Here is a 227435-nt window from a genome sequence, read left to right as displayed (position 1 = left end):
CAACACCTCGGCCGGGCCGTGCACGATGAACGTCGGCACGAGCGCGCAGTCGTTCACGGTGACCAGCGGATCCGACGTGTGGTGGCGCTCGACCGACTGCCAGACTGAGCCGAGCGACATGGAGGTCACCCTCGCGGCCGGTCAGGTCGTCACCAGCTCGGCTCCCCTCACGTGGGACCGCACGCGGTCGTCGGTGGGGTCGTGCGAGAGCGAGCGCCCCTATGCGCCCGGCGGTGGGGCGACGTACCACCTCAGCGTCTCGATCGGCGGCATCCCCTCCGCCGGAACGGCGTCGTTCGTCCTGCAGTGAGGCCTCTGGGCCCCGAGCCCGGCTCACCGGACGAAGGCGCCCCGAAACCCTCGGCGGGCGAAGCGGAGGGGCGGATGCCGCGGCATCCGCCCCTCCGTTCCGTCGCTCAGGAGCGCCGGTCGCCGAACACCTCGCCCTCCATCGCGTCGTACCCCTCCTTCTGCGGGTCGCCGTGCAGGCCACCCGACAGGGCGTACTCCTCCTCGGGCGACAGCACGAGGCGATGCCGGCCGTAGACGGCGAACGCGATGAAGATCACCGCGTAGACGACGATGATCGCGACGATCGCGAGCAGGTAAGCCGGGTTCAGCAGCAGTCCGAAGAACACGACCGCGGCGATGATCGCGGCCGAGTACGCCCCGAACAGGCCCCAGGGGCTCTTGTACGGACGAACCGCATTCGGGAACTTCCGCCGCAGCACGATGAACGACACCATCTGCAGGAAGTAGGCCAGCACGGCGCCCCACACGGCGATGTTCAGCACGATCGCGCCGGCCGGGCTCGCGTCGCCGCCCGCCGCCTGCACGACCACGAGGGCGACGAAGCCGAGGACGGCGCCGAACACGAGCGCGACCCAGGGGGTCTTGCGGGCTCCGGTGAGCGACAGCCAGCGCGGGTAGTACCCGGCGCGCGAGAGCGAGTACATGTTGCGGCCGTAGGCGAACATGATGCCCATCAGCGACGCCAGCAGGCCGACGAGCGCGAGGAGCGACAGCAGGGCCGCGGCCTGGTCGCCGACCATCGCGCGGAAGCCGTCGAGCAGGGGTTCGAGCGAGCTGCCGGTCGCGTCGGCGCCGAGCACCCCGGTGTTCAGGAACAGCACGATCAGACCCGTGACGATGAGCGTGCCGCGGGCCCACAGGCCTGCGCGCGGGATGTCGCGCGCGGGGTCGTGCGACTCCTCGGCCGCGAGCGGGAGCTCCTCGATGCCGAGGAAGAACCACATCGCGAAGGGGAGCGCCAGCAGGATCGAGCCGACGCCGAAGGGGAGGAACTCGGTGTTGCCGTCGGTGGGCGCGATGTTCCACAGCGAGCCCCAGTCGAAGGCCCCCGTCATGAGCGACATCGCGCCGAACACGACGATGATGCCGATTGAGATGATGGAGACCACGATCGCGAAGCCGAACGAGATGTTCGCTCCCGCGGCGTTGAGGGCGATGAAGAGCGCGTAGAGGATGATCCACCAGACGAACGCCGGAAGGCTGACGCCGGTGAGCAGCTCGAGGGCGGAGTCGGCGTACTGCCCCGAGAAGTAGACGACGACCGCGGTGGTCGCGACGTACTCGATGGTCTCGGCGAGGCCCGTCGCGAGGCCGCCCCAGGGCCCCATCGCCGAGCGCGCGAACGAGTAGGCGCCGCCGGTGTGCGGCATCGCGGCGGCCATCTCGCCGATCGAGAAGGTCAGGCCGTAATACATGACGACGAGGATGACGAAGGCGATGAGCATTCCGCCGAAGCCCGCGAAGCCGATGCCGAAGTTCCAGCCCGAGAAGTCGCCCGAGATGACCGCGGCGACGGCGAGGCCCCACAGGCCCCACACCCCCGCCGAGCGTTTCAGGGTGCGTTTCTCGAAGTAGGCGGCATCCGTCGTCGTATAGGTGGCTCCGGCGACCTTTTTGCGGGAATTGCTCGAGGTGGACATGTGACCTCCAGAAGGATGATGGCTGGCTTCGGGCTCGCCTTGCGCAAGATCATGGCCCTCTATTGGTCGACGTGTCTACCTTTGGCGTGTAAGTTCCTCGTTACGTCCTCGGATCGGAGGGCGACGGAAGGCGAGAGGAAGACGACACCATGGCGGGCAATCTCACCAGCGCGGAACTGGATGCCGCGATCGACGCGGGCGAGATCGACACGGTCGTCGTCGCGTTCCCCGACGCGCAGGGCCGTCTCGTCGGCAAGCGCGTCGCGGCACGGTTCTGGCGCGACGAGGTGCGGGGGCACGGCGCCGAAGCCTGCAACTACCTGCTCTCGGTCGACGTCGACCTCAACACCGTCGACGGATACGCGATGTCGAGCTGGGAGAAGGGCTACGGCGACATGCTGCTCGTGCCCGATCTCGACACGCTCCGCCGCATCCCGTGGCAACCGGGAACGGCGCTCGTCTTCGCCGACCTCGCATGGGAGGACCGCGCTCCCGTGGTGCAGTCGCCGCGCGGCATCCTGAACGCCCAGCGCGAGCGGCTGGCCGAGCGGGGTCTCACGGCCTACGCGGGGACGGAGCTCGAGTTCATTGTCTTCGAGGACTCGTTCCGCGACGCCTGGGCCAAGGGGTACACCGGGCTGACCCCCTCGACCGATTACAACGTCGACTACAACCTGCTCGCCACCACGCGTCTGGAGCCCCTGCTGCGCGACATCCGCGTCGGCATGGACGGTGCGGGCATGTACTGCGAGGGCGTGAAGGGCGAGTGCAACTTCGGTCAGCAGGAGATCGCCTTCCGCTACGCCGAGGCCCTCGAGACCGCCGACAACCACACGCTCTACAAGAACGGGGCGAAGGAGATCGCCGACCGCCACGGCAAATCGCTCACCTTCATGGCGAAGTTCAACGAGCGCGAGGGCAACAGCTGCCACATCCACCTGTCGGTGCGCGGCGACGACGGCGCCGCGGTGATGGCAGGCGACGGCGACCACGGCTTCAGTCTCCTCATGCAGCACTGGATCGCCGGCATCCTGGCCACCCTCCGTGAGTTCACGCTGCTGTACGCGCCCACGATCAACTCCTATAAGCGCTACGCGAAGGGCTCGTTCGCCCCCACCGGCGTGGCCTGGGGAATGGACAACCGCACGTGCGCGCTGCGCGTCGTCGGTCACGGGTCGTCGCTGCGCGTCGAGAACCGCGTTCCCGGGGGAGACGTCAACCCCTACCTCGCGATCTCAGCGATCATCGCGGGCGGTCTGCACGGGATCGAGAACGAGCTCGAGCTTCCCGCGCCGCTCACCGGCAACGCGTACGCCGCGGGGGTCGACACCCTCCCGACGACGCTGCGCGAGGCGGCGCGCCTGTTCAGCGAGTCGACGATCGCCCGTTCCGCCTTCGGCGACGACGTCGTCGAGCACTACCTCAACCAGGCGCGCATCGAGGTCGAGGCCTACGACGCCGCCGTCACCGACTGGGAGCGGGTCCGTGGTTTCGAGCGTCTCTGATCCGCAGCGGACCCCCGTCGTGGGGCTCACGACCTACCTCGAGCGCGCGAAACAGGGGGTCTGGGACGTGCGGGCCTCGTTCCTGCCGCAGCAGTACTTCGACGCGGTGACCGCATCGGGCGCCTCGGCGGTGCTCCTTCCCCCGCAGCCCCTGCCCGAGCAGGCCGCCGCCGCCGTGCTCGACGGCATCGACGGGCTCATCCTCACCGGCGGGCTCGACGTGCAGCCCGAGCTCTACGGCGCCGAACGCCACCCCACGACCGACCCCGCGCGCGCCGACCGCGACGCGTGGGAGATCGCCCTGCTCGCGGGGGCGCGGGAGCGCGGCATCCCGGTCTTCGGCATCTGCCGCGGGCTGCAGCTCATCAACGTCGCGATGGGCGGGACGCTGCACCAGCACCTGCCCGAGGCGCTCGGCACCGAGCGCTACCGCATCGGCGGGGGCGTGTTCGCCGAGAACACCGTCGACGTGGATGCCGACACCCGGCTCTCCGGCCTCGTCGGCGCCGGGGAGCTCACCGTCCACAGCTACCACCACCAGGGCGTCGACCGCGTCGCCGAGGGACTGCGGGTCACCGCGCGCACGGACGACGGGCTCGTGCAGGCCGTCGAGCTGCCGGGCGACGACTACCTCGTGGCCGTGCAGTGGCATCCGGAGGAGAACGCCGAGGACCGGCGGCTCTTCCTCGGGCTCGTCGCCGCTGCCGCGCGGTACCGGGCCGAACGTTCCGCTCACCACCAGGAAGTGTCCGCATGAGCACCTTCACCGTCATCGACCCGTCCACGGGCTCGCCCATCACGACGCTCGAGCGCGCCGAGATCGATCAGGTGGATGCCGCCGTGGCCGACGCCGTGCGCGCGCAGCGCGCGTGGGCCGCTCTCGCCCCGGTCGCCCGCGCCGACGCCCTGCGTGCGTTCGCCCGCGTCGTCGAGGCGCACGTCGAGGAGCTCGCGGCGCTCGAGGTGCGGAACTCCGGGCACCCGATCGGGTCGGCCCGGTGGGAGGCGCAGCACGTCGCGCAGGTGCTCAACTACTACTCCGGCGCCCCGGAACGCCTGATCGGGTCGCAGATCCCGGTCGCCGGCGGCCTCGACGTGACCTATCACGAGCCGTACGGCGTGGTCGGAATCATCGTGCCGTGGAACTTCCCCATGACGATCGCCGCGTGGGGCTTCGCGCCCGCGCTCGCCGCGGGCAACGCGGTGGTGCTCAAGCCCGCGGAGCTCACGCCCCTGACCGCCGTGCGCCTCGGCGAACTCGCGCTCGAGGCCGGGCTCCCCGAGGGGCTGTTCCAGGTCGTCGTCGGATCCGGCTCGGTCGTGGGGCAGCGCTTCGTGTCGCACCCCGACGTGCACAAGGTCGTCTTCACCGGCTCGACCGAGGTGGGCACCGAGGTCGCCGCCGGATGCGCGCGGATGCTCAAACCCGTGACCCTCGAGCTCGGCGGCAAGAGCGCGAACATCGTCTTCGCCGACGCCGACCTCGATAAAGCCGCGGCCGGGGTTCCCGGTTCGGTCTTCGACAACGCCGGTCAGGACTGCTGCGCGCGCAGCCGCCTGCTGGTGCAGCGGAGCGTGTACGACCGTTTCCTCGAGATGCTCGAACCCGCCGTCGCGGCGTGGAAGGTCGGCGACCCGCACGACGAATCGACCCAGATGGGACCGCTCATCTCGGCATCCCATCGCTCCACCGTCCAGGGCTTCCTCGACGGGGTCGACGTCGCCTTCCGCGGCTCGGCGCCCGAGGGTGACGGCTTCTGGTTCGCCCCGGCGGTCGTGCTCGCCCAGCCGGGCGATCGCATCGCGCGCGACGAGGTGTTCGGGCCTGTGCTCGCCGTCATGCCGTTCGACGACGAAACGGATGCCATCCGCCTCGCCAACGACACCGCGTACGGTCTCGCCGGCTCGATCTGGACCGAGAACCTGGGCCGCGGCATCCGGGTGTCCCGCGGGGTGCGCAGCGGCGTGCTGTCGGTGAACTCGCACTCCTCGGTGCGGTACGCGACCCCGTTCGGCGGCATGAAGGCCTCGGGCCTCGGCCGCGAGCTGGGCCCGGATGCCGCCGAGCACTTCACCGAGGTGAAGAACGTCTTCTACGCCACCGAGTGACCCCCGCCCCCGCCCTCCCTCCCTCTGCCGCCCTCCCTCCCTCTGCCGCCGGCCGGCGCTTCGGCCGGTTCGCCCCCCTCGTCCCACTTATGACGGTCCTCTTCCCACTTATGGCCGGTCTGGAGGCCCCACACCAGCCATAAGTGGGACGAGGTCCAGCGCGAAAGGAACACCGCACCATGACCATCGACCTCACCCAGCGCCTGCGCGACCGCGTCGCGATCGTCACCGGCGGCGCGAGCGGCATCGGCCTCGCCACCGCCCGCCGCTTCGCCGCCGAGGGCGCGCGCGTCGTGATCGCCGACCTCGACGAGACCACCGGCGCCGCCGCCGCCGAGGCGGTGGGCGGGGTGTTCCGGCAGGTGAACGTCGCCGACGAGGCCTCGGTCGACGCGCTCTTCGACGGCGTCGCCGCCGACCTCGGCAGCGTCGACATCGCCTTCAACAACGCCGGCATCTCGCCCGCCGACGACGACTCGATCGAAACCACTGAGCTGCCCGCCTGGGACCGCGTGCAGGACGTCAACCTCAAGAGCGTGTACCTGTGCTCGCGCGCGGCGCTGCGGCACATGGTGCCGGCGGGCAAGGGGTCGATCATCAACACGGCCTCCTTCGTCGCCCTCCTGGGGTCGGCCACCTCGCAGATCTCCTACACCGCATCGAAGGGTGGCGTGCTCGCCATGACCCGCGAGCTCGGCGTGCAGTTCGCCCGACAGGGCATCCGCGTCAACGCGCTGTGCCCCGGACCCGTGAACACCCCGCTCCTGCAAGAGCTCTTCGCGAAGGACCCCGAGCGCGCGCAGCGCCGCCTCGTGCACGTGCCGATGGGCCGGTTCGCGGAACCCGAGGAGATGGCCGCGGCTGTCGCCTTCTTGGCATCCGACGACGCGTCGTTCATCACCGCGACGGCCTTCGTGGTCGACGGCGGTATCACCAACGCCTACGTCACCCCGCTCTGAGCCCGGCATGACAGGCTGAGAGGGTGAGCGAGGCGCCCCTGGACGACCTGCGGCGGGCCGTCTACCGGCCCGTCCGCAGCGGCAACGCGCTCGAGGACACCACGGCCCGCATCGTGCAGACCGTGCGCCTCGGTCTCGTCGCCCCCGGGGAGTCACTGCCCGCCGAGCGCGAGCTCGCGTCGCTGTACGGCGTCAGCCGCGACACCGTGCGCGAGGCGATCCGCGAGCTCGCCGACGCCGGATGGCTCGAGACCCGGCGCGGCCGCTACGGCGGGACCTTCGTCGTCGATCCCGTCCCGCGTCCGTCGGAGCCCGCCGTGGTCTCGGCCGCGGAGCTCGGCGACGTCATCGCGCTGCGCGGGGTGCTCGAGCCCGGGGCCGCGTGGGCGGCGGCGGGACGATCGCTGTCCGCCGACGAGCGCGACGTGCTGTGGGCGCGGCACGAGAGCGCGGCGCACGCCGACGGAGAGGACTACCGCCGACTCGACACCCTGCTGCACCTCACGATCGCGGAACTCGCCGGCATCCCCTCTCTCGTTCCCCTGGTGGCCGACAATCGCGCGAAGGTGAACGCGTGGCTCGACACCTTCCCCCTGCTGCCCCGGAACATCGACCACTCCACCTCGCAGCACGCCGCGATCGTGTCGGCGATCCTCTCGGGCCGACCGGATGCCGCCCACGCGGCCATGCGGGATCATCTCGCGGGTTCCGAGGCCTTGCTGCGCGGGTTCCTGGCCTGACCGCGCCGCCGGATTAGGCTCGGAGGATGGCCGGGAGCAAGAAGCGCAGAGGGAAGAAGCACGACATGGACTTCAAGAACACCGCGCTGACCGACGCCCTGCAGACCCAGGACATGGCCGCGATCGCCTTCGCCCTCCGGCACGGACCGACCGTCGTCCCCCTCATGACGCCCGGCGACGCCGACAACCCGCTGAGTGTCGGGGAGGTCTGGACGTACCGCGATCCGAACACCGGGCAGGTCGCGCTGCTGCTGTTCAGCGACGCGGCGCACAAGCCCGAGACTCTGCCGCCGCACGTCGCGCTGCAGTCTCCGCAGTGGCTGCGCTCGTTCCTGGGCGCCCATCAGGATGCCATCACCACGGTGTTCATCGACATCGCGGGGCCGCACCCGATCCAGGCGTCACCGGCCGACCTGATCGCCGCTCTCGACGCCTGACCTGCGTCGGCGGGCTGTCTGCGCCGCGCGGGGCCGCTGCGGAGCCGGGGCTGATGCGTCGCGCGGGGGCGTGCGTCGCGCGGGCGCGGCGCCGACCCGCGCGTGGCGCGGGCTTCGGGCGGTCGAGTGTCCGAAACACCCGGACCATTCGTCGGGGCGTCCGGGTGTTGTGGACACTCGACCGGAGGAAACGTGACGCGGCGGGGCGGTGCGGCGGCACGGCGCCGGGGACGATGCGGCGCGGGTGAAGGACCCGAGTCGCGCGGGTGAAGGACCCGTGCAAGACTCGACGGCATGGAGTACCTGATCGCCGGTGCCGTGTGCGCCGCCGGACTTGTCATCCCCGCCGTGCTGGGCATGACCTCCCCGCACCGTCGTCGCCGGTCCGCTCCTCCCGGGCGCTGAACCGTCGGCTCCTGTCGGCCGGCCGGTCAGAACCCCGGTTCGCTGTCGTCGCGCGGCACGCCGCGCACCTGCAGCTCGTTGAGCGCCTGCGCGAGCTTGCGCGATGAGGCGTCGAGCACCGTGTGATACCCCAGCCGCTTCGCCTCGGAGGCGCGCTGCGCGGCCTGCGTGACGTTGCGGATCTCGCCGGTGAGCGTGAGCTCGCCGATTGCCGCGAGCCGCTTCGACACCTTGCGGTTCTTCACGGCGTTGGCCACGGCGATCGCGATCGCGAGGTCGGCGGCGGGCTCGACCAGCCGCACACCGCCCACGGTGGACACGTAGACGTCGCGGTCGGAGAGCGTCAGCCCCATGCGGCTCTCGAGAACGGCGAGCACCATCGCGACGCGCGAGGAATCGACGCCGTTCACGATGCGGCGCGGGTTGGGTGCCGTCTGTCGGACGGCGAGGGCCTGGATCTCGACGGGCAGGGCGCGCCGCCCCTCCATCGCGATCGTGACGCACGTGCCCGGCTCGGGTTCGCCGTGACCGAGGAAGAGGGCGCTCGGGTCGGCGACCTCGGCGATGCCGGTGCCGGTCATGTCGAAGCAGCCGACCTCGTCGGTGGGGCCGAAGCGGTTCTTGAGCGCGCGCACGAAGCGCAGGGAGGTCTGGCGGTCGCCCTCGAAGTGGCAGACGACGTCGACGAGGTGCTCGAGGATGCGGGGGCCGGCGATCGATCCGTCTTTGGTGACGTGGCCGACGATGATGACGGGGAGCCCCCGCTCCTTGGCGACGCGGATGAGGGCGGATGCCACCTCGCGCACCTGGGCGGGCTGACCGGCGGCTCCGTCGCTGTGGGCCGACGACACCGTCTGCACCGAATCGACGATGAGGAGGCCCGGCTCGACCTGGTCGATGTGGCCGAGGATGGTGGCGAGATCGGTCTCGGCGGCGAGGAACAGCTCGTCGTGCAGGGCGCCCGTGCGTTCGGCGCGCAGTCGTACCTGCGCGGCGGACTCCTCGCCGCTCGCGTAGAGCACGCGACGCCCGGCGCGGGCGCTCTGGGCTGCGACCTCGAGCAGGAGCGTCGACTTGCCGACGCCGGGTTCGCCGCTCAGCAGGATCGCCGCACCGGGCACGATGCCGCCGCCGAGAACCCGGTCGAACTCGCCGACCCCGCTCGTGCGACGCGGGGCGTCTTGCGTGTCGATCTCGGTGATGCGCCGTGCGGCGCGGGCGGCGCCGGGGGCCACGGGGACGATCGAGCGGACGATCCCGGTCTGCTCGGCGGCCTCGACCACGGTGCCCCACGACTGGCACTCGCCGCACCGCCCGACCCACTTGAGCGTCGTCCATCCGCACTCGGTGCACCGGTAGGGAGCGGGGGCTGTTGCAGGACGACGGGATGCCATGCAGTCAGGCTACGCGGGGCCTCCGACATCGCTGTCGGCGAGGCCGTGGCATCCGGAATCAGGGGAGGGTGACGCCGTGCGTCTGCGCCGTCTTCCCGAAGCGCGCGGCGAGGCGCGGCCAGCGGTCCTCGGCGCCGAAGAGGCGGCGCGCGGCGTCGAACTGGGCCCGAGCCTCCTCAGACCGGCCGGTGGCGCAGAACCACGCGAACAGCCCGTCATCGAGCACGTACCCGCCGTCGAGGAGAGTGCGCGCCAGCGACGCCGCGTCGGTGATCCCGTCGAGGTGGGTCACGACCTGCTCGATGGCCGCGGGGAGCGCGGTGGTCAGGGCCTCGGCATCCCGTTCCACGTCGACGCGGTCGGTCGGCCAGTCGCTGATCTCCTCGAAACGCGTCTCGAACTGCGCGTTCGCGCCGGTCAGGTCGCCGGGAACCGTGCGCCCGATCGCGCGATCGAACTCCGCGACGTACGCCCGGGCGTTGACGTAGAACCGGACGCCGTCGGCACTGTTGCCGTGGCTCCGCTGAACGTCGATCTCGTGCACGATGCCGTCGCCGACACGGGTCCAGACGTATCTCTTCTTGCGGAACCCGTGACCCTTGAGCACCCCGCCGATCGCGGCGACGGCCTCGGCGAAACGCTCCTCGATCTCGCTCATTCGGCGATGTTATCGACGGGGATCAGCCGCGCAGCGAATCGGCGACGGTCGTCAGCGCGTCGGCGGAGCGGCGGAGCAGCGTCAGCTCTCCGTCGGAGAACGGGGTGCCGGTCAGCGGAACGGCGCCCTTCGCGCTCACGATCGAGGGCACCGAGAGGGCCATGCCGCTGATCCCGTGGAAGTCTTCGAGCACGGTGCTGACGGGGAGGATCGCGTGCTCGTCGCGCAGGATCGCCTCGACGATCCGGGCGCTGGAGAGACCGATGGCGTAGTTCGTCGCGCCCTTGCCCTTGATCACCTTGTACGCCGCGTCGCGCACGTCGACGGCGATGGCGTCCAACTGCTCCTGGTCGAAGCGCGAGCCGTCGGGCAGCTCGAACTCCGTGATGGGGACCGATCCGATCGTCGCGGTCGACCACAGGGGGAACTCGGTGTCGCCGTGCTCGCCCACGATCCACGCGTGGACGCTCGAGGTGGCGACTCCCGCGCGCTGCGCGATCTTCCAGCGCAGGCGAGAGGTGTCGAGCACGGTGCCCGACGCGAAGATCCGCCGCGTGGGCAGGTCGGTCGCCTCCTGCGCGAGCACGGTGAGGACGTCGCACGGGTTGGTGACGATGACGTAGATCGCGTTGGGGGCGACCTCGAGCAGCTTCGGCATCATGTCGCGGATGATGCGCGCATTCGTCGCGGCGAGTTCGGTGCGCGTCTGGCCGGGGTTCTGCTTGGCCCCCGCGGTGATGACGACGACGTGCGAGCCCTCGGCCACCGAGACGTCACTGCCGCCCACGATGTCGCTCGAGCCGGTGAACTGCGTGCCGTGGGCGAGGTCGAGCACCTCGGCCTCGACCTTCTCGGTCGCAATGTCGTAGAGCGCCACGTGGCGTGCCGACCCGCGGATGAGAGCCGCGTACGCGACGCTCGCCCCCACGCTTCCCGCGCCCACGACCGTCAGTTTCGAGTTCTCGATCACGCTCATGGCTCGATCCTGGCAGCGCTCGCGAGGCGGCTCCAGAGGGGTGTTTCGACGGTGGAGGAACGGATGCCGCGGCCTCGGTCCGGGGCGCGCGCGACGTACGAAACTCCTGAGTTCCTCGCTGCGAACGCCTCGGCGCGGGAGGATGCGGGGTCGGGAGCGCCATTTCTCAGGAGTTCCGCACGCCGGGCAGGAGCGGCAATCTGCTGAGAGCCTGTTCTCCTGCGTCCCGCACGCCGGCGCGGGCGCGGCGACCCGCCGGAGGGCGCCGATTCGCGGCATCCGGTCTTGTGTCGTAAGCTTGTCGGCGGTGACGTGTCCGAGCGGCCGAAGGTGCAACTCTCGAAAAGTTGTGTAGGGTAACCCCCTACCGTGGGTTCAAATCCCACCGTCACCGCCATTTTCACCAGATCAGCCCCGCTTTCGAGCGGGGCTGATCTGCGTTCGGGCCTCCGCGCTTCGAGAAGTGAACCCGAGCTGCTCGGCCGGAACGCCCCCCCGCGGACGGACGCTCGTGCGGAGGATTCGCCGCACGTGGTCGCCGTCACGCTCGAGCTCACACCGGCTCCGAGGCGGATGACCTGCGGCGCGCGGCGGCCGGGGATTGCGGTGGAGGGTGCGCGCTTCCGCATTCGGCGGCGGGCGATGCCGTCGGGCCCCCGGGGCCGTGATCGCGAGACGGTGCCGGGTGCGCCGGAACCGGGGCGGGCGTAGTCTGTTTGCATGCAAACGGCGATCTCGGAGGCGGTCTACACGACACCGATTTACACCCTCACCGAGGCCGCGCAGATCATCCGCGCCCCCGCATCGTCCTTCGGTCGTTGGGCGCACGGCCATGCCTTCACGCAACGAAGCGGCACCGAGAAGGGGTGGAGTGCTCCTCTGCTCAGCGGGGTCAGAGGTGGGCGTGGGTACACCGTCCCGTTCAACGCGCTGGCCGAGGGATACATCGTCGAGGCGTTTCGTCGCGCGGGACTACCGATGGCTCGGATCCGTCCTGCTGTCGAGGTCCTTCGGCATGAGCTCGGCATCGAAAACGCGTTGCTCAGCGAGAAACTGAAGACCGACGGAGCCGAGATCCTCATCGCGAACGGGGACAAGGACCTCGTTGTCGTCCGCAATCATCAAGGCGTGTTCCGAGACGTGGTGGACCAGTATCTGCAGACGATCCGATACCGGGACGGATTCGTCGAGTTCCTCCGACTGCCCGGGTACGAGCGAGCCGAGGTGATCGTCGATCCTTCGCGCAACTCGGGCCAGCCGACGATCGCGCGCCTCGGAGTACGGGTGGAAGACGTGCTCAGCCGGGTACGGTCCGGCGAGGCGATGGTCGACGTCGCCGAGGACTTCGGGCTGGAGGACGAGGAATTGGCCTCACTGCTCGTGCAGGCCGCGTAATGGCGCCAGGACCGCGCTTCCTCCTCGACCGCCCCGTCGGCGGTCGCGTTCTGGTGGCGCGGCTTCGCGAAGCCGGGTGGGATGCGCGCACGCTCGCCGAGGAGTACGGCGACGCTCGCGCGCAGCAGATGAAGGACGAGGAGTGGATCGCGGCCGGAACCGAGGCTGGGTTCCTGCTGCTCGCGAAGGATCACCGGGTCGCCGTGCGCCCGTTGGAGGCCCGAGCGATCTACATGCACGACGCGCGCGTCATCGCATTCGTGCACGGCGACCTGACGTCTCGCGTCATGGGCGATCTCTGCCTCAAACACGAGAAGGCGATCCACCGGCTGGCGACTATTTGAGCGCCCTTCGTCTTCTCCCTCGGAGTCGGCGGCCTGCGACGGAGGAAGCTGTACGCGCCCTGACGCGCGCGAGGGGCAGTGGGACCCGGCCCCGCTCCCCGAAGCGTGCGCCCGCCCCGCCCCGTCAGCGCCCGTCCACGAACTCCCGCACCGCCGCGGCCGCTTCGGGCGCGGCCCGGTACACGTGCTCGGCGCCGGGGAAGACGCCGTCGCGCACCTCTTGCGCGTAGGCGCGGACGCCCTCGACCATCGCGTCGCCGACGGAGGCGTAGGTCTTGACGAAGACGGGGGAGCGGCCCTCGGTGATGCCGAGCAGGTCGTGCATCACGAGCACCTGACCCTCGGCCGCCCCCGCGCCGATCCCGATGACGGGGATGTCCAGGGCCCGGCGGATCTCGGCGACGACCTCGGCGGGCACGGCCTCGATGACGAGGGCGAAGGCTCCCGCCGCCTGCACGGCGAGGGCCTCGCGCGCGACGCGGACGGCCTCGTCGGTGGTGCGGCCCTGGGCGCGCAGGCCCCCCAGCGCCGTGGCGGTCTGGGGGGTGAGTCCGACGTGACCGACGACGGGGATACCGGCCTCGACGATCGCGCGCAGGCGCGACAGGCGCGCGGGGTTCGCTCCCTCGATCTTGACGGCATCCGCTCCGCCCTCGCGCACGAAGCGGACGGCCGTCGCCACCGCCTGCTCGTCGCTGACCTCGGTCGATCCGAACGGCAGGTCGCACAGCAGCAGCGGCGTCCGCACCGCGCGGCGCACCGCTTTGCTCAGAACGAGCATCTCGTCGACGGTCACCGAGGTGGTGTCGGGGTGGCCCAGCACGACCTGCGCTCCGGAGTCGCCGACGAGCACGATGTCGACCCCGGCGCGTTCGGCGACGCGACCCGAGACGAAGTCGTACGCCGTGACCATGACGATCGGCGTCCCCTCGTCGGCGAGGGTGCGCAGGCGTCGCAGGGTTACCGGGGGAGTGGTCACGATGCGGGTCCTTCGATGCTGATCCGGTCGTCGACGCCGGGGGTGAGGGTGACGTTGTCGATGAGGCGGACCGGGCCGACCCGCACGGCCACGAGGAGCAGCGCCGCGCGGGTCACCTGGTCGACCGGCTCGAGTGCATCGGCGTCGACGGTCTCGACGTACTCGGCCGCGAGACCGGCGGCGGTGAGCTCGGCGTCGACCTCGGCGCGCAGGCGCCGGGAATCGCGGATGCCGTCGGCGAAGGCATCCTGAGCCCGCCGGAGCGCGCGCGGCACGACCGACGCGAGCTCGCGCTCGGCCGGTGAGAGCCGGGTGTTGCGGCTCGAGCGGGCCAGGCCGTCGGCGTCGCGCGAGGTCGGCAGCGCATGGATCGCGACGGGCAGTCCGAGGTCGGCGACCATGCGGCGCACGACCACCACCTGCTGCGCGTCCTTCGCGCCGAAGTAGGCGCGATCGGGCTGGACCGCGACGAGGAGCTTGGCCACGACCGTGGCCACGCCGTCGAAGTGGGAGCGGCCGCGGACGGCTCCCTCGAGGGTGCCGGTGATCGCCCCGCCGACCGAGACGGTGGTGGAGAACCCGGCCGGGTACATCTCGGCGACCGAGGGGGCGAAGACCAGGTCGGCGCCGGCGCGCGAGGCGAGGGCGACGTCGTCGTCCTCGGTGCGCGGGTACGCGGCGAGGTCGGCGGCCTCGCCGAACTGCGTGGGGTTGACGAAGATCGACAGCACCACGACCGCGTTCTCGGCGCGCGCGGTGCGCACGAGCGACAGGTGGCCCTCGTGGAGGGCTCCCATGGTGGGGACGAACCCGACCGAGTCGGTGCGGTGGGGGGCGAGGGCTGCGCGCAGGTCGGCGACCGTGCGGACGATGCGGGCGGTCATGACGGTGCCTCCGTGACGGCGGGGGACGGGGCCGGATGCAGCGGGCTCGCGGCGGTGCGGGGCGCGGCCGCGAGGTCGCGGGTGGCCTCGACGAGCGCGTCGAAGAGCGGCAGTCGTTCGGGGAGACGCTCGCTGACGGCCCGGCGCTGACGCGCGACCGTGGCATCGTCGCCGCGCGCGACCGGTCCGGTGAGGGCGGCAGCGGCGCCGTGCGCGGCCCAGTTGTCGACCGCGGCCCGCACGAGGGGAACCAGGGCGGATCGCTCGACGCCCGCGGTCGCGGCGAGCTGCTCGGCGATTCCCTCGAGCGTGACGAGGAAGTTCGCCGCGACCGAGGCGGCGGCGTGGTACGCGGGCCGATCCTCGTCGCGTACGTGCACCGTCGTCATCCCGAGGATGCCGGCGATCCCGGTGGCGACATCGAGGGCGGCGGGCGTCGACCCGGCGACGGCGGCCGTGACGCCCGCGAAAGAGGTGGCGGCGCCGGTGACCGTCAGCAGGGGATGCAGGCCGAAGGCCTCGTGCGGGTGAAGCACCGACAGGTCGAGCGCTCCCGAGAGGTGCCCCACCGTGCGGCCGGGCGCGAGCGCGCTCGCCGCCGTGGCGATCTCGGCATCGGGCACGGCCAGCAGCACGACGGGGGCGTCGGCTCCGGTCGCTCCCCGGCCCGCGGGACCGAGCACGCGGACGTCGGCGGCGCGGAGGGCGGCGACGAGAGCGCGGCCCATGCGTCCGTCGCCGACGACGAGGACGGGTCCGAGCGGGGCCCGAGGGGGAGCGGAGGGGAGCGGGTTCATGAGCGTGAGGCGGCGCCCTCACGGGCGGCTTCGCCGGGTTCCACCGTACCCGCTCGCGCGTCCGCTCGCGGGCGGTACGGCGCGGCTCAGCCCACCGTCGGCTGCTGCTGCGTGATGCAGTGGATGCCGCCGCCGCGGTCGAACAGCGGACGGGCGTCGACCGTGACCACGCGCCGGCCGGGGTAGGCCTCGCCGATGATCTCGCGCGCCCGCGCGTCCGCCGCCTCCTCGCCGAAGCCGCACAGGACGACGCCGTCGTTGGTGACGAGGTGGTTGATGTAGCTCCAGTCGACCCAGCCCTCTTCGTCGCGCAGCGTCGCCGGCGCGGGCACGCCGGTGATCGTCACCGCGCGGCCGAGCGCCGCGAACGCGTCGGACAGCTCTCGGCGCACGAGCGTCGACACCTCGAAGTCGGGGTGGGCGGCATCCGTCTGCTCGTGCACGAGCACGTGGTCGGGCGCGGCGAAGGTCGCGACGATGTCGACGTGGCCGTTCGTGCCGAACTCGTCGTAGTCGCGGGTCAGCCCGCGCGAGAGCCACACGGCATCCGTCGCTCCGATCGTGCGGGCCATCTCGGCCTCGACGCGGGCGCGGTCGGCGTGCGGGTTGCGGCGCGGGTCGAGCTGCACCGTCTCGGTGAGCAGCACGGTGCCCTGGCCGTCGACGTGCAGGCCTCCGCCCTCGGCGACGAGCAGGGAGTCGATGCGCTCGGCTCCGACGTGCTCGGCGATCACGCGCGCGAGGAGCGCCGACTTCTGCCACTCGGCCCAGTCGGGGGCGCCCCAGCCGTTGAAGATCCAGTCGACGGCGCCGAGGACGCCCGGGCGCTCCGGGTCGACGACGAAGGTGGGGCCCACGTCGCGCATCCAGAACTCGTCGAGGGGTGCTTCGACGATCTCGACGTCGGCGGAGAGCATGCGCCGGGCGCGCGCGATCTCGGTCGGGTCGACGACCATCGTGACGGGCTCGAACTGCGCGACGGCGTGCGCGACCTCGGTCCACGCGCGGTAGCCCTCCTCGCGGGTCTCGGCGCCCTCGCCGAGGGTGACGCCCTCGCGGGGGAACGCCATCCACGTGCGCTCGTGCGGGGCGGATTCGATGGGCATGCGCCACATGGCGGGCTCCTTGTCGGGGTCAGTATCCGGTGGTGAGAACGCGGTCCAGCGCGTCGACGAAGACGTCGACACCGGCGCGCGTGACCACCAGCGGCGGCTTGATCTTCAGCACGTTCTGGAAGTCGCCGGTCGGCTGCATGATGACGCCGAGCTCGAGCAGGCGGTCGCAGATCGCGGCGGTCTCGGCCGTGGCGGGTTCGAGCGTCTCGCGGTCGCGCACGAATTCGACGCCGAGGTAGAGCCCCGATCCGTGCACGGTGCCGATGAGCGGATGCCGCCCGCCGAGCTCTTCGAGACGGCTCTTCAGGTGCGCGCCGACGACCCGCGCGTTCTCCTGCAGGCCCTCCTGCTCGATCACGTCGAGCACGGCCATGCCGATGGCCGACGACACGGGGGAGCCGCCGGTGGACGAGAAGAAGTAGCCCTGGGTGCGGTAGCGGTCGGCGATCTCGCGGCGCGTGATCACGGCGCCGAGGGGGTGCCCGCCGCCGATCGACTTCGCGACCGCGACGATGTCGGGCACGGCGCCCTGCTGCTGGAAGCCCCAGAACCACTCGCCCAGGCGCCCGTATCCGACCTGCACCTCGTCGGCGATCGCGAGACCGCCGTGGCGGCGGATCGCGGCGTAGACCTGGGTGAGGTATCCGTCGGGCAGGGCGACGCCGCCGGCGTTGCCGAAGTACGTCTCGGCGATCATGCCCGCCGGCGGGCGACCGGATGCAGCGAGCTCGTCGATCACCGCGACGGCTTCGGGGGCGTACTTCGCGGCATCCGCCCCCCGGTGCTTCCCGCGGTAGGAGTTGGCGGCGTCGACCGTGTGCACCCACTCGGGGCGGGTCTCGAGCGCGAACGGGTTGTCGGCGATCGAGGTCGACACGGCATCGCTGGCGTAGGTCCAGCCGTGGTACGCCTCGCGCATCGCGACGATGTCGGGGCGACCGGTCGCGGCCATCGCCAGGCGGATCGCGAGGTCGGTGGCCTCGGAGCCGGAGTTGACGAAGAACACCGTGTCGAACCCCTCGGGGAGGGTCGCGGCGATCCGATCGGCGAAGTCGGCGATCGCGCGGTAGTGGAAGCGCGAGTTGGTGTTGAGCAGGTGCATCTGTCGCGCGCCGGCCTCGACGACGTGCGGGTGGGCGTGACCGACCGAGGCGACGTTGTTGACCATGTCGAGGTAGACGCGGCCGTCGACGTCGATCAGGTGCTCCCTCCACCCGCGTTCGATGCGCGGCGGGGTGCCGTAGTAGTGCTCCTGCACCTCGGCGAGCACTTCGTGTCGCCGGTGCAGCGAGTCGTCGGTCGCGGGAACGGGCGCGGGGACGCCGAGGACCGCACCGGGATCGCCGGCCACCTCCCGCCACGCGTCGGCGAGGGCGCGCGTGGTGCGCGGCGGCGGGACGAGTCCCTCGAACGCTCGGCGGGCCGAGAGGCGCACGCGCGCGGGGAGCACGCCCGCGGCGGGCTCCCCGTCGGCGGTGGTCCACACGAACTCGGCGGCCGCGTCGACGGCGGGGGCGAGCGGCTCGGCCGTCCACACGAGGATGTCGGTCGGCACCGTCTGCGCGGTCGAGGGGAGCGGGTCGACCGTGCCGGTCAGGCGCGCGCGCCAGGCGGGCACCGTCACGACGGCGGCGCCCGCGTCGAGAGCGGCGAGGGCGGCGGCGTCGAGCGTCGCGGCGTCGAGCCACGCGCCGGCGTCGTTGAGGGGCGACTCGGTCGAGGCGTCGAGCTCGACGTGCCGACCGAGGGCGGTGAGCGTCGATCCGGTCGCGACGGGCTCGACGCGGCGCGGCCGGCCGAGGGCCGCGCGGGTGGCGGCGGCGAGCACGGGGAGGGGGACGGATGCCGCCTGCTCGAGGATGCGGAACTCCCGATCGAGGGCGCCCGAGGCGTAGTCGTTCGCGTCGTCGAGGCGCACCTGCGCACGACCGCTCAGCACGAGCACCGCACCGCGGAGCACGACGAGCGGCCAGAGGGCGGTGATCTCGTCGTCGGTCAGGTCGCGGACGCGGTCGAAGGCGCGAATGGCGGGAAAAGCGCTCTCGGGTGTCGCGCCGTCGTGATGCAGCACCGACGACACGGTCACCGCGATCTCGCCCACGCGCCACGACGCGCACACGTCGCCGAAATCGATCACCGCGTCGGGAACCGTCGCACCGGGGGCGCGCAGCACGTTGTCGTCGGTGACGTCGAAGTGGCCGGCCTGCACCGGCAGGGCGTCGGCGACCGGGGCGAGCGCGGCGCGAGCGGCGTCGGCCGCGCGCTGCACGACCTCGCGCACCCCGACGTCCGGTTCGAGGGGCAGCAGCGTGTCGATCACGCGCGCGGCGTGGCGCAGGTCCCACTGCAGCACGCGGCCGCTCGCGGGATGCTCGAAGTCGGCGAGCGAGAGGCTCACCGCGCCGGCGAGGGCGCCGAGTCCCTCGACGACGGCGGGGGAGAGGTACCGCGAGCCCGTGAGGGTGCTCCCCGCGATGTTCTCGATCACGCGGGCGTGGATGCGGCCCTGCGAGCTCTCCCACCACGCCGACATCGCGCCGCGGGGTCCCTCGACGAGGCGCGGGATGCGCACGTACGGGCTGCGGTCGGCGACGAGGGCGGCCGCGGCATCCTGCATGTCGATCTCGGCCTCGCTGAACACCGGGTTGCTCAGTTTCAGCACGCCCAGCGGGAGCGATTCGCCGCGGCGGAAGACGCGGAAGTTCTGGTCCTGCTGACTGCCGAGCGCGTGCACGTCGATCTCGACGCCGAAGGCGTCGGCGAAGAGCGCGCGCACCTCGTCGTCGGAGAGCGTCGGGGTGGGCAGGTCGACCTGGCTGAAGTAGTCGAAGACCGGGATCGGTGCTGTTTCGCTCACGGGCTGTTCCTCGGGTGATTCGGGTGTCACAGGGGAGAGTCGGATGCCGTGCCCACGGCGCCGGCGACGGCTCCGCCGGCGTCGCGCACGGCGACGACGACGAGCGGGCCGGAGGGCGCGACCCACTCGCTCACGGGCTCACCGTACGCGTCGGCGGCGATGCGGGCCACACCGCTCAGGCGGTCGCCCTCGATCTCGACGTCGACCCGCACGCCGTCGACGTAGGCGGCGTGATCGACGGCGTGCGCGCCGGTGATCGACGCGGCGAAGCGCACGGTGCCACCCTCGTGGACGACCTCGTCTATGCGGACGTCGAGCTCTCCCTCGCCCGCCGGTCGCGGTTCGGCGAAGAGCGCCTCGTCGGGCAGGGCGGGCGTGCGGCCGGGGGCGGTGCGCCGCGCCCCGAGGCCGGCGATCGCGGCCCCCAGCTGCACGAGCCGGGTGTCGCTGTAGGCGGGGCCGGCGATAGTCAGACCCACCGGCATCCCGGTGTCGGCCATCGTGCCCATCGGAACGGTGACCGTGGGGATGCCGAGGTGGCGCGGCACGAGGTTGCCGTTCGAGACCCACACGCCGTTGCGCCACGCGATGTCGGCGGAGGCGGGGTTCACGTCCGCGTCGGCGGGACCGACGTCGGACTGCGTGGGGAAGACGACGGCGTCGATGCCTTCGGCATCCATCCACTCCTCGAAATCGACGCGCCGGGTGTGCTCGAGTCCGCGCAGGCCCTCCTCGAGGCTCTCGACCTCGCGCCAGTCGGGCCGCCACTGCTGAGCGCGGGCGACGTACTCGCCGATGTCGTACGAGATGTCGTAGTGCCAGATGCCGTACCGGTCGGGGAGTGCCCCGGGCGGGTGCGGGAAGATCAGCGCGGCGTCCGCGTCGGCGAGGCGGGGCAGCGCGGGGTCCGCATTCGTGCGCAGGAAGGTGTCCATGGCCCACACCGCGAGGTCGCCGACCTCGTCGTCGAGGAACTCCCGCGTCACGAATCCGCGGTCGAGGAAGTCCTCGTCGCCCTCGTGCAGCTTCTCGTACCGGTCGACGACCGGGAAGTCGGTCTCGACGACCTCGGCGCCCGCGGCCTCGAGGTCGGCGCGTAGGTCGTTCCACAGGCTCATGACGCTCTCGCGCGTGACGATCGGCGAGGCGTTGTGCGGATCGCCGTTGATGTAGATGCGCGGCACGGCGAAGCGCCGTCCGGCCAGGGGGAGCGGCTCCAGGTCGGCGAACGATGCGGGGCGCACCTCGGACGGCTGCGGCAGGGCGATGAACGGCTGCGTGCGCCAGAGGTCGCCCTCGGTCTGCGGGTCGTCGGCGACCACGGCATCCAGCACGTGCTGCATGTCGGCGATCGTGCGGGTGTGGGGGACGACGACGTCCATGGTGGGGACGAGCGGCCAGTTGCCGCGCACCGAGATGACTCCGCGCGAGGGGGTGTAGGCGACGAGGGCGTTGTGCGAGGCCGGCGCGCGCCCCGACGACCACGTCTCCTCGCCGAGACCGAAGGCGCAGAAGCTCGCCGCCGTGGCCGTGCCCGATCCGTTGGACGAGCCCGATCCGAACGCCGAGGTGAGGTAGTCGCCGTTGTACGGGGACTCGGCGCGTCCGTGCACGCCGCGCTGCATGCCGCCGGCGGCCATCGGGGGCATCGTGGTCAGGCCCAGGAAGACCGCTCCGGCCGCCCGCAGGCGCTCGATCGCGAAGGCGTCGTCTCCGGCGATGAGGTCGCGGAACGCGGGGGATCCGGATGCCACGGGCAGACCCTCGACGCGATAGCTGTCCTTGGCGGTGAACGGGATGCCGTCGAGCGGGCCGATCGCCTCGCCGCGGGCGCGGCGCCGGTCGCTCTCCCGCGCGTGCGCGAACGCGCGGGGATCGAGGACGGGGACGCTCTGCAGGCGGATTCCGGAGCGGTCGTACGCCGCGATGCGGTTGAAATAGCGGGCGACGAGCTCGACACTGGTGACGTCGCCGGCGTCGAGGGCGGAGCGCAGTCGGTCGATGTCGGCTTCGACGACGGTGAAGGCCTCGGTGGTCATGGCGAAAACCTACACCGTTTGTTTTACGGGGGCGAGAGGGAATTTCCGGCACCGGAGTGCTCGCGCCGCTCGCGGCAAGCGGTACCGCTCCCGCGTCCGCGCCTGACACGATGCGGGGATGGAAGCCCCCACCGACGAGCCCGCCCTGCTCCCCGATCGTCCGCGCGTCGACGCGCGTCGGCCCCTCGCCCTCATCGTGGGCGTCGTCGCCGCGGTGCTCTTCGTGGCGCTGCGTCTGGCCGTCGACCTCGACGGCGGCGCGCCCCTCGCCTTCGACGTGTGGTGGGACGACGCGATGGCCGCGCTGGCGAACCCCGTGCTCGTCATCATCGCCTGGATCCCCGCCACGGTCGGCGGGACGATCGGCATGATCGCGATCGGCGTCTCGACGACGATCGTCTTCCTGCTCGTCAAGCGGCCGTGGGACGCGCTGAACGTCGCCTCCGCGATCGCCCTCGTCGTCCTCATCGGCGCCCCGCTCGCCGCCGTCATCGCCCGCGCGCGCCCCTCCGACTCTCTCGCCGAGACCCAGGCGACCTCGTTCCCGTCCGGGCACACCGCCGTGGCGACGACCATCGCGGTGACCCTCGCGCTCATCCTGCGCCGCGGGTGGATCTGGGCCGCGGGTGTCGTCTGGGTGCTGCTGATGATGTGGAGCCGCACCTATCTGCACGCGCACTGGCTCTCGGATGTGACGGCCGGGCTGCTCGAGGGGGTCGCCGTCTCGACGCTGGTCTGGGCGCTGATCGAAGTGTGGCGCGTACGTCGCGCGCAACGGGTGGTCGGTGACGAGGGCTGAGCGCTAGCGTGCTCGGATGACTTCCGCCTCCGCCTCCGCGTCCGCCGCCGCCGACAAAGCGCAGGACTCCACCGCTTTCCGTGTCGCGGCCCGGATCGGCTACGTCGTCCTCGGCCTGCTGCACCTGCTCATCGGCGCGATCGCCGTCTCGATCGCGACCGGCGGCGGCGGCGAGAGCGCGGATCAGAGCGGAGCGGTCCAACAGGTGGCCTCCGCTCCCGCGGGCATGCTGCTGCTGTGGGTGATCGTCATCGGCCTCGCGGCTCTCGCGGTGTGGCAGATCGCCGACGCCGTGGCGGAGCGCGACCCCGACGCGAAGAAGCGCTGGGCGCACCGTGCGAAGTACGTCGGCACCGCCGTCGCCTACGGGGCCATCGGGGCCACCGCGTTGACCGCCCTGATGGGCGGGCGATCCGAGTCCGCCGACCAGTCCCGCACGATGAGCGCGCAGCTCATGGCGTCGCCGGGCGGCCTCGTCGTGCTGGTGATCATCGGCCTCGCGGTCGCGGCGATCGGTGTGGCCTTCGTCGTCCGCGGCATCACGAAGGCGTTCATGAAGAACATCTCCGCTCCCGGGGGCGCCGCGGGGCGCGGCATCCGGATCTTCGGCATGGTGGGCTACATCGCGAAGGGCATCGCGATCGGCGTGGCCGGCATCCTGTTCCTCGTCGCGGCCTTCGCGCACGACCCGAACGCGGCGGGTGGGCTCGATGCGGCCCTGCGCTCCCTCGCGGGACTGCCGTTCGGGCAGTTCGTGCTGTGGCTCGTGGGCGCGGGCCTCGTCGTGTACGGCCTGTTCTGCTTCGCTCGCGCGCGCTACGCGCGGATGTGAGCTCCGCTCAGTCCGTGCGCGGGCGCGGGCGCGCTCCGGCGATCAGCAGCGACAGACCCAGTTCGAACGCCCGCGTCGCGACCGGGTCGGCCGGGTCGTGCGCGTCGAGGGCCGCGTAGGCCGCGGCGAACCGCGGCACGTCCTGCTCCTGGCCGGTCGGGTCGAAGATGACGGTCGGGCCGCTTCCGTCGAGGACGCTGCCGAGGATGAACGACTCGAACGCCGTCAGCAGCGGGAGGATGTCGTCGCTCGTCCATCCCACGCGTTCGGCGGCGACGGCGAAGTCCTCGTACTGCGACATCAGCAGCGGTGCCGACGCGCGGTTGCCCATCAGCAGGGGGATCGCGCGCGGGTGCAGGCGGAACGCGTCGCGGTACGAGCGCGCCCACAGCAGCAGCCCCTCCTCCCACTCCCGATCGCGCAGGAACGAGGAGTCGATACGCGACGACACGATCGCCCGCACGTCCTCGATCAGGGCGGCGAGGTTGGGGACGTGGTTGTACAGCGACGTGGGGTGCACCTTCAGGCGGTCGGCGACGCGGCGGATGCTCGCTCCCTCGCTGCCGTCGCGGTCGACGAGGGCGAGGGCGGCGCGGGCGATCGCGTCGCGGGAGAGCTTGGGCTGGGTCGGCCGGGGCACGGCGGGGCCTTTCGGTGGGGTTCGACCACGCTACGCGATGCGGCGTGTTTCGGCCGTGTAAGGCATTCGTGACGAGTTGTCGACGCCGCCGACGATGCGCGCGAAGACGCCGTAGCGTTCTTGAAACCTACGCTGTATGTTTCTCGCAGCCCGGGATTCGAGGAGGTTTCCATGGCTGCCATCGTCTTCACGGGCGGCGCGATCCGGATCGACGGACGCTCACCCGACGTCGACCGGCTGGCGGTCGTCGACGGCGTCATCGCCGAACCGCGGCATCCGGTGCCCGCCGAGGCCGAGCACGTCGACCTCGAGGGCGGGCTCCTGCTCCCCGCGTTCCGCGACGGTCACGCCCACCCCCTCCTGGCCGGGCGCGAGCGCACGGGACCCGCGCTCCGCGACGCCGCCGACGTCGACGAGATCGTCGGCCGCGTCCGCGCGTGGGCGGCCGCGTCCGACGCCGCGTGGCTCGTCGGCGGCAGCTACGACGCCACCATCGTCGAGGGCGGCCTGTTCGACGCGCGCTGGCTGGATGCGGCGACCCCCGATCGCCCCGTCGTTCTGCACGCCTGGGATTACCACACCGCCTGGGTCAACACCGCGGCGCTGCGCGCGGCCGGAGTGGATGCCGACACCCCCGACCCCGCGCTCGGCCGCATCGTCCGGCGGGCCGACGGGTCGCCGTCGGGCACCCTCGTCGAACGACCCGCCATCGACCTCGTGCTCGACCACGCCCCGCGCCCCGCGGAGGAGGACGACGTCGAGGCGCTCGCCGCGGCCACCGCTCACCTCGCGGCGCAGGGCATCGCGTGGGTGCAGGAGGCGTGGACCGAGCCGCACGACGTCCCCGCCTGGATCGCGGCCGCCCGCGCCGGGCGACTCGCCGTCGACGTCGACCTCGCGCTGCGCGCCGACCCCACCCGCTGGCCCGCCCAGGTGGACGAGATGCGTCGCCTCGCCGCGCGGATCTCGGCCGAACCCGGTCTGACCTGCCGGACGGTGAAGTTCTTCGTCGACGGCATCCTCGAGAACCACACCGCCCACCTGCTCGAGTGCTACCACGACGCCCGCACCCGCGGCCTGCCGAACTGGCGACCCGCGGAGCTGGCCGCGGCCGTGGCGCAGTGCGACGCGGCGGGCTTCGACGTGCACCTGCACGCCATCGGCGACGCCGCCGTGCGCGCCGCGATCGACGCGGCCGAGGGCATCCGCGACAGCCTCCGCCGCGGCCGGCGGTTGACCATCGCCCACGCGCAGGTCGTCGACCCCGCCGACCTGCCGCGCCTGCGCGACCTCGACGTCGGCTTCTGCTTCCAGCCCCAGTGGGCGATGGCCGACGCCGTGATGACCGAGCTGACCCTGCCGCGGCTGGGACCGCACCGCGAACGCCAGTACCGCATGCGGGCGGCCCACGACGCCGGGGCCCGCCTGAGCTTCGGCAGCGACTGGCCCGTCACCTCTCCCGACGTCCTCGCGGGCCTGCGCACCGCCGTCACCCGCCAGGACCCCGACGGGCTCCCCGCCGGCGGCTGGCAGCCCGAGGAACGACTCACCCTCTCCGACGCCATCGACGCCGCCACGAGCGGCGTGGCCCTCCAGGCCGGCGATCACGATAGCCGCGGCACCCTGCGTCCCGGCATGATCGCCGACCTCGTCTGGCTCGACCGCGACATCCGCAGCGGCCCCGCCGACCGCATCGCCGACGCCCGCATCCGGGGCACGTGGCGACGCGGCATCCGCACCTTCCGCGACGTCGCCGCGACGGCCGCCCACTGATCCCGAACAGGAACCCGATGTCCGCAACCGACACCTCGCTGCGGCGAGTGATGGGAGTGCCCTCCCTCGTCATCTTCGGCCTGGCCTACATGGTGCCCCTCACCGTGTTCACCACGTACGGTCTCGTCGCCGTCACCACCGGCGGTCACGTGCCGACGGCCTACCTCGTCACGCTCGTGGCGATGCTCTTCACCGCCTTCAGCTACGCCGCGCTCGTGAAGGCCTTCCCCCGCGCGGGCAGCGCCTACACGTACGCCCGCCGCGCGTTCGGGGGACACGTCGGCTTCCTGACCGGGTGGTCGCTCATGATCGACTACCTGCTGCTCCCGCTCATCAACTACGTGCTGATGGGCATCTACCTCAACGCCCAGCTCCCCGGCATCCCGCCCTGGGTGTTCGCCCTCGCGGGCGTGCTCCTGATCACGGGACTGAACATCGTCGGCATCACCGTCGTGCGCAACGCCAACCTCGTGCTCGTCGGCCTGCAGCTCGTCTTCGCCGCCGTCTTCGTCGTGTGCGCGGTGCTGCACGTGCTGCAGAACCCCGGCGTCTCGCTCCTGCAGCCGCTGTACGACGCCGGTCTGACCTTCCCCGGTCTTCTCGCCGGTGCCGCGATGCTCGCCCTGTCGTTCCTCGGCTTCGACGCCATCTCGACGCTCTCCGAGGAGGCCCGCGACGCGCAGCGCACCGTGCCCCGCGCGATCATCCTCACGACGGTCATCGGCGGGCTCATCTTCACGGTCATCGCGTACGTGTCGACCCTGGTCATCCCGAACGTCGCGGATCTGGAGAACCCGGATGCCGCGGCCAACCAGATCATGGAGGTCTCGGCCGGTCGCTGGCTCGAGGTCTTCTTCCTCGTCGCCTACATCGCGGGCTGCATCGCGGCGGCGCTGGCCTCGCAGGCGAGCGTCTCGCGAATCCTCTTCGCGATGGGCCGCGACGGGGTGCTGCCGCGCTTCTTCGCCCGGCTGAGCCGCCGTTACCAGACCCCGATCGGTGCGGCGCTGTTCGTCGGCGTCGTGTCGCTGGCCGCCCTCTTCGCCGACCTCAACACGGTCGCCTCGCTCATCAGCTTCGGGGCTCTCGCGGCCTTCTCGCTCGTCAACCTGTCGGTCGTGAAGCACTTCCTCTTCGACGAGCGACGCCGCGGGGCGGCGGCCATCGTGCGGTTCGGGGTGCTCCCGGGCCTCGGCTTCGCCCTCACCGCCTGGCTGTGGTTCAGCCTGTCGCCGCTGGCCCTCACGGTCGGGCTGGTGTGGATCGGCGTCGGCATCGTCTGGCTCGCCGTGCTCACCCGCGGCTTCCGCCGTCGCCCGCCCGAGGTGGAGTTCGACGACGAGGCCCCGGCTCCGGAGCGGGTGATCGCCTGAGCGGTCGCCGGTGGGCGCGCGCAAGCGACGCCCACCGGCGCCTCACCAGGCCCCGGCCTGGTAGTGCGACTGCACTTCGGCGGGCGTGAGGGCTCGCGTGTAGACGGCGCCGTACTGCAGGTTGCCGACGAAGTTGGTCGGCGGGGGAAGAACGGAGAGACCCGCATCCGGCCAGTACGTGAGTCGCCCGCACCCGAACCGCCAGTACCCGACATAGTTCTGAGCGCTGGTCGAGGGATCGCTGCCCACCAGCACGCCGTCCACGTAGAGAGCGGTGCCCTGGGCCGAGAGCGTCGCGACGACGGCATGCCAGGCCCCGTCGGCGTAGGAGCGACCGGGAGGGGTGACGATGGACATGAAGTAGTTCGGGAAGGTGCCGAACACGACTCGGCCGGCCGTGTCCAGGTAGATGTGGCGGTCCCAGTAGTCGGGGTCGAGGGCGATCCCGTTTCCGTTGCCGAACCCGGCGATCTTGCCGCTGGGACGGGTGGTCGTGGAGAACCAGACCTCGAGCGAGAACGATTCGGGGTCATTCACGGGATTGGGGACGAGGAGGCACTGCGAGCCGCTGAACCGGGTGGATCGGGCGGGGACGTCGTGCCGGCATCCGATCGAGGCCGTCGTCACGGGCGGCAGCGACCACGTCCCGGTGCGGCCGTTGCCCGAGATGTCGGTCTCGCCGGTGCCGGTCGTGCCGCCCATGGCGTACGCGGCGTAGACGTCGGCCGGTACCGGGGTCGCCACGCGCGAGACGGCGTCGCGGCAGGTGCGCGGCGCGACTCCCGCGGTGTCGGCCGTGTTCCTCACCGACGCCGAGAAGACGGCTCCGGAGGTCGACAGGGTGGTCAGCGCGATCACCGCGAGGATGGTGAGCAGCGTCAGGGGGAGCAGCACGGTCCGCGCGCGGCGGTCGGGGCGCTCTCGACGCCCGTCGGGCGGGGGATCGTCGTCGGGGCGGATCGCGAGGGAGGCGAGGAAGGGCGTCAGGCACAGCAGGCACAGCACGACGCGGGTCACCAGATCGGGGTCGGGGACCGCCGTCAGCGAGAACAGGCCCGAGGGCAGCTGGTCGGTGGTGAGGACCACGGCGTGCTGACCGCTCGTCAGTCGGGTGGATCCGGCCAGCACCGGCAGGATGCCGGTGTTGACGACGTTCATGAGTGCTCCGGCGCCCGCGTCGGCGGCCCGGAAGTCCAGCAGGCGCAGGTTGAACCAGGGGCGCAGCCAGAGCGTGACCGCGGTGAGCGTCACCGCCCATCCGGTGAGCCGCACCGCCCAGGACCACGACGCGCGCCCGCGGCGGAGGCGGGCGACGACCTCGACGACGGCCGCGCCGAGCAGCAGCCACGGCGCCGCCAGGGCGAGGAACCCGATGCCGGGGACGATGGCGATCGCCGAGCCGACGACCTGGTCGGCCGAGAGGGCCCAGGCGTCGTCGGCGCCGTTCAGATCGCCCCGCGTGCGCAGGACGCCGTCGTGCTCCGCGACGAGACGGTGGGTGACGGTGCGCCCGTCGACCTCGAAGGTGATCACGTCGCCGACGGCGTAGTCCGCGGACGGGCGCACCACCACGAGCGAGCCCACCGGAGCCGCCTCGGCCATGCTCGGCGTCTCGACGACGAAGGCCCGAAGGCCCCCGGCGACGCCGACGACCGCGGTCGCGATGGCCAGGACGGCGATCGCGACCGCGGCGATGAGGGCGGCTCGACGTCGCGCGCGAGGGCGGGGTGCGTCGGGAAGTCCGCTCACGCGCTCGCGCGGGGGATCACGACGTGAAGGTCCAGGTGAGCACCTGCGAGACCTGGAGGTTCGAGTAGGTGCCGCCGATGGAGGACGGGAGCGTCACGGCGAACGACACGGGGATCGTGGTCCCCGCGGTGACGCCGGTCGAGCCGATCTTGTTCAGCACGTCGATCGAGGCGGTGAGACCCGCGAGCGTGCCGGAGTAGAGCGTCGACGACCCCGAGGTGATCGCGACGGTCATCTGCGAGCAGAGGTCGCTCGCGGTGCCGTGACTGGTGGCGCTCGCCGCCTGGGTGCAGGTGCCGGGCGTCAGCGAGAAGGCCGTGGCCTTCACCGATCCCGTGTTGGTGATGTTGACGCTCGTGGTCACGGTCTGGCCGGGCGTCATCGTGACGTTGCCGCCGTACTTGTTGATCGTCGAGCAGGTGGCGGAGTTCGTCGACACCGATCCGCCGTCCGTGCTGTTGCAGACCGTCGTGCCCGCCGAATCGGTCTCGCGCATCGTGAGCGAGCCGGCCCCGGCGGTGTCGACGGTGTTCTGGATGGAGGCCGTGAACGCGGCCACCGTCGGGGAGAGGCCGAGCGCCAGGATCAGCGAGGCGAGGCTCCCGGCGAGGACGACGGGCAGGGCGAGCCGACGGCGTCGTCGCGCGGACGGGGCGGGGGTGGATGAGGTCACGGGAACTCCTAAGCGATGCCGCGGATGAGGGGTGTGCACGCTCATCACACGCTGCGCCGGGAGGGCTCGAGATCGCGCCGCGATCGAGGGAGGCGGGGTGTCGTCGCCCCCGCCGCGACCGGCCGCCGGAGGCCGGGACGCCGCACGCTGCGGCGCCGCTGGAGGATTCGCTCTTGAACTCACCCCGAAGGCGGGGAGGAGTCGCCTCGCTGCGGGCGTTGTTCTCTCCGCCCGCACGCCCTCGGTTCTCAGGGGGTGAGGACCGTGACCCCCGCCTCGGCGAGGGCGGCGGCCAGGTCGCGGGAGGGAGGAGCGTCCGTGATGAGGTAGTCGGCCTTCTCGAGCGGGGCGATCTGGGCGAACAGGCGACGGTCGAGCTTGGTCGAGTCGGCCAGGATCGCGATGCGATCGGCCTTCTGGATCATCTCGGTCATCATCGTCGCGTCGCCCAGGTTGCTCGTGGAGAACCCGGACGCGTCCACGGCGCCGACCGCGATGAGCGCGTAGTCGGCGCGGATGTCGACATCGGGGGCGTGGGAGTTGGTGGCCAGGGTCACCGGTCCCGTGGTCGCCTGCGTGATGGTGCGGACGGCGCCCCCGAAGATGAACAGGTCGCGGAACGCCGACGGCGAGATCTCGGCGGGGATGCGCAGATTGTTCGTCGCGATCGTCAGGTCGCGGTGGTTGCGCAGTGCGCGGGCGACGGCGAGCGTGGTCGTGCCCGCGTTGAGCATGAGCACCGACCCGTCCTCGACGAGGTCGACCGCGAGCGCGGCGATGCGCTCCTTCTCGGCGATCTGCATCTGCGATCGCACGTCCAGCCCGCGGTCCCGTCCGGGGACGGACATGGCGCTCACCGCGCCGCCGTGGGTGCGGACGACGATGCCCTCGCGGTCGAGCTGATCGAGGTCGCGGCGCACCGTGTCGATCGAGACGCCGAAGTGCGAGGCGAGGTCGACCACGGTGACCTGCCCGGAGTCGGCGACGTACGCGGCGAGCTCCGCCTTGCGGCCGGCCGGCAACCGCCTCTTCGTCGTGGCTGTGGATGCGTCCATGCGGTCATCTCTAGCACAGCACGGCAACGGAATCCGCAGAATTCATCCGAAAACAGCAAGGAACAGCAGGAAAGCCCGTAGTTCCGCCGGATTTCCTGCGCTTGGATGCCGCAATTGTCACGAATCTGCATCGGAACCTTGACCGACCCCGCAAGACAGCGCATACTCATGCTGAAAGACGCAAGAACGCGCAGAACAGCGCGAAATGCAGCAGATCTCAACGAGGAGAAACGATGGACAACAGCGGGCGCCGGCGTCGGAACGCCATCAAGCTCGTCGGTGTCGCAGCAGCGGCCACGACCCTCCTGGCCATGGCGGGGTGCTCGTCGAACACCTCGGCCACCTCGGCCGACGGGGACGTCACGATCGAGTTCGCGCAGTGGTGGGAGCCGGAGCTCGGCGACGGCCAGTTCCGCGGTCTCATGGACCAGTTCGAGCAGGAGAACCCCGGCATCAAGGTCGATCTGGTGAGCGGACCCTACGCGTCGACGAAGGAGCAGCTCTTCGCCGGAGCCGCCTCGGGGACGATGCCCGACGTCGTCGGCCTCGACGGCGCCTGGGTCAGCGACTTCGCCAAGCAGGGCGTCATCGCCGACCTGTCGAAGCTCATGAGCGACTCCGGATACGACGAGAGCCAGCTCGCCAGCCAGATCAAGGTCGACGGCAGCACCTACATGATCCCGGTCGTGAACTTCGTCTACCCGATGTTCACCAACGACGGCCTCCTCTCGCAGGCGGGCGTCTCGGCCCCGCCGTCGACGCGCACCGAGTTCGCCGACGCGGCGAAGAAGATCAAGGCGCTCGGCGGCGACGTCTCGGGCTGGGTTCTCCCGCTCTCGCTCGAGGCCCCGAACGGCGTCCAGAACGACGTCATGTCGTGGGTCTGGGCCTCGGGCGGATCGATGCTGAAGGACGGCCAACCCGACCTGACCAACTCCGACGTCTCGTCGGCGACCGACTACATCCAGCAGCTCTGGGACGACGGCGTCATCGCCCCCGGATCCTTCACCATGAAGGAGCAGGACAAGGTCGAGGAGTTCACCAACGGCCGCGTCGGGATGATGATCGACTCGCTCGCGCACATCAACCTGATCCGCGAGTCCAACCCCGACCTGAAGTTCTCGATCTCGGCCATCCCGGCCGAGGACGGCTTCTCCGGCGAACGCGGCATCCCCTACGCCTCGTGGGGCATCGGCGTGGCCGAGAACTCCGAGCACAAGGATGCCGCCTTCAAGCTCGTGCAGTTCCTCATGAGCAAGGACGTCAACAGCGAGCTGTCGACGATGGCGAAGGCCTTCCCGGGCAACACCGAGAGCGTGCCCACCTTCGTCGAGGACGACGAGCTGTTCAAGACGGCCTTCGACATCTACAAGAAGGGATACCCGGCGAACGAATTCACCGGTCTCCCCGTCGCCGAGGAGCTCATGCGCCAGTTCGGCGAGCAGTTCCAGTCCGCGCTCGACGGTCAGCAGTCCATGAGCGACGCGCTGAAGAAGTCGCAGGACGAATGGACGTCGGAGTTCTGATCCGACCCTGATCCGGGATGCCGCACCGCCCGCGCGGGTGGTGCGGCATCCCGCTCATCGAAAGCCGCACACCATGACCATGCGCACTCTCACTCCCCCCGACACCGAGGTGATCGTCACCGGACGACCCGCCTCGCGCCGCACCCGCCAGCTCCGCAAGGCCGGCGAGGCGTACGTCTTCCTGTCGCCCACCCTGATCCTGCTGTTCGTCCTGATGATCGTCCCGATCGTCATGGTCATCGGCTACTCGTTCCAGGACAACGTCATCCTGAACAAGAGCCCCGACCTGGTGGGCGTAGACAACTACGTCGCGATCCTCACCGACCCGGGCTTCTGGAAGGCCACGGGCAACACCCTCTTCTTCACGTTGACCAGCGTCGCCGCTCACCTCGTCCTGGGCCTCACCTTCGCGATGCTGCTGAACAGCCGGCTCATCGGCGCCGTGCCCCGCGCCGTGTTCCGCGGCCTCTACGTGCTCCCCTGGCTGTTCACGGTCGCCGTCATCGCGGTGCTGTGGCGCATGCTGCTCGCCCCGAACGGCATCGTCAACTTCCTCCTGAACACGAACATCGAGTGGCTCGCGTCGCCGCAGCTGGCCCTCGGCACGGTCACCTTCATCAACATCTGGGCCGGCTACCCGTTCTTCATGGTCAGCCTGCTCGCGGGCCTGCAGGGCATCCCGAGCGACCTGTACGAGGCCGCCACCGTCGACGGGGCGAGCCCCGCGCAGCGGTTCTGGAACGTCACCGTCCCGCAGCTGCGTCCGATCATCGTCAGCCTCGTGCTGCTCGACCTCATCTGGACCTCCCAGCAGTTCGCCCTCATCTGGCTGACCACGGGCGGCGGTCCCATCGACGTCACCGAGATGCTCAGCACCTTCACCTACAAGCTCGCGTTCGCGAAGTACGACTTCTCCATGGCATCCACCTCGGCGGTGCTGGTGCTGGCGATGTCGATGATCATCGCGGTGCTCTATGTCCGCCACCAGAAGGCGAGGGACTGACATGGCCCTGACCACCCCCGCGCGGCCGCGCACCGCGGCCGCACCCGCGCCCCGGCGCACGACGAACAGCCGCACGCGTCGCCGTCTCGCCCAGGTCGGCGTGCTCGTCGGCCTGCTGATCGGAGCGGTCTTCGCCGCCGGTCCCGTGCTGTGGATGCTGTCGAGTTCGTTCAAGTCGAACACGCAGATCTTCGAGCTGCCGCCGCGCCTGATCACCGACACCTTCTCGTTCGACGCGTACGCGTCGATCTTCACCAACCCCGAGACGGTGCGGTTCTTCATCAACAGCTACGTCGTGGCCGGGGCCGTGACGATCCTGACGCTGCTCGTCGCCATCCAGGCCGCGTACGCGTTCAGCCGCTTCGAGTTCCGCGGCAAGCGCATCGTCAACGTCATCATCGTCAGCGTCCAGGCGGTGCCGCCGATCACGCTGCTCATCCCGTACTTCGGCCTGATGGTCGGGCTGGGGCTGTACAACACCTACCCGGGCCTGATCTTCACCTACATGGTGTTCACGCTGCCCTACGCGATCATCATGATGACCGGCTACTTCAACACACTCCCCAAGGAGCTCGACGAGGCCGTCCGCGTCGACGGGGCCGGCTCCTTCACCGCCCTGTGGCGCGTCCTCGTGCCGATCTCGATCCCGGGCATCGTGTCGGTCGGCATCTACACCTTCATGATCGCGTGGAACGAGTTCCTGTTCGCGCTCACCCTCACGCGCACGATCGACATGCGCACGGTGCCCATCGGCATCCAGCTGCTCATGGGACAGCACTCCTACGAGTGGAACCAGATCATGGCGATGAGCATCCTCGGCTCGATCCCGGTGCTGGTGCTCTTCCTCTTCTTCCAACGCTTCTTCATCAGCGGCCTCACGGCCGGCTCCGTGAAGAGCTGATCCCGCCTACCCAACCCCGAACAAGGAGAAATCCGTGCTTTACACCGGCAAGTCCATCCTCGACGTGGCGAACGCCCACAGCTTCGCCATCCCGGCCTTCAACATCAGCGACTGGGCGATGTTCACCGGGATCATGGACATCAGCGAGGAGAAGAACGCTCCGGTCATCATCGCCATCCACCCCGACGAGGTCTCGCACATCACGACCGACCTCATCCCCGCGATGCACGCCCGCGCGCACCGCTCGAGCGTCCCCGTCGCGATCCACTGGGACCACGGCGGAACGTACGAGCAGATCGTCGCCGCGATCCAGGCGGGCTTCACCTCGGTCATGATCGACGCGTCGCTGGAGCCGTTCGAGCAGAACGTCGCCCTGACCCGCAAGGTCGTCGAGGCGGCGCACGCCGTGGGCGTGCAGGTCGAGGGCGAGCTCGGCACGATCGGCGCGAACGACAGCTACGGCGAGTCGGGTGCGGCCGAGATCATCTACACGAACGTCGACGACGCGGTGCGCTTCGTCGAGCAGACCGGCGTCGACAGCCTCGCGATCGCCATCGGCACCTCGCACGGGCTCTACCCCTCCGACAAGAACCCCGAGCTGCGCCACGATCTGCTCGAGCAGATCAAGGCGGCCGTCGGCATCCCGCTGGTGCTGCACGGCGGATCCAGCAACCCGGATGCCGAGCTCTCGCGCGCCGTGTCGCTCGGCATCAACAAGATCAACATCTCGAGCGACATCAAGGTGGCGTACCACGACCGCATGCGCGAGGTGCTCGGCACCGACCGGCGCCTGCGCGAGCCCAACGCGATCCAGCCCGAGTGCATCGCGGCGATGAAGGTGACCGCGGCCGAGAAGATCGACCTGTTCGGCGCCGCCGGCAAGGCCGACCTGTACTGACCGGAGGATGATCGGCGCCATGGCAGATGACCTCGTCCTCGGACTCGGCGGCACCGTCGACTACGAGATCCGATGGGATGCCGCCGTCCTGTCCGCGCTCGCGGAGGGGTACGGCATCCGTTCCGACGAGCTGACCACCACGACGCCGATCATCGACGAGCGGGCGCTCGTCGTGACGGTGCTCGCCTTCCTCGCCACGGGCGGGGGAGGCGAGCGCTTCGTCCTGTCCAGCGACATCGTCGAGCGCTTCGCCGCGCACTTCGAGGTCGAGACCACCCTCGGGGGGACGGGGGTGCGGGCCGGGATCGCCCTCGACCGCATCGGCGTCCCGACCGTGCAGCACCTCGTGAGCATCGACGAAACGGTGCGGCGGCTGCTCCCGCGGTCGATGCGCGTGGTGTCGTCGGCCACGCGCGACACGCTCGACCCGCACCTGATCGTGCAGTACCCCGCGGGCGCGATCGTGCGTCTTCTCGACGGGGAGGTGAGCGCGCCCTCGTCGAACCGGATCATCTTCGCCAACGACGCCCCGAACCGCGAGATGGCGATCGCCCCCGCCCTCGGCGACGCGCTCGCGGACGCCGCGGCCTTCCTGGTGTCGGGGTTCAACACGATGCAGGATGCCGACCTGCTCGCCCACCGGCTCGACGACCTCGTCGCGGCGATGGAGAGGCTCCCCGCGGAGGCTCTCGTCTACTACGAGGACGCCGGGTTCTACCGGCGCGAGCTGTCGGCCGTCGTGCGTGCGCGCCTGCTCTCGCGCATCGACGTGTACGGCATGAACGAAGACGAACTGCAGGAGTACCTCGGCCGCGCGGTCGACCTGCTCGACCCCGACGACGTCGTCGCGGCGCTCGCCGAGGCGCACGAGCTCATCCCGGCTCCGGCGCTCGTGGTGCACACGAAGTACTGGGCGATCGCGGTGGGGCCGCGGGCCGCGATCCATCGGGCCGCCCTCGACAGTGCGGTGCGCACCGCGGCCGCGCGCTACCGGTGGGGTGATGCGTGCACCGCGGCCCACCTCGACGACACGGCGCGCCTCGCGCGTCACGCCGGGGGAGCGGCGGTGGTCGCCGCCGCCGAGCGGCGGTTGCCGGCGATCGGCGTCGCCGCGCACGTGGTCGACACCCCGCATCCCACCACGATCGGCCTCGGCGACACCTTCGTCGGCGGGTTCCTGGCGGCGGTTCCCTCCGCGGCCCGCCGCGCGACCGCGGTCGCCCTCGAGCGGGCTCTCGACGCGGCGGCGACGATCGCGCGTTGAGCCGCGCGCCGAGATGCGCCGGCCGCCCCGGCGGCGGGTGCGCGGTTCAGCGCGTGGCGGTCGCGGCGTCGGGGTCGGAGAACGGGCCGCACGCCGCGATGACTCGGCGCAGCGCGACCGCGGCCTCCCACGCGTCGAGGGGTTCGTCGTCGGCGTCCACCCGTCGGAGGTGCCGCGTGTAGGCGGTGAGCGCGGCCTCGGACTCGCGCAGCTGAGCGGCGGTGCCCTCGGGCTCGGGAGGGGTGGTCACCAGTCGCGCCACCGCGCGGACGGCCTCGGCGAGGACGCGGCGCGCCTCGTCGGGGAGGCGCGCGTCGACGTCGGATCCGCCCGTGAGCCGTGTCAGGGCGGCGGCCAGTTCGCGCGTGGCGTCGGCGGTGCCGGTGAGCGCGTCGAGGCGTCGCCGCCCGAGGTCGCGCGGGGCCTGCAGTCGGCGCCCGCGGGGGTTGTAGCGGCGGCTCTCATCGGCCAGCTCCACCTCCTCGCGCACGTCGGTCAGCGTGCCCGTGAGGCCCGCGGTCGCCTCGTCCGCGGCGGAGGGGTCGAAGGCGTGGCCGGCGAGGGCGTCGGCGATGCGGTGCAGGGCGTCGCCCAGATCGTCGCGCAGTCGGGTGAGGCGATCGTCGGCCCGCTCGACGCGCAGCGGAGGGACGACGACGAGGTTCACCACGACGCCCACGAGCACTCCGAAGGCCATCGTCATGAGGTACGACGACGAGTAGCCGTCGGGGTCGGCCCCGCCCAGCAGGAGCACGAAGAGACCGGCGACGGCGACCCAGTCGCGGCCGACGCCGAGCGCGCGCACCCCCGCGAGGAGCACGCCGACGAGGATCACGGTGGCGACCGCGACGATGCGCGGCAGACCCGTGCCCACCACGGCGAGCGAGACGAGGCCCAGGCCGATGCCGAGTGCCAGACCCACGACGGCCTGAACGCCGCTGGAGGCCGAGCGGGCCACGGTCGGGTACATGCTCACGAGCACGCCGAGCGGCGCGTAGTACGAGTACTCGCTCTGCGCGAACGGGACGAGGGGCGCCAGGTACCAGGCGAGGGCCGCGGCAGCGGCGGTCTTTGCCGCCAGCAGCAGCCGATCGGCCGTGACGGCATCCGCCCACCATCGTCGAGGATCGAGCGCGGGCGGGACGGTCCGGCGCGCGGAGCGCGTGCGGGGGCGAGTCGGCACGTGTCCATGCTCGGTTGCGGACGAGCCGGTGTCCCGGGGGTTGCCCCGCTTGCGGCTGCGGGTTAGGTCAGCGGCCGGGGCGGTAGGCGTCCCACAGCACGTGCGCGTGCCGGGCCTTCGCCTGCTCCACGCCGTCGTCGTCGTTGCGCGCGGCGCTTACCCACTCCGCGAGTCGGCTGGCGACGGCGCCGAGCACCATGCGCACGTCGGCGTGACGAGCGGGCGGGACCGCGGCCTCGTCCGCCGGCATCCGCCCCTTCGCCGGAAGGTCGTCGGCGATGTGGCGCTTCACGAGACGCGCGACGCCCACGGCGTGGCTGTTGACCACGCAGTGCGCGGCCCCCTCGATCTCCCACCGTCGCGCCGACCGGGCGCGCGCGACGAGGCGCGAGTGCAGGCGTCGCGGCGACGGGCGGTCGAACTCGCCGCGCACGAGGAGCAGGGTGGCCCGGCCCGCGCCGATCCGGTCCGAGATGCGGTAGCGCAGCATGTGCGGGAGGGTCTCGAGGAAGTAGAGCAGACCGCACAGCAGGTAGGCCGAGAGGGCGAGCAGGGCGATGTGCAGCGATTCGCGCACGGTCGACTGCACGAAGCGCACGGCCTGGACGAGGGCGCCCGACTCGGCTTCGTCGACGACCGGGCTCACCAGCACGGCGTGCGAGAGCGCGGGTCGACGGGCGAGAACCTCGGTCACGACCTGAGTGCCCATCGAGTGCCCGATGAGCACGGGGTCGGCCAGGCCGTAGTGGTCGAGCACCCCCTCGACCTGGTCGGCGAAGAAGGCGGCGGTGGGCGGCTGCCCGGATGCCGGCACCCCGGCGAATCCGGGGAGGTCGAGGGCGTAGACGTCGCCGTCCTCGGCGAGCAGCGGCGCGAGGAACTCGAAGTAGGTCGAGGCGACCCCGATGCCCGCGATGAGGACGAACGGGCGCTGCGACCCGGCGCCGGACGACACGCGCGTCACCCGCGTGCGCACGCCCGCCGCACGGTACGTCTCGACCTGCACGTCGACGGGGCGGGGGTCGGAGGCCATCGGACCAGGATGCCGTATCCGGCTGGGCGACCTGTCAATCCCGGGGTCCGCGCCCACCGCGGCGCCTAGCCTGCCGGAATGAGCGATACCTCCCGCGAAGAAGAGACCCTGGGTGCCGTCCGCGAGGGCGACAACCCCGCCGAGAAGGACCCGTCCGACTGGGTCACCGGCGACGAGCCGATGACCGCGCCCCAGCGCAGCTACCTCGACACCCTGGCCCGCGAGGCGGGCGAGGAGGTCCCGGCCGACCTCACCAAGGCCGAGGCCTCGGAGCAGATCGACCGCCTGCAGAACGAGACCGGCCGCTCCACCGAGTGAGCCGCCGCGGCACCGGTCCGATACCGGTGCACGAGGGCCGGGGCGTCCCGCGCGAGCCGATCAGGCCGTGTGCGACGCCCCGGCGTCCGCGGTCATGTCGTCGATGTCCTCCCGCTCGCCTCGCGCGATGTCGTCGAGGAAGTCGGCGACGATCCGACGCTCGGCCGGACCGAGCTTCGCCGCGGCGGCGACCGCGGAGGCCCGCCGCACCGAGAGGATGCGCCGGGCGGGGGACGACGCGTCGATCGTCTCGCGGACGACGATCGATCGACGATCTCCGGGGTAGGGCTCGCGCTCGACCCACCCCGCTTCGGCGAGGCGGTCGATCAGCGCCGTGGTGGCCGCCGACGAGATCCCCAGCATGCTCGCGAGCATGCGCGGGGTGACCGGCTCGTCGTCGGGCAGGCGCTGGAGGAGGAAGCGCAGGACCTTGGCGTCGTTGGGGCCGATGCCCAGGGACTGCAGGGCGACGCGCTCGGATGCCACGCCCGAGTCGGTGAGGTCGTTGAGGGCTTTGACGACGTCGTCCGTCGATGCCGTGTCGCTCATGTCCCTCCCCGTTGTCTCTCGGTGCGCTAGTGTCTCGACAGGCGATCAAGGCGACTGTCGAGTAGGTAGCTGATCTACTTACCATCGTACCTGTCCGCCATGCGCACCGGCAGGGGGCTGGACGCGGGCCCCTGTCATAAGATGCCCTGGTGGAAAACGGGTCCGAGACGTCGCGCTACTGGTACGGCGCGAGCGAAGAAGACCGTCGTCGCCGGGCCGTCGACGTGCTGCAGGCGTTCCGCGTCTACCGCGCCGCCGAGGTCGCGATGCGCCGGCGCACGCGCGAGTCCATGTCGATGGGCGAGAACGAGCTGCTCGTCCTGCGCTACCTGTTGAAGGCCGCCGGCCAGAACCGCCAGGTGTCGCCGAGCGAGCTCACCCGCTATCTCGGCGTCTCCACGGCGTCGACGACCGCGATCGTCGACCGGCTCGAGAAGTCGGGTCACGTCACGCGCGTGCCTCACCCGAGCGACCGGCGCAGCATCTTCATCGTCGCGACCGCCGCGAGCGACGAAGAGGTGCGCGCCACCCTGGGGTCGATGCACGCGCGCATGATGGCGGCCGTCGTCGACATGACCCCCGAAGAGAGCTCCGCGGTCATCGCCTGCCTGGGCCGGCTCCAGGATGCCGTCGACCAGGTCGACCCGCACCCGGTGGAGGCCGAGGCCGCTCGCTGAAGCCGTCGCGACCGCGCGGGAAGCATCGGCCCCTAAGAAGGTAGGCGGCCTTCTTTCCCGCGCAGCATTAGGCCGCCCGGCGCGGTCGTGAAACCATGAGGTCATGGACGAGAGCGCGGTGGATCGGATGCCGTCCGCGCGCGCGTCCGAGGCCGCGCACGTGGTCGACGGGGTCGAGGTCGCCTCGTTCCGCGGGGTGATCGATCGTCTGCGCGCGGACTACCCCGACGAGGACCCCGCGCACATCGAGACCGTCGTGCTGCGCGAGTGGGAGGCCTTCTCGGCCGGTCGGCCGCTGGTCGTCCCCACCGCGGTCGAAGAGGGCGCTCGCGAGATCCTCGACCAGCCGCTCGTCTGACTCAGGCGCCGGGATGATCCGGCTCGGGGACGAGGAGCAGGCCACCCGACGAGTTCGCCGACGTCGCGAGGGCTTCGATCCACGCCCGGCTGAGCAGCGCGGGCTCGGGGTCGTCGAACACGAACCTCAGCGGGATCGACGGGTGCAGCCAGACCGTGCTGCGGCCCACCTCCTGGCCGGGACCGTGCGTCCACGACAGGGTGAAGCTCTCCCCCCGCCGGAGCTTGGTCGCGATGACCACCTTGACGTGCGCGAGAGCACGATCCTCGATCTCGATCGGCGTAGCGACGTCGCCGTAGTAGAGCGTTCCCACACGGGCACGTTAGTCGCCCCCACGCCCGACGGGGGCCGGGGTTGCCCCGCGCGCGGGGGCGTGGCATCCCGGGCGTGCCCGCCGTGGTCGGCGATCGGGGGCGACGCGCTTCACGGACGACGCTGCGTTCCTCGACTAGGCTTCTGCGCATGGGCCGATTCATCTACGACACCGTCGCGAACGCCGTCGACATCGATGACCGCACGCTCGCGCACCTGCGCATCGTGGTGATGAACAAGCTGCGCCGCTCGGAGTCGTTCATGTTCGACGTCGAGGTCGGCGACGGCAGCGGCCGTCGCAGCTTCTGGATGCACCCCTCGGTGCCGATCCAGTTCCACTTCTACGGCAGCCGGCAGCCCCGCATCAACCGCGTGTGGGTCGAAGACCTCATGCTCGCGGCATCCGGCCCCAACGGTCTGGCCATCACGCCCGAGCCGAGCGAAGACGCCCACGTCGAAGAGGGCTGACCCCTAGCGCTTCTCGGCGTCCTGGGCGGGCGTGACGTCCTCGGGGACGAGCATGATGCCACCGGAGGAGTTCGCGGAGTCGGCGAGACGCTCGATCCACTCCCGGCTCAGGGTGGTCGGCTCGGCGTCGTCGAACACGAAGCGCAGGGGGATGGCGGGGTGCAGCCACAGCGTGCTGCGTCCGCGCTCCTCGTCGTCGCGGTGACGCCACGACAGGGTGAAGCTCTCGCCGCGGCGGAGCTTGGTCGAGATCACGACTTTCAGGTGGGCCAGAGCGCGGTCCTCGATGTGCACCGTGGTGCCGCTTCCGCCGTAGTGAATGGTCCCCATGGGCTTCACGATACGCCAGGGCGCCTCGGGATACGCCGCCCCCGATCCGGTGTCAAGACCACCGCCCGCGCGGCCGCCCCCTGAGACAGTGGAGGGAATGCACGGAAGGAGGCGCCGTGACACATCCCCCCACCCCTCGGAATCCCGAACCGGCGGGCGAACCCGATGATCTCCCCGAGGTCTTCCAGGGTCTGATCGGTATCGACGTCGTGGACGGCGAGCTCGTCCCGCGGGCCTCCGAGCCGCCGCGCCCCGGACCGCCCGCGTGACGCTCCCAGCGACCTCGTAGTCGTCGGGGTTAGCGTCGGAGCATGTCGGACCCGCTGGACGATCAGCAGATCACCGTCTCCGGTGCCGCCCTGCGAGCGCTGCGCGACGAGTTCCAACGCTTCCTCATGGAGTACCGCTTCGGGCTCGCCGAGGTCGAGACGAAGATCTCGATCCTGCGCGAAGAGTTCCAGGAGATGCACGCCTACAACCCGATCGAGCACGTCTCGAGTCGCGTGAAGTCGCCGGACAGCCTCGTCGACAAGGTGCGGCGCAAGGGGATCGAGACCGACTTCGACTCCATCCGCGCGGCGATCACCGACATCGCCGGGATCCGCATCACGTGCAGCTTCGTCGACGACGCCTACCGTCTGTCCGAGCTGCTGACGCGGCAGGACGACATCACGGTGCGCGACGTCAAGGACTACATCGCCGAGCCGAAGGCCAACGGGTACAAGAGCCTGCACGTGATCGTCGAGGTGCCGGTGTACCTGTCGACGGGGCGGGTCGACGTGCCGGTCGAGGTGCAGTTCCGCACGATCGCCATGGATTTCTGGGCGAGTCTCGAGCACAAGATCTACTACAAGTACGACCGCCTCGTGCCCGACGATCTGCTCGCCGAGCTGAAGAACGCCGCCGACACCGCGGCCGAGCTCGATGCCCGGATGGAGCGGCTGCACCGCGAGATCCGCGGACCGCGGCCCGGGATCGTCTCGCTCTGAGGGGTCGTGCCGCCGCGCCGATGCGGCACGACGGGCACAATGGGGGGATGAGCGACGACGCCGCCCGCCTCGACGAGGCCGCCGCCGAACTGCTCGCTCTGCCTCCCTCCCGCTTCACCGCCGCGCGCGCGGCGCGGGCCGCGTCCGCCGGGGGCGACCTCGGTCGCCGCATCGCGAAGCTGCGCAAGCCCACGGTCGCCGCGTGGGCGGTCAATCTGCTCGTGCGCGACGGACAGCTCGGCGAAGCCGTCGAGCTCTCGCGGGCCCTGCACGAGGCGCAGGACGATCTGGATGCCGCGGAGCTGGCCCGACTGGGACGGCAGCGCCGGCAGCTGGTGACCGCGCTCGCGCGGCGCGCGGGCGACCTGGCCTCCGAGGCGGGGACGCCGCTGAGCGCGGCGGTGACGGACGCGGTCGAGAAGACCGTCAACGCGGCGGTGGTCGATCCGGCCGCCGCGGCGGCCGTGCTGACGGGGCGGCTGGTCACCGCGATCGACCTGGCCGCCCTCGACCCGGGGTCGCTCGTCGACGCGGTCGCCGGATCGGTGCCCGACGCCGTCCCGGCCCCGGAGCAGGCGCCGCGCGACGACCTCGCCGCACGCCGTGCGCGCAAGGCCGCGGAGCGGGCGGTGCGCGAGGCCGAGCGCGCCCGGGCGGAGGCCGAGCGCGCGCGGTCCACCGCGGACACGCGCCTCGCCGCCGCGCGCGAGCACGCCGACCGCGTCCACGCCCGCGTCGACGGTCTGCGCGCGGAGCTGCGCCGGGCCGAGGCCGAGGCCGCCGCGGCGGACGAGGAGCAGCGCGAGCGCGAGAGCGCGAGACACGACGCCGAGACCGCCGTGCGCGAGGCGCTGCGCGCCCTCGAGAGCGCGGAGGCGGCTCGAGACGCGGGGGACGACGCATGACCGGGACAGGCACCGACGCCGCCGCCCTGTTCGCCTCCGCGCGGGAGCGTCTCGTCGACGCGCCGCGCGAACGCCTCGGCGACCTCCAGGAGGGGCGCCGCTTCCTCGGCATCCCGCGCGCCGCCCGCATCGTGCCCCGCGGCACCGCGTGGCATCTCGGCGTGCTGCTGCTGACCGACGACGCGGTGCTCGCGACCGGCGACATCGTGCGCTCCCGCGCGGAGGTGCGGCGCGGATTCGCCGCCGAGTCCCAGCGTCGCCGGGCCGAACTCGCGGCGGCGGCCGCGCGCGGCGGCGTGCCCGAGGGCGAGACGGTGCACCTCGGATGGCATCCGATCGATCTCTCCGCCCTCGACGCGGCGTCGCGGCCGCTCGCCCTGCGCGAGGGCGACGCGCTCGTGCGGTGGAGCGCGGCCGGGGGCTGGATGCCGCTCGCGCGCTACCTCGACGAGCGCGTCGAGCTGCTGCGGCATCCGCCCGAGCGGGCGTGAGCATCCGCGCGCACAAAGACCCGCGCGCATAGTCGGGGGTGGGGCGGGTGTCAACAGGCCTGACCCCGTCGGTTCGGGGAAACGACGCTGGTCTATCGTGAGCGACGTGCAGCAGGTATGGCCAGGATCCAGTTATCCCCTCGGGGCCACTTACGACGGTAACGGGACGAATTTCGCCCTGTTCAGCGAGGGGGCCGAGAAAGTCGAGCTCTGCCTCTTCGACGAGGAGGGGACGGAGACGTGCGTCGAGCTGATCGACGTCGACGCGTACGTCTGGCACGCCTACCTCCCCAACATCCAGCCGGGGCAGCGCTACGGCTACCGCGTGCACGGGGAGTACGACCCCGCGAACGGCAAGCGCTTCAACCCCGCGAAGCTGCTGCTCGACCCGTACGCCAAGGCCGTCGAGGGCCAGATCGACTGGGGACAGCCCGTCTTCAGCTACGAGTTCGGCGACCCCGACTCGTTCAACGACGAGGACTCCGCCCCGCACATGATGAAGGGCGTGGTCATCAACCCGTTCTTCGACTGGTCGGGCGACCGTCAGCCCAAGATCCCCTACGCGGAGAGCTTCATCTACGAGGCCCACGTCAAGGGCCTCACCCAGCTGCACCCCGACGTGCCCGAGGAGCTGCGCGGCACCTACGCCGGCATCGCGCACCCGGCCGTCATCGACCACCTGCGCAAGCTCGGCGTCACCGCGATCGAGCTCATGCCCGTGCACCAGTTCGTCAACGACTCCACCCTCGAAGAGAAGGGGCTGTCGAACTACTGGGGCTACAACACCATCGCGTTCCTCGCCCCGCAGAACACCTACTCCTCGACCGGCGACCACGGTCAGCAGGTGCAGGAGTTCAAGGCGATGGTCAAGGCCCTCCACGCCGCCGGCATCGAGGTCATCCTCGACGTGGTCTACAACCACACCGCCGAGGGCAACCACATGGGCCCGACCCTCTCGATGCGCGGTATCGACAACGAGGCGTACTACCGCCTCGAAGACGACGACAAGCGCTACTACACCGACTACACCGGCACCGGCAACAGCATGAACGTGGGCAACCCCCACACGCTGCAGCTGATCATGGACTCCCTGCGCTACTGGGTGCTGGAGATGCACGTCGACGGATTCCGCTTCGACCTGGCATCCACCCTCGCCCGCGAGTTCTACGAGGTCGACCGCCTCGCGGCCTTCTTCGAGCTCGTGCAGCAGGACCCGATCGTCTCGCAGGTCAAGCTCATCGCCGAGCCGTGGGACGTCGGCCCCGGCGGCTACCAGGTCGGCAACTTCCCGCCCCAGTGGACGGAGTGGAACGGCAAGTACCGCGACACGGTCCGCGACTTCTGGCGCGGTGAGCCGCAGGCCCTCGGCGAGTTCGCCTCGCGCCTGACCGGCTCGGCCGACCTGTACGAGCACTCCGGCCGGTTCCCGGTGGCATCCATCAACTTCGTCACCGCGCACGACGGCTTCACGCTGCGCGACCTCGTGTCGTACAACGAGAAGCACAACGACGCCAACGGCGAAGACAACAACGACGGCGAATCGCACAACCGCTCCAGCAACATGGGCGTCGAAGGTCCCACCGACGACCCCGAGGTGCTGAAGCGCCGGGCCCAGCAGCAGCGCAACTTCATCGCGACGCTGCTGCTCAGCCAGGGCGTGCCGATGCTGCTGCACGGCGACGAGCTCGGTCGCACGCAGGGTGGCAACAACAACGGCTACGCCCAGGACAACGAGATCACCTGGGTGGACTGGTCCAACATCGACACCCCGCTCATCGAGTTCACCGCGGCCCTCGCGCGACTGCGCAAGCAGCACCCCACCTTCCGTCGCAGCCGCTTCTTCGACGGCCGCCCCGTGAAGATGGAGGAGGGCGCGCCGATCCCCGACGTGGTGTGGCTGCGTCCCGACGGCTCGCTCATGCAGCCCGAGGACTGGGACAACGGCTTCGGCCTCGCCGTGGGGGTCTTCCTCAACGGCCAGGGCATCCGCGAGCGCGACCGTCGCGGAGAGTCGATCAGCGACGACCACTTCCTCGTGCTGTTCAACGCCGGTGACGACAAGGTCGACTTCCAGCTGCCCGACTTCGAGTACGCCCCCAAGTGGGACGCGTACGTCGACACGGCGGGGGAGCGGGCCAACACCGAGCCGCTCAACCCCGGAGAGGTGCTGCCGCTCGAGCCCAAGTCGCTCATCGTGCTGCGCGAGCACCACCTGCCCGAGCCCGAGGTCGACCACTCCGTCGCCGCCTCGCTCACCGCGCAGATCCAGGTGATCGGCACCGACGACCTGCCCGGACAAGCCCCCAAGCCGGAGATGTGAGCGAGATGCGGCATCCGCTTTCGACCTACCGCCTGCAGATCCGCGAGAGCTTCACCCTCGACGACGCCGCCGAGGTCACGGGATACCTCCGTGACCTCGGGGTCTCGTGGGCGTACCTCTCGCCGCTGCTCGAAGCCACCCCGGGGTCGGACCACGGCTACGACGTCGTCGACGTCTCGCGCGTGGACCCCGCCCGCGGCGGCGCCGAGGGGCTCGACACGTTCGTCCGCGCCGCCCGGGCCGCGGAACTCGGCATCCTGATCGACATCGTGCCGAACCACATGGGCGTCTCGGAGCCGCGCGCCAACGCGTGGTGGTGGGACGTGCTGCGTCAGGGCCGTGCCTCGGCGCACGCCGAGTCGTTCGACATCGACTGGGAGTTCGGCGACGGCAAGGTGCGAGTGCCGATCCTGGGCGCCGACCTGGCCGACGAGATCGGCGAGATCTCGTACGACCCGACGCCCGCGGACGATGCGCCCGACGGCCTGATCCGCTACTACGAGCACGCCTTCCCGGTCGCGCCGGGAACGGGGACGGATGCCGCGGCCTCGGGCTCGCGCGAGGCGATCGAGGCTCTCCTCAACGCGCAGAACTTCGAGCTGCGGTTCTGGCAGGATGAGGCCGACGACCTCAACTACCGGCGCTTCTTCGCCGTGACCACCCTCGCGGGCGTGCGCGTCGAGCTGCTCGAGGTGTTCGACGCCACGCACGCCGAGATCCTGCGCTGGGTGCGCGAGGGACTGGCCGACGGCCTGCGCGTGGACCACCCCGACGGTCTCGTCGACCCCGGCGGGTACCTCGACCGGCTCGCCGTCGCGCTCGAGGAGGCCGGCGACGGCGAGGTCGGGTACGTGCTCGGCGAGAAGATCCTCGAGCACGGCGAGGCGCTGCCCTCGTGGTGGAAGACCGCCGGCACGACCGGGTACGACGCGCTCGCCGAGATCGACCGCGTCCTCACCGACCCCGCGGGCGAGGCGGCGCTCGACGCCCTCGACGCGCGGCTGCGCGTCGACAGCGACCTCCCGCCGCTGACGGGCTGGCACGACCTCATCCACGACACCAAGCGCAAGATCGCCGACTCGATCCAGGTGTCGGAGATCCGCCGCCTCGTCCGGGGCCTGCCCGTGGAGCTGCGCGAGGAGTTCGAGGCCGACGTCCTGCAGGACGCGCTCGCCGAGATCCTCGCGTGCTTCCCCGTCTACCGCTCCTACCTCCCCGCCGGTCGGGCGCACCTCGACGCCGCCGCGGGCGAAGCCGAGGTGCGCCGCCCCGAGCTCGGCGACGTGATCGAGAAGCTCGTGCCGGTGCTCGCCGACACGGGTCTCGAGGTCGCGTGGCGGTTCCAGCAGACGACCGGGCCCGTGATGGCCAAGGGCGTCGAGGACACGGCGTTCTACCGCTACACGCGGCTGGGCTCGCTCACCGAGGTCGGCGGTGACCCGGGCGAGTTCTCGCTCGACGTCGCCGGGTTCCACACCGCGCAGGCGCAGCGGCACGCGTCGTGGCCCACCGCCATGACCACGCTGTCGACGCACGACACCAAGCGCGGCGAGGACACGCGCGCCCGCATCGCGGTGCTCGCGGAGATCCCCGAGACCTGGGCCGCGCGGCTCGCGGAGTTCCAGGGCATCGCCTCGACCGGTCACGGCCCCTTCGACAACCTGCTGTGGCAGGCCATCGTGGGAGCCTGGCCCGCTTCGGCCTCGACGCCCGAGGGTCTGAAGGTCTACCGGGAGCGCCTGCACGCCTACGCCGAGAAGGCCGCACGCGAGGCGAGCGAAGTCACCGGCTGGTGGGAGCAGGACGAGGCCTTCGAGGAGCGCATGCACGCGGTCGTCGACGCGGCCACCGGTCCCGCCGCGGAGCGCGTGCGCGCGTTCGTCGACGAGATCTCACCCGCGGGCTGGTCGAACGGCCTGTCGGCCAAGCTGCTGCAGATCATGGGTCCGGGCGTCCCCGACGTCTACCAGGGCTCGGAGCTGTGGGAGCAGTCCCTCGTCGATCCCGACAACCGCCGCGCGGTGGACTTCGCCGAACGCCGACGCCTGCTCGCCGCGCTCGACGCGCCCGGCGCCCCGTTCCCGGCGGTGGACGCCACGGGTGCGGCCAAGCTCCTCGTCACTTCGCGCGCCCTGCGCCTGCGGCGAGAGCACCCGCTCGAGATCTACCGTCCGTTGGAGGCCGCGGGAGTGGCATCCGCTCATGTCGTGGCGTTCGATCGCGGGGGCGTGTTCACCGTCGCGACGCGCCTGCCGCACGGGCTGAAGGCCGCGGGCGGGTGGCGCGACACGGTCGTGCTGCTGCCCGACACGCCCGTGGTCGACGTGCTGACCGGCCGCTCGTTCGCCGGCGGCGCGACCCCTCTCTCCGATCTGCTGGCGTTCCTCCCGGTCGCCCTGCTGATCTTCTGACCGCGAGCGCGTGAGGTGCCAAAAAGTGTCGCCTCACGCCTCCCCGCAGCGACACTTTGTGGCACCTCACGCGAAAAGGAAAACCTCATGAGCATCGACGTCTGGGCACCGAAGGCGGAGCGGGTGCGGCTGCGCCGGCTGGATGACAGCGGGGATGCCGTTGTCGAGGACATCGAGATGGAGTCCGCCGCGGACGGGTGGTGGACCGCTCCGGTCGACCTCGCCGACGGCGAGCGGTACGGCTTCGTGCTCGGCGACGGCGACGACCTGCGTCCCGACCCGCGCTCGCGGCGCCAGCCGGGCGGCGTGCACGAGGCGTCGGCGTGGTTCGACCCCTCGGTCTACGCGTGGAACGACGACGCGTGGACGGGTCGGCAGCTCGCCGGCGGCCTGATCTACGAGCTGCACCTGGGCACCTTCACCCCCGAGGGGACCCTGGATGCCGCGATCGGCCGCCTCGACCACCTCGTCGACCTCGGCGTGACCCACGTCGAACTGCTCCCGGTGAACGGCTTCAACGGCACCTGGAACTGGGGCTACGACGGGGTGCTCTGGTACACCGTGCACGAGGGCTATGGCGGCCCCGAGGCCTACCAGCGCTTCGTCGACGCGGCCCACGCGGCGGGCCTCGCCGTCATCCAGGACGTCGTCTACAACCACCTCGGCCCCTCGGGCAACTACCTGCCCGAGTTCGGGGAGTACCTGCGCGAGGGCAGCCGCAACACCTGGGGCGACTCGGTCAACCTCGACGAGGACGCCGTGCGCTCCTACATCGTCGAGAACGCGCTGATGTGGATGAGCGACTACCACGTCGACGGTCTGCGCCTGGATGCCGTGCACGCCCTGCTCGACCACCGCGAGCCGCACGTGCTGCAGGAGATCGCGGAACGCACCGACGCCCTGTCGGCGCACCGCGGCATTCCGCTCACGACCATCGCCGAGAGCGACATGAACGACCCGAAGCTCATCCTGCCGCGCGAGGCCGGCGGCTACGGGCTGACGGCGCAGTGGTCGGACGACTGGCACCACACCGCGCACGTCGCCCTCACCGGCGAGACGATCGGCTACTACGAGGATTTCGCCGACCTGGACGCGTTCCGGAAGGTCAGCGAGGGCGGCTTCTTCCACGACGGCACCTACTCGTCGTTCCGCGAAGAGAAGCACGGCAAGCCCATCCCCGGCGACGTGCCGAACTGGCGCCTCGTCACCTTCGCGCAGGACCACGACCAGATCGGCAATCGCGCCGCCGGAGACCGCCTGTCGCAGTCGCTCGGCTACGACCGGCTCGCCGCCGCCGCCGTGTTGACCCTCACCGCCCCGGGAACGCCGATGCTGTTCATGGGCGAGGAGTGGGGCGCCACGACCCCGTGGCAGTTCTTCACCTCGCACCCCGAGCCCGAGCTCGGCAAGGCCACCGCCGAGGGGCGCATCGCCGAGTTCGCGAAGATGGGCTGGGACGAGGACTCCGTGCCCGACCCCCAGGACCCCTCGACGTTCGAGAACTCGAAGCTCGACTGGGACGAGGTCGGAGAGGGCGATCACGCCCAGCTGCTCGGCCTGTACCGCGAGCTGGCGAAGATCCGGCGCGAGCGGCCCGAGCTCACCGACCCCTCGCGCGAGGGCCTCTCGGCCGCCGCGCGCGAGGCCGAGGGCGGACGCGTGTACGAGCTGCGTCGCGGCGACCTCGTCGTGGTCGTGAACCTCTCGGATGCCGAGGCCGCGGCATCCGTCGCCTCCGGGTCGCGCGTGCTCCTGGCCACCGCCGAGGGAGTGGTGCTCGACGGCGTCGGTCTCTCGGTGCCTGCGGGAGCCTGCGCGATCGTCGCTCCGGCGCTCTGAGCGGTCCCGCCCCGACCGGGGCGGATCGTCAGCGGGGGAGCGGAAGGCGGCCCATCGCCGCCTGGATGGCCACCGCCGCGGCTCCCCGGGCCCACGCGGTGAAGCCGGCGTCGTCGGGGTGGAGCGAGACGGCGGATGCCGAGGGCGGGCGGATCCGCGAGATCGCCGCCTCCGTGCGTCCGCGCAGGAGATCGAAGGCGTCCATCCCCTCTCCGGCGAGCACGACGTTGGACTGCAACGACAGGGTCGCCGCGAGGGCGCACAGCGTGCCGAGGGCGTCGCCCGCGTCATCGAAGGCGTCGCGAGCGGCGGGCTCTCCCGCCCGCGCGAGCGCGAGCGCCCGGTCGAAGCCGACCTCGCGCCCGAGGCTCGTCGACACGCGCGCCGCGATCGCGGTGGTGGTCAGCAGGCCATCGGCGCAGCCGCGGTGACCCTGCGCGCAGACCGGTCCGTCGGCGCGCAGCGTCAGGTGGCCGACGGTGCCGATGCCGGCATCGGGCGTGCGCACGGTGCGGCCGTCGACGACGAGACCGAGACCGACGCCCGCCCCGATGGTGACCACGGCGAATCCGGGGATGCCGCGCCCCACCCCGAACCAGCGCTCGGCCTCGGAAAGGGCGACCACGTCGTTCTCGAGCGCGACCGGGGTGTCGAGCCGTTCGGCGAGCGTGCGGGCGAAGGGGACGCCGCGCCACCCGAGGAAGGGGGCGTCGACGGCGATCCCGTCGGCGACGTGACCGCCCAGGCTCACACCGACGCCCCGGACGTCGTCACGGTCGACGGCCGCGACGGCGGCGACGATCGCGGCGGCGACCCCCTCGGGGGAGAGGTCGTCGAGGGGGAGTTCGGCCCGGTCGAGCAGCTCCGCGCGGATGTCGGTCACGGCGAGGTACAGGCGCTCGCCGGTGAGTTTCACGCCGACGAAGGCGCCCGCCGCGGGCGAGATGTCGAGGGGGCGCGAGGGGCGGCCCACCGATCCGTCGACCTCGTCGTCGCGCTCGACGAGCAGCCCCGCGTCGAGCAGGGGGCGGGCGAGACGGGTCAGGCTCGCGGGGGACAGATGCAGGCGCGCGGCGAGGGCGCGGCGCGACAGCGGTCCGTGGATCAGCACCTCCCGCGCGACGGCGGCCTCGGTGTCGGTGAGCATCGAGCACCCCCTCGCTCCGCGCAATATGTTCCGTGATAAAAATAATGCCATGCCCCACCCCCTCCAGCACGCCGTCCACCTGCGAGGCGGCGGGACGAGCGTCGTCGTCGACCTCACCGCGCAGCCCGCCCCGGCGATCATCCACTGGGGCCCCGACCTCGGCGAGCTCTCCGCCGACGACCTGACGTCGATGATCGTCGCGGCGCAGCCGCAGCGCGTCTCGGGCGGGATCGACCAGACGCCCCGGCTCACGATCGTCCCGACCGCGGCGGCCGGCTGGCCGGGCGCACCGGGATACGAGGGAGGGCGCGGCGGCGTCGTGCAGGGAACGGTCGTCTCCCTGGCATCCGTCGACTCCTCCGACGGGGCGCTGACGCTGCACCTCGTCGACGAGCAGCGCGCGCTGCGTGTGCGCGCCGAGCTGCGAGTGGATGCCGCGGGGCTCTTCACCCAGCAGCTCACGGCCGTCAACGACGGCTCCGACGACCTGGTCGTTCAGACGCTGCAGCCCACCTTCCCCGTGCCGTGGGAGGCGACCGAGATCCTCGACACCACGGGACGGCACCTGCGCGAGCGTTCCGCGCAGCGCCACGCGTTCACCTACGGCACGCACCTGCGCGAGAGCCGCCGCGGACGGCCCGGCGCCGACGCCACGCTGCTGCTGGCCGCGGGGCGCCCCGGGTTCGGGTTCGAGAGCGGACTCGTGCACGGCATCCACGTCGGCTGGAGCGGAAACCAGCGCGTGTTCGCCGAGCGCCTCCCCCTCGGCGAGGCCCTTCTCGCGGGTGGCGAGATGTCGCCCTGGGGCGAGATCTCGCTCGCGCCGGGCGAGGAGGGGTCGTCCCCGATCGTCTACGGGTCGTGGGGCGACGGGCTCGACGAGCTGGCCGCGCGCTTCCACACCACCTGGCGCGCGCGTCCGCAGCACCCGCGGCGTCCCCGGCCGATCACCCTCAACACCTGGGAGGCGGTGTACTTCGACCACCGGCTGCCGAAGCTCCTCGCGCTCGCCGACGTCGCGGCGGACATCGGCGTGGAGAGGTACGTGCTCGACGACGGGTGGTTCCGCCACCGCCGCGACGACACCGCGGGCCTGGGCGACTGGTACGTCGACGAGGGCGTCTGGCCCGAGGGGCTCAGCCCGCTCGCCGACCACGTCGTCGCGCGCGGCATGGAGTTCGGTCTGTGGTTCGAGCCCGAGATGGTCAACCCCGACAGCGACGTCGCGCGCGCACACCCCGAGTGGATCCTCCGCGGTCGCGATGAACTGCCGCCCTCCGCCCGCCAGCAGCAGGTGCTGAACCTCGCCCACCCCGACGCGTACGCCTACCTGCGCGACCGCATGACCGAGGTGCTGCGCGCCTACCCGATCGCGTACGTCAAGTGGGACCACAACCGCGACCTCGTGGATGCCGCCACCGGGCCCGGCGGCGGCTCGGCCGTGCACGCGCACACGCTCGCCGTGTACCGGCTGATCGACGAGCTGAAGGCGACGTTCCCCGGCCTCGAGATCGAGAGCTGCGCCTCGGGGGGAGCGCGCGTGGATCTCGGCATCCTGGATCGCACCGACCGCATCTGGACGAGCGACTGCCTCGATCCGGTCGAGCGGCTCGAGACGCAGCGCCACACCGCGCTGGTCGTGCCGCCCGAGATGATGGGCATGCACCTGACCACCCCGCGCGTCCACTCCACGGGGCGGACCGTCTCGCTCGCGTTCAGCGGAGCGGTCGCACTGTTCGGGCACTTCGGCATCGAGTGGGACCTCACGACGCTCTCGGACGACGATCGAGCCCTCGTGGGCGAATGGGTGGCGCTCGCGCGCCGCGTGCGTCCGCTCGTGGCGACCGGACGCCTCGTGAACGTCGACACGACCGACCCCGGTCTCGACGTGCGGGGCGTGGTCTCGGCCGAGCGCGACCACGCGTTCTTCACGATCGCGCAGACGCAGACCCTCATCGCCTCTCCCGCGGGGCGCGTGCGCCTGCCCGGCCTCGACCCCGACCGCGCCTACCGCGTGCGGCTCGTCACACCGGGCGGACTCGTGCAGGATCCCGCGCAATCGCCGCTGCCCTGGGCGCACCACGACACCGTGCTCACCGGACGGCAGCTGGCCGTCGTCGGGGTGCGTCCCCCCGTCCAGAACCCCCAGCAGGCGGTGGTGGTCGAGCTCACCGCGTGATCGGGGTTGACGGCGCGCGCACCGGCTGGGAGCGTGAGGAGTCCCCTCACGAAGGAGGCCCCATGACTGCCGGACTCGTCGCCGCCGTCTCGACCGGAGGCCTTCTGGTGCTCGCGGTCGCCTTCCTTGTCGCCCTCGCGGTCAACCGCTCCGGCGGAGGATGGGGCGCGCCCCGCCACCGTCCCGACAGCGAGCTCGGTCGCGCGCGCGAGGAGATCCAGCGGCAGATCGACCTCGGTCGCGGCTGAGGGCGGTCGTCCTCACCCCGAGATCGCGAAGAGCCCGCCGACCCCCACGGCGTAGAGCACGAGGACCACGAGCGAGTCCACCCCCATGCCGGCGATGCGTCGCTGCGGGCGGAAGATCAGGCCGACCACGTAGACCAGGGTCAGCAGCGCGGCGAGAGCCGTGAGGTAGATGTCAGCCCCGTTCGCGCGGGGGAGCACCGCCGATCCGGAGATCACCGTCGCCAGGAGGAAGAGCACGGGAAGGAAGGCGTTCCCGCCGAAGATGTCGCTGATGGCCAGGCTGTCGTCCCCCTGGCGGATGGCCTGGAGACCGGTCGAGATCTCGGGCAGCGACGTCGCCAGTGCGAGGACCGTCGCACCGAAGAGCACGCCCGAGAGGCCGATCTGCGACGAGGCGGCGTCACCGGTCCGCTCGAGCACGACGCCGGCGACGAGGGTGGCCAGCGCCGAGATCGAGAACACCACCACGGCCTTCTTCGTGCTCATCTTCTTCTTCGCGGGAGCGGGCTTCGGGCTCGCATCGGGGGCGCGACCGTCCTCGTGCCAGGGCAGGTGCTTTCCGGCGCGTTGCACCAGCACCAGCCCGACGATCCACAGGGCGGCGATGAGGACCACGTCGGGCGTCAGCCGCAGCACCTCGAGACCGTCGGGCAACTGACTTCCGGCGATCACGACCGCGAGCACGGCCACCACGACCAGCCCCTCGAGCACGAGGGTGAGCGAGGCGGCGCGGTAGGTGAGCGGCTTCACGCCGCGCCCGCGTTTGCCGAACGCGTCGAGGACGACCAGCACGACCGTCTGGAGGGCGATGCCGCCGAGGATGTTGCCGACGGCGACTTCCAGGTTCCCCGCCACCGCCGCCGAGACGGTGATGGCGATCTCGGGCAGGTTCGTCGCCACCGCGAGGACGATGAGCCCGCCCAGAGCGCTGCCCAGGTGCAGCCGCGCGTCGAGGACGTCGGTCGCCTTCGACAGCTGGATGCCGGCGATCCAGACGACCGCGGCGGCAGCGACGAAGATGGCGACGAGCAGGGCGAAGGGCAACGAATCCACGTCCCGATCAGACCACCGACGGCTGCGGCATCCGATGCTCTTGTGCGTCGAGCGCCGGAGGGTTAGGCGGACGGCCCGTGCCCCTCGGACCCGCCCGCCAACGATCAGTCGACGCTCGGGCGCACCAGGCGCAGCACGCTGACGATCGCCGGGGGCAGGAGCACGACGACGGCGACGATGATCGCCGTCACCCCGATCGGGGCGCTCTGCGGCTCCCCGCCGAAGCGTTCGACCGCCAACCAGCTGAGGCCCCAGGCGAGGGCGAGGGCGGGGGCCACGCGCCACGCGCTGCGCCACGCGATCGCGAGCCCGATGAGCGCCACGACGATCAGCACGGCGATGCCGATCGCGTCCGCCGCGTTCTCCCACTCGGCGGGGACCACGGTGGTGAGCCACGCGGCGGTGTTGGCGACGGTGGCGAGGGTCACCCAGCCGAGGTGCAGGCCCGTGACGCCGTCGATGAGCACGGAGTCGACGACTCCGCCGCGCGGTTCGCGCGTGGCGACGGCGACGCGGAAGGTCCAGCCGAGGGCGGCGAGCAGCAGCACGATCACGACGACGGTGAGGAAGAGGGTGCCGAAGCGCGCCGCGACGAGCCAGAGACCGTTGAGGGTCATCGTGAGCGCGATGAGCCAGCCGAGCGCGCGCTGGCGCGGGTTCGTGCGCTGGCGGGGGAGGGCCTGCCAGATCGCGTAGACGATCAGGCCGAGGTAGATGATCGACCAGATCGAGAAGGCTGGACCGGCCGGGGCCAGGTACGACCCGTTGGTGTCGAGAGCACCGCCCTGCTGGTCCTGGACGGCGGAGTTTCCGAAGGCGCCCGCGCCGATCACGGCCGCGATGAGCATGAACGACACCGCGGAGAGGACGACGATCTGGCGCGCGAGGTCGGCGCCCCGCCACTGAGCTGTTGCGTTCATACCCAGAAGACTAGAAAAGCTAGGTAAATCGGCGCAGGAGGCTTGACATCCTCTCGACCTCTGCCCGCGCGGGGCGCCGGGTCAGGCGGTGACGGCGCGCGCGGCGAACGACCGCAGCAGCAGCGTGGGCTGCTCGACCGAGGCCGTGCGCACGTGCGCGGAGACCTCGTCGAAGGCGTCGGCGTCGAAGTATCCGGCATCCCGGTACACAGTCATGCGCTCGACGAAGGCCTCGGCGGTCGGCTCGGGGTGGAACTGCGTCGCCCACAGCGCCCGGCCGGCCCGATACGCCTGCACGGGGCAGTCGGCGTTCTCGGCCAGGAGCGTCGCGCCCGGCGGAACGCTCGCGGTGCCCTCCTTGTGGGCGGTGAGCGCCTCGAACCGCGGGTGGAGGATGCCGAAGAGCTCGTCCTCTCGACCGGCGTCGGTGAGCGAGATGTCGGCCGGGCCGGTGCCCTCGGCGTGGTCGAGGGTGACCTCGCCGCCGAGCAGGCGCGTGACGACGCCGATCCCGAAGCATGTGAACAGGGCGCTCGTGCGGCCCTCGATCGCGGCGGCGGCGAGGCGCTCGAGGTCACGCTCGAGGCGGCGCTGCTCGTCGGTCTTGTCGGGGTCGGTGACGTTGAACGGGCTGCCTCCCACGACCACCGCGGCGAACCGGTCGAGGTCGGCCGGGAGCGGCTCGCGCACGAGGTCGTGGTGCACGAGCTCGTCGTCGCGAACCCCCAACCCGTCGCGGAACGACGCCCACTCCGCCACCGCCGCGACCCGCTGAGGGCGCGCGCAGACGTACAGGAGGGGGGCGGTCACTCAGGGATTCTATGCGCGTCCCGCCGAGACCGCGCCGGAGGGGACACACGGCGACACGGCGCGCGGATCGCTCGGGGCGGGGCATCGACCGTCCCGCCCCGGTGGCGGGGAGGCGACAGGATGCCGCCCGCGCGACCCCTCAGCCGGCGACCGGGCGCGTGAGCACCGCGACGTCGTCCAGCCGTACCCGCACGCGTTCGCCCACGGTCAGCGCGAGGTCGGCCCCGTGCTGCACGTCCACGCGCGAGCCGTCCTCGGTCGTCAGCGACGAACGGCGGGTGCTGCCGAGGAACGTGCTCTGCTCCACGACGCCCGCGACGCCGTCCTCGCCCGCTCCGACGAGTCGGATGTTCTCCGGTCGCACGAACACCTCGCACGCCCCGTCCGGCGCCGGCGCGATGAGGGGAAGGCGTCGGCCCCACACCTCGACCGTCCCGCCGGCGACGACGCCCGGGACCAGGCTCGACGCGCCGACGAACGCCGCCACCTCGGCGTCGGCCGGGCGCAGGTAGAGGTCTTCGGGACTCCCGACCTGTAGGATGCGGCCGGCGCCCATCACCGCGACGCGGTCGGAGACCGCGAGGGCCTCCTCCTGATCGTGGGTGACGAAGACGGTGGTCGTCCCCAGGCGCAGCTGGATGCGGCGGATCTCGTCGCGCAGTTGCACGCGCACCTTGGCATCCAGGGCCGACAGGGGCTCGTCGAGCAGGAGCACGCGCGGCTCGGTCACCAACGCGCGAGCGAGGGCGACGCGCTGCTGCTGGCCCCCGGAGAGCTGGTGCGCGTAGCGATCGGCCAGATGCCCGAGCCCCACCAGATCGAGGGCGTCGCCCGCGCGTCGCCGCGCCTGCGCGGTGCCGACCCCTCGGCGCCGCAGGCCGAAGGCGGCGTTGTCGAGAACGCGCAGGTGGGGGAAGAGGGAGTACGACTGGAACACCATGCCGATGTCGCGCTTGTTCGTCGGCACGGTCGAGACGTCGCGTCCGCCGATGCGCACGTCGCCTCCGCTCGCGCTCTCGAGACCGGCGATGACGCGCAGTGCCGTCGTCTTGCCGCAGCCCGAGGGCCCGAGCAGCGAGACGAACTCCCCGGGGGCGACGTCGAGATCGACGCCGTGAAGCACGCGGGTCGTGCCGTAGTCCTTCACGACACCGCGCAGCTGCACGCCGGCGCTCTCGCGTCCGCCGCTCAGCAGGGCGTTCGCGGCGGTGTCGGGGAGCGCGCGGATCGGGGAGTCGGCGGTGGTCATGAGGTCTTCCTTCCGGCGCCGATGCGTCCGACGCGGCCGATGACGAGCAGCAGCACGAACGCGAACGCGAGTGCCAGCAGCGTGAAGATGGCGGCGACCCAGCCGTCCTGCTTGTTGACGACGAGCAGCGCGGTCTGCAGCGTCTGCCGGTTGAGCAGCGACGCGATGGTGAACTCGCCGAGCACGACCGCCACCGAGATGAGCGAGGCCGCGAGCAGGCCCGACCGCAGGTTGGGCAGGATCACGCGCAAGAGCACGGCGCCCCATCCCGCGCCGAGCGTGCGCGCCGCCTCGGCCAGGGTCGTGACGTCGATCGCGTCGATCGAGGCCTGGATCGAGCGGTAGGCGAACGGGAGGACGAGGATGCCGTAGGCGAAGGCGAGCGTCCACGCCCCGGTTCCGAGGGTGCGGCCGATCTGCAGGTAGATCGGCGTGAGACCCACCACGAGCACGATCGCGGGGAGCGAGATCGGCAGCAGGGCGACGAACTCGAACACCCGACGCAGTCGGGGGAACGCGAGGGCGACGAGCACCATCGTCGGGGTGAACAGGCACAGCACCAGGGCCACGGTCACGGCGGCGAGCACGAGCGAGTTGCCCAGGCCCGTCCAGATCGGACGGTACTTCGCCGCGTTCGCGGGGTCGAAGATCCCGGCCCAGTGCGTCAGCGACAGGCCCGAGCCGCCGGGCGCGGGCGCGAGCGTGAACAGCAGCGTCGCGACGAAGGGCACAGCGACGACGGCGGTCACGACGACGCCGATGATCCAGCGCGCCGCGCGCGGGGGAGCGAGGGGGTTCACGACCGCCACCTCGACGCGCGCCTCTGCACGAGGGAGTACAGCGTCATCGCGAGGGCGACGACGACGATCATGCCCAGGGCGAGGGCTCCGGCGAGGTTCTCCCGCCCCAGGACCGTCTCGCTCGTCAGCGCCGAGCGGATCTGCAGCGGCACGATCTGCGAACCCTGGCTGGCCAGGGCCGCGGCCGTCGCGTACGACGAGAAGGCGTTCGCGAACAGCAGCAGCAGGCTCGCGAGGAACGACGGCGCGAGCACCGGCATCCCGACCTGACGCCAGAACCCGGCGCGCGTGCCGCCGAGGGTCAGGTGCGCCTCCATCCACTGCGGCTTGAGCGCGGCGAGGGCCGGCATGAACGTGATGATCATGAGCGGCACCTGGAACAGCAGGTAGGCTACGGCGACCCCGGGCAGGTCGTAGAGCCACATCCCGTTCTCGTACAGAGAGATCCCGGTGAGCTCGGCCAGTGCCACGGTCACGACGCCCTTCGCGCCGATCGCGGCGATGAGCACGAAGGCGAGCATCACCCCGCCGAACTGGGCGAGGACTCCGGATGCCGCGTCGACAGCCGTGCGCACCGCGCCCGACTCGGGGAGGCCCAGCATCGCCCAGCACACCAGCGCGCCGACGACCGCTCCCACCGCCGACGTCACGAGTGACAGCACCGCGGAGTTCGCGAACGTCGAGAGCACCAGCGGGTCGCCGAGGGCGGCGACGTTGTCGAGCGTGAACACCCCCGCCTTGTCGACGAACCCGGAGGCGATCGCGAGGACCGTCGGCAGGGCGAGGAAGAGCGCGATGTAGAGGACGAACGGCAGCAGGCCGACCGCGCTCCACCCGCGACGCGCCGCGCCCCGCGGTGCCGGAGCGGACGGCTCCGGCACCGCGGGGGCGACGACCTGGTCGAGGACCGTCACTGGACCGCCGTCGCCCACTTCTGTCCGAGGGTCTCGCCGGCCGTGGTCGACTGCTGCTCCGTCGGGACGACGGTGTCGGCGGGGGCGGTCGGCAGCGCCTGGGCGAGGGCTTCGTCGATCGTCCCGGCGGAGGTCATCGCCTCCATGCGGGCCGGGCGCGCTCCGCCCTTGAGCCAGAGGTTCTGCACCTCGTCGCTGTAGAGGAACTCCTGCCACAGGCGCGCCGCCGCGGGGTGCGGGGCGTCCTTGTTAATCGCCTGGTTGTAGTACCCGGCGTAGCCCGTGCCCGGCAGCACCACGGTCTTCCACGTGGGGACGGCGGAGGCCTGCGCGGCGTTGAGGTAGTCCCAGTCGAAGACGACCGGGGTCTCGCCGCTCGCGATCGTGGCGTCGGTGGGGTCGACCTTGAGGAAGTTGCCGGCCGCGTTGAGCTCGCCGAAGAAGTCGATTCCGGGCGTGAAGTCGTCGAGCGTGCCGTCGTTCTGCACGGTCGCCAGGCCCACGGCGGCGAACGCCGAGCCCGCCTGCGTCGGGTCGCCGTTGATCGCGACGGCGCCCTTGTACGCGGGCTTGAGCAGGTCGCTCAGCTGGGTCGGGGCGGGGAAGCGCGCCGAGTCGTATCCGATCGACATGTACCCGCCGTAGTCGCCGACGAACAGCCCCGAGGGCTCCTTCAGCGCGTCGGGGATCTCGTCGAAGGTCTCGACCTTGTACGCGGCGAACCGGTCGGTGTTCTGCAGGGCGACCGCCAGTCCCAGGTCGAAGACGTCGGGCGCGGTGTCGAGGCCCTCGTTGGCCGTCGCCGCCTGGATCTCCTCGGCGCTGGAGACGTCGGGGGACTGCTCGTTGACGGTGATCTCGGGGTAGCGCTGCGCGAAGAGGTCTAGGATCTCCCCGTAGTTGGCCCACGTGCGCGGGAGCGCGATCACGTTCAGCTGGCCCTCGGCCTTCGCCGCGGTCTCGAGGTCGGCCAGGGCGCCGAAGTCGGCGAGGCTCGTCGCGGTCGCGGCATCCGTCCCGCCGTCGGCGGGGGAGGCCGTGCTGCCGCCCGCGCACCCGGCGAGGGCGAGGGCCGCGACCGTGACGAGGGCGATCCCGGCGATCGGGCGACCGGCGGAGAAGCTCGGGAATGACATGGGGGGTTCCTCTCGGATCTCTCGGGAGTGCCGGCGGGCTGTGCCGCGGCGTGAGACGGAGCGAACCTATGGGGCTCTCATGACCGCGCGGAGCGCGCCGCGTGAACTCCGGGCGACGGAGGGCGGAACGGATCGCGCACGAGCGACGACGCGGCGGGGAGCCCGCGCCGGGGTGGAGGAGGAGGCGGAAGAGGTCCCTCAGCGCGAGGAGCGGGCCGTCCGGCCGCGCACGATGCCGACGAACGTCTCGACGTCGTCGGTGGTGCGATCGCGCAACCACGCGAGGGCGACGGTGGAGCGGGGGCCGTCGGTGAGGACGCGATGCTCGACGTCGCGCCGCTGGTGCGCCCGGGCGAGGGACATCGGCACGATCACGACCCCGATGCCCGCGGCGACGGTCGCGATGGCCTCCGCGGTGTCGAGGGGGGACGAGAAGGCCGGGGGCGCGGCATCCGGCACCTGCACCTTCAGCACGTCGTCGACGGGGACGATCACGACCTCGCCCGCGAGGTCGGCCAGGGTCAGTTCGTCGGCCGCCGCGAGGTGCGACTCGGCGGCCATCACCACCACGGGGAGCTCGTCGTAGAGCTCGATCACGTGCGCGTCGTCGGGGGCCGCCAGGGGCAGGCGCACGAGAGCGGCGTCGACTTCGGTCAGCGCGTCGCGCTGCGACGACACCGCGATCTCGCGCAGCTCGAGCGTCACGTGCGGGACGCGCTCGCGCCACAGGCCGATCCACTTTCCCGGGGTCGCACCCGGGACGGCGCCGAGGCGGAACTCGCGCGGTTCGGGGGGAGGCGTCGGCTCGGCTCGGCGCGAGGGCTTCGGCGTGGGCCGTGGGCGTCCTTTCGCCGCCGCGTGCGCGGGTCCACCGCGTCGCGAGGGACTGCCGCCGCGCCCTCGGGAGCCCGAACCGTTCGCCATGGTCCCAGGCTAGTCGCGCGGCTACGCTGAACGGATGATCGGCATTCTCGCTCTCGTCTTCGCGGGGCTCGCGGCCCTGCTGCACGTCTACATCTTCGTGCTCGAGAGCGTGCGGTGGACGCAGCCGAAGACGTGGAAGGTGTTCGGCATCGCCGACCAGCGGGCGGCCGACATCACGAAGCCGATGGCCTACAACCAGGGCTTCTACAACCTGTTCCTCGCCATCGGCGCCGCGATCGGCATCGTGCTGTGGATCGCGAACGGCACCGGGGATGTCGCGGGCCGGACGCTGCTGATCTTCTCGCTCGGGTCGATGCTCGCGGCCGCCCTCGTGTTGGTGACCTCGGGGAGCAAGTACCTGCGTCCCGCGGCGATCCAGGGGACGCTGCCGCTGATCGGTCTCGTGCTCGCGATCTTCGCCTGAGGTCGCGCGCGGCGGAGTGCTCCGCCCGCCGAGGGGGCGGATGCCGCGGGCCGGCGCGCGACGGCGACCGGTGCGCGAACGCTCCCGAGACGACGAAGACCCGCACGCTCCGGGGAGTCGTGCGGGTCGATGGATGCCCGATCGGGCGGGGGTCAGGCCGCCAGGCGCAGGCCCCGGCGATCGGTGGCGACGGCCTCGCCGTCGTTGATGATCTCGTCGTCGCCGATGAGCGAGCCCACCGCGATGCGCGCGTTGTGGCCGACCTGGGTGCGGACGCCGATGTGCGCGCCCGCCCCGATGACCGCTCCCGCGCAGATGTGGGCGTGCGGTTCGATCCGGGCCTCCGGACCGATGACGGCGTCGGATTCGATCCAGGCGCCGCGTCCCACTCGAACACCGGCCGCGATCTGCACGCCGGGTTCGACGTAAGCGCCGTTCTCCACGAGCGCCGACGGGTGGACCTTCGCGCCGTGCGCGACGAGTCCGCGACCATTGACGTGCTTGCGGTATCGCAGCGTCTCGCCGTGGTCGTTCTCGATGTCGATGTAGTTCTTTCCCACGATCCCCTCCGATCGGCCTTCGGGTGTGCCGACATGTCTGACAACGGGTGGGGAATGCCCTTCATTCCCTCGAATGGTTCTTCGTCGCCCTCACCGCTATCGGTTTTCTCGATGTCGAGAGATTCCCCTCGGTGCGGGCGTTCCCGGCGTTGTGTTGTCCCCTTGTTCTCGCACGCGCGACCGGGAGTCACGGGCGGGTTGACAGCGGGGCGGCGGACGCTCGCTTTCGCGCGGGATGCCGGATGCCAGGGCAGGCGCGCGCGCGACCGTCGCGAGGGCCGGGGGAGACGCGGTCGGTGCGATGGGGGAGGTGCGGTTGGCGGGCGGGCGACGGAGGTGCGACCTCGGCGCGATGGGCAGGCGGCAGGCTCAGCCGGGTTGGCAGGTCGGGCACCAGAACACGTTGCGCTCACTTGTGTTCGACGCTCCCAGGGTGGTCGCGCGGATCGGGGTGCCGCACCGGCGGCACGGCGCCCCCTCGCGTCCGTAGACCCAGAATCGGCGTCCGGGCCGACTGTCGCCCGTGAAGGTGCGCTCGGGGCGGGGGAGGTTCGCGCGGATCATGCGCTCGCCGAGCGCGATCGTGGCCTGGGCGTCGATCTGCGTCGCGGGCGTGGTGGGGGCGATCCCGCGCACGAAGAGGAGCTCGTTCGCGTAGACGTTGCCGAAACCCGCCACGTTGCGCTGGTCGAGCAGGGCCACGTGGGCGGCGCGCTCGTCGCGCGAGACGCGGCGCACCGCCTCCGCCTCGTCCCAGTCGTCGGCCAGCAGATCGGGTCCGAGGTGCCCGATGATGTCGGGCTCGTCGGTGGTGCGGATCACCTCGACCATGGCGAGATCGAAACCCACCGCGTCCACCCCGGTGACGCCGACGATCGCGCGCGCTTTGAACGCCGCTCGGCGCCAGCGCTCGCCGGGGCGGTAGAGGTCCCAGCGGCCCTCCATCTTGAGGTGCGAGTGCAGGGTGTACCCGCCGATGCGGTGCAGGAGGTGCTTGCCGCGGGCGGCGACCTCGTGCACGGTCTCGCCCCGCAGGTCGGCGGTGGCGCTCCCCGGCACGCGGATGTCGAAGCGGGTGACGACCTTGCCGGCGAGGGCCGCATTCAGCTTCGCCGCGGCGCGGTAGACGGTGTCGCCCTCAGGCACGAGCGGCCTCGCGCAGGGAGTCTCCGGCCGTGAGCTTGCGCAGCGTGAGCCCCTTCGGCGACTCGACGAACCCCGCTTCGCGCAGTGCGCGGCCGACGGCGGTGCCGTAGACGAATTCGCCGTTGACCTGCTCGACCGTCAGCGTCTCGAGTCGTCTCCGGCGCGCGGTCTCGGCGAGGTGCCGGGTCGCGGCCTGCAGCCGGGCTTCGTCGTTGGTGAAGGCCAGCGCGCTGCGCCCTCCGCGCTCGAGGTAGAGCGTGAGCTCGCCGTCGACCAGCACCACGAGGCCGCCGGCCTTTCGCCCGGGTCGGTGCGTGACACCCTCGATCGCGGGCCAGCCGAGGGCGGCGCCGTAGGGGTTCGCCGGATCCGTGGCCGCGAGGGTGACGGTGCGCAGCGGCGGGGGGTCGGCGACGGCGGCGAACTCGCGCAGACGGTCGACGGTCGCCGAGGCGGCGAACTGCGCGGCGCCGAGCTTCTCGATGACGTACCCCCGTCGGCAGTGACCCGCCTCTTCGAAACCGGCGAGGATGCGATAGACCTGCGCGAAGCCGCCGGGCACCCCCTCCGACTGCACGGCACCGCGGGTCACGACGCCGTAGCGGTCGAGCAGCAGGCTCGCGGTGGCGGTGGCCCGGGCCGCCGGGTCGGGCTCGCGATCGGGCAGGAGCGACCACCGGCCGCCGAGCGACGGCGGTCGCGGGGCGGACGTCGCCCGGGGCATGGCGGCACCGCGATACATCCGCGCGCGCGGTGCGCGGCGCGCGACACGGTGCGACTGCCCGCCGCCGCTGAGCAGGGTGCGCACCGGGGCGAAGGTGTCGTTGGTCACGCGTCCGGCCCACGTGAGGGCCCAGAGCGCGTCGTTCACGGATTGCTCGTTCTCGGCGCCCGCGAGCTGCTTCAGCTGCGCCGCGAAGTAGGCACCTCCGCCGGCGAGGGCCGAGAGGATGCGGGCCTCGAGCGAGTCGGGGGCCGGGTCGTCGGCGTCCTCGGGGTCTTGCAGGGTGAACGGAGCGGCCTCGGCCGGGTGGAGGGCGATCCATCCGTCGCGGCCGGGCAGGGTGCCGTGACCCGACCAGACCACCTCTCCGGTCGCGGTCAGCTCGTCGAGCAGGGCGGGGGTGTAATCGGCGACGCGCGAGGGCAGCACGAGCGATTCCCACGCGCTCGCGGGGATGGGCACCCCGGCCAGCTGCTCGACGACGGCGAGCACGCCGTCGATCCCCTCGAGGGGGCGACCGAGGTGCTGCCAGACCGGCAGGAACCGCGCGTACGCGGCGGGGGGCACGGGTTCGACGCTCCCGCGGATGGCCGCCAGAGAGCGCATGCGCAGACGCCGCAGCACCTCGACGTCGCACCACTCGGTCTCGTCGCCGCGTTCTGAGGCACCGGTCCCTGAGCCTGTCGAAGGGGCGGGCAGGAAGAAACCGCTCGCGAGCCGCCCCTGCGATTCGAGCCGCTGCAGGGTGAGACGGGCGACGGCGACCCCGACTCCGAGCCGCTCGGCGACCGCGTCGGTGGTGAAGGGCGCGTGGGTGCGGGCGTAGCGCGCGACGAGATCGCCGAGCGGGTCGGCGAGGGGCTCGAGGAACGCGTTCGGGATGCCGACGGGCAGTGCCGCCCCGAGAGCGTCGCGCAGACGCCCGGCGTCTTCGATGCCGGCCACGCGCGGGACGCCCGCGATGGTGACGCGGATCGCCCGTCGCTCGTCGACCAACGTCGCGAGGTGTCGCTCGGCCTGGGCGACGGCGTCGGCGTCTCCGTCGATGCTCTCTTCGGTGCTCTCCCCCGTGTCGAGGCGTGCCGCCACCTCGGCCGCGTCGAGGGGGCCGAGGATGCGCAGCAGGTCGGCGACGCCCTCCACTCCTCGCGCGCGGCGGTCGGGCGCGAGGCGTTGCGCTTCGCGCTCGAACTGGGCGATCACGTCGGGGTCGAGCAGCTCGCGCATCTCGACCTTGCCGAGGAGCTCACTCAGCAGGGCGGGGTCGACCGAGAGGGCGGCGGCGCGGCGCTCGGCCAGCGGCGAGTCGCCCTCGTACATGAACGCGCCCACGTAACCGAACAGCAGGTCGCGCGCGTACGGCGAGGGTTGCGAGGTGGTGATCTCGACGAGGCGGATGCGACGTTCGCCGATCTGACGCGTGAGACGCAGCAGGGCCGGGAGGTCGTAGACGTCTTGCAGCACCTCGCGCAGGGTCTCGAGGATGATGGGGAAGCTCGGGTGCCGCCGCGCCACCTCGAGGAGCTGCGCGGACCGCTGCCGCTGCTGCCACAGCGGCGACCGGCGGTTCGGGTTCAGGCGCGGGAGCAGCAGCGCGCGCGCCGCGCACTCGCGGAAGCGCGAGGCGAACAGCGCCGAGCCGCCCACCTCGTCGGTGACGATCTGCTCCAGCTCGTCGGGCTCGAACACGAAGAGCTCGGCTCCGGGCGGCTCGGCCGCGGCATCCGGAACCCGCGCGATGATGCCGTCGTCGCTCGCGACGGCGGCGCCCTCGACCCCGAGGCGCTCGCGGATGCGGGCGTTGACGGCCAGCGCCCAGGGGGAGTGCACCTGCATGCCGTATGGGGAATGCAGGATGATGCGCCAGTCGCCGACCTCGTCGCGGCTGCGCTCGACGGTGAGCGTCTTGTCGGTGGGGAGGCTGCCGGTGGCCTCGCGCTGCTCGGCGAGGTAGGCGAGGAGGTTGGTGATCGCGTTGTCGTCGAGTCCGGACTCGCGCAGGCGTTCTTCGGCCTTCGCGCGGTCGGCCCCGGCGATGTCGCGCGAGAACTTGCCGAGGGCCTCGCCGAGTTCGGCGGGGCGTCCGATGCCGTCGCCGTGCCAGAACGGCAGCTTGCCGGGTTGCCCGAAAGCGGGCACGACGTTCACGCGGTCGTGGGTGATCTCGACGATCCGCCAGCTCGTGGTGCCGAGCGTGAACACGTCGTTGACGCGGGACTCGTAGACCATCTCTTCATCGAGTTCGCCGACGCGGGCGTTCTGCGACTCGCCCGCGACGAAGACGCCGAACAACCCGCGGTCGGGGATGGTTCCGCCGCTGGTCACCGCGACACGCTGCGCCCCCGGGCGGCCGGTGAGCGTGCCGGCGTCGCGGTCCCACACCAGGCGCGGTCGCAGCTCGGCGAACTCGTCGGAGGGATAGCGTCCGGCGAGCAGATCGAGCGTCGCCTCGTACGCCGAACGCGGCAGCGAGCGGAACGGCGCGCTGCGCTTGACCGTGTCGAACCACTCCTCGACGTCGATCGCCCCGAGCGCCGAGGCCGCCACCGTCTGCTGGGCGAGGATGTCGAGCGGGTTCTGCGGCACCGAGATGGCCTCGATGCGTCCGCCGAGCATGCGCTCGGTGACCACGGCGGTGTGCAGCACGTCGCTGCGGTGCTTGGGGAAGAGCGCTGCCCGGCTCACCTCGCCGACCTGGTGCCCCGCGCGTCCGACGCGCTGGAGCCCGGATGCCGCGCTGGGCGGCGACTCGACCTGGATGACGAGGTCGACCGAGCCCATGTCGATGCCGAGCTCGAGGCTGCTCGTCGCCACCACGCAGCGCAGCGCCCCCGACTTCAGCTCGTCTTCGACCTGCGCCCTCTGCTCCTTCGACACCGAGCCGTGGTGGGCCTTGGCGAGGATCGCGGCGACCCCGGCGGACGATCCCGCCTGCGCCATCGTCACAGCGGGGACCGTCGGCTCGGGGACGTCGATGCCCTGCCGTTCCGCGTAGATCTCGTTGAGCCGGCCGGTCAGTCGCTCGGCGAGGCGGCGGGAGTTGGCGAAGACGATCGTCGAGCGTCGCTGCAGGATGCGATCGACGATCGCCTCTTCGACGTGGGGCCACACCGAGCCGGCCATCTCGGTGCTCTCGGGGCGGTCGGAGAACCACTCGCCGTCGGTCGCCTCGTCGGGGGCCGGCGAGCCCGGAGGAGGAGGCGGGTTGAGCATGTCGTCGACGGGGACGACGACCGAGAGGTCGAAGGCCTTCGTCGCCTTCGGCGCCACGATGTCGACGGGCTGCGCTCCGCCGAGGAACCGCGCCACCTCGTCGATGGGGCGCACGGTGGCCGAGAGGCCGATGCGCTGCGCGGGGGCATCGAGCAGGGCGTCGAGGCGTTCGAGGCTCACCGCGAGGTGCGCTCCGCGCTTGGTCGCGGCGACCGCGTGCACCTCGTCGATGATGACCGTGTGCACCCCGCGAAGGGTCTCGGCCGCCTGACTCGTGAGCATCAGGTAGAGCGACTCGGGCGTCGTGATGAGGATGTCGGGCGGGTCGCTGACGAGCTTGCGTCGGTCGCTCGAGCTGGTGTCGCCCGAGCGGACCCCCACCGTCACGTTCGGCACGTCGATGCCCAACCGGCGCGCCGACTGGCCGATGCCGACGAGGGGCGAGTGCAGGTTGCGCTCGACGTCGACGCCCAGGGCCTTCAGCGGCGAGATGTACAGGACGCGGGTGTTCGTCGTCGGGACCTTCGCGGCGGACTTCTTACCGCGGCGCGGGGGCGCGGCATCCGGGGTCTCGGGCGCCTTCTCGCGGAAGATGCGGTCGATCGCGAAGAGGAAGGCCGACAGCGTCTTGCCCGAGCCGGTGGGCGCGACCACGAGGGCGTTGCGGCCCGACGAGACGGATTCCCACGCGCCCTTCTGCGCGTTGGTGGGCGCGGAGAACGCACCGCGGAACCAGTCCTGCGTCGCAGGACCGAATTTCTCGAGCACGTCGGCCATGCCGACATCCTCCCCCGGACCTCCGACATCGGGTCGGGGTTGACGTTCGCCCGCCGCGGAACGGACGCCCGTCGAGCCGCGAGATCGCAGGGGCGCAGCACGCGCGTCGGCGCGGAAGCGCCTCTCCCGCGCGAAATCGCACGCGATCGTGCGCGAAGACGCACGGCCTCGCTCCGCGCGTGCGGTCTCGCCGCCCGGTCGCCGGGCTCACGGTGCCTCGGTCAGCCGCCCGTCGTCCAGCCGCAGCCGCAGGTCGAGGTCGAGCCGGTCGAGGAAGACATCGTCATGACTCACCACGAGGACCGCACCTCGGTACGCCTGCAGCGCCACGACCAACTGGTCGACCGTGTCGAGGTCGAGGTTGTTCGTCGGCTCATCGAGCACCAGGAGCTGCGGCGGGGGATCCGCGAGGAGCAGCCGCGCGAGCGCGACGCGGAAGCGCTCGCCCCCGGACAGGCTCCCCACGGGGCGGCCGACGGCGTCTCCGCGCACGAGGAATCGCGCGAGCCGATCGCGCACGAGCGCCACGGGAACGCCCGGCGCCGCCGCGCACACGGTGTCGAGGACGGATGCCGTGTCGTCGAGGCCGTCGAGACGCTGCGGCAGGTAGCCGACGTGCTCGACGCTCGCTCGGGCATGGATCGGCTCCGCGGGGTCCACGGCGCGGACGAGGCTCTCGAGAAGCGTCGTCTTGCCGATGCCGTTGCGACCCACCAGTGCGACGCGCTCGCGACCCGTGACGATCCACTCGCGCTCCTCGTCGCCGAGCGTCAGGATCCGCCGTCCGGCCGCGTTCCCCGGGTCGGGCAGGTCGATGCGCACCACGTCGTCGTCGCGCACGCGGGCCGACGCCTCGTCGAGCGCCGCGCGCGCGGCATCCTCTTTCCCTTTCATCTCGATGCTCAGCCGCCCCGCGCTCACCTGCGCCGCGTTGGCGCGACCCCCCGCGATGATCTTCGGGACCCTCTTCTCGACCTTCGCCTTCTGCGCGACGCGGGATCGCGTGGCGAGCTTGTCGTACGACTCGATGCGCTGTCGCCGCTCGCGCCGCAGCGATTGGACCGCGTCGCGTTCGGCGCGCACGGCGGCCTCCTGCTCCGCGTCGCGGTGCGCGCGCCACACGCTGTACGGGCCGCCGACGACGCTGAGGCTCTGGCCGTAGAGCTCGGCGGTGGCATCCATCAGCTCGAGCAGGCCGACGTCGTGGCTCACGACGACCAGGGTGCCGGGCCAGCTCTGAACGAGCTCGCTCACGCGCGCCCGGGCGTCGCGGTCGAGGTCGTTGGTCGGTTCGTCGAGGAGCGTGATGTCGGCTGCGCGGGCGCGGAGCCCGACGAGCGCGGTCAGCATCGTCTCCCCTCCCGAGAGCTCCCCGACGGTGCGGTCCAGGGCATCGGATGCCAGGCCCGCCTCGGCGAGCAGGGCGTGGGCGCGCGCCTCGACGTCCCAGTCGTCGCCGACCGCGTCGAAATGGTGCGGCGCCACGTCGCCCGACTCGATGGCGCGCAGGGCGGTCAGTGCTGTCTCGACGCCGAGGAGTGCCGAGACGGGTCGGTGCGGATCCGCCGCGAGACGCTGCGGGAGCATGACGACGTCACCGGATGCCGAGACCGTGCCGGAGGTGGGGGCGAGGTGCCCCGAGGCTAAGCGCAGGAGCGTGGACTTGCCGGCGCCGTTTCGGCCGACGAGACCGGTGCGGCCCCGGCCGAGGGCGCCGGAGACCTCGTCGAGGGCGACGGTTCCGTCGGGCCAGACGAGGCGGACGCGGTCAAAGACGAGGGAGGGGGAAACAGCTGACATGACGGAACTCCGGGAACGCGGGATGCGCGGACACCGGACCCGTCCGCGTCAGCGGAGGGCGGCCGAGAAACGGCGGGTCGACGGGTCAGCGCGCGGACAGGGGCGCGGAAGCGTCGACGTTCTTCACCGGAGGAGACCTCGTTCTCGGGGACAGGGATCTCCACGGTAGTCGCACATCGGTCGTCGCGGTACCCCCCCCGGTGCCGTCGGGGAGGGCGTCGTCGCCGTCCTCGCGTGCAGGGCCTGCCGCTCAGCCGGCGTTCGGAGCGGTCGCCTCGGCGAGACGCGCGTCGAGGAAGGCGCGGACGTCGTCGAGCTCGTCCTGCGAGATCGAGTGCGTGAGGCCGGGGTACACCCGTCCGCTGAGCTCGCTGTGGACGGGGAGCCACTGGGCCGTCTGATCGACCAGGGCGGGCGGGATGACGTCGTCGGCGGCCCCGCGGCCCCAGAAGACCGGGGGTCTGCGCTCGGCCAGCACCTCGTCGCCGGGCAGCTCGCCCCCGGCGGCGTAGCCGGCGAGCACGACGACGAACGAGACGGCGTCGGGGTCGACGCGCAGGGCCTGCACGGCGACCGCCCCGCCCTGCGAGAAGCCGAGGAATCCCACGGGGTGCGCGCCGACCGCGTCGCGCACCCACGCGAGCACCGCGCGCGCGGCGTGCGTCACCGCCGCGGGATCGCGACCGTCGAGCCCCTCGATCGGGTACCACGAGGCGCCCGGCATGGGCCACGGCGGTGCCAGGGGCGCGCGCACGCTCGCCACGACGAACCGCTCGGGCAGGTGGGGCACCAGACCGAACAGGTCGTGCTCGTCGGAGCCGTACCCGTGCAGCAGCACGAGCACCGGTCGGTCGCCGCGTTCGGCCGCGGGGACCGACCACCGCACGACGGACGGGTCGAGGGAGGGATGCGCGCTCATGCCGACATTGTCGCAAAGGCCTCCGACATCGCCGGGGGCGAGGCGAGGCGAGCCCACGCGCGGCCCGGGACGCCCGGGGGCGGAGCGCCCGCGACGATCGCCCGCCGAGGGTCCGCGGGGCGTCGATGTCGCGGCATCCGGGGCAGACGTTGATATACAGGGAGCATGCCCGTGCGCACCCCCGACCCCGAACCCGGCGACAACGGCGACGAGCGCGAGCCGCTCTCGGCGCAGTTCTCAGGCACCCCGGGCGGCCCCAACCCCAATCCGGGCTGGTTGAGCGAGGTCGAGCTCGCCGAGGCGCGGCGACGGCTCCCGATGCTCTACGTCGAGGCCCTCCCCGTGCGCACCGACGGCATGGGAGCGGTGACGCAGGTCGGCATCCTGCTGCGCGCGACCCCGCTGGGCGAAATGACCCGCACGCTCGTGTCGGGACGTGTGCGCTACGGCGAGACGGTGCGCGACGCGCTCTTCCGCCACCTCGAGAACGACCTCGGCCCGATGGCCTTCCCCCTGCTCCCGCCGCAGCCGACGCCGTTCACGGTCGCCGAGTACTTCCCGCTCCCGGGCGTGAGCGCGTTCCACGACGACCGGCAGCACGCCGTGTCGCTGGCGTACGTCGTCCCCGTCACCGGCACGTGCGAGCCGCGCCAGGACGCCCTCGAGGTCACCTGGCTCTCGCCGCAGGAGGCGGCATCCGACGCCCTGTCGGATGAGATGGAGGGTGGCCGCGGCACGCTGATCCGCCTCGCCCTGGCCTCGGTGGGCGCCCTGCGCTGACGAGTCCTCCCCACGACGGCCCCGCCGCGGGTTCCGCACCGACCATTGCCCGCTGTCGCACCCCCTGCCTAGGGTCGGAGGATGCCGGATTCTCCCCTGGAACCCCTGACCCTGCCCCGCGACCTCGACGGGTGGCGCGCGTTCGCGGCCGAGCGCCCGCGCGAGCGGCTCGACCGCGTCGCCGAGATCGACGCGCGGCTCGTCGCCGAGACGTCGTCGGGAGCCCGTGAGCGTCTCGCCCTCTGGAACGAGGCCGAGCTCGCGCTCGTCGAGGCCGCCGCCCCTTCCCACCTGCTCAGCGAGTCGCACCCCGATGCCGAGGTCCGCGACGCCGCCGAGGCTCAGGCGCAGGCGGTCGAGGCGGTGCAGTCGCGTCGGCTGCTCGACCGCGAGCTGTGGGGCGTCTTCGCCGACCTCGACGCCGAGGGGCTCGACCCCGACGAACGGCGCCTCCTTGACCAGATCCGTCGGGACTTCCGTCGCGGTGGCGTCGATCTCGCGGATGCCGATCGCGAACGCGTGCGCGAGCTGACCGATCGCGACACCGAGCTGTCGCTGACGTTCTCCCGCAACATCCGCGAGGGGCGTCGAGAGATCCGCGTGCCCGCCTCGTCGCTCGAGGGGCTGCCCGCCGATTTCATCGAGGCGCACCCCGCCGACGCGGAGGGGCTGGTCACGCTCACGACCGAGTACACCGACCTCATGCCGGTGCGCGAGTACGCGCGCGACCGGTCGCTGCGCCACGCCCTGGTCGGCGCGTACAACGACCTCGCGTGGCCGGTCAACGAGCCGGTGCTCGCCGAACTGCTCGCCGTGCGGGCGGAGCGTGCGGCGCTGCTCGGTTACGGCGATTGGGCCGACTACGAGACCGAGACCCGCATGATCGGCTCGAGCGCGGCGGTAGCCGCGTTCCTCGAACGCGTCGCCGCGGCGGCGGCCCCGGCCGCATCCGCGGAGTACGAGCGCGTGCGGGAGCGCTTGCGTCGCGACGACCCCGACGCCGACGCCGTGACGATCGCCGACTTCTGGTACGTCCTCGGGGCGCTCAAGCGCGAGGAGTACGACGTCGACGCGCAGCTCGTGCGCTCGTATTTCCGGTTCGACCGGGTGCTCGACGGCGTGCTCGCCACCACCGGTCGCCTGCTCGACGTCGCCTACGAGCCCGTCGAGACGCCGTCGTGGCACGACGACGTGCGCACGTACGACGTCGTCCGGGCGGGGGAGCGCCTCGGCCGCATCCACCTCGACCTGCACCCGCGCGAGGGCAAGTACAACCACGCGGCGTGCTTCGGCCTTGCCCCCGGCATCGCGGGGCGCGCCCTGCCCGAGTCGGTGCTGCTGTGCAACTTCTCGCGCGGGCTGCTCGAGCACGACGAGGTCGTGACGTTCTTCCACGAGTTCGGGCACCTCGTGCACGACATCCTCGGCGGGCACCAGAAGTGGGCGCGCTGGACCGGCGTCGCCACCGAGTGGGACTTCGTCGAGGCGCCCAGCCAGCTTCTCGAGGAGTGGGCGTGGGATGCCGAGGCGCTCGCCGCCTTCGCGGTGAACGACGAGGGCGAGTCCATTCCCGCCGATCTCGTCGCGCGCATGCGCACCGCCGACGCGTTCGGTCGGGGGCTCGAGGTGACCCGGCAGCTCGGGCACGCGACGACGTCGTACCGTCTGCACGTGGACCGCCCCGCCGACCTCGCGTCGGCCGTCGACGGGTACTACCGCGCCGCGAGCCCGGTGGCCCCGCTCGACGGGTCGCACTCCTACGCCGGCTTCGGGCACCTCACCGGCTACGGGGCCTGCTACTACACCTATCAGTGGAGTCTCGTGATCGCGCGTGACCTGCTGTCGGCCTTCGGCGACGACCTCTTCGACGCCGACACCGCCGCGCGCTATCGGCGCGAGATCCTCGAGCCGGGCGGCACGCGCGACGCACGAGAGCTCGTCGAGGCGTTCCTCGGACGCGAGAACACCTTCGACGCCTACCGGGACTGGCTCGCGGGAGCGTGAGACGACGAGGGCCCCGGCATCCCCTCCGGATCGGGACGGGATGCCGGGGCCCGCGCTGCACCCTGGCCCTGCGGCGCCGGGGTCAGGCGGTCGTCTCGCGCGCGATGGCCGCGACGAACGCGTCGATGTCGTCTTCGGTGGTGTCGAACGAGCACATCCACCGCACCTCGCGACGCATCTCGTCCCAGTCGTAGAAGCGGAAGCTCGCGCGCAGGCGGTCGGCGACTCCGGCGGGAAGCGTCGCGAAGACGCCGTTGGCCTGGGTGGGCTGGGTGAACTCCACGCCCCGGATCGACCCGTCGGCGAGGCCCGCCTCGACGCCCGCGCGCAGGCGCTGCGCCATCGCGTTCGAGTGCCGGGCGTTGCGCAACCAAAGGTCGTCTTCGAGCAGGGCGACCAGCTGCGCCGACACGAAGCGCATCTTGCTCGAGAGCTGCATGTCGAGCTTGCGCAGGTAGGTCAGGCCCGTGGACGCCTCGGGGTCGAGCACGACGATGGCCTCGCCGATCATCGCGCCGTTCTTCGTCCCGCCGAAGCTCAGCACGTCGACGCCGGCGTCGCGCGTGAACGCGCGGAGGGGCACGTCGAGGGCGGCGGCGGCGTTCGAGATGCGAGCGCCGTCCATGTGCAGGCGCATGCCGTGCCCGTGCGCGTGCGCGGCCAGTTCGCGGATCTCGTCGACCGTGTAAAGCGTGCCCAGCTCGGTCGACTGCGTGATCGAGACGACGAGGGGCTGCGCGCGGTGCTCGTCGCCCCAGCCCCACGCCTCGCGGTCTACGAGCTCGGGCGTGAGCTTGCCGTCGTCGGTGGGCACGGTCAGCAGCTTGATGCCGCCCACGCGCTCGGGGGCTCCGCCCTCGTCGACGTTGATGTGGGCGGTGGATGCCGAGATCACGGCGCCCCAGCGGGGGAGCATCGACTGCAGGCCGACGACGTTCGCGCCGGTGCCGTTGAACACGGGATAGGCCTCGACACCCTCGCCCAGCAGCGAGACGAACAGCTCCTGCAGGCGCGCGGTGTAGACGTCTTCGCCGTAGGCGACCTGGTGGCCCTCGTTGGCCGCGGTGATCGCGGCGAGGACGTCGGGGTGGATGCCGGAATAGTTGTCGGACGCGAAGCCGCGCACCGACGTGTCGTGGAGGGAAGTCACCCCTCCAGCGTAACTTTTCCCGACTCCTCCCCAGGGGTGATCTCCTCCACGGATCGCCCGACGCGCGACGGGGTGTCGGTGCCCCCGACGAGAATGGGGGGATGAGGTTGGATCCCGAAGCGCTCAGCATCGCGGGCGAGATGTTCTCGTCGTCCGCGATGATCCGCGCCGACCGCCTCCTCGTCTACGGCTCCGTCGAGGTGGGCGACGCGCGGGCGGTCGGCGACGTGCTCGTGGTGTCGGCCCAGTCGTTCGGCGCCGCGGGCTACGAGCACCTCGAACTGCGCGTCGCCGCCGACTTCTCCCGCGTGTCCGGGTGGTGCTCCTGCGGTCGCGGCCCCGAGTGCGAGCACTCGTGCGCGACGGCGCTCGTCCTGCTCGACCGGCTGATCGCCGCGGGGCGTCCGCCGCGCCCGGAATGGCAGCGTTCGCTCGACGAGCTGTTCGCGACCGCACCGCCCGTCGACGACGAGGCCCCCTTCGAGCTCTGCCTCTTCCTGGCGATCCGCCGCGGCGGGGGGCGCGGCTACGGCACCGCCCTGACCCTCACCGCGCGTCCCGGGGTGCGCGGCACGCGCGGAACGTGGATCAAGGGGCGCGCCGGCTGGTCGGCCCTCGCGACCCTCCCCGCCGATCCGCGCGCCCGCGCCGCGCTCGACAGCCTCGGGCGACTGGGGCGCTACGGTGCCGGCGCTTACCTGTCCGACGAATGGATGCCGCTGTCCGCCGTTCCTCCGCACTCGCTGTGGCTGCAGCTCGATGCGGTCGTCGCGGCGGGCGTCCCCCTGGTGTCGGGAGCCGGTGCGCACCACCCGGTCCGCATCGTCGACGAGCCGGTCGCGGCGGCGGTGACGCTGGATCGGCGCGGCAGCACGCTCCACGTGCGCGGAGGCGTCCAGGGCCTCGACGACGACACCGCGGCCCTGCCGTCGTGGGTGGTCGGCGAACCGGCGGTCGCCGTGGCGTTCGTCGCCGACCGCGACGGCGACGACGAGCGCATCACCCTCGCCCGGCTGTCGGCCCCCGTGTCGGGACCCGTTCGCGGGCTGCTCGCGCGCTCGGGGGCCCTCACGATCGACGAGGGCGGCACTCCGACGTTCCTGCGGGAGTATCTGCCCCGCCTGCAGCTCGACGCGCCGGTGGCGTCTCCGAGGGGCACCGTCGAGGTGCCGCCGGCTCCCCTCCCGATCCTCGAGCTCACCCTCGAGCACCGTGACGTGGCGACGAGCGTCGCCTCGAGATGGGACCGGTCGCCGACGCGAGGGCGTCGCCACGACGAGCACGAGAGGGCGGTGTGGAGCGCGGTTTCGGCGCTCGCCGACGAGATGCGCGTCGAGCTCCCCGCCCCGTATGCGACGGGTGCGGCCCCGGCGCGAGCGCTGAGTGCGAGCGAGGCGGCGCTGCTCGTGGCGGAGGGCCTGCCGCGACTGCGCTCCCTCGCGCACGTCCGCGTCGAGACCCGGGGCGACGAGCCCGTGTACCGGGTGTCGGCCGAGGCCCCGGTCGTCCAGCTGAGCACGGGCGACGACGACGGCAGCGACTGGTTCGATCTGCACGCGCGCGTCAGCGTCGGCGACGTCGAGGTCGACTTCACCTCCCTCTACACGGCCCTGGCTCTCGGCGATCGCGTGCTGTTCGTGGGCGACGGCGAGTACGTCCGCCTCGACACCCCGGAGTTCGACCGCCTCCGCGCGGTGATCGACGAGGCGCGCACCCTCGCCGATCGCCCCGGGTCGGAGCTGGCCGTCAATCGCTACAACGTCGGTCTGTGGGACGACCTGTCCGAGCTCGGCATGATCGCCGCGCACGAGGCGGAGTGGTGGTTGCGCGTCCGCGGTCTCACCGACGACGCCGCCCTCGAACCGGTCGATCCGCCGGCGGGCCTTCGAGCGACGCTTCGCGATTACCAGCGGAGCGGTCTCGACTGGTTGCACTTCCTGCGCGTGCAGGGGCTCGGCGGCATCCTGGCCGACGACATGGGTCTCGGGAAGACCGTGCAGACCATCGCGATGATGGAGGCCGCTCGTGCCGACGATCCGGCGATGGCCCCCTTCCTGATCGTCGCGCCCACGAGCGTCGTCGGCAACTGGGCGCGCGAGTGCGCGGCCTTCGCCCCCGAGCTCGCGGTGCGCACCGTCTCGGCGACGAGCGCGAGACGGTCGACGAGCATCGCCGAGGCGGCCGCCGGTGCGCACGTCGTCGTGACCAGCTACGCCCTGTTCCGCCTCGAGCAGGAGCAGTACGCCGAGGTCGCGTGGTCGGGGCTCGTGCTCGATGAGGCGCAGCAGATCAAGAACCCCGCCTCGCGCGGGTATCGCGCGGCGCGGAGCCTCGCGGTGCCCTTCACGCTCGTCATCACGGGCACCCCGATGGAGAACAACCTTCTCGAACTGTGGGCGCTCATGTCCCTCGTCGCTCCGGGGCTGCTCGGCACGAGGGAGTCCTTCGCCGAGCTCTACCGCACCCCCATCGAGAAGCACTCCGATCGCGAGCGGCTCGACCTCCTCCGCCGTCGCATCCGGCCGTTCCTCCTGCGCCGCACGAAAGAGCTCGTGGCATCCGAGCTCCCGCCCAAGCAGGAGACCGTCATCGCGGTGGGGCTGCATCCCGCGCACCGCAAGCTCTACGACCGACGCTTCCACCGGGAGCGGCAGCGACTTCTGGGCCTGCTCGACGACGATGCCGACGGCAACAGGTTCGCGATCTTCCGGTCGTTGACGATGCTGCGGCAGCTGGCCCTGGATCCCTCCCTGGTCGACGAGGGCGAAGCGCCGTCGGCGAAGCTCGACGCCCTCGAGGAGCTCCTCGTCGAGGCGGCGGCCGAGGGGCACCGGGTGCTCGTACTGAGCCAGTTCACGCGGTTCCTGCGCGCCGCTCGTCAACGCGCGACCGACGCGGGCCTCGCCTCCCGCTACCTCGACGGCACGACGGTCGATCGTCAGGCGCAGATCGACGGCTTCCGCGAGGGAGACGACCCGGTCTTCTTCGTCTCGCTCAAGGCGGGCGGCGTCGGCCTCAACCTGGTGGAGGCCGACTACGTCGTGCTGCTCGATCCGTGGTGGAACCCGGCCGTCGAGGATCAGGCGATCGACCGCGCCCACCGCATCGGGCAGACGCGCCCGGTGATCGTGTACCGGCTGGTGTCGTCCGACACCGTCGAAGAGAAGGTCGTCGCCCTGCGGGAGGCCAAGTCCGAGCTCTTCTCCCGCGTGCTCGACGGCGGTGACGACGACGGGGGAGCGTTCGCCGCGGGCCCCCGGCTGACCGCCGACGACATCCGGAGCCTGCTCGACTGAGCCGTGCTTCGCGCGGGCGGCGGCGCGCGACGGCCCGTGCCGGCACCCCGTACGCGACGGCTCCGGGCGTGTGTCTCGTGCGACGGTCCCCGGGCGGGCGTCTCGCGCGCATCGGCCGTCCACGCACGACGGCCCCGAGCCGGCATTCCGCGTGCGACGGCCCCGGGCCGGCGTCGCACGCGCGACGGCCCGAGCCGGCGTCCGACGGAATCCTCCCGCCGCGGACCGTCCAAGCCCGATCCTGGCCGATGTCGGAGGTCGGGTCTACCGTGTGTCCATGTCCGCCTCGCCGTCCGCCGCAGCCGACGCGGTCACGCCCGCGCGGGGGCGGCGCACGTTCCTCGGCGTCGTGATCAACACGGCCGCGGCAAACGTCACGACCAGCTTCCTCTGGTTCGCGCTCACCTTCTGGGTCTATCTCGAGACGCGGTCGGTTCTCGCCACGGGAATCGTCGGCGGTGCATACATGCTGCTGCTGGCGGTCTTCGCCATGGTGTTCGGAACGCTGGTCGATCGCCATCGCAAGCACCGGGTCATGGTCGTCTCCGGCGTGGTGACCCTCGCGGCTTTCCTCCTCGCGGGGGCCCTGTGGCTGAGCTTCCCCGAGTCGGTGCTCCTCGACCTCGGCGGCCCGTGGTTCTGGCTGTTCTCGGGAATCATCCTCGGCGGCGCCGTGATCGAGAATCTCCGCAACATCGCCCTGTCTACGACGGTCATCCTCCTGGTTCCCGTGGAACGGCACGCGAACGCCAACGGGCTCGTCGGCACCGTGCAGGGCCTCGCGTTCGTCGTGACGAGCGTGTTCAGCGGGCTGTCGGTCGGGTTCCTGGGCATGGGGTGGACGCTCGCGATCGCGGTCGTGCTCACCGTCGTGGCCCTCCTCCACCTCCTGACCATCCGCATCCCCGAGCCCCCTCCTGTCGCGGGCGCGCAGCGCGGTCCGGTGGTGGACGTCGCCGGCGCCATCCGTGCGGTGCGCGCGGCGCCCGGGCTGTTCGCCCTGCTGCTGTTCTCCACGTTCAACAACCTGATCGGCGGCGTCTACATGGCACTCATGGATCCCTACGGTCTCGAGCTCTACCGTCTCGAGATCGACGGTCGGGTCTACGAGGCGGAGGTGTGGGGCGTCGTCCTGGCGGTCACGGCGACGGGCTTCATCGTCGGCGGCGGTCTCGTGGCGAAGTTCGGGCTCGGACGCAACCCGATCCGCACGATGCTGTGGATCGTCATCGCGATGGGGGCGCTGGGCGCGGTATTCACCCTGCGTGAGTGGTGGTGGCTCTACGGGATCGGCATCTGGGTCTACATGGCCCTCATCCCGCCCGTCGAAGCGGCCGAGCAGACCGTCATCCAACGGGTCGTGCCTTTCGACACGCAGGGGCGTGTCTTCGGCTTCGCGGCTGCCTTCGAATCAGCGGCGGCGCCCGTGACCTCGTTCCTGATCGCCCCGATCGCTCAGTTCCTCGTGATCCCCTACATGAACGGCGACAGCGGGCGAGCCGCCTGGGGCTGGCTCCTCGGAGAGGGCCAGTCGCGGGGTATCGCGCTCGTGTTCGTCTTCGCGGGGCTCGTCATGGTCGTCGTCGGCGTGCTTGCGTTCTTCTCGCGGTCGTACCGCACCCTGTCGCAGCTCTACCGGTCGGCCCCCGAGCCCGCGACGCACGCCGACCCGCGCACCGACGCCGGTACGGCCCCCGCCCCCGGTCTCGACCCCCGTCGCCCCACCGAGGTCTAGGCGCCCGCGCCCACCTCGATCACGACGTCGTTGAACGCGTCGGCGGTGTCGTCCCACAGCGCCACGAAGGCGGCGGCCAGGGCGTCCTCGAGCCCTTCGAGGCTCTTGACGCGGAAGATGACCGCCGCCGCGGAGATCGCCCGGTCCGCGTCGCGGGCGCTCTTGGCGAAACCCTGGGCGACGGCGCGCGTCCATGCCTCGCTCGCGGCCTTGACCGCCGCGTAGTTCGCCCCGCCCGCGAGGGGGCGTGTCACCGACGTCGACGAGACGATGGCGAGTCGTCCCGCGGGCGAGGAGCGCAGGTCGTCGTCGAAGGCGCGACTGACGAGCCGCAGCGCCTCGAACGAGCGCAGCAGGAACGCGAAGTCGTCATCGCTCTGCCCGGCCAGCCCGCCGCCGCCGCGCCACCCGCCGACCAGATGCAGCACACCGTCCACGCGCCCGTGCGCCGCGTGGACGCGCTCGCGCAGGGCGGCCACGGCGTCCGCGTCGGTGAGGTCGCACTGTTCCGTCGCGGCGCCCGGTGCCGCGAGTGCCGCGTCGGCGAGGCGCGCGGCATCCGACCCCACGATCACGACCCGGGCGCCCGCCTCCCGGAGGGCCCGCGCGGCGGAGCGTCCCGCCGCGCTCGTACCCCCCGCGAGCAGGACGAGTCGTCCCTCGACGAGCTCGAGTTCCTGCGTCTGCACCGTGTCGCTCATGGTCGTCTCCGTCGTCGTTTCGCTCGTCGTCATCCGCTCCGCTTGCCCCGAGTGTGCTCCCCGGGGGCTCCGGGCGCGACCGGTTCCGCGTGCGGCGGGCGTCCCCCTGCGTCGAGCGTCCAGAGCACGTCGGTCCGGCGTCGGCCTGCTCGACGTGTCCTGGACCCTCGACGGACGCGGGATGCCGCTCAGTCGGTGCCGCGGATCCCCTCGGTCGAGGCGATCACCGGGCGCATCTTCTTCTCGAGCGCTTCGAAGAACATCGACAGCGGGAACTCGTCGTTCAAGACGGCATCCGTGTAGCCCTTGGGGAGGCCGGCGAGCACCTCGTCGGACAGGCCGCGGGCCCACACCGACGCGGGGTGCGGCGTCACGACGCTGCGCACGAGGTCGTAGGCGGCGAGCCAGTGCGCCGTCTTGGGGCGGTCGATCGAGCGCCAGTAGAGCTCGTCGATGGCGTCGGCGAGGGCGACCACGGCGGCGGGGACCTCGTCCCAGTCGAACGCCAGCGAGGTGTCGGTCCAGTGCAGCACCCGGCGCTGGTGCAGCCACGCGAACAGCAGCTGACCGCCGAGTCCGTCGTAGTTGCGCACGCGCGAGCCGGTGATGGCGAAGCGGAAGATGCGGTCGAAGATGACGGCGTACTGCACGAGCTCCGCGTGCTCGAGCATCGTGCGCTCGGCGTCGTCGAGGTCGTCGCGGGCCGAGAGGCGCTTCTGCAGCGAGACGCACTCGCGGAACGCGGTGAGGTCGCACCGCAGCTCCTCGAGCGAGTACAGGAAGAACGGCATCCGCTGCTTGATCATGAACGGGTCGAACGGGAGGTCGCCGCGCATGTGGGTGCGGTCGTGGATGAGGTCCCACATCACGAACGTCCGCTCGGTGAGCGCCTGGTCGTCGAGCATGCGGGCGGCCGCCGCGGGCAGCTCGAGCTTGGTGATCTCCGCGGCGGCGCGCGTGACGCGGCGGTAGCGGGCGGCCTCGCGGTCCTGGAAGATCGCGCCCCACGTGAAGGGCGGGATCTCGCGCATCGCGACGGTCTCGGGGAACAGCACGGCGGAGTTGGTGTCGTATCCCGAGGTGAAGTCGATCAGCCGCAGCGAGACGAACAGCCGGTTGGTGTACTCGGTCTCGAGCCGCGCGATGAACTCGGGCCAGATGGCCTCGACGAGCACCGCCTCGACGTGACGGTCGCTCGAGCCGTTCTGCGTGTACATCGGGAAGACGACGAGGTGACGGATGCCGTCGACCCGGTGCTCCTGGGGCTGGAAGGCCACGAGCGAGTCGAGGAAGTCCGGCGTGCCCATGCCCTCCGCCTCCCACCGCCGGAAGTCGGCGACGGATGCCGCGAGGTAGTCGGCGTCGTGCGGGAAGAGGGGCGCGAGCGCGGCGATGGCCTCGACGACGTCGTCGATGAGCGGCGCGGCGGCGGCGGTGTCCTCGATGGAGCCGTCGGTGGACTGCAGGTCCTGCAGGGCGGTCGCCGCGCTCTTCAGCTGCGCCCAGGCGGGGGTGTGCTCGACCTCGTCGACGGTGCGACCGTCGAGCAGATCCCGGTCGGTGCGGGTGGGCGTCGCGATGGTCATGGCATCCTCCGATCAGGGGGTGTAAATATTCCTGTCAAAACGTCATGCTAACGGAAAACTTACGGACGCCGCCAGAGCCGTCCTCGCGCCCACTGCTACTGTCGAGCGCATGACCGAGGCCCCCGCTCGCGCCCCCCGCCTCGACGACGCCGTCGACGCCGCGATCGTCCGCGAGATCTCGATCGACGCGCGCGCGACGCTGTCGCACCTGTCGGAGCGCGTCGGCCTGTCGGTCTCGGCCGTCCAGTCGCGACTGCGCCGTCTCGAGGCGCGCGGCATCGTGCAGGGCTACCGGCCCATCCTCGATGCCGAGGCCCTCGGGCGACCGCTCGCGGCGTTCGTCGAGATCACCCCGCTCGACCCCGCGCAGCCCGACAACGCCCCCGAATTGCTCGCGCACCTCAGCGCGATCGAGGCCTGCCACTCCATCGCGGGGGAGGCGGCCTACATGCTGTTCGTGCGCGTGCCCACCCCGCGCGATCTCGAGGCGCTCATCCGCGACATCCGGGCCGCGGCGCAGGTCAACACCCGCACGACCGTGGTGCTGCAGACGTTCTTCGAAGCGCGCCCGATCGAGCCCGCCGATTTCCCCGGCTGACCCGCGTCGAGATCACACGATCTCACCGCCCGCCCCGCGCCCCGGCGTGTGATCTCGAGACGATCGGGTGATCTTGCCACGGCCCGGGATACATCCACAGGCGGATGCCGCGGCCCCGTGGTCCCGCGTAGCGTGAGGGCGATGCTCTCCCTCCGCCCGCTCCAGCGCTATCAGCTGGTCACCGACCTCGGCGTCGCGGCGCTGTTCGGTCTGCTGGCCCTGCTGGTCGAGGTCGCGGGGACCACCAGCGGCGCACTGGCGCCCCTCTCGCTGGTCGGTGAGAACGTCGGGGCGATCCTCGTCGCCCTCGCGCTGACCGCCGCCCTCGCGATGCGGCGCCTGCAGCCCGGTCTCGCGCTCATCCTGGCCTGGGTCGGCGCGTTCCTGCAGATGGGTTTCGGCAGGCAGCCGTCCCCGACCGACCTCGCCATCTTCGCCGTCCTCTACACGACGGCCGCCTACGGCAGTCGGCGCGTGTTCTGGTGGGGTTTCGCCTCGGGCATCGCGGGTGCCGCGATCATCCCGCTCTACCTCGTCGGCCGGGGGCTGTCCGAGCCCCCCTCCGTCAACGACTGGTTCGCCGTGGGCGCCCTGCTGCTGGCATCCGGATTCGCCCTGATGCTCGCGTGGGTGTCGGGGGCCCTCGTGCGCACGGCCCTGCGCGCCGCGGAGAACAGTCGTGCCCAGCGCGCCGCCGAGGCCGAGACGATCGCCGAGCAGCAGCGGGTGCGCATCGCGCGCGACATGCACGACGTGGTCGCCCACTCGCTCGCGGTGGTCATCGCCCAGGCCGACGGCGCCCGCTACGCCGCCGCCGGCGACCCCGCGGCGGCGTCCGACGCGCTCGCGACGATCTCGACGACCGCGCGAGCGGCGCTGACCGATGTGCGTCTTCTCCTCACGCAGCTGCGTCACAGCCAGGGCGAGGGCCCGCAGCCGACCCTCGCCGACCTCGCGCAGCTCTTCGACCGTGTGCGGGCGGCCGGGGTGCACCTCGACGTGCGCGTCGACCCGCCGCCGCCGGGGGAGCCGCCCGCGGCGATCCAGCTCGCGGTGTACCGGATCATGCAGGAGGCGCTCACCAACGCCCTCCGCCACGGCGTCGACCCGCGCGTGCGCGTGCACCTGGGCTGGTTCGCCGACCGCGTCGAGCTGTCGGTGCGCAACGCCCGATCCACGGCCGCCGCGGGTGCCGCCGTCGGCACCGGCGGACACGGGCTCATCGGCATGCGCGAGCGCGCGCAGCTCGTCGGCGGCCGGTTGACGGCCGAGCCCGAGTACGGCGAATTCGTCGTCCGCGCGACCCTTCCGATCGGGGGCTCGCGGTGACGACTCCGGATGCCGCGCCCCCGTCCGCTCTCGAGAGAGGCCTCTCCGCATGACCGCCCCCGTCCGCATCGTCCTCGTCGACGATCAGGCACTGTTCCGCGCCGGCATCCGGATGGTGATCGACTCGCAACCCGACCTCGAGGTCGTCGGCGAGGCCTCCGACGGCCGCGAGGGCATCGAGGTGGTGCGCTCGACGCGCCCCGACCTCGTGCTGATGGACGTGCGCATGCCGGTCATGGACGGGCTGACGGCGACCGCCGAGATCCTCCGCGAGCCCGATGCGCCCCGCGTGGTGGTGCTCACGACCTTCGACCTCGATGAGGCCGCCGCTCGGGCGATCCAGGGAGGGGCGAGCGGATTCCTGCTCAAAGACGCCGAGCCGGAGTTCCTGCTCTCGGCCGTGCGCACCGTGCACGCGGGTTCGGCCGTCATCGCGGCCGAGGCCACCCGCGAGCTGTTCGCGCACATCGCCGACGGCGCGGGCGCCGAGCCGGTCCCCGCGGCCTACGGCGCGCTCACCGACCGCGAGAGGGAGATCTTCGCGCTCGCGGCGACGGGCCTCAGCAACGCCGAGATCGCCGAGAGCGAGTTCTTGTCGGAGGCGACGGTGAAGACGCACATCAGCCGCATCCTCACCAAGCTGGCCCTGCGCGATCGCGTGCAACTCGTCGTGTTCGCCTATCGTCACGGGCTGGTCTGAGGAGCGGTCGGTCGTCGCGCCTCCCGTCACCGGGTCAGCCGCAGCTCCCGCAGGGGGCCGCCCCAGCGGTCGTCCTCCCGTGACGCGCCGTCGGGGGCGAAGCCGTGCTTCGCGTAGAAGGCGAGGGCCCGGTCGTTCCCGGAGAGCACCCAGAGGCTCGCGGGCCGGTCGCCCACCGCGGCCTCCAGCAGCGCCCGGCCGGCGCCGGTGCCGTAGTGCGCCGCGAGGACGTAGAGCGCGTAGAGCTCGGCATCCGTCTCCGGTCGATCCGCGTCGCGGCTCGGGCCCGCCGACGAGAAGCCGACGACCCGTCCGTCGACGATCGCGACCCACGCGTCGCCGAGGCGCTCGGCGCCGGGCGGGGTCTCTCCGCGCAGGCGCGCCGCCCAGCGCCAGGCCGAGAGCTCGACGTCGAGTTGCTCCGACAGCGCCTCGGGGACCTGATCGGTGTGGGCCTCGCGCCAGCTCTGCACGTGCACGTGGGCGATGCACCGACTGTCGTCGGGCGTCGCCGCGCGCACGAGGATCTCACTCATGGCGGGGTGGAGCGTCGTCGTTCTCGGGGTCGTGCGCCCACGTGGGTGCGAGGGCGCGGATGCGCGCGGCCCGCCACTGCCAGGTCGCCCACAGGCCCGGCCACAGCGCGGGGGCCGCGGCGCCGCCGATGGTGAGCCGCTCGCGCCACAGCGTCTTTCCGGGCTCGCCGGGGGCGGCCGACACCGCCATCTGGTGATCCCACACATCGAGCACCGCGAGCGGGCCGGTCAGGGGGAGTCCCCAGTCGCGGAACACGCGCACGCGCCCGTGCGCGTCGTGCGTCTCGCGGTCGGCGACGGAGATGAGCTGGCGTCCCACCGGCATCACCCCGGCGACGCTCATCTGCACGGGCACGTCGTCGCCGGACTCGAACGTGGTGGGCATCTCGCCCAGGCCCTCAACGGCCAGCAGGGGCCCGTACAGCTCCGCGACGGCGCGCGGGGAGTGCAGGGCGCGCCAGGCGGCGTCGGGGTCGCAGTCGATCACGAACTTCAGCAGGATCCGCATGATCAGATGGTGCACGATCCGCCGCGGGGTGCGGGGCGGGTTGACGATCGGGCTCGCGGGATCCGGGCGGCGGGGGCGACCCCCGGGTCGTTCTAGCATCGAAGGATGCCGATCGACCCCGCCCTCTCGCAGTCCGACTACCAGGTGCGCCTGGAGTGGGGCGCGGGCGGGCTGCGTCGCCTCGCTCCCGCGCACATCGTGGTGATCGTGCAGACGCTGGGGCTGACCGCCCACGCGCTGAGCGCCGTCGAGAACGCGGCCGGTCTCGACCTCGCCGACGACGACGACGCGGCGGCCGCCCTGGCACGCGCGGCGGCGGAGACGGGCGCGCACGTCGTGGCGGGAGGCCTGCGCAACGCCGCGGCGGTCGCCGCGCACGTGCTCGAGGTGCAGCGCTCCCGCGCCGAACGCACGAGCATCTCCGTGCTCGCGGCGGGCGAGATCGATGACGCGGGAACGCGATTCGCCGTGGAGGACCTGCTCGGGGCCGGCGCGGTCGTCGCCGCGCTCGGCGACCTCGGGATCGATCACGCCTCACCCGACGCCGCGGTCGCGGGAGAGGGCTTCCGCGCCCTCGGCGGAGCGGTGCGCCACCTCCTCACCGCGAGCGGAGGTGGGCGCGCGATCGCCGCGGACGGCGGGCGCGAGGAGGTTCTCGCCGCAGCCGCGCGCGATGCGGCATCCGTCGTCCCGGTGCTGCGCGACGGGATCTTCGTCTCCGCCTGATCGCCGAGGGCGGGCGCCGTCCGCGCCTCAGCGCGGGGTGGCGGCGGCGACGCGTTCGGCGCGGGTGATGTCGCGCCGCACCCACGACAGCGCGAAGCGCGGGTCGAAGGTCGGAGCGCACCGCGCGCACGACGTCGGCCGCGTCGCGCGCCGATGCCGATAGGCCACGTGTCCGGCGGGACAGGTTCCCACCCAGGGCGCCAGCTCGGTCGCCGTCTCTCCGGCGTGGGTCGTGCCGCCGACGTAGCCGAGTTCGGAGGCCGTGCGCTTCCACGCGGGGCCGTGGCCGGCGGTGGCGCCCGCGAGCGCGTGCGCCACCTCGTGCAGCAACGTCTGGTGATTGGTGTCGTCGTCGTACCGCGCCGCGAGGTAGCGCGAGACGCTGATGCGGCGGCGGCCGTAGTCGCACAGCCCCGCGCGTCGCTTGGCGTTGTCGAACGCGAACGTCCACGACGCGTCGAGGTGCAGGGCGATCAACGCCTCGGCCCACGTGCGGACGCGCTGCAGATCGGACATGACCGGAAGGCTAGGCGGGGCCTACGACATTCAGCTCGCGACGACCTCGCGCGTGCGTCGACGGTCGGCCGCGTCGATCGCCAGCAGCGTGGACTCGAGCTGAGCGTCGGTGGCTCCGGCGTTCTGCCGCAGGAACAGCGCCTGCTTGAAATCGCGGCGGGCGCTGTCGAAGTCGCCCTCGTCGTAGTGCACCTTGCCGCGGTGCTGCAGGGCGAAGGCCGCGATGCTCGCCCAGCCCTGCCCCTCGGCCTCTTCGGCGCACATCGTCAGCTCCTGCTCGGCGGCGGCGTAGGCGCCCCGGCACTGCATGATCGTCGCGTGCAGGATGCGCGCGCGCAGGAGGTCGCGGCGCGTCCCGGCCATGCGGGCCACGCGCACCGACTGCTCCGAGATCGCGAGCGCCTCGTCGAAGCGGTCGAGCACCTTCAGCAGCCACACCCGCTCGAGAAGGGCGTGCAGGCTGCGCTGCGACCCGATCTCGTCGAGACGCTCCTGGCACTCGCGGGAGTCGGTGATCTCGCGCAGCGTGTCGGGGTCGTACCCGTGGATGTAGCTCACCGTCACTCCTCTCGGTCGGGCAGGAGTTCCAGTCTGCGCCGACCTCGCGTCGACACCGCACGCGCCACGCGGTCGAGGGGCGAAAGCGCTGCCGTCAGCGTTCGAAGAGGGATGCCGAGGGCTTGGGTGACGGCGTCGCATCGGCATCCGTGGCGGGACGAGACCCGCGCATGAACTCGACGATCTCGGCGCCCTGCGCGACCTTCGCGGGGTGGGGCCCGGCCGCCATCAGGCGCGGCAGCCACTCGACGGGGAGCGGTGCCGCCGACGCCGCGACGACGAGGTTGCCGAACCGGCGTCCTTTGAGCACCTGCACCTCGGCGAGCACGATGACCTCGGGCAGAACCTCGCGGACGGTGGCGACCTGCCGGCGCGCGAACGCGAGCCCCGGTCCGTCGGAGACGTTGACCAGCAGCACGCCGTCGGGGGCGAGCAGGCGGGATGCCGCGCGGTAGAACTCCACGGTCGTCAGGTGCGCGGGGGTCTGCGCGCCGGAGTAGACGTCGCTGACGAGCAGGTCGACCGCGCCGTCGAGGCCCGCGGGCAGCCGCCCGAGGCCCTCGCGCGCGTCGCCGATGCGCACGCGCACCGAGGCGCCGCGGGGGAGGGGGAGGTTCTCGCGCACCAGGTCCCACAGCGCGGGTTCGAGTTCGATCACCTGCTGGCGGGATCCCGGCCGGGTCGCCTCGACGTAGCGGGGAAGGGTGAGGGCCCCCGCGCCCAGGTGCACGACGGTCAGCGGCTGTCCCGGCATCCGCAGGCGGTCGATCACGGCGCCCATGCGCGCGACGTACTCGAAGTGCAGGTGCGTCGGGTCGTCGAGGTCGACGTGCGACTGCGGCGTGCCGTCGACGACGAGCTCCCACCCCGACACGAACCCCGAGGGCGACACGCGCGCGATGGACCCGTCCGACAGGCGGGCCGTCGGGGCGTCGTCGGGTTCGATGCGCATGCGGGCCATGCGCTCACGCTACCGGCCCGCCCTCGCGGGCGGTTCGGGGCGCGAGGGGCATCGACGACGGGAGGTCCGCCGGGGCCGGATGCCGCTCCGGTCGTCCGTCCCGTCCCGTGGCATCCCGTGCCGTGGTGACACGCCGGGGCGATCCCGCGGCGCCCCGCCGCGCTGTCGGGGCCCGCCGCTACCGTGGCTCCATGCACGTGGACCTCAACGCCGACCTCGGCGAGACGGTGGACGGGATGCCCACCGCCGACGACGAGGCCCTCTTCGCCGTCGTGTCGAGCGCCAACGTCGCCTGCGGAGCGCACGCGGGCGACGACGCGTCGATGCGCGCCTCGGTCGAGCGCGCGCGCCGATTCGGGGTCGCGGTCGGCGCGCACCCCTCGTACGACGATCGCGCGAACTTCGGCCGCGTGCGCCGCGATCCCGCCCCCGCGGACCTGCGCCGGAGTATCGCGGTGCAGCTCGACGCGCTCACCGCCGCCGGCGCCGAGCTGCGCTACGTCAAACCCCACGGCGCGCTGTACCACGCCGTCATCGACGACGCGGGGCAGGCCGCCGCGGTCGTCGCGGCCGTCGCCGACCACTCCGCCCGCCTCGGTCGCCCCCTGCCCGTGCTCGGCCTGCGGGGCGCGATCGCCGAGGCCGCGGCATCCGCGGGACTGCCGTTCGTGCGCGAGGCGTTCCTCGATCGCGGCTACACCCGCGACGGCGCCCTCGTCCCGCGCGGAGCCCCCGGAGCGCTGCTCGACGACGCCGCCCGGGTGGCGGAGCGGGCGGTCCGGCTCGTGCGCGACGGGGTGGTCGACGCGGTCGACGGCACGACGATCCCGGTGGAGGCGGCCTCGCTCTGCCTGCACGGAGACAGCCCCGCCGCCGTCGAGACGGCCCGCGCGGTGCGCGCCGCGCTCGACGACGCCGGCATCGCGGTCCGCGCCCCGTGGTGACCTCGCCGCGAGACGACGAGCCGGCGGATGCCATCGTCCTCAGACCCCTGGGGGAGCGAGCCGTGCTGGCCGAGGTCGCCGACCTCGCCGGCGTCCTGGCGCTGCACGCGGCGCTCGCCGCCGCGCCGCCCGCGGGCGTGGACGAGCTGGTCCCGGCCGCCCGCACCGTGCTCGTCGCCTTCGACCCCGCCCGCATCGGACGCGCGGGCGTCGAGCAGTGGATCCGCCGCGCGACCGGCTCGCGGGCCGCGGCGGTGCGACCCGGCCCCCTCGTCGAGGTGCCCGTGCGGTACGACGGCGCCGACCTCGACGACACGGCCGCGCTGCTCGGCATCCCGGCGGTCGATCTCGTGGCCCGACACGCGGGGGCGCACTGGACGGTCGCCTTCACCGGCTTCGCCCCGGGCTTCGCCTACCTCGTCAGCGAGGACTGGCCCTTCGACGTGCCGCGCCTCGCCCGGCCGCGCACCCGTGTGCCCGCCGGGGCCGTCGGTCTCGCGGGCGGTTTCAGCGGCGCCTATCCGCGCGAGACCCCGGGCGGCTGGCGGCTGATCGGCGCGACCGACGCGGTGCTCTTCGATCCGGATGCCGCCACCCCGGTGCTGCTGCCCCCGGGAGCGCGCGTGCGCTTCGTGCCGGAGCGCGAGCGCGTCACCTCCGCGGCGCCGCTCGCGCCCGCCGAGGTCGCTGGGCCTGCCGAGGCCCCTGCGCGCTCAGCGGTCCCTGAGCCTGTCGAAGGGGCCGGGACCCTCTCCCCATCGCCGCGTCCGCAGGCTCCGACGGGCTCAGCCCCCTCCTCTCTCCCGCCCCGACCCGCCCTCCGCGTGCTCGACCCGGGCGCGTTCGCCATCGTGCAAGACCTCGGCCGCCCCGGTCGTGCCGCCCTGGGCGTCGCCCGCTCGGGAGCTCTCGACCGGCGCGCCCTGCGCATCGCCAACCGCCTCGTGGGCAACGACGAGGGCGCCCCCGGCCTCGAGATCGCCGTCGGCGGCTTCGTCGCCCGTGCCGAGAGCGACACGTGGGTGTGCGTGACCGGTGCTCTCGTCGACGTCGTCGTCGCCGATCGCGCGGTCGACATGTACGCGCCCCAGCTGGTCCCCGCCGGGAGCGAGATCCGCCTCGGTCCCGCGCGCGCGGGATTGCGCGCTCATCTCTCCGTCCGCGGCGGGGTCGTCACCACGGCCGCCCTGGGCTCGCGCTCGCACGACGTGCTGGCCGGCCTCGGCCCCGCTCCCGTGCGCGCGGGCGACGTGCTCCACGCGGGGCGGGCGGCATCCGCTGTTCCGGCGATCGACGTCTTCCCGTGGACCGTCCCGCCCGCGCTGCACGACGTGCGGATCGCCGAAGGGCCCCGCGCCGACTGGTTCACCGCCGCCGCGCGAGCGGCCCTTCTCGAGGCGCGATGGACGGTCTCGAGCGACGTCGACCGCGTGGGGATCCGCCTCGACGGCCCCGCCCTCGAACGCGTGCGTCACGACGAACTCCCCAGCGAGGGCATGCGGCCGGGGGCGATCCAGGTGCCCCCGCACGGGCGGCCCGTCATCCTGCTGGCCGACGGTCCCGTCACGGGCGGGTACCCCGTGATCGCCGTGGTGACGGATGCCGCCCTCGACGCGCTCGCGCAGGTGCGACCGGGCGATCGGCTCCGGTTCCGGCGCGCCTGACGCCCGGTTCCGCGGGGAATGACGAACGGGCGCACGCGGTTATACCGCAGGTCCGCAAACGCGTCAAGAATTGGACTGGACACGGCGAGTCCTCCCGCGTATGCTTGGACTTTGCGCTCCTCGATTCCCCCTGCCCTCATATGGTGGTCGGCTGAGCCTGCCCGTCCCCGCTTCACCGCGGCGTGCGACGTGCAGGTTTTCGGGGCAGGAACGCACTCCACCTGACGACAAGGAATCACGAGCCCCTCGCCCGGGCTTCTGGAGGTTATTCCCTTGGCTGCTGCGAGCAACGCATCCACCACCACCACCCCCAAGAGCGGACGCGGAGCATCCCGCCTCTCGTTCGCGAAGATCTCCGACAAGCTGACCGTTCCCGATCTGCTCGCGCTGCAGACCGAGTCGTTCGACTGGCTCGTCGGTAACGAGGCCTGGAAGGCGCGCGTCGCCGAGGCCCAGGCCGCCGGTCGCACCGACGTGCCCGAGATCAGCGGTCTGGAAGAGATCTTCGAGGAGATCTCCCCGATCGAAGACCTGAGCGAGACGATGCAGCTCTCGTTCACGAACCCCTACCTCGAGCCCGAGAAGTACTCGATCGAAGAGTGCAAGGAGCGCGGCAAGACCTACGCCGCCCCGCTGTACGTCGAGGCCGAGTTCATGAACCACCAGACCGGTGAGATCAAGACCCAGACGGTCTTCATGGGCGACTTCCCGCTCCAGACCGACAAGGGCACGTTCATCATCAACGGCACCGAGCGTGTCGTGGTGTCGCAGCTCGTGCGTTCGCCCGGTGTCTACTTCGACAAGACGCCCGACAAGACCTCCGACAAGGACATCGTGTCGGCGCGCGTCATCCCCTCGCGCGGCGCGTGGCTGGAGTTCGAGATCGACAAGCGCGACCAGGTCGGCGTGCGCATCGACCGCAAGCGCAAGCAGTCGGTCACCGTCTTCCTCAAGGCCCTCGGTCTGACCAGCGAAGACATCCTCGCCGAGTTCAGCGGCTTCGACTCGATCGAAGAGACGCTGTCGAAGGACACGATCCTCACCAAGGAAGACGCGCTCCGCGACATCTACCGCAAGCTCCGTCCGGGCGAGCAGGTCGCCGCCGAGGCCGCCCGCGCGCTGCTCGACAACTTCTACTTCAACGCCAAGCGCTACGACCTGGCCAAGGTGGGTCGCTACAAGATCAACCAGAAGCTCGGCCTCGACAAGCCGCTCAGCGACTCGGTGCTGACCGTCGACGACATCGTCGCGACCATCAAGTACCTCGTCCGTTTGCACCGCGGCGACGCGACCTTCGACGGCACGCGCAACGGCCAGGCCGCCGAGATCCGTCTCGACACCGACGACATCGACAACTTCGGCAACCGTCGCATCCGCGCGGTCGGCGAGCTGATCCAGAACCAGGTCCGCACCGGTCTGTCGCGCATGGAGCGCGTCGTCCGCGAGCGCATGACCACGCAGGACATCGAGGCGATCACGCCGCAGACCCTGATCAACGTGCGCCCCGTCGTCGCCGCGATCAAGGAGTTCTTCGGAACCTCGCAGCTGTCGCAGTTCATGGACCAGAACAACCCGCTCGCGGGTCTGACCCACAAGCGCCGCCTCTCGGCCCTGGGCCCCGGTGGTCTGTCGCGCGAGCGTGCCGGCGTCGAGGTCCGTGACGTCCACCCCTCGCACTACGGCCGCATGTGCCCCATCGAGACGCCCGAAGGCCCGAACATCGGTCTGATCGGCTCGCTCGCCTCGTTCGCGCGCATCAACGCGTTCGGCTTCATCGAGACGCCGTACCGTCGCGTCGTCGACGGTCGCGTGACCGACACGATCGACTACCTCACCGCCAGCGAAGAGAGCGACCACATCGTCGCCCAGGCCGGTGTCGCCCTCCAGGCCGACGGCCACTTCGTGGAGGACCGCATCCTGGCCCGCCGCGGTCAGGGTGGCGAGGTCGACCTGTTCCCCGTCGACGAGATCGGCTACATGGACGTCTCGCCGCGCCAGATGGTGTCGGTGGCGACCTCGCTCATCCCGTTCCTCGAGCACGACGACGCCAACCGCGCCCTCATGGGTGCGAACATGCAGCGCCAGGCCGTGCCGCTCGTGCGCAGCGAGTCGCCCGTCGTCGGCACCGGTATGGAGGGCTTCGCCGCGATCGACGCCGGTGACGTCGTCACCGCCGACAAGTCGGGTGTCGTCCTGGAGGTCTCGGCCGACGTCGTGACCATCCAGCTCGACGAGGGCGGCACGCAGGACTACTTCCTGCGCAAGTTCGACCGCTCCAACCAGGGCACGTCCTACAACCAGCGTGTGGTCGTCTCCGCCGGTGAGCGCATCGAGGCCGGCGAGGTCATCGCCGACGGTCCCGCGACCGAGAACGGCGAGCTCGCCCTCGGCAAGAACCTCCTCGTGGCGTTCATGACGTGGGAGGGTCACAACTTCGAGGACGCGATCATCCTCAGCCAGGACCTCGTGAAGGACGACACGCTGTCGTCGATCCACATCGAGGAGTACGAGGTCGACGCGCGCGACACCAAGCTCGGCAAGGAGGAGATCACCCGTGACCTCCCCAACGTCAGCCCCGACCTGCTGAAGGACCTCGACGACCGCGGCATCATCCGCATCGGTGCCGAGGTGCGTCCCGGTGACATCCTCGTCGGCAAGGTCACGCCCAAGGGTGAGACCGAGCTCAGCGCCGAGGAGCGCCTGCTGCGCGCGATCTTCAACGAGAAGAGCCGCGAAGTCCGTGACACCTCGCTGAAGGTGCCCCACGGCGAGCAGGGCACGATCATCGCCGTCAAGGAGTTCAACGCCGAGGACGGTGACGACGAGCTCGGCTCGGGCGTCAACCGCCGCGTCGTGGTCTACATCGCCCAGAAGCGCAAGATCACCGAGGGCGACAAGCTCGCCGGCCGCCACGGCAACAAGGGCGTCATCGCCAAGATCCTCCCGATCGAGGACATGCCCTTCCTGCCCGACGGCACGCCGGTCGACATCATCCTCAACCCGCTCGGCATCCCCGGTCGAATGAACTTCGGTCAGGTCCTCGAGCTCCACCTCGGCTGGATCGCCCAGCAGGGCTGGAAGGTCGAGGGCAACCCGGAGTGGGCCGCTCAGCTGCCCGAGTCGGCTCGCGAGGCCGCCCCCGGCACGAAGGTCGCGACCCCGGTGTTCGACGGCGCGTTCGAGGCCGAGATCGCGGGTCTGCTCGACTCGACGATCCCGAACCGCGACGGCGACCGCATGGTCGACTCCTCGGGTAAGACGCTGCTGTTCGACGGTCGCTCCGGCGAGCCGTTCCCGGCGCCCATCTCGGTCGGCTACATGTACATCCTGAAGCTGCACCACCTGGTCGACGACAAGATCCACGCGCGTTCGACGGGCCCCTACTCGATGATCACCCAGCAGCCGCTCGGCGGTAAGGCCCAGTTCGGTGGCCAGCGCTTCGGTGAGATGGAGGTGTGGGCGCTCGAGGCCTACGGTGCCGCGTACGCGCTGCAGGAGCTCCTCACGATCAAGTCCGACGACATCCTCGGCCGCGTCAAGGTGTACGAGGCCATCGTCAAGGGCGAGAACATCCAGGAGCCCGGCATCCCCGAGTCCTTCAAGGTGCTCATGAAGGAGATGCAGTCGCTGTGCCTGAACGTCGAGGTCCTCTCGGCCGACGGCACCGCGGTCAACCTGCGCGACACGGATGACGACGCCTTCCGCGCCGCGGAGGAGCTCGGCATCAACATCTCCAGCCGCTTCGAGTCCTCGTCGATCGACGAGATCTGAGCTTCCAGCTCAGCGACCCAGCTCAGATTTCAGAGAATTCCGACACAGGAGAACCAGTGCTCGAATCAACCACTTTCGATCAGATCCGTATCGGTCTGGCCACCGCCGACGACATCCGTCGTTGGTCCTTCGGTGAGGTCAAGAAGCCCGAGACGATCAACTACCGCACGCTGAAGCCCGAGAAGGACGGCCTCTTCGGCGAGCAGATCTTCGGACCCTCCCGCGACTGGGAGTGCGCCTGCGGCAAGTACAAGCGCGTGCGCTTCAAGGGCATCGTCTGCGAGCGCTGCGGCGTCGAGGTCACCAAGTCCTCGGTCCGCCGCGAGCGCATGGGCCACATCGAGCTCGCCGCGCCCGTCACGCACATCTGGTACTTCAAGGGCGTGCCCTCGCGCCTCGGCTACCTGCTCGACATGGCGCCGAAGGACCTCGAGAAGGTCATCTACTTCGCCGCCTACATGGTCATCTCGGTCGACGAGGACGCCCGTCACCGCGACCTGGCCACGCAGGAGAACAACATCCGCCTCGAGCTGAAGACGCTCGGCGACCGCCGCGACGCCCGCGTCGCCGCTCGCCTCGCCAAGCTCGAGGAGGAGCTCGCCGCCCTCGAGGCGGAGGGCGCCAAGGCCGACCAGAAGAAGAAGGTCAAGGACGCCGCCGAGAAGGACATGACGGCGGCCCGCAAGAACGCCGACGAGCAGATCGCCAAGCTCGAGCGCGTGTGGGAGGACTTCCGCACGCTCGAGGTCGGCGCCCTGAAGCCCGAGGACGACGTGTTCCACGAGCTCCAGGACCGCTTCGGTCAGTACTTCGAGGCCCACATGGGTGCGGAGTCGATCAAGCGTCGCCTCGAGACCTTCGACCTGCAGGCCGAGGCCGACAGCCTCCACCTGCAGATCTCGGAGGGCAAGGGCCAGCGCAAGATCCGCGCGATCAAGCGTCTGAAGGTCGTCAACTCGTTCCTGCAGACCGGCATGTCGCCGGCCTCGATGGTGCTCGACGTCGTCCCGGTGATCCCGCCGGAGCTGCGTCCGATGGTCCAGCTCGACGGTGGCCGCTTCGCCACCAGTGACCTGAACGACCTCTACCGTCGCGTGATCAACCGCAACAACCGCCTCCGTCGCCTGATCGACCTCGGTGCCCCCGAGATCATCGTCAACAACGAGAAGCGCATGCTGCAGGAGGCCGTCGACGCGCTGTTCGACAACGGTCGCCGTGGTCGCCCCGTCACCGGTACCGGCAACCGCGCCCTGAAGTCCCTGAGCGACATGCTCAAGGGAAAGCAGGGTCGCTTCCGCCAGAACCTGCTCGGAAAGCGCGTGGACTACTCGGGCCGCTCCGTCATCATCGTCGGACCCCAGCTCAAGCTCCACCAGTGCGGTCTGCCCAAGCAGATGGCTCTCGAGCTGTTCAAGCCGTTCGTGATCAAGCGCCTGATCGACCTCGGTCACTCGCAGAACATCAAGGCCGCCAAGCGCGCCGTCGAGCGCTACCGTCCCGAGGTCTGGGACGTGCTCGAGGAGATCATCCGCGAGCGTCCCGTACTGCTGAACCGTGCACCCACCCTGCACCGTCTCGGCATCCAGGCGTTCGAGCCCCAGCTCGTCGAGGGCAAGGCGATCCAGCTGCACCCGCTCGTCTGCGCGGCGTTCAACGCCGACTTCGACGGCGACCAGATGGCCGTCCACCTGCCGCTGTCGGTCGAGGCTCAGGCCGAGGCCCGCGTGCTGATGCTCGCGTCGAACAACATCCTGAAGCCCTCGGACGGCCGTCCGGTCACCCTGCCCTCGCAGGACATGATCATCGGTCTGCACCACCTCACCACCCTCAAGGAGGGTGCCGTGGGCGAGGGCCGTGCGTTCGGTTCGGTGGGCGAGGCGATCCTGGCCAAGGACGAGGGCACCCTCGACCTGCAGGCCAAGGCGCGCATCCGCATCCCCGGCCTGACCTTCCTCGAGGGCCAGGCGCCCGAGGGCTACGAGGTCCACGGCCTCGTCGACGCCTCACTCGGTCAGGCGATCTTCAACGACACGCTCCCCAAGGGCTACCCGTTCGTGCGCGAGCAGGCAGACAAGGGCAAGCTGTCGCAGATCGTCAACAAGCTCGCCGAGGAGTACCCGAAGGTGGAGGTCGCGGCATCGCTCGACCGCATCAAGGACGCCGGCTTCTACTGGGCCACCCGTTCGGGTGTCACCGTGGCGCTGAGCGACATCCTCACCCCGCCGAACAAGGCGGAGATCGTCGCGGGCTACGAGAAGCAGGCCGCGAAGGTCCAGGGCCAGTACGAGAAGGGTCTCACCACCGACGCCGAGCGTCGCCAGGAGCTCATCAAGATCTGGACCGAGGCCACCGACGAGGTCCAGAAGGCGATGCGGGACAACTTCCCCGCCGACAACACCATCAACCGCATGGTCTCGTCGGGCGCCCGTGGTAACTGGCTGCAGATCCGCAACATCGCGGGTATGCGAGGCCTGGTGAACAACCCCAAGGGTGAGATCATCCCGCGTCCGATCATCTCCTCGTACCGCGAGGGTCTGTCGGTCGCCGAGTACTTCATCGCGACGCACGGTGCCCGTAAGGGTCTGGCCGACACGGCCCTCCGTACGGCCGACTCGGGGTACCTGACGCGTCGTCTCGTCGACGTCTCGCAGGACGTCATCATCCGCGAAGAGGACTGCGGCACGTCGAAGGGCCTCGAGCTCCCGATCGCCGCGGCCGACTCCACCGGTTCGCTGGTGAAGGATGCCAACGTCGAGAACTCGGTGTTCGCTCGTACGCTCGCCACGGCGGTCGTCGACGCGCAGGGCACCGTGCTGGCCGAGGCCGGCGACGACGTGGGCGACGTGCTCATCGACAAGCTGGTCGCCGGTGGCGTCGAGACGATCAAGGTCCGCTCCGTGCTGACCTGCGACTCGGCCGTCGGTGTCTGCGCGAAGTGCTACGGCCGTTCGCTCGCGACCGGCAAGATCGTCGACATCGGCGAGGCCGTCGGCATCATCGCGGCCCAGTCGATCGGTGAGCCCGGTACCCAGCTGACGATGCGTACCTTCCACACCGGTGGTTCCGCGTCGGCCGACGACATCACGCAGGGTCTTCCCCGCGTGCAGGAGCTGTTCGAGGCGCGTACCCCCAAGGGTGCGTCCCCGATCGCCGAGGCCGACGGTCGCATCACGATCGACGAGACCGACAAGGCCAAGAAGGTCATCCTCACGCCCGACAACGGCGACGAGCCGGTGGTCTACCCCGTCCTGAAGCGCGCGACGCTCCTGGTCGAGGACGGCCAGCACGTCTCGGTGGGTGAGCCCCTCCAGGTCGGAACGCTCGACCCCAAGGAGGTCATGCGCGTGCAGGGTGCCCGCGAGGTGCAGAAGTACCTCGTCAACGGCGTCCAGGGCGTGTACCGCTCGCAGGGTGTGCCGATCCACGACAAGCACATCGAGGTCATCGTCCGACAGATGCTCCGCAAGGTCACCGTCGTCGACCACGGCGACACCGATCTGCTGCCCGGTGAGATGGTGGACTTCAAGCGCTACCAGACCATCAACCGCGAGACGGTCGGCGAGGGCAAGCGCCCCGCGTCGGGTCGTCCCGAGCTGATGGGTATCACCAAGGCGTCGCTCGCGACCGAGTCGTGGCTGTCGGCCGCGTCGTTCCAGGAGACCACCCGCGTCCTGACGCAGGCGGCCATGGAGGGCAAGAGCGACCCGCTGGTCGGCCTCAAGGAGAACGTCATCATCGGAAAGCTCATCCCCGCCGGAACCGGTCTTGCGAAGTACCGCAACGTCACGGTCGAGGCTACGGAAGAGGCCAAGAGCGAGCGGTACCCCAACCGCATCTTCGCCTCGGACGGTGCGTACAGCGACGCCGACCTGAGCTACGTCGACTTCGACAGCTTCTCGACGGACGACTTCACGCCCGGCACCTACAACTGATTGCAGGGTGGAGCCGCTGAGCCGGCTCCACCCTGATCGACGGATGCCACGCCCCGGCGCGGCATCCTGATCCCCGAAGGCCCCCGGCTCGCGCCGGGGGCCTTCGTCGTGTCCGGGCTCCCCGCGCCCCCGCCCCGTTCCTCGTGTCGGCGGTGTGTCGCGTCGGTGTCGGGTCGGCCGCGCGGCGTGTCGAGGAGCGGGGGAGCCGGGGGAGTGCGCCTACCGTGGATGCGGAGGAACGCATGGCCCGGATCGGTGGACGCAGCCTGTGGTTGGCATGGCCCGCGGGGGTCTTGTGCGCCGCGGCGGTCGCGGCGATGATCGTGCTGGCCGCCCCCGGCATCCCCGCGGCGGTGAGTTTCGTGGGCGACACGCTGCGCTCGGCCACGTCGACGCCGGCCGCGGTCGAGACCGCCCCGGCGGAACCCGCGCAGGACTGCCGGCACCTGTACTCGCAGCCCCTGTGGTCGTCGATGGTGTGGTCGCCGGACGCGTTGCTGTGGCAGCGCCGCACGGTCGCGCTGTCGACCTCCGAGGCCGTCGCCGCCGCATCGCCGACCGTCGTCGTGACGTGCCACTGGCGGGGCTCCGCCGGCCGGTTCGTCGAGACGACCGTGTCGACCGTGACGCCCGAGGGGGCGGCAGCGGTATCGACGACCCTCGCCGCGCAGGGGTTCGCGTGCACCGCCGACGGCGACACGACCCACTGCGCGCGGACGACCGGCGATGTCGTCGAGGTGCACGACCTGCGCGGCGACCGGTGGGTCTCGTCGACCCTCTCGGGATGGGCGCCCGACGACTACGCCGCGATCGTGGCATCCCACGCGTTCTCCGGCGGGTGAGCGCCCGCCGCGCTCAGCCGAAGATCGAGGTGATGATGCTCGCGGTGTAGCCCGTGGGGGCGAGGTTCGAGTACTGGGTGTCGACGAGCACGCCGTCGCGCCAGAACAGGGTGCGGCCGTCGTTGACGGGGTAGGTGTCGTTGATCCACGTCTTCTCGCAGCGCGTGCCCTCGTCGGGCGTGTAGCAGCTGAAGCCCTGGGTGGTGACCAGGTCGTTGAGCATGTCGAGCGCGGGGCCGCGGTCCATGCGCGAGATCTTCGTCGTCAGGCTCGTGGTGTCGGCGGCGGGGTCGCGCCAGATGCAGATCAGCGAGCCGTCCGACTGGACGCCCGACGGGCCGAGCGAGGGATCGTTCAGGGGAACCGAGCCGAGCTGCGAGAGCACGTCGGTCGAGAGCATCGCGCGGCAGTCGGCGGGGATGCGCACGGCCGTCGCGGTCTGGGTGATCGTGGGGATCGGGGTGGGGCTGACCGAGACCACGGGAGCCGACTCCTGCGGCGCGGCCTCGTCGGCGGAGGGGGCGCAGGCGCTCAGCGCCAGCGCCGTCGCACCCGCGAGCGCAGCGGCGAGGAGCGTGCGGGACAGGCGACCGGACATGCGTTCAGCCTATGCGCAGCGCCGCCTCCCGCCCAGGCGGAATGCAGAACCGCGGCACGCCTCCCGGGTGCGGGGCGGCACGCGGGATAGCCTTGCGCGGCAAGTACCGCGTGAGGAGACCCCATGAGCGACCACCAGCCGCACGGCGACCCCGTCGCGGAGCCCACGAACTCGTACGGCGACCCCGTCGCCGAACCCCGTGACGACGCGCACGACGTGGTCGGCCGCGCGCACGAGGGCCTCGCCGACGCCGAAGCCGCGCAGCGCGACGCCGTCGACCCCGCCGCCGCCCAGGCCGCGTGGGACGAGCGCGAAACCGCGGAACGTGACGCCGCCTCGGCGGTGACCGCTCGCGCGGAGCACCCCGCCCCCGTCGTGCACGACGCCTCGCCGGTCGAGCCGCGGACGAGCCCGGCCGCCACGAGCGTGTCGTCGGCCGACCTCGACGACGAAGACGCCCGCTGGGCCGCGTACGCCGCCTCCGCCGAGCCCGAGCCGGCCACGGCCCGATACGCCCCCGCCGAGACCGACGCCGCGCGCCACGACGACGCGACCACGACCGTCGCCCCGGCCGTCGCCGCGGGAGCGGTCGGCACGGCCGCCGCCGGAGCGGGTGCTGCGACGACCCCGGCCCCCGTCGCCGAGGAGCCCGCGCGGGCCGTCGGCGGACCGCAGCCGATCTTCGTCCAGGCTCCCGAGGCGCCCCGCCCCCGCGGCAACCGCGGAGCCGCCGGCGCCATCGGCCTGCTCGCCGCGCTCGTCTTCGCGGTGCTGTACCTGGCCGCGACCCTGGGCCTCGGCCTGCTCAGCGGGGCCTTCGGCGTCTCGGACCTCGGTCGAGAGGCCCTCGCCGCTCTCACGACGGCGGGCCTGTGGGTGCCGACCGTTGCGTTCTACCTGGGCTTCTGGTTCCTGGGTGCCCTGATCAACCGCGGCCGTTGGGGCCACTGGGTCGTCTGGGGTCTGATCGTGGGCGTCATCGCCTGGGCCGGACACCTGCTCGGTGTGCTCTTCGCCGCCCCGTTCTGGCGCATCACCTCGAGCGAGTCGCTCGACCTCCTGCAGAACAACGTGCTCGCCCCGCTCGCGATCGTCGCCTTCGTGCTGGGACGCGAGCTGACGATCTGGTTCGGCGCCTGGGTCGCCGCACGCGGTCGCCGCGTCACCGAGATCAACGCCGAGGCGCAGCGCGAATACGAGCGCACGCTCGAAGCCGGCCCTCAGCTCTCGCAGCGCTGACGCGAGCGCGGACACGGATGCTGCCGCGATGACGAACGAGCCGCGACCGGCGGGGGTCACCCCGCCGGTCGCGGTCGTCTTCGCCGCGATCACCTTCATCGCCCTCTCGATCGGCGGACTCGGGGTCGCGAGCCTCGCCCTGAACGCGGACGTCATCCCCGTGCGGGGGCTCGGGGCGATCCCCGGCGTCGTCGGCCAGGTCGCCGCCCTCGCGCTCTTCTCCGCGGTACTGCTGTGGGGGCTGCGCGCCGACCCGCCGGGGTATCTCACCGCGGTGCCGTGCGCGATCGCCGCCTTCGTGGGCGAGGTGGGCGGCATCGTCGTGGGCGCGCTGGTGAGCGGGGCCGACCCGGCCCGCGGTGTCGCCGCCGCGGGCAGTGTCGCTCTGAGCTTCCCCGGCGCGGTCGTAGCCGCGGCGGGACTGCTCGCCGGCCTCGTCGGGGTCTTCCTGCGCCGCACGCGGGCCGAGGGGCCGCGCTGGCGCTGGGAGGACGACGAGGAGGCGTCGTGACGCGCTCGCGCCGTGGCATCCGCATGTCCCCGGGCGTGTCGCACTAGCGTAGGGGCCGTGGAGCGGTCGCTCGAGAGCCAGGTCGGTCAGGCGGTGGATGCCTGGCTGCGATGGCTGCCGCGCTGGGAACCCGCCCACCACCGCGGGCGGGTCGCCCCGTGCCGCCGGTGCTTCGGGTCGCCGGTCCTCTCCGCCGCGGGTCTGGGGTCCGACGTGCCGCACGGTGTGCAGCACGGACTCTCGACCCGGGTGAAGGGCATCGTCGACCACGCCGTCGCCGATTACACCGCGCGCAACCTCCCCATGCTGCAGGCCGAGCTCGACCAGCAGGCCGAGCGCAACCGCCGTCGGTCGTACCGCCCCACCGAGGGTCTCGAGCCCGAGTTCGACGGGATGCCGCTCGACCCCGACCCCGAACCCGGGTCGCCGTTCCTGTTCACGCTGTCGGGGCTCGCCGCCGAGGAGGACGCCGAGATCCCGGCCCTCCCTCCGCTGTCGGATGCCGCGAAGGCGGCCCTGCGGCAGGAGGTGGGTCTCGCCGACGACTACGCGAACATGATCGGCCGCGAGGTGTGCACGATCCTGCTGCACCACCGCCTGCGCATCCAGGCCGCGGTCGCGGAGTACGTCGAGCCGCAGATCGCCGCCCTGCTCGACGATCTGACGCGCTCCCTCGACGCGCCCTTCGATCCCCGCGAGCCCGACGCCCCGGCATCCTGAGTCGACGCCGGGACCGATCGGCGCCTGTGCACAACGCGCACGGTCGTCAAAGACTGCTTTGTTAGCATCGTCGGGTTGTGCGCCCGCTGAGTCGCGGGTGCGTCGTCCGGGGGAGGGGGCTCGATGCCGCAGCGGCTTCCGTCGTCGCCGCCCATCCTGCCCGGGCTGGCGTACATCCGTCCCCTCGGGTCGGGCGGGTTCGCCGACGTATTCCTCTACGGGCAGGACATGCCGCGCCGCGACGTCGCGGTGAAGGTGCTGCCGAGCGACGTGCGCGACACCGACCTGCTGCGCATGTTCAACGCCGAGGCCGACGTGCTCGCGCACCTGTCGGCGCACCCGTCGATCGTCACCGTCTACCAGGCCGGGATCTCGGCCGACGGGCGCCCCTACATCGTCATGGAGTTCTGCCCCGGCTCGCTCGCGCAGCGGTACCGCGTCGAGCGCATCCCCGTCGCCGAGGTGCTCTCGATCGGCGTGCGCATGGCCGGGGCGCTGGAATCGGCGCATCACGCCGGGCTCATCCATCGCGACGTCAAACCCAGCAACATCCTCGTGACCACCTTCGGCGCCCCGGTGCTCGCCGACTTCGGCATCTCGTCGTCCCTCGTGCGTCAGGGAGCCGACGAGATGCTCGCCATGAGCGTCCCGTGGAGCGCGCCCGAGGTCGTGGCGGAGCAGACCGCCGGCACGGTGGCGAGCGAGGTCTGGAGCCTCGGGGCCACGGTCTACTCGCTGCTCGCCGGCCACAGCCCGTTCGAGCGGCGCGAGAAGGGCCAGAACTCGCGCGAGCAGCTGCGCAGGCGCATCGCCCGGGCCTCCTACACGCCGATCACCCGCGACGACGTCCCGCCGTCCGTGCAGGAGGTGCTCGCGAAGGCGATGGCGCGCGATCCCGCGCAGCGGTACGCGAGCGCCCGCGCCTTCGGCGAGGCGCTGCAGGGGGTGCAGACCGACATGGGTTCCGCGGCCACGCCGCTCGAGGTGCCCGCGGCCGAGTGGGCGCCCGCCGCGCGCGCGATCGACTTCGCCGACGGCACGGTGCGCGGACCCGCCCGCTCGCGCGTGGAGCGCGAGATCTCGCGCAAGACCCGCGACTCGTCGGGCATCACGGGATACGCCCGCGACGAAGACACCGACATCGCGACGCCCGTCTCCACGGCATCCCGGGCACTGCCGTGGGTGCTCGCCTCGGCGACGCTCGTGACCGCCGGCGCGGTGGTCGTGGCCGCGCTCTACGCGACGGGGGTGCTGCGGTGAAGCGCCACACGCTGGTCGGGCTCGCCTCGACCGTCGTAGCGGCCACGCTCGTGGTCACCGCGAGCATCGTCTGGCCGGGGCTCGACGCCCAGCAGACCCCCGAGGTCGACACCTCGGTGTGGGCGCTGCAGACCGGCGACGGGCAACGCTACGCCCGGGTGAACACCACCGTCGGCGAGCTCGACACCGTGCGGACGGCAGGGAACCCGAGCCAGGTGGCGCAGGCGGGCGACGGCGCCTACCTGTTCACCGACAGCTACAGCAAGCTCACCCGCATCGACGAGGCGCAGCCCGTCGACCTCGAGCAGGACCAGCTCGAGGCGGCCCCCGACACCCCTCCGGGAACGACCTCGGTGGCCACCGCCGGCGACTACGTCGTCTACCGCACCGACACGGGCGCGCTCTTCGCCGGGCGGTTGAGCGAGGCCGCGCAACGTTCCGCCGAGCTCGACCCCTTCGGCACCGCCGGCGACGACGACGCGGTGTCGTACACCGCGGATGCCATCGCCCTCGACGATCGCGGCATGCTCTTCGCCTACTCCTCGGTCGACAAGTCCGTGATCCGGTACGACATCGACGCCGACGAGGTGCGCGCGCGCGACGCCCTCGATGTCGCGGTGACCGCCCCCGAGCTTTCGGCCGCGGGCGACACCTGGGTGCTCGTGGATGCCGAGGCCGGCCGCGTCTGGACGCGCGGCGCCGATCCGGTCGACATCGATCTGGGGGAGCAGGCCTCGCTGAGCGAGGCCGACGCGGGCGCCGACGCCGTCTACCTCGCCGACGACAGCTCGCTGTGGGCGATCCCCGCCGACGGCTCGGGGCCGCGGCGCGAAGCGGGTGGCAGCGGCGAGGTGCGCGGCCAGCCCGCGCGCCCGCTCACCCACCAGGGCGTGGCCTACGCCGCGTGGCTGCTCCCCGACGACGGCGGCGGCACGCTCTGGCGTAGCGACCAGGGCGAGACCTCCCTCGACTACGGCGGGGCGAGCCTGCCCGACCAGCGTCGTCCGGTCTTCGTCGCGACCGATCACGCCGTCATCCTGAACGAGACGCGCACCGGCTGGGTGTGGACCGTGCCCGACGGAGCCCTCGTCGCCTCGAGCCAGAACTGGTCGCTCGACGATCGCACCGAACAGGCCGCGGTGCAGAGCGACGAGCAGCTGAGCGTCGTCCTCGATCCGAAGCCCCCGATCGCCGAGCCCGACGCCTTCGGTGTGCGCGCGGGGCGGCTCACGGCCCTCCCCGTCCTGCTGAACGACCACGACCCCAACGAAGACGTGCTGAGCATCGTGCCCGAGAGCGTCACCGGTCTCGACCCGGCCTTCGGCGCCCTCTCGCTCACCGACTCCGGGCAGCGCCTCGCCGTGCGCGTGCAGCCGGGAGCGACCGGCACCGCGACCTTCACCTACGCCGTGACCGACGGCACGACGGCCGACGGGCTCACCTCCGCCGCGACGACGGTGACCTTGACCGTGTCCCCCGCGGAGTCGAACGCGGCCCCCGTCTGGTGCGGCGTCGACAAGTGCCTGCAGCCGTGGCCGACCCCCGAGGTCGCGCGCGGCGGGACGATCACCGTCCCCGTGCTGCCCGGATGGGTCGACCCCGACGGCGACCCCCTGCTGCTGCTGTCGGTCGAGAACCCGGGCGGGGTGGGGACGGTCGCCGCGACCCCGGGCGGCGACGTCGTCTACCAGCACGCCGACGACGGTTCGGGCGGCGAGCAGAACATCCAGCTCGACGTCACGGTCGCCGACACCTCCGGGGCGACGACCACGAAGCCCCTCGTCATCCGCGTCACCCCCGATCCCTCGCTCGCGGTGCAGTCCTTCGCGACGATCGACACCGTCGGCACCTCGCTCTCGGTCGACGTGGGTCCGCACGTCACCGGCACCGCGGGGGACGTGACCCTCGGCTCGGTGCGCGTACTCGACGACGCCGCCGCGACCGCGACGGTCGTCGCGGGCAGCACGGTGTTCGACTTCTCCGCCTCCGCGCCGGGTGTGTACCGCGTCGACTTCACCGTCAACGGCGGGGGCCGCGATGCCACGGGCACGGCCCGCATCACCCTGCTGCCCGGCGACGCTCCCGCGCAACTGTCGACGGCGCCGGTCGTGGCCTTCGTCCGCCCGCAGGAGGACGCCACCCTCGACGTCTTCACCGCGGTCTCCAACCCCACCGGGCGCGTACTGCTGCTGAGCGATGTGACCCCGGCCGCCGCGGACAGTGCGTCGCTCACCGTCGACACCGTCGGGCAGAACGACCTCCGCGTCTCGGGCTCGACGGCCGACGGCGCGGCGGGGCTGCTCGGCACGGTCGGATACACCGTCAGCGACGGCACCGACGACGAGGGCTCCCGCGTCGCGGGCGAGGCGACGGTGTACCTGCTGCCGCCGGCGCCCGAGATCGCGCCGATCGCGGTCGACGACACCGTGACGGTGCGCGCGGGCGCGCAGATCGACATCCCCGTCCTCGACAACGACATCTCCCCGGCCGGAGGGCGCCCGAGCCTCGACCCCTCGAGCGTGCAGGCGCAGCCGGCGAGCGACGCCCTCGCCTTCGCGTCTGGAGGCGTGCTGCGCTACCTCGCCCCCACCACCCCCGGGGCGTACGAGGTCACCTACCGCGTGTACACCACCGGAACGCCCGCCCTGTGGGACGAGGCGACCGTACGCATCACCGTCCTGGGCGCAGAGGCCAACCGCGCTCCGCTCCCCGAGACGCTGCAGGGGCGCGTGCTCAGCGGGGGGACCACGACGATCGACTTCCAGGCTTTCGGCGTCGACCCCGACGGGGACGCCGTGACGTTGGACCGCATCGTGGCCCAGCCCGACCGGGGCACGGCATCCGTCGCCCCCGACGGCTCGTCGATCGTCTACTCCTCGGTGCCGGGAGATCGCGGGCAGGTGTCGTTCCGCTACCGCGTGTCCGACCCCTCCGGCGCCACGGGCGAGGGCACGGTGCGCATCGGGATCCTGGATGCCGAGGCCAACCCGAGTCCGATCACCTTCACCGACTACGTGCAGGTGCAGGCCGGGGGAGACCGCACCATCCGCGTCAGCCCGCTCGCGAATGACATCGACCCCACGCAGGGGCGCCTCACCCTCACCGCGGTGCGTCCCGACCTGCCCGAGACCCTGGTCGACGGGAGCGCCAACCCCGAGTACGCGCGGTTGAACGGGTTCGTCGAGACGGTCAGCGACACCGGCGTCGTCCTGAAGGCGGGCGATGACCCGGGCACGATGTCGTTCCTCTACGACGTCGAGTCCGACTCGGGCAACACCGGTCGCGGCCTCATCGTGGTCAAGGTGGTCCGCGAGAGCGTTCCCGACTACCCGGTCGTCACCGACACGGTGCTCACGGTCGAGAACCGCGACGATTTCTCCACCGGCGTCGACGTGCTCGCGGGTCGCGCGACCTGGTCGGGCGGCGAGGTCGGCGATCTCGACGTGTCGCTGTGGGGGCAGCCCACCGACGTCCGTCTCGACGGCCGCCGTCTGTCCGGCGATCTTCCGGCCACGCGGCGCGTGATCCCGTTCGCGGTGACCGGCCGCGTGGGCGACGCCGACGTCACCACCTACGCGTTCCTGCGCGTCCCCGGCGACGACGACGTGAGTCTCGCGCTGCGGCCCGGCTCGGCGCAGCGCGTCGACGAGCTGGCGTCGGTGGAGTTCGACATGGCATCCCTCGTCGCCTTGCCCCGCCGGGCGACCCTCGAGGTCGGAACCGACGTCGCCACCACCGGCGTGCGGGCGGAGGGGCGCTGCTCGGTCAGCGGCTCGGTCGTGCGGTACGACGCGGGCACCGGCTCGCCGTGGACCGACGCGTGCCAGGTGCCCGTGCGCGTGGCGGGGACGCAGGAGTGGACGGTGCTGTCGGTGCCGATCGGCGTCGTGGCGCGCGATCCCCAGCCCGAACTGCGGCCCGGCTCGATCACGGTGGGCCCCGGCGAGACGAAGACGTTCGACCTGCGCAACATGACCTCCTGGCAGCTCGGCCGCGAGGACTGGGCCGGCATCCGGTACGCGCTCGGAGACAGCGGGTCGGCGTTCCAGGTCTCCCTCGACGGCTCGACGGTGACCGTGGTGGGCGACGACCGAGCGGTGCCCGGCACCGACACCGCGGCGGTGGTCTCGGTCACCAGCCACAACGCCGTCGCCCCGGCGCGACTCGTGCTGCGCGTGGGCGCGGCCCCCTCGACCCTGCCCCAGGGCGGCACCACCTCGTCGCAGTGCTCGCAGGCCCAGGGCTCGAGCTGCACGATCGGCGTGATCGGCATCAGCGGCGAGGTCAACCCGCTGCCGCGCACCCCGCTCGAGGTCGTGGGCGTGCGGCCCACCGCCGCGTGCGCGGGAGTGGACTTCTCCGTCGCCTCGCCCACGAGCGTCGTCGCGTCGTGGAACGCCGACGCCCCGGGCGCCACGTGCAGCGCGAGCGTGACCCTGCGCGACGCCCAGGGACGCACGACCGCCTCCACGCGCGACGCCCGCGTGGTGCTCGACCTGCTCGGCTATCCCCGCGCCCCCGCGAGCGTGCGGCAGACCGCCTACGCCGACGGCTCCCTCACGCTGCGCGTCGACCCGGGCGAGGCCCGCCGCGCCTATCCCGCGCTCGCCGGGTTCACGGTGCGCTCGCGCGGCGAGGTCGTCGCGCAGTGCGGCCCCGACGGCGGCTGCCCGGTGATCTCGGCGCCGAACGGCGAGCAGCGCGAGTACATCGTGACGGCGGTGAACAGCGTCGGCGAGTCGCGCGGTGCCGTCCGCACGACCGCGTGGGCCTACGCCTCGCCCGACCGGCCGAGGTCCGGCGACTTCACGCCCGTCGACAACGGCGGAGAGGGCGGCGTCGCCGACCTGACGATCCGGGGTGTGGATGCCGCCGAGACGGGGTCGCTCGAGATCGTGAGCGCCGCGGGGCAGAAGCGCACCGTCGACATCGGCCGCAACCAGGAGAACGTCTCGATCGACGCCTTCCCGGTCGGCAGCAACTCCTCCACCCAGATCACGGTCACCCCGATCTCGCGCTTCACGGTGCCGCCGGGTCTCGGCGGGTCGCAGAGCGGGCAGGCCCTCGTGTTCTCCGCGCACGGCGTCGGCGCGCCGCAGCAGCTCACCCTCTCGTTGACCTCGAAGCGAGAAGGCGGTGGCAAGGTCACGATCGTGGCCGAGGGATCGGCCTCGAAGAACGGCGACGGCTCCGAGCTGCGCTACGGCTTCGCGATCGACGGCTCGTGCCGCGTGGGCGATGACGGTTCCCGTCGGGAGTTCCCGGGCAAGGACGACGGCGTCACGTATACCGTGCGCATGTGCGTCGACTCGGTCTACCAGGGCAAGAGCTTCGGCTCCGCCCAGATCGAGCAGACCGTCGACGCCGCCCAGGACACCTCCGCCCCGCAGGGATACACGTTCCGCGTCGACGCGAAGCCCGTGGTCGACGGCGACACCGCCCGGTGGAAGATCAGCCGCATCGAGGCGGGAGACAAGCCGCCCCGCAACAACACGGCGGTCTACGACAACTGGAACGACGGCACGTTCGTCTATGACAGCGACCCCGGGATCGGCGTCTACTTCCAGCACAACCTCTGGCAGACCCGCTCCGACCGCGGCGTCGTGAAGCCCGCGTCCGGAAGCGCCCCGTACCAGGTGCAGGCCTCGGCTCGCGTCGATTCCTGCGTCGCCGGCAGCGAGCTGAAGCTCGGCTGGAAGACCAGCAACGGCGAGGCCCGCACCTCCACCGACCGTTCCGGCGTCATCTACTACGACAAGGCCGGCAAGAAGCTCGACGCGACCGACCCGACCATCGTCCCGAAGGGGGCGGTGCGAGTGGAGAACGCCCGCGTCCTGGTCAGCTGGTCGGCGAAGGGCTGGGGCCTCGACGACGCCACCCTGGTCACCGGCGGCACGTGCGACCCCGGCAAGGTCGACCCCTCGCAGCCGCCCGCGGGCAACAACTGACCCCGGCATCCCCGCCCCGGCATCCCCGTCCCCCACAGGAAAGAACGCACCGACATGACGATCACCCAGGAGCAGGCCACCTGGTTCTCCCAGACCTTCTCGCAGATCGCCGACAACGTCGAGCGCGCCGTCCTCGGCAAGCGTCACGTCGTCGAGCTGGTGCTGACCGCGATGCTCAGCGACGGGCACGTGCTGCTCGAAGACGTCCCCGGCACCGGCAAGACCTCGCTCGCGCGAGCGGTCGCGCAGTCCGTGCAGGGCACGAACACGCGCATCCAGTTCACGCCCGACCTGCTCCCCGGCGACATCACCGGCATCACGGTGTACGACCAGAAGACCGGGGCGTTCGAGTTCCACAGCGGTCCGATCTTCGCCAACATCGTGCTCGCCGACGAGATCAACCGCGCGAGCCCCAAGACCCAGTCCGCCCTGCTCGAGGTGATGGAGGAAGGACGCGTCACCATCGACGGCGTCTCGCGCGAGGTGGGCGTGCCCTTCCTCGTCCTCGCGACGCAGAACCCCGTCGAGCAGGCCGGCACCTACCGCCTGCCCGAGGCGCAGCTCGACCGCTTCCTGCTGCGCACCTCGCTCGGCTACCCCGACCACGCGGCGACCGTGCGCATCCTCGACGGCGCCCCCGTCGCCACCGCCGACCTGCGCCCGATCATCACGCCGCAGGCCCTGGTCGGAATGGCCGACCTGGCGGCATCCGTCTACGTCGACGCCCTCGTTCTCGACTACATCGCCCGCCTCGTGGATGCCACCCGCACGGCCGACGAGGTGCGTCTGGGCGTCAGCATCCGCGGCGCGCTGGCCCTCACGCGCGCGACCCGCGCGCGGGCCGCCTCGCAGGGACGCACGTACGCCACGCCTGACGACGTGAAGGCCCTCGCCGTCCCCGTGCTCTCGCACCGGCTCATTCTGCACCCCGAGGCGGAGTTCGACGGGGTCACCCAGGAGGCCGTGATCGGCCAGGTGCTGCTCGACACGCTCCCGCCCACCCAGCGCGAGAGCGCGTGACGCCCGTGCGCCCGGCATCCGCAGCCGCGCGGGAGGGGGGTGAGCCGTGCCCGACGTGAACCTCACCGAGTCGCGGCTGACCCGCACCTCCGCGGCGACGATGGTCACGGGATCGCGCACCTCGATCACCTCGACCGCGACCCGCCGCCAGCGCCGCATCGTCCGCGCGGTCGTGCGCGCGTCCGAGGCGTGGCGGGTGGTCACCGAGGCGGTGGCGGCGGCCGTGTCGTGGGCCGGCCGCACCGTGCGTCCCGCGGGAGCGGTCGTCGCGATCGCGGCGACCGCGGGTCTGCTGCTCGGCATCCTGTTCGGGTGGATGGAATGGATGGTCGCGGGGTCCGCGGCGCTGCTGCTGCTCGTCATGAGCGTGCCGTTCCTCTTCGGCGCCCGCGCGTACGAGGTCGATCTGGCCCTGCAGCACGAACGCGTGACGGCGGGGCACGGGGTCACCGGCGAGATCGTCGTGCGCAACGACAGTTCGCGTCCGGCGCTGCCGGGGCGGCTCGACATCCCGGTCGGCCGCGGGCTCGTCGAGTTCGGCGTGCCGCTGCTGCGACCGGGGCAGAGAAGCACCGAACCGCTGCAGATCCCCCCGCTTCCCCGGGGGGTCGTGCGCGTCGGCCCCGTCACCACCGTGCGCAGCGACCCGGTCGGACTGCTGCGCCGCGAGCACGCGTTCGACGACGTGCACGACCTCTTCGTCCACCCGCGTACCGTCGGCCTGCCCTCGACGAGCGCCGGTCTGGTGCGCGACCTCGAGGGCAACGCGACCCGTCGTCTCGTCGACGCCGACATGTCGTTCCACGCGATCCGCGAGTACGCCCCCGGTGACTCGCAGCGGCAGGTGCACTGGAAGTCCACTGCCAAGACCGGTCGGCTGATGGTCCGGCAGTACGAGGAGTCCCGTCGCTCGCGGATGGCGGTCGTCCTCGCCGCCGCGACGCAGGAGTACGCGGATGCCGACGAGTACGAGCTCGCCGTCTCGGCCGCGGCATCTCTCGGGATGCGCGCGGTGCGCGACGCGCGCGACATCGACATCGTGACGGGGTCGGAGATCCCGCGCGTGGTGAAGGGGCGCCTGCGCGCGATCCGCCACATCCCGGTGATCTCGTCGCGCGCGATGCTCGACGGGTTCAGCGCCATCGAGCGCCACGACAACACGATGCCCGTCGAGGACGTCTGCCGCCTGGCGGCCGAGGCGAACGAACGTCTCTCGATCGCGTTCGTGGTGACCGGTTCGGTCGTTCCCCTCGCGCGTCTACGCCAGGCGGCGCTCGCTTTCCCCTCCGACACGGCCGTCGCCGCGGTCATCTGCGACGAGCGCGCGCACCCGCGCATGCAGAGCGTGGCGGGGCTCACCGTGCTCACGATCGGGACTCTCGACGACCTCTCCGGCCTTCTCGTGCGCGGGGCCACCTCGTGAGCGGGTCGCGCGAGCGCGCCCCGCGGCGCCGGCGTGAGGCGTCGGCTGCTCCGCGCTGGGTCGCCGCCGCCGTCTACACCCTCGCGTCCGTGGTGCTCGCCGCGGTGGCGGCGTGGCCGATCTACGCCGCCGCGAGCTTCGTGATCCTCGTCGTCGCGGCATCCGTCGCCGCGGCCGTCGTGGTGGCGTCGGTCACGTGGCGGCGGGGGAGCGGATGGATGCTGGCGGCGGGGCTCGTCGCCGCCTTCACACTCCTGGCCGTGCCCGTGGCCGTGCCCTCGCGGCTCACCTCTCCCCTCGACGTGCTGCGCGGCCTCGGGGAGTCGTACGCCGGCATCGTCGTCGCGTGGAAGGACCTCGTCACCGTCGACCTCCCCGTCGGCGCCTATCGCAACCTGCTCATCCCCGCTCTGGTGGTCTTCCTCGTCGGCACCGCGCTCGCGCTCGCGCTCGCCGGCCGCAGCGACCGGTGGGCGACGGCCGCGGTGGTCGCGGGTCTCGGGATGACCGGCTTCGGACTGTTCTTCGGACGCACCGCGACGAGCGCGCCGCTGCAGATCGGCCCCCTCGTCCTGGCCGCTCCGGTCGAGACCGCCGTGGGGGTGGGTGCCCTGCTGTCGGCGGTGCTGTGGCTCGCGTGGCGTGCCCACGACGAGCGCGCCCGCGCCCTGCGGAGGGCGAGCGACGTGTCGGCGATGCCGACGAGCCCCGGACGATCGCGGGCCGATCGCCGACGCACAGCGCTCGGGGTGGCGATGATCGCCGTGGCGGTGGTCGTCACGGTGGCGGTGGTGCCGTGGGTCGCGCGCGGAGCCGATCGTGAGGTCCTGCGCTCCGCCGCGGGACCCGACCGGCAGATCGCGGAGGCGGTCAGCCCTCTCGCCGAGTACCGTGCGATGTTCTCCGACTCCCGCGCCGACGAGGTGCTCTTCCGCGTCAGCGGCGAGGGCACGTTGCCCGATCGCATCCGTCTCGCCACCCTCGACACCTACGACGGCGAGATCTTCCGCGCCTCGGGCGACGAGGGGGCCGGGTTCGTGCGCCTTCCCTCGACGCGCGACGCCGGCGCGGGGCGCTCCCTGTCGGCCGAGGTCGAGATCGTCGATCTCGAGGGGATCTGGATGCCGACGGCCGGCCGCCTGTCGTCGGCGACGTTCGAGGGCGATCGCCGCGGCGCCCTCGCCGACCGCTTCTACTACAGCTCCGCCGCCGAGGCGGGGGTGCAGACCGCCGACGGCGGCCTCCGCGCGGGCGACGGATACCTCCTGACCGGCGTCGAACCCGCCCCCGTCGACCTCGCGACGCTGACCCCGCCGGGGGCGCCGCAGGGCGTGTCGGGCGGTGACAACCTGAAGCGCTGGGTCGAGGAGCACGCCGCCGGCTCGGACGGCGCCGCGCTCCAGGGTCTCGTGCAACTGCTGCGCGAGCGCGGATACCTCAGCCACAGCCTCGCCGCGCCCGGGGCCGCCGCCCCCGCCTGGACCCTCGACCTGCCCGGCTACCAGCTGCAGCCGAGCGCCTCGGGGCATTCCCTCGCGCGCATCGACCGCATGTTCGAGCGTCTGCTCGACCGCGAAGACGATCCGCGCGCCGCGGCGTCGGGCAACTTCGTCGCCGCGGTCGGCGACGACGAGCAGTTCGCCGTGGCCACGGCCCTTATCGCGCACGAGCTGGGCTTCCCGGCCCGGGTCGTCGTCGGCACGCGCCTCACGACGACCGACGCGAGCCTGCCCGTCTGCGACGCCGGGGAGTGCCGACCGCGCGACCTGAGCGCCTGGACCGAGGTGCAGGGCGCCGACGGACAGTGGGCGGCGATCGACGTCACCCCGCAGTGGGAGCAGTCGCCGAGCCTCGAGGTGACGCAGCAGCAGGACCCCGAGAACGTCACCGATGTGCGCCCCGACACCGTCGAAGAGGTCGTCCCGCCCGAGCCCGTGCAGCAGGACGACGCCCTCGACGACGACACCCGCACCGACGACGGGCTCGACCTCGCGTGGCTCTGGCCGATCCTTCGTGTCGCGGGCCTCTCGCTGCTCGGTGTGCTGGTGCTCTTCGGCCCGTTCCTCGCTATCGTCATCGCCAAGGTCGTCCGCCGCCGCGGGCGCCGCCGCGATCCCGATCCTCGCGGGGCGATTGCGGGAGGGTGGGACGAGTACGTCGACGCCGGAGTCGACGCGGGCCGTTCCGTGCCACGGGCTCCGACCCGGCGCGAGGTCGCCGAGGCGTTCGCGACGCCGTCCGGCATCCGTCTCGCCGCCGACGCGGACCGGGCGGTGTTCGCCGCCGACGAGGTGGGCGCCGACGAGGTCGCCGCGTTCTGGCGCATCGTCGACGAGGAGCGCCGCGTGCTCACCCGTCAGCGCGGCTTCTGGCGCCGTGTGCGCGCGGCCGTATCGTTGAGATCGTTCCTGCGGTTCCTCGCCCCCCGGCCTTCTCGGCGGGGGTCGCCGCATCGCGACGAGAGGGGGAAGCGCCCCGCCACGGCGGCCGGGCGCGACACGACATGACGGATTCGACGCTGCTGGTGTTGGGGGCGAGCTCCCTCGCCCTGGTCGTGGTGCTCTACCTGTGGTCCGCTCTCGCGCTCGCCGCGATGTTCCGCAAGGTCGGCGAGCCGGTGTGGAAGGCGTGGGTGCCCGTCGTCAACGTGGCCACCGTGCTGAAGATCGGCGGATTCTCGCCGTGGCTCGTGCTCATCAACCTGGTGCCCCTCTTCGGCTTCCTCGCCTTCATCGTGGTCTTCATCGTCGCCGTGCACCGCATCACCGTCGGGTTCGGAGCCGGAGCGGGACTCACGGTGGTCGGTGCCGTCGTCCCGGTCGTGTGGGCCAGCATCCTCGGGTTCGGCTCCGCGCGATGGGAGGGCTCGAGCGAGCGCGGACTCGACGAGGACTCCGCCCCGGTGCGCCGCGGGCGCGACTTCGAGGGGCCCTACGTGCCGCTCATCGGCGGGTGGACGCCGGAGCCGGGGTCCGACGACCGCGATGCCGCGGCCGACGCGGATGCCCCCGCGCCCGTGTCGGAGCCGGTCGTGCAGCCCTTCGCCGCGCCCGCGGGATCGCTGTCCGACGCCGTTCCGTCGCCGAGCGACTGGGGCCCGCCGATCGATCTCGCGCCCGCCCGCCTCGACGGCCGCCGGTCGACGGAGCGGCCCGCGGCGTCCGAGGCGTCCGAGGCGCCCGCCCCCGCCGTCTCAGGGTCGGTCTTCGAGGTGCTCGACGCCCTGCGCGACAGCGCTCCCGCGGCGCGCGCCGCCTCGCCCGCCATCGACGAGGAGCCCGCAGCGGCCTCCCGGCCCGCCGCACCCGATTCGCGGATCCCGGATGCCACCGACGCGCCGTCCGGCTGGGTTCCCCGCCCCACGGACGCCGCGCCCGAGCCGGAGCCCGCGCCGGAGCGGGAGCCCGAGCACCGACCCGAGCCCCAGCCCCACCCGGAGGACGATGGCCTGGCCACCCGTGCCCTCCTCCTGCCCGGCTCGCCCACGCGGGGCGTTCCGTCGTGGGCCGCTCCCCGGCCGACCGAGCCGGCTGAGCCGGAGCCCGCGGCATCCCCTCGCGACGACGTCCCCGTCTCGGAGGAGCCGCCCGCCGATGACGCCGTCGACGAGGCGCCCTCGCCGTGGGCCGGCCCCGCACGGCGCTACGTCCCCCCGACCGACGACCTCGCGGATGCCGCACCGTTGACGCGACCCGCGGCCGCCGCTCCGATGCCCGCTCCGCGCGTGGCGCGCACCCCCGTGGATGAATTCCCGGAGACCTCCGAGGCCGTGTCGGCGGTCCCCGAGGCCCCCGACGCGGGTGCCCCGCGCTCCGCCCGCACGTCGGTGTCGGCGCTGTACACCCGCCCGGAGGTCCCCGCCGACGACGACTTCGACGCTCTCGACCGCACGGTCGTGGCGCGGCGCAAGCGCATCCCGTGGGCGCTCATCGCCCCCAATGGCGAGACGGTCGACCTGACGTCGTCGGTGGTCATCCTCGGTCGTCGCCCCGGCCACGACAGTGCGTACCCCGACGCCCAGCTCGTGCCCGTCGCCGACGAGACGCGGACGGTCTCCAAGACGCACGCCCGCCTCGAGCTGCGCGGTGACACCTGGTACGTCACCGACCTCGACTCCACCAACGGCGTGCTCTTCGCCACCCTCATGGGCACCGAGGTCGAGGCCCCTCCGGGCGAGGAGATCGAGGCCGGAGAGCGGTTCTTCCTGGGCGACGCGGAGGTGCGCCTCACCCGGAGGACCGTGTGAGCGGCCCCGGAGACCGCCCCGACGATCCCGACGAGGTCACCCTGTGGGCCGGTCGTCTGCGGGGATGGGCCGCCCACAACGCGCCGAGCACGGCGAGCTCCGACGACGACGGCGTCGATGACGCGACCCTGCGCCCCGGGACCGACCGGCCGCGCGACACCGCAGCGGCCGGCCCGGAGGATCCTCCCGCCGATGAGCTCGACGACGCGACGCTGCGCAGCCCCACCCGCGACACGGCGCACGAACCGGATGACGCGACGGTCGTGTCCCGCCCGCGTGGTCCGGTCGACGAGCCCGACGACGCGACCGTGCTCAGCCCCACCCGCGCCGCGGCGCTCGAACCGGATGACGCGACGGTCGTGTCCCGCCCGCGTGGTCCGATCGATGAGCCGGATGACGCGACGGTCGTGTCCCGTCCCGCCCCGGGCGACGAGCCCACGGTCGCCGGCGCGCCGGCGCGCGCCCCCCTCGACGAGCTCGACGAGACCACTCGCCCGCGCGTCACCGCACGCCCCCGGCCGGAGCCCGTCGACGAGCTCGACGAGGCCACCCGCTCGCGCGTCGCCGCCACCCCCCGATCCGAGGCCGTCGACGACGACACCGTGCGCCGCGAGGCCCCGGACGACAGCGGCGACACCCGCGCGGGCACCCGCCGCGCCCGTCGATCCGCCGCCGCGGACGCCGCAACGGGAGCTATTGCGGATGCGGATGCCGTGGCGTCCGACCGCGGGTCTCCATCCGGCTCGGGGCTTCCCGAGGCGACCCGCGACGCCCGCGTGCCCGTCGCCCTCGAGCGCGAGATCTACAGGCCGCGCGCCGACGCCCCCGTCCGCGTCGAGCGTTCCGCGCCGCGACCGTCCGCTCCGCCCGATCGTGACGCCGCTGCGGTGCGCCCCCGCACGACGCGCCGCGCGGCGTGGCGGGCCCTGCTGGTCGGCGTCGCCGTGGTCGTCGTGCTGGCGGCGGTCGCCGTGACCGCGATCGTCCTCCTGGGCTGAGCGGGCGGCATCCGGGCCGTCGACGGCAGGGAGACCCGTGCACGTTTGCCCGACCTCCGGGGAACGCGTATCATTGAGCGGGTGTGCGTTCACGCGCGCCGTGCGTCGTGCCTTCGGGCGTGTCGTGCGGATCAACGCTCGCACCATCTCAGGGATCGATCTGCGAACAGGTCGCCCCCACGGCATATCCACCACAACCGCTTCCGATCATTCTGTCGCGCGGTGGATCACACGTGAGCCCGACACGTCACGAATCGCAAGATGAGCGGCATGGCGGGGGAGACACGACCGCTGTCACCGTGCAGCACCCCGGACGGCCCGAGAGGAACCGTCCGGCCAATCAAGGAGAGAACGTGCCAACCATTCAGCAGTTGGTTCGCAAGGGCCGCTCGCCGAAGGTCTCGAAGACCAAGGCTCCCGCGCTGAAGTCGAACCCCCAGCAGGCCGGCGTGTGCACCCGCGTGTACACCACGACCCCCAAGAAGCCGAACTCGGCGATGCGCAAGGTCGCCCGCGTCAAGCTGCGCAACGGCACCGAGGTCACCGCGTACATCCCCGGTGAGGGCCACAACCTCCAGGAGCACTCGCTGGTGCTCGTCCGTGGTGGTCGTGTGAAGGACCTCCCCGGTGTCCGCTACAAGATCGTCCGCGGTGCACTCGACACCCAGGCTGTCAAGAACCGTAAGCAGGCTCGCAGCCGCTACGGCGCGAAGAAGGGCTGAGAACCATGCCTCGTAAGGGTCCCGCCCCGAAGCGTCCCGTCGTCAACGACCCGGTGTACGGCGCTCCCGTCGTCACGCAGCTCGTCAACAAGATCCTCGTCGACGGCAAGAAGTCCATCGCCGAGTCGATCGTCTACGACGCCCTCAAGGGTGTCGAGGCGAAGAACAGCCAGGATGCCGTCGCGACGCTCAAGAAGGCGCTCGACAACGTCCGTCCCACCCTCGAGGTCAAGAGCCGCCGCGTCGGTGGCTCGACCTACCAGGTTCCCGTCGAGGTCAAGCCGCACCGCGCCAACACGCTCGCGCTGCGCTGGCTCGTGAGCTACGCGAAGGGTCGTCGTGAGAAGACGATGACCGAGCGTCTGCAGAACGAGATCCTCGACGCCTCGAACGGCCTCGGTGCCGCGGTCAAGCGCCGCGAAGACACCCACAAGATGGCCGAGTCGAACCGCGCCTTCGCGCACTACCGCTGGTAAAACCCGCGGAGGGTCCGTGATCGAACCCCGGTCACGGACCCTCCGATGGGCCCGGCATCAACCTCCCAACAGGTAAGGAAGACACCCGTGGCACAAGACGTGCTCACCGACCTCCACAAGGTCCGCAACATCGGCATCATGGCGCACATCGATGCCGGCAAGACGACGACGACCGAGCGCATCCTGTTCTACACGGGCGTCAACCACAAGATCGGTGAGACGCACGATGGTGCGGCGACCACCGACTGGATGGAGCAGGAGCAGGAGCGTGGCATCACGATCACTTCCGCCGCCGTCACCTGCTTCTGGGAAAAGAACCAGATCAACATCATCGACACCCCCGGTCACGTCGACTTCACCGTCGAGGTGGAGCGCTCGCTCCGCGTGCTCGACGGTGCCGTCGCCGTCTTCGACGGCAAGGAGGGCGTCGAGCCCCAGTCCGAGACCGTGTGGCGTCAGGCTGACAAGTACGACGTCCCCCGCATCTGCTTCGTCAACAAGATGGACAAGCTGGGCGCCGACTTCTACTTCACGGTCGACACCATCGTCAACCGCCTGAAGGCCAAGCCCCTCGTGCTCCAGATCCCGATCGGTGCCGAGAACGACTTCGTCGGCGTCGTCGACCTGGTCTACATGCGTGCCCTGGTCTGGCCCGGCGACGCCAAGGGTGATGTCACCATGGGCGCCAAGTACGAGATCCAGGAGATCCCGGCCGACCTCGTCGAGAAGGCGCAGGAGTACCGCGAGAAGCTCCTCGAGACCGTCGCCGAGTCCGACGACGCGCTGCTCGAGAAGTACTTCGGTGGCGAAGAGCTCACGCACGACGAGATCAAGGGCGCCATCCGCAAGATGACGATCGCCAGCGAGGTCTACCCCGTGCTGTGCGGTTCGGCGTTCAAGAACCGCGGTGTGCAGCCCATGCTCGACGCCGTGGTGGACTACCTCCCCTCGCCCCTGGACGTGCCCGCCATCGAGGCGCACGACCCCAAGGACGAAGAGGTCGTCATCGAGCGCCACGCCGACCGTGAGGAGCCCTTCGCGGCCCTCGCGTTCAAGATCGTGACGCACCCCTTCTTCGGTCGCCTCACCTACATCCGCGTCTACTCGGGTCACCTCGACTCCGGCGCCCAGGTCGTCAACGCGACCAAGGGCAAGAAGGAGCGCATCGGGAAGATCTTCCAGATGCACGCCAACAAGGAGATGCCGGTCGACTCGGTCACCGCCGGTCACATCTACGCGGTCATCGGTCTGAAGGACACCACCACCGGTGACACCCTCTGCGACCCGGCCAACCAGGTCGTCCTCGAGTCGATGACGTTCCCGGAGCCGGTCATCGAGGTCGCCATCGAGCCCAAGACCAAGGCCGACCAGGAGAAGCTGGGTGTCGCCATCCAGAAGCTCGCGGAAGAAGACCCGACGTTCCGCGTCGAGCAGAACGCCGAGACCGGTCAGACCGTCATCAAGGGCATGGGCGAGCTCCACCTCGACATCCTGGTCGACCGAATGAAGCGCGAGTTCAAGGTCGAGGCCAACGTCGGAAAGCCCCAGGTGGCGTACCGCGAGACCATCCGCAAGTCGGTCGAGCGTCACGACTACACCCACAAGAAGCAGACCGGTGGTTCGGGTCAGTTCGCGAAGATCCAGTTCGCGATCGAGCCCCTCGAGGTCACGGCCGACAAGACCTACGAGTTCGAGAACAAGGTCACCGGTGGTCGCATCCCGCGCGAGTACATCTCGCCGACCGACCAGGGCTTCCAGGACGCCATGAACGTCGGCGTGCTCGCCGGCTACCCCATGGTGGGTGTCAAGGCGATCCTCCTCGACGGTGCTTCGCACGACGTCGACTCGTCGGAAATGGCGTTCAAGATCGCCGGTTCGATGGGCTTCAAGGAGGCCGTCCGCAAGGCGAACCCCACCATCCTCGAGCCGATCATGGCCGTCGAGGTGCGTACTCCCGAGGAGTACATGGGCGACGTCATCGGCGACCTGAACTCGCGTCGTGGCCAGATCCAGTCGATGGAAGACGCCGCCGGCGTCAAGGTCGTCCGGGCCAACGTGCCGCTGTCCGAGATGTTCGGCTACATCGGCGACCTGCGCTCGAAGACCTCGGGCCGTGCCGTCTACTCGATGGAGTTCGACAGCTACGCCGATGTCCCGAAGGCCGTTGCCGACGAGATCATCCAGAAGAACAAGGGCGAGTAACTCCGCTCTCACGGATGCCGGGAACCCCGGGTTCTGCTCAGGTTCCCGGCATCCGCACAAACTGAATACCGACTCTCTAGTAATCTGAGAACCATCCCCGCGAAGAATCGGTCGCAATCCAGCGCCCGAGACCTCGCAACCAACGTCCTGAGGAGGACCCAGTGGCTAAGGCCAAGTTCGAGCGGACCAAGCCGCACGTGAACATCGGAACGATCGGTCACGTCGACCACGGCAAGACCACGCTCACCGCTGCCATCTCGAAGGTGCTCGCCGACAAGTTCCCGTCGGCCACCAACGTTCAGCGTGACTTCGCGTCGATCGACTCCGCGCCCGAAGAGCGTCAGCGTGGTATCACGATCAACATCTCGCACGTCGAGTACGAGACCCCCAAGCGTCACTACGCTCACGTCGACGCCCCCGGTCACGCCGACTACATCAAGAACATGATCACCGGTGCCGCTCAGATGGACGGCGCGATCCTCGTGGTCGCCGCCACCGACGGCCCGATGGCTCAGACCCGCGAGCACGTCCTGCTCGCCAAGCAGGTCGGCGTGCCCTACCTGCTCGTCGCGCTGAACAAGAGCGACATGGTCGACGACGAGGAGATCCTGGAGCTCGTCGAGCTCGAGGTTCGCGAGCTTCTGTCGTCGCAGGACTTCGATGGCGACAACGCCCCCGTCGTGCGCGTCTCGGGCCTCAAGGCTCTCGAGGGTGACGAGCAGTGGGTCAACTCGATCGTCGAGCTCATGGAGGCCGTCGACTCCTCCATCCCCGACCCGGTGCGTGACAAGGACAAGCCGTTCCTCATGCCCATCGAGGACGTCTTCACCATCACCGGTCGTGGAACGGTCGTCACGGGTCGCGCCGAGCGCGGTACCCTCGCGATCAACTCCGAGGTCGAGATCGTCGGCATCCGTCCGACGCAGAAGACCACGGTCACGGGTATCGAGATGTTCCACAAGCAGCTCGACGAGGCCTGGGCCGGCGAGAACTGTGGTCTGCTCCTCCGCGGCACCAAGCGTGACGACGTCGAGCGCGGCCAGGTCGTCGTGAAGCCCGGTTCGGTCACCCCGCACACCAACTTCGAGGGCACGGCGTACATCCTGTCCAAGGAAGAGGGCGGCCGCCACAACCCGTTCTTCACGAACTACCGCCCGCAGTTCTACTTCCGCACTACCGACGTGACCGGCGTCATCACGCTGCCCGAGGGCACCGAGATGGTCATGCCCGGTGACACCACGGAGATGTCGGTCGAGCTCATCCAGCCGATCGCCATGGAAGAGGGCCTCGGCTACGCGATCCGTGAGGGTGGCCGCACCGTCGGTGCCGGTACCGTCACCAAGATCCTCAAGTAAGTCCTTCCAGACTTCACTCGGCACAGGCCGGGCCTTCGGGCCCGGCCTGTGTCGTTTCCGGATGCCGGCACGCGGTGCCGCCGCCCCGTCGAGGACGGCGTTCCCGGCGTCGTATAGCGGGCTCCCCGGTCAGGAGAGCGCCCACTTGCGTCCGCGTGCCGCACGCCCGCGTTCGCGTCGAATCGGGCGGACAGGGTGAAGCCCGTAAGCTGGATGGGTGACTGACGCCCCCTCCGAGCCGAGCCGGCGCTCCCGTCGCGAGGCGCGAGCGGCCGTCGGTCTCCCCGACGACGGCGCGTCTGTCGACGCGATCTTCCTGAGTGTTCCCGACGACGCCCCGTCCACCGAGCGCCGCAGCGCGCTCTACGACACCGAGTCGCCCCGAGACGCCGAGACGTCCCGCTTGGGCCGCGCGGGGGCATCCGGTTTCGTCGGCACGTGGAAGCCGCTCGTCGGGGCCGCGGCCGCCCTCGTGGTCGCCGTCGTCGTCGGCCTGCTGGGTTCGGTCGCCTTCGACGGGACGACCGGTCGCAGCGTGGGCAGCGTCCTGGCGGCGGTGGTTGTCGGAGGGACCGGCCTCGGCCTGATGGTGCGCACGCGCACCCCCGGTCTGTTCTCCCTCCGTGGTCTCGACGTGTTGTGGGCGCTGGTGCTCGGCTTCGTCCTCCCCTTCATCACGGGCGTGGCGTCTCGTTCCCTCGGATTCCCGGCTCTCGCCGCCCTGTCGCCACGATGGTTGCTCCTGGGGGTCGCGGCGCCGTTCCTGGTCATGCTGATGATGACTTTCTTCGCCATCGCGTTCGTCTATCCGGCCGCCCTCGCGTACGCGTCCACGCGCTTCAGCCCGCTCGTGTCGCGCGTAGTCGCCGGAGCGGTCTCGTCGATCGCGTTCGCGGTCATCCCGATCGTGTTCGCGGGAACCGTGTCGGGGATGCCCATGGCCCTTTTCGTGGGCTTCGGCATAGCGGCATCCGTGTTCGTCGGACTGTCGGGCCGGGTCTGGGGTCCCCTGCTCATGGGCATGGTATTCACCGGCGTGTGGGTGCTCATGTCGATCGCGGGTTACGTCCTCGCCTGAGACGCCCGGCGGCGGGCTGCTCGCGGCTCCCGAGGCCCCAGCAATCCAGGAGGGCCACGGTCGTCGTGGCGGCCAGGGCCGCCCGTACGGTCATCTGGGAGGCTGTGACGCCTGCGGCCGCGCGTCGAGCCGGCGGCTCAGCGCCCGTGTCCCGTGCTCGACCGGAATGGCGGCCGCGCCGGTGACCGGCGGCTCAGCGCCCCCGCAGGATCGGCGTCGCGGTCGCGGCCAGGGCCGTCAGCACGGCGACCTGGACCAGCGCGACTCCCGCGGCCGCGCCGGTGACCCCCGCGGCTTTTGCGCCGATGAGCACCGCCGGCACGACGAGGACGGCGCCCACGCACACGGCGGCCAGATACGCGCCGTCGCGACCCGCGGGGAGCACGACGCACACGCCGAGGGCCGTGGCGATCGTCATCGCCGCGAGGGCGAGCCCCCCGAACAGCGCGGTCAGCGGGGCGATGTCGAAACCGGCACCCAGCACGACGGGCGTCGCCCGCGGCACCACCAGGGCAAAGCCCACCCCGAGCGCGAGCGCGAGGACGACGTGAATGCCCACGGCGCGTCGCATCCGACGGATGCCGGCCGCGCCCGTCGACGACGACACCCACCCCTGGAACGACCCCGTGATCATGTAGACGCCGATGTAGCCGTACTTGAGAACCCGGTCGAAAGGCGCGAATCCGACCGCCGCGGGGGACGAAGCCACGCCGAGCGTCGACAGGGGAGCGGTCTCGGAGAACGTCAGCAGCCCCGCCGCCAGCGCGGTGCGCCACCCGTCGCGATAGGCGGAGCGGGCATCGTCGACGGCGTCGCGCAGCGAGAAGCGTTCCCGGAACGTGAGCAGCCAGGTGGCGATGACGGCGGCGGCGAACGTCCCGACGAGCAGGATGGCGGGATACATCAGGGGGATGCCGGTGACCAGCGCCGCGACGGCGCCGGCCAGGTTCAGCACGATGCGCGGGACGGCGTCGAAGACGAGCGCCAGCAGCGGGCGGCCGACGCCGACCGCGTACCAGCTGAGGGACAGGCCCTGGAGCGAGAACGCCAGCGCCGAGACGACCGCGAGGGCGTGGTCGTCGGCGTGGCTCGCGATCGCGGCGATCAGCGCGACCAGTGGCAGGACGACCACGCTGTTGGCTCCGCGCACGAGGATGCTCGCCCGGAAGACGCGGGAGGGGTGGTTCGAGCGCGCCGCCTCGACGGGCCCGCGCACGGCCCACCCGAACGTGATGATGGTCGCCGCGAGCGTGCCGAGTGCCTGCCCGATCGCGAGCTCGGCGAACCCGGTGGGGCCGGCGGCGCGGGTGATCAGGGGGAGGGCGATGAGGGGCGAGATCGCGGACAGGGCCGAGACGGCGGTCAGCAGCGCGACGCTGCGCGCGCGGTGGGGTCGCCGGGCCTCAGGCGCGGGTGAGGTCACGTTCGTCCTCGGTGAGGGGCCGCAGCAGCACGGCGATGAGGATCCACGTGATGGCGAACCAGAACATGCTCGTGAGCGTCGCCGAGAGCAGGTACGACGCGAGCAGGCCGGCCGCGACGGGCTTGCGTTCTCGGGGAACGCAGACGAAGACGGCGACGAACAGGGCGATGAGCAGGCCTAGGCCCACGATGCCGCCGTCGTAGAGCACCTGCACGGGCAGCATGATGATGTGCCCGCTGATCCCGGGGGTGCCGGGCTGCTCGTGGCGCAGGCCGAAGGTGTTCGTCCCGCTGCCGAGCCACAGGTTGACACCCGTCATCTCCTGCGCGGCGAGCTGCGCGACCTCGACGCGGAACGCGATCGTGCCGCCCTGGAAGTCGACGTCACCGATCTTGTTCTGCTGCTCGGGGTTGGTGGGGTCGGGCTCGCGCGTGGGGGCGGAGGTGGGCGTCGCCCCGGGGGCGATCGCGCTGGAGGCGGAGGGTTCGGCGGTCGGCGGGAGGGTCCGGTCGGCCGGGGCCGTGCCACCGAGGGCCGCGACGATGCCGTAGGTGACCATGAGGGTGCCGACGAGGACCCCCGCGGGCACGATGCGCCGCAGTCGCTCTCGCCAGGCGGACCGGTGCGAGAACAGGGTGTAGACGGTGAAGACGCCCAGTCCGAGGGCGAGGCTGAACACCGCGGTGCGCGTCTGGGAGGCGACGAGCCCGAGGGGGACGCTGACCGTGATCGCCGCGACCTCCCACCGCCCGATGTTGCGACGGGTGATCGTCAGCAGCGTCCAGAAGATCAGGATGGACGCGTAGATGTTGGCTTCGAGCGCCGTCACACGCGCGACGTAGACCTCGTAGAGGTAGTCGAAGTCGGCGCCGAGCGCGACCCGTCCGCGGGTGAGGTTCGCGACGGCGTAGGCGGCGAAGCCCACCAGCGCCCACGGTGCGACCGACAACCGCCCTAGTCGTCCGGCGAGCTCCGCCCCCTCGGCGATCGCCATGAGCGACACGAGCAGAAGCAGGTCGATCACGAGCCAGATGAGGATCGACGCGCTCCACGTCAGACTCGGCGAAAAGATGAGCGTCGACACAACGTTCCACGCGACGAACGCCGCGAAGACGAGCGGAACAGGATGCCGGAGCGTTCGTAAGAATGCGGCGCGCAGCACGGGGTGCAGCAACATCCAGGCCACGAGCGTCAGCGGAACGACCTGCTCGACGCGCACTCGGAACCCGAGAACGGTCGCGTCGTAGCGCCCGAGGAACGAGCTGAGCACGACGGCGACGACCAGACAGAGCGTAACGATGCGCGTCCGATGGGTGAGGCTCGGGCGGGAGTAGGCAGTCGACGTTCGCATGCTCATGAACCGGCGACGAGGTCCCAGAGTTCCGCCCGGATCCGCCGATCGAAGGTGTCGCGGGCGAACAACCGCTCGAAGCGCTCGCGCGCCGCGGTGGCGGCGGTGCGGATCGCATCCTCGTCGAGCGCGTCCAGTGCGGCGGACCAGTCCTCCACGACGCCGGGCTGGACGAGGAGGGGGCTGTCGCCCACGATCTCACGCAGGCCGCCGGCGTCACTCACGAGCAGAGCGCGACCTGCGCCGAGCGCTTCGATCGCGATCGTGGGGAGCGGGTCCGGAAGCACGCTCGGGACGACGACGACGTGTGCGGCATCCAGGTGGGACCGGACATCGGCTGTCCGTCCCACGATCGAGATCTGGGAACCCCGCGTTGAATTCTGCACGAGCGCGCGGACATCTACGGCCTCACCGATGGGGGGCGCGTCCCCCAGAATCTCCAGCGTCATGTCAGACCTCGACATCCGACCCCACGCTTCGAGGAAGACCCGATGCCCTTTCCAGGCGTTCCAGCGGCTTGCGATCACTACCCGGATGCCTTCGTTGAAAGGGGGGAGGTCGGTCGGCGGCTTCGTGTCGAAGCCGTTGTGAACCACCGTGGTTCTGCCCCGCAGATGAGAGGGGAGCGCGCGAGCGACCGCCGAACTCACCGCGATGATGTGGTGAGCGTACCGGAGGAACGGGAGGACGGACCGGGAGCGTCCATCGATGTGCTCGTGCAGGTGGAGAACGACGCGAGCGCCCGACAGTCTTGCCGGCGGTGCGGTGAGGGCAGCTGCGGCCGTGTTCACGTATACGAGAGTCGGACGCGCCGCGATCAATCGCACACCGGTGGTGATCGCGCGCACGGCCAGTCCGACGAGTCGGGTAGGCCTCAAGTAGGCGCGGCGCATGATGGGCAACGGTAGCCGCCGGACAGTGATTCCGCACTCGCTGAGCGAGCGGGAGAGTTCTCTCTCTGGGTATTCGATATCGGTGGGCAGCCAAACCTCCAGATCCAGGTCTTCCGGCACGGTTCTCAGAACCTCGAGGAGCACGCGATCCGCGCCGTACATCTCATCCGACGGGTGGATGACGATAGCGCGACGGCGGCTCACGCAGCGTTCCGCTTCTTGATCTCACGCGCCGGGATTCCGCCGAAGACGGCGCCAGCGGGCACGTCCCGCGTCACCACGGCACCGGCGGCGACGACGGCGCCATCTCCGATCGTGACGCCTGACGTGATCGTGACCCCGCTGGCGATCCAGCACCCCGAGCCGATCGTGATCGGCGACCATGAGACGCCTTGGGACTTCACGTCCACGGTGGGATCGTCCATGACGTGGTCCTCGGCGAAGAGCCTGACCCCTGGTCCGAGCATGGTCTTGTCGCCGATCGTCACGCCCCCGGAGCAGCCGATGTAACAGCCGGGCGACAGGCTGCTGCCATCTCCCATCACCAGACCGACACCGATGGCGCGCGAATAGTAGCTGCTCGGGCGTATGAGAGTGCCGGCCCCGATCGACACGCGGTCGCCGAGGCGGATGCCGTCGCGACTCAGGCCCTGTATCTCCGCAAAGTCCTCGACGACGAGGTCGGCTCCGACGTGGATGAGATGTGGGTTGCGCACGCGAACCCCGCGCCCGATGAGCGGAATTCCCATACGTGTTCCGAGTCGCGGGGCGAGAAGAGCCCCACGGATCGCCATGGGGCCGACCTTGGCGGCCAATTGCGCACTGACGAGCGCCCATCGGCTGCTCCCGGCCTCAAGGAGACGTTGTCGCTGTTCGTCAATGATCTTATGAACGATACCCATGGCGGCTCAGCGGTTCCTCTCGGGTCGCAGGAATGCGGGGACGATGCGGTCCGCCGGACGAGTGTCGGAGGACCTGACCCTGTGAGGCTCCCGTTCTCGCGCACCCCATCGCGGCAGATCCGCGATCGCACCTCGGTCGCTCATTCCAATATCGCAAACAAGCCCGGCTCCCGCGTTCGCGACCGCTGATCCCTGCGGGCAGGACGAGCGCGGCCTGTATCTCACGCGTCTCCCCATGATCGCCGAAGATAGCGGGTACGCCCTCCGAGGCAGCGAACGGGACGGCTGCTCAGAGGGCTCCTATCGGACTCAGGTAGCATACCGATCGCGCGGCACGAGGCCGTCGCGCTCGGCGCCGGACCACCGACTCGCGGCGTGATCGGATGGAAATGACACGTCGCACGCCCCGCCGTCTTCGGCTGAGTTCCGTCGCCTGGATTTCTCTCGGCGCGTTGAGCGTTGCCATCCTCGCCATGGCGGCAGCCGTCGGGGTCGGTGCATTCGTCGCGCAGAAGGAATTGCGCGCTGCAATCCCGGTCGTGTCGGCGATGCAGGACCAATTCGAATCTGATGACCGAGTCGGCCTCGATGCATCCATTCAAGAACTGCGCGCACACGCGAGCGCAGCACGAGGAGCCGCCGACACCTGGCTCTGGTGGATTGCCGAACAGGCGCCTTTCGTCGGTTCGTCGCTGCACGCGGTGCGCGGGTCCACCGTCGCCGTGGACGAGCTCGCCAATGGTGTCCTGCCCGAACTCGTCGACATCGACCCGGCCCTCTTGCGACCGCGGGGGGGCGCGTTCGACGTCGGTGCGCTCACCGACCTCGCCGGGCCGCTCGGCACAGCATCGGCCGCCGCGGAGCGGGCCTCCGGCGCACTGGAGGGCGTGAACCTGAGGTATGTGCCGGGAATGCTCCAGCAGCCGCTCGCCCAATTGATCGGGGTCGTGGGCAGCCTTCAGCCGGCGTTGTCGCGCGCTGACGCGATGCTGCCCCAGCTGCCGTCCATGATGGGCCAGGACGGCCCGAAGAATTACCTCCTCCTCGTCCAGAACAATGCTGAGGCGCGCGGGCTGGGCGGTATCCCTGCGTCCGTGGTGCTTCTCAGAGTTGACAACGGGAAGCTCGAAATCGCCCAGCAGGCGTCGAGTGAGAGCTTCACGAACAAGAGACCCTCCCCCATCCTTCCGCTCGATTCGTCCGTCGTTCAACTCTTCGACGACAAGGTGGGGCGGTGGTCCCAGGACATCACCTCGACACCCGATTTCGCGCTGTCCGCGGAACTCGCACGAGCCTTCTGGAAGGAGTCCTTCGGATCGGACGTCGACGGCGTCATATCGATCGACCCCGTCGTCCTGTCGTACATCTTGAAGGCCACCGGTCCCGTCACCCTCGCGACGGGCGACGAGCTCTCGTCCGATAACGCGGTCCAGACCCTTTTGAGCTCGGTTTACGCCCGTTACCCGAAGAACAAGGATCAGGACATCTTCTTCGCGGCAGCGGCCGTACAGGTCTTCGATGCGGTGTCGTCGGGCGATTTCGAGCCGCTCGCCTTCGCCCAGGCGGTTTCGCGGGCCGTCGACGAACACCGCGTGTACTTCCATTCGTTTGATACCTCGACTGAGGCCACACTCGCGGGATCCAGGCTGAACGGACCGCTCCCGGAGCAGGACAACCCCGCGCAACCGACGCTCGGGGTCTTCGTCAACGATCTCACTCAGTCGAAGTTGAGTTACTACACGTGGATGTCCGCGGCTGTGAAGGTCGATCGCTGCTCCATCGTTCCCACGTACACCACGACGGTGACGTTCGTGAATGCGCTCGACCAAGCGACGTCTGACGGTCTCGTGCAGTACGTCAACACGGGGAGCCGTTACCCGAAGGGCACCATCGGAACGGACATCCAGTTCTATGGGCCGACGGGGTCGACGTTCGTCGGAGCCACGCTCGACGGCGTCGATGTCTCGATCACGACCGGCGAACACCTCGGGCGCGCCGTCGGACGTATGTGGGTCGTGAACCCCCCACAGGCAGTGCACACGCTCACCGTTACCTTCGAAGGCTCGCCTCAGGACGGCTCCGACGCGGCGCTGGTGCATACGCCGATGGTGAACCCCGTGGATACGACCGTCGTCGAGACACCCTGTGGCTGAATGCCGTCAACCGTGATTTCGGGGTGGCACGGCAGCCGACGAAGAGATCGCTCTCACAGGATTGTGAAGAGATAGGCGTGTGCGGCGAGAAGCCCGAGGTTCAGCAATCCCCCGATCGGGGCCAGAACGCCGGGTGAGCCTCGCCGAACGACGACGGCGACGACCGCGAGCGCCAGTCCGAGGAATGCTGCTGCAGCGCTCAGCGCCAAGGTGCCCTGGAGGGAGACCGTCTCCACGAAAGCTGCCCACAGTCGAGCAACGACAGCGAATTGGATTCCAATCGAACCGAGTGCGGCAAGGACAGACATTGTACCGAGCACTCGGGGAACGATTCTCACGGGAGGAGCCTATCCGAGGCGCCTTCGACCTCCCGCATTGCGGGTCGCGCGGGGAACACGACGTAGTGGTACAGGAGGAACCGCACGACTGTCACCGCCATGATCGAGACGAGGTTCACCGCATTGAGCCCGACCGCCCCCGTTTGGCCGAACACTTGCTGGAGTGCCAGAACTCCCAGCCACACGGCTCCTGCCCCGATCGCGGTACAAGCCGCGTTTACGAGGAGGAAACGCGCCATCTGGCGGCCCACTCTCGTTCGGGCACGCGAACGGAAGGCCCATTCTCTGTTGCCGAAATAGGCGTTGATCAGGGCGACCAGGGACGCGATGACCTTCGCGGCGACGGGCCCGACGCCGGCGAGCAGCAAGAGATTAAAGGTCGCGATCTCGATGATCGTGCTGATTGCGCCGACGACGAGAAAGCGGGCAGAGAGAGCACCCGCACGACGCAAATTCCGGCGACTCCCCACGATTGACATACGCTACATGTTCGGGGGAGATGCCGGGTGAAGGTGCCCCGGACAGGAATGGGGTGCGGGAGTGCAGGGGCGAGATCATGTCGCGATAGTCATACCGGCCTTCAACGAAGCTGTTGCTCTGCCTTCCTTCCTCGCCGAGATTCGAGGGTCCTTCGACGACGTCGGTGCGTCTGTCACGGTCATCGTGGTGGACGATGCTTCGACGGACGAGACGGGGGAGGTCGCATCCCCGCTCGCGAGCGTTGTCCGCGTGCCCGGGAATCGCGGCCACGGGCCCACGGCTCTCAGGGCATATGCCGAAGGCCTGCGCAGCGGAGCCGACGTGATCGTGCACGTCGACGGCGACGGCCAGTTCTACGGCGATGACATCGTTCGCGTCGCTGCGGCCCTCGACCGCACGCAGGCCGACGTCGTGCACGGCGTACGCCGGGGACGGACGGATCCTTGGTTCCGACGGGCGCTCAGCGGACTCGTCCGTCTGGCGGTGCTGATTCTCTGCGGACGCTCCGTACCGGACGTAAATACGCCACTTCGGGCATACAACCCGAGAGTGCTCGAATCGCTTCTCTGCGACGTTCCGCCCACTGCGCTCGTGCCGCATGTGCATTTCTCGATCGCTGAGGCGCGTTCACGTCTTCGCGTCCGCTATGTCTCGGTCGCGAGCATTCCTCGGAGAGGCGGTCTTGCCCAGGGGACGATGTGGGGATCTGGGCGGTCCCGGGTCGTTTTTCCGCCTAAGCGCCTGCTCAGTTTCGCCGCAAGAGCTATCGCGGAGTTGTGGCGCATAGACATCATCGGTTCTGCCGCCGACATCGATCGTCCGGTCGGCGGCGACGTGGCCGTGCGCGGCTGATCGTGCGTCTCGGTCTCGCTGCAATCGGACTGAGCTTGTGCCTCGTCGTTGTTCTGGCCGCCACTCTGTCTCCCACGCCGATTGACCAGGGGTACGAGAGCGTGATCCAGCGTGTCTTGATGCTCCTCCATCGGAACGGTGTCCCCGCATGGTTCGGGTACCGCTGGCTGGAGTTCTCCGCCAACATCCTCATGTTCGTGCCCATCGGCTACTTCCTCGCGCTGGTGTTCCCCACGCGGTTTCTCTGGCTCTCGATCCCGCTGGTTCCGATGCTGTCGGCGTCGCTCGAGGCAATCCAGTTCCTCGCTCTTCCGGCGCGCTTCGCGAGCGTCAATGACGTGATCGCCAACACGGCCGGCGGCTGGACAGGAACGGCGCTAGCCGCGCTTTCAGTCGCTGTTGTCCACCAACGCGACAGGAGAGTGCTCGCGAGGTGGCGGCGACACAACAGCGATGACAGGCGGGTGCCCTCCGCATGAACCCGCTTTCCTTGCGCGCGAGTCTCCTCTCCGCACTAGCGGCGTTAGCGGTGAGTCTCGGCGTGTACTTACCTGTCATCGCGACGGGACACATCACACGAGATTCCGGGGTCTTCGTTTACACGGGCATGGTCGTTTCACGCGGCGGAATGCCTTACGTGGATTCTTGGGACCATAAAGGACCTCTACTCGCAGTGATCGAGGCTGCGGCGTGGAACCTCGGCGGGGGCATCAGTACTCCGTATGTCCTCGAGGCCGTCCTGCTATCTCTCAGCCTCGCGGTCGCCGGCTTCCTGTGGTCGAAATGGGTGGGAAGCTGGGCTTCCGCACTCGTGCTCGTCGTCGGCGTGACTTATGCGTCGATCTTCGAGGGAGGGAACTTCACGGAGACGTGGCTCTTTCCGTTCCAACTCGTGGCGTACAGCGTCGTCGCACACGTATATCTGCGGCACGGTCGTGAAGTATCGACGGTCACCCTAGGCGGCGTCGGACTCGTCGTGGGTGTGGCCCTGTCAATCGGTCTGTTCACTCGGATGAACAACGTGGCCGGCCTCGTCGCCGTCGCCGTCGCCTCTGCCGTCGTTTTCCGACGCCGGGTCGCCTTCATGGCGGCGACGGGTCTGGTGATCATCCTCGCTGGTGCATCCCTGGCTTTGTGGCTCCTGTCCGGTGACGCTCTCCGAGCGGGCATCGACCAGTATCTGCGTTATAACCTCGCATACTCGAGCGGAGCCGCCGTGGGCGAGCGGTTGAGCGCCGTTGCGACGCTCACGCAACTGCTGCTCTCGAGCGCTGTTGTCGCACTCGCGCTGGTTCTGATTGGTGTTTGGACCGGACGGTGGCGAACGGCGAACGGGCAGGTGGCACGGATCGCTCACGCTGTCATCGCATTCTTCGTGGTCGGCGTCGTGGACGCGCTGTCGCAGGTGCTATCCGGACGCCCCTATCCGCATTATCTCGTCGTGGCGATCTCTGGATTCGCGGTGGCGGCGACGGTTGCCGGAGCCCAGCTTTCGCCAATTGCTTCGAAATGGTGGGATCGGCGTAAGGCCTTGAGGACGCGGGTTCTCGCGGCGGGCGGTATGTTCGCCCTCGCCGCCATCCTCGTATCGAGTTCTGCCGCGACTGGGGCACGCGAGCTCAGAACGACGTTGAGCTCAGGAGTCTTCGTCTCGAGCTCGTACCAGGCCCGGATCGTCGATCGCGTTCTCGCGGAGACCACGCCGAACGATCGCGTGCTCGTGCACGGGGCTGAGACGTGGATTTTAGCGTCGACGGGGAGGCTCTCGCCGACGCCCATCACGTATTCCCTTCCCGTCGAGCAGGGCTACGGGGGTCTCCCTGCCCAGTACCTGGCTGAGATACAGGCCGTCCCGCCCACGTTGATCGTCGAATCGCCGACGTCCTGCGGTATTTCGATCGAGTGCGGTCAGGGTAAGGCGCATTTCGAGGGTCTCGCTCCCTGGGTCGCCGCCTCTTACGAACTCGAAGGTGACATAGACGGCTTCCGCTTCTGGCGTCGAATGGTTCCCTGAGCCGCTCGAGTCACCGTGATGAACTCAATTGACGCGCCTTCCGGGCGGCGGCGGCACCACGATCCCGCGAGGACTGCATGAGGGCACCCGCTTCGCGGTCGGCGCGAAGGGCGGACGCCGTCGGCGCAAGGGCGAGAATCACGAGGCAGCCCAGGAGAACATGGATCGTGCGCAGTGCGTCGAGTGCGTTGTATCCGGTCGTCGCTATGGCGAAGGCGATGATGCCGCCCAAGGCCGCGGTGTTGGCCCTCCGGAAGATGTTCGCGAGCATCACGCCCGCGAGGACTGCGAGCAGGGCTAGTCCGGGTATGCCGATGCTCACGAGCAGCTGTAGGGGAGAACTTTCCACGAGCAACGACGTGCCCGTCGCCGCTTCGACGGCGAGCTGCGAGCCTCCCGGGCCGGCACCCAACCAGCCGGTCGATCTGGCCGTGATGATGGCGAGGTCGATGATGGTCTGGCGTGCGTCCGCCGACTGACCCGCCTCGTTCGATGCGCCTCGTTGTGCGAAGACCGCGAGATCCAGGGTGAAGTATGCGCCTACCCCGAGTATGCCGAGGCCGAGGATCTTGCTGACAGTGCCCCGCCCCCCACGGAAGATGGAGAAGCACACGACGACTGCGAATGCGCCGGCGAGAGCGGCGATACCGCCGCGGGAAACAGTTGCAACTACACCGCCAGCGGCCAATGCGGAGGCGCCGAGCAGGAAGATCTTCGAGGTGCCGCGGTCGGATTCCAGCCAGGCCCCCAGGGCGATGGCCGAACAGGCCGCTAGCAGTGTCGCGGCGTACAGGGGGTGGCCGGAGGCTGCCTCCGCGCGGTAGACCGACCAGTGCTGGGAATTCGACATCCCGAACGCTCGGTAGATCGCGTCGAACAGAGGGTTGGCACCGATGGCCGTCTCGATGATGGCGAATGCGCCAATGACGGAGCCGACCCATGCCGCTGCGGTTCGCAGATGCACACCCTCCGTCGAATAGTTCCGATAGAAGAAGGGGAGGAGGGCCGCGGCAGAGAAGCTAATGGTCCACCCAGGGCTCGCGCCTGCGCTTGTGCCGAACGCGAGAAGAAGGACGAACCAGAGGAAAAGGGCGACCGCCGCGATCGTTCCGAGCTGCCCGCCTATCGGTATCGCGAATCGACCTCGGGTGGTCTTCTTCGCCGCCATACCGCGCACAAACCACGCGATGAGCAGCACGGTGCCGACGGATACCGCCTTGACGATCTCGGAAGCACTGTAGAGCTTCTCCGGTATCACGGCGTAGGCCACGAGGGCTAATGACGGTAGCCAGGCATTCGGAATCTTCGCCACAACGAAAATCAATGGGGTGGCGACCACGATCGCCGCCGCGATCACCGGGCTGACGCTTAGAGCGGCAACGATGACCAGAAGTGTGAACGCAGCAGCTCCGGCCCACTCGAATCCTCGTCGCACGTCCACCCCTGGAGTTTAGCGATGGATTTTGCCTCGTACGCTCGTTCGAATGCCTATCGACACCCAGGTAGGCTCGTACGCAGACGGGTCCTCTCGGGTGATTGGTGCCATGACTGCGAAACAGCGCGGCCTGTTGATTGCCGCTGAAGTGTACAGGGGGAGCGTCACTTGACCAGATCCGTTGCAATCCTGGGCACCCGGGGCTATCCGAGCTACTACGGGGGCTTCGAGACGGCCGTCCGGTTCATTGCGCCCCATCTCGCCGAGAAGGGCTGGGATGTCACCGTCTACGGCCGAAATGGCGCCGTCAAGAGCGACGACGCGACTCGGGACCAGCGCGTCATCTCTCGTCTGACGAGGGGCGTTGAGTCGAAATCTCTCAGCACGTTGTCCTACGGGTTCACCTCTGTCGCCGACACGGCCCGGCGTAGGCCGGATGTGGCTCTCGTGATGAATGTTGCGAACGGGTTCTGGCTCCCCTTGCTGCGGGCGCGCGGTATCCCGTCGGTCGTGAACGTCGACGGGATCGAATGGGAACGCGCCAAGTGGGGTCGCGCCGCGAAGGCCGTGTTCCACGGCGGCGCACGTTTCACTGCGAAGTTCGGCGATCACCTCGTCTATGACGCGAAGGCGATCGCGGCTCGTTGGAAGACGGAGTTCAACCGGGATGGACACTACATCCCCTACGGCGGTATCGATTCCCTCGGAGCGGGCCGCGAAGCGGAGTTCCCCCCCGGGTCCTACGTTCTGATGGTCGCTCGTTTCGTGCCGGAGAATACGGTCCTGGAATTCTTCAAGGCCGTCGAACGCCTTCCCGAATCCGTCCCTGTCGTCGTCGTGGGCACGGCGGGGTATGGCGGCGCACTGGATGAACGGGCCCGAGAATTGGCGGAGAGACGCGAGTCCTTCCACTGGCTCGGCCACATCAGCGACGATGCCCGTCTGCACTCGCTGTGGGAGAACGCGGGTGTGTATTTCCACGGACACAGCGTGGGCGGAACCAATCCCGCGCTCGTGCAGGCGATGTGGTGCTCGGCGCCCACGGTCGCGCGGGATACGACATTCAACCGCGAAGTCCTCGCGGATTCCGGAGTATTCGTCCCGCCGGAGCCGGGCGCCATCGCACCGGCACTGCTCGCTGTGCTGGAGGGCGGACAGACTCGGCAGAGCTTGCGCGAGTCCACGCGCGCTCGGGCGGAACGAGATTTCTCGTGGACGGACGTATGCGAGCGGTATGAGTCGGTGCTCGAGCAGGCGATCGGCCGTCGTCGATGACACGCGTCCTGTATTGCCACCCTGGCGCAGAGCTCTACGGCGCGGACCGCATGGCCATCCAGACCATCCTGGATTTGCGGGCGGGAGGCGACGAAGTGACGGTCGTCGTCCCCAACGGAGGTCCGCTCGTTGATGAACTGCGGCGCGCGGGTGTTCCGGTCCTGGAGCGTCGAGTCCCCGTGCTTCGCAAATCCCTGATGAAGCCGTCAGGGCTCGTTCGGCTCGTCGGGCTCTCCGTGATCGGCCTCATCACCGCGCTGCGTGTGATCTTGGGCAACCGCATCGACGTCGTGTACGCGAACACCCTCACTCAGCCCGTCTGGGTGTATGCCGGCTGGGCACTTCGGCGTCGGGTGCTTCTCCACGTGCGTGAGGCGGAGACGGAATCGTCAGCCCTCGTGCGATCTGTTCTGTGCCTCCCCGCCCTTTTCTCCTCGTCCGTCATCGCGAACAGTGCGGCTACGGCGAAGTTCATCAGGGATGCGCTGAGCAGGCGCCCACCTCGGGTGGAGGTCGTTTACAACGGAAAGGACTGGGGCGCGTTCCTGCAGTCACCCGAGGGCGCGGATCGCAGAAAGTACGACGTCATGGTCGTCGGGCGTCTGAGTCCCCGCAAGGGACAGGACCTCGTCATCGACGCTCTGCAGCGTCTATCGGAGGACCACCCGGCCCTGACCGTCGCATTCGCGGGCAGTGTTTTCCCCGGCTACGAGTGGTACGAGAAGGATCTACGCGACCGGGCTCGCAATGCTGGCATGTCTGAGCGTGTTCATTTCCTGGGGTTTGTAGAGAAGCCGGAAGAGGCATTCCGATCGGCGCGCGTCGCCGTCGTCCCGTCGCGGCTCGAGCCGTTCGGTACTGTCGCGGCGGAAGCGATGGCGTGCAATCTCCCCGTCGTCGTGGCCGGGGTGCAAGGGCTCCTCGAGATCGTCGAGGACAAGAGCACCGGGTTCGTCTTTGCCCCCGAAGACGTCGATGCCCTCGCAGCGGCGATTCTCGATGCTTTGTCCGACGCGGAGCACGGCGGCGTCGTGGCTGAGGCGGGGAAGTCCTCGGTGCTGACACGGTTCTCTCAAGAGCGCTACGCAGGGGAGATCCGGGCGCTCGTGCATGGCGCGAGCCGGTAGCCATGCGGCGGCAATTCGTACAGCTCTTCGTCGCGAGAACGTGCGCGAGTCTCTTTCAGGTTCTGGCGATCCTCTATCTCGCTCGGTTGGTCGGTCCCTCCGAACTCGGACCCGTTGTCGCGTTCGTCGGGGTGGGGGCATTCCTCGCAGCCGTGTCGGACTTGGGTATCGGCACCTATCTGCTGAAGGAACGCGCGGCGACGCCGCACAGCCCCCTCATTCGTCCGGCATTGAAGACGAATGATGTCCTCACTCTTGCCCTCATTGTGGGCGGCGTAGCGAGTGCCCTCGTTCTGGGCCTCGGGACGGCGGAGGCCATCCTCCTCGGGGTGTGGATCGGTCTCGAAAAGAACACTGATACCCATCTGTCCATCCCGACCGCCGACGGGGCCGTCGGTGTCGTGTCGGCCATCAACTTCGTGCGTCGGCTCGTCGGTTTGGTCCTCTTCGTCCTTCTGGCGCTGGCCGTGGCTCCGGTGCTGGCGTTCTGCATCGCTCAACTCGTAGGAGCGGTCTACGGCGTCTCGCACGCGCATCTCGTCCTGCGGCGATCGACCCATTCGGTATCGGGGGTATCGCGCCCGAGCAGACAGGCGCTGAGGGGTTCTTTCCCCTTCTGGGTCGCCGTCACCAGTGCGCAAGTCCGCGAGTTGGACAGCGCCATCGTAGGAGCGGTTGCGGGGCCAGCGGCCGCGGGGCTTTATGGTGCGGGTGCGCGCCTGTCCCGCCCCGCTCTTCTGGTGGCATCTGCTCTGGCGACTGTGCTCCTGCCGTCGGCGACCAAGGGTGGCGCGGCCGTGGCCCGCAAAGCGGCGCGCGGCTTGTATCTGCTCACGTTGCTCGGCGGGGTGATGGGAATCATCGCTGCACTGCTCGCCGAACCGCTCCTCCCCCTTCTTCTCGGCGACGATTTCTCGGGCGCGATCCCGGCCACTCAGGTTCTGCTGATCTCCATGTCGGTTGTCGCCCTCTGCTCCCCGCTCGGCGGTCTCATCCAGGCTCGCGGTGGGGAGCGGTACACGGCCGCCAACGGTGTCATATTCGCCGTCGTCACGGTCGTCGGTCTCACGATCGGCTCCTCGGTGGCCGGGCCGCTGGGCGCCGCAGTCGGAGTGTCCGTCTCTTACGCGATGAAGTTCGCCTCTCTGGCGATCAAGCTTCACTCGCTCAACCGCCGGGAAGCCGGCGAGAAGGGCTGAAACCATGCGCGTATGCCTCGTCGCGGCTCCACTGACAGCTCGCAGCGGAGTGTTCATGTCGACCGTCGAGCTCGTGCGCAGCGCGCGCTCCGCCGGCCTGGATTGGTCGGCGGTCATAGGGCTACGTCCTGCGATCTTCGAGAAGGACGAACAGATCGACCCGGCTATCAGCACGGTGGAGATGTCGGCGCACGGCATGGATGGCATCCGCCAGATCGACGATGATGTCCTGTCACGGGACGCCGTGCAGAACGCGGATGTCGTGATCACCTTGATCGCGCAGAGCGACATCGCCATGAGCCGGTCGTCGCTCCGTCGCCGAGTGACCTGGGTGCCTTTCGTGCGCGGCCTTCCGTGGCCGGGGCGCGGAGAGGCGTCCCTGCCGGTGCGTACAGTGAAGAGATTGCTGGAGACGCGAGCACTGCGCGCGGCACCCGAAGTATGGGCGACGACCCCGCGGCTCGCCGAAGATATCCGGTCCGCCGCCCAGGCGGTCCTGGTACCAGCGGGCGTCGCGGCGCTGGATAGGAATACATTCGGACCCGAGGATCCGCGATTCATCTGGGCTGGTCGACTTACCCGGGACAAGGACCCGCTGCTGTTCGTGGAGGCGATGCGGGAAGTCGACGCGACAGGCGTCATGTACGGCACCGGGCCCCTCGAGGAGACCGTCATCGCCGCCCTGCCCTCCAACGTGACCTATCGGGGCTGGGCGCGCGCGGCCGATATCTGGCGTGAGCCGGGTGGGATCTTCGTGGGTACGTCGGTTCGCGAGGCGTTCGGTCGAAGCGCCGTCGAGGCCGCATTCGCGGGGAAGCCCACGCTCATCGGGTCCCGGTATGGGTGCGCCGATCTCCTTGTACAGGGCGGAGCGATGTCGGACGTACTCGTGGTGCAGTCCCGAGACCCCCACGCCTGGACGAATCGGATGAACGACCTGACATCGGATGCGGCTCTTCGGGCCACCGCATCGGACCATGTCCGGGCGAACGCCGAGGGGCTGACCATCGAGCGCTCGGTCGAAATGATCCTCCGTCGTCTTGAGAACCTCGCGGGCTCCGCTCGGTAGCTCTACCCGCAGGCGATATTCGAGATTGGCTGGCCACTGCCCGGCTTGTTCGAGCACCCGACCCGGTTCCCCACGTTCTCGCGGACAGCGACGAGGGGGCGGGTCGAATCGGGCGAGGTCGCCCGGTTGCCGACGAAGACGTTGCTCTTCCCCCAGTCCGGCTGAGGGGCATAGTCGATGTTGGCGGCGAAGGCGGATGACGGGGAGTTGGTTCCCACGTTGTCGCGAACCAGCCACCCATTGCCTTTGACGAAGATCAGGGACGTCACGCCGGCGGCGCGAAGTCCTGCGCCGTCAAGGGTGTTGGCGATGATCACGCCGTTCTTGGATCCCTGCTTCACCTCGATGGGATCCGCCGTCGTGTTCTTGATGGTGTTGCGGACGATGAAGTTCCCGTCGCTGGCGTCAGGCTGGCAGTTCGTGTACTCACACCACCTCGCCGGACTCGTTCCGACGTAGATGCCTTCTCCGTACTCCGCCTCGACCTTTCCCGTGCCGTCGATCGAGTTCCATCCGATGCGCGAATTGGTCGTGTTGTAGCGCAGCTTGATCGCTTCTTGCCCGGTGTTCGAGATGCGGAGGTCGGACACGGTGACGCGAGTGCTTCCAGAGAGGGCGACCGCCTGTGTGGCGTTTCGGATGGTCATGCCGGTCAGGATCACGTCGTGAACGCCCTCAAGGTGCACGGCGAAGCCCGCAGACGTGGAGCCGCGCGTGAGGATCGTGTCAGAGCTGCCGCAGATCCAGATGGGCGAGCTCAGCGTTCCGGAGCGCTGCATGAGGAAGTAACCCTGGTAGGTGCCGGGTGCGAGGCGGATCACCCCGCCAGGGTTGGCGGTCTGGAGGGCCGACTGCAGTTCGGTCGCCGTGCGAACCGTCGTGGCCCCCGTGGTCGGGCACTGTGACGACCGGCTCATCGAGCCGGGGGTGGCACCCCGCGTGATGGTCGGCTGTGATGCCCCGATGGAGCGATTACCGCTCCAATCGACCGACTCGACCCGGTACTGGTAATTCCCGTTGTACGGTGCCTCGATGTCGATGTAGCTACGTTTCGACGGGTCGGCACTACCGACGATGGCCCACTGCCCGCCCGGCGTACGCCGTGAGATGTCGAACCGGCGCATGTCCTGTTGCTCCGGCGCGCTCCAGCTCAGCTGACTACCCAAACGGTTGTCCGACCCGGTGAGGTTGGTGACGCTGGTGGGGGCGATCTTGTCGAGAACGTCGAAGCCGTCGAGGAGGATGTCGCTGGTGGGGGAGGAGGCGTTCTTCTTGCCGATTCTCTCGATGCGGATCGTGTGATTGCCCGCGGAGAGGTTGGTGGTCTCGTAGACGGTCTGCTGATACTGGGTGCTGACGCTGTAGAGGTCGACCGTGGCGACGGGCTGATTGTCGATGTAGACCTGCGCGATTCCGAAGTACGGGCCTGTGCGTGCGAGCCATCGAACGCCGGTGGAGTTGAAGGTCAGTTGGGCCCAGTCTCCGGTCGTGCGCGTTCTGACGACGTCGCCGCCGTAGTCTCGGGTGTCGGCGCCGAGGGTCTCCCACGTGCCGGAGTACTGCACCTCGGGGGATTTGTTGTCATACCGCCCCGATGCGGCCACGCGTCCCAGGGGGGCGTTGAAGTTCACCGTCGACGGAGATGACTGATTACCGCTGGTGTCCACCGCCCGGACGGTGTAAACGATGTTCGTACCCGGAGTGACATTCGCATCCGTGTAGTTGGTCGTCCCCTTCTCGATGTCCAAGAGGTCCTGGGATGACGAGTCGCCGACCTTCTTCGAGATCGAATAATGCGAGAGATCGCCCTCCGTGTTCGCCGCCCATGAGAGATCCACGACGCTGGACCTGCTCGCGGCCGTGAGGTTGGTGACGCTGGTGGGGGCGATCTTGTCGAGAACGTCGAAGCCGTCGAGGAGGATGTCGCTGGTGGGGGAGGAGGCGTTCTTCTTGCCGATTCTCTCGATGCGGATCGTGTGATTGCCCGCGGAGAGGTTGGTGGTCTCGTAGACGGTCTGCTGATACTGGGTGCTGACGCTGTAGAGGTCGACCGTGGCGACGGGCTGATTGTCGATGTAGACCTGCGCGATTCCGAAGTACGGGCCTGTGCGTGCGAGCCATCGAACGCCGGTGGAGTTGAAGGTCAGTTGGGCCCAGTCTCCGGTCGTGCGCGTTCTGACGACGTCGCCGCCGTAGTCTCGGGTGTCGGCGCCGAGGGTCTCCCACGTGCCGGAGTACCGCACCTCGGGCGCCTTGTTGTCATAACGCCCGGAAGGGGCGGGCTGGTCAGCCGCCGCAACCGCCGCGGTCTGTGCTGTCGCCTCGCTGGCTTGTGGGGCGATGAACCCCAGTGCCAGCGCAAAAGCTGCGACTACAGCCGTAGTCCTCGACATGTCCGCCCCCCAATTCGCGGTCGCGCCGTCTACCAAAGCTCGAGCGGGCGAATCCGGATTTCCCAGGCCTCACGGTGCTCGAGCCCCGATTTGAGCAATCAGTCTGTCAGATGATGACGGCGTGTCGACCCATGCTGCGCATCTCACCCTGCGCGAGATCGGCTACCGAGGGGCAGGAACGTCGACGCCCCGCCGGCGGGGATCCACTGATTCCACGTTCCAGAGTGCTCCGGGAGTCGTCCTCACCGCCGACACGTGGTGTGCCGCGGCGACGTGTATCGTCAGCGGGGATCGGTGAGCGTCGCTGCCGTGGCGAGGAATGCCGCCACACGCGCCGCGGCGGGAGCCAGCTCGTCGAATGACTGCGCGAAAACGTCGTCGTTACGGCGGTAGGGATCTATGATGTCGAATGCTTCAGGGGAAGGCGGCGGAGGGACAGTGCCGCGCAACGCCGCTGCGAGCGCCACGGCCGCTCGCATCCCATCTTCCACCGTCGATGCCCCCGATGACGGAATGATGGTCGAGAGTTCCGGTTCGACGACGTCTGCGATACGGGCCAACTCGCGGAGAGTGAAAGCTCGACGCATCGCCCCGGGCAATGATTCGACGATGAGGCGCCGGTGATCCCGGGACATTCCGACGATCAGATCGGCCTCTCGGATCATTGCTAGATCGATTTGACGCGCCCGGTGGGCGGATGCGTCGATGCCGACGGTACGAGCCAGACGCTGGGCCGGCTGTGGGACGTCGTGACCGACGAGTGCCCCTGTTCCAGCGCTCTCCACGCAAACATCAGGGAACCTCGCCAACCGCTCGGCCAGAATGAGCTCGGCAACCGGCGATCGGCAGATGTTACCTGTGCACACCGAGAGGATGGAGAAAGTCATTTTTCTGCCTTGCTACCCCGGCGCGATCGTCGTTCGCCCCTGCTAGAAGTACCGGCGTCCTGCGGGGCGCTGTACGAGTAGGCGCCGTAGCCGTAGCTGTCGGGCCCCTTCGACGGCAGCATCGTGACGATGACTCCGAACAGGCGGCTTCCGATGGCGCTCAGCTTGTCGACCGCGGCGGTGAGCTGCGGCTTTTTCGTCGTTCCCGACGCGGCGACCATCAGCACGCCGCTTGTGAAGCGCGAGATCACGGCCGCGTCGGTGACAAGCAGCAGGGGAGGGGCGTCGACGAGAACGTAGTCGAACGCTTCCGAAAGGGCCTCCAGGGTCCGTTGCATCGCCTGGCTGCCGAGCAACTCAGAGGGGTTGGGGGGCGTCCGTCCCGACGGGAGGACAAAAAGCTTTCCCGCACCCCACTGCTGGAGTACGTCGACGAGCTCCGCGCGTCCGATTAGGACGTCGGTCAAGCCGACGCCTCCCTCGATTCCCATGTAGTCGGCCACGCGCGGCAGCCGCAGGTCGCCGTCGACGAGAGCGACGCGCGCCCCGGTCTCGGCCAGCGCGATCGCCAGGTTGGCGGTGGTCGTGGACTTGCCCTCGCCCGGCCCGGCACTTGACACCACGAATGAGCGTGAAGACCCGTCCACGTCGATGAACTGAAGGTTGGTCCGGAGGCTGCGGAACGACTCGGCTCGGGGGTTTCGTGGATCGGCGTGCACGATCAGCGGACGCTTCTTCGCCTCAGGATCCAGGGCAATCCCTCCGAGAACCGGCGAATCCGTGGCGGCCTCAATATCGTGCAGAGAATGGATGCGCGTGTCCAGAATGGACCGCAGAATAGCGAAGCCCAGCCCGAGCACGAGACCCAGCAGGACGCCCAACGCGACATTCAGCGGGATATGCGGAGACGCCGGTGCAGTCGGCACAAGGGCCGGAGCGATCGTCTCCACGCGCACCAGGCTCGGAGTGTCGCCGTTGGGCTTCTCTAGGCGATTCACCACCACATCAGCGAAGTTGGTGCCGACTGAGTTCGCGATGGCCGCCGCCGACTCGGGGCTCGTGTCGGTGACGCGTATCGAGATGATGACCGAGTTCGTCGCAGAGGACGCACTGATGGACTTGGCGAGATCCTGGGCGGTCGTGTCGAGGTTCAAGTCGTCGATCACGCGGTCGAGTACGACAGCGCTGTTCACGACGTCAACGAAGCTGATTACGGCCTGGCGCGCGAAGTTCGTCCCCTGAGCCAGCTCGCTCACTCCCGAGCTGTCGCTCCGGACAGATACGTAGAGCTGCGTGTCTGCCTGGTACGTGGGCGTCTGCAGTAGTGAGTACCCATAGGCGCCGGCGCCGCCGAGAATGGTCAGTGCAAGGATGAAGATCCAATTGCCGTGCAGGATCCGGAGATAATCGCGCAGTTCCAAGCCTCGTCCATTCGCCTGACGTTTAGGTGAGTGGGTGCCCGGCGGATACGCAGGATTTCTGCGGCTATTGTTGCCCGAGATAATCCGCGCCGTACTCGGCGCCCCCTCGACTACCCTACGACATCCGCAGAACGGCGCCGGAGATGCGCCGGGGAGACGCCATGAACGATCTCAGAAAGCTCGTCGGATCCTCGACCGAATCGGATCTCAATGCGCGTTCGGCGGCACAGGCGCCGACGAACACGGCTGCTTTGCGCGACCTCGTGGGAGCCTCGGACGCCGTGTCGGATGACGCGCGAATCGCGTCTGAATCCTCGCAGTTGCGTGCCCTCGTCGGAGAGCGCACGTTCGATTCTTCGACGTCCCGCTCGCAGAAGCTCACTGATCTGACCGGAGTTCCTGCGTCGGCGCCGGCTCCCGGCTCCCCCATCGCGCTGTCCGTGCCGATAGGCGGTTCTCGCCCCGCGTCGTCCCCGGACCCGCGCGCCACGCTGTCGACGCTCGTTGGTGCGGGCGGCGAGTCCGCCAAGGATGTCGGGTGGCAGGCGCCCGAGCTCGCCCAGGTCGGCAAGCGCCCGATCTTTAACGGGCGCCGGAAGGCCGGAGCCGTAAACTATCTCAGCCTTGCTGCCGCCGTCCTCGCGGTCGTGGCGATCGTCGGAACCGCGTCCTTCGCCGTGGTGCAGCGCGCAACGGCGAATCCCGCCGATGACGCGATGGTGAGCCTTCGTGAGCGCGAGGCGGAACTGGCGAATGACACGAAGGTCCTGCAGACGGCGGCCGATCTCTATGACGCGTCGGTGCGGGAGGCCACGTCGCTGGCCCAGAACAGCGAGTCCGTTCTCGCGGCGCTCGAAGGCCGCGTGGATGGGACTGCTCTGGCGGAAGCACAAGCCGCACGGGGGACGCTTCTTCAGGTGGCAGCCATGGCGGTTGCCGTATCCGTCCCTGAATATCAGCGCGCATCGATCGACGAGGAGTCGCTCGCCGACGTGGGCAAGGCGATTGACGGCGTGCGCCTCGCGCGCGAGTCGCTCCCCACGTTGATCACCGATGCACGCGACGCGCGGTCTCAGGTCAGCGGGGCGGTGTCGGCGTTTCGCACGGAGCTCTCGGACCTCGGTTCAGCGATCGAGTCCGAGGCCAACAAGCTGGTCGTCGAGAACGACTCCGCGGCGCAGAGCTTCCGCGCGGCGGTCACCGACGCGGCGGGACGCGTGACGGCGGCCCAGCAGGCCGGTGGAGACGGTCTCGCGGAGATGCCGGTCTACGCCGCGGCGGTCGATGCGCTGCGTGCCGAGAACCAGCGCGTTTTGCGTCTAGAAGATGAGATCCGAAACTCCACCCCTGTCGTCCCCGCGCCGCGCAACCCCGGTACTGGCGGGTCGAATTCAGGAGGGTCGTCCAACTCCGGTAGCGAGAACACTGGAGGGGGGTCCAGTGGCGACTCGAATGGGGGTTCTGACGCAGGTTCCGGTGGGAACACAGGCGGAGGTAACACCGGCGGCGGTACCGGCGACGGTTCCGGAAACGGCTCAGGCGAGGGTAGCGACGGTGGCTCTGGAGGCGGATCCGGTGGCGACTCTGACGGAGGTTCCGGTGAAACTCCATCCGAGCCCGCCCCCATCCCGACCTCGACGGTGGCTCCGTGAGCGGGGACCTTGAGCGGCGGGATCGCCGCCAGAGAGCCGAGAAGTCAGCCGGCTCTGGACGCCAGCTTGCCGCCACCATCGCCGGCTGGACCGTCGGAGCCCTCGGCTTCGCTGTCTTTGGTGCGGCCGCCATCGCGCTTGCTTTCGTTCATCAGGCTGGTGTCGTGCGCACGGACCTCCTGGGGGCGCAGACGAAACTCTCTTTCGTTCCGCAGATCGTCGCCAACCGCGATATCGCAGGGCTGAACCAGGTTTCGGGTGAGGTGCTCGAGCAGACGAATCGGGCGGATGCCAATTCGTCCGGACCTCTCTGGGACTTGGCGTCCTCCTTCCCCCTCGTGAAGGACAACACCCAGGCGGTCCAGGAGCTGACCGCGATGACGCGCGACCTGACCGGCCGGGCCCTCCCGCCGACGGTCGCCCTCCTCTCGGCATCCGACTTCTCGTCCCTCGCCGTGGAAGGTGGGGGGATCAACCTCGAGCCCTTCCGCCAAGCGGAGGGTGCGCTTCCGGAGATCACCAGCGCCTTCACCGACGCCAAGGTGGTCACCGACGGCATCGACCGCACGAACCTCCTGCCGATCGTCACCGAGCCGCTCGATCAGGTCGCCCAGATCGTCGACCAGGCCGCCCCTTCGCTGACCCTCGTCCAGAAATACCTCCCCTCGCTGCTCGCGGCGGCGGGCGGGGACGGGCCGAAGACGTACCTCGTGGTGTTCCAGAACAACGCCGAGATCCGTGCGACAGGGGGAAATCCGGCCGCCTCCAGCGTCATGGTCGTCGACGACGGGCGGATCGAGCTCAAAGAGCAGTCCGACTCGATGGCCTTCTACGCCGCGGGTCAGGCGGGCCGCTCCGTACTCGACCTTCCCGAGAGCACGCTCGCTCTGTATCCCGACACGTTCACGCGGTACTCGCAGGACTACACCTTCAGCCCCGACTTCCCGACCACCGCCCGCCTGTTCGAGTCGCTGTGGAACCGCACCGATGGTTCGCAGTTCGACGGCGTGATGTCGATCGACCCGGTGGTCCTCGCGCACATGCTCGAAGTCCTCGGGCCGGTGGACCTGCCGTCCGGAGAGCAGATCACCTCGGACAACGCGGTCAAGTTGCTTCTGAGCGACGCGTATCAGCGGTACGGTGATGCCGGTGACAACGGGCGGTCGTCGGACGAGTTCTTCGCCACGGTCTCGTCGACGGTGTTCTCGCGCCTGGCCGGCGGCCAGTGGAACCCCATCGCGATGTTCGACCAGCTGACCCGCAGCGCGCAGGAGCAGCGGATCAATCTGTGGTTCCGAGACGAGCAGGCGCAGTCTCTCGTCTCGGAAGTCGGTCTCGACGGCGGCCTCCGCGCCGACAATGCCGCCTCCACGCAGGTGGGGATCTACTTCAACGACTTCTCGATCGGCAAGCTGGAGTACCACTTGGCAACCGAGGTCTTCGCGACGTGCAACGCCGCAGACCGAACGGTGAACATGTCGGTGAATATGCGGAACAGCATCACCGACGACATCACTAATGCCTACACCTTGGGCTTCCGCAACAGCGATTACGGCCTGCCGCCCCGGACGATGATGCTGAACGCATTATTCTTCGCTCCGCCGGGGGCGACCATCACCGCCCTGGACCCCGCGGATGGCGACATCCCGTCGCTGTCGCGCAGTGGAAGCGAGAACGGCAACTCCGGTGAAAGTCGCATGGTGACACTCGGACAGGGGGAGTCCCGGACGGTCTCCTATACGGTGCAGCTGCCCGCGGGCCCGCTGGGGCCCCTGGACATTCGTCACACGCCGACCGCCTCGGACACGCCGGTCACGGTCGACGCTTCATGCGATCCCTTCGTGGCGGGCTTCTCGAGCTGATCCGCACCGCGTCCCGGCGGCGAGACCCTTTTTTTTCGCGCGGCATTCGGCCCACAATGAACCCCACCCCGTCGGCATCCTGCCGACACCGATCCTCGAGGGAGATGCACATGGGTGGAGTGGACGACATCATCGCGAAGGGCAAGAAGCTCCTCGACGAGAACCGCGACAAGATCGAAGAGGCGCTCAAGAGCGAGAAGGCCGAAGAAGTCAGCGACAAGATCCTCGACGGTGCGGCCGACGCCATCAAGAAGGTCGTTCCGACCGAACAGCACGGCAAGGTCGACGAGGTTCGCCAGAACGTGGACAAGCACATCGGCAACGTCTGATCGTCTGCCCTGCACCGGCGCCGTCCCCGCGAGTCGGGGGCGGCGCCGCGGTGTTCGGGCGCGGCATCCTGAGCATCCGCCGAGCGCGACACGCCCGGGTTTGCGGCGCGTGCCGGGGGTCCGTAGACTAGACCAGTTCCACATTCCGGCGTGCGCTCGGCGCGCGCCAGGATCACTGTCTCGGCAGTGCACAGGCGGCGCGGAAGCGCAGGGTCCTGGGCCGCGGGCAGCAGAACACCACACCGAACCCCTCATCCTTCACGGGATTCGCACGCGTGCGTGCGCGGGGCGGGCCGGATGCCACGACGTGGCGTGCGGTTTGACAGCTGAACAGCGGTGCAGCATCTCTCGCGAAAGCGAGGGGAAGTGCCAGGGTGCGTCAGCACCACCGTGCGTCCAATGCCCCAGGTCGGGTAAGACGCTGAAAGAGAGAGAGCAGACAATGGCGGGACAGAAGATCCGCATTCGCCTGAAGTCGTACGACCACGCCGGGCTCGACTCGTCGGCGCGCAAGATCGTCGACACCGTGACCCGTGCCGGCGCCACCGTGGTGGGCCCGGTTCCCCTTCCGACCGAGAAGAACGTCGTGTGCGTCATCCGGTCGCCCCACAAGTACAAGGACAGCCGCGAGCACTTCGAGATGCGCACCCACAAGCGCCTCATCGACATCATCGACCCGACGCCCAAGGCCGTCGACTCGCTGATGCGTCTCGACCTCCCGGCCGATGTCAACATCGAGATCAAGCTCTGAGGTTCGACATGGCTGACATCAACTCCAAGATCTCCAAGGGCCTCCTCGGCACCAAGCTCGGCATGACCCAGGTGTGGGACGAGAACGGCAAGCTCGTTCCCGTCACCGTCATCGAGGTCGCCCCGAACGTCGTGACCCAGCTGCGCTCGCTCGAGAAGGACGGCTACAACGCCGTTCAGATCGGCTACGGCCAGATCGACCCCCGCAAGGTGAACAAGCCCCTCACGGCTCACTTCGACGCCGCCGGTGTCACCCCGCGCCGCCACCTCACCGAGGTGCGCACCGCGGATGCCGCCGACTACGCGCTGGGCCAGGAGCTCACCGTCGACGGCCTCTTCGAGGCCGGCCAGCTGGTCGACGTCGTCGGCACCAGCAAGGGCAAGGGCACCGCCGGTGTCATGAAGCGTCACAACTTCAAGGGCGTCTCCGCTTCGCACGGTGCGCACCGCAACCACCGCAAGCCCGGTTCGATCGGCGCGTCGTCGACCCCGAGCCGCGTCTTCAAGGGCATGCGCATGGCCGGCCGTATGGGTGGCGAGCGCGTGACCGTCCTCAACCTCACGGTGCACGCCGTCGACGCCGAGAAGGGCCTGATGCTCGTCAAGGGCGCCGTCCCCGGTGCTCGTGGCCGCATCGTCTACGTCCGCAACGCAGTGAAGGGTGCCTGATCATGGCTGACTCGACTCTCGCGCTCGACGTCCTGAAGGCCGACGGCAAGAAGGCCGGCTCCGTGGAGCTGCCCGCCGCCATCTTCGACGTCAAGACGAACATCCCCCTCATCCACCAGGTCGTCGTGGCGCAGCGCGCCGCGGCTCGCCAGGGCACGCACTCGACCAAGCGTCGTGGCGAGGTCTCGGGTGCCGGCCGCAAGCCCTTCAAGCAGAAGGGCACGGGTAACGCCCGTCAGGGCTCGATCCGCGCGCCGCACATGACCGGTGGTGGCATCGTCCACGGCCCGAAGCCCCGCGACTACGGCCAGCGCACCCCCAAGAAGATGATCGCCGCCGCCCTCCTGGGCGCGCTCAGCGACCGTGCTCGTGGGCAGCGTCTGCACATCGTCGACAGCTTCGGCATCGAGGGTGCTCCCTCGACCAAGGCCGCCGCGACCGCGCTGACCGCCCTGGGTGCCGTCAAGAACGTCCTCGTGGTCATCGACCGCGACGACGAGCTGACGATCAAGAGCGTGCGCAACCTCGCGTACGTCCACGTGCTGACCTTCGGCCAGCTGAACGCCTACGACGTGCTCGTCTCCGACGACATCGTCTTCACCAAGGCCGCCTACGACGCGTTCGTCGCGTCGAAGAGCGCTGCCACCGAGGAGGTCTCGGCATGACCACCGTCAATAAGGACCCGCGCGACATCATCCTGAAGCCGGTCGTCTCCGAGAAGAGCTACTCGCTCATCGACGAGGGCAAGTACACCTTCCTGGTGGACCCCCGTGCGTCGAAGACCGAGATCAAGCTCGCGATCGAGAAGATCTTCGGCGTCAAGGTGGCCTCGGTCAACACGCTGAACCGTCAGGGCAAGGCCCGTCGGACCCGCTTCGGCATCGGCAAGCGCAAGGACACCAAGCGTGCCATCGTCACGCTGAAGTCCGGCACCATCGACATCTTCACGTCTGTCGGCTGACGGTCGGGATAGAGGACAACAACAATGGCTATTCGCAAGTACAAGCCCACGACCCCCGGTCGCCGCGGCTCGTCGGTGGCCGACTTCGCCGAGATCACCCGATCGACGCCCGAGAAGTCGCTGCTGCGCCCGCTGTCGAAGACCGGTGGCCGTAACAACCAGGGCCGCATCACCACGCGTCACATCGGTGGTGGCCACAAGCGTCAGTACCGTCTGATCGACTTCCGTCGTAACGACAAGGACGGCATCGACGCCAAGGTCGCGCACATCGAGTACGACCCCAACCGCACCGCGCGCATCGCGCTGCTGCACTACGCCGACGGTGAGAAGCGCTACATCCTCGCCCCGGCGAAGCTGGTGCAGGGCGACGTCGTCGAGTCGGGTGCCGGCGCCGACATCAAGCCCGGCAACAACCTGCCGCTGCGCAACATCCCCACCGGTACCGTGATCCACGCGATCGAGCTGCGTCCCGGCGGCGGAGCGAAGATGGCCCGTTCGGCCGGCGCCTCGGTGCGTCTGGTCGCGAAGGACGGCCCCTACGCGCAGCTGCGTCTGCCCTCCGGCGAGATCCGCAACGTCGACGTGCGCTGCCGCGCCACGATCGGTGAGGTCGGCAACGCCGAGCAGTCGAACATCAACTGGGGCAAGGCCGGCCGCATGCGCTGGAAGGGCGTCCGCCCGACCGTGCGTGGTGTCGCCATGAACCCGGTCGACCACCCGCACGGTGGTGGTGAGGGTAAGACCTCCGGTGGTCGTCACCCTGTTTCGCCGTGGGGCAAGGCCGAGGGCCGCACCCGCCACGCGAACAAGGAGAGCGACAAGCTCATCGTCCGCCGTCGCACCGCCGGCAAGAAGCGCAAGTAGGAGTAGAGGAAGATGCCTCGCAGCCTTAAGAAGGGCCCCTTCGTCGACGAGCACCTGCTTCGCAAGGTCGTCTCGCAGAACGAAGCCGGTTCCAAGAACGTCATCAAGACCTGGTCGCGCCGTTCGATGATCATCCCCGCCATGCTGGGACACACCATCGCCGTGCACGACGGTCGCAAGCACATCCCCGTGTTCGTGACCGAGACCATGGTCGGCCACAAGCTGGGCGAGTTCTCGCCCACCCGCACCTTCCGCGGCCACGTGAAGGACGACAAGAAGGGCCGTCGCCGCTAAGGCGACCGAGGAGGAGAGAGAAATGGTGGAGTCCATCGCACGTGTGCGACACATCCGCGTGACCCCTCAGAAGGCTCGTCGTGTCGTCGCGCTCATCAAGGGAAAGCAGGCCGAAGAGGCCCTCGCCATCCTGAAGTTCGCGCCGCAGGGCGCGAGCGAGCCGATCTACAAGCTCGTCGCCTCGGCGATCGCGAACGCTCGCGTCACCGCCGACAAGACGAACGAATACCTGGATGACGCCGACCTGTACGTGAAGAACGCGTACGTCGACGAGGGCACGACGCTGAAGCGTTTCCAGCCCCGCGCTCAGGGTCGCGCCTTCCAGATCAAGAAGCGCACGAGCCACATCACGGTCGTGCTCGCGACGCCCGAGGCCGCTGAGGCAGCCCCGGCTCGCGCCAACAAGAAGGCGAGCAAGTAATGGGACAGAAGGTCAACCCGTACGGCTTCCGCCTCGGCATCACCACCGACCACGTGTCGCGGTGGTTCTCGGACTCGACGAAGCCCGGTCAGCGTTACGCCGACTACCTCGCCGAGGACATCAAGATCCGTCGCCTGCTGACCACCTCGCTCGACCGCGCCGGTGTCAGCAACATCGAGATCGAGCGCACGCGTGACCGCGTCCGCGTCGACATCCACACCGCCCGTCCGGGCATCGTGATCGGTCGCCGCGGCGCCGAGGCCGAGCGCATCCGCGCCGACCTCGAGAAGCTCACCGGCAAGCAGATCCAGCTGAACATCCTCGAGGTCAAGAACCCCGAGGCCGACGCTCAGCTGGTCGCGCAGGGTGTCGCCGAGCAGCTCTCTGCTCGCGTGGCGTTCCGTCGCGCGATGCGCAAGGGTCTGCAGGGCGCGCAGCGCGCCGGCGCCAAGGGTGTCCGCATCCAGGTGTCGGGCCGCCTCGGCGGCGCCGAGATGAGCCGCTCCGAGTTCTACCGCGAAGGCCGTGTGCCCCTGCACACCCTGCGCGCGAACATCGACTACGGCTTCTACGAGGCCAAGACGACCTTCGGCCGCATCGGCGTGAAGGTCTGGATCTACAAGGGCGACCTCACCAACAAGGAGCTCGCCCGCGAGCAGGCCAACGCACCCAAGTCGCGCGGTCGTGACGACCGCGGTGGCGACCGTCGTCGTGGCCCGCGCAACGAGGCCCCCGTGGCAGAAGGAGCGTCGGCGTAATGCTCATCCCCCGCAAGGTCAAGTACCGCAAGCAGCACCACCCCGGTCGCTCGGGCCAGGCCACTGGTGGCACCTCGGTGTCGTTCGGTGAGTTCGGCATCCAGGCTCTGACCCCCGCCTACGTGACCAACCGTCAGATCGAGTCCGCTCGTATCGCCATGACGCGTCACATCAAGCGTGGTGGAAAGGTGTGGATCAACATCTACCCCGACCGTCCGCTCACCAAGAAGCCGGCTGAAACCCGCATGGGTTCCGGTAAGGGTTCCCCCGAGTGGTGGGTTGCCAACGTCAAGCCGGGCCGCGTCCTCTTCGAGGTCGCGGGTGTCAACGAGGAACTCGCTCGTGAAGCACTGACCCGAGCCATCCACAAGCTGCCGCTGAAGGCACGCATCATCAAGCGCGAGGAGGGCGACGCGTAATGGCGATCGGCACCAAGCAGCTCGCCCCGAGCGAGCTCGACACGTTCGAAGACCAGCGCCTCGTCGAGGAGCTGCGCAAGGCCAAGGAAGAGCTGTTCAACCTGCGCTTCCAGTCGGCCACCGGCCAGCTCGAGAGCCACGGTCGCATCCGTGCAGTCAAGCGCGACATCGCGCGTCTGTACACGGTGATCCGTGAGCGCGAGCTCGGCATCCGCGCCACCCCGGCTCCGGTCGAGGCTCCGGCGAAGGCGAAGAAGAGCAAGGCGAAGAAGGCGGATGCCGCTGACGACGCCACGAAGGAAGAGGCGGAGTAATGGCTACCGCGAAGAAGGCCGAGGCGCAGGTCGCCGGCCACGAGCACGCCGAGAACGACGTTCGCGACGAGAACGCCCGCGGTTACCGCAAGGCGCGTCGTGGCTACGTCGTCAGCGACAAGATGGACAAGACGATCGTCGTCGAGGTCGAGGACCGCGTGAAGCACCCGCTCTACGGCAAGGTCATCCGCCGCACCTCCAAGGTCAAGGCGCACGACGAGACCAACTCGGCGGGCATCGGCGACCTGGTCGTCATCAACGAGACCCGTCCGCTCAGCGCCACCAAGCGCTGGCGCCTGGTCGAGATCCTCGAGAAGGCCAAGTAAGCCTCGCGGCTTGCTTGGAACCCAAGGAGTAAAAAGTGATTCAGAACGAATCCCGGCTGAAGGTCGCCGACAACACCGGCGCCAAGGAGCTGCTCACGATCCGCGTGCTCGGCGGCTCCAACCGTCGCTACGCCGGCCTCGGTGACGTCATCGTCGCCACGGTCAAGGACGCGATCCCCGGTGGAAACGTCAAGAAGGGCGACGTGGTCAAGGCCGTCGTCGTCCGCGTCGTGAAGCAGACCCGCCGTCCCGACGGCTCGTACATCAAGTTCGACGAGAACGCCGCCGTGATCCTGAAGAACGACGGGGAGCCCCGCGGCACCCGTATCTTCGGACCGGTCGGTCGTGAGCTTCGTGACAAGAAGTTCATGAAGATCGTCTCGCTCGCCCCGGAGGTCATCTGATCATGGCGAAAATCAAGAAGGGCGACCTGGTTCAGGTCATCTCGGGCGCAAAGCCCGAGCGCGGCGGAGACCGCGGTAAGCAGGGCAAGGTCCTCGAGGTCCTGTCCGAGCAGAACCGCGTCATCGTCGAGGGCGTGAACTACGTCACCAAGCACAACCGCGTGGGCCAGTCCCAGCGCGGCACCAAGACCGGTGGCATCGAGACGTTCGAGGCCCCGATCCACATCTCCAACGTCGCGCTCGTCGACCCCTCGACCAAGAAGCCGACCCGTGTCGGCCACCGTGTCGAGGAGCAGGTGAAGGACGGCGTCAAGCGCACCGTCCGTGTGCGCTACGCGAAGAAGTCAGGCAAGGACCTCTGAACATGAGCACCGTGACTGCCGCGGAGACTGGCAAGATCCAGCCCCGCCTCAAGCAGAAGTACAACGCCGAGATCAAGAAGGCGCTGCAGGACGAGTTCGGCTACGAGAACGTCATGCAGATCCCCGGCCTGGTCAAGGTCGTCGTGAACACCGGTGTCGGCGAGGCCGCTCGTGACAGCAAGGTGATCGATGGTGCGGTCGACGACCTCACCAAGATCACCGGTCAGAAGCCCGTCGTCACCAAGGCCCGCAAGTCCATCGCGCAGTTCAAGCTGCGTGAGGGCCAGGCCATCGGCGCGCACGTCACCCTCCGTGGCGACCGCGCGTGGGAGTTCATCGACCGCCTCGTCAACCTCGCCCTGCCCCGCATCCGCGACTTCCGCGGTCTGTCGGCCAAGCAGTTCGACGGCAACGGCAACTACACCTTCGGTCTTCAGGAGCAGTCCGTGTTCCACGAGATCGATCAGGACCGCATCGACCGCGTGCGTGGTTTCGACATCACCATCGTCACCACCGCCAAGACCGACGACGAAGGCCGTTCGCTGCTCCGCCAGCTCGGGTTCCCCTTCCAGTCGGCCGACCAGCAGGCCTGACCCCTCGGGCCCCCGGGTTTCCGGGGGCCCGTCATCGAAGGTCGGCTGTCGTGTAACGGCAGCCGAAACCTCATGAAAGAAAGAAGCAACACATGACGATGACAGACCCGGTCGCAGACATGCTGACCCGTCTGCGCAACGCGAACTCGGCGCACCACGACTCCGTGTCGATGCCGAGCTCGAAGCTCAAGACGAACATCGCCGCCATCCTCAAGCAGGAGGGTTACATCGCCGACTGGAGCGTCGAAGACGCGCGTGTCGGCCAGACCCTCAACATGACGCTGAAGTACGGCCCGAACCGCGAGCGGTCGATCGCCGGCATCAAGCGCGTCTCCAAGCCCGGCCTTCGCGTGTACGCGAAGTCGACCGAGGTCCCCACGGTCCTCGGCGGACTCGGCGTCGCCATCCTGTCCACCTCCTCCGGTCTCCTCACCGACCGTCAGGCCGAGCAGAAGGGCGTCGGCGGGGAAGTCCTCGCCTACGTGTGGTGATCTGACATGTCGCGTATTGGACGTCTTCCCATCGACATCCCCGCCGGCGTCACCGTTTCGGTGAACGGCCGGGAGGTCAACGTCAAGGGCCCCAAGGGCGAGCTCGCGCTCACCGTTGCGCAGCCCCTCGAGGTGTCGGTCGAGGAGAACCAGGTTCTCGTCACCCGCCCCGACGATGAGCGCGAGTCGCGGTCGCTCCACGGCCTGACCCGCACCCTCATCAACAACAACATCATCGGTGTCACCCAGGGCTACTCCAAGGGCCTCGAGGTCGTCGGCACGGGTTACCGCGTGGCGCAGAAGGGCAGCTCGATCGAGTTCGCCCTCGGCTTCTCGCACCCCGTCCTGATCGACCCGCCCGCGGGCATCACCCTCACGGTCGAAGGCAACAACAAGGTCACCGTGAGCGGCATCGACAAGCAGGCCGTCGGCGAGGCCGCCGCCAACATCCGCAAGATCCGCAAGCCCGAGCCGTACAAGGGCAAGGGTGTGCGGTACGCGGGCGAGGTCGTGCGCCGCAAGGCCGGAAAGAGTGGTAAGTGACCATGGCTGTCAAGACAAAGTCTGTCGCTCGTGCTCGTCGTCACGCGCGCCTTCGCAAGAAGGTCGTCGGCACCGAGCTGCGCCCCCGCCTCGTCGTGACGCGTTCGGCGCGCCACGTGTTCGTCCAGGTCGTGGACGACAGCAAGGGCCACACGGTGGCCTCCGCCTCGACCCTCGAGACCGACCTGCGCGGTTTCGACGGTGACAAGACCGCCAAGGCCCGCAAGGTCGGCGAGCTCGTCGCCGAGCGTGCCAAGGCCGTGGGCGTCTCCGACGTCGTGTTCGACCGTGGCGGCAACCGCTACGCCGGACGCGTCGCGGCGATCGCCGACGGAGCTCGCGAAGGAGGGCTGAACCTGTGAGTGACAACAAGGAGACCGAAGTGACCGAGCAGACTGCACCGGCTGAGGGTGCGGCTGCGGCTCAGGCCCCCGCCGAGCGCGAGCGCGAGCCCCGTCGCGGTGGTCGCGAGCGCAACACCAACCAGCGCGACCGTGGTTCGCGCGACCGCAACGAGAGCCAGTTCCTCGAGCGCGTCGTCACCATCAACCGCGTCTCGAAGGTCGTCAAGGGCGGCCGTCGCTTCAGCTTCACGGCGCTCGTCGTCGTGGGTGACGGCAACGGCGTCGTGGGTGTCGGCTACGGCAAGGCCCGCGAAGTCCCCCTCGCGATCTCGAAGGGTGTCGAAGAGGCCAAGCGCAACTTCTTCCGCGTCCCCCGCTCGGGCTCGACCATCCCGCACCCCGTCCAGGGTGAGGCCGCTGCCGGTGTGGTGCTCCTGCGCCCCGCCGCCGCCGGTACCGGTGTTATCGCCGGTGGTCCCGTCCGCGCCGTCCTCGAGTGCGCCGGCATCCACGACGTCCTCTCGAAGTCGCTCGGTTCGTCGAACACGATCAACATCGTGCACGCGACCGTCGAGGCTCTGAAGTCGCTCGAGGAGCCCCGCGCCGTGGCCGCCCGCCGTGGCCTGGAGTTCGACCAGGTCGCCCCGGCCCGCCTCGTGCGCGCCGAGGCCGCCGCTCAGAAGGTAGGTGCCTGATGGCCGAGCGTCTGAAGGTCACGCAGATCAAGTCCAAGGTGAGCGAGAAGCAGAACCAGCGTGACACGCTGCGCTCGCTCGGTCTCAAGCGGATCGGCGACTCGGTCGTCCGTCCCGACGACGCGCAGACGCGCGGCTACGTCAAGACCGTCGCCCACCTCGTCAAGGTTGAGGAGATCGACTAATGGCTGCCAAGAAGGACGAGACCGCCACGGTCGACGCCCCGAAGAAGTCGACGGCCGGTAAGACGGCCGCCAAGAAGGAAGCCCCCGCGGCCCGTCCCGGCGTGCTGAAGGTCCACCACCTGCGTCCCGTCCCGGGCGCTCACACCGCGAAGACCCGTGTCGGTCGCGGTGAGGGCTCGAAGGGTAAGACGGCCGGTCGCGGTACCAAGGGAACCAAGGCCCGTTACCAGGTCAAGGTCGGCTTCGAGGGTGGGCAGATGCCGCTGCACATGCGCACCCCGAAGCTCCGCGGCTTCAAGAACCCGTTCCGCGTCGAGTACCAGGTCGTGAACCTGGAGAAGCTCGCCGAGCTCTACCCGCAGGGCGGCGACGTCACCGTCGCCGACCTCGTGGCCAAGGGCGCCGTCCGCAAGAACGAGAAGGTCAAGGTGCTCGGCACCGGCGACATCTCGGTCGCGCTGACCGTTTCGGTCGACAAGGTCTCCGGCTCCGCTGAGCAGAAGATCGTCGCCGCCGGCGGCTCCGTCAACTGACGCCCGACCCAGAAGGGGCCGGCGGCCTTACGGCCGTCGGCCCCTTCTGGGTTAGTCTGATTTGGTGTGCGCCCCGTCGCGCGCCGAGATCGTTCTGGAGGATTCTCCCTTGTTCAGCGCCATCGCGCGGGTTTTCCGCACGCCCGACCTGAGGCGGAAGATCGCCTTCACGCTGGGCATCATCGCCATCTACCGGCTGGGTGCCCACGTGCCGACGCCCTTCGTCGACTTCCCCAACGTTCAGCAGTGTCTGAACCAGTCGGGCGGCACCGAGGGCCTGCTCTCGCTGGTGAACCTGTTCTCCGGCGGGGCGCTGCTGCAGCTGTCGATCTTCGCGCTGGGCGTGATGCCGTACATCACGGCGACGATCATCGTGCAGCTGCTGCGCGTCGTCATCCCCCACTTCGAGACGCTGTACAAAGAGGGTCAGGCCGGACAGGCCAAGCTCACGCAGTACACGCGCTACCTCACGATCGCGCTGGCGCTGCTGCAGTCCACGACGCTGGTCACCGTCGCCCGCTCGGGCCAGCTCTTCGGCTCGGCCGGCGTGCCCGAGTGCCAGCAGCTGCTCACCAACGACATCTGGTGGGCGCAGCTGCTCATGATCATCACGATGACCGCCGGTACCGGCCTGGTCATGTGGTTCGCCGAGCTCGTCACCGAGCGCGGCGTCGGCAACGGCATGTCGATCCTCATCTTCACCTCGATCGCCGCCACCTTCCCCGGCGCGATGATCTCGATCCTCAACGCCCGCGGCGTGGAGGTCTTCCTCCTCGTCCTCGCCGTCAGCGTCGTCATCGTCGGCCTCGTCGTCTTCGTCGAGCAGTCGCAGCGCCGCATCCCCGTGCAGTACGCCAAGCGCATGGTCGGCCGACGTACCTACGGCGGCACGAACACCTACATCCCGATCAAGGTCAACATGGCCGGCGTCGTGCCCGTCATCTTCGCCTCGTCGCTGCTGTACATCCCCGCGCTGATCGCGCAGTTCAACCAGCCGCAGGCGGGCCAGGAGCCGCAGCCGTGGGTCACGTGGATCTCGCAGTACCTCACGCGCGGCGACCACCCGCTGTACATGCTGATCTACTTCCTGCTGATCATCGGCTTCGCGTACTTCTACGTCGCGATCACGTTCAACCCGGTCGACGTCGCCGACAACATGAAGAAGTACGGCGGCTTCATCCCCGGCATCCGTGCGGGCCGTCCCACGGCGGAGTACCTCGACTACGTGCTCACGCGCATCACTCTGCCGGGCTCCATCTACCTCGGCCTCATCGCGCTGCTGCCCCTCGTGGCGCTCGCGACGGTCGGTGCCAACCAGAACTTCCCGTTCGGCGGCGCCTCGATCCTCATCATCGTGGGTGTCGGTCTCGAGACGGTGAAGCAGATCGACGCGCAACTCCAGCAGCGTCACTACGAAGGGCTGCTGCGATGACCGCGCGTCTTCTGATCGTCGGACCCCAGGGTTCCGGAAAAGGAACGCAGGGCGTCCGTGTCGGCGAAGCCCTCGGCATCCCCGTCGTCTCGACGGGTGACGTCTTCCGCGCCAACGTCAAGGACGGCACGGAGCTCGGCCTGCAGGTCAAGTCGATCATCGACGGCGGCGACCTCGTCCCCGACGAGCTCACGAGCGCCGTCGTGCGCGATCGTCTCGCCCAGCCGGATGCCGCGGACGGATTCCTGCTCGACGGGTACCCCCGCAACCTCGCGCAGGTGCTGCACCTCGACGAGTTCCTCGAGGGGCGCGACGACTCCCTCGACGCCGTCATCGCTCTGGTCGTCCCGCGCGAGGAGTCGCTGTCGCGCCTGACCGCGCGCGCGGCCGAACAGGGGCGCGCCGACGACACCGAGGAAGCGATCGCGACGCGCCTGGGGATCTACGAGCGGGAGACCGCCCCGATCCTCGACGTCTACGGCACGCGCGGCATCGTCGACGAGATCGACGGCGTCGGCAGCCTCGACGAGGTCACGGCCCGCATCTTCGCGGCGCTCGACGCGCGCGGCATCTCGGCTAGCTGACGTGGGACTGCGTTCCTCGATCTACAAGAAGCCGGCCCAGCTGCGCTCGATGGTTGAGCCCGGGCTGATCACCGCCGACGCGCTCGAAGCCGTCCGCCGTCTCATCGAACCCGGCATGACCACCCTCCAGCTCGACGCGGAGGCCGCGCGGGTCATCGGCAGCCGCGGGGCGAAGTCGAACTTCCAGATGGTGCGCGGATACCGGCACACGATCTGCGCGTCCGTCAACGAGCAGGTGGTGCACGGCATCCCGAACGACCGCGCGCTGCGCTCCGGCGACATCCTCTCGATCGACGCGGGCGCCGAGTTCCAGGGATGGAACGGCGATTCGGCGTTCACGGTGATCGTGCCCGGGGAGGCGCCCGAAGAGGTCGTCGCCCCTCGCCGTCGCCTGTCGGAGGTCACCGAAGGCTCGCTGTGGGCGGGTATCGCCGCCCTCAGTCGCGCGACCCATCTCGGTGAGGTGGGTGCCGCGATCCAGGCGTACATCGAGCAGCACGCGCCCGACGGCGGGTACGGCATCCTCCGCGACTATGTGGGGCACGGCATCGGACGCAAGATGCACGAGTCGCCGAGCATCTTCAACTACGCGGTCGACGATCGCGGTCCGGAAGTCCGCCCCGGCCTGGCCGTGGCGATCGAGCCCATGGTCGTCATCGGAGATCAGCAGACGCTGGTCGAAGACGACGGGTGGACGGTGTCGACTGTCGACGGCACAGACGGCTCCCACTGGGAACATAGTGTCGCCGTGCATGATGGGGGAATCTGGGTCCTCACCGCTCACGACGGCGGTGCCGAGAAACTGGCGCCGTTCGGCGTGGTGCCGAAGGAGATCGACTGATGATGATGGCGGCTGTCCGCAAGTCCACGAACTGGTTCGCGATCGGCATCACGGCGGCTGTCGTCGTCGTCGTGCTGATCATCGGGGGAGTGGTCTTCTTCGCCAACAGTCAGGCGACCTCGCCGGGGACGCTGCCGCAGTCGTCGGCGGTCGACACCGAGACCGGAGCGATCTCGGTCGGCTCGGGCGAGAAGACAGTCGACACCTACGTCGACTTCATGTGCCCGGTGTGCAACTCCTTCGAGCAGGCCTACGGACCCACCCTGCAGCAGCTCGCGGATGACAGCACGATCACGCTGAAGATCCACCCCATCGCCATCCTCGACCGCCTGTCGCAGGGGACGCAGTACTCGACCCGTGCGGCGAACGCCGCCTACTGCGTCGCCGTCGACGACGCGGCGAACATCCCCGCCTTCGTGAAGGCGATGTACGCCCAGCAGCCCAAGGAGAACACCTCGGGCCTCGACGACGCCACGCTGGCCTCCATCGCGACCACCGCCGGAGCCTCGGATGCCGTGACCTCGTGCATCAACGACGGCACCTACACGAAGTTCGTCACCGCGATGACGCAGAAGACGCCGGTCCAGCCCGGTCAGAGCGGGGTCGCCACCCCGACCATCGCGGTGAACGGCACCGTCCTGTCGAACCAGAACGACCTGTCCGGCGACCCGCAGAAGGACATCGTCGCCCGGCTCAACGGGTGAGGCGTTCCCCGGCGAGTTGCCGGGGGGAGCATTACCACGTATGCTTGATCTTTGGTGCGTTGCGCCTTCATTGGCGTGTCGAAGCACCGAATCCCCATCCACCGCAGACCGGCCGGTCTGCAACTGAGCGTGAGCGAGTTTATGGCGAAGAAAGACGGTGTCATCGAGATCGAGGGCACGGTGTCCGAGGCACTGCCCAACGCGATGTTCCGTGTCGAACTGACGAACGGTCACAAGGTGCTCGCCACCATTTCGGGCAAGATGCGGCAGAACTACATCCGCATCATCCCGGAGGACCGCGTCGTCGTCGAACTGAGCCCCTACGACCTCACCCGCGGTCGTATCGTCTACCGCTACCGCTGAGCCCGGCCGAGAAGTAACGAGCCGCCCAGCGGTCTCGAAGACAGCGAAACAGGAACATCATGAAGGTCAACCCCTCCGTCAAGCCCATCTGCGACCACTGCAAGGTGATCCGTCGCCACGGGCGCGTGATGGTGATCTGCAAGAGCAACCCGCGCCACAAGCAGCGCCAGGGCTGAGCTTCCAGCTCGACACCTTTCCAACTGAATACACACCGGCAGGATCAGATCCCACCCGCGCGAGCGGGCGGGGGACACCTCGGGGCGGAGGCCCGAGCACCGATCCTGCTCCACACCTCCACGACACTCTGAGGAGAGCCGCATGGCACGTCTCGCCGGCGTCGACATCCCGCGCGACAAGCGCGTGGTGATCGCACTTACTTACATCTACGGCGTGGGTCGCACCCGCTCCGTCGAGATCCTGAACGCCACTGGCATCAGCCAGGAGATCCGCGTCAAGGACCTCACCGACGACCAGCTGGTCGCGCTCCGCGACCACATCGAAGGCACCTACAAGGTGGAGGGTGACCTCCGTCGCGAGGTCGCCGCCGACATCCGCCGCAAGGTCGAGATCGGTTCCTACGAGGGCCTGCGCCACCGCCGCGGCCTCCCGGTGCGCGGTCAGCGCACGAAGACGAACGCGCGTACCCGCAAGGGTCCCAAGCGCACCGTCGCCGGCAAGAAGAAGGCGCGCTAAGCCGCGGGCTGAGCGTCAGGATTCAGGAGAACGCACATGGCACAGGCCAAGTCCGCCGCGCGCAAGCCGCGCCGCAAAGAGAAGAAGAACATCGCCGTGGGTCAGGCCCACATCAAGTCGACGTTCAACAACACCATCGTTTCGATCACGGACCCCTCGGGCGCCGTCATCAGCTGGGCCTCGTCCGGCGGTGTCGGGTTCAAGGGCTCCCGCAAGTCGACGCCGTACGCCGCCGGCATGGCCGCGGAGTCGGCCGCTCGCCAGGCGCAGGAGCACGGCGTCAAGAAGGTCGACGTCTTCGTGAAGGGTCCGGGTTCGGGTCGTGAGACCGCGATCCGCTCGCTGACCGCTGCCGGTCTCGAGGTCGGCTCGATCCAGGACGTGACGCCGCAGGCCCACAACGGCTGCCGTCCGCCCAAGCGCCGCCGCGTCTGACGCGACCGTTCCCGGGGAGTGCTCGTCACTCCCCGGGAACGCCGCGCTCGCGCGCGACTCAGACTTCCGGATGCCGAGAACCCGCCGTCGCGGTCGACCGGCATCCCGCGAGTACAACTCAACACCTCACCCCACTACACGTGTCATATAGCGGGCACGTGATCGAAAGGAACACATAGTGCTCATCGCACAGCGTCCCACTCTGACCGAGGAGAAGATCGGGGAGTTCCGCAGCCGTTTCATCATCGAGCCGCTCGAGCCCGGCTTCGGTTACACGATCGGCAACGCGCTGCGCCGCAGCCTCCTCTCGTCGATCCCCGGCGCGGCCGTCACGAGCATCCGCATCGACGGCGTCCTGCACGAGTTCAGCACCATCCCGGGCGTGAAGGAAGACGTCACCGAGATCATCCTGAACATCAAGCAGCTGGTCGTCTCGAGCGAGCGCGACGAGCCCATCACGGCGTACCTGCGCAAGACCGGCGCCGGTGAGGTCACCGCCGCCGACATCTCCGCTCCGGCGGGTGTCGAGGTGCACAACCCCGAGCTGGTCATCGCGACGCTCAACGACACCGCCAAGTTCGAGCTCGAGCTGACGATCGAGCGCGGCCGCGGCTACGTCTCGGCGACGCAGAACCGCAACGAGTACGCCGAGGCCGGTCAGATCCCGATCGACTCGATCTACTCGCCCGTGCTCAAGGTCAGCTACCGCGTCGACGCCACCCGTGCCGGTGAGCGCACCGACTTCGACAAGCTCGTCCTCGACGTCGAGTCCAAGGCCTCCATCGCCCCGCGCGACGCCGTGGCCTCGGCCGGCCGCACCCTCACCGAGCTGTTCGGTCTCGCCCGCGAGCTGAACGTCGAGGCCGAGGGCATCGAGATCGGCCCCGCGCCGGTCGAGACCGTCCTCTCGAACGAGCTGTCGATGCCGATCGAAGACCTCGACCTCTCGGTCCGCTCGTACAACTGCCTCAAGCGCGAGGGCATCAACACCGTTTCGGAGCTGGTCGCCCTTTCGGAGACGCAGCTGATGAACATCCGCAACTTCGGTCAGAAATCGGTCGACGAGGTGCGCGACAAGCTCACTTCCCTCGGCCTTTCGCTCAAGGACTCGGTGCCCGGCTTCGACGGCGCCCAGTTCTACAGCGGCTACGACGAAGAGACCGTCTGACCCCGTCGGACCCGACCGAACCTTTCCCTGGAGTAACACGACATGCCCAAGCCCACGAAGGGTCCCCGCCTCGGAGGCGGCCCGGCCCACGAGCGTCTGCTTCTCGCGAACCTCGCGGCAGCTCTTTACACGCACAAGTCCATCAAGACGACCGAGACCAAGGCCAAGCGCCTTCGTCCGCTCGCCGAGCGTCTGATCACCTTCGCCAAGCGCGGCGACCTGCATGCGCGTCGTCGCGTGCTGAGCGTCATCGGCGACAAAGAGGTCGTTCACACCCTCTTCACCGAGATCGCGCCGCTGGTGGCCGAGCGTGACGGCGGCTACACCCGCATCACCAAGGTCGGCAACCGCAAGGGCGACAACGCCCCGATGGCCGTGATCGAGCTCGTCCTCGAGCCCGTCGCCAAGAAGACGTCGACCAAGGCCGCCGCGGCTCCCGCCGCTGCTGCTCCGGCCGCTGAGGAGCCCGCCGCGGAAGAGCCCGCCGCCGAGGAGACCTCGACCGACGAGGCCGCCGCCGCCGGCGCCGAGTCGCCCGAGGAAGGCGCGGCCGCTGAGGCCGCCGCCGACGACGCCGTCCAGGACGACGCCAAGGCCTGAGCCTCTCGCTCGCACGAAACCCCCGCCCTTCCGGGCGGGGGTTTCGTCGTTCCACCCCGCCCCCGGTCGGGCCCTCGTCGTTCGCCCTTCCGCCGCGCTCGTAGGCTGGACGGGTGCGCATTCGCCTCGACATCGCCTACGACGGCACCCACTTCCGGGGGTGGGCACGCCAGCCCGCCCTGCGGACGGTCCAGGGCGTCCTCGAGGACGCCCTCGCGCGGATCGTCGGAGGCGAGCCCCGCCTCATCGTGGCCGGCCGCACCGACGCGGGAGTGCACGCCTCCGGCCAGGTCGCCCACCTCGATCTCGACCCCGATCAGGCCGCCCGCCTGCCACGCCGGCGTCGTGACAACGACGAGTCCGACGCCGTCGCGGCTCTTGCCGGCCGCGTGCGCGGCGTGCTGGGCGCCTATCCCGATGTGACGGTGCGGAGGACGTCCCGGGCACCCGAGGGGTTCGACGCGCGATTCTCCGCCGTCTGGCGGCGGTACACGTACCGTCTGGCAGACGCGGCGACCGCCTACGACCCGCTCGACCGTGCCCGCACCACGACCCTCCGCAGCGCTCTCGACGTCGAGGCGATGGATGCCGCGGCCGGGCGCCTCATCGGACTCCACGACTTCGCGGCCTACTGCAAGGCGCGCGAAGAGGCGACGACGATCCGCACCCTGCTCGAGTACGACTGGCACCGCGGGGCGGACGGGGTGCTGGTCGCGAACGTGCGCGCCGACGCGTTCTGCCACAGCATGGTGCGCGCCCTCGTCGGGGCGTGCGTGGCCGTGGGGGAGGGGCGCATCGAGATCGACGATGTCGTCGCCATTCGCGACGCACGACTTCGCATCCCCGAGACGAAGGTCCTCGCCGCCCGCGGCCTCGTGCTCGCCGAGGTGGGCTATCCCGCCGACGAGCTGCTCGCGGCGCGCGCCGAGCAGACGCGCAACCGGAGGGATGCCGACGACGCGGCATCCTGATTCGCCCTCCCCGACCGCGCGCAACCCCCGCAGGCGGCCATCGGCGCAGGTCGTATGCTGACCAGGCCATGAAGGTCATCTCGTACAACCTCAACAAGCACCGCGCGGCGGGGGAGCTCGACGCGCTCGTCGAAGAGCACGAGATCGACGTGCTCTGTCTGCAGGAGTGCGACGCCACCGACATCCCGGAGCGCATCGGCGGTCTCCGCCTCGCCGAGGCCACGCAGCGCAACCGGCTCGGACTCGCGCTGTACTTCCGCGAGAACACCTTCCGCGCCGAAGAGGTGCGGGCCATCGCCCTGAAGAAATCGCTCCACGACTACGTCCTGAAGCCGGCCGAGGAACGCATGCTCGGAGTGCGCCTGCGCGACATCGATCAGGGGCGCGACGTGATCGTCGCCTCGTTCCACGCGGCGCCGCTCACGGCGCTGAACTCCCTGCGTCGTCACCAGATCCGAACGGCGCTCACCGAACTGCAGAACCTGGGACCGGGGCTCCCCGCCCTCATGGTGGGCGATTACAACTACCCCGTCTTCAAAGAGAACCTCGGCCAGAAGGTGCGTGATCAGGGGTACGAGCTCACCCTGAGCGACACCCGGACGTACACGCGGTACCGGTTCTTCCGCGGCCACTACGACTTCGCGACATCGGTGGGTTTCGACATCGCGCACATCAAGACCCTGCCCCAGGGGCTGAGCGATCACCTGCCGATCCTCATCACGGCGCAGGTGTCGGCACCGCGTGCGCCGCTGCGCGACTGATCAGTCGGATACGACGAAGAGGGGGCCGTCTGCGGACGGCCCCCTCTTCGGTCGGGTGGGGTATCAGCTCTTGCTCGCGCGGCGGCGGCGGACGACGGTGCCGATGCCGACGGCCGCGCCTCCGGCGAGCAGGGCCGCGCCGGTCAGCCACAGGCCCGTCGTGCTGCCCGCGTCGAAGCCGGTGGCGGCGAGCCCGCCTCGAGCCGGCGCGCTCGGCGCTCCCGCCGCGTTCACCGTGACGCTCGCGTGGAGGACGACGCCGCTCTGCGTTCCGGTGAACGTGAAGGAGTAGACGCCATTCGCCGTCGCGGGGAAGCGGACCTGGGCGTTCAGGTTGCCATTGACCGCCTGAGAACGCAGCGTGTCGTTCGTCTCGGTGGTGACCGAGGCGAGTGCGAGGCCCTTGGCCGCCGTGCCGGTGGCCGAGATGGCGATATCTTCGTTGCCCTGGAACGCCGCTCGGCTGGTCGAGAACGTCACCACTCCGCCGGGCGTGGCGACCGACGGCGATATGGTCACGACGGCAGGGTCGGTATAGGCGTTGGCGGCTGTCGGTGCGATCAGCGCCGCTGCGGCGAGCGAGAGCGCGGCGACGGCCCGGATGATCGTGGTCTTCATGGTGTGCCCCATCTGCTTGGCGTGGTCGAGCCGGTGATCGAAGCGGAACGCGCCGCTCCATCGGGAGTCTTCCCCACGACAGGGGAGGGACGCGGCGCGTCGAGACCGCTTTCACGCCCCGCCTCACCGGACTTCACCCGCGACGGGCGTCTCATCCGACTCCCGCGAGCGTGGGGCACGCACCCGCTCGGGCCACCTCCGTCGGATCGCTCGTCGGCGTCGAGACGACGTCCAGCCGCGGCGTCGTCGGGATCCGTACGTCCAGCTCCAGCACCCCGGAGCGGCCGGGCGACAGCTGGACCGACCACTTGACGACGGACAGACCGTCGTGCGTCCCGTCCGCGAAGCCCGAGGGGGTGTCGTCGTTCGATGTCGTGCGTCGGGCGGCCACCTCGGCGCCGCGCGGGAGATAGACGTAGACACCGGTCAGCGCGTCGCCCACGGGCACTCCGTATTCACCGCCGCCCGTGACGTAGGCGGGGAGTGTCGCGGGATCGGGCGCGCCGTTCCGGAGGGCCACGCGGACGACGACCCGGTCGTCGCCGCACCATCCGGCCTCGATGTCCGGATGGAGGTAGGAGTCCATCTTGGATCCCGTGCCGTCGTCGAGATACACGCCGATCGTGGTGCGCTCCCCGTCGGAGGCGGGCAGTGCCCCCTGCAGCGTCGAGCCGTCCAGAACGGACTGGTCGGCGGCATCCGCGTTCCACACCAGCACGCGGCGCTCGGCTCCCGCGCGCGTCAGGGCGTCGACGAGGGCCACCGGATCGCCGCGCCCCTCGACCAGCGCTTGGAACACGGCCGAGGATGCGCTCTGGAAGAACGCGTCCTGCGCGCGCGGGTCGGAGAAGCGCCGGTAGACCTCGTCGAGTAGCAGAGGGACGGCATTGTCAGCGGTGAGCTCGTCGCCGGTCGGAAGGGTGACCGGTCCTGTCGCCCGCAGCAGGTAGGAGAGGGTCACGGGGTCGACGGCGACCACGGCGTCGACGTCGACCCCGTGCGTTCGTCTCCACATCTCACGGGCGATCTGCGCTCCGAGGGCGAAGTCGGGGATCTGCGTGGTGTTCTGCAGGTACCGGGCCGGTCGCGTGTCGAAGATGCCGCGGACGTCGTCCGGCAGGGTGAGCGCGGGATCGTGGGCGAACACGGAGAAGTCGCCGCTCGAGGCCTGCGCGGTGAGCGCGAGGTGCCCCTCCGCGGAGTCGACCTGCGCGACAGCGCCCACCACGCCGCCAAGGGAGCGCCATTCGGCATTGTTCTGGAAGAGCAGGAGCGTCGATCGAGGGCCGTCGGCCCCCAGCATCCGCGGGAACAGGATCGTCGCCCGCTGCAGGGCGTCGCTGTCGGCGGCGGCGCGCTCGAGCGTGGCGGAGGTCGATGACACCGCGGAGGCGAGCGAGCCGAGGAGAGGAGCGGCATCGATGGCCGACACGCGATCGGCCGCCCCTTGCAGCACGCCCGCCGCGTCGGAGACGGCCGGCGCCGCGGACGCGACACGGGCGACGTCGATCGCCCCGTCGGGGCCGCGAAGGGCATCGGGTGCGAGGAGCTGGGCCGCGGTGCGAAGCGGAGGAGCGGCCTCGGATGCCACGTCGTCGACCGCGGCGGCGGTGACCGACAGCGCGGCCAGTTGCGGGCCGATCCAGGGCAGCGCCTGCGCGGCGGACCAGATCGGATCGTCGGTGAGGGAGCGGGCCGCGGAGGTGTCGGAGGCCGCGTCGCTGAGACGCTCGATGGCTCCTGCCGGATCCTGCGCGTCGGCCGTCGCCGCCGCGACCGTCGCCTCCGCCGACCGGAGGTGCTGGACGGCCACCGCCCCGCGCACGCCGATCCACGCGGCGAGTCCGGCGCCGAGGACGAACACGCCGAGCACGGCGGAAGCGAAGATCGTGGCCGCGCGGACACGACGGGGTGCGGAAGAAGAGCGCGTCACGCGCACACGATAGGCGCTCGTCGGCGGTCGCCCCGCACGGGGCACCTACACTGAGGAGAACGATCCGGGGGAGGACGAATGAGGCTCGCAACGAGGCGCGGGAGGCTTGCCGGCGCGGCAGCGCTGTTCGTCACGGGCGCGCTCGCGCTCTCCGGGTGCGGTGCCCCGCCCTGGGCCCAGGGTGCAGACCAGGCGTCGCCGTCGCCCTCCCCGACGGCGACGGCGAGTGCGGTTCCGCAGCCCGTCCGCAACGATCTGTCGAGCGGGTCCACGCAACGGCCGCTCACCGCGGGAGCCGTCAGCGCCACGGTGAATTACTGGTCGACGCTGTCGATGGACCGGTGGACGCCGACGGCCCTCAAACCGGTCAGCCTGTCGATGGTGACGACGGTGTCGCCCGATGACGGGCAGAAGGTCTATCTGCAGCGCGCGACGATGACGGCCGTCCCGGGCAACGCCGCACAGTCGTTCTCGCCGCTCGCCGCGCAGTCCGATCAGACCGACGCCCCCGGATACCTGGTGCTTGCGCCGTACAGCTATTCGCAGACGTTCAACGTCGGAGAGGTGCCGGCGGATGCCACATTCGTCACCCTCCAATTCACCTTCGAGTTCTTGGTCCAGACCACCCCGACGTCGAACGAGTTCGCCAAACAGACCGCGAGCGACAGCCTGACCGTGGCGATCGCCGGCGGTGGCGACAGCACATCGGGCTGATCAGGCCCGCACGCGCTCCCAGCGATCGCCGCCCTGGCGGGTGGCCTCGGCGGCGGCGCGATCCGCTTCGACGACGAGGGCCGTCAGGTCGAAGTCCGCCGTCTCGGCGGGGACCCATCCGACGCTCGCCGACACCTGTACTCCCACGTGCGACGACGAGTCCATCTCGGTGATGCGGCGCAGGACCGTGCGGACATGCTCCCTCAGCACCGAGTCCGGCCGCGAGACGACGACCACGACGCGCCCGCGGGTCTCGCGTCCGAGATCCGCCTCCGCGGGGAAGGTCGCGGCGACGACCGCCTCGAAGTCGCCGACGAGTCGCATCCAGGCGTTCTCGCCGGCGGCGCTGCGCAGCTGCTGAGGATCGTCGAGCCGCACGGTGAGCACGGCCCAGCACTCCTCTCGAGCGCGCGCGGCGCGCCGGAGGCGGTCGGATGCCGTGACCACGAAGTGCGGCCACGACGACGCCGCTCGCTGCCCGGAGGGGGAGACGGAAGTGAAGTACAGCAGGGAGACGGTCGCGCAGACCAGGAAGACCAGCATCGCCAGCCCGTTGATGATCCGCGGCAGAGAGAGGTCTCCGATGCTCGCGGGGGAGGAGAGCCCGGAGACGAGGACGGCGACGCCGAGCGCGACGAAGGCGGCCGAGACGATCGCCAGGGGCAGGGCCAATCTCTCGAGTCGGTCCGCGGCGTGACGCATCTCGCCGAGGGTCAGCCCGGCGAACACCGCGGCCCCCACGAACGCGAGGCGGAAAGCCAGCCCGTACGCACTGAGGTCGGCGACGCTGGTGAAGACCGCTGCCGTGACGACGGCCTGCAGGGCGCCGATCCAGGGCATCGACCGTTTTCCCCGTCGGGCGCGGAAGCCCGACCAGATGAGCGCCGGGGCACCGAGCATGAGGCCGAGCCCCGCACGCCGCACGGTCTCGTCATCGAGGATGGCACCCGTCACCGAGACCCAGGTGCTGGTCATCGCGAGGACGAAGGCGAGCGACCACAGCAGAGCGGAGCGGGAGGGCCGGTGCAGGAAGCCCAGCCCGATGATCATGATCGTCCCGAGGGTGGCGACGGTGGCCTGGGCGAGTCCGAGGTTGGACAGCACGTCGCTGGGGGTCATGCGGCCTCGGTCTCGGTGCGGACGGGGAGGACGACGGTCACCGTGGTGCCGGAGCCCAGTTCGCTGTCGAGGAAGAGCGACCCGCCCTGGTCTTCGACGATGCTCCGGATGATCCCCATACCTAGGCCGGTGCCGGGGGTGGAGCTGTCGCGGACGCTCTGGGCGCGGAAGTACGGATCGAAGACGCGCGCCAGATCGTCGGGATGGATGCCGATCCCCGTGTCGGTGAATCGCAGGATCACGTCATCCGGGGAGACCTCTCCGGAGATGCGGATGGATCCACCTGCGGGGGTGTACTTGATCGCGTTGCTGAGGATGTTGTCGAACGCCTGGCGGAGGCGGAAAGCATCGCCGAGGACCTCCGCCGACGGGGGCAGCTCGTCGATGACGTCCACGCGTCGCGCGGCGGCGGCGGGCCGGAAGGATGCCAAGGACGACGCGATGATACGGCTCGCGTCCGCCGTGGCGGGGGCCGCCTGATCGCGGAAGACGCCGCGCGAGCTCGCGAGGATCTCGGAGATCAGCTTCTGCATGCGCTCGCCCGCCCCGGCGATGACCTCGAGCTGCTCGCGCACCTTCGGGGACAGGTCGGGGTCGTCCAGAGCGAGGTCGGCGTGCCCGACGATCGCGGTCAGGGGGTTCCGCAGCTCGTGGGACACCGTGGCCGCGAGGCGCTCGCGTGCCCGTTCGGACTCGATGAGCGCGGTGATGTCGTGGACGATGAGCAGCGTGCTTTCGGGCTCGTCGGACGAGATCAGGCGTCGGGTCGACACCGACAGGGCGTGCCAGTCCCCGTGGGTGTCGAACAACCACAGACGCTCGTCGTCGAACTGCTCCCCGCGGGCGGCGCGGGCGAAGGGACGCTCGGCCTCGGGGAGCGGATCTCCGCGGAGCGTGGCGTACTCGACGGCTCCGCCCGGCCGTTGGGGCTCGTCGCGTTCGACGCCGTAGAGGTCGACGTAGGTGTCGTTCAGAGCGAGCACCTCGCCGTCGGCCGAGAGGCGGGCGATGCCGGTGTCGAGCCCGTTGAGCATTTGCGAGACGCGTCGCTCCTGCCCCGAGACGCGCTGCAGCGTGCCCTGGAGTCGGCTGGCCTGACGCCGGAGGAGTTGCTTGAAGGCGCGCGTCTGCCGGGCCGACAGGAACGAGGTGATGGCGATGAAGGTCAGCGACAGCAGCACGACGATCAGCCGGAGGGCGGTGACGGGCCCGGTGGAGTTGATCGTCGCGTCCACCACGATCAGGACGCCGACCGTGCCGATCGCCGAGATGAGGTACGCGAGGGCGAAATGGGTCGCGATCCAGATGATCGGGAACACCCAGAAGAATCCGAAGCGCAGGTCGGTGCCGAAGCTCAGAAGGCCGATTCCGATGATGTCGCCGAACGGGATCACCGCGACGGCCGCGCGGGGGAACCGGTGCCAGGGGACCACGATCGCCACGGCGGTGAGGGCGATGACGAGGCCGACCCCCGACGAGAACGACCACAGGGAGAACAGGGTCGGTTCGAGGGCCTGGACGAGCAGGACGGTGATGACCACGCTCGCACCGAGGACGAGCTGGAGCAGCCAGACGGAGCGCGTGCGGCTGCTCGGGCTCGCGCCGTCGTCGTCGTGCCCCTCTCCCGCAGCAACCGCCGGTGGGACGTTCCTCACGGATGCCATGTCTTCGAGTGTATAGAGAGTGGTGTAGTCTTCTGCGCGCCATCCTGTCTCTGCTCGCCGCTCGCGATCCTCGCATCGCGACGACCGGTCAGACTCCCCCTGAGGCCTGCATCCCGCAGCGTGATGGTCGTTCAGCGACCTCTGCGCATTCTGCGCTGATCCTCAGGAGTACACCGTGAGCATGCCCTCTCGCCGTCGCGCGCGCGCGATCGCATCGGTCCTCGCCATGGCCGTCGTCGTCCCCGCGACGTTGACCGGCTGCGCGCAGGTGGCCGACCTCTTCAACGCGTTGCCCGGACAGGTGGGCGGCGGCGGTCAGTCCGTCGTCGTGGCGACCCCCGAGCCCGCCGTGACCGCGACGGCCAAGCCGTTCGACTCGCAGTTCACCTACGACGGCTCCGTCTCTCTCACCTCCGAGGTGGCGGACGGTCTCGAGGTGCGCCTGGACGTGTGGGCCGACAACCCGAAGCGCACGATGGAGTGGACGTCGACGAACGAGAAGCAGTTCGGGTTCGCGATCAACGTCGTCGACAAGCGCGTGGACGAGAAGGCGGTCCTCACGCAGAAGCGACGCGTCTACCTGTCCTCCGTGTCGATCAGCTCCCAAACGGCCCAGACGAGCGGGCAGGTCTCCAACCCGTTCCAGTTCAGCGCGGATCCCCGCACGCTGGTCCCGTCCGACACGCTGCGTTCCGATCGTGGACTTCTCCTCAACAGCTTCCAGGGCGGTCTGCTCGTTCCCACGACCTCCATCCGGCAGCTCCCGAACGACACGTACGGCATCACGCTGGAATTCGCCCTGAACGTCGCCGTCGAGGGCACCGCGAACACGGACTCGTCGTTCTCGCAGCAGACGGTGTACCAGTACCTGCCGATCGCCATCTACAGCGACGGCGGCCAGGCGGCCTCGACGGGGACGACCGGGACCTCCTCGAGCACCGGGCGCGCGCCCGGATGGGGACAGGGCACCGGGTCGAACTGAGCGGCCGCTCGGGCCGGTCAGTCCTCGCGCTGCTCTTGACGGGGGCGTGGTCGGCGGGCGTCCATCAGGAGCGAGAGCTCGTCCACGTCGGCGACCAGGCGATGCTCGAACGTCAGATCGGGCACGTCGGCGTAGTCGATCTCGGGCATGCGCCGCGCGAAGGCGATGCGTACCTCCCGCTCGAGCTCGGCGGTGTCGGGCGCCGCGGGAGCGACCGCGAACACCGTGTCGCGTCCCGGCATCCCGCAGGCGGCGTCCTCGAGAGAGTCCTCGAGCGCGGCGGACACCGCGCGCAGGATCATGTCCGCCCGTTCGGTGCTGTGGGCCGCGCGGATCAGGTCGATCTCCGGCACCCGCACGAGGGTCGCGCGAACGCTCTGCCGGGTCGCCAGCATCCGGGCGGCCGCGCGGCGGAGCACGCCACGGTCGTGGGCGCGTGTGCCGGGCGCCGGGGCGTCGTCGAGTTGACGGCCCAGGCGCACCACGGACACGGACACGAGGACGATGGCGACGGCGCTGACAGCGGCGGTCGTCTCGGCGGAGACGGGACCGCGTCCGATCAGGGGGCCGACTCCCGCGACGCCGACCACGATGAGGCGGGAGAGGTTGTACGCGGCGTAGACGCCGAGCGTCCACGACATCACCCGCGCCCCCGACAGGGCGCCGAGGGGGCGTCGTGAGAGCTCGAGTGCACTCAGCGCGCCGAACACCGTCAGTCCGGCCGTCTTCAGCAGCGTCGCGTCGTCGAGGGGGATGAGGAACGTGAAGCCGAGCATGAGGACGGCGCCCGCGGCGGTGCTGACGGCGCCGATCGCGCGACGGCGGTTCAACCGCCGCGCTCCGGCCCAGATGAGGCCGACGGCGACGAGATTGGTGGCGTTGCCGATCGCGGCCGCGGTGTCGCCGCCCCCGGCTGTTTCCAGGACGTTCATCGCCCCGCACAGCAGCGCGGCGATCGCCGCGCAGCCGAAGTAACGCACCATGTCGGCGCGGGGGCCGCCGCGGTCGTCCTCGGGGCGACCATGGGTCAGGAAGAGCATCGTCAGCGCGAGACCCGCAGCGGCGATGGAGGCCAGGAGAGCGAGGAAGATCACGGGGTCGCGTCTCCTTCGGGGGACCGCCCGCAAATCTTGAGGAAATCTTGCGGGGAAGGTGTTCGTGTGCGGTGGTCGCGTTGCGGCGAACCTACCAGAGTGGGACATGGCCGATACGCCATTACACCGACAGGAAGACACCGCCATGACCGATGCGCGCAGCTTCACCCCCCACGCCCGGGAATTCGATCTCCACGCGGGCGAGCTGGCGGCGGCGTCGTCGGCGGATGAGCACGGGTTTGCGGACGACTTCGCGGCGGTCCTCGAGAACACGTCGGTCCACCGCTCGACCATCGGGTGCGTCATCCCCGCGTACAACGAGGAGGAGTCGATCGCCGATGTGATCGAAGCGCTCCTCGCCCAGACCCGCGTGCCGGACGTCATCCACGTGGTCGTCAACAACACCTCGGATGCCACGGTGAAGATCGCGTCCGAGTACAGCGGCCCGCACGAGCTGCACACCGAACTCGGCGAGCAGTTCACCGAGGTCTTCGTGCACGACATCGGAAAGAACCCCGACAAGAAGGTCGGCGCGCTCAACTACGGCTACTCGCTCGTGGAGGGCTACGACTACCTCCTCGGCGTCGACGGCGACACCATCGCCGACACGAAGGCCGTCGAGTACCTCGAGACCGAGGCGGTGTCGGACTCGCGCATCGGCGGGATCTCCGCGATCTACACGATCGACGACAAGCCCATCAAGGGCGTCATCGCGCGGTTCCTGACCGCCGGTCAGCGCACGCAGTTCGCGGCGTTCAACCTGCAGAACATGCTCCGCGGTCGCAACATGGCGGTCCTCGGCGGGCAGTTCTCGATCTTCTCCACCAACGCCCTGCGCGACGCGATGAAGCAGAACCACCAGTCGACGCCGTGGGTCAAGGACTCGGAGGTGGAGGACTCGCTGCTGTCGCTCCAGATCAAGAGCGCCGGCTACCTCACCAAGATCAGCCCGTACGCGCGGGCTGACGTGGGCGGCATGACCACGCTGTCGGGGTACGACGCTCAGCAGGTCAAGTGGACCTACGGCGCGATCGAGCTGATGTGGCCCGGCCAGCGCGGTGACACCAAGGGGCAGCCCTTCCACCCCAACCTGCGCCTGCGGTGGTTCGAGAACTTCGGCATGCTGACCAACCTGTTCGTGCGTGTGGCGTTCCTGACGCTGCTGGCGGGCTCGCTGTCGATCGGCGCCTTCGTCTTCTCGCCCCTCTGGCTGATCCCGCCGGTGATCGCCATGCTGCTGAACCTCCGCATCGCCCGCACCATGAAGAACTGCAACCGCAGCGACGTGCTGTTCGCGGTGCTCTTCTTCCCCGCCGAGTTGTTCATGTGGATCCGCATCAGCCACTTCGTGCGCTCGTGGACCCGCTTCCTCTCCCGCAAGAAGGTCGACAACTGGGCGATGCAGGCCAAGGCCGAGCGCGGCGGCGGTCTCGGTCACTGGACCCCGATGGTCGTCCTCATCGCCGTGGCCATCGCCCTCGCCGTGATCTGGGTCATGGTCGGCCCGATGGTGCAGTCCTCGATCCTCTGGATCGGGTGGCCCATCGTCGGTGTGGTCACCGTCCTGCAGACCCTGCTCATGTTCTCCAAGCTCGTTCGTCGCCAGCACGGCTTCAAGGTCTGACGAACACCGGATCTGATCGCGCCCGAACGCATCAGAGACACGGATGCCTCGGCCCTGGGGAGGGTCGAGGCATCCGTTATTTCGCGGGGGTGAGCTCAGGGAGCCGCCAACAACTCCGAGGTGAGTCGGTATCCGACGCCGCGCACGGTCTCGATGTACCGCGGGTTGGCCGGGTTGTCACCCAGCTTGCGGCGCAGGTTCGTCATGTGCGCCTCGATCGCGCGCTTGTCGGCCTCTCCGACGAAGTAGCTGGTGACGTAGGACTCCCCTCGGAGAACGAGGGTGAGATCGGCCTTGCTGCGCACGCGCCGCTTGGACTCCATGAGCGTGGCGAGCAGGTCGAACTCCGTGCGGGTCAGATCGAGCTCCTCCCCGCCGACACGGACCAGACGGCTGTCGGGGTCGAGCTGCAGATCGCGATGCGCGACCCAGGATCCCCCCGTGGGGGTGAGGTCTCCGGCCGCAGGGCGCGGCACCAGCTCGGTGCGTGGCGCGGCCGCCGGGGCGGGAGCCGTGCGCGGCTCGGGTCCCTGCGACGACGGCACGATGACCGCGGCGCTCGGTGCCGGGGCGGGCGCCGCGGGCGGCGGGGTGGCGACGTCGGGACGCGCTGCGGGGAACGACGGACCGACGCTGTCCTGGCGGGGCGCGGCGGACGGCTGCGCCTCTCCGCCCCGGGGGCGTCGGAGCAGCGCTTCGATGCGCGCACGCAGCTCGCGCGGGCGGAACGGTTTCACGACGTATTCGTCGGCTCCGGCGCCCAGCCCGAGCACGACGTCGGCCTCTTCTTCGAGGCCGGTCAGCATGATGATGTACGTGTCGCTCTGCTGACGGATGCGGCGTGCCGCCTCGAACCCGTCGATGCCCGGCATGTTCACATCGAGCGTGGTGATGAGGGGCTGGTAGGCGATGACCGCCCGCACCCCGTCGATACCGTTCCCGACCGACACGGTGGAGAAACCGGCCGATTCGAGGACCTCGACGAGGAGGTGTCGGATGTCCGGGTCGTCCTCGACGATCACCGCGGTCTTCAGCAACTCGGAGCTGTCGCTCATTTCACCCACTCTTCCGGCTTCGCACGAGATCGTGCCCGCGTTCTCCCCCGAGACACGGTGTCCGTCGCTTGGCACAGCGACGAGCGCAATCTTGACACACTTCGCGACGAAGTCGCCCGCCCCGCACCAGAAGGCGGGAAGTCGCGGAGCTGTCAGCGCTGCTCGCGCGTGAGCTCTGCGGCCGCGGAGGGCCACCAGGTTCCGGCCACGGGACCGCCGTTGCACTCGCCGTCGCTCTCGCCGGGCGGCTTGATCCAGAGGTTCGTGTCGACGACGCCGTCTCCGAACGAGCCGCCGGGGCTGCCCACGAGTCGATCGGAGGGATTGCACCACTCGCTTCCCGCGGGGCCGGCGCCGTTGCGCGAGGTGTCGATCACGGCGTGCGTTCCGCCCAGGGCGTCGGAGAGGGCGTGGGCGTAGGCGAACTCCGCTGCCGTGTCCTGATAGTTCGAGACGTTGAGCGCCACTCCGCGAACGTCCGGCAGGAGCCCGGTGGCGCGGATGAGGTCGGCCATCTCGCTGACCGGATGCCACGACGAATGCCCGCCGTCGAGGTAGATCCACGTGTTGATCCCGCGGATGTTGTCCACGGCATCCTTCAGATATCCGGCGCGGTCGGAGGGGCTGCCGCACGTCGACGAGAGGGCGATGCTGTCGGGTTCGAGCACGACGATCTTCTGGATGTCAGAGGCGTTGCCGAGGGCGTCGCCGATGCGGGCGGTCCACGCGCGGTAGGCGTCCGGATCCAGGCCCCCCGCGGAGTGGTTTCCGCAGTCCCGGTCGGGCAGGCCGTACACCGCGACGGAGAGGGCGGCATCCTGGTCGCGCGCTTCGGCGGCGAGGTGCGCGATCCGGTCCCACACCTCGTCGACGGGGTCGATCTCCGGGGTGAGCCAATACGTCGTGGGCTGCGCAGCGAGCCACTGCGCGGCGGCCTGCTCGTCGGCACTGCCCTCCGCGGACTGCGCCGCTTGGGCGGCCTTCGATTCGTCGGGGGCGACGATGCGCGTGTCGACGGCCGGCGGGCGAGCGGCGAGCGTCTGGAAGAGCGTGCTCACCAGGTTTCCGACGAGCGCGATCGCCGCGATCACGGCGACCAGCGCGACCACGGCGAGGATCACCAGAACGGCGCGCGGGACGCGGCGCCGAGGGCGGGTGAATCGCGGGAGTCGGGGCACGGTGAGCACTCTAGTTGAGGTGTCGAGAAGGTGACGGCGGGGTAGTTAACCGGGTGAAGGGTTGTAGTCTCTTCTGGTGGGAAAACTGGTTTACAACACCCTGGGTCACTCGTTCGATATCGAGGACCGCACGCTCTCCCACCTCCGCATGGTCTTCATGAACAAGCTGCGCCGCGGGGAGCCGTTCATGTTCCACTTCCCGCTCGGCGACGGCAGTGGCACGCGCAGCCTTTGGATCTCGCCCTCGATTCCCCTGGTGTTCCACTTCTACGGCAGCCGGGCCCCGCAGCTGAATCGCCGGTGGATCGACGACCTCATGAACGAGGCAAGCTCCGCGCACGGCCTGGTCATCACGAACGAGCCGGAGCCGGAGACGATCTCGGCCCCCTGAGGCCGTCAGCGGCATTCCGCATCGACGACCTCGCGCACGCGGTCGAGGAAGAGCGCGAGCTGTCCCGCCGTGTCGGTGGGCAGGTCGAGAGCGAACTCGCGGATGCGGGCGGTGACGGGGTCGATCGCGTCGGGGTCGAGGTCGCGATCGAACGGCACCACAAACTTGCTGCGCCGATCGGCCGGGTTCGCGACGAATCCGATGAGCCCCCCGGCGTGCAGCCGATCGAGCATGCCGGTCACCGAGGCCGTCGAGATCGCGAGGGATTGCGCGATCTCGGTGGGCGTGATGGTGGTGCCGGCGTCGGCGCGTTCGAGGATGAGCCGCATCGCCGCCCGCGCGTTCTCGCTCGGCCCGCACTCGGTCTGACGACGACGCGCCAGGCGAGCCTCGGCGAGGCGGAGACGTTCGACCGCCTGCGCAGCGGTCGTCGCGGGGTCGTGTGCGGTCTCGATCGTCATGCGTCTCCTCCGGGTCTGGCCCCCGTGGCGTCATTCTAGTTAGGTCGCCGAGATTCCAGATGTCCAAACTATTTCCCGCCCCCGTCCAAGAAGTCCGTCTTCCGCATATTTCCCGCGAATTCATTTGGTGATAGTTAGGCAATCTAGTAAAATAACGGAAGCTGGCATCCTCGGAAGGAGGAGCTGATGGGCTCTCTGTTCTACGGTTCTTCCGAGCGCGCGATTCACATCCCCGACCGGGTCCTCGCCCACGTCAAGGTCGTCATCGCGACCAAGCTGCGGCGTGGCGAGAGCTTCACGATGTCGTGGCGGCATCCGTCCGGTGAAACCGCCGGCCGCAGCACCATCTGGATCCAGCCGTCGATCCCCCTGCGATTCGTCTTCGGCTCCGTCGAGCCGGAGATGCTCGATCCCGCCCTCCTGCAGGCGTACGCGAACTCGGCGAACTCGTCGAGCGGACTCACGCTCGACATCGACGTCCACGACGCCGCTCCCGCAGCGGCGGACGTGCCCTGAGTTCTCGACCGCGCCGCGGTCGGATCGTTCAGGCCCTGACGCTCAGGCGCGGGCGGAAGCGTGCCGGTGGGCGATGGCCGAGACCCACTGCATGCCGGGACACGGGGGAGCGTTGCGCCCGCGCATGCGCTCCCACGCCTCGACGTAGATGCCCTCGAGCATGCGGTCCGCCTTGTCGGCGACTCCCGTGAGCGACAGCAGGATGGCGTACACGCGCGGCGCCGTGGCGTCGTAGAACGCGACGAACGCGTCGCAGTCGCCGGAAGCCGCTCGCACGAGCAGCTGGTCCAGATCGTCCTCGCGGGTCGCGGGGGACTCGGCATCCGTCATGGTCATGGGCACCTCCTCGACCGCCGTGTTCACAGTCAACCTCGCTGCGTCGTCCGAGGCCGGGGGTTGCGCAATCGGGACGCGTGCCCTAGCGCCGCCCCCGCGGGAGAAGAGGGATCCCGCATCGCCCGTCAAGCCCGCGAGGACCGACCCGCTCGCGCCCTAGCGTGCTGTCATGAAGTCGCTCGTGCGCTGGGCCCTCGCCCTGGCAATGATGTTCGCCGGTATCTCCCACCTCACCTTCGCGCGGCGGGACTTCCAGGCTCAGGTTCCCGATGCCCTCGTCGAGAAGGGACCCCTCGATCGCGACGCGGTGGTCGTGGCATCCGGGGTCGTGGAGGCCGCGTTCGGGCTCGCCCTGCTCGCGCTGCCCAAGGAACGACGACGCATCGGCGCCGCGCTGGCGGCGTTCTTCGTCGCGATCTTCCCGGGCAACATCGACCAGTGGCGCAAGGGGCGCTCGGCCTTCGGACTCGACACCGATCAGAAGCGATTCGGTCGTCTCTTCTTCCAGCCGGCGCTGGTCGCGGCCGCGTGGTGGTCGACGCGGTGAGACGCCCGTGAGCGACATCGTCAGCCTCGAACTCGTCTTCGACGCCGAGTCGGATGCGGCGATCCGCGCCGAGTGGGACGTCCTGCTCGCGGCTGATCTGCCCAGCCAGGCGCGCCACACCGGAGCGAGCAACCGCCCGCACATCACGCTCCTCGTGCGGGGGTCGCTGCCGAACCTCGACGGCGCGCTCCTCGCCGACGGTCTCCCCCTTCCGATGACGCTCGGCGCGCCGGTGCTGTTCGGTGCGGGCCGCTCCCGGGTGATCGCCCGGTCGGTCGTGCCGTCGGCGGCGCTCCTGTCACTGCACGCGCGCGTGCACGAGGTCGCGGGGGCGGGCGATGACGTCGACCACACGCGACCGGGAGCCTGGACGCCGCACGTCACGCTCGCGCGGCGCGTGCCCCTCGACCGGCTGGGGGAGGCGCTCGACGTCCTGGCCCAGCAGGCCCCGCCCGAGCGCGACGTGGTGGCGGTCGGCATCCGGCGCTGGGAGACGGCGACGAAGACCGTCTCCGACGTGGTCACTCATGGCACGCTGGAGGGGTGCTGACCGCCGACGCCCTCGCCTTCGTGAGCGAATACCATCTGGCCACCCTCTCGACGATCGGTCGCTCCGGTCGCATCCATGCCGTTCCGGTCGGGTTCACCTATGAAGAGGGGGTCGTCCGCGTCATCGGCTCGCGCGGCACGCAGAAGTTCGTGAACGCCGAGCGCAGCGGTCGCGCCTCGGTGTGCTCGGTCGACGGAGCGCGATGGCTGAGCTTCGAGGGACCCGCCCGGGTGAGCGACGATCCGGATGCCGTGGCCCACGCCGTTCGGCTCTACGCGGGCCGGTACCGCCAGCCGCGCGTCAACCCCGACCGCGTCGTACTGGAGATCGCGGTGGAGCGTGTCCTGGGCTCGGCGAGCCTGCGCTCCTGACCCGGGCGGGGTTCCGTCGCGACGTCTCGCGTGTCGTCGCGCGAAAGATGACGGTTCCGCGTGCGCGCGCGCGATATCGTGGACCGTCTTCCCCCGGACGGAACCGCTGCGTCGTCGGCACAGGGAGATGAAGAGATGTCCGGCACCACGTCACGCCCGTCACCGCCGCACGGTCGCCTCGCGGCGACTCCCGCCGAGACCGCACGAGGATGCCTGGCCGGATGACGATGGATTCACACGACGGGCGCCTGGACCAGGTCCTGCGCACCCTGGCCGACCGCGTCCGCAGGCTTCGTGAGGAACGCGGACTCACGCTGCTCGAGCTGTCGTTCGAGGCGGGGCTGTCGGAATCGCGCGTGCGCGCGATCGAGGCGGGACGCACGACGGCCTCGCTGGCGACGTTGGTCGCTCTGGCGGAGACGTTCGAGGTCGAGATCGCGGAGCTGTTCGGCGGCCCCGCGCGTTCCGCGGGGGAGGGGGCGATCGAGACCCCGACCAGCGCGTACGTCGTGCCGAGCGAGGTGGTGTGGGGCGGCGAGCTCCCTCCGGCCCCGTGGCTCGCCGCGACGCCCGCTCCCGCCGTGAGCCCGTACGTGGTGCCGAGCGAGGTCATCTGGGGTGGTGACCTCCCCGCCGCGCCGACCATGCCGGAGGCTCCGCGGGCGGACACCGTCGTGTCCCCGATCGGGTTCGCGCGGGACGGGGACCTCCCTCCTGCGCCGTGGGGAGCAGCCCCCGCTGCGCCGACCACACCCGAGGGGGAGCCCTTCGCCTCCCGGGGGACGGTGGGCGCCCCCGTCGTCCCCGCGCAGAGCCCTGTCGAGCGGTGGGGGTCGGCCCCGGTCGCTCCCGTCGAGCCCGCGCGGAGACAGACGACTCTTCCGCACGGCGCCCCCGAGGTGGTCGCCTCGCCGGTGCGGCATCCCGTCGACGAGACGTCGCCGTACGTCCTGACCGCCTCCGGCGCGGACACCCGCCGTCAGCCCCGCACCTTCGCGGATCTGCGGGAGGGCGCGCTGGCGGGCCGTGAGTTCGCCTCGCTGCGCCAGTTCGCCGTCGCCGCCGTCGTCGAGGGCGGGTTCTCGACGGTCGCCGTCGCGCGCGTCTTCCGTCTTCCTGCGTGGAAGCTCGAGCAGTGGGTCGTCGAAGCGGGGTACCTCCGCCGCTGAGGGCGGGGCGCTGACGGACGGGGCGCGCCGCCGGCACGCCCCGCCGCGAGTCAGAGCGCGCGCAGCTTCTCGAGGAGGGGCCCGGCGATCTCGTCGACGAAGCGCTGCTGCTGCTCGTCGCCCACCTGCACGATCGCGATGTCGGTGAAGCCCGCGTCGATGAACGGGCGCACGCTCTCGGCGAGTTCGTCGAGGTCCGGACCGCAGGCGATCGAGTCGGCGACGTCCTCCGGGCGGACGAACTGCGACGCTCCGGCGAAGCCCGCCGGCGTCGGCAGGTCGGCGTTCACGGCCCAGCCGCCCGCGAACCAGCGGAACTGGTCGTGGGCGCGCGCGATCGCGGCATCCTTGTCGGGATCCCAGCTGATCGGGATCTGGCCGATCTTGCGCGAAGCGCCGTCGTGGTGGGCGTCCCAGCCCGTGATGAGGTCGCCGTCGGGCTCGGTGGTGATGAGGTGGTCGCCGAGGGGCGCGAACCGCTCGATGGAGTGCTCCCCGGACACGGCAACGCCGATCGGCACCCCTCCGTCGGGCGCGTCCCAGACGCGCGCGGAGTCGACGCGGAAGTACTCGCCGTCGTACGTGACGAGGTCGCCGGTGTGCAGGGCGCGGATGATCTCGATCGCCTCGACGAGCATGTCCTGCCGCGCGTGGACCGCGGGCCATCCCTCGCCGACGACGTGCTCGTTGAGGTTCTCGCCCGAGCCGAGGCCCAGGGTGAACCGTCCGTCGGACAGTAGCTGCAGCGTGGCGGCCTTCTGCGCCACGACGGCGGGGTGATACCGCACGGTGGGGCAGGTGACGTAGGTCATCAGCTCGACATCGGTGGTCGCGTGGGCGACCGCTCCGAGGACGGTCCACGCGTAGGGGGCGTGGCCCTGGCTGGTCAGCCACGGCGAGTAGTGGTCGCTCGAGACCAGGAAGTCGTAGCCGGCGCGCTCGGCACCGACGGCGTAGTCGACGAGGGCCTTCGGGCCGCTCTGCTCGGTCATGAGGGTGTAGCCGAATCGCGTCATGTCGGCCACGGTAGGACGGCCGGTGAGGGCGCTCGCCGGGGTTGCGCTCGCCGCGCGGATGCGGCAGGAACGCCGAAGGGCCCGCGGCGATGCCGCGGACCCTTCGTGCGGACCTCAGTCCTCGGGGGCGTGGATGACCTTCTCTCCGTCGAAGGTCTCGCGCTCCTTCTTGCGGTCGTCGTTGCGGGTCTTGCGGAGGCTCGCGATCGTCGCGACCGCCACGGTGGCCGCGATGAACAGCAGCGAGAACCAGATCGGGATCTCGGGCACCCACAGCAGCGGCTCGCCGCCGTTGATGAAGGGCAGCTCGTTGACGTGCAGGGCGTGGAAGACGAGCTTGACGCCGATGAAGGCGAGGATGACGGCCAGCCCCTGCGCGAGGTAGACGAGACGCTCGAGCAGCCCGCCGATGAGGAAGTACAGCTGCCGCAGGCCCATGAGCGCGAAGGCGTTGGCGGTGAAGACGATGTACGCCTCGTTCGTGAGCCCGTAGATCGCGGGGATCGAGTCGACCGCGAAGACGAGGTCGATGAAGCCGATCGCGATGATCACGAGCAGCATCGGGGTGACGAAGCGCTTGCCGTCCTTCTTCACGGTCAGCTTGTCGTCGTTGTAGTCGGGGCTGACGGGCAGGACGCGGCGGACGAACCGCATGAACTTGCCGTTCGCGGGGTCGCTCTCACCGTGCGAGAACGCCTGGCGGTATGCGAGGAAGAGCAGCAGGGCGCCGAAGATGTAGAAGATCCACGAGAAGTTCTCGATGAGCGCGGCGCCGACGGCGATGAACGCTCCGCGCATGACCAGCGCGATGACGATGCCGATCATCAGCACCTTCTGCTGGTAGATCTTCGGCACCGCGAACCCGGTCATGATGATCAGGAACACGAAGAGGTTGTCGATCGAGAGGGCCTTCTCGGTGAGGTAGCCCGCGAAGTATTCGCCGCCGTAGGTCCAGCCCGACACGACGCCGATGCCGACGCCGAAGAGCAGGGCGAGGCCGATGTAGAAGGCCGACCAGCGGGCCGACTCGGCGATCGACGGCTCGTGCGGCTTGCGCACGTGCGCGAAGAACTCGAAGACGAAGAACGCGATCGTGATCGCGATGGTGATGATCCAGATCAAGGGTGTGACGCCCAAGACGGCCTCCAAGGGAAACAGGTGTACGACAAGACACCAAGGTCTCCTCCACCCGGCGAGATGGGCCGACGTCCCGGGTCCTCGATGGCGTGGACCGTATTGACGAGATCGTCGCGGTGGGAGTACTCCCCTTGCTGAGACGAGTCTACGGGAGGCGGCTGGAAATTCCCTCGCTGGACGTCGTCCGCGCGCGTGTGCTATCCGGGCACCGAAGCGACCGCCCCGGGGCGAGATCGCGAAGCACCTGGGACACGGCGACGCAAGCCCCGCCTCCCGGATCCCCGAGGGGGTCAGGATGCCGATCACGACCCGCTCCGAGGAGGACGACGATGACCGAACGCGAAGAGACCCAGGACGCTCCCGTCATGGACGGGGCCACCGACGCCGCGGTGGAGGAGAAGAAGGACGGCGCCCGCGAGCAGCAGGCCGCGGACGCGGCGGTGCAGGACGACGCGCCGCAGAGCGACATCGTCCCGGGCGATGCCTCGAAGGAAGACCTGAAGGACGACCTCCGCAGCATCCGCGGCTACGGCGAGGACCGCTGAGCCGGACGACGACTCCCGTCCGGAGCCAGGTGGGGGACGGGCTCGACGGACGGGAGTCGTCGGGGACGCCGGATCGACGTCATCCGCGCCGGCGAATGCCGGGGCCGGGTAGAAGAAGAGTACGCGCGGGCGGGCGGAAACGAGCCGGCTCTCAGCCGATGCGAAGACGGCGCCGAAGCACCTCGCGGAATCGCCAGGTCGCTTCCCTCAGCCGGTGCCGACGAGCGGCACGCGAGAGCGTCACCGCCCACCGGGTGAGGACCGTGGTCTCGTCCAGGGAGCGCGTCCTGTCGACCGCGTTGCGGCGCATCCGCGAGAGCTCGTCGGGGGCGAGGGATGCCGCCCGCACCAGCGTGTCGGTGAGGGCCTGCACGTCGCCCGCCGGGACCAACCATCCGGTACGGCCGTGGGCGATGAGTTCTCGGGGGCCGTACGGCACGTCGTAGGCGATCGGAAGGCAACCCGCGGCCATCGCCTCGGCGACCACGAGCGAGAACGCCTCCGAGCGACTCGTCATCAACAGGAATGACGCATCGCTCAGGGCCTCCCGCGCCGCGGGGTCGAACCCGCGCAGACGGATGCCGTCTCCGACGAGTCCCTCCAGTCGCGGGCGGGCGGGACCGTCCCCGTAGACGTCGAGCTCGAGAGACGGAGCGACCTTGCGAGCGCGGGTGACCGCGTCGATGGCGTCCTCCACGCGTTTGATGGGCTCCAGCCGGGCGAGCACGACGGCGTCGTCGCGGTGCCGCGCGGTGTCGACGCCGTCGACCGGCGCGACCGGATGCGGCACGACGGCCAGCAGCGGTGCGGGCCCGACCTGGCGACGGACGTCACCCGCCTGTCGGGCGGTGCAGAACACGACGGCGTCGAAGGCGCTGAGGCGCGAGAACACCTCCGCTCGCGAGGCGCGGATCGCCGAGCCGTCGTCGGTGAGGTGCGACCCGTGGACGACGTGCACCACGACCACCCCCGGGCGGCGGTAGCCGGCGGCGAAACGCGCCATCGCCTTGCTGTCGACGAGGACGAACGAGCGCTCGCCCGCGGTGAGCCGGTCCAGCCATGCGGCGTAGAGCTCCCGCACCCCGCGCCAGGCGGAGCGCGGCTGTCCGCTCGCGTCGCACGTGACGATCACGCGGCGCGGGCGGCCGGACGAGTGCGGGACGTCCCGGCGATCGCTCACGGCGAGCGTCCCGTCGTCGCGCACATGGTCGATCTGGCGGACGGCGCCGTCGGCATCCGTCCGGATCCGCCGGACCAGGATGCCGCCGGAGTATTCGCGTCGCGTGTCGGCGTCGTCGGACAGGGGGGAGAAGCCGGAGCCCGCCCCCACCGGCCGCCCGCGGAGATCGTTCTCGCGCAGCCAGTCCCACAGGTTGGTGATGCCGACGCCCTCCGCGAGGGCGCCGCGGCGCTCCACCTCCGCCGCGACAGCGGCGCGGTCGTCGCGGTCGTCGCACGTGAGCACGTGCACCGGGATGCCGCCGCGCTCGGCGAACAGACGGGACCGCTGCAGGAGCGCGGCCGTCAGACCGCCGTACTCGCTCGGGATCCCCCACGTCAGGACGAACTGGCGCCCGTGGGGGAGGATCGACCCCCGGGTCATCCGGCGTCGTCGGTGGGGATCTCTCCGGCCGCGATCGCATCGGCGTAGGTGCGGATGTCGGGGCCGGGCTCGTAGTCGATGAAGCGGTCCTTGATGCGCGCGTTGATCTGCGCGAACGCCTCGTCCGACGAGATCCCGTCGCTCTCGCGGGCGATCGCGACGACGGCCTCGCGCAACACGCCGTCGGCGTCGTCGAGGATCTTCTGCCGCGCCGGTTCGTTCCAGCGGATGTCCGAAATGTCCATGGCCTCACCCTAGGGCGGTCCCGGTGGCCGCGATCCCGGGGTTGCGCGCGGCGCGCGCGCGTGCGCGGCGTCGCCGTCCGCAACCCCGCCCGGCGCGCGGGCCGCGCACCGCAGGATGGACGGATGACGAGGGATGCCGTGGCAGCCGTGCGCACCGGGATGCGCGATCTCTCGTGGTGGGTGCGCGACTACGCCTTCGCCGTGCGCGCGCAGGCCCGTGCCATCCGGGGGCGGGGGATCGCGGCATCCCTCGCGGAGGGGGAGGGGCGGCCCATCGTCCTTCTGCCGGGGATCTACGAGACGTGGCGTTTCCTGGAGCCGCTCGCCCGCGTCCTGCACGCGCGCGGGCACCCGGTCCACGCCGTGGTCGAGCTGGGCGGCAACCGCCGTCCGATCGCCGAGTCCGCGGAGCGCGTGGGGGCCTTCCTCGTGGCGCACGACCTCCACGACGTCGTGCTCGTCGCCCACAGCAAGGGTGGGCTCATCGGAAAGCACCTCCTGGCCTTCTCCCCGGAGGGAGCGCGCGTCCGCGCGATGGTCGCCGTCGCCACACCCTTCGGCGGATCGCGCTACAGCAGACTGATGCCGACCCCCTCTCTTCGCGCGTTCGCCTCCGGCGACGCCACCATGCGCGCGCTCGCTGCCGCCGCGGAGGCGAACGCCCGGATCGTCTCGGTCTACGGCCCCTTCGATCCGCACATTCCCGAGGGGAGCGAGCTCGCCGGAGCGCGCAACGTCCGCCTCGCGGAAGGGGGGCACTTCCGTGTCCTCGCCGACCCGCGCGTGGTCGCGGAGATCGTTCGCGCCGCGGAATGAGCGGCCCGCGCCGGGGGGTCGGCATCCGTCCTCCGGCCGCGGCCTCGCCGTGCGGCGAGTATCAGGATGCCGAGCCCCTCCGACCCGGGGAGGTTCAGCGCAGCAGGACCGTGGCCTCGGGATCCTCGGCGACAAGGTCGCCGAGCGCCACGGCCGTCACCTCGACCGAGGCCAGGGTGGCGATCCCCGACAGGGTAGTCAGGAACGCGGTGTCGGCCGCGTCACGGCCGGTCGCGATGCGCACGAAGTGCGCGCGCGGCGCGAGGCGAGTGGCATCCACCACCTCCCACCGCCCCTCGACGAACGCCTCGACGACGGCGTGGAAGTCCATCGGCTCGAGCCCGGGGGCGAACACCGACACGAGTCGCGCGGGGATGCCGGCGGCCCGCAGCAGAGCGATGGTGACGTGGGCGTAGTCGCGGCAGACCCCGGCGCCTTCGCGCAGCGTGTCGAGAGCGGTGTCCGCGGGACCGCTTGATCCGGAGACGTAGCGGAGACGACCGGCGACCCGTTCGACGATCTCGCTGACCGCCTCGCGAGCCGACTCCGCCTCCACCGACGCATCGTCGGCCAATCGGGGGTCGTCGGAGGGGGCGTAACGGCTGGGCCGGAGGTATCGGACCGCGTCGAGATCGTCCGACGGGGCGGGGGTGGAGGGGCTGGACACGAGACCGCGATAGGAGACGACGGTGCGTCCGGGCGGCAGGAGCGCCCGGTGCACCCGGGTCCCGTGAGCGTCGCCGAGAGCGCTGGCCGTGACGTCGTGGCCGTCGGCGCGGACGGTCAGAATCTCTTCGACGGCCCATCCGTCGGCGGGCACGATCGAGAGGACGACGTCGGCTTCCCGCTCGACGTCGAGGATCAGCTCGACCCCGACCCGTGCCCTCACGCGGCCGCATCCGGTTCGAGAGGGGAGGCACGGGTGGCCGCCGCCTCGGGGCAGCACGTCCCACTGACGGCGCAGAGGTCGGCGACGGCGCACCGCATCCGTGTCAGGAACTGCGTCACCGCCGCCGTTTCGGACTCGCTCATCCCTCGCGTCGCCCGCATCATCCGGGCGTGCATGGCGGTGAGGGTGTCTCGGATCTCCTCATCGGCATGGGTCGTGCTCGTGACCACAACCTTGCGCCGATCGGACGGGTGCGGGTGGCGCTGCAGGTGCCCGGACTTCTCCAGACGGTCGAGGAGGGCGGTCATGGATGCCGTCGACACGCCGAGATGCCGAGCGAGATCGATCGGCGTCACCACGGAGCCCTCGGAGGCGGATCGCGTGAGATGGCGCAGGACGAGCAGTTCGTTCTCGCCCATCGCCATGGACTCCTGCGTGCGCCGACGCATCGCCATCTCGGCGGAACGGTACGCGCGCATGGCCTCCATGATCCGCGCACCGCGCTCGTCGTCGGCGCTGTCGCTGTACCAGTAGGACGGGGGCGAGGGCGTGTCGGTGTTCATCTCGCTCCTAATATCTCGCTTGCCTATTCGCTAGTCTACCTAGTAAGTTCATCCGTGAGCAACGAGCAAAGGGGTCACATCATGGCGAAGCTCTTCTACGGCACCACGACGGAGCCGATTCAGATCGACGACCGGCTGCTGGCGCATGTCAAGGTGGTCGTCGCCACCAAGCTCCGCCGCGGTGAGAGCTTCACCCTCTCCTGGGTCCACGGCGCGGATCAGCCCGTCGGCCGCTCCACGATCTGGCTGCAGCCGTCGATCCCGCTGCGCTTCGTCTTCGACTCCGAGCAGCCGGAGACGCTGGATCAGAACCTCCTCAAGCGCATGGCGAACGACGCCAACTCCTCGCGAGGCCTGAGCCTCGACATCGCCGTCGAGGAGCCCGCCGTCGGCGTCGCACCGACGCGGTCGAGCTCGCCGAAGAGCGCGTCCACGCGCTCACTCGCGCGCGCCGCCTGAACCATCTCCCCGCCGCCCGCGCGGGCGGCTCATCGAGGGCCGTGCTCCGCGCTCTCCGCTGCGTCATCCCCTAAGGAAAGATCCGCATGAACCCCGTCGCGTCGTGGGACCTGCCCACTGAGCCCATCTCCGTGATCACCGCCGAGGCGCCGGAGGCTGCGTCGTCCCACTGACGTCGTCCGGTGTCGTGGTGACATCGGATCCAGCGCCCTCGGTCCGGATCCGCACGATGGCGATGATAAAGATGACCGCTCCCACGCCCACGAGCGCGAGCTTCGGCTCGGTGGGGGAATCGGCCGGGAAGAACAGCGTGGGCACCGCGGCCACGACCGCCGCAACGCCGCTGAGCACCGCACCGAGGGGGCGCCGATATCGAGGCATCGCGTCTCCCCTCCTGCCGTCCGACCACCTCAGCCTAGGCGAGTGACGCGGGCGCATAGCGGGACTCGGCCTCGCCGTCCAGCACCCGGATCACGGTCACCGCGGCGCATAGCGTGACGGGACCGACGAAGGGAGCGCTGTGCTCACTCGAAAGACCCCCCTGTTCGTCTCCGCGGTTCTCGCCGCCTCGATCGCCCTCGCACCGGGGCCCCTCGCCACCGCGGCGGAGCGGGGCGCGCCGCAAACGCAGATCGTCGCGGACTCCTCTTCCGCCGTCGTCGGCGAGCAGGCCCAGCCCGACTCGGAGGCGGAGGCCGGGCGTCTCGCCTTCGTGCTGATCCCGCTGATCGGAGCGGCGGTGGTCGTCGTGGGAGCGATCGTGGTGATCTCGCGAGGTCGGCGTCGCCGGCGCGGGGATTGAGCCGGAGCGGTCCTCAGGGGACGATGTAGCCCGCCGCGCGGACCAGCGCGTACCACTCCGCCCGGGTGAGTGAGAGGTCCGAGCCCTCCGCCGCGTCGCGCACGCGCTCAGGCGTCGTCGTTCCCAGGATCACCTGCATCCTCGCCGGATGCCGCGTGATCCAGGCCACGGCGATGGCCAGAGGAGTCACGCGATAGCGGTTCGCGAGATCGTCGATCACCCGCGTGAGCTCGGCGTACTCGGGGTGGCCCAGGAAGACACCGCCGCCGCCCCGCGTGCCCTGCAGGGGAGACCAGGCCTGCAGCGTGATGTTCTCGATGCGGCAGTACTCCACGAGCCCGCCGCCGTCCAGGACCGCCGACTGGGGTGCCGTCTCCATGTTCGCGGCGAGGCCCTGGACGACCAGGGGCGCGTGCGCGATGGACAGCTGCACCTGATTGGCCACGATGGGCTGGCGGACCGCGGTGCGCAGCAGATCGATCTGCCGGGGCGTGTGGTTGGAGACGCCGAAGGCGCGCACCTTCCCCGACTGCTCGAGATGATCGAACGCACGGGCCACCTCGTCGGGCTCGACGAGCGCGTCGGGTCGGTGCAGGAGAAGGACGTCGACATAGTCGGTGCGCAAGGCCCGGAGCGATTCCTCGACCGAGGAGACGAGATGCTCGTACGAGAAATCGAAGTACGGGCCCTCGCGCACGATGCCCGCCTTCGTCTGCAGACGGATCTCGGACCGCTCGCCGGCGCTCAGCGACAGAGCTTCGGCGAACCTCGTTTCGGCCGAGTGCAGGGACTTCGCATAGATGTCGGCGTGATCGAAGAAATCGATCCCGGACTCACGCGCCGCGTCGTAGAGGGCGCGCACCTCCGCGTCGGTCTTGTCATCGATCCGCATCATCCCCGCCACGACATTCGGGACGGTGAGACCGGAGGGGCCGAGGGGAACACTGCGCATCACCCCACGCTAGCCGGGTGACGCCCGACCGCGGCCCGGTGTCAGCGTTCCGGGGTGTCGTCGGTCTCTTCCGAGCGTTCGGGCGAGGAGGGGGCGTCCGCCGCCGTCGGATCGCGCTCGACGGTGTGGGTGTCGTCGGTGCCGGTCTCATCGGTGCCGGTCTCGTCGAAGGCGAGCCCGTCGCGGGCGCCGCGGGGAGCGGCGCGGAGCAGTTCGTTCATCTCGGCCATGAAGCTGCCGAGCTGTTGTTGCTGCCAGCGGAGGTCCCGTGTGCGGTCTTCCGCGTCGCGGAGGACGCCCGTGGCGTGGTTCGTGATCGTGTCGGCGATCTTCTGCGCGCGGTCACGCGACTCGTCGAGGATCTCGCGGGCACGCACCTGAGCGTCGGCCTCGGTCCGCTGCGCCTGCGCGCGGGCGAGACGCTCGTAGTCGTCCGCGCGCGCGGCGATGCGTCGAGCGTGCTCGAGAGCGGCTTCGACCTGCTCGGTCGCGTCGGATGTGATGCGCTCGGCGTGGGCGACGGCCTGGTTGTGCAGCACGAGGAACTCCTGCTGCGCCTCGTCCTGCCGGCGTGTGAGGGACTCCTCGAACTCGAGTACCCGGGCCGTCATCTCGCGCACGTCGCGCTCCGCCTTGGCGCGGAGGTCAGTGGTCTCGCGCGACACCAGCGATCGCAGCGCCGCGGCGCCCTTCTCGGACTCCGTGCGGATGGCGAGGGCTTCGCGCTCCGCCTGCGACACCCGCTCGGCCGCGTGAGCGGCTTCTCTCTCGAGCCGTGCGGTGTGCGCGGTGGCCTCCGTCTCGACGCGGAGTCGGATCTGATCCGCGTCGTGCTGCGCCTCGGCGCGCAGGCGGGTCTGCTCGGCGAGCGCTTCTTCGCGGATGGAGGCGGCTTCGTCGTGGGCGCTCGCGAGCAGCCGTTCCGACTGACCCACCGCGTTCTGCACGAGGACCGATGCCTGTTCCTCCGCGACCCGGAGGATCGCATCGAACTGCTGACGACCCTGCTCCAGGTCATCGTCGCCCCGTCGAGCGGCAAAGTCGCTCGACAGCGCGGAGATCTGCGTCTCCGCCTCCGCGGCGCGGGCCGATGCCTCGCGCAGTTGCTCGCGGAGAGCACCGTTCTCCTCGGCGTGGCGGCGGGCCGCCTCTTCGAGCTCCTGATCGTGTTCCGCTCGCTGCTGCGCGAAGACCGCTTCTGCGCGCAGCTTGGCGTCGTGGGCGTCCTCGGCGCTGCGACGGAGCCGCTCGCCGAGCTCTCGAACGGTTTCGTCGACCGCATCGCGGTCGTAGCCGCGGAAACCGACGGGGAAGACGGGGCCGTCGTCTCCGTCGATCGACCTCAGGAGGGCATCGAGCTCGGTATCCGGTGTCGAGGAGTCGTCGACGCGGTCGTCGTCGGGACGATTCGGATCGTTGTCGGCTCGATCGGTCACGGGGTTCCTCCTCGGTGTTCGCGCCCCCTGCGCCTTCCGATTCAACCCCACCGGTCGTTTCGGTCGGAGGTGTTCGGGGGAGGTTCTCAGAGGATGCGCGGCCCGACAGCCGGGTGCCGTGGCCGGGGCCGCGCATCCAGGAATGAGCAGAGGTACGGGAGAGTGAGGTTCTGGGGGAGAGCCACTCGACGTCCGCTCGCTTTCACTCTGGCAGCCGCCATCGCGCAGGCCGTCGCGAGGGGCGGGTTTTTCATCCCCGGCTTCGCCTCGGGTCGGGGCATCCGCTCGCCTCCTGGGCGTTTCCCCGGCGGGCGTCATCGAGGGGCGGGCAGAGCGATGGTCCTTCGCGCGGCCCCCCGGCTCACACGACGACGCTCTCGCTCTGCCCGCTCGCCCAGCATCCCTCCCCGGGGAGAACCGACCCGCGGCGTCCGCGGTGAAATCACCCACCGCACGAGGGACATCACCCGTGCTCCGCGGGCCCGACGACGCCGAGACGGTAATGTTGCGGAGCCCGATCCAGGAGGACCCGATGACCGAGACCGTCGAACGGCCGACCGGCATCCTGCCGCCCCGCGTCGCGGGTCGGTCCGGGGTGCAGGCCGGAATCGGAGCCGGCGCCGCCTTCGTCAGTGCGGCGCTCATCTGGGTCTGCCGGGTGTGGGACCCGAGCGTCCACTACGTCAGCCAGCTCGGAGCAACGGGGATGCCGACCGCCCCCCTCTTCAACGCCGCGCTGCTGCTCCTCGCGATCGCCGCGGTGCTCGTCGATCGCGCGCTGCGGGGAGACGGCGGCCTCTATCGTGTCGGTTGGCCCGTGGCGACCACCCTCCTCCTCTGCGGCTTGTGCTTCGGTGTCGCCTCCGCCGTCACCTGTTCACCGGGCTGCCCGGTGCCCTTCACCGACGGGTCGCTGCCGCAGGATCTCATCCACATCACGTTCGCCGTCGTCGGCTTCGTCCTCGCGATCGTCGCCATGGGCCAGGTCGCCGCCCTCCGTCGGCGCCCGTGGATGAGGGCCGCGAGTGTGCTCACTCTCGTTGCCGTCGGTGCGACCGCGCTCACGGGGGCCATGATCGCGCTGTTCCGCGGTGACACGGTGCTCGGCGGCAACCTCGAGTTCACGGCGGCGACGCTGGCGATCACGTGGTTCGGCATCTTCGGATCGCAGGTGGCGATCGAGCACCGTGCGGCCGCGAGCGGGCGCCGAGGCCGCTGACGTGACGAACAGGCCCCCGCACCCTCGGCGGAACGCATCCGTCGCACTGAGGTGGATCCGGCGACTGTCCGGGATCCTGCTTCCCGTCGCGGCCCTTCTCGTCGTGGTGACGGTGCTGAAGGGCGCGGGGGTGCCGCTCACCGTTCCGGGCGTGCTGATCGCGATCGGCCTGCTCTTCGTCGTTCGATTGGCGATGGGGTGGTCGCGGCGCGGACGCCGCGACCACCCTGTCACGCCTCGCCGTCGCTCTCGATGAGTCCCCACGCGTGCGCCGCGCGGATGGCGCTCGAGCGGTCCGACACCTCGAGCTTGCGGTAGAGGCTCTGCAGCTGCGTCTTCACCGTGTTCGGGGAGACGACGAGAGCGCGCGCGATCTCGGCGATGGTCGAGGTGGGAGTGAGGTGCGCCAGCACGACCTGCTCGCGCTTGGTCAGGTGCGGCACGCTCACCGAGGACGCGAAGAACGACGCGCGCTCGGTGATCTCGGCGCGAGCCGCGGGTGACAGCATCCGGAGCACGAGGTGCCGATCCTCGGGGGCGACCGCGCTCCACGGCCCCCACAGGTCGTGCCGCGTGCTGAGCGCCTCCGCCCGCTGGACCGCGGTGCGGTGCGCGTCGACCCCGTTCAACCGGACATCGGCGACGACGCTGACCACCAGGCTTTCGAGAGCGGCGCGCGCGGACGGCTCGTGATGCAAGCCCCACTTGACGCTCATAACGAACGCCTCGTGCGTCCTCCCGGCGTACAGCTGCGAGAGCGCGATCGCCGGTGCCGTGGCGGGGGAGAGGGCGAACGGGCCCTCGAAGAGGGCGAGGGCCTTGCGGGCCTGCCGCAACGCGATGAGCACCTTCGCGCGGGCCGTGAGCATGTGGGTCGACTGGAAGTGCGAGGGCGGAGTGCTGCGCGCTCGTGCCGTCCACGCCCGCAGCAGACCGAGAGCATCGGATGCCGCGCCCGACAGGAGGAAGGACAACGCGTGCGCCGACGCGGCGAAGGGCCACAGCTCCCGTCCGCCCTGCGTGGCCGTCGTCGCGTCGAATCGCGCCCGGGCCGTCGCGGCGTCGCCGATCTCCAGGAGCAGCCACGCCTCGGCGATACGCATCCCCTCGCCCCACGGCGACGAGAACCACGGGTCCTCCCGGTTCTCCTCGATCAGGACTCGCGCACCGCGCACATCGCCCTCGAGAAGGGCGATGACGGCCTGTGCGCCACGGGCCCGCATCTGCCGAGCCGGGGGCGCCGCCCGCTCCGCGTGCCCCAGCGCGAGCGTGGCGTCGCGGAGTTTGCCCATGGCGAAGGCGGTCATGCCGACCTGGTACCAGCCCTCGTGGACGAGTTCGCCCTGGAGATCCCGGCGGCGGCGCAGGGCGTCGGACAGCAGGGCCGCGGCTTCGGTCGCGAGCGCGAACCGACCCGCGGCGCGAAGGAGGCTCACCCGGAGGATGAGCGCCTCCACGTTGCCGGCTGCAGCGCTCTTGGCGTCGGGGAGTCGCCCGAGAGCCCCGACCACGTGCGCGGGGGTCTCCGAGGAGATCGCCGTCTCGGGGTCGAGTGCCAGCAACGCGTCGACCACGCGCGGCTCGGTAGGAGCGCCCGTCCTCAGCGATGCGACGAGCCGGTCGAAGGTCTCCCGGTCGCGCGCCCAGATCTCAGGCCCGGATGCCCGCAGGACCCCGGCGAGAGTGCTCCACTGGCCGGCATCCGCGGCGAGGCGCCCCGCCAGGAGGGATTCCCCGCCCTCCACGAGATGCCCGAGGAGACGGAGCTGGGCGGCGGCGACGAGTTGCGGGCTTCGGGCGGTGATGTCGCTCAGCCACTGCGCCCGGATCGGCTCCGCGAGGGTGACGCGCATCGAGCCGGGCCAGACGAGCCCCGCGCTCTGCATCCGGGCGAGGAGGTCGCGCGAGAGGACGGTCGTGGTGTCCATGCCGATCGCCTCGGCGAGGGGTGCCGTGACGTAGGGCGCGACGGCGAGGAGTCGCATCTCGTCGGTCACCGGCAGGCCCAGTCGCTGTTCCATGTCGGTGGTGAGAGCGGAGACCGCGTATCGCGCGGCCGAGACCGCGTCGTCGTGCGTCCGCAGCGCCATCCCCTCCAGGCGCAGGTGCGCGCTGGCGAGCTGCCCCAGAGCGGGCCACCCGTAGGTGAGATCCACGAGGGCGTCGATGGCGGACTCGGACGATTCGACCCCGTTCAGCGAGAGGACGGTGGCCAGCTCGTCGCGTGTGATCCGCAGGTCTTCGGGCGAGATCACCTGCACGTCGAACTCCAGAGCCACGAGCGGGCTCTCCCACCCCGTCGACAGGCGCGTGGCCACGATGATGCGCAGGGCCGGATCGCTGCGCAGCATGCCCAGGAGATCCTCGGTCGAGAGCCCGGCATCCTCGGCGAAGTTGTCGACGAGGAGGATGTGGATCGGAGGCCCTGCGGCGAACGCGTCGAGGACGTCCGGGATGGATGCCGCTGCCGCGTGGGCTCCGTCGATCAGCTGCACGCCCCGCTCGGTGTCGTCCTCCAGTGACGTGGCGAACTGACGCAGCAGCGAGGTCTTCCCCACGCCGGCGGGTCCGCGCACGAGGACCACGTCCGCCGTCAGCGCCTCGTGCAGCCGCGCGAGGGTCGCCGCCCGAGGGGTCCAGAAGCGGCTCGTGCGACGATTCGAACGAGCGTTCGTCGGCAGCCTGTCCACATCGATGAGCATCGGTACCTCCAGTCCGGAACCCGGGTGCGTCTTCGACGGACACCCGTGCGTTCGACGAGTCGCCGACCACGCACGAATGATCCTGGGGGTGAGGCAGGGGTCGATCCGGACCGAACGGCGCTCTTTCATCCCTCTCGTCATCCCCTTCTCACCCCATGCGCATCACCCTTTCCGTCATCCCCCACCGCTCGGTGCGGACTCGCCCGTCGGTCGCGCGCGACCGGCCGTCCCGACGCCCTCGTCGAGCGTGCCTATGCTGCGGACGTCTCGACGGGGCTCGCCGTCGGGCGTGGAAAGGCGGACTCGAGTGGACATGCAGCGGGTGGTGCGCATCCTGCGCGCCTATTGGAAGGCGATCGTCGCGCTGACGGTCGCGGGTGGTCTCGTGGGTCTGGCTTGGAGTGCGGTGCAGCCGCGGGTCTACACCGCGGATGCCAGCGGCTACGTCGCGGCCGTCGCGTCGGACGGGTCGACCGGTGCGGCCCTGGCCGGGGATCAGCTCGCGCTGTCGAAGGTGAAGTCCTTCATCGACATGGGCTACTGGCGGAGTGTGGCGGAGACCGCGAAGTCCGATCTCGGCCTCCCGGACAGTCCGGAGGCGCTCGTGCAGCGTGTGAAGGTGTCGAACCCCGTCGACACGGTCAACGTCCGCGTCGATGCCACCGGTCCGACGCCGGAGTCCGCGCGGGATCTCGCCGAGGCGTGGATCCGCGGGATGACCGCGGAGGTCGATCAGCTCCAGTCGGGCGGAGGAGGTCAGAGTGCCGTCCGGCTCATCGCGGGGGACTCCGCGCGGTTGCCGACCGCGCCGTCTTCTCCGAACGTGAAGCTGGACATCGCGATCGGCGCGCTCGTCGGTGCCGTCGCGGGGATCGTCTTCGCCCTCGTCCGTCGAGCTTTCGACCGGCGGATTCGATCGGCATCCGACATCACCGGAACCATCGCCGCGTCGGTGGTCGGCATCCTCCCCGTCGACAAGGACCTGGCCTCGGGTCGCGCCGTGTTCTCCTTCGACGACATCCGTGACGGGCGGGGCTCCTTCGCCCACAAGGAGGCGATGCGGGAACTGCGGACCAACCTGCAGTACGTCGACGTCGACAGGCCCGCCCGGGTGATGGTGATCACGAGCCCGCTTCCGGGCGACGGCAAGTCGACGACGGCAGCCAATCTCGCGGTGAGCATCGCCGCCACGGGGCAGGCCGTCATCCTCGTCGACGCGGACCTGCGACGCCCGGTCCTCGGCGGCATGTTCGGCTTCTCCGACGACGTGGGCCTCTCGGACGTGCTGGCCGGTCGCGCGCAGATCGAACAGGTCGCCCATCAGGTCGACGAGAAGGGGAGCCTGTTCGTCGTCGCCGCGGGACGCACCCCGCCCAACCCCAGCGAGATGGTCGGCTCGCAGCGCATGCAGGCGCTCGTCCGCAAGCTCGCCGAGGACCTCGTCGTCATCGTGGACTCCCCGCCGACGCTCGCGGTCGCCGACGCCGCCGTGATCGCGAGCTGGGCGGACGGCGCGGTGCTCGTCGTCACGGCCGGTCGCACCACGGACGACATGCTGTCGCGCGCGGCGGAGAACATCGGAAAGACCCGGGGGCATCTCCTGGGGGTCGTCCTCAACCGGGTCCCGCTCCGCGGCGTCGACTCGAGCTATTACGGCGGTCGCTACGGCGGCTACTACGGATACGGCTCGCCCCGGGACGAGGGGCGCAAGCGGGGGCTGTTCGGTCGCCGACGCCGTGGCGCGGACGCCTCGATCCCCGCCGAGTCCGCCGGCGCCCGTCGACGTTCGACGGACGTGCAGCCCGAGAACGTCAGCGGGTTGCGGACGCTGGCGCAGCGGAGGACATCGACACGGGCCGAGGGTGAGTCGTCGAGTGAAAAAACGACGACGGTGGCCACTGTCGCGCCGCGCGCCGAGCGGCGACGCCGCACGACGTCCTGAGACGCTGCGCATGCGAAAGGCGCCGGCCTCATGGCCGGCGCCTTTCGCGTGTCTCGTCAGTGGGCGGTGTCGCCGGGGACGAGCACAGCCTTGAACGTCCGCGCGAGGATCGTCAGATCGCCCACGAGTGACCAGTTCTCGACGTAGAAGAGATCGAGCCGGATGGCGTCGTCCCACGCGAGGGCGGAACGACCGCTCACCTGCCAGAGCCCGCTCATACCAGGGCGAACCATCAGTCTCCGGTGAGCGTCGTCGTCGTAGAACTCGACCTCCGCGTCGCGCTGCGGCCGCGGGCCGACCAGGCTCATCTGGCCGGCCATGACGTTGATCAGCTGAGGCAGTTCATCGAGCGAATACTTGCGGAGCCATCGGCCGACCGGGGTGATCCGGGGGTCGTTCGCCACTTTGAACAGGGGAGTGCCCTCTCGTCCCTGCGCCGCGAGGAGTTCCTGCAAGCGCGCGTCGGCGCCGTCCACCATCGATCGGAACTTCAGCATGCCGAATCGCTGCCCGCCCTGTCCGATGCGGTCCTGGCGGTAGAAGACCGGCCCCGGGCCCGATGCCCGTACGAGGAGCGCCAGCACGAGGAAGAGCGGCGCGAGCAGGAGGAGGAGCGCGCCCGACCCGATGATGTCGAACGTGCGCTTGAGGATGCGCTGCGTCGCCGAGAACTGCGGGGTCTCGATGTGGACGAGGGGGAGCCCGGCGACGGGGCGGGTGTGAAGTCGAGGGCCCGCGACGTCGGTGAGGTTGACCGCAACGATGAGGTGCTCGCGGCCGGGATCCAGCCCCCAACCGATGCGCCTGATGTCCCGCGCTTCGAGCAGAGCCCCACCGGAGACGAGCACGCTGTCGGCCCGGAGATCCGACAGCCGACGACGCAACGCGTCCGCCTGGGCGTCGTCCCATGCCGAGCGGCTGTCGGCGGCGATCTCGTGCACTCCGACCACTCGCAGCCCCGCGGCCGGTTGCCGGGCCAGCTCCGCGGCGACGCGGGCATTCTCTTCGGCTCCGCCGACCAGGACCACGCGAGAACTCATCGCGCCGAGGCGGCGACGGCGGCGGAGCCACACTCTGCACACCGCGCGCCCCGCGAGCAGCGAGGCCGTCCCGACGGGGAGGCTGAGGAGGAAGTACCCGCGGGAGACGTCGGCGCCGGTCAGGTAGGCCACGATCGCCACGCCCCCGAACAGCTGGAAGGATGCCGCGAGGATCAGTCGGTACTCGAGCACCCCGTACCCGATGCTCCGCGGGAGACGGGATCCCCAGACGGTGAGGGCGCCGAACCAGCAGACGGTGAGGATCAGCGACAGGGTCGTGTAGTCCACGGACGACGAGGCGACATCGACGGGATGAGGCCCGAGCCAGAGGACCTGTGACCCGAAGACGGCCGCCGCGACGACCGTGAGATCGATCGCTCCGAGGAGCCGTGCGTATCGGCGTGGCCAGGGTCGGGGGTGAGAAGGCTCCGCCGTGGTGAGGTGGGTTGTCGGTCGAGGTGAGTCGATAAGTGAGACGGAAGGATTCATCTGTGCTCCGCGGACCGCGCCCCGAGGTCCTGAAGAAGCCGTCGGCCGGGCATGGATACGACGGTGGGCGCGGGAACTGTCCCATCGACGTCGGGATCGACGATGCCGCTGCCGACCCGCTCGGCAGGGGTGAGGTATCGCCGACGTCCGCGGCAGCCCGCAGGAGCGATGGGAGACCGTCCGTGCGGGCGGGCGCCGCCGAAGGGTGTGTCCGGATCGCTCCGTCGCTCACCCTGTCGGACGTCTCGCTCACCACCCTCCGAGAGGCGGGCTCCGCTGGGCCGAGGAGCACCACAGCATGTTGACATGTTCATGTGAGCGTGGGCGGCCGATCAAGCTGGAACCATGAGCGAAGCGCCCGACCCCTGGACCGAATTCGCGCGAGAGCTCGGAGTGCGTCTTCTCCGCGCTCGCGCGGAGAAGCGGATGTCGCAGGAGCAGGTCGCCCATGCGGCCGGGCTCGCGACCTTCACGTACCGGAAGCTCGAGAAGGGCGAATCGAACCCGGGCACGGCGGCGAACCCGCGGCTTCGCACCCTGGTCTTCCTCGCGGAGGTGCTCGACATCCCGCTTCACGACCTCGTTCCACCGCCGCCGGGGGGTCTCGCTCCCGGTCGTTGACGGCGGTGTCGGAGGTTCGGGTCAGACTTGCTTCGTGCCCACCCACGTCCGGTCCGCCCACTCGGGCGGTCCTCTGAGAGAGGTGCGCGCCATGACCCGATCCAACGCTTTCCCGTCCGACCCCCACACCTGCATGTACGACTGGTGCTCCACCGAACACGGACGCACCGTGCACGCGCTCGACGAAGATCACCGCAGCGTGGGGTGCGCCGTCACCGTGCGCGTGCGGAACGCGGCCGAAGACGGCGAGGGGCGTTTCGAGGAGTGGGAGGTCGGACTGCTCCGGAGGTCCTCCGATGAGGAGACGTGGTTCGTCGTCGAACGCCCGGGTGACGCATCCATCGCTCTCTCGCGAGATGCCGCGAGGGCGTTGAGACGAGCCATCGATTCCGACCGGAATCTGCGCGGGTTCTCTGCGACGGGTGACTCAGGGGAGTGACGTCGCGCGTCCGGCGACTCGCCGGTCGTGGGCGTACGTCCACACCGCGGCTCCCGCGTACAGCACGCACAGAGGCAGCGCGACAAACAGCATGCTCATGATGTCGGAGGCGGGTGTCACCACCGCGGAGAACACGACGATCACCACCAGCGCGATCCTCCATCCGCGGATGATCGCTCGGGCGCTCAGGACGCCGGCGGCATTGAGAGCGATCAGCGCCAGCGGAGAGACGAACGACAACCCGACGCCGAGAATGAGCTTCAGGAGGAAGTCGAAGTACTGACCGGCCGTGAGCATGGTCGTCGAGGCGGCCGGGGCGAAACCGGCCAACAGACTCACCACGTGGGGAACGATCGTCCACCCGAACCCCACGCCGATGAGGAAGAGAGGCACGGCCGCGCACACGAAGCCGATCCCGATGCGACGTTCCCGCGAGGTGAGGCCCGGCACGAGGAAAGCCCAGACCTGCCAGATCCACACCGGCGCGGCCAGGACGATGCCCAGCGTCAGCGCGATTTTGAATCGGAGGTCGAATGCTTCGCCGAGACGCGTGAAGTTCAAGCTCGTCACGGACGGGCCCTGCACGTGAGCGAGAGGATCGGCGACGGCGGCGATGACCGCGTCCGACAGGAAGAACCCGATCACACCGCCCACCAGAATGGCGGACGCAGTGATCACCAACCGACGTCGGAGCTCCGAAAGATGGGAGAGGAGGGGCATCGCCCCTCCTCTCCCATCCCGTCGGGCCGGCTCCCGTCGACGTCGCTTGCGATCGTCGCGGCTCACGCGTGCGTCGAAGGGTCCGGGTGACCGGTCTCCGCGTGCTCGGTCGGCTGAGACGAGGTGGAGGGAGCGTCGTCGCCGCCGTTCTCGGAAGCTCTGCTTTCGGAGCGGAGAATCCGCACGGACTCGCCGACGCTCTTCGCGAGGCCGGGCAGCTTGGCCGCCCCGAACAGGAGGAGAACCACGGCGAGGATCAGCAAGAGGTGCCATCCGGAGAACGCGTTGCCGAAGATGCCCATGGCGGAGTCCTTTCGAGTGGCCGTCGTGATTCCCATGCTCCGCCGCTCGCCCGCGCAGACGGGCGTCGCCCAGGCACAATCGCCCGACCATCGCACCGACTTCACCCTGGCGCGTGGTCCGGGTCTCGTCAGGGGGCGGAAACCCACCGCGCTTTACTGGGAACGCCCGCGCGACGACTTCTCCCGCCGCGCGAGGCCCGGCGAGGGGACACCATGACTGCGAGGAGCGACCGACTGGTGATCGTCTGCACGGCGAACGTGATCCGATCGCCCTTCGTGGCAGGCCTGCTCGCCTCGCGCATGCCCTCCTCTCTCGAGCAGCGGCTCATCCTCGACAGCGCGGGCACGATGGCGCGTCCGTCCATCCCCGCTGACCCTCGGGTTGTCGCTCTCGGGCGTACCTACGGCCTCGATCTGGATCCCCACCGCTCTCGGCGACTGGATGAGGGAGTCCTCCGCACCGGTGACACCGTCCTCACCGCTGAGCGCGCGCACAAGCGGGTCGTGCTCGATCTGCGGCCCGACCTCATCTCATCCGTCTTCGCCCTGCGTGAATTCGCGCGTCTGGCTGAAGCGGTCCAAGGGAGGGCGTCGAGCTGGGCGGGTCTCGTCCAGGCGGTGTCGCGAGCTCGTCTCACGGTACGGCGGACGCACGACGAGGACGACGACGTCGTCGACCCCGTGGGCGGGCCCGACGCTGCCTGGCTGGCGTTCGAGCGCCAGGCGACGCAGGCCGTCTCGACGATCCTGAGCGTGGTCGCCACACTCGCCCCACCGGTCCATCCGGAAGGGAGCGCGGCGCCGATCCTGACGCGTCGCGAGTACCGGCGGTCGCGGGAGTTCTCCGTGCTGGATCGCCGCTCGACGCGGAAGGGCTGACATGTTCGACTTCGGATTCGACAAGATGATCGTGGTCGCCGTTCTGGTCGGCATCATCCTCGGCCCCGAGCGGTTGAGGGAACTCCGGCGTGCCCTTCCTCGACACCTCGGCCGACTTCACGAGCTCTACCAGCAGGGCCGGGCGCAGGTCGTCGACGAGCTCAACGAGTTCGCCCCCGACTGGCGGGAATACGATCCGCGGCAGCTGCATCCGCGGCGCATCCTCCAGGACCTCAACGCGGCAGCGGCCGCCTCGGCGGTCGAACGGGCGACGTCGAGAGGCGGTCCGGGTGAACCGAGCGGTCGACTCGACGATGCGCACGAGGTGCACGGGCACGGCGTCCCGGAGTCAGCGGGCTCCGCGCATTCGGCGCTCGCGGACGACGACGGTGCAAGGCCCGACCCCGCTCCACCCGGGGCATCGGGCTCGACGCCGCGCATCCGGCTCGAGGGTTCGTCCGCGTCCGAGGGCGAGGCGGACCGGGACGGGTGATCGGGCGCCCCGTGCCACCGCGCGGCGCAGAACCCCCGCGCTGACCGGCCTCAGTGCGGTCGAGGACGGGTCAGAGCCGGGCGGGTCGTCGCAGGGGCCCGCCCGTCGACGGGAGGCGAGTCCCCTCCTCGGACTCCGCGCGGGCGATGACCCGGCCCAGTCCGATGCCCGTTGCGAGAGCGACGATCACCCAGATGGACGCGGCGATGATGGCGACGATGAGAGCGATCATGGGACTACTCCTTCGGAGTCCGCCCACCGGTCGGTGGTGCGCTCACCGTACCGCCTTCGCCGGTGAGACGTCACGTGCGGCGCGCCGTCTCGTCATCGAGGTCGGGAGAACGTCTTCCGCACGATGCGCAGCAGGCCGAGGAAGCCGAACAGGCCGATGACCGCTCCGAGAACGGCGAAGAGGGTGACGGAACCGCCCAGAAGCGGGCCACCACCCGAGATGACCAGGACGACGGCGATCACGACGGCGGCGATCGACACGAGCGTCGAGGCGACGTCTGCCGTCACGCGTCCGAGGATGCCGCTCACGTCGCTGCCGTCATCGCTGCGCAGGGTGACCCCGATCGCCCCCTTCTCGACACCCGAGAGCAGGGCGTCGATCCGCTGCGGCATCCGCTCGAGGCGCGCCAGGTTGATCACGCTCTGGGCCTGCAGGTCCGTGGCCATGCGCTTCATCGAGAGCGTCCGACGCAGCAGGGTCGGCATGAGCGGCAGGGCGCGGCCCACCATGTCGAAGTCATCGACGAGGACCCGGAGACACCCCTCGAGGGTGGCGAAGCTGCGGAACGCCGACGCCAGCTCGCCGGGGAGGGCGATGCGGTGCTGGCGGATCACGTCGACCATCCGCGTGAAGATCGATCCCTGGCCGTCCGTGCGCAGGTGCTCGGTCGTCAGGACGATCCCGACGTCGTGACGGAAGGCGTCCAGGTCGAGGTCGTCGGGCGGGTCGACGATCAGCAGCAGCGCGTCGGCTGCGGCGACGTCGTTCTCGCTCAGCGCGGCGAGCAGGAGCGCCGTCAGGTGCTGCCGTCGACTGCGTTCGATGATCCCGACCGCCCCGAAGTCGATCATCCCGAGGGTGTCGTCGTCGGTGAGCAGGACGTTGCCGGGGTGCAGATCGGCGTGGAACACGCCGTACACGAGGATCTGCTCGATCACCGTCGACATCAGGGTCTGGGCGAGCCGGTCGCGATCCTCGGGGGAGAGCGACGCGAGCCGCACGGCGCTGTCGCTGAGCGCGGCGCCGCCGACCAGCTCCATCGTGAGCACGCGCTGATTTGAGGCCGCGGCGAAGACGCGCGGGGCCGTGACGACCCCGCGCCGATCGGGCTCGGCCCGGTCGATGAGATCCAGGGTGGAGCGGATCATCCGCGTGTTGCGGGCTTCGATGCGGTAATCGAGCTCTTCCAGAAGAGTGCCCGTGAACCCTCGCGCGACCGACTCGATGCGCAGGTCGCGGCCCACGCGGGTGCGCATCTCCGCGCGATGGGCGAGACGGCCGATGATGTCGGCATCCGCCTCCACCTGGGCTCGCGCCGCGGGGCGCTGCACCTTCACGACGACGGGCGTGCCGTCGTGGAGATGGGCGCGGTGCACCTGCGCCACGGATGCCGCGGCAAGGGGGACCGGGTCGACGTCGGCGTAGATCTCGTCGATCGAGACGCCGAGGTCGTCTTCGATGACGGCGCGCACGGTCTCCCATGGGAGGGTGGTCGCGTTCGTCTGGAGCGAGGAGAGGGCCGTGAGGTAGGGCTCGGGGATGAGGTCGCGACGTGTGGAGAGGACCTGCCCGAGCTTGACGAAGCTGACGCCGGCATCGTTGATGGTCGCCACGATCGCGTTCGCGCGCTCTTCGGTCGTGCTGAGCTGTTCTTCGACCCGTGAGCGACCGCCGTGGAAGAGCCATCCGACTCCGTGCCGTGAGGCGATGGCGAGGATCTCGAGATACCGGCGGGTGCGCTTGCGCTGACGCAGCGCGGCGCGCACGAGGTCGATCGGGTTCGGCAAGGGCCGCGTCGGGAAGATCGCCTCGCTCGCGACCAACGCCGCGACCCCGAGGGCGAACACCCACGCGAGGGAGAGGACGATCAGACCGATCCAGAGCCAGACGTCCGCCGCGGGGACGGGTGCCGTCGCCTCGGTCAGACCGGTCTGCCGAAGGGTCCACTGCGCCGACGGCACACCGAGGAAGAACACCAGCAGACCGACGATGATGCTCCGCGGCCATCCGACCGCGGTGCCCAGGATCCGTCGCGCGACGAACCCGACGAGCACCGCCGACACGACGGCGGAGATCGAGATCAGGATGGTCGCCCCCACGGGGCTCAGCGTAGCCGCCCGTTCAGCCGAGCACGGGGAGGGCGCAGGAGGGGCAGCGCCACCACGCGTGATTCCGAGTACCGTGCGGCTGCGTCGTGATGCTGCAGGAGGGACACTGTGGCGCGAATCCGGCCATCACGTCGTCGTCGTGGGCAGAGATGCCGGGGACCGGGCGGAAGACGGACGTGATCATGGTTCCTCCTGTGGGGAGCATTCTTGCATGCGCATGCGCGCGCGAGGTCGTCATCCACACGGGCGACGTCATCCCCCGAACCGTTGCGCCAGCGCGCCGATGACCGTTCCCAGATCACCCGCTCGGTCGATGGATCCGACCACCACGGCGACGAGGGGGAAGACCGTCACGACGAGTGCGACGACGATGGCCGACGCGGCGAGTGTCCAGGCCGTCGCGGTGCGCCGCCGGGTGGCGGAGCCGACGAGCAGGGCGAGCACCAGGACGGACCCCAGGATCGTCGTCACGGAGACGGCGAGCACGGGGAAAGGGATGAGGCCCGCCGTGCTCGCGGTCGCGCCGGCGAGCACGCCCACGAGGGGCAAAAACGCCAGCAGGGCGATGAGGACGATGGCGACGGCGGAGATGAGCGCAGCGACGGCACTGCGGCGAGAGCGGATCAGGGTGCCGCTCGACAGGGAGCGGGACATGGGGATTCCTCCTCGGGATGTCTCGGAGATCGTGATGAGAGTCAGGAGCGGAGTTCGCGCAGGGTGCGACGCGCCCGCTTCTTCGCGGCGCGAGCCGCCTTCTCGGCGGTCTTCTTGCGTCGACGCCGGGCCCGGGGGTCGTCCCAGAGCCGCACGATCTGGTGGCCGACGGACTCGCGCTTCTTCACCTGGACGCGCGTGGCGCGGGTCCCCGCGACGTAGGCCACGAGGGCGACGACGCCGATCAGGATGAACTTGTTGCGCATGGCATCCTCCTTCTGCACGGGGCCCGGAGCCGGAGCGCACCGAACCGTCACCAGGGAGACGTGTCGGACCGCCCATTCGTCACGCCGAGGGGGATATTCGTCGGATCGGCGCTCGGGAACGGTCGATCCGAGGTCGTCGGACAGCGGGGTCGCGCAGGCGCCGCGCCCCGCGTCACTTCCTGATCCGATACGACGAACGCCCCGACCTAGGGCCGGGGCGTTCGCGGGTGTATCGGGTCAGGGGCGACCCATGCCGAAGTACGACCACCCGGCGGCGCGCCACGCGACGGGGTCGAGACAGTTGCGACCGTCGACGATCACACGCCCTCGCGCGAGCGACGCGGCGTGCTCGGGCGACAGCTCGCGGCGGTACTCGTCCCACTCCGTCACGACGATGACGGCGTCGGCGTCGCGGAGCGTCTCATCGAGATCGGCTTCGTAGTTCAGCTGGGGGTGGATGCGACGTGCGTTCTCGATGGCCGCCGGATCGGTGAGGGTGACGTGCGCGCCGAGGCCGTGCAGACGGACGGCGACGTCGAGTGCGGGCGAGTCGCGGATATCGTCGCTGTGCGGCTTGAAGGCCGCTCCCAGAACCGCGATCTTCTTCTCGAAGACGCTGCCCCCGAGGGCGTCCGTCGTCAACTCGACGGCGCGATCGCGGCGGCGGAGGTTGATCGCGTCGATCTCGCGGAGGAAGGCGACCGACTCCCCGCGGCCCAGCTCCTCTGCGCGCGCGGAGAAGGCGCGGATGTCCTTCGGGAGGCATCCGCCGCCGAAGCCGATGCCGGCGCCGAGGAAGCGGCGGCCGATGCGCGCATCGTGTCCGATGGCGTCGGCGAGGGTGGTCACGTCGGCGCCGGTGACCTCGGCGATCTCGGCGATGGCGTTGATGAAGCTGATCTTGGTCGCCAGGAACGCGTTCGCGGAGACCTTGACGAGCTCGGCCGTGGCGTAGTCGGTGACGATGAAGGGCGTGCCCTTCGCGATCGACGGGTGGTACACCTCGCGGAGGACGTCCGCGGTGCGCTCGCCGTCGGCGGTGGGCGCTCCGTCCTCGGAGGGGACTCCGGCGACGAGTCGGTCGGGGTCGATGGTGTCCTGGACGGCCCAGCCTTCGCGCAGGAACTCGGGGTTCCAGACGAGGACGGCGCCGCGGTCCGCGACGCGCGGGGCGAGGCGGGCCGCCGTGCCCACGGGGACCGTGGACTTGCCCGCGACGATGTCGCCCTCGCTGAGGTAGGGGAGGAGCCCGTCGACGGCCGCGTCGACGTAGGTCAGGTCGGCGGCGTGCCCGCCCGCCTGCTGCGGCGTTCCGACGCCGATGAAGTGCACCTTGGCGCCCTGCGCCGCCGACATGTCGGTGGTGAACGACAGGCGTCCCGACGCGATGCCCTCCGAGAGGATCTCCTGCAGACCGGGCTCGAAGAACGGCGCCTCACCCTTGGAGAGCGCGGCGATCTTGCGCTCGTCGACGTCGATGCCGACGACCTCGTGCCCGATCGACGCCATCGCCGCCGCGTGCACGGCTCCCAGGTACCCGCAACCCACCACAGACAAACGCACGATCAGAGCCTTTCAGATTCACGTCGACGCGACACGGTGACACCGGTTCGCGGACCCGCGAGGGAGCGCAGGATTCTCACGCGGCCGTCTCGCCCGGCGCCAGGGCGGCGCGGGCGGTCTTGCCGAGGATGACGAAGTCGCCGAGCAGGGTCCAGTTCTCGACGTAGGAGAGGTCGAGACGGACCGATTCCTCCCACGACAGCGAGGACCGCCCGCTGACCTGCCAGAGTCCGGTGATACCCGGCTTGGCGAGGAAGCGGCGGTGGACGTGGTCGGCGTAGACCGCCACCTCGGAGGGCAGCGGGGGACGGGGACCGACGAGCGACATCGAGCCGCCGATCACGTTGAACAGCTGGGGGAGTTCGTCGAGGCTGAACTTGCGCATGATCCGTCCGATCGGCGTGACGCGCGGGTCGTTCTTCATCTTGAAGAGAACCTCGTTGCCCGCGTCGCGCTCCTGCGCGGCGAGCTGCTCGAGGAGATCCTCGGCGTTGACCACCATCGAGCGGAACTTGATCATCGTGAACTCGCGGCCGCGGAACCCGATGCGCGTCTGACGGAAGAAGATGGGCCCATCGCTCGACAGGCGCACGGCGATCATCAGGAAGACGAGCAGCGGGCTCAGCAGGATCACGCCCACCGACGCCGCGACCAGGTCGACACTGCGCTTGAGGAAGCTCTGGCCGCGCGAGAACTTCGGCGTCTCGACGTGGATGAGGGGAAGGCCGGCCACCGGGCGCGTGTGCAGGCGCGGGCCGGCGATGTCGATGATGCTCGGCGCCAGCACGAGGTGCTGCCGGCCGGCCTCCAGGCTCCAGGAGATCTGCTTGACCTTGTCGGCCGGCAGGTCGTCGGCGCTGGTGATGGCGACCGTGTCGGCTCCCGTGACCTGCAGCGCGCGGGTGACGTCTCCCACGTGACCCATCACGGGAATGACGGTGCCCGGGATGACGTCGGCGATCTTGCCGTTGGGGACGCAGGCGCCGACCACCCGGTATCCGGCGCTCGGCGTCCGCGCGAATTCGCGGGCCAGCTGCGTGACCGAGGGAAGGGACCCCACGAGGAGGAGGTTGGCCGAGTAGAGTCCGCGCGAGCGCTGCGCGATCAGCCACTGACGCCACATCCATCGCGTGAAGATGAGGACCAGGATGCCGAGGGGCAGGCTGATGAGCAGGTACCCGCGAGCCACGTCGATCTGCGTGAGGAAGGCGATGATGGCGACCGTGCCGAAGAGGCGGAAGCTCGCATCGGCGATGCGCACGTACTCCGCCGAGCCGGTCCCGATCACGCGGTCGCTGCGCGAGTCGACGAACGACAGCGCCCACATCCAGGTGACGATGAGGATCGCCGAGAAGACCCAGTACGACAGGTCGCTGATCCGGCTGTCGCGTCCCGCGGCGACCTGGACGTTGCCGAGGCCGAACCAGAGCAGCTGCGTCCCGTAGACCACCCAGATCAGGGAGAAGAGGTCGGTGATGGCCAGATTGCGCCGATAGCGACGCCGCCACGGGTCGCGACGGTACATCGGCGCGGATGCCGCGGTTTCTCTCGGGCCCGGTTCGTCGAGGGCGTCCGCATCGGAGGATGCGGCGCTTACCTGCAGGTCAGACGTCACGGTGTGCAGCTCCTCCCCCCGCCGGCGAGCATCTCGGCTTACCCCGTGAACGATAACAGGCCAATGTCACCCGATAAGTCACCCTGCGTCTCTTGTCACGAGGCTGAAACACCCTGGTCGTCATCCGATAACTCACCCATCGGGTGAAGCCCCGGGCGTGTCGTACGACTGCGCGTCGACGGTCCAAGCTGGGGGAGTCCTGCTCGCGCGGTGGCCCCGGTGCCCCTCGTCGCCTACACTCGGGCAGCGGATCGGCCGACGAGGCCGTCGCGAGATCACGCCCGCGCCGCGGGACGGATGCCCACCCGCCGCCCGGAGGAACACGATGAGCCGCGTCCCGCCGCCCCTCACCGGCGTGCGGCGCGAAGGATCGGCCGGTCTCATCGCGGCGATCGCCATCGCCGCGGTGCTCTTCGTCGCCGTGGCGGCGATCTTCGCCTTCGCTCTGCTGCGGCCCGTCGGGGACCCCGCCGCGATCGATGCGGTCGCGTCGCCGTCACCGTCCTCCTCCCCGATCGCGACGGAGGAGCCGAACCCGACACCCACATCGACGCCGACCCCGTCCGCCACCCCGACGACGCCGAGTCCCCCCGTCTCGCCCGCCGCGCAGGTGTGCGAGGGGGCTCCGACGCTGCTCAGCATCTGGGCGCACCCCGACGACGACATCATCTTCGCCAACCCGACCCTCTCGGATGCGATCGCCGCGGGGGAGTGCGTGCGGACCGTCTTCGTCACGGCGGGCGACGCGGGCAAGGGCATGGAGTACGTGCAGGCGCGGGAGCTCGGCATCCTGCGCGCCTACAACGCCATGCGCGGGCGGGAGGGACTCTGGCACGCCGACGAGATCACCCTCGACACCGGCCTGCACATCCGCCGGCTCAGCCCCGACGGTGACGACCGCATCTCGGTGACCTACGTGCGCCTGCCCGACGGCAACATCACGGACGGCGGTTTCGCCGCGACCGGCTTCGCGACCCTGAGCAAGCTCTTCGACGGCTCGCTCGCCTCGCTCGCGCCGGTGGACGGCGGACCCGCGATCGACCGCGACCACCTCGTCGCGTCGCTGCGCGAACTGGCCGACGCGGTGCGGCCGACGCGCACCCTCACGCACATCCCCCGCGGAAGCGCATTCGCGCCCGGGGATCACCCCGACCACTCGGTCGTGGGCTCCCTGGTGCGGGACGCCCTGTCGTCCGATGCGACGGTCGCTCCCGGCATCCGCTACTTCGTGGGATACCCCTCGGAGAACCTGCCCCGCAACCTGGACGGCGCGGTGCTGGACGCCAAGGTGGACACGTACCGGATCTACACGCAGCAGGACAGCGTCATCCGCTGCGCCGATCGCGGCAGCTGCCTGAAGACGCGCAAGTTCGGCGAGTGGCTGCAGCGGTCGTACCCGAAGACCGAGGCCGAGCTGCAGCTGGGGTGATCAGTCGTCCGTGGCGAGCGCGTCCTCGACGGCCGCACGCGCCTCGCGCTCGGCGATGATGTCGACGAAATCCTTCACGGGCGCATTCGCGTACTTGTCGACCGCGGCGACGGCCTCGTCGTGGACGACCTTGTGCGGAGCCTCGGGGAAGCGGTCCTGCACCCGCCCCTCGACACCCGCGATCGTCTCGGCCTTGTCGAAGCCGTCCTGGCGCTGCGTCATGTCGGCTCCTCAGTGCTCGTAGGTGCCGTGCAGGATGGCGCGACCGGTCGTCTTGAACGCCAGGTTGAACGACACCACGGCGGGGCTCGCATCGCGGTCGACGCCGAGGGATTCCTCGCCCACCGCGTGGACGACGAAGAAGTAGCGGTGGGGCTGATCGCCCTGCGGGGGCGCGGCGCCCATGAAGCCGGCCTCGCCGCCGTCGTTGCGCACGTGGAACGCGGCGCCGGGCAGGTCGCCGGCGGAAGCGCCGGTGGTGAGCTCGTGCACGTCGGCGGGGATGTCGACGAGGACCCAGTGCCAGAAACCGCTCGGCGTCGGAGCGTCCGGATCGAAGCAGGTCACGACGAACGACTTCGTGCCCTCCGGCGCCCCGGACCACCGCAGGTGGGGGGAGGTGTTGCCCTTCTCGGCGACCTGGTCGTCCTTCAGGGGCTGCCCGTCGGTGACGTCGTCGCTGACGACGTCGAACGAGGCCGTGGCGGGAAGCAGCGGGTACGGATCGGGCGTCTGGGGGCGGGTGAGATCGACCATGCTCGGCACGATAGGACGCGGCGGTGACGACTCGGCAGGGCTTGCGTGCGCGACCGGGGGAGGTTAGCGCTCAGGGTGCCAGAGCGAGGAGGGAACGGGCGGCGTCGTGGCATCCGTCCGGGGTGGGCAGGCCGTAGTCGACCTCGATCACCTCGCGCAGATCCGCGGCGAGGTCGTCCACGCTCGGTTCGACCTCGAGGGCTTTGAGGATCGGGAGTATCAGGTCGTCGTACTCGTCGTCGGGCCACCCCGGACCGATGAGGTGGACGCCGATCGGGTCCCAGTCGTTGAGGACGGCGCGCACCCGGAGGGCGATGGGCGACAGAGACCGCGGCGGTGAGGACGTCTGCATGACGGAGAGTGTCGCGAGCGTCCTTAGGTGCCGGCTGAGCATCGGCCATGGACCAGGTGGGCTCACCGACGCCGGGCCTTCACCCGCGGGATGATCGAAAGGTCGAACGGTTCGCTAAGTCCCTGACGTCGCGCCGACGCGGGGTTTCGCGTGCGGTGAGCGACGCGCTTCGCGGTACCGTCGACATACGCCTGAGGGCGAGGGGGAACCCGCACATCCGTCGCCGGGGGGCGCAGCACAGGACGGAGTCGCCGTGAGTGACATCGACGAGCCATCGGGCACCGAACCCGCGCGGGGCGACGGGTCGGGCGGCGCCGCGAACGGCGGGGCGGACAGCCGCCGGCCGAAGGTGTCGCGTCGCGCCCTGCTCCTCGGCGGCCTGGCCGTGGGCGGCCTGGCCGCGATCGGCGGCGGCGCCCTCGTCTACCGCGACCTGCGACGTGCCGACGGTCCGGACGGGACGTGGGTGAAGCTGAGCCCGATCGTGCCCCTGCCCCGCGACGCCCCGCGCGACGCGTCACCCGCCTTCGAGGAGCCCGGAGCGGACACCACCGTCGCGGTGTGGGCGCACGCCGACGACGACATCATCTTCGCCAATCCCCATCTCGGCGAGCTGATCTCGTCGGGTGCCACGCTGCGCACGATCTTCGTCACCGCCGGAGATGCGGGTCGCGGACTCGGCTACGCGGAGCAGCGCGAGGCCGGGATCCGCGCCGCCTACGACGAGATGCGCGGCAGCACGGCGCCGTGGGACACACGGCAGATCACGCTGCTCAGCGGAGCGCGCGTGACGCGCTTCGTCCCATCCGACGATCCTCGGCTGTCGATCACGACGCTCCGCCTGCCGGACGGGAACCTCAGTGCGAAGGGGTTCCCCAGCACCGGGGATGCCGGGCTCACACAGCTCATCAACGGCATCGTGCCCGCGCTGGCGCCGATCGACGACGGCCCCACCCTGGACGCCAGTCGGCTCTCGGACACGATCGCGGAGCTGATCCACGCCGGTCGACCCGACCGCATCACCACGAACATCCCGCACGAGAGCGCGTTCGCCCGCGGTGACCACCCCGATCACTCGTGTGTCGGTTCGCTCGTGCGCGCCGTCGCGCCGACGGTGGGGGTGGATGCCGCGGCGGTGACCTACTACATCGGCTACCCGTCCAAGCGGCAGCCGGTGAACGTGATCGGCGCCCCGCTGGACGCGAAGGTCGGCGTGTACCAGGTCTACGCCGCGAAGGACCCGGTCGTCACGTGCGGGGACGCGGCGGCGTGCCTCGCCCAGCCCGGTTTCGGTCAGTGGCTCCGTCGCTCGTACGGCAAGACCGAGGACGAACTGCAGCTGTCGTGAGACACGAACGCCGCCCGCGGGAAGCGGGCGGCGTTCGCTCTGCCGGAGGCGGACCCAGGACGGGGCGCGAGCGGTGTCAGTCCTCGGAGACGGTGACCGTGACCTCGATGTTGCCGCGCGTGGCGTTCGAGTAGGGGCACACCTGGTGCGCCTGGTCGGCGAGCTCCTGCGCGAGCTCGTGCTCGACGCCGGGGAGGACCACTTCGAGCAGCACGGCGAGCTGGTACCCGCCCTGCCCGTTCGGGCCGATCTGCACGCGGCCGCCCACGGAGGAGTCCTCGAGCGTGATCTTGCGGCCGCGCGCGACGGCGTGCAGCGCGCCGTGGAAGCAGGCCGCGTAACCTGCGGCGAACAGCTGCTCGGGGTTGGTGCCCGCCCCCGATCCGCCCATCTCCTTCGGCGGGGCGACCTCGAGGTCGATGTAGTCGCCGGCGGTCACGTGACCGGTGCGGCCGTGGCCGGTGGAGACGGCTTCTGCGGTGTAGAGAACGTCCATGGGGGTTCCTTTCTGTGGACGAGGAAGGGGGAGTCGGATCAGGTCCGGGGTCGAGGGGCGCCCGCGGCCCCGAGGATCGCGTCGGGGTGGTCGCGCAGGTCTTTCATCGCCTCGGTGAGCTGGTGCAGGGCGTCGATGAGCTCGCGCGCACTGTCGGCGTCGGTGAGGCCCGCCCCCGCGGCGATGCACCGGGGGACGTGGGAGAGCTCCTCTCTCAGCTCCGCTCCGCGTTCGGTGAGGGCGACCGAAACCACGCGTTCGTCGTCGGCCCGGCGGGTGCGGGTGAGATACCCCGACGCCTCCATGCGAGCCAGCATCGGGGAGAGGGTTCCCGAGTCGAGCTGCAGCGCATCGCCGAGGCTCTTGACGGTCTGCTCGCCGTCGTTCCAGAGCGTCACCATCGCGATGTATTGCGGGTAGGTGAGGCCCCAGGGCTCGAGGAGCACGCGGTACGCCTGCGTGGTCGTGCGATTGGCGGCGTAGAGCGCGAAGCACACGAGCGAGTCGACGGCGGGCATGCGGACAACCATTGCACACAATTCAATTGTGCACAACCAAGTAGGTCCGCCGTCCTTCCGGCTGCCGTGTCAACCCCTGCCGTCGGGATCCCTGACGGGTGACGATGGGCGCATGATCCGCCGTAGCGACGCGAGCTTCACGGCGCCGTCGGGTTTCCTCCCCGACGGCGACCGCGACCTGCTCGCCATCAACGGGCATCACTTCGAGCTGGGTGACTCCGCCGCCCCGCTCGGAGGCGACCTCGCCTGAGTCCGCCGCGCCGGGAGCACCGCTCCGGCGCAGCACGCGCGCGCCCACCCGACGCACGGCCCGCGCCGGAACGCGCGTCAGTCCCGCGGTAAGCGATCCCGCGGTGCGTCTTCGTCGTCGTCGACCGGATGCCGGGTCACCAGCAACTCCGCGACCCGTCGTCGCTCCACGGCGCTGACCTGCAGCGTCGCACCGTCGACCTCCACGGTGTCGCCGACCCGCGCGAGGCGGCCGAGCCGCTCCACGACGAAACCGGCGACGGTGTCGGAGGCGCCCCGGGGCAGGGTCACGCCGGTCGCCTCCTCGAAGTCCTGCAGGTTCAAGCGGCCCTCCACGGAGCCGTGCTCGCCCTCGGCCAGGGGCTGCTCGGCCGCGTCGTCGTACTCGTCGAAGATCTCGCCGACCACCTCTTCGACGAGGTCTTCGAGCGTCACGATGCCGTCGGTGCCGCCGTACTCGTCGACCACGACGGCGATGTGACTTCCTTCCGCGCGCATGGCCGTGAGGGTGGGCAGCACGCGCGCCGTCGACGGGATGTAGCGGATCTCGCGCACGACGGCCGTGAGCGGGCGCGAGGTGTCCTCGTAGAGGTCGCGCACGTGGACGAACCCGATGACGTCGTCGACCGTGCGCTCGGCGACCGGGTAGCGCGAGTACGGCAGGTCGCGCACGCGCTGCACGGCCTCGGCGATGGAGCCGGCGGCATCCAGGGTCACGACCTCCGGCCGCGGGCGCATGACCTCGCTGACGTGGCGGTCGCGCAGCGAGAGGACGTCGTCGAGGATGCGGCGCTCGTCGGCGGGCAGCCCCTCGTGGCTGGAGACGATGTCGCGCAGCTCCTCCTCGGTGAGTTCTTCACCGGTCTTGTCGGGGTCGCCGCCCAGCAGGCGCACCAGCACGTTGGTGGAGATCGACAGCAGCCAGATGACGGGCCGCATGAGGGTCGCGAAGCCGTTGAGCACGGGAGCGACCCCGTACGCGAACGCGGCGTTCCGCTGGATCGCGAGCCGCTTGGGGACGAGCTCGCCGAGGACGAGCGACAGGTAGGCGATCACCAGGGTCAGGGCGATGGTCGACACGGTCGCCGCGATCGGCTCGTCGAGTCCCCACGCCACGAACAGGGGCGTCACCGACGGAGCGATCGACGATGCGCCGTAGGCCGCGGACGCGAACCCCGCCACGGTGACGCCGATCTGGACGGCGGACAGGAACGTGTTGGGGTTGCGAGCGAGATCGGCGACCTTCTGCCCGCGACGGCCCCGAGCGGCGAGGGCGTTGACCTGGCTCTCCCGGAGCGTGACCAGGGCCATCTCGGTGGCGGCGAAGACGCCCCCGATCAGCACGAAGACCACGACGAGCACGATGTTGAGGGCGAGGTCGTTCATCGTCGCTCCGCCCCCACCTGCTCCGGGCCCGCACCCGGGCTGACCCGGGCACGCGGACTGTGGGCGTCGGCGTCGAGAGCGTGGCGCATGCGCCGAGTGTAGTGAGCGCCGAGGGTCCGGATGCCGGGGAGCACGGGGCTTGCGCAGCCCGTGCGCTTCTGCTGCGTCAGCGCACGCTGCCGTCGGTCCCGGACACGCGGACCGTGGTGCCGCCGACCAGGTCGATCTTCCAGATCGGGGTCCCGTCCTCGCTCTCCAGGCTCGCTTCCTCGATGCGCGCATCACCGGAGGCCCGGGAGGCGGCGATCCGGACGGCATCCGCAAGCGTCGTCGTGGTGGCCTGGAGGGCGGCGGCGTCATCGGTGTCGAGACCCTCGGCGTCGTCGGAGGACTGCGCCTGGGACCCGTCGGCGCTGACGACGACCTCGATCTCCTGATCGCCGACGGCGACGTGGATCTGCCACCGGCCGTCGTCGGTGTCGAGCTGGAACGCCCGCCCTCCCGCATCGGCTTCGGCGGTGGTGACGGCCCGCACGGCGTCGCGGTCCGTGGCGGTCAGATCGCCTCCGCCGGGGGCGGAGGGCGCGCACGCCCCGAGGGCGAGGGGCGCGGCGACGAGGAGGGCGACGCTCAGGGGGCGGATCGAGGCCATGCCGTGAGGCTAACGACGCACCATCCGCTCCCCGCAGAGCTTGCGTCGCCGCGGCTGCTGTGCGTCGCGGCCCGTCCTGATGGCGGGCTTTACCAAGCTGCGAGCACATCGTCAATGCCGGGGTCGCGTTCAGGCAGGGCGCGAACGATCGCCTGCATGAGCGAGATCACCGCACACCATGGACTCCTGACCGACATCGACCTGCACGTCGACGACACCGGCGGCTCGGGCCGACCCGTGGTGCTGATCCACGGATGGCCCCTGTCGGGCGAATCGTGGGCGCACCAGGTTCCGGCCCTCGAGGCGGCCGGTCACCGGGTCGTCACTTACGACCGCCGTGGCTTCGGTCGCAGCGACAAGCCGCGCACCGGGTACGACTACGACACCTTCGCCGACGACCTGCAGGCGGTCCTCGAGGCGCTCGACCTGCGCGACGTCACCCTCGTCGGCTTCTCGATGGGCGGGGGAGAGGTCGCGCGCTACCTCACGCGTCACGGCGCCGACCGCGTGCACAGCGTCGTCTTCGCCGCGGCCGTCCCGCCGTACCTCGCGAAGACCGAGGACAATCCCGAGGGCCCCCTCGACGACGAGACCGCCGACGGCATGAAGAGCGGTCTGAAGGACGACGAGAAGTCCTTCTACCACCAGTTCACGACCGACTTCTTCTCTGTCGACGGCACGCTCACGGTCTCGCCCGAGGAGCAGGCCGAGGCGGAACGCCTGGCGAACCAGGCCGACCACCACGCCGCGCTGAAGTCGATGGAGGCGTTCGCGACCACCGACTTCCGCGGCGATCTGCCCCACGTCACCGTGCCCACCCTCGTCATCCACGGCGACAGCGACGCGACGGTGCCGTTCGAAGGATCCGGCAAGCGCACGCACGAGGCGATCGCCGGCAGCGAGCTGCACGTGGTCGCCGGTGCACCCCACGGTGTCAACGTGAGCCACGCCGAGGAGTTCAACCGCGTCCTCGTCGACTTCCTGAAGCGCTGACCCTCCCCGGGGCTCCGGTCGTTCCGGAGCTCGGGACCAATCGGTGCACCCCACTCTCGCCCGCACCCGCGGGGGATGCGCCGATCCTCCGATGCCCCGTCGTCCGATGACGACGGGGCATCGGCGTGCGGGCGACAGGTCGCCGGCCCTGAGATGACCGATCCGAGCCGCACGGGCGACGGGACGGGTGAAGCGCGGCGCGGCGGGCATCTCCGCCTCCGGGGCGACCCTCGAAAGGCCGGAGCACCGCTCTACGGTGGCGGCCATGACCGATGCCCCCGACGCGCCGACCCGATCCGGGCGGCGCCGACGGCAGCGCGCCCCGCGTCCCTGGCGGACGGGCGAGTCGACGACCCGCCGCTGGGACCTCGAGATGCTGGCCTGGGCCGTCTGCGCGCTCGGCGCGGGCCTGCTGGCCGGGCGGGCGGCATCCGCTCTCCTTCCGCCCGAGACGGCGGAGGGCGGTGCGCGGGCCGTCGTCTGGGTCGCGATGGGGGGCGCCGTCGCCCTGGCCCTCTCGCGGTCGAGGCCGCGCGGGCTCCTGAGGGTGCGTCTCGTCGACGCGCTCTACGGCGTCGTCTTCGGCCTCACCCTGCGCCTGTTGCAGGGGGCCGTCGCGGGAATCCCCGACGGTCCGGCTCCCTGGCCCTCGATGTTCTCGGTCGGCGGGGCCCTCCCGGAGTCCTTCGTCGTCGACGCCCTCGCCGACACGCTCGTCGCCGCGACGCTGGAGGAGTTGTTCTTCCGCGGGGTGGTGCTGATCTGCGTCTACGTCCTCGTGCGCCGCTCCAGCGGTCGCGTCGCCGCGGGGATCGCCGCCGTCGCGGTCGCGACGGCCCTCTTCCTCGTCGCGCACCTGGTCTCCGGCAGCGCGGCCGATCTCGATCCGATCGCGCTCGCCGCCGTGGGCGTCGTCACCGGGGCGTTCGTTCTCGGAACGGGGAGGATCTGGCCGGCGGTCGCGGTGCACGTCGTCTTCAACGCCTCGGGTTATCTGCTGCTCGCCGTCGGGACGCTCCTCGCGTGAGACCGTCGCCGTTTGGCGATGGCATCCGGATGACGTAGTCTTGATCTTTGGTGCCTGCCTCTCTGCGAGCGGGTCACCCGAACGTGAGCCCTCCACCGGCCCTGTTCCCTCGTCTGACGGACGGTGAACGGACCACCGGAGCGGGATTCACGAACTCCTCCGTTCGATCAAGAAAGCAGCACTACTGTGACGCGCACTTTCACCCCCAAGGCCGCTGAGGTCACGCGCGAGTGGGTCGTTATCGACGCCACCGACGTCGTTCTCGGCCGCCTCGCCTCGCACGCGGCGGTCCTCCTCCGCGGCAAGCACAAGGCCACCTTCGCCAACCACATCGACTCCGGCGACTTCGTCATCGTGATCAACGCCGAAAAGGTGGCGCTCACGGGTCAGAAGCTCTCGCAGAAGAAGGCGTACCGCCACTCGGGCTTCCCGGGCGGCCTCAAGTCCGTCACCTACGACGAACTCCTCGAGAAGAACCCCGTCCGCGCGGTCGAGAAGGCCATCCGCGGCATGCTGCCCAAGAACAGCCTCGGCGCGGCGCAGCTCAAGAAGCTCAAGGTCTACCGCGGCGCCGAGCACCCCCACGGTGCCCAGCAGCCCACGGCATACACCTTCGACCAGGTCGCCCAGTAAGCGCCGCCGGATAAGGACGAAACAGTGTCGAACATCGACTCCAGCAACTACAGCACCGAGACGCCGGCCGAGCAGTCCGTCGTCGCCGCCGAGCGCCCCGTGCTCTCGGTTCCCGGCGCAGCCGTCGGCCGCCGCAAGCAGGCCATCGCCCGCGTGCGCCTGGTTCCCGGCTCGGGCACGATCACGGTCAACGGCCGCACGATCGAGGACTACTTCCCGAACAAGCTGCACCAGCAGCTGATCAACGACCCGTTCACGGTGCTCGAGCTCGCGGGCTCGTACGACGTGATCGCGCGCATCTCCGGTGGCGGCCCCTCGGGTCAGGCCGGCGCGCTGCGCCTCGGCATCGCCCGTGCGCTCAACGAGATCGACGCCGAGAACAACCGCCCGACCCTGAAGAAGGCCGGCTTCCTCTCGCGCGACGCTCGCGTCAAGGAGCGCAAGAAGGCCGGTCTCAAGAAGGCCCGCAAGGCGCCTCAGTACTCCAAGCGCTGAGTTCGAACCTCCGTATGCCTCTTTTCGGCACGGACGGGGTGCGGGGGCTGGCCAACGGCCTCCTCACCGCCGAACTCGCGCTGCACCTGGCCCAGGCGACTGCTGTCGTCCTGGGCCAGGGCCGTTCTGCGGAGGCGCGCAAGGCCGAGGGTCGCCGACTCACGGCCGTCGTCGCGCGCGACCCGCGCGTGTCGGGGGAGTTCCTCGCCGCCGCGGTCGCCGCAGGGCTGGCCTCGTCGGGGGTCGACGTGCTCGACGCGGGAGTGATCCCCACCCCCGCCACGGCCTTCCTCATCGCCGATCACGACGCCGACTTCGGTGTGATGGTCTCGGCGTCCCACAATCCCGCTCCCGACAACGGCATCAAGATCTTCGCCCGCGGCGGGACCAAGCTCCCCGACATCGTCGAGCAGCGCATCGAGCACGCCCTCGAGGGGGAGCGTCTGCAGCCCACCGGGGCCGGTGTCGGCCGCATCCGTCGCTTCGCCGACGCCGAAGACCGATACGTGCTGCACCTGCTCGGCTCGCTGCCGCATCGGCTCGACGGCATCCACGTCGTGCTCGACTGCGCCCACGGCGCGGCGGCCGGGGTTTCGCCCGAGACGTTCAAGGACGCCGGTGCGCAGGTCACGGTCATCGGGGCCGACCCCGACGGTCTCAACATCAACGACGGCGTGGGCTCCACCCACCTCGACGTGCTCGCGGAGGCGGTCGTCCGCCTTGGGGCCGACGTGGGCATCGCGCACGACGGCGACGCCGATCGCTGCCTCGCGGTGGACGCGCAGGGCAATGTCGTCGACGGCGACCAGATCATGGCGATCCTCGCGGTCGCGATGAAGGAGCGCGGTGCGCTCGCCGACGACACGCTCGTGGCGACGGTGATGAGCAACCTCGGACTTCACCGGGCGATGCAGGAGCACGGCATCCGTGTTCTGCAGACCGGGGTGGGCGACCGCTACGTGCTCGAAGCGATGAACGAGGGGGGCTACTCCCTCGGCGGCGAGCAGTCCGGACACGTCATCATGAGCGAGTTCGCCACGACCGGCGACGGGCTGCTGACCGGTCTGCACCTCGTGGCCGAGATGGCGCGCCAGGGCAAGACGCTCGCGGAGCTCGCGTCGATCATGACCGTGTACCCCCAGGTGCTCGTGAACGTGCGCGGTGTCGACCGCGACGGCGTGAGTGACGAGGGCGTGCAGGCAGCCGTCGCCGCGTCGACCGCCGAGCTGGGTGATTCCGGTCGCGTGCTGCTGCGCGCGTCGGGCACCGAGCCGCTCGTGCGCGTGATGGTCGAGGCGGCGTCGGAGGACGTCGCCCGGGCCCACGCGGACCGGCTCTCCGAGGTCGTGCGGGAGCGCCTGGCGCTCTGACGTCGATCCGTGCGAAAGCCCAGGGCCCCCGCCGCGGGGCTCCTGGGCTTTCGTCGATTCCGGGTCGCCGGCAGAACCGGCTCGCGTCCTCCCGCGGTCGTCAGTACTCGAGCGACTCGATGTAGCGCAGCAGGACGCCCTCGCGCAGTGCCCACGGCGAGACTTCGAGCTCCTCGACGTCCATCGCCTTCATGGCCCGTTCGACGACGATCGCCGCCGCGACGATCTGGAAGGTGCGGTCGGCGGTGATCCCCGGGAGCGCTTCGCGCGCGTCGGCGGGGATGCGGGCCAGACGGGGGATCCAGTCCTTGAGCTCCTTGCGGGGCAGGACCATGCGGTCGATGCCCGACCACCCCGGCACGGGATAGCCGGCGAGCTTGGCCAGCGAGCGGATCGCCTTCGACGATCCGATGACGTGGTCGGGTCGGGGGAGCGCGGCGAAACGCTCGGCAACGGGGGCGAGGACGGATGCCGCGTGCTCGCGCAGCGCGTCGATCTCGTCGTCGCCGGGCGGGTCGTGCGGAAGGAACTGCACGGTCGAGCGCCCCGCACCCAGAGGGACGGACTCCGCGAGATCGGGGAGTTCGTCGGCGCCGCCGGCGATCTCGAGCGAGCCGCCGCCGATGTCGAACAGCAGGATCTGGCCCGCCGACCACCCGAACCAGCGCCGCACGGCGAGGTACGTGAAGCGCGCCTCGGTTTCGCCCCCGAGGACCTGCAGGGGCTGGCCGAGCGCCTCCTCGATGAGCGCGATGACCTCCTCGCCGTTCGTCGCTTCTCGCACGGCGGAGGTCGCGGTGGCGAGGAGTTCGTCGACCCCCTCGGCGCGGGCCCGATCGCGGGCGGCGGTCACGGCATCCACCAGTCCGTTGATCCCCTCGGCGGAGATCGAACCGTCGGCCTGCAGGTAGCGCATGAGGCGCAGCACCGAGCGGTGCGAGCTCGTCGCGGTGGGGCGACCGCCCGCGCGGGCGTTGGCCACCAGGAGGTGGACGGTGTTCGAGCCGATGTCGAGAACTCCCAGGCGCACGGTCCGAGCGTAGCGGGGCGTTCGATCGGCGGGAGAACTCCCACGCGGCACGGCGCCCCAGCCCCGCACGGCCGCATCTACCCCGCCGATCGTCCCGAAGCCTCGCCCGGGGCGGCGAGGCGCGACCCGGCCGGCCGGGGACGAAGTGACCGCGCGGGTAGCATGAGCGAGTGTCCGCCGCCGAGACAGCCGCTCCCGCACCGTCGCTGAGCCCCTACCGTCAGATCGACCGCGACGATTGGGCCCGCATGGCCGGCGGTCTCGAGCAGCCGCTGACCGAGAATGAGATCGTGCAGTTGCGGGGCATCGGCGACCGTCTCGACCCGCGAGAGGTCGCGGAGGTCTACCTGCCGCTCAGCCGCCTGCTGAGCCTCTACGCCCGCGCGACGCGCCGCCTCGGGGCCGACACGAGCGAGTTCCTCGGCGAACCGGATGCCACGACCCCCTTCGTCATCGGGGTGGCCGGTTCGGTCGCCGTGGGCAAATCGACCATCGCCCGACTGCTGCGCGAGCTCATGAGCCGCTGGCCCGACACCCCGCGCGTCGAACTGGTCACCACCGACGGCTTCCTCTACCCGAACGCCGAGCTCGAGCGCCGGGGGCTCATGGACCGCAAGGGGTTCCCCGAGTCGTACGACCGTCGGGCGCTCGTGGAGTTCCTCAGCGAGGTCAAGTCGGGAGCAGAAGAGGCGCGCGCACCGTTCTATTCGCACGTGCGGTACGACATCATGCCCGATGCGCACGTCACCGTGCACCGTCCCGACGTGGTCATCGTGGAGGGACTGAACGTCCTGCAGCCGCCGCCGTCGCCGAACGAGGTCGCCGTGAGCGATCTGTTCGACTTCTCGATCTACGTGGATGCCGACGCGGCCCACATCGAGCGCTGGTACGTCGACCGCTTCCTGGCGTTGCGCGACAACGCCTTCACCAACCCGACCTCCTTCTTCCGCGTGTTCGCCGACATCAGCGACGAGGAGGCGGTGGAGCGCGCCCTGGGGTACTGGCGCGAGATCAACCTCCCCAACCTGGAGGAGAACGTGCTGCCCACGCGGCACCGCGCCAAGCTCGTGCTGCAGAAGGGCGCCGACCACACCGTCGACTCGGTGCTGCTGCGCAAGCTCTGAGGACGGATTTCCCCGCGCGCCGGAGGCCTGGAATGGGGGTGCAGGATGCCGCCCGCGTCCCCGTACTACGCAGTCCCCGAGAGGGTGACGATCCGCGCGAACACGCGCGTGTGGGCGGCCCGGGGGAGCACCCGCCGCGCGCTACCTGCGTATACGTAGCCCCGCGAACCCCGCACCCGAACCAGTAGCTTCGCGCGTTCACAGACTACTCACAGGGCACCTAGCGTGGCCGGACGGTCGTCTGCTGCGCGGACGGCTGCGACCAGCGCCGACGAGGGCGCGGGAAGACACAGGGGAGTGCTGCACGATGCATGGGATCAGAGGTAATCCGGGGACGTCGCCCGGGCGGACGATGGCGGGCGGAGCCTGGACGACGACGCGCGGGGGTCGCACGGCCGTCAAGACCGCGGCAGCCCTCGGCGCTGTCTCGCTGAGCCTGTTCGGGGGGATCAGCGCCGCGCAGGCGGCCCCCGGCGACGTCTCCCGCGCGAGCGGCACGTTTCTGAGCGGAACCATCCTCGACGCCATCCCGCTGGGGGCGATCGCCGACCTCGACGGCGCCTTGGCCTCGAGCACCGGCACGGGGTCGACCGTCACCGACGCGAACACCCTCGACCTCACCGCTCTCGGCGTGGTGAACGTCACCGCCCCCGGCGGGGTGCAGATCCCGGTGGACCTCGGCTCGGCCGGTGTGCTCGGCCAGTACGCGTCTGCCGCGCCCGATGCGTCATCCGTCGGCGCGGCCGGCGCGATCGGCGAGGGCGGCGTCATCGGCAACGGCGTTCCGCCCGCCGACGGCGTGGCGCCCGGGCCTCTCTCGGTGAGCCTCGACGCAGCGGTCGACACGTTGGCCGGTTCTCTCGCGGCGGACCTCGTCGAAGAGATCGCCACCCTCGACCTCCAACTCGACGCCGTGAGCGCGCGCGCCGCGAAGGCGGCGCCGGATGCGGCGACCGGCGAGTACACGATCGCCGGCGGACAGCTCGTGATCGGCAGTGAGACCCTCGCTGCTGTGAGCGCGGAATTGTCGAACGCCGTCGATGCCATCGAGGGCGACGTCGTCGGCCTCGATACCGCGCTCGAGGTCGCCCTCTCCGGAGTTCTGCCCCTGCCCGGGGTCGGCGTGGATCTCACCGTGGGCGCGGGGCTCGACCTCTCTGCGGCGGTCGACGAGCTCCTCACCGGACAGTTGACCTCCCCCGACTACCCGGGGGTCGTCATCGACCTCTCGACGGGAACCATCACCGTCGACCTGGACCAGATCCAGGACCTCAACAATCTGCCCGCCGGGACGAACATCATCGGCGGAACGGCCCTGCAATCCGTCGAAGACTCGGTGGTCGCCCTCGTCAGCGGTCTCGTCGACGACGTCGTCGAGCGCGTCGTCACCGCCGTGGGAGACGCATCCGTGAAGGGCCAGGTCACGCAGACGCTGTTGGGGACGACGACGCTCCTCAGCATCGACACGACCCTCGGGGGCCTGCTCGCCGGTGATCCGGTGGGACTCACCCTGGGACCGATCAGCCTGCCGATCGGTCTGCAGGCGATCGCGGACCTGCTCGCCGTACCGATCGATGGCGTGGTCGGTGGCATCGCCCCCGCGTTGGAAGCCCTGCTCGGCCCGGTCAACGAGATCCTCGTGCCGGCGCTGGACGACGTGATCCCGGCGGTCGCGACGGTGACCGTGAACAACCGCACGGCCGCCGACGCGGAGGTGTTCTCGATCACGGCGGCGCTCGTCACCATCCTCCCCGGATCGATCGCGACGACGATCGCCCTCGCGACCGCGAGCGTCGGCCCCAACGAGGTCGACGCCGCGCCGATCGTGCCGGTCGCCATCACCACCCCGGCCGAAGGAGCGATTCTGCCGGCCACGGGCGTACTGCCGACGGCATCCGTCCCCGTGGGGGGAACCGGTGAGCCCGACGCTGTCGTCACGGTCGTGGTGACCGGTGGAGCCGGGCTCCCCGTGTCGCAGACGACGACGGTCCTCGAAGACGGCACGTGGACCGTCACGTTCACGGATGTCGCGGTCGGGACGTACTCGGCGACCGCGACGCAGGATGTCGACGGTTCCACGCAGACCCGCACCTTCGGGGTCGCCGCGGACGTGGCCGATGCCGACGCCGCCGATGTCGACGTTCTCGACGCCGATATCCTGGACATCGATGCGGACGGTGCGGAC

The 227435-nt window shown here is 70.4% G+C and carries 220 protein-coding genes, 1 tRNA gene and 1 pseudogene (1 of these 222 running past the window's edge); 135 read left to right on the top strand and 87 right to left on the bottom strand.

From position 1 onward, the window contains the following. Positions 1–310, top strand: partial view of a hypothetical protein gene (locus tag FB047_RS04720; protein WP_205822660.1) — the end only. It extends 350 nt beyond the left edge of the window; 310 of the gene's 660 nt are visible here — the last part of the coding sequence; its start codon lies beyond the left edge, outside the window; the stop codon is at positions 308–310. Between the two features lie 106 nt (positions 311–416). Here FB047_RS04720 and FB047_RS04715 read toward each other — a convergent pair whose 3' ends face one another. Next, positions 417–1952, bottom strand: a complete 1536-nt coding sequence (locus tag FB047_RS04715; RefSeq protein ID WP_136586054.1) for an amino acid permease — start codon at positions 1950–1952, stop codon at positions 417–419. Positions 1953–2101: 149 nt separating this feature from the next. Here FB047_RS04715 and FB047_RS04710 point away from each other — a divergent pair, with 149 nt between their 5' ends. From FB047_RS04710 to FB047_RS04685, 6 genes are all read left to right on the top strand, one after another. Beyond that, the gene (locus tag FB047_RS04710) at positions 2102–3457 is read left to right on the top strand and encodes a glutamine synthetase family protein (RefSeq protein ID WP_136586053.1); all 1356 of its coding nucleotides are present in this window, start codon (positions 2102–2104) and stop codon (positions 3455–3457) included. Beyond that, complete coding sequence (locus FB047_RS04705) at positions 3438–4214, top strand: gamma-glutamyl-gamma-aminobutyrate hydrolase family protein (RefSeq protein WP_136586052.1); 777 nt, start codon at positions 3438–3440, stop codon at positions 4212–4214. Before FB047_RS04710 ends, FB047_RS04705 begins: the two co-directional genes overlap by 20 nt. Then, on the top strand, positions 4211–5566 hold the full coding sequence (locus FB047_RS04700) for an aldehyde dehydrogenase family protein (RefSeq protein ID WP_136586051.1): 1356 nt from the start codon (positions 4211–4213) through the stop codon (positions 5564–5566). Before FB047_RS04705 ends, FB047_RS04700 begins: the two co-directional genes overlap by 4 nt. A gap of 179 nt (positions 5567–5745) precedes the next feature. Continuing rightward, entirely contained in the window at positions 5746–6525 is a 780-nt protein-coding gene (locus FB047_RS04695) for a 3-oxoacyl-ACP reductase (RefSeq protein WP_136586050.1), read from the top strand. A gap of 23 nt (positions 6526–6548) precedes the next feature. Further along, positions 6549–7265 (top strand): FadR/GntR family transcriptional regulator, encoded by a 717-nt coding sequence (locus tag FB047_RS04690; protein WP_136586049.1) that lies wholly within the window; start codon positions 6549–6551, stop codon positions 7263–7265. 26 nt (positions 7266–7291) lie between these two features. Beyond that, on the top strand, positions 7292–7702 hold the full coding sequence (locus tag FB047_RS04685) for a dehydrogenase (RefSeq protein WP_136586048.1): 411 nt from the start codon (positions 7292–7294) through the stop codon (positions 7700–7702). 431 nt (positions 7703–8133) lie between these two features. Here the strand turns inward: FB047_RS04685 and radA are convergent, their stop codons facing one another. From radA to FB047_RS04670, 3 genes are read right to left on the bottom strand one after another with little or no spacing between them, the layout of a single operon-like run. Further along, complete coding sequence (gene radA / locus FB047_RS04680) at positions 8134–9501, bottom strand: DNA repair protein RadA (RefSeq protein ID WP_136586047.1); 1368 nt, start codon at positions 9499–9501, stop codon at positions 8134–8136. Positions 9502–9559: 58 nt separating this feature from the next. Continuing rightward, on the bottom strand, positions 9560–10159 hold the full coding sequence (locus FB047_RS04675; RefSeq protein ID WP_136586046.1) for a DUF4304 domain-containing protein: 600 nt from the start codon (positions 10157–10159) through the stop codon (positions 9560–9562). 22 nt (positions 10160–10181) lie between these two features. Then, a complete protein-coding gene (locus tag FB047_RS04670) occupies positions 10182–11135 on the bottom strand; it encodes an L-lactate dehydrogenase (RefSeq protein WP_136586045.1) in 954 nt (317 codons plus the stop codon). Positions 11136–11441: 306 nt separating this feature from the next. Between FB047_RS04670 and FB047_RS04665 the strand changes: the two genes are divergently transcribed. From FB047_RS04665 to FB047_RS04655, 3 genes are all read left to right on the top strand, one after another. Further along, positions 11442–11532, top strand: a tRNA-Ser gene (locus FB047_RS04665). 323 nt (positions 11533–11855) lie between these two features. Beyond that, complete coding sequence (locus tag FB047_RS04660; protein WP_136586044.1) at positions 11856–12530, top strand: DUF433 domain-containing protein; 675 nt, start codon at positions 11856–11858, stop codon at positions 12528–12530. After that, positions 12530–12874, top strand: a complete 345-nt coding sequence (locus FB047_RS04655; protein ID WP_136586043.1) for a PIN-like domain-containing protein — start codon at positions 12530–12532, stop codon at positions 12872–12874. Before FB047_RS04660 ends, FB047_RS04655 begins: the two co-directional genes overlap by 1 nt. A gap of 124 nt (positions 12875–12998) precedes the next feature. Here FB047_RS04655 and panB read toward each other — a convergent pair whose 3' ends face one another. From panB to FB047_RS04625, 6 genes and pseudogenes are all read right to left on the bottom strand, one after another. Continuing rightward, positions 12999–13853, bottom strand: coding sequence for a 3-methyl-2-oxobutanoate hydroxymethyltransferase (gene panB, locus FB047_RS04650; protein ID WP_136586042.1), 855 nt, complete (start codon positions 13851–13853; stop codon positions 12999–13001). Then, positions 13850–14737 carry a pantoate--beta-alanine ligase gene (gene panC, locus FB047_RS04645; protein ID WP_136586041.1) on the bottom strand — a complete coding sequence of 296 codons (888 nt, stop codon included), beginning with the start codon at positions 14735–14737 and terminating at the stop codon, positions 13850–13852. The genes panB and panC overlap by 4 nt, the downstream gene beginning before the upstream one ends. After that, positions 14734–15534: a DUF2520 domain-containing protein gene (locus tag FB047_RS04640; RefSeq protein ID WP_136586040.1), complete on the bottom strand. Its 801-nt coding sequence runs from the start codon at positions 15532–15534 to the stop codon at positions 14734–14736. The genes panC and FB047_RS04640 overlap by 4 nt, the downstream gene beginning before the upstream one ends. Positions 15535–15620: 86 nt before the next feature. After that, positions 15621–16649 (bottom strand): agmatine deiminase family protein, encoded by a 1029-nt coding sequence (locus FB047_RS04635; protein ID WP_240752626.1) that lies wholly within the window; start codon positions 16647–16649, stop codon positions 15621–15623. A gap of 19 nt (positions 16650–16668) precedes the next feature. After that, on the bottom strand, positions 16669–19506 hold the full coding sequence (locus tag FB047_RS04630) for an aminotransferase class III-fold pyridoxal phosphate-dependent enzyme (RefSeq protein WP_240752624.1): 2838 nt from the start codon (positions 19504–19506) through the stop codon (positions 16669–16671). 365 nt (positions 19507–19871) lie between these two features. Beyond that, positions 19872–21545: pseudogene (locus tag FB047_RS04625) on the bottom strand (amidase); the annotation flags it as partial. Between the two features lie 118 nt (positions 21546–21663). Here FB047_RS04625 and FB047_RS04620 point away from each other — a divergent pair. After that, positions 21664–22344 (top strand): phosphatase PAP2 family protein, encoded by a 681-nt coding sequence (locus tag FB047_RS04620; RefSeq protein WP_136586038.1) that lies wholly within the window; start codon positions 21664–21666, stop codon positions 22342–22344. 16 nt (positions 22345–22360) lie between these two features. Beyond that, on the top strand, positions 22361–23176 hold the full coding sequence (locus FB047_RS04615) for a DUF1206 domain-containing protein (RefSeq protein WP_136586037.1): 816 nt from the start codon (positions 22361–22363) through the stop codon (positions 23174–23176). A gap of 7 nt (positions 23177–23183) precedes the next feature. Here the strand turns inward: FB047_RS04615 and FB047_RS04610 are convergent, their stop codons facing one another. Further along, positions 23184–23816: a TetR/AcrR family transcriptional regulator gene (locus FB047_RS04610; RefSeq protein WP_136586036.1), complete on the bottom strand. Its 633-nt coding sequence runs from the start codon at positions 23814–23816 to the stop codon at positions 23184–23186. A gap of 171 nt (positions 23817–23987) precedes the next feature. Between FB047_RS04610 and FB047_RS04605 the strand changes: the two genes are divergently transcribed. Together FB047_RS04605 and FB047_RS04600 are read left to right on the top strand one after the other, a co-directional pair. Continuing rightward, positions 23988–25589, top strand: coding sequence for an amidohydrolase (locus tag FB047_RS04605; RefSeq protein WP_136586035.1), 1602 nt, complete (start codon positions 23988–23990; stop codon positions 25587–25589). Between the two features lie 17 nt (positions 25590–25606). Next, positions 25607–26962, top strand: a complete 1356-nt coding sequence (locus FB047_RS04600) for an APC family permease (RefSeq protein ID WP_136586034.1) — start codon at positions 25607–25609, stop codon at positions 26960–26962. Between the two features lie 42 nt (positions 26963–27004). On the opposite strand, the gene FB047_RS04595 is transcribed toward FB047_RS04600, so the two are convergent. From FB047_RS04595 to FB047_RS04585, 3 genes are all read right to left on the bottom strand, one after another. After that, positions 27005–28711 (bottom strand): LamG-like jellyroll fold domain-containing protein, encoded by a 1707-nt coding sequence (locus tag FB047_RS04595; protein ID WP_136586033.1) that lies wholly within the window; start codon positions 28709–28711, stop codon positions 27005–27007. Between the two features lie 16 nt (positions 28712–28727). Further along, complete coding sequence (locus FB047_RS04590) at positions 28728–29384, bottom strand: hypothetical protein (RefSeq protein ID WP_136586032.1); 657 nt, start codon at positions 29382–29384, stop codon at positions 28728–28730. Positions 29385–29632: 248 nt separating this feature from the next. Then, complete coding sequence (locus tag FB047_RS04585) at positions 29633–30439, bottom strand: DeoR/GlpR family DNA-binding transcription regulator (RefSeq protein ID WP_136586031.1); 807 nt, start codon at positions 30437–30439, stop codon at positions 29633–29635. Between the two features lie 233 nt (positions 30440–30672). Between FB047_RS04585 and FB047_RS04580 the strand changes: the two genes are divergently transcribed. From FB047_RS04580 to FB047_RS04560, 5 genes are all read left to right on the top strand, one after another. Continuing rightward, positions 30673–31965, top strand: a complete 1293-nt coding sequence (locus tag FB047_RS04580; RefSeq protein ID WP_136586030.1) for an ABC transporter substrate-binding protein — start codon at positions 30673–30675, stop codon at positions 31963–31965. Positions 31966–32038: 73 nt separating this feature from the next. Further along, a complete protein-coding gene (locus FB047_RS04575) occupies positions 32039–32968 on the top strand; it encodes a carbohydrate ABC transporter permease (RefSeq protein WP_136586029.1) in 930 nt (309 codons plus the stop codon). A 1-nt stretch (position 32969) separates the two neighbouring features. Beyond that, positions 32970–33869 (top strand): carbohydrate ABC transporter permease, encoded by a 900-nt coding sequence (locus tag FB047_RS04570; RefSeq protein WP_240752622.1) that lies wholly within the window; start codon positions 32970–32972, stop codon positions 33867–33869. A gap of 34 nt (positions 33870–33903) precedes the next feature. Beyond that, positions 33904–34767: a ketose-bisphosphate aldolase gene (locus FB047_RS04565; RefSeq protein WP_058622467.1), complete on the top strand. Its 864-nt coding sequence runs from the start codon at positions 33904–33906 to the stop codon at positions 34765–34767. A gap of 19 nt (positions 34768–34786) precedes the next feature. Next, positions 34787–36031 (top strand): ADP-dependent glucokinase/phosphofructokinase, encoded by a 1245-nt coding sequence (locus FB047_RS04560; RefSeq protein WP_136586028.1) that lies wholly within the window; start codon positions 34787–34789, stop codon positions 36029–36031. Between the two features lie 46 nt (positions 36032–36077). On the opposite strand, the gene FB047_RS04555 is transcribed toward FB047_RS04560, so the two are convergent. Next, on the bottom strand, positions 36078–37214 hold the full coding sequence (locus FB047_RS04555; protein ID WP_136586027.1) for an FUSC family protein: 1137 nt from the start codon (positions 37212–37214) through the stop codon (positions 36078–36080). A 67-nt stretch (positions 37215–37281) separates the two neighbouring features. After that, positions 37282–38247, bottom strand: coding sequence for an alpha/beta fold hydrolase (locus tag FB047_RS04550; protein WP_136586026.1), 966 nt, complete (start codon positions 38245–38247; stop codon positions 37282–37284). Positions 38248–38325: 78 nt separating this feature from the next. Here FB047_RS04550 and FB047_RS04545 point away from each other — a divergent pair, with 78 nt between their 5' ends. Beyond that, on the top strand, positions 38326–38565 hold the full coding sequence (locus FB047_RS04545) for a DUF3072 domain-containing protein (protein WP_136586025.1): 240 nt from the start codon (positions 38326–38328) through the stop codon (positions 38563–38565). Between the two features lie 60 nt (positions 38566–38625). Here the strand turns inward: FB047_RS04545 and FB047_RS04540 are convergent, their stop codons facing one another. Next, a complete protein-coding gene (locus FB047_RS04540) occupies positions 38626–39114 on the bottom strand; it encodes a MarR family winged helix-turn-helix transcriptional regulator (RefSeq protein ID WP_136586024.1) in 489 nt (162 codons plus the stop codon). Between the two features lie 149 nt (positions 39115–39263). Here FB047_RS04540 and FB047_RS04535 point away from each other — a divergent pair, with 149 nt between their 5' ends. Further along, on the top strand, positions 39264–39791 hold the full coding sequence (locus FB047_RS04535) for a MarR family winged helix-turn-helix transcriptional regulator (protein ID WP_136586023.1): 528 nt from the start codon (positions 39264–39266) through the stop codon (positions 39789–39791). A 103-nt stretch (positions 39792–39894) separates the two neighbouring features. Beyond that, positions 39895–40149, top strand: a complete 255-nt coding sequence (locus tag FB047_RS04530) for a three-helix bundle dimerization domain-containing protein (RefSeq protein ID WP_136586022.1) — start codon at positions 39895–39897, stop codon at positions 40147–40149. A gap of 1 nt (position 40150) precedes the next feature. Here FB047_RS04530 and FB047_RS04525 read toward each other — a convergent pair whose 3' ends face one another. Then, the gene (locus FB047_RS04525) at positions 40151–40462 is read right to left on the bottom strand and encodes a DUF7882 family protein (protein WP_136586021.1); all 312 of its coding nucleotides are present in this window, start codon (positions 40460–40462) and stop codon (positions 40151–40153) included. Between the two features lie 149 nt (positions 40463–40611). Between FB047_RS04525 and FB047_RS04520 the strand changes: the two genes are divergently transcribed. Beyond that, the gene (locus FB047_RS04520) at positions 40612–40929 is read left to right on the top strand and encodes a DUF7882 family protein (RefSeq protein ID WP_055959437.1); all 318 of its coding nucleotides are present in this window, start codon (positions 40612–40614) and stop codon (positions 40927–40929) included. Positions 40930–40932: 3 nt separating this feature from the next. Here the strand turns inward: FB047_RS04520 and FB047_RS04515 are convergent, their stop codons facing one another. Then, complete coding sequence (locus FB047_RS04515; protein WP_136586020.1) at positions 40933–41259, bottom strand: DUF7882 family protein; 327 nt, start codon at positions 41257–41259, stop codon at positions 40933–40935. 116 nt (positions 41260–41375) lie between these two features. On the opposite strand from FB047_RS04515, the gene FB047_RS16840 reads away from it, so the two are divergent. From FB047_RS16840 to treZ, 7 genes are all read left to right on the top strand, one after another. Further along, positions 41376–41528, top strand: coding sequence for a hypothetical protein (locus tag FB047_RS16840; protein WP_167494148.1), 153 nt, complete (start codon positions 41376–41378; stop codon positions 41526–41528). A 42-nt stretch (positions 41529–41570) separates the two neighbouring features. Next, positions 41571–42248: a GTP pyrophosphokinase gene (locus tag FB047_RS04510; RefSeq protein ID WP_136586019.1), complete on the top strand. Its 678-nt coding sequence runs from the start codon at positions 41571–41573 to the stop codon at positions 42246–42248. A 47-nt stretch (positions 42249–42295) separates the two neighbouring features. Next, positions 42296–43153, top strand: coding sequence for a transposase (locus FB047_RS04505; protein ID WP_136586018.1), 858 nt, complete (start codon positions 42296–42298; stop codon positions 43151–43153). Continuing rightward, positions 43150–43644, top strand: coding sequence for a glutaminase (locus FB047_RS04500; protein ID WP_136586017.1), 495 nt, complete (start codon positions 43150–43152; stop codon positions 43642–43644). Before FB047_RS04505 ends, FB047_RS04500 begins: the two co-directional genes overlap by 4 nt. A gap of 106 nt (positions 43645–43750) precedes the next feature. Further along, entirely contained in the window at positions 43751–45964 is a 2214-nt protein-coding gene (gene glgX / locus FB047_RS04495; protein WP_136586436.1) for a glycogen debranching protein GlgX, read from the top strand. 5 nt (positions 45965–45969) lie between these two features. Then, positions 45970–48375, top strand: a complete 2406-nt coding sequence (treY, locus tag FB047_RS04490; protein WP_136586016.1) for a malto-oligosyltrehalose synthase — start codon at positions 45970–45972, stop codon at positions 48373–48375. 87 nt (positions 48376–48462) lie between these two features. Next, complete coding sequence (treZ, locus tag FB047_RS04485; protein WP_136586015.1) at positions 48463–50214, top strand: malto-oligosyltrehalose trehalohydrolase; 1752 nt, start codon at positions 48463–48465, stop codon at positions 50212–50214. 28 nt (positions 50215–50242) lie between these two features. Here the strand turns inward: treZ and FB047_RS04480 are convergent, their stop codons facing one another. Then, on the bottom strand, positions 50243–51361 hold the full coding sequence (locus tag FB047_RS04480; protein ID WP_136586014.1) for an ROK family transcriptional regulator: 1119 nt from the start codon (positions 51359–51361) through the stop codon (positions 50243–50245). 49 nt (positions 51362–51410) lie between these two features. Between FB047_RS04480 and FB047_RS04475 the strand changes: the two genes are divergently transcribed. Next, on the top strand, positions 51411–53540 hold the full coding sequence (locus tag FB047_RS04475; protein ID WP_240752620.1) for an alpha-galactosidase: 2130 nt from the start codon (positions 51411–51413) through the stop codon (positions 53538–53540). Between the two features lie 62 nt (positions 53541–53602). Next, positions 53603–53788 (top strand): hypothetical protein, encoded by a 186-nt coding sequence (locus FB047_RS04470; RefSeq protein WP_136586013.1) that lies wholly within the window; start codon positions 53603–53605, stop codon positions 53786–53788. Positions 53789–53800: 12 nt separating this feature from the next. Here FB047_RS04470 and FB047_RS04465 read toward each other — a convergent pair whose 3' ends face one another. The 8 genes from FB047_RS04465 to FB047_RS04430 form a co-directional block, all read right to left on the bottom strand. Further along, a complete protein-coding gene (locus FB047_RS04465) occupies positions 53801–54841 on the bottom strand; it encodes a sodium:calcium antiporter (RefSeq protein WP_136586012.1) in 1041 nt (346 codons plus the stop codon). A gap of 104 nt (positions 54842–54945) precedes the next feature. After that, on the bottom strand, positions 54946–55761 hold the full coding sequence (locus tag FB047_RS04460; protein WP_136586011.1) for a tryptophan-rich sensory protein: 816 nt from the start codon (positions 55759–55761) through the stop codon (positions 54946–54948). Positions 55762–55842: 81 nt separating this feature from the next. After that, positions 55843–56571 carry a glutamine amidotransferase-related protein gene (locus FB047_RS04455; protein WP_136586010.1) on the bottom strand — a complete coding sequence of 243 codons (729 nt, stop codon included), beginning with the start codon at positions 56569–56571 and terminating at the stop codon, positions 55843–55845. 139 nt (positions 56572–56710) lie between these two features. Next, the gene (locus FB047_RS04450; RefSeq protein WP_136586009.1) at positions 56711–57820 is read right to left on the bottom strand and encodes an ABC transporter ATP-binding protein; all 1110 of its coding nucleotides are present in this window, start codon (positions 57818–57820) and stop codon (positions 56711–56713) included. Then, the gene (locus FB047_RS04445) at positions 57817–58620 is read right to left on the bottom strand and encodes an ABC transporter permease (protein WP_136586008.1); all 804 of its coding nucleotides are present in this window, start codon (positions 58618–58620) and stop codon (positions 57817–57819) included. Before FB047_RS04445 ends, FB047_RS04450 begins: the two co-directional genes overlap by 4 nt. Continuing rightward, on the bottom strand, positions 58617–59534 hold the full coding sequence (locus FB047_RS04440) for an ABC transporter permease (RefSeq protein WP_136586007.1): 918 nt from the start codon (positions 59532–59534) through the stop codon (positions 58617–58619). The genes FB047_RS04445 and FB047_RS04440 overlap by 4 nt, the downstream gene beginning before the upstream one ends. Beyond that, the gene (locus tag FB047_RS04435; protein ID WP_136586006.1) at positions 59531–60670 is read right to left on the bottom strand and encodes an ABC transporter substrate-binding protein; all 1140 of its coding nucleotides are present in this window, start codon (positions 60668–60670) and stop codon (positions 59531–59533) included. The genes FB047_RS04440 and FB047_RS04435 overlap by 4 nt, the downstream gene beginning before the upstream one ends. Positions 60671–60868: 198 nt before the next feature. Continuing rightward, positions 60869–61594 (bottom strand): LysR substrate-binding domain-containing protein, encoded by a 726-nt coding sequence (locus FB047_RS04430; protein ID WP_136586005.1) that lies wholly within the window; start codon positions 61592–61594, stop codon positions 60869–60871. Between the two features lie 34 nt (positions 61595–61628). Here FB047_RS04430 and FB047_RS04425 point away from each other — a divergent pair, with 34 nt between their 5' ends. Next, on the top strand, positions 61629–62018 hold the full coding sequence (locus tag FB047_RS04425; protein WP_136586004.1) for a DUF1304 domain-containing protein: 390 nt from the start codon (positions 61629–61631) through the stop codon (positions 62016–62018). A gap of 152 nt (positions 62019–62170) precedes the next feature. On the opposite strand, the gene FB047_RS04420 is transcribed toward FB047_RS04425, so the two are convergent. From FB047_RS04420 to FB047_RS04400, 5 genes are all read right to left on the bottom strand, one after another. After that, complete coding sequence (locus tag FB047_RS04420; protein WP_076673580.1) at positions 62171–62578, bottom strand: transferase; 408 nt, start codon at positions 62576–62578, stop codon at positions 62171–62173. Positions 62579–62947: 369 nt separating this feature from the next. Next, entirely contained in the window at positions 62948–63724 is a 777-nt protein-coding gene (locus tag FB047_RS04415) for a DNA-formamidopyrimidine glycosylase family protein (RefSeq protein WP_136586003.1), read from the bottom strand. Continuing rightward, positions 63717–68438 carry an ATP-dependent helicase gene (locus tag FB047_RS04410; protein WP_136586002.1) on the bottom strand — a complete coding sequence of 1574 codons (4722 nt, stop codon included), beginning with the start codon at positions 68436–68438 and terminating at the stop codon, positions 63717–63719. The genes FB047_RS04415 and FB047_RS04410 overlap by 8 nt, the downstream gene beginning before the upstream one ends. Positions 68439–68645: 207 nt before the next feature. Next, positions 68646–70238, bottom strand: coding sequence for an ABC-F family ATP-binding cassette domain-containing protein (locus FB047_RS04405; RefSeq protein ID WP_136586001.1), 1593 nt, complete (start codon positions 70236–70238; stop codon positions 68646–68648). Positions 70239–70488: 250 nt separating this feature from the next. Further along, positions 70489–71157: an alpha/beta hydrolase gene (locus FB047_RS04400; protein ID WP_136586000.1), complete on the bottom strand. Its 669-nt coding sequence runs from the start codon at positions 71155–71157 to the stop codon at positions 70489–70491. A 165-nt stretch (positions 71158–71322) separates the two neighbouring features. Here FB047_RS04400 and FB047_RS04395 point away from each other — a divergent pair, with 165 nt between their 5' ends. Together FB047_RS04395 and FB047_RS04390 are read left to right on the top strand one after the other, a co-directional pair. Further along, on the top strand, positions 71323–71937 hold the full coding sequence (locus FB047_RS04395; protein WP_136585999.1) for an NUDIX hydrolase family protein: 615 nt from the start codon (positions 71323–71325) through the stop codon (positions 71935–71937). Between the two features lie 81 nt (positions 71938–72018). Next, positions 72019–73941, top strand: coding sequence for a M3 family metallopeptidase (locus FB047_RS04390; protein ID WP_136585998.1), 1923 nt, complete (start codon positions 72019–72021; stop codon positions 73939–73941). An 82-nt stretch (positions 73942–74023) separates the two neighbouring features. On the opposite strand, the gene FB047_RS04385 is transcribed toward FB047_RS04390, so the two are convergent. Next, entirely contained in the window at positions 74024–75091 is a 1068-nt protein-coding gene (locus FB047_RS04385; protein ID WP_136585997.1) for a threonine aldolase family protein, read from the bottom strand. Between the two features lie 101 nt (positions 75092–75192). On the opposite strand from FB047_RS04385, the gene FB047_RS04380 reads away from it, so the two are divergent. Both FB047_RS04380 and FB047_RS04375 read left to right on the top strand, forming a co-directional pair. Continuing rightward, positions 75193–78387: a DEAD/DEAH box helicase gene (locus FB047_RS04380; protein ID WP_205822658.1), complete on the top strand. Its 3195-nt coding sequence runs from the start codon at positions 75193–75195 to the stop codon at positions 78385–78387. Between the two features lie 277 nt (positions 78388–78664). Then, the gene (locus tag FB047_RS04375; RefSeq protein ID WP_136585996.1) at positions 78665–80122 is read left to right on the top strand and encodes an MFS transporter; all 1458 of its coding nucleotides are present in this window, start codon (positions 78665–78667) and stop codon (positions 80120–80122) included. Here FB047_RS04375 and FB047_RS04370 read toward each other — a convergent pair. Then, positions 80119–80823, bottom strand: a complete 705-nt coding sequence (locus tag FB047_RS04370) for an SDR family oxidoreductase (RefSeq protein ID WP_136585995.1) — start codon at positions 80821–80823, stop codon at positions 80119–80121. The genes FB047_RS04375 and FB047_RS04370 overlap by 4 nt on opposite strands. 188 nt (positions 80824–81011) lie before the next feature. Then, positions 81012–82409, bottom strand: a complete 1398-nt coding sequence (locus tag FB047_RS04365) for a DUF6421 family protein (protein ID WP_136585994.1) — start codon at positions 82407–82409, stop codon at positions 81012–81014. A 109-nt stretch (positions 82410–82518) separates the two neighbouring features. On the opposite strand from FB047_RS04365, the gene FB047_RS04360 reads away from it, so the two are divergent. The 3 genes from FB047_RS04360 (at position 82519) to FB047_RS04350 (ending at position 85036) form a co-directional block, all read left to right on the top strand. Further along, positions 82519–83007, top strand: coding sequence for an Lrp/AsnC family transcriptional regulator (locus FB047_RS04360; protein WP_136585993.1), 489 nt, complete (start codon positions 82519–82521; stop codon positions 83005–83007). A gap of 141 nt (positions 83008–83148) precedes the next feature. Then, the gene (locus FB047_RS04355) at positions 83149–84336 is read left to right on the top strand and encodes a sensor histidine kinase (RefSeq protein WP_136585992.1); all 1188 of its coding nucleotides are present in this window, start codon (positions 83149–83151) and stop codon (positions 84334–84336) included. Positions 84337–84385: 49 nt separating this feature from the next. Continuing rightward, complete coding sequence (locus FB047_RS04350) at positions 84386–85036, top strand: response regulator (RefSeq protein WP_136585991.1); 651 nt, start codon at positions 84386–84388, stop codon at positions 85034–85036. A gap of 26 nt (positions 85037–85062) precedes the next feature. Here FB047_RS04350 and FB047_RS04345 read toward each other — a convergent pair whose 3' ends face one another. Then, a complete protein-coding gene (locus tag FB047_RS04345; protein ID WP_136585990.1) occupies positions 85063–85572 on the bottom strand; it encodes a GNAT family N-acetyltransferase in 510 nt (169 codons plus the stop codon). Further along, positions 85565–86080, bottom strand: a complete 516-nt coding sequence (locus FB047_RS04340; RefSeq protein ID WP_136585989.1) for a hypothetical protein — start codon at positions 86078–86080, stop codon at positions 85565–85567. Before FB047_RS04340 ends, FB047_RS04345 begins: the two co-directional genes overlap by 8 nt. A 105-nt stretch (positions 86081–86185) precedes the next feature. On the opposite strand from FB047_RS04340, the gene FB047_RS04335 reads away from it, so the two are divergent. Continuing rightward, positions 86186–86806, top strand: a complete 621-nt coding sequence (locus FB047_RS04335) for a 2-phosphosulfolactate phosphatase (RefSeq protein ID WP_136585988.1) — start codon at positions 86186–86188, stop codon at positions 86804–86806. Positions 86807–86833: 27 nt separating this feature from the next. On the opposite strand, the gene FB047_RS04330 is transcribed toward FB047_RS04335, so the two are convergent. From FB047_RS04330 to FB047_RS04320, 3 genes are all read right to left on the bottom strand, one after another. Beyond that, positions 86834–87322 (bottom strand): SprT-like domain-containing protein, encoded by a 489-nt coding sequence (locus FB047_RS04330; protein ID WP_136585987.1) that lies wholly within the window; start codon positions 87320–87322, stop codon positions 86834–86836. Positions 87323–87352: 30 nt separating this feature from the next. Beyond that, complete coding sequence (locus tag FB047_RS04325; protein ID WP_136585986.1) at positions 87353–87880, bottom strand: hypothetical protein; 528 nt, start codon at positions 87878–87880, stop codon at positions 87353–87355. 94 nt (positions 87881–87974) lie between these two features. Next, positions 87975–88841: a spermidine synthase gene (locus FB047_RS04320; protein ID WP_136585985.1), complete on the bottom strand. Its 867-nt coding sequence runs from the start codon at positions 88839–88841 to the stop codon at positions 87975–87977. A 191-nt stretch (positions 88842–89032) separates the two neighbouring features. On the opposite strand from FB047_RS04320, the gene pxpA reads away from it, so the two are divergent. The 5 genes from pxpA to FB047_RS04295 all read left to right on the top strand — a co-directional run bounded on the left by pxpA (position 89033) and on the right by FB047_RS04295 (position 99994). Next, positions 89033–89785 (top strand): 5-oxoprolinase subunit PxpA, encoded by a 753-nt coding sequence (gene pxpA, locus FB047_RS04315; protein ID WP_136585984.1) that lies wholly within the window; start codon positions 89033–89035, stop codon positions 89783–89785. Continuing rightward, positions 89782–91449 (top strand): 5-oxoprolinase subunit B/C family protein, encoded by a 1668-nt coding sequence (locus FB047_RS04310; protein WP_240752618.1) that lies wholly within the window; start codon positions 89782–89784, stop codon positions 91447–91449. The genes pxpA and FB047_RS04310 overlap by 4 nt, the downstream gene beginning before the upstream one ends. 273 nt (positions 91450–91722) lie before the next feature. Then, positions 91723–95220 (top strand): DNA-directed RNA polymerase subunit beta, encoded by a 3498-nt coding sequence (gene rpoB / locus FB047_RS04305; protein ID WP_136585983.1) that lies wholly within the window; start codon positions 91723–91725, stop codon positions 95218–95220. 56 nt (positions 95221–95276) lie between these two features. Continuing rightward, entirely contained in the window at positions 95277–99152 is a 3876-nt protein-coding gene (rpoC, locus tag FB047_RS04300) for a DNA-directed RNA polymerase subunit beta' (protein WP_136585982.1), read from the top strand. A gap of 242 nt (positions 99153–99394) precedes the next feature. Then, the gene (locus FB047_RS04295) at positions 99395–99994 is read left to right on the top strand and encodes a hypothetical protein (RefSeq protein WP_136585981.1); all 600 of its coding nucleotides are present in this window, start codon (positions 99395–99397) and stop codon (positions 99992–99994) included. Positions 99995–100007: 13 nt separating this feature from the next. Here FB047_RS04295 and FB047_RS04290 read toward each other — a convergent pair whose 3' ends face one another. Then, positions 100008–100592, bottom strand: a complete 585-nt coding sequence (locus FB047_RS04290; RefSeq protein ID WP_136585980.1) for a hypothetical protein — start codon at positions 100590–100592, stop codon at positions 100008–100010. Positions 100593–100715: 123 nt separating this feature from the next. Between FB047_RS04290 and FB047_RS04285 the strand changes: the two genes are divergently transcribed. The 15 genes from FB047_RS04285 to FB047_RS04215 all read left to right on the top strand — a co-directional run bounded on the left by FB047_RS04285 (position 100716) and on the right by FB047_RS04215 (position 123790). Continuing rightward, on the top strand, positions 100716–101831 hold the full coding sequence (locus FB047_RS04285; protein WP_136585979.1) for an ABC transporter: 1116 nt from the start codon (positions 100716–100718) through the stop codon (positions 101829–101831). A 28-nt stretch (positions 101832–101859) separates the two neighbouring features. Continuing rightward, positions 101860–102342, top strand: a complete 483-nt coding sequence (locus tag FB047_RS04280; protein WP_136585978.1) for a hypothetical protein — start codon at positions 101860–101862, stop codon at positions 102340–102342. A 57-nt stretch (positions 102343–102399) separates the two neighbouring features. Then, complete coding sequence (locus FB047_RS04275; RefSeq protein WP_136585977.1) at positions 102400–103062, top strand: spermidine/putrescine ABC transporter substrate-binding protein; 663 nt, start codon at positions 102400–102402, stop codon at positions 103060–103062. 123 nt (positions 103063–103185) lie between these two features. Continuing rightward, positions 103186–104322: a serine/threonine-protein kinase gene (locus FB047_RS04270; protein ID WP_136585976.1), complete on the top strand. Its 1137-nt coding sequence runs from the start codon at positions 103186–103188 to the stop codon at positions 104320–104322. Continuing rightward, on the top strand, positions 104319–110270 hold the full coding sequence (locus tag FB047_RS04265) for an Ig-like domain-containing protein (protein ID WP_136585975.1): 5952 nt from the start codon (positions 104319–104321) through the stop codon (positions 110268–110270). Before FB047_RS04270 ends, FB047_RS04265 begins: the two co-directional genes overlap by 4 nt. Positions 110271–110324: 54 nt before the next feature. Beyond that, on the top strand, positions 110325–111290 hold the full coding sequence (locus FB047_RS04260) for an AAA family ATPase (protein WP_136585974.1): 966 nt from the start codon (positions 110325–110327) through the stop codon (positions 111288–111290). Between the two features lie 46 nt (positions 111291–111336). Further along, positions 111337–112713: a DUF58 domain-containing protein gene (locus FB047_RS04255; RefSeq protein ID WP_338095111.1), complete on the top strand. Its 1377-nt coding sequence runs from the start codon at positions 111337–111339 to the stop codon at positions 112711–112713. Continuing rightward, positions 112710–115220, top strand: coding sequence for a transglutaminase-like domain-containing protein (locus FB047_RS04250; RefSeq protein WP_136585973.1), 2511 nt, complete (start codon positions 112710–112712; stop codon positions 115218–115220). The genes FB047_RS04255 and FB047_RS04250 overlap by 4 nt, the downstream gene beginning before the upstream one ends. Next, complete coding sequence (locus FB047_RS04245) at positions 115217–116959, top strand: DUF5684 domain-containing protein (RefSeq protein WP_136585972.1); 1743 nt, start codon at positions 115217–115219, stop codon at positions 116957–116959. The genes FB047_RS04250 and FB047_RS04245 overlap by 4 nt, the downstream gene beginning before the upstream one ends. Next, positions 116956–117957 carry a hypothetical protein gene (locus FB047_RS04240; RefSeq protein WP_136585971.1) on the top strand — a complete coding sequence of 334 codons (1002 nt, stop codon included), beginning with the start codon at positions 116956–116958 and terminating at the stop codon, positions 117955–117957. Before FB047_RS04245 ends, FB047_RS04240 begins: the two co-directional genes overlap by 4 nt. 353 nt (positions 117958–118310) lie before the next feature. After that, positions 118311–118679 carry a 30S ribosomal protein S12 gene (gene rpsL, locus FB047_RS04235; RefSeq protein WP_013584051.1) on the top strand — a complete coding sequence of 123 codons (369 nt, stop codon included), beginning with the start codon at positions 118311–118313 and terminating at the stop codon, positions 118677–118679. A gap of 5 nt (positions 118680–118684) precedes the next feature. After that, positions 118685–119155, top strand: coding sequence for a 30S ribosomal protein S7 (gene rpsG, locus FB047_RS04230; RefSeq protein ID WP_013584050.1), 471 nt, complete (start codon positions 118685–118687; stop codon positions 119153–119155). A gap of 87 nt (positions 119156–119242) precedes the next feature. After that, on the top strand, positions 119243–121357 hold the full coding sequence (fusA, locus tag FB047_RS04225) for an elongation factor G (protein ID WP_136585970.1): 2115 nt from the start codon (positions 119243–119245) through the stop codon (positions 121355–121357). A gap of 161 nt (positions 121358–121518) precedes the next feature. Then, on the top strand, positions 121519–122712 hold the full coding sequence (tuf, locus tag FB047_RS04220) for an elongation factor Tu (RefSeq protein ID WP_076673648.1): 1194 nt from the start codon (positions 121519–121521) through the stop codon (positions 122710–122712). Between the two features lie 217 nt (positions 122713–122929). Beyond that, positions 122930–123790 (top strand): hypothetical protein, encoded by an 861-nt coding sequence (locus FB047_RS04215; protein ID WP_136585969.1) that lies wholly within the window; start codon positions 122930–122932, stop codon positions 123788–123790. 193 nt (positions 123791–123983) lie between these two features. Here FB047_RS04215 and FB047_RS04210 read toward each other — a convergent pair whose 3' ends face one another. From FB047_RS04210 to FB047_RS17340, 4 genes are read right to left on the bottom strand one after another with little or no spacing between them, the layout of a single operon-like run. After that, complete coding sequence (locus FB047_RS04210) at positions 123984–125213, bottom strand: oligosaccharide flippase family protein (protein WP_136585968.1); 1230 nt, start codon at positions 125211–125213, stop codon at positions 123984–123986. After that, positions 125194–126564, bottom strand: a complete 1371-nt coding sequence (locus FB047_RS04205) for an O-antigen ligase family protein (protein WP_136585967.1) — start codon at positions 126562–126564, stop codon at positions 125194–125196. The genes FB047_RS04210 and FB047_RS04205 overlap by 20 nt, the downstream gene beginning before the upstream one ends. A gap of 2 nt (positions 126565–126566) precedes the next feature. Continuing rightward, positions 126567–127661 carry a glycosyltransferase family 4 protein gene (locus FB047_RS04200; protein ID WP_136585966.1) on the bottom strand — a complete coding sequence of 365 codons (1095 nt, stop codon included), beginning with the start codon at positions 127659–127661 and terminating at the stop codon, positions 126567–126569. After that, positions 127658–128359 carry an acyltransferase gene (locus FB047_RS17340; RefSeq protein WP_136585965.1) on the bottom strand — a complete coding sequence of 234 codons (702 nt, stop codon included), beginning with the start codon at positions 128357–128359 and terminating at the stop codon, positions 127658–127660. The genes FB047_RS04200 and FB047_RS17340 overlap by 4 nt, the downstream gene beginning before the upstream one ends. Positions 128360–128748: 389 nt before the next feature. On the opposite strand from FB047_RS17340, the gene FB047_RS04190 reads away from it, so the two are divergent. Continuing rightward, the gene (locus tag FB047_RS04190) at positions 128749–130512 is read left to right on the top strand and encodes a DUF4012 domain-containing protein (protein WP_167494146.1); all 1764 of its coding nucleotides are present in this window, start codon (positions 128749–128751) and stop codon (positions 130510–130512) included. A 53-nt stretch (positions 130513–130565) separates the two neighbouring features. Here FB047_RS04190 and FB047_RS16830 read toward each other — a convergent pair whose 3' ends face one another. Continuing rightward, positions 130566–130850: a hypothetical protein gene (locus FB047_RS16830; protein WP_167494145.1), complete on the bottom strand. Its 285-nt coding sequence runs from the start codon at positions 130848–130850 to the stop codon at positions 130566–130568. Then, the gene (locus FB047_RS04180) at positions 130847–131329 is read right to left on the bottom strand and encodes a GtrA family protein (RefSeq protein WP_136585962.1); all 483 of its coding nucleotides are present in this window, start codon (positions 131327–131329) and stop codon (positions 130847–130849) included. The genes FB047_RS16830 and FB047_RS04180 overlap by 4 nt, the downstream gene beginning before the upstream one ends. Positions 131330–131390: 61 nt before the next feature. Between FB047_RS04180 and FB047_RS04175 the strand changes: the two genes are divergently transcribed. The 3 genes from FB047_RS04175 (at position 131391) to FB047_RS04165 (ending at position 134196) form a co-directional block, all read left to right on the top strand. After that, complete coding sequence (locus FB047_RS04175) at positions 131391–132182, top strand: glycosyltransferase family 2 protein (RefSeq protein ID WP_136585961.1); 792 nt, start codon at positions 131391–131393, stop codon at positions 132180–132182. Then, positions 132107–132661, top strand: coding sequence for a VanZ family protein (locus FB047_RS04170; RefSeq protein WP_420812640.1), 555 nt, complete (start codon positions 132107–132109; stop codon positions 132659–132661). The genes FB047_RS04175 and FB047_RS04170 overlap by 76 nt, the downstream gene beginning before the upstream one ends. A 194-nt stretch (positions 132662–132855) precedes the next feature. Further along, positions 132856–134196 (top strand): hypothetical protein, encoded by a 1341-nt coding sequence (locus tag FB047_RS04165; RefSeq protein ID WP_136585959.1) that lies wholly within the window; start codon positions 132856–132858, stop codon positions 134194–134196. 10 nt (positions 134197–134206) lie between these two features. Here FB047_RS04165 and FB047_RS04160 read toward each other — a convergent pair whose 3' ends face one another. Next, positions 134207–135637 (bottom strand): O-antigen ligase family protein, encoded by a 1431-nt coding sequence (locus tag FB047_RS04160; RefSeq protein WP_136585958.1) that lies wholly within the window; start codon positions 135635–135637, stop codon positions 134207–134209. Positions 135638–135799: 162 nt separating this feature from the next. Between FB047_RS04160 and FB047_RS04155 the strand changes: the two genes are divergently transcribed. Genes FB047_RS04155 through FB047_RS04140 form a run of 4 tightly spaced genes read left to right on the top strand, consistent with a single transcriptional unit; the run spans position 135800 to position 140301 of the window. Next, on the top strand, positions 135800–136906 hold the full coding sequence (locus FB047_RS04155; protein ID WP_136585957.1) for a glycosyltransferase: 1107 nt from the start codon (positions 135800–135802) through the stop codon (positions 136904–136906). 50 nt (positions 136907–136956) lie between these two features. Further along, on the top strand, positions 136957–138033 hold the full coding sequence (locus FB047_RS04150; RefSeq protein WP_167494144.1) for a glycosyltransferase family 4 protein: 1077 nt from the start codon (positions 136957–136959) through the stop codon (positions 138031–138033). 2 nt (positions 138034–138035) lie between these two features. Continuing rightward, a complete protein-coding gene (locus FB047_RS04145; protein WP_136585955.1) occupies positions 138036–139232 on the top strand; it encodes a lipopolysaccharide biosynthesis protein in 1197 nt (398 codons plus the stop codon). Positions 139233–139287: 55 nt separating this feature from the next. Beyond that, a complete protein-coding gene (locus FB047_RS04140; RefSeq protein ID WP_167494143.1) occupies positions 139288–140301 on the top strand; it encodes a glycosyltransferase in 1014 nt (337 codons plus the stop codon). Between the two features lie 2 nt (positions 140302–140303). Here the strand turns inward: FB047_RS04140 and FB047_RS04135 are convergent, their stop codons facing one another. From FB047_RS04135 to FB047_RS04125, 3 genes are all read right to left on the bottom strand, one after another. Next, a complete protein-coding gene (locus tag FB047_RS04135) occupies positions 140304–142694 on the bottom strand; it encodes a right-handed parallel beta-helix repeat-containing protein (protein WP_136585953.1) in 2391 nt (796 codons plus the stop codon). Positions 142695–142975: 281 nt separating this feature from the next. Further along, complete coding sequence (locus FB047_RS04130; RefSeq protein WP_136585952.1) at positions 142976–143581, bottom strand: arsenate reductase/protein-tyrosine-phosphatase family protein; 606 nt, start codon at positions 143579–143581, stop codon at positions 142976–142978. Then, positions 143578–145002 carry a tyrosine-protein kinase domain-containing protein gene (locus tag FB047_RS04125; RefSeq protein ID WP_136585951.1) on the bottom strand — a complete coding sequence of 475 codons (1425 nt, stop codon included), beginning with the start codon at positions 145000–145002 and terminating at the stop codon, positions 143578–143580. The genes FB047_RS04130 and FB047_RS04125 overlap by 4 nt, the downstream gene beginning before the upstream one ends. A gap of 161 nt (positions 145003–145163) precedes the next feature. Between FB047_RS04125 and FB047_RS04120 the strand changes: the two genes are divergently transcribed. The 35 genes from FB047_RS04120 (at position 145164) to FB047_RS03950 (ending at position 167323) form a co-directional block, all read left to right on the top strand. Then, positions 145164–146654, top strand: a complete 1491-nt coding sequence (locus tag FB047_RS04120; RefSeq protein ID WP_136585950.1) for a hypothetical protein — start codon at positions 145164–145166, stop codon at positions 146652–146654. Between the two features lie 164 nt (positions 146655–146818). Then, positions 146819–148516, top strand: a complete 1698-nt coding sequence (locus FB047_RS04115; protein ID WP_136585949.1) for a DUF4012 domain-containing protein — start codon at positions 146819–146821, stop codon at positions 148514–148516. A gap of 110 nt (positions 148517–148626) precedes the next feature. Then, positions 148627–148845 carry a hypothetical protein gene (locus tag FB047_RS04110; protein ID WP_136585948.1) on the top strand — a complete coding sequence of 73 codons (219 nt, stop codon included), beginning with the start codon at positions 148627–148629 and terminating at the stop codon, positions 148843–148845. A gap of 442 nt (positions 148846–149287) precedes the next feature. Beyond that, entirely contained in the window at positions 149288–149596 is a 309-nt protein-coding gene (gene rpsJ / locus FB047_RS04105; protein WP_013584016.1) for a 30S ribosomal protein S10, read from the top strand. A gap of 8 nt (positions 149597–149604) precedes the next feature. Continuing rightward, a complete protein-coding gene (gene rplC, locus FB047_RS04100) occupies positions 149605–150264 on the top strand; it encodes a 50S ribosomal protein L3 (RefSeq protein WP_056226244.1) in 660 nt (219 codons plus the stop codon). Between the two features lie 2 nt (positions 150265–150266). Continuing rightward, complete coding sequence (gene rplD / locus FB047_RS04095) at positions 150267–150929, top strand: 50S ribosomal protein L4 (RefSeq protein WP_136585947.1); 663 nt, start codon at positions 150267–150269, stop codon at positions 150927–150929. Beyond that, entirely contained in the window at positions 150926–151225 is a 300-nt protein-coding gene (rplW, locus tag FB047_RS04090; protein WP_136585946.1) for a 50S ribosomal protein L23, read from the top strand. The genes rplD and rplW overlap by 4 nt, the downstream gene beginning before the upstream one ends. Before the next feature lie 24 nt (positions 151226–151249). Continuing rightward, on the top strand, positions 151250–152089 hold the full coding sequence (gene rplB / locus FB047_RS04085; RefSeq protein ID WP_136585945.1) for a 50S ribosomal protein L2: 840 nt from the start codon (positions 151250–151252) through the stop codon (positions 152087–152089). Positions 152090–152101: 12 nt separating this feature from the next. Continuing rightward, the gene (rpsS, locus tag FB047_RS04080; RefSeq protein ID WP_013584011.1) at positions 152102–152383 is read left to right on the top strand and encodes a 30S ribosomal protein S19; all 282 of its coding nucleotides are present in this window, start codon (positions 152102–152104) and stop codon (positions 152381–152383) included. Positions 152384–152405: 22 nt separating this feature from the next. Continuing rightward, entirely contained in the window at positions 152406–152804 is a 399-nt protein-coding gene (rplV, locus tag FB047_RS04075) for a 50S ribosomal protein L22 (RefSeq protein WP_136585944.1), read from the top strand. Further along, the gene (rpsC, locus tag FB047_RS04070; protein WP_058230882.1) at positions 152804–153562 is read left to right on the top strand and encodes a 30S ribosomal protein S3; all 759 of its coding nucleotides are present in this window, start codon (positions 152804–152806) and stop codon (positions 153560–153562) included. Before rplV ends, rpsC begins: the two co-directional genes overlap by 1 nt. Continuing rightward, positions 153562–153981 (top strand): 50S ribosomal protein L16, encoded by a 420-nt coding sequence (rplP, locus tag FB047_RS04065; RefSeq protein WP_136585943.1) that lies wholly within the window; start codon positions 153562–153564, stop codon positions 153979–153981. The genes rpsC and rplP overlap by 1 nt, the downstream gene beginning before the upstream one ends. Beyond that, on the top strand, positions 153981–154295 hold the full coding sequence (gene rpmC, locus FB047_RS17335) for a 50S ribosomal protein L29 (protein WP_136585942.1): 315 nt from the start codon (positions 153981–153983) through the stop codon (positions 154293–154295). The genes rplP and rpmC overlap by 1 nt, the downstream gene beginning before the upstream one ends. Next, positions 154295–154621 carry a 30S ribosomal protein S17 gene (gene rpsQ, locus FB047_RS04055; protein WP_076673706.1) on the top strand — a complete coding sequence of 109 codons (327 nt, stop codon included), beginning with the start codon at positions 154295–154297 and terminating at the stop codon, positions 154619–154621. The genes rpmC and rpsQ overlap by 1 nt, the downstream gene beginning before the upstream one ends. A 35-nt stretch (positions 154622–154656) precedes the next feature. After that, on the top strand, positions 154657–155025 hold the full coding sequence (gene rplN / locus FB047_RS04050) for a 50S ribosomal protein L14 (protein ID WP_013584005.1): 369 nt from the start codon (positions 154657–154659) through the stop codon (positions 155023–155025). 2 nt (positions 155026–155027) lie between these two features. Further along, on the top strand, positions 155028–155387 hold the full coding sequence (rplX, locus tag FB047_RS04045) for a 50S ribosomal protein L24 (RefSeq protein WP_076673708.1): 360 nt from the start codon (positions 155028–155030) through the stop codon (positions 155385–155387). A 2-nt stretch (positions 155388–155389) separates the two neighbouring features. Further along, positions 155390–155980 (top strand): 50S ribosomal protein L5, encoded by a 591-nt coding sequence (gene rplE / locus FB047_RS04040; RefSeq protein WP_076673711.1) that lies wholly within the window; start codon positions 155390–155392, stop codon positions 155978–155980. A 92-nt stretch (positions 155981–156072) separates the two neighbouring features. Beyond that, complete coding sequence (gene rpsH, locus FB047_RS04035) at positions 156073–156471, top strand: 30S ribosomal protein S8 (protein WP_013584002.1); 399 nt, start codon at positions 156073–156075, stop codon at positions 156469–156471. Between the two features lie 6 nt (positions 156472–156477). Then, complete coding sequence (gene rplF / locus FB047_RS04030) at positions 156478–157014, top strand: 50S ribosomal protein L6 (RefSeq protein ID WP_136585941.1); 537 nt, start codon at positions 156478–156480, stop codon at positions 157012–157014. Positions 157015–157016: 2 nt separating this feature from the next. Continuing rightward, positions 157017–157376: a 50S ribosomal protein L18 gene (rplR, locus tag FB047_RS04025; RefSeq protein WP_043361012.1), complete on the top strand. Its 360-nt coding sequence runs from the start codon at positions 157017–157019 to the stop codon at positions 157374–157376. Beyond that, the gene (gene rpsE, locus FB047_RS04020; RefSeq protein WP_056226274.1) at positions 157373–158053 is read left to right on the top strand and encodes a 30S ribosomal protein S5; all 681 of its coding nucleotides are present in this window, start codon (positions 157373–157375) and stop codon (positions 158051–158053) included. Before rplR ends, rpsE begins: the two co-directional genes overlap by 4 nt. Continuing rightward, the gene (gene rpmD, locus FB047_RS04015; RefSeq protein ID WP_013583998.1) at positions 158053–158238 is read left to right on the top strand and encodes a 50S ribosomal protein L30; all 186 of its coding nucleotides are present in this window, start codon (positions 158053–158055) and stop codon (positions 158236–158238) included. Before rpsE ends, rpmD begins: the two co-directional genes overlap by 1 nt. Then, positions 158238–158771, top strand: coding sequence for a 50S ribosomal protein L15 (gene rplO / locus FB047_RS04010; RefSeq protein WP_136585940.1), 534 nt, complete (start codon positions 158238–158240; stop codon positions 158769–158771). Before rpmD ends, rplO begins: the two co-directional genes overlap by 1 nt. Positions 158772–158880: 109 nt before the next feature. Then, on the top strand, positions 158881–160203 hold the full coding sequence (gene secY, locus FB047_RS04005; RefSeq protein WP_136585939.1) for a preprotein translocase subunit SecY: 1323 nt from the start codon (positions 158881–158883) through the stop codon (positions 160201–160203). After that, positions 160200–160787: an adenylate kinase gene (locus tag FB047_RS04000; protein WP_136585938.1), complete on the top strand. Its 588-nt coding sequence runs from the start codon at positions 160200–160202 to the stop codon at positions 160785–160787. Before secY ends, FB047_RS04000 begins: the two co-directional genes overlap by 4 nt. Before the next feature lies 1 nt (position 160788). Beyond that, complete coding sequence (map, locus tag FB047_RS03995; protein WP_136585937.1) at positions 160789–161628, top strand: type I methionyl aminopeptidase; 840 nt, start codon at positions 160789–160791, stop codon at positions 161626–161628. Then, positions 161628–162332, top strand: coding sequence for a DsbA family protein (locus tag FB047_RS03990; protein WP_205822656.1), 705 nt, complete (start codon positions 161628–161630; stop codon positions 162330–162332). The genes map and FB047_RS03990 overlap by 1 nt, the downstream gene beginning before the upstream one ends. Before the next feature lie 141 nt (positions 162333–162473). Then, a complete protein-coding gene (gene infA, locus FB047_RS03985) occupies positions 162474–162695 on the top strand; it encodes a translation initiation factor IF-1 (RefSeq protein ID WP_013583992.1) in 222 nt (73 codons plus the stop codon). Positions 162696–162754: 59 nt separating this feature from the next. Further along, complete coding sequence (rpmJ, locus tag FB047_RS03980; protein WP_005050492.1) at positions 162755–162871, top strand: 50S ribosomal protein L36; 117 nt, start codon at positions 162755–162757, stop codon at positions 162869–162871. A gap of 142 nt (positions 162872–163013) precedes the next feature. Further along, positions 163014–163388, top strand: a complete 375-nt coding sequence (gene rpsM / locus FB047_RS03975) for a 30S ribosomal protein S13 (RefSeq protein ID WP_076673723.1) — start codon at positions 163014–163016, stop codon at positions 163386–163388. A 36-nt stretch (positions 163389–163424) separates the two neighbouring features. After that, the gene (gene rpsK, locus FB047_RS03970) at positions 163425–163823 is read left to right on the top strand and encodes a 30S ribosomal protein S11 (RefSeq protein ID WP_013583990.1); all 399 of its coding nucleotides are present in this window, start codon (positions 163425–163427) and stop codon (positions 163821–163823) included. A 178-nt stretch (positions 163824–164001) separates the two neighbouring features. Next, entirely contained in the window at positions 164002–164991 is a 990-nt protein-coding gene (locus FB047_RS03965; RefSeq protein WP_076673725.1) for a DNA-directed RNA polymerase subunit alpha, read from the top strand. Positions 164992–165033: 42 nt separating this feature from the next. Further along, the gene (rplQ, locus tag FB047_RS03960; protein WP_136585936.1) at positions 165034–165591 is read left to right on the top strand and encodes a 50S ribosomal protein L17; all 558 of its coding nucleotides are present in this window, start codon (positions 165034–165036) and stop codon (positions 165589–165591) included. 113 nt (positions 165592–165704) lie between these two features. Next, entirely contained in the window at positions 165705–166562 is an 858-nt protein-coding gene (gene truA, locus FB047_RS03955) for a tRNA pseudouridine(38-40) synthase TruA (protein ID WP_136585935.1), read from the top strand. 68 nt (positions 166563–166630) lie between these two features. Next, positions 166631–167323, top strand: coding sequence for an endonuclease/exonuclease/phosphatase family protein (locus FB047_RS03950; RefSeq protein ID WP_136585934.1), 693 nt, complete (start codon positions 166631–166633; stop codon positions 167321–167323). 63 nt (positions 167324–167386) lie between these two features. On the opposite strand, the gene FB047_RS03945 is transcribed toward FB047_RS03950, so the two are convergent. Beyond that, complete coding sequence (locus tag FB047_RS03945) at positions 167387–167941, bottom strand: hypothetical protein (RefSeq protein WP_136585933.1); 555 nt, start codon at positions 167939–167941, stop codon at positions 167387–167389. A gap of 151 nt (positions 167942–168092) precedes the next feature. Then, the gene (locus FB047_RS03940) at positions 168093–169874 is read right to left on the bottom strand and encodes a DUF4012 domain-containing protein (protein WP_136585932.1); all 1782 of its coding nucleotides are present in this window, start codon (positions 169872–169874) and stop codon (positions 168093–168095) included. 78 nt (positions 169875–169952) lie between these two features. On the opposite strand from FB047_RS03940, the gene FB047_RS03935 reads away from it, so the two are divergent. Next, positions 169953–170588: a hypothetical protein gene (locus FB047_RS03935; protein ID WP_136585931.1), complete on the top strand. Its 636-nt coding sequence runs from the start codon at positions 169953–169955 to the stop codon at positions 170586–170588. Here FB047_RS03935 and FB047_RS03930 read toward each other — a convergent pair whose 3' ends face one another. Further along, the gene (locus tag FB047_RS03930; protein ID WP_136585930.1) at positions 170589–171707 is read right to left on the bottom strand and encodes a hypothetical protein; all 1119 of its coding nucleotides are present in this window, start codon (positions 171705–171707) and stop codon (positions 170589–170591) included. Next, positions 171704–173371, bottom strand: a complete 1668-nt coding sequence (locus tag FB047_RS03925) for a sensor histidine kinase (protein ID WP_136585929.1) — start codon at positions 173369–173371, stop codon at positions 171704–171706. Before FB047_RS03925 ends, FB047_RS03930 begins: the two co-directional genes overlap by 4 nt. A 181-nt stretch (positions 173372–173552) precedes the next feature. Between FB047_RS03925 and FB047_RS03920 the strand changes: the two genes are divergently transcribed. Beyond that, positions 173553–174353, top strand: coding sequence for a fructose 1,6-bisphosphatase (locus tag FB047_RS03920; protein ID WP_136586430.1), 801 nt, complete (start codon positions 173553–173555; stop codon positions 174351–174353). Positions 174354–174370: 17 nt separating this feature from the next. On the opposite strand, the gene FB047_RS03915 is transcribed toward FB047_RS03920, so the two are convergent. Next, the gene (locus tag FB047_RS03915; RefSeq protein ID WP_136585928.1) at positions 174371–175447 is read right to left on the bottom strand and encodes a hypothetical protein; all 1077 of its coding nucleotides are present in this window, start codon (positions 175445–175447) and stop codon (positions 174371–174373) included. 145 nt (positions 175448–175592) lie between these two features. Between FB047_RS03915 and FB047_RS03910 the strand changes: the two genes are divergently transcribed. Then, on the top strand, positions 175593–177071 hold the full coding sequence (locus FB047_RS03910; RefSeq protein ID WP_136585927.1) for a glycosyltransferase family 2 protein: 1479 nt from the start codon (positions 175593–175595) through the stop codon (positions 177069–177071). Positions 177072–177166: 95 nt separating this feature from the next. Here the strand turns inward: FB047_RS03910 and FB047_RS03905 are convergent, their stop codons facing one another. Together FB047_RS03905 and FB047_RS03900 are read right to left on the bottom strand one after the other, a co-directional pair. Then, positions 177167–178126 carry a response regulator transcription factor gene (locus FB047_RS03905; RefSeq protein ID WP_205822653.1) on the bottom strand — a complete coding sequence of 320 codons (960 nt, stop codon included), beginning with the start codon at positions 178124–178126 and terminating at the stop codon, positions 177167–177169. A 152-nt stretch (positions 178127–178278) separates the two neighbouring features. Then, positions 178279–179304 carry a glycoside hydrolase family 6 protein gene (locus FB047_RS03900; RefSeq protein ID WP_136585926.1) on the bottom strand — a complete coding sequence of 342 codons (1026 nt, stop codon included), beginning with the start codon at positions 179302–179304 and terminating at the stop codon, positions 178279–178281. A 76-nt stretch (positions 179305–179380) separates the two neighbouring features. Here FB047_RS03900 and FB047_RS03895 point away from each other — a divergent pair, with 76 nt between their 5' ends. Then, on the top strand, positions 179381–179695 hold the full coding sequence (locus tag FB047_RS03895) for a DUF7882 family protein (RefSeq protein ID WP_136585925.1): 315 nt from the start codon (positions 179381–179383) through the stop codon (positions 179693–179695). 5 nt (positions 179696–179700) lie between these two features. Here FB047_RS03895 and FB047_RS03890 read toward each other — a convergent pair whose 3' ends face one another. Next, on the bottom strand, positions 179701–180156 hold the full coding sequence (locus tag FB047_RS03890) for a MarR family winged helix-turn-helix transcriptional regulator (RefSeq protein WP_136585924.1): 456 nt from the start codon (positions 180154–180156) through the stop codon (positions 179701–179703). A gap of 186 nt (positions 180157–180342) precedes the next feature. Between FB047_RS03890 and FB047_RS03885 the strand changes: the two genes are divergently transcribed. Then, complete coding sequence (locus FB047_RS03885; protein ID WP_136585923.1) at positions 180343–180672, top strand: DUF7882 family protein; 330 nt, start codon at positions 180343–180345, stop codon at positions 180670–180672. 42 nt (positions 180673–180714) lie between these two features. Here the strand turns inward: FB047_RS03885 and FB047_RS03880 are convergent, their stop codons facing one another. Continuing rightward, the gene (locus FB047_RS03880) at positions 180715–181008 is read right to left on the bottom strand and encodes a sigma-70 family RNA polymerase sigma factor (protein WP_167494142.1); all 294 of its coding nucleotides are present in this window, start codon (positions 181006–181008) and stop codon (positions 180715–180717) included. Between the two features lie 169 nt (positions 181009–181177). Here FB047_RS03880 and FB047_RS17180 point away from each other — a divergent pair, with 169 nt between their 5' ends. From FB047_RS17180 to FB047_RS03865, 4 genes are all read left to right on the top strand, one after another. Next, on the top strand, positions 181178–181555 hold the full coding sequence (locus FB047_RS17180) for a DoxX family protein (RefSeq protein WP_240752616.1): 378 nt from the start codon (positions 181178–181180) through the stop codon (positions 181553–181555). A 7-nt stretch (positions 181556–181562) separates the two neighbouring features. Continuing rightward, on the top strand, positions 181563–182105 hold the full coding sequence (locus tag FB047_RS03875) for a 2'-5' RNA ligase family protein (protein ID WP_240752614.1): 543 nt from the start codon (positions 181563–181565) through the stop codon (positions 182103–182105). Beyond that, the gene (locus tag FB047_RS03870) at positions 182099–182476 is read left to right on the top strand and encodes a PPOX class F420-dependent oxidoreductase (protein ID WP_136585920.1); all 378 of its coding nucleotides are present in this window, start codon (positions 182099–182101) and stop codon (positions 182474–182476) included. The genes FB047_RS03875 and FB047_RS03870 overlap by 7 nt, the downstream gene beginning before the upstream one ends. Before the next feature lie 221 nt (positions 182477–182697). After that, positions 182698–183645: a helix-turn-helix domain-containing protein gene (locus tag FB047_RS03865; protein ID WP_167494141.1), complete on the top strand. Its 948-nt coding sequence runs from the start codon at positions 182698–182700 to the stop codon at positions 183643–183645. 50 nt (positions 183646–183695) lie between these two features. Here the strand turns inward: FB047_RS03865 and FB047_RS03860 are convergent, their stop codons facing one another. Together FB047_RS03860 and FB047_RS03855 are read right to left on the bottom strand one after the other, a co-directional pair. Beyond that, positions 183696–184661, bottom strand: a complete 966-nt coding sequence (locus FB047_RS03860) for an LLM class F420-dependent oxidoreductase (protein ID WP_136585918.1) — start codon at positions 184659–184661, stop codon at positions 183696–183698. A gap of 114 nt (positions 184662–184775) precedes the next feature. After that, positions 184776–185798, bottom strand: coding sequence for a TerC family protein (locus FB047_RS03855; RefSeq protein ID WP_136585917.1), 1023 nt, complete (start codon positions 185796–185798; stop codon positions 184776–184778). Between the two features lie 329 nt (positions 185799–186127). Here FB047_RS03855 and FB047_RS03850 point away from each other — a divergent pair, with 329 nt between their 5' ends. Further along, entirely contained in the window at positions 186128–186343 is a 216-nt protein-coding gene (locus FB047_RS03850) for a hypothetical protein (protein ID WP_136585916.1), read from the top strand. A 151-nt stretch (positions 186344–186494) separates the two neighbouring features. Here FB047_RS03850 and FB047_RS03845 read toward each other — a convergent pair whose 3' ends face one another. Both FB047_RS03845 and FB047_RS03840 read right to left on the bottom strand, forming a co-directional pair. Further along, a complete protein-coding gene (locus FB047_RS03845; RefSeq protein ID WP_136585915.1) occupies positions 186495–187946 on the bottom strand; it encodes a glycosyltransferase in 1452 nt (483 codons plus the stop codon). Next, positions 187943–188191, bottom strand: a complete 249-nt coding sequence (locus FB047_RS03840) for a hypothetical protein (RefSeq protein ID WP_136585914.1) — start codon at positions 188189–188191, stop codon at positions 187943–187945. Before FB047_RS03840 ends, FB047_RS03845 begins: the two co-directional genes overlap by 4 nt. 123 nt (positions 188192–188314) lie before the next feature. On the opposite strand from FB047_RS03840, the gene FB047_RS03835 reads away from it, so the two are divergent. After that, complete coding sequence (locus FB047_RS03835; RefSeq protein WP_240752612.1) at positions 188315–189007, top strand: alpha/beta hydrolase; 693 nt, start codon at positions 188315–188317, stop codon at positions 189005–189007. A 94-nt stretch (positions 189008–189101) separates the two neighbouring features. Here the strand turns inward: FB047_RS03835 and FB047_RS03830 are convergent, their stop codons facing one another. Then, positions 189102–189896, bottom strand: coding sequence for a transglutaminase-like domain-containing protein (locus tag FB047_RS03830; protein ID WP_136585913.1), 795 nt, complete (start codon positions 189894–189896; stop codon positions 189102–189104). After that, a complete protein-coding gene (locus FB047_RS03825) occupies positions 189893–190459 on the bottom strand; it encodes a MarR family winged helix-turn-helix transcriptional regulator (RefSeq protein ID WP_136585912.1) in 567 nt (188 codons plus the stop codon). Before FB047_RS03825 ends, FB047_RS03830 begins: the two co-directional genes overlap by 4 nt. 81 nt (positions 190460–190540) lie before the next feature. Here FB047_RS03825 and FB047_RS03820 point away from each other — a divergent pair, with 81 nt between their 5' ends. The 3 genes from FB047_RS03820 to FB047_RS03810 all read left to right on the top strand — a co-directional run bounded on the left by FB047_RS03820 (position 190541) and on the right by FB047_RS03810 (position 191720). After that, complete coding sequence (locus tag FB047_RS03820; RefSeq protein WP_136585911.1) at positions 190541–190918, top strand: DUF7882 family protein; 378 nt, start codon at positions 190541–190543, stop codon at positions 190916–190918. 244 nt (positions 190919–191162) lie between these two features. Continuing rightward, a complete protein-coding gene (locus tag FB047_RS16825; protein ID WP_167494140.1) occupies positions 191163–191345 on the top strand; it encodes a hypothetical protein in 183 nt (60 codons plus the stop codon). Between the two features lie 93 nt (positions 191346–191438). Then, complete coding sequence (locus FB047_RS03810) at positions 191439–191720, top strand: hypothetical protein (RefSeq protein WP_136585909.1); 282 nt, start codon at positions 191439–191441, stop codon at positions 191718–191720. 13 nt (positions 191721–191733) lie between these two features. On the opposite strand, the gene FB047_RS03805 is transcribed toward FB047_RS03810, so the two are convergent. Together FB047_RS03805 and FB047_RS03800 are read right to left on the bottom strand one after the other, a co-directional pair. Next, a complete protein-coding gene (locus FB047_RS03805; RefSeq protein WP_136585908.1) occupies positions 191734–192672 on the bottom strand; it encodes an aldo/keto reductase in 939 nt (312 codons plus the stop codon). A gap of 41 nt (positions 192673–192713) precedes the next feature. After that, positions 192714–194108 (bottom strand): coiled-coil domain-containing protein, encoded by a 1395-nt coding sequence (locus tag FB047_RS03800; protein ID WP_205822651.1) that lies wholly within the window; start codon positions 194106–194108, stop codon positions 192714–192716. A 532-nt stretch (positions 194109–194640) separates the two neighbouring features. On the opposite strand from FB047_RS03800, the gene FB047_RS03795 reads away from it, so the two are divergent. Together FB047_RS03795 and FB047_RS03790 are read left to right on the top strand one after the other, a co-directional pair. Next, positions 194641–195327, top strand: coding sequence for a DUF998 domain-containing protein (locus FB047_RS03795; protein ID WP_167494139.1), 687 nt, complete (start codon positions 194641–194643; stop codon positions 195325–195327). Position 195328: 1 nt separating this feature from the next. Further along, positions 195329–195583, top strand: a complete 255-nt coding sequence (locus tag FB047_RS03790; RefSeq protein ID WP_136585906.1) for a hypothetical protein — start codon at positions 195329–195331, stop codon at positions 195581–195583. Here the strand turns inward: FB047_RS03790 and FB047_RS17175 are convergent. Next, positions 195558–198029 (bottom strand): LuxR C-terminal-related transcriptional regulator, encoded by a 2472-nt coding sequence (locus FB047_RS17175; protein ID WP_167494138.1) that lies wholly within the window; start codon positions 198027–198029, stop codon positions 195558–195560. The two genes, FB047_RS03790 and FB047_RS17175, sit on opposite strands and share 26 nt — an antisense overlap. Positions 198030–198342: 313 nt before the next feature. Between FB047_RS17175 and FB047_RS03780 the strand changes: the two genes are divergently transcribed. Continuing rightward, the gene (locus tag FB047_RS03780) at positions 198343–199971 is read left to right on the top strand and encodes a tyrosine-protein kinase domain-containing protein (protein ID WP_240752657.1); all 1629 of its coding nucleotides are present in this window, start codon (positions 198343–198345) and stop codon (positions 199969–199971) included. 56 nt (positions 199972–200027) lie between these two features. Here the strand turns inward: FB047_RS03780 and FB047_RS03775 are convergent, their stop codons facing one another. Next, the gene (locus FB047_RS03775; RefSeq protein ID WP_136585903.1) at positions 200028–201500 is read right to left on the bottom strand and encodes a sugar transferase; all 1473 of its coding nucleotides are present in this window, start codon (positions 201498–201500) and stop codon (positions 200028–200030) included. Positions 201501–201845: 345 nt separating this feature from the next. Between FB047_RS03775 and FB047_RS03770 the strand changes: the two genes are divergently transcribed. Then, positions 201846–202121, top strand: a complete 276-nt coding sequence (locus FB047_RS03770; RefSeq protein WP_136585902.1) for a helix-turn-helix transcriptional regulator — start codon at positions 201846–201848, stop codon at positions 202119–202121. A 91-nt stretch (positions 202122–202212) separates the two neighbouring features. Continuing rightward, positions 202213–202560, top strand: coding sequence for a hypothetical protein (locus FB047_RS03765; protein WP_136585901.1), 348 nt, complete (start codon positions 202213–202215; stop codon positions 202558–202560). On the opposite strand, the gene tatC is transcribed toward FB047_RS03765, so the two are convergent. Both tatC and FB047_RS03755 read right to left on the bottom strand, forming a co-directional pair. Beyond that, entirely contained in the window at positions 202549–203280 is a 732-nt protein-coding gene (tatC, locus tag FB047_RS03760; RefSeq protein WP_136585900.1) for a twin-arginine translocase subunit TatC, read from the bottom strand. The genes FB047_RS03765 and tatC overlap by 12 nt on opposite strands. A 62-nt stretch (positions 203281–203342) precedes the next feature. Further along, positions 203343–203582 (bottom strand): twin-arginine translocase TatA/TatE family subunit, encoded by a 240-nt coding sequence (locus FB047_RS03755; protein ID WP_136586427.1) that lies wholly within the window; start codon positions 203580–203582, stop codon positions 203343–203345. A gap of 213 nt (positions 203583–203795) precedes the next feature. Between FB047_RS03755 and FB047_RS03750 the strand changes: the two genes are divergently transcribed. Then, positions 203796–204461, top strand: coding sequence for an arsenate reductase/protein-tyrosine-phosphatase family protein (locus FB047_RS03750; RefSeq protein WP_136585899.1), 666 nt, complete (start codon positions 203796–203798; stop codon positions 204459–204461). 1 nt (position 204462) lies between these two features. Further along, positions 204463–204954 (top strand): Sec-independent protein translocase subunit TatA/TatB, encoded by a 492-nt coding sequence (locus tag FB047_RS03745; RefSeq protein WP_136585898.1) that lies wholly within the window; start codon positions 204463–204465, stop codon positions 204952–204954. A gap of 70 nt (positions 204955–205024) precedes the next feature. Here the strand turns inward: FB047_RS03745 and FB047_RS16820 are convergent, their stop codons facing one another. From FB047_RS16820 to FB047_RS03720, 6 genes are all read right to left on the bottom strand, one after another. Continuing rightward, positions 205025–205186 carry a hypothetical protein gene (locus FB047_RS16820; protein ID WP_167494135.1) on the bottom strand — a complete coding sequence of 54 codons (162 nt, stop codon included), beginning with the start codon at positions 205184–205186 and terminating at the stop codon, positions 205025–205027. A gap of 92 nt (positions 205187–205278) precedes the next feature. After that, the gene (locus FB047_RS03740; protein WP_136585897.1) at positions 205279–207285 is read right to left on the bottom strand and encodes an ABC1 kinase family protein; all 2007 of its coding nucleotides are present in this window, start codon (positions 207283–207285) and stop codon (positions 205279–205281) included. Between the two features lie 261 nt (positions 207286–207546). After that, positions 207547–207948 (bottom strand): MFS transporter permease, encoded by a 402-nt coding sequence (locus tag FB047_RS03735; protein ID WP_136585896.1) that lies wholly within the window; start codon positions 207946–207948, stop codon positions 207547–207549. A 41-nt stretch (positions 207949–207989) separates the two neighbouring features. Continuing rightward, entirely contained in the window at positions 207990–208214 is a 225-nt protein-coding gene (locus tag FB047_RS03730) for a hypothetical protein (RefSeq protein WP_136585895.1), read from the bottom strand. A 237-nt stretch (positions 208215–208451) separates the two neighbouring features. Continuing rightward, positions 208452–209777: a UDP-glucose dehydrogenase family protein gene (locus FB047_RS03725; protein ID WP_136585894.1), complete on the bottom strand. Its 1326-nt coding sequence runs from the start codon at positions 209775–209777 to the stop codon at positions 208452–208454. 76 nt (positions 209778–209853) lie between these two features. Beyond that, positions 209854–211392 carry a sugar transferase gene (locus FB047_RS03720; RefSeq protein ID WP_276606265.1) on the bottom strand — a complete coding sequence of 513 codons (1539 nt, stop codon included), beginning with the start codon at positions 211390–211392 and terminating at the stop codon, positions 209854–209856. 325 nt (positions 211393–211717) lie between these two features. Between FB047_RS03720 and FB047_RS03715 the strand changes: the two genes are divergently transcribed. Continuing rightward, positions 211718–212821 (top strand): PIG-L family deacetylase, encoded by a 1104-nt coding sequence (locus FB047_RS03715; protein WP_136585893.1) that lies wholly within the window; start codon positions 211718–211720, stop codon positions 212819–212821. Here the strand turns inward: FB047_RS03715 and FB047_RS03710 are convergent, their stop codons facing one another. The 3 genes from FB047_RS03710 to FB047_RS03700 all read right to left on the bottom strand — a co-directional run bounded on the left by FB047_RS03710 (position 212822) and on the right by FB047_RS03700 (position 213929). Beyond that, positions 212822–213043 carry a three-helix bundle dimerization domain-containing protein gene (locus tag FB047_RS03710; protein ID WP_136585892.1) on the bottom strand — a complete coding sequence of 74 codons (222 nt, stop codon included), beginning with the start codon at positions 213041–213043 and terminating at the stop codon, positions 212822–212824. It abuts the gene before it with no gap. A 9-nt stretch (positions 213044–213052) separates the two neighbouring features. After that, positions 213053–213577 (bottom strand): YbhB/YbcL family Raf kinase inhibitor-like protein, encoded by a 525-nt coding sequence (locus FB047_RS03705; protein ID WP_136585891.1) that lies wholly within the window; start codon positions 213575–213577, stop codon positions 213053–213055. Positions 213578–213647: 70 nt separating this feature from the next. Then, on the bottom strand, positions 213648–213929 hold the full coding sequence (locus FB047_RS03700) for a hypothetical protein (protein ID WP_136585890.1): 282 nt from the start codon (positions 213927–213929) through the stop codon (positions 213648–213650). Positions 213930–214182: 253 nt separating this feature from the next. Between FB047_RS03700 and FB047_RS03695 the strand changes: the two genes are divergently transcribed. Then, positions 214183–215277, top strand: a complete 1095-nt coding sequence (locus FB047_RS03695) for a PIG-L family deacetylase (RefSeq protein ID WP_136585889.1) — start codon at positions 214183–214185, stop codon at positions 215275–215277. Between the two features lie 76 nt (positions 215278–215353). Here the strand turns inward: FB047_RS03695 and FB047_RS03690 are convergent, their stop codons facing one another. Next, positions 215354–215773, bottom strand: coding sequence for an organic hydroperoxide resistance protein (locus FB047_RS03690; RefSeq protein ID WP_136585888.1), 420 nt, complete (start codon positions 215771–215773; stop codon positions 215354–215356). 38 nt (positions 215774–215811) lie between these two features. Continuing rightward, entirely contained in the window at positions 215812–216291 is a 480-nt protein-coding gene (locus tag FB047_RS03685; RefSeq protein ID WP_136585887.1) for a MarR family winged helix-turn-helix transcriptional regulator, read from the bottom strand. A gap of 112 nt (positions 216292–216403) precedes the next feature. Here FB047_RS03685 and FB047_RS16815 point away from each other — a divergent pair, with 112 nt between their 5' ends. Then, positions 216404–216541: a hypothetical protein gene (locus FB047_RS16815; protein WP_167494134.1), complete on the top strand. Its 138-nt coding sequence runs from the start codon at positions 216404–216406 to the stop codon at positions 216539–216541. A gap of 77 nt (positions 216542–216618) precedes the next feature. On the opposite strand, the gene FB047_RS03680 is transcribed toward FB047_RS16815, so the two are convergent. Together FB047_RS03680 and FB047_RS03675 are read right to left on the bottom strand one after the other, a co-directional pair. Beyond that, complete coding sequence (locus tag FB047_RS03680; protein WP_136585886.1) at positions 216619–217926, bottom strand: hemolysin family protein; 1308 nt, start codon at positions 217924–217926, stop codon at positions 216619–216621. A 166-nt stretch (positions 217927–218092) separates the two neighbouring features. After that, positions 218093–218578, bottom strand: coding sequence for a hypothetical protein (locus FB047_RS03675; protein ID WP_136585885.1), 486 nt, complete (start codon positions 218576–218578; stop codon positions 218093–218095). Between the two features lie 156 nt (positions 218579–218734). On the opposite strand from FB047_RS03675, the gene FB047_RS03670 reads away from it, so the two are divergent. The 5 genes from FB047_RS03670 to glmM all read left to right on the top strand — a co-directional run bounded on the left by FB047_RS03670 (position 218735) and on the right by glmM (position 223096). After that, positions 218735–219571 (top strand): alpha/beta fold hydrolase, encoded by an 837-nt coding sequence (locus FB047_RS03670; RefSeq protein ID WP_136585884.1) that lies wholly within the window; start codon positions 218735–218737, stop codon positions 219569–219571. A 265-nt stretch (positions 219572–219836) separates the two neighbouring features. After that, the gene (locus tag FB047_RS03665; protein WP_136585883.1) at positions 219837–220598 is read left to right on the top strand and encodes a CPBP family intramembrane glutamic endopeptidase; all 762 of its coding nucleotides are present in this window, start codon (positions 219837–219839) and stop codon (positions 220596–220598) included. A 186-nt stretch (positions 220599–220784) separates the two neighbouring features. Next, positions 220785–221231, top strand: coding sequence for a 50S ribosomal protein L13 (gene rplM / locus FB047_RS03660; RefSeq protein ID WP_058624377.1), 447 nt, complete (start codon positions 220785–220787; stop codon positions 221229–221231). A gap of 24 nt (positions 221232–221255) precedes the next feature. After that, positions 221256–221726, top strand: a complete 471-nt coding sequence (rpsI, locus tag FB047_RS03655) for a 30S ribosomal protein S9 (protein ID WP_058597862.1) — start codon at positions 221256–221258, stop codon at positions 221724–221726. 14 nt (positions 221727–221740) lie between these two features. Continuing rightward, the gene (gene glmM, locus FB047_RS03650) at positions 221741–223096 is read left to right on the top strand and encodes a phosphoglucosamine mutase (RefSeq protein WP_136585882.1); all 1356 of its coding nucleotides are present in this window, start codon (positions 221741–221743) and stop codon (positions 223094–223096) included. 100 nt (positions 223097–223196) lie between these two features. Here the strand turns inward: glmM and FB047_RS03645 are convergent, their stop codons facing one another. Further along, a complete protein-coding gene (locus FB047_RS03645) occupies positions 223197–224126 on the bottom strand; it encodes a Ppx/GppA phosphatase family protein (RefSeq protein WP_136585881.1) in 930 nt (309 codons plus the stop codon). A 170-nt stretch (positions 224127–224296) separates the two neighbouring features. Here FB047_RS03645 and coaA point away from each other — a divergent pair, with 170 nt between their 5' ends. Both coaA and FB047_RS03635 read left to right on the top strand, forming a co-directional pair. Further along, positions 224297–225250 carry a type I pantothenate kinase gene (gene coaA / locus FB047_RS03640; protein ID WP_136585880.1) on the top strand — a complete coding sequence of 318 codons (954 nt, stop codon included), beginning with the start codon at positions 224297–224299 and terminating at the stop codon, positions 225248–225250. Positions 225251–225602: 352 nt separating this feature from the next. Further along, a partial coding sequence (locus FB047_RS03635) for a choice-of-anchor G family protein (protein ID WP_167494133.1) occupies positions 225603–227435 on the top strand: 1833 nt, incomplete at its 3' end.

Origin of the sequence: Microbacterium hydrothermale (assembly GCF_004854025.1) — a bacterium.
In the GTDB taxonomy this organism is placed as follows: Bacteria; Actinomycetota; Actinomycetes; order Actinomycetales; family Microbacteriaceae; genus Microbacterium; species Microbacterium hydrothermale.
The sequence above is the reverse complement of the archived record's forward strand: the minus strand, read 5'-3'. Positions and strand labels throughout refer to the sequence as shown.

Bases quoted from the DNA above. Each gene is read 5' to 3' on its own strand.
- FB047_RS04345 (WP_136585990.1), bottom strand. From the start codon at position 85,572: ATGAGTGAGATCCTCGTGCGCGCGGCGACGCCCGACGACAGTCGGTGC.
- FB047_RS17340 (WP_136585965.1), bottom strand. From the start codon at position 128,359: ATGGGTATCGTTCATAAGATCATTGACGAACAGCGACAACGTCTCCTT.
- FB047_RS03805 (WP_136585908.1), bottom strand. From the start codon at position 192,672: ATGCGCAGTGTTCCCCTCGGCCCCTCCGGTCTCACCGTCCCGAATGTC.
- FB047_RS04190 (WP_167494146.1), top strand. From the start codon at position 128,749: ATGACACGTCGCACGCCCCGCCGTCTTCGGCTGAGTTCCGTCGCCTGG.
- FB047_RS03845 (WP_136585915.1), bottom strand. From the start codon at position 187,946: ATGACCCGGGGGTCGATCCTCCCCCACGGGCGCCAGTTCGTCCTGACG.
- FB047_RS04290 (WP_136585980.1), bottom strand. From the start codon at position 100,592: ATGTCCGGTCGCCTGTCCCGCACGCTCCTCGCCGCTGCGCTCGCGGGT.
- FB047_RS03910 (WP_136585927.1), top strand. From the start codon at position 175,593: ATGACCGATGCGCGCAGCTTCACCCCCCACGCCCGGGAATTCGATCTC.
- FB047_RS04260 (WP_136585974.1), top strand. From the start codon at position 110,325: ATGACGATCACCCAGGAGCAGGCCACCTGGTTCTCCCAGACCTTCTCG.
- infA (WP_013583992.1), top strand. From the start codon at position 162,474: ATGGCGAAGAAAGACGGTGTCATCGAGATCGAGGGCACGGTGTCCGAG.
- FB047_RS17175 (WP_167494138.1), bottom strand. From the start codon at position 198,029: ATGCTCATCGATGTGGACAGGCTGCCGACGAACGCTCGTTCGAATCGT.
- FB047_RS04180 (WP_136585962.1), bottom strand. From the start codon at position 131,329: ATGTCAATCGTGGGGAGTCGCCGGAATTTGCGTCGTGCGGGTGCTCTC.
- FB047_RS03835 (WP_240752612.1), top strand. From the start codon at position 188,315: ATGACGAGGGATGCCGTGGCAGCCGTGCGCACCGGGATGCGCGATCTC.
- FB047_RS04430 (WP_136586005.1), bottom strand. From the start codon at position 61,594: ATGGCGAACGGTTCGGGCTCCCGAGGGCGCGGCGGCAGTCCCTCGCGA.
- FB047_RS03705 (WP_136585891.1), bottom strand. From the start codon at position 213,577: ATGGTCGATCTCACCCGCCCCCAGACGCCCGATCCGTACCCGCTGCTT.
- FB047_RS16825 (WP_167494140.1), top strand. From the start codon at position 191,163: ATGACCGCTCCCACGCCCACGAGCGCGAGCTTCGGCTCGGTGGGGGAA.
- FB047_RS04615 (WP_136586037.1), top strand. From the start codon at position 22,361: ATGACTTCCGCCTCCGCCTCCGCGTCCGCCGCCGCCGACAAAGCGCAG.
- FB047_RS04510 (WP_136586019.1), top strand. From the start codon at position 41,571: ATGTCGGACCCGCTGGACGATCAGCAGATCACCGTCTCCGGTGCCGCC.
- FB047_RS03905 (WP_205822653.1), bottom strand. From the start codon at position 178,126: ATGAGCGACAGCTCCGAGTTGCTGAAGACCGCGGTGATCGTCGAGGAC.
- rpsS (WP_013584011.1), top strand. From the start codon at position 152,102: ATGCCTCGCAGCCTTAAGAAGGGCCCCTTCGTCGACGAGCACCTGCTT.
- FB047_RS03685 (WP_136585887.1), bottom strand. From the start codon at position 216,291: ATGCCCGCCGTCGACTCGCTCGTGTGCTTCGCGCTCTACGCCGCCAAT.
- FB047_RS04600 (WP_136586034.1), top strand. From the start codon at position 25,607: ATGTCCGCAACCGACACCTCGCTGCGGCGAGTGATGGGAGTGCCCTCC.
- FB047_RS04520 (WP_055959437.1), top strand. From the start codon at position 40,612: ATGGGCCGATTCATCTACGACACCGTCGCGAACGCCGTCGACATCGAT.
- FB047_RS04000 (WP_136585938.1), top strand. From the start codon at position 160,200: ATGACCGCGCGTCTTCTGATCGTCGGACCCCAGGGTTCCGGAAAAGGA.
- FB047_RS04685 (WP_136586048.1), top strand. From the start codon at position 7,292: ATGGCCGGGAGCAAGAAGCGCAGAGGGAAGAAGCACGACATGGACTTC.
- rpsK (WP_013583990.1), top strand. From the start codon at position 163,425: ATGGCACAGGCCAAGTCCGCCGCGCGCAAGCCGCGCCGCAAAGAGAAG.
- FB047_RS04150 (WP_167494144.1), top strand. From the start codon at position 136,957: ATGGCCATCCAGACCATCCTGGATTTGCGGGCGGGAGGCGACGAAGTG.
- rpmD (WP_013583998.1), top strand. From the start codon at position 158,053: ATGGCCGAGCGTCTGAAGGTCACGCAGATCAAGTCCAAGGTGAGCGAG.
- rplX (WP_076673708.1), top strand. From the start codon at position 155,028: ATGGCGAAAATCAAGAAGGGCGACCTGGTTCAGGTCATCTCGGGCGCA.
- FB047_RS04425 (WP_136586004.1), top strand. From the start codon at position 61,629: ATGATCGGCATTCTCGCTCTCGTCTTCGCGGGGCTCGCGGCCCTGCTG.
- FB047_RS03840 (WP_136585914.1), bottom strand. From the start codon at position 188,191: ATGGACATTTCGGACATCCGCTGGAACGAACCGGCGCGGCAGAAGATC.
- FB047_RS03850 (WP_136585916.1), top strand. From the start codon at position 186,128: ATGACCGAACGCGAAGAGACCCAGGACGCTCCCGTCATGGACGGGGCC.
- FB047_RS03665 (WP_136585883.1), top strand. From the start codon at position 219,837: ATGACCGATGCCCCCGACGCGCCGACCCGATCCGGGCGGCGCCGACGG.
- rplR (WP_043361012.1), top strand. From the start codon at position 157,017: ATGGCTGTCAAGACAAAGTCTGTCGCTCGTGCTCGTCGTCACGCGCGC.
- glmM (WP_136585882.1), top strand. From the start codon at position 221,741: ATGCCTCTTTTCGGCACGGACGGGGTGCGGGGGCTGGCCAACGGCCTC.
- FB047_RS04460 (WP_136586011.1), bottom strand. From the start codon at position 55,761: ATGAACGCAACAGCTCAGTGGCGGGGCGCCGACCTCGCGCGCCAGATC.
- FB047_RS03675 (WP_136585885.1), bottom strand. From the start codon at position 218,578: ATGGCCTCGATCCGCCCCCTGAGCGTCGCCCTCCTCGTCGCCGCGCCC.
- FB047_RS03990 (WP_205822656.1), top strand. From the start codon at position 161,628: ATGATGATGGCGGCTGTCCGCAAGTCCACGAACTGGTTCGCGATCGGC.
- FB047_RS04335 (WP_136585988.1), top strand. From the start codon at position 86,186: ATGCCGATCGACCCCGCCCTCTCGCAGTCCGACTACCAGGTGCGCCTG.
- FB047_RS04380 (WP_205822658.1), top strand. From the start codon at position 75,193: ATGAGGTTGGATCCCGAAGCGCTCAGCATCGCGGGCGAGATGTTCTCG.
- FB047_RS04620 (WP_136586038.1), top strand. From the start codon at position 21,664: ATGGAAGCCCCCACCGACGAGCCCGCCCTGCTCCCCGATCGTCCGCGC.
- FB047_RS04515 (WP_136586020.1), bottom strand. From the start codon at position 41,259: ATGGGGACCATTCACTACGGCGGAAGCGGCACCACGGTGCACATCGAG.
- rplF (WP_136585941.1), top strand. From the start codon at position 156,478: ATGTCGCGTATTGGACGTCTTCCCATCGACATCCCCGCCGGCGTCACC.
- FB047_RS04350 (WP_136585991.1), top strand. From the start codon at position 84,386: ATGACCGCCCCCGTCCGCATCGTCCTCGTCGACGATCAGGCACTGTTC.
- FB047_RS03700 (WP_136585890.1), bottom strand. From the start codon at position 213,929: ATGCAGACGTCCTCACCGCCGCGGTCTCTGTCGCCCATCGCCCTCCGG.
- rpsG (WP_013584050.1), top strand. From the start codon at position 118,685: ATGCCTCGTAAGGGTCCCGCCCCGAAGCGTCCCGTCGTCAACGACCCG.
- rplV (WP_136585944.1), top strand. From the start codon at position 152,406: ATGGTGGAGTCCATCGCACGTGTGCGACACATCCGCGTGACCCCTCAG.
- FB047_RS04340 (WP_136585989.1), bottom strand. From the start codon at position 86,080: ATGCGGATCCTGCTGAAGTTCGTGATCGACTGCGACCCCGACGCCGCC.
- FB047_RS17180 (WP_240752616.1), top strand. From the start codon at position 181,178: ATGAAGTCGCTCGTGCGCTGGGCCCTCGCCCTGGCAATGATGTTCGCC.
- FB047_RS04245 (WP_136585972.1), top strand. From the start codon at position 115,217: ATGACGGATTCGACGCTGCTGGTGTTGGGGGCGAGCTCCCTCGCCCTG.
- FB047_RS03775 (WP_136585903.1), bottom strand. From the start codon at position 201,500: ATGAATCCTTCCGTCTCACTTATCGACTCACCTCGACCGACAACCCAC.
- FB047_RS04540 (WP_136586024.1), bottom strand. From the start codon at position 39,114: ATGAGCGACACGGCATCGACGGACGACGTCGTCAAAGCCCTCAACGAC.
- FB047_RS04365 (WP_136585994.1), bottom strand. From the start codon at position 82,409: ATGACCATCGCGACGCCCACCCGCACCGACCGGGATCTGCTCGACGGT.
- FB047_RS04575 (WP_136586029.1), top strand. From the start codon at position 32,039: ATGACCATGCGCACTCTCACTCCCCCCGACACCGAGGTGATCGTCACC.
- FB047_RS03950 (WP_136585934.1), top strand. From the start codon at position 166,631: ATGAAGGTCATCTCGTACAACCTCAACAAGCACCGCGCGGCGGGGGAG.
- FB047_RS03770 (WP_136585902.1), top strand. From the start codon at position 201,846: ATGAGCGAAGCGCCCGACCCCTGGACCGAATTCGCGCGAGAGCTCGGA.
- FB047_RS04505 (WP_136586018.1), top strand. From the start codon at position 42,296: ATGAGCGACGACGCCGCCCGCCTCGACGAGGCCGCCGCCGAACTGCTC.
- FB047_RS04370 (WP_136585995.1), bottom strand. From the start codon at position 80,823: ATGAGCGACACGGTGCAGACGCAGGAACTCGAGCTCGTCGAGGGACGA.
- FB047_RS03690 (WP_136585888.1), bottom strand. From the start codon at position 215,773: ATGGACGTTCTCTACACCGCAGAAGCCGTCTCCACCGGCCACGGCCGC.
- FB047_RS04655 (WP_136586043.1), top strand. From the start codon at position 12,530: ATGGCGCCAGGACCGCGCTTCCTCCTCGACCGCCCCGTCGGCGGTCGC.
- rpmC (WP_136585942.1), top strand. From the start codon at position 153,981: ATGGCGATCGGCACCAAGCAGCTCGCCCCGAGCGAGCTCGACACGTTC.
- FB047_RS04280 (WP_136585978.1), top strand. From the start codon at position 101,860: ATGACGAACGAGCCGCGACCGGCGGGGGTCACCCCGCCGGTCGCGGTC.
- FB047_RS04435 (WP_136586006.1), bottom strand. From the start codon at position 60,670: ATGTCATTCCCGAGCTTCTCCGCCGGTCGCCCGATCGCCGGGATCGCC.
- FB047_RS04570 (WP_240752622.1), top strand. From the start codon at position 32,970: ATGGCCCTGACCACCCCCGCGCGGCCGCGCACCGCGGCCGCACCCGCG.
- FB047_RS03710 (WP_136585892.1), bottom strand. From the start codon at position 213,043: ATGACGCAGCGCCAGGACGGCTTCGACAAGGCCGAGACGATCGCGGGT.
- FB047_RS04545 (WP_136586025.1), top strand. From the start codon at position 38,326: ATGAGCGATACCTCCCGCGAAGAAGAGACCCTGGGTGCCGTCCGCGAG.
- FB047_RS04395 (WP_136585999.1), top strand. From the start codon at position 71,323: ATGCCCGTGCGCACCCCCGACCCCGAACCCGGCGACAACGGCGACGAG.
- treY (WP_136586016.1), top strand. From the start codon at position 45,970: ATGCGGCATCCGCTTTCGACCTACCGCCTGCAGATCCGCGAGAGCTTC.
- FB047_RS04670 (WP_136586045.1), bottom strand. From the start codon at position 11,135: ATGAGCGTGATCGAGAACTCGAAACTGACGGTCGTGGGCGCGGGAAGC.
- FB047_RS04660 (WP_136586044.1), top strand. From the start codon at position 11,856: ATGCAAACGGCGATCTCGGAGGCGGTCTACACGACACCGATTTACACC.
- FB047_RS04550 (WP_136586026.1), bottom strand. From the start codon at position 38,247: ATGGCCTCCGACCCCCGCCCCGTCGACGTGCAGGTCGAGACGTACCGT.
- FB047_RS03680 (WP_136585886.1), bottom strand. From the start codon at position 217,926: ATGAACGACCTCGCCCTCAACATCGTGCTCGTCGTGGTCTTCGTGCTG.
- FB047_RS04605 (WP_136586035.1), top strand. From the start codon at position 23,988: ATGGCTGCCATCGTCTTCACGGGCGGCGCGATCCGGATCGACGGACGC.
- FB047_RS04580 (WP_136586030.1), top strand. From the start codon at position 30,673: ATGGACAACAGCGGGCGCCGGCGTCGGAACGCCATCAAGCTCGTCGGT.
- rpsQ (WP_076673706.1), top strand. From the start codon at position 154,295: ATGGCTACCGCGAAGAAGGCCGAGGCGCAGGTCGCCGGCCACGAGCAC.
- FB047_RS04695 (WP_136586050.1), top strand. From the start codon at position 5,746: ATGACCATCGACCTCACCCAGCGCCTGCGCGACCGCGTCGCGATCGTC.
- FB047_RS03860 (WP_136585918.1), bottom strand. From the start codon at position 184,661: ATGACGCGATTCGGCTACACCCTCATGACCGAGCAGAGCGGCCCGAAG.
- FB047_RS04145 (WP_136585955.1), top strand. From the start codon at position 138,036: ATGCGGCGGCAATTCGTACAGCTCTTCGTCGCGAGAACGTGCGCGAGT.
- FB047_RS03750 (WP_136585899.1), top strand. From the start codon at position 203,796: ATGACTGCGAGGAGCGACCGACTGGTGATCGTCTGCACGGCGAACGTG.
- FB047_RS04405 (WP_136586001.1), bottom strand. From the start codon at position 70,238: ATGTCAGCTGTTTCCCCCTCCCTCGTCTTTGACCGCGTCCGCCTCGTC.
- FB047_RS04270 (WP_136585976.1), top strand. From the start codon at position 103,186: ATGCCGCAGCGGCTTCCGTCGTCGCCGCCCATCCTGCCCGGGCTGGCG.
- FB047_RS03745 (WP_136585898.1), top strand. From the start codon at position 204,463: ATGTTCGACTTCGGATTCGACAAGATGATCGTGGTCGCCGTTCTGGTC.
- FB047_RS03935 (WP_136585931.1), top strand. From the start codon at position 169,953: ATGAGGCTCGCAACGAGGCGCGGGAGGCTTGCCGGCGCGGCAGCGCTG.
- FB047_RS03765 (WP_136585901.1), top strand. From the start codon at position 202,213: ATGACCCGATCCAACGCTTTCCCGTCCGACCCCCACACCTGCATGTAC.
- radA (WP_136586047.1), bottom strand. From the start codon at position 9,501: ATGGCATCCCGTCGTCCTGCAACAGCCCCCGCTCCCTACCGGTGCACC.
- FB047_RS03925 (WP_136585929.1), bottom strand. From the start codon at position 173,371: ATGGCATCCGTGAGGAACGTCCCACCGGCGGTTGCTGCGGGAGAGGGG.
- pxpA (WP_136585984.1), top strand. From the start codon at position 89,033: ATGCACGTGGACCTCAACGCCGACCTCGGCGAGACGGTGGACGGGATG.
- FB047_RS04410 (WP_136586002.1), bottom strand. From the start codon at position 68,438: ATGGCCGACGTGCTCGAGAAATTCGGTCCTGCGACGCAGGACTGGTTC.
- FB047_RS04635 (WP_240752626.1), bottom strand. From the start codon at position 16,649: ATGTGGCGCATGCCCATCGAATCCGCCCCGCACGAGCGCACGTGGATG.
- FB047_RS04135 (WP_136585953.1), bottom strand. From the start codon at position 142,694: ATGTCGAGGACTACGGCTGTAGTCGCAGCTTTTGCGCTGGCACTGGGG.
- rpsM (WP_076673723.1), top strand. From the start codon at position 163,014: ATGGCACGTCTCGCCGGCGTCGACATCCCGCGCGACAAGCGCGTGGTG.
- FB047_RS03865 (WP_167494141.1), top strand. From the start codon at position 182,698: ATGACGATGGATTCACACGACGGGCGCCTGGACCAGGTCCTGCGCACC.
- FB047_RS04715 (WP_136586054.1), bottom strand. From the start codon at position 1,952: ATGTCCACCTCGAGCAATTCCCGCAAAAAGGTCGCCGGAGCCACCTAT.
- FB047_RS04480 (WP_136586014.1), bottom strand. From the start codon at position 51,361: ATGCTCACCGACACCGAGGCCGCCGTCGCGCGGGAGGTGCTGATCCAC.
- FB047_RS03880 (WP_167494142.1), bottom strand. From the start codon at position 181,008: ATGACCATGACGGATGCCGAGTCCCCCGCGACCCGCGAGGACGATCTG.
- FB047_RS04675 (WP_136586046.1), bottom strand. From the start codon at position 10,159: ATGAGCGAGATCGAGGAGCGTTTCGCCGAGGCCGTCGCCGCGATCGGC.
- rplE (WP_076673711.1), top strand. From the start codon at position 155,390: ATGAGCACCGTGACTGCCGCGGAGACTGGCAAGATCCAGCCCCGCCTC.
- rpsC (WP_058230882.1), top strand. From the start codon at position 152,804: ATGGGACAGAAGGTCAACCCGTACGGCTTCCGCCTCGGCATCACCACC.
- FB047_RS03780 (WP_240752657.1), top strand. From the start codon at position 198,343: ATGCAGCGGGTGGTGCGCATCCTGCGCGCCTATTGGAAGGCGATCGTC.
- rplO (WP_136585940.1), top strand. From the start codon at position 158,238: ATGGCTGCCAAGAAGGACGAGACCGCCACGGTCGACGCCCCGAAGAAG.
- FB047_RS04330 (WP_136585987.1), bottom strand. From the start codon at position 87,322: ATGTCCGATCTGCAGCGCGTCCGCACGTGGGCCGAGGCGTTGATCGCC.
- FB047_RS03670 (WP_136585884.1), top strand. From the start codon at position 218,735: ATGAGCGAGATCACCGCACACCATGGACTCCTGACCGACATCGACCTG.
- FB047_RS16820 (WP_167494135.1), bottom strand. From the start codon at position 205,186: ATGATCGCTCTCATCGTCGCCATCATCGCCGCGTCCATCTGGGTGATC.
- tatC (WP_136585900.1), bottom strand. From the start codon at position 203,280: ATGCCCCTCCTCTCCCATCTTTCGGAGCTCCGACGTCGGTTGGTGATC.
- FB047_RS04585 (WP_136586031.1), bottom strand. From the start codon at position 30,439: ATGGACGCATCCACAGCCACGACGAAGAGGCGGTTGCCGGCCGGCCGC.
- FB047_RS03735 (WP_136585896.1), bottom strand. From the start codon at position 207,948: ATGTCCCGCTCCCTGTCGAGCGGCACCCTGATCCGCTCTCGCCGCAGT.
- panC (WP_136586041.1), bottom strand. From the start codon at position 14,737: ATGACCGCCCGCATCGTCCGCACGGTCGCCGACCTGCGCGCAGCCCTC.
- FB047_RS03890 (WP_136585924.1), bottom strand. From the start codon at position 180,156: ATGACGATCGAGACCGCACACGACCCCGCGACGACCGCTGCGCAGGCG.
- rpsH (WP_013584002.1), top strand. From the start codon at position 156,073: ATGACGATGACAGACCCGGTCGCAGACATGCTGACCCGTCTGCGCAAC.
- rplQ (WP_136585936.1), top strand. From the start codon at position 165,034: ATGCCCAAGCCCACGAAGGGTCCCCGCCTCGGAGGCGGCCCGGCCCAC.
- FB047_RS04140 (WP_167494143.1), top strand. From the start codon at position 139,288: ATGTCGACCGTCGAGCTCGTGCGCAGCGCGCGCTCCGCCGGCCTGGAT.
- FB047_RS04390 (WP_136585998.1), top strand. From the start codon at position 72,019: ATGCCGGATTCTCCCCTGGAACCCCTGACCCTGCCCCGCGACCTCGAC.
- rplD (WP_136585947.1), top strand. From the start codon at position 150,267: ATGGCTGACTCGACTCTCGCGCTCGACGTCCTGAAGGCCGACGGCAAG.
- rplP (WP_136585943.1), top strand. From the start codon at position 153,562: ATGCTCATCCCCCGCAAGGTCAAGTACCGCAAGCAGCACCACCCCGGT.
- FB047_RS16815 (WP_167494134.1), top strand. From the start codon at position 216,404: ATGATCCGCCGTAGCGACGCGAGCTTCACGGCGCCGTCGGGTTTCCTC.
- FB047_RS04400 (WP_136586000.1), bottom strand. From the start codon at position 71,157: ATGAGCGCGCATCCCTCCCTCGACCCGTCCGTCGTGCGGTGGTCGGTC.
- rplB (WP_136585945.1), top strand. From the start codon at position 151,250: ATGGCTATTCGCAAGTACAAGCCCACGACCCCCGGTCGCCGCGGCTCG.
- FB047_RS04360 (WP_136585993.1), top strand. From the start codon at position 82,519: ATGACCGAGGCCCCCGCTCGCGCCCCCCGCCTCGACGACGCCGTCGAC.
- FB047_RS03930 (WP_136585930.1), bottom strand. From the start codon at position 171,707: ATGACCCCCAGCGACGTGCTGTCCAACCTCGGACTCGCCCAGGCCACC.
- rplC (WP_056226244.1), top strand. From the start codon at position 149,605: ATGGCTGACATCAACTCCAAGATCTCCAAGGGCCTCCTCGGCACCAAG.
- FB047_RS03825 (WP_136585912.1), bottom strand. From the start codon at position 190,459: ATGAACACCGACACGCCCTCGCCCCCGTCCTACTGGTACAGCGACAGC.
- FB047_RS04205 (WP_136585967.1), bottom strand. From the start codon at position 126,564: ATGCGAACGTCGACTGCCTACTCCCGCCCGAGCCTCACCCATCGGACG.
- FB047_RS04470 (WP_136586013.1), top strand. From the start codon at position 53,603: ATGACTGCCGGACTCGTCGCCGCCGTCTCGACCGGAGGCCTTCTGGTG.
- FB047_RS04285 (WP_136585979.1), top strand. From the start codon at position 100,716: ATGAGCGACCACCAGCCGCACGGCGACCCCGTCGCGGAGCCCACGAAC.
- FB047_RS03755 (WP_136586427.1), bottom strand. From the start codon at position 203,582: ATGGGCATCTTCGGCAACGCGTTCTCCGGATGGCACCTCTTGCTGATC.
- rplW (WP_136585946.1), top strand. From the start codon at position 150,926: ATGACCACCGTCAATAAGGACCCGCGCGACATCATCCTGAAGCCGGTC.
- FB047_RS04560 (WP_136586028.1), top strand. From the start codon at position 34,787: ATGGCAGATGACCTCGTCCTCGGACTCGGCGGCACCGTCGACTACGAG.
- FB047_RS03945 (WP_136585933.1), bottom strand. From the start codon at position 167,941: ATGAAGACCACGATCATCCGGGCCGTCGCCGCGCTCTCGCTCGCCGCA.
- FB047_RS03820 (WP_136585911.1), top strand. From the start codon at position 190,541: ATGGCGAAGCTCTTCTACGGCACCACGACGGAGCCGATTCAGATCGAC.
- FB047_RS04450 (WP_136586009.1), bottom strand. From the start codon at position 57,820: ATGACCACCGCCGACTCCCCGATCCGCGCGCTCCCCGACACCGCCGCG.
- FB047_RS04130 (WP_136585952.1), bottom strand. From the start codon at position 143,581: ATGACTTTCTCCATCCTCTCGGTGTGCACAGGTAACATCTGCCGATCG.
- FB047_RS03885 (WP_136585923.1), top strand. From the start codon at position 180,343: ATGGGCTCTCTGTTCTACGGTTCTTCCGAGCGCGCGATTCACATCCCC.
- FB047_RS04295 (WP_136585981.1), top strand. From the start codon at position 99,395: ATGGCCCGGATCGGTGGACGCAGCCTGTGGTTGGCATGGCCCGCGGGG.
- FB047_RS03715 (WP_136585893.1), top strand. From the start codon at position 211,718: ATGAGCCGCGTCCCGCCGCCCCTCACCGGCGTGCGGCGCGAAGGATCG.
- FB047_RS04375 (WP_136585996.1), top strand. From the start codon at position 78,665: ATGTCCGCCTCGCCGTCCGCCGCAGCCGACGCGGTCACGCCCGCGCGG.
- FB047_RS04700 (WP_136586051.1), top strand. From the start codon at position 4,211: ATGAGCACCTTCACCGTCATCGACCCGTCCACGGGCTCGCCCATCACG.
- FB047_RS04110 (WP_136585948.1), top strand. From the start codon at position 148,627: ATGGGTGGAGTGGACGACATCATCGCGAAGGGCAAGAAGCTCCTCGAC.
- FB047_RS04710 (WP_136586053.1), top strand. From the start codon at position 2,102: ATGGCGGGCAATCTCACCAGCGCGGAACTGGATGCCGCGATCGACGCG.
- FB047_RS03795 (WP_167494139.1), top strand. From the start codon at position 194,641: ATGACCGAGACCGTCGAACGGCCGACCGGCATCCTGCCGCCCCGCGTC.
- FB047_RS03730 (WP_136585895.1), bottom strand. From the start codon at position 208,214: ATGCGCAACAAGTTCATCCTGATCGGCGTCGTCGCCCTCGTGGCCTAC.
- FB047_RS04500 (WP_136586017.1), top strand. From the start codon at position 43,150: ATGACCGGGACAGGCACCGACGCCGCCGCCCTGTTCGCCTCCGCGCGG.
- FB047_RS03920 (WP_136586430.1), top strand. From the start codon at position 173,553: ATGCCCTCTCGCCGTCGCGCGCGCGCGATCGCATCGGTCCTCGCCATG.
- FB047_RS04320 (WP_136585985.1), bottom strand. From the start codon at position 88,841: ATGGCCCGCATGCGCATCGAACCCGACGACGCCCCGACGGCCCGCCTG.
- rpsJ (WP_013584016.1), top strand. From the start codon at position 149,288: ATGGCGGGACAGAAGATCCGCATTCGCCTGAAGTCGTACGACCACGCC.
- FB047_RS04640 (WP_136586040.1), bottom strand. From the start codon at position 15,534: ATGAACCCGCTCCCCTCCGCTCCCCCTCGGGCCCCGCTCGGACCCGTC.
- rpmJ (WP_005050492.1), top strand. From the start codon at position 162,755: ATGAAGGTCAACCCCTCCGTCAAGCCCATCTGCGACCACTGCAAGGTG.
- FB047_RS04120 (WP_136585950.1), top strand. From the start codon at position 145,164: ATGAACGATCTCAGAAAGCTCGTCGGATCCTCGACCGAATCGGATCTC.
- FB047_RS04475 (WP_240752620.1), top strand. From the start codon at position 51,411: ATGCCCCACCCCCTCCAGCACGCCGTCCACCTGCGAGGCGGCGGGACG.
- treZ (WP_136586015.1), top strand. From the start codon at position 48,463: ATGAGCATCGACGTCTGGGCACCGAAGGCGGAGCGGGTGCGGCTGCGC.
- FB047_RS04530 (WP_136586022.1), top strand. From the start codon at position 39,895: ATGGACGAGAGCGCGGTGGATCGGATGCCGTCCGCGCGCGCGTCCGAG.
- FB047_RS04355 (WP_136585992.1), top strand. From the start codon at position 83,149: ATGCTCTCCCTCCGCCCGCTCCAGCGCTATCAGCTGGTCACCGACCTC.